Source organism: Clostridium sp. AM43-3BH, from assembly GCF_003479985.1.
GTDB classification, from domain to species: Bacteria; Bacillota; Clostridia; order Lachnospirales; family Lachnospiraceae; genus Otoolea; species Otoolea fessa.
The window spans coordinates 519,043-749,728 of record NZ_QUIH01000001.1; the positions used below are offsets into that span (position 1 = coordinate 519,043).

Annotated in this window: 183 protein-coding genes, 1 tRNA gene, 1 other RNA gene, 2 pseudogenes, 1 riboswitch and 1 other annotated feature (2 of these 189 running past the window's edge); of the genes and pseudogenes, 18 read left to right on the plus strand and 169 right to left on the minus strand. The window is 45.8% G+C overall.

The genetic code is table 11. From position 1 onward, the window contains the following. From DW931_RS02270 to DW931_RS02350, 17 genes are all read right to left on the minus strand, one after another. Positions 1–575, minus strand: the 5' portion of a protein-coding gene (locus DW931_RS02270) for an ATP-dependent Clp protease proteolytic subunit (protein WP_243036888.1). Its footprint begins 289 nt before the window's first position; 575 of the gene's 864 nt are visible here — the first part of the coding sequence; the start codon lies at positions 573–575; its stop codon lies off the left edge, out of view. Between the two features lie 267 nt (positions 576–842). Next, positions 843–2,522 (minus strand): SH3 domain-containing protein, encoded by a 1,680-nt coding sequence (locus tag DW931_RS02275; protein ID WP_118482179.1) that lies wholly within the window; start codon positions 2,520–2,522, stop codon positions 843–845. 15 nt (positions 2,523–2,537) lie between these two features. Further along, positions 2,538–4,223, minus strand: a complete 1,686-nt coding sequence (locus DW931_RS02280) for a C40 family peptidase (RefSeq protein ID WP_118482180.1) — start codon at positions 4,221–4,223, stop codon at positions 2,538–2,540. A gap of 355 nt (positions 4,224–4,578) precedes the next feature. Beyond that, the gene (locus DW931_RS02285; protein ID WP_117795542.1) at positions 4,579–5,376 is read right to left on the minus strand and encodes an ABC transporter ATP-binding protein; all 798 of its coding nucleotides are present in this window, start codon (positions 5,374–5,376) and stop codon (positions 4,579–4,581) included. Continuing rightward, a complete protein-coding gene (locus tag DW931_RS02290; protein WP_022358702.1) occupies positions 5,376–6,293 on the minus strand; it encodes an ABC transporter permease in 918 nt (305 codons plus the stop codon). The genes DW931_RS02285 and DW931_RS02290 overlap by 1 nt, the downstream gene beginning before the upstream one ends. Positions 6,294–6,423: 130 nt before the next feature. Next, the gene (locus DW931_RS02295) at positions 6,424–7,446 is read right to left on the minus strand and encodes an ABC transporter substrate-binding protein (protein WP_106999973.1); all 1,023 of its coding nucleotides are present in this window, start codon (positions 7,444–7,446) and stop codon (positions 6,424–6,426) included. Between the two features lie 182 nt (positions 7,447–7,628). Further along, positions 7,629–9,029, minus strand: a complete 1,401-nt coding sequence (locus DW931_RS02300) for an ATP-binding protein (protein ID WP_118472682.1) — start codon at positions 9,027–9,029, stop codon at positions 7,629–7,631. 7 nt (positions 9,030–9,036) lie between these two features. Next, entirely contained in the window at positions 9,037–9,765 is a 729-nt protein-coding gene (locus tag DW931_RS02305; RefSeq protein WP_118472683.1) for a response regulator transcription factor, read from the minus strand. Then, on the minus strand, positions 9,765–11,438 hold the full coding sequence (locus tag DW931_RS02310; RefSeq protein WP_118468675.1) for a Na/Pi cotransporter family protein: 1,674 nt from the start codon (positions 11,436–11,438) through the stop codon (positions 9,765–9,767). Before DW931_RS02310 ends, DW931_RS02305 begins: the two co-directional genes overlap by 1 nt. Positions 11,439–11,604: 166 nt before the next feature. After that, a complete protein-coding gene (locus DW931_RS02315) occupies positions 11,605–12,705 on the minus strand; it encodes a tRNA-dihydrouridine synthase family protein (protein ID WP_118468815.1) in 1,101 nt (366 codons plus the stop codon). Positions 12,706–12,710: 5 nt separating this feature from the next. Further along, positions 12,711–13,277, minus strand: a complete 567-nt coding sequence (gene cbiT / locus DW931_RS02320; protein ID WP_117795550.1) for a precorrin-6Y C5,15-methyltransferase (decarboxylating) subunit CbiT — start codon at positions 13,275–13,277, stop codon at positions 12,711–12,713. A gap of 39 nt (positions 13,278–13,316) precedes the next feature. Continuing rightward, complete coding sequence (locus DW931_RS02325) at positions 13,317–16,499, minus strand: cobyrinate a,c-diamide synthase (protein ID WP_118482181.1); 3,183 nt, start codon at positions 16,497–16,499, stop codon at positions 13,317–13,319. After that, positions 16,492–17,175 carry a precorrin-3B C(17)-methyltransferase gene (gene cobJ, locus DW931_RS02330; protein WP_117795792.1) on the minus strand — a complete coding sequence of 228 codons (684 nt, stop codon included), beginning with the start codon at positions 17,173–17,175 and terminating at the stop codon, positions 16,492–16,494. The genes DW931_RS02325 and cobJ overlap by 8 nt, the downstream gene beginning before the upstream one ends. 29 nt (positions 17,176–17,204) lie before the next feature. Beyond that, entirely contained in the window at positions 17,205–18,548 is a 1,344-nt protein-coding gene (locus DW931_RS02335) for a cobalamin biosynthesis protein (protein ID WP_117795553.1), read from the minus strand. Positions 18,549–18,567: 19 nt separating this feature from the next. Further along, complete coding sequence (gene cobM / locus DW931_RS02340) at positions 18,568–19,341, minus strand: precorrin-4 C(11)-methyltransferase (RefSeq protein WP_022358712.1); 774 nt, start codon at positions 19,339–19,341, stop codon at positions 18,568–18,570. A gap of 23 nt (positions 19,342–19,364) precedes the next feature. Further along, positions 19,365–20,597, minus strand: a complete 1,233-nt coding sequence (cbiD, locus tag DW931_RS02345) for a cobalt-precorrin-5B (C(1))-methyltransferase CbiD (RefSeq protein WP_106999980.1) — start codon at positions 20,595–20,597, stop codon at positions 19,365–19,367. 323 nt (positions 20,598–20,920) lie between these two features. After that, positions 20,921–21,154 carry a hypothetical protein gene (locus DW931_RS02350; RefSeq protein WP_022358715.1) on the minus strand — a complete coding sequence of 78 codons (234 nt, stop codon included), beginning with the start codon at positions 21,152–21,154 and terminating at the stop codon, positions 20,921–20,923. Between the two features lie 128 nt (positions 21,155–21,282). Here DW931_RS02350 and DW931_RS02355 point away from each other — a divergent pair, with 128 nt between their 5' ends. Then, positions 21,283–22,698: an alanine/glycine:cation symporter family protein gene (locus DW931_RS02355; protein ID WP_118482182.1), complete on the plus strand. Its 1,416-nt coding sequence runs from the start codon at positions 21,283–21,285 to the stop codon at positions 22,696–22,698. 65 nt (positions 22,699–22,763) lie between these two features. Here DW931_RS02355 and DW931_RS02360 read toward each other — a convergent pair whose 3' ends face one another. Next, on the minus strand, positions 22,764–23,942 hold the full coding sequence (locus tag DW931_RS02360; RefSeq protein ID WP_106999982.1) for a phosphoribosylaminoimidazolecarboxamide formyltransferase: 1,179 nt from the start codon (positions 23,940–23,942) through the stop codon (positions 22,764–22,766). Positions 23,943–24,242: 300 nt separating this feature from the next. Then, positions 24,243–24,956 carry an IMP cyclohydrolase gene (locus DW931_RS02365; RefSeq protein WP_117795557.1) on the minus strand — a complete coding sequence of 238 codons (714 nt, stop codon included), beginning with the start codon at positions 24,954–24,956 and terminating at the stop codon, positions 24,243–24,245. 566 nt (positions 24,957–25,522) lie between these two features. Here DW931_RS02365 and upp point away from each other — a divergent pair. Beyond that, positions 25,523–26,152, plus strand: a complete 630-nt coding sequence (upp, locus tag DW931_RS02370; protein WP_022358719.1) for a uracil phosphoribosyltransferase — start codon at positions 25,523–25,525, stop codon at positions 26,150–26,152. Between the two features lie 168 nt (positions 26,153–26,320). On the opposite strand, the gene DW931_RS15820 is transcribed toward upp, so the two are convergent. The 14 genes and pseudogenes from DW931_RS15820 to DW931_RS02440 all read right to left on the minus strand — a co-directional run bounded on the left by DW931_RS15820 (position 26,321) and on the right by DW931_RS02440 (position 37,404). Then, positions 26,321–26,479 (minus strand): hypothetical protein, encoded by a 159-nt coding sequence (locus DW931_RS15820; protein WP_181986207.1) that lies wholly within the window; start codon positions 26,477–26,479, stop codon positions 26,321–26,323. A 121-nt stretch (positions 26,480–26,600) separates the two neighbouring features. Then, a complete protein-coding gene (locus DW931_RS02375; RefSeq protein WP_117795559.1) occupies positions 26,601–27,818 on the minus strand; it encodes an ATP-binding protein in 1,218 nt (405 codons plus the stop codon). 343 nt (positions 27,819–28,161) lie between these two features. After that, positions 28,162–28,908: a hypothetical protein gene (locus DW931_RS16145; RefSeq protein WP_243015304.1), complete on the minus strand. Its 747-nt coding sequence runs from the start codon at positions 28,906–28,908 to the stop codon at positions 28,162–28,164. Positions 28,909–28,910: 2 nt separating this feature from the next. Next, positions 28,911–29,294 carry a VOC family protein gene (locus DW931_RS02390; RefSeq protein ID WP_118482183.1) on the minus strand — a complete coding sequence of 128 codons (384 nt, stop codon included), beginning with the start codon at positions 29,292–29,294 and terminating at the stop codon, positions 28,911–28,913. 134 nt (positions 29,295–29,428) lie between these two features. After that, a complete protein-coding gene (locus tag DW931_RS02395) occupies positions 29,429–29,761 on the minus strand; it encodes a hypothetical protein (protein WP_118482197.1) in 333 nt (110 codons plus the stop codon). A gap of 71 nt (positions 29,762–29,832) precedes the next feature. Beyond that, positions 29,833–30,741, minus strand: a complete 909-nt coding sequence (locus DW931_RS02400; protein WP_118482184.1) for a hypothetical protein — start codon at positions 30,739–30,741, stop codon at positions 29,833–29,835. Continuing rightward, entirely contained in the window at positions 30,734–31,180 is a 447-nt protein-coding gene (locus DW931_RS02405) for a type II toxin-antitoxin system antitoxin SocA domain-containing protein (protein WP_118482185.1), read from the minus strand. The genes DW931_RS02400 and DW931_RS02405 overlap by 8 nt, the downstream gene beginning before the upstream one ends. Positions 31,181–31,369: 189 nt before the next feature. After that, positions 31,370–31,888: a VanZ family protein gene (locus DW931_RS02410; RefSeq protein ID WP_118482186.1), complete on the minus strand. Its 519-nt coding sequence runs from the start codon at positions 31,886–31,888 to the stop codon at positions 31,370–31,372. Between the two features lie 138 nt (positions 31,889–32,026). Continuing rightward, a complete protein-coding gene (locus DW931_RS02415) occupies positions 32,027–32,752 on the minus strand; it encodes a hypothetical protein (RefSeq protein WP_118482187.1) in 726 nt (241 codons plus the stop codon). 343 nt (positions 32,753–33,095) lie between these two features. Further along, positions 33,096–33,323: pseudogene (locus DW931_RS02420) on the minus strand (sugar transferase); the annotation flags it as partial. Between the two features lie 132 nt (positions 33,324–33,455). Beyond that, positions 33,456–33,827, minus strand: a complete 372-nt coding sequence (locus DW931_RS02425; protein WP_118626852.1) for a hypothetical protein — start codon at positions 33,825–33,827, stop codon at positions 33,456–33,458. A 43-nt stretch (positions 33,828–33,870) separates the two neighbouring features. Continuing rightward, the gene (locus DW931_RS02430) at positions 33,871–34,590 is read right to left on the minus strand and encodes an integrase (RefSeq protein ID WP_118626853.1); all 720 of its coding nucleotides are present in this window, start codon (positions 34,588–34,590) and stop codon (positions 33,871–33,873) included. After that, positions 34,583–36,436, minus strand: a complete 1,854-nt coding sequence (locus DW931_RS02435) for a recombinase family protein (RefSeq protein ID WP_182430015.1) — start codon at positions 36,434–36,436, stop codon at positions 34,583–34,585. The genes DW931_RS02430 and DW931_RS02435 overlap by 8 nt, the downstream gene beginning before the upstream one ends. Beyond that, positions 36,433–37,404 carry an AAA family ATPase gene (locus DW931_RS02440; protein ID WP_117636448.1) on the minus strand — a complete coding sequence of 324 codons (972 nt, stop codon included), beginning with the start codon at positions 37,402–37,404 and terminating at the stop codon, positions 36,433–36,435. Before DW931_RS02440 ends, DW931_RS02435 begins: the two co-directional genes overlap by 4 nt. Positions 37,405–37,580: 176 nt before the next feature. Between DW931_RS02440 and DW931_RS02445 the strand changes: the two genes are divergently transcribed. Next, a complete protein-coding gene (locus tag DW931_RS02445; RefSeq protein ID WP_117636447.1) occupies positions 37,581–37,934 on the plus strand; it encodes a helix-turn-helix transcriptional regulator in 354 nt (117 codons plus the stop codon). 96 nt (positions 37,935–38,030) lie between these two features. Then, positions 38,031–39,392, plus strand: a complete 1,362-nt coding sequence (locus DW931_RS02450) for a caspase family protein (RefSeq protein WP_118626855.1) — start codon at positions 38,031–38,033, stop codon at positions 39,390–39,392. Between the two features lie 56 nt (positions 39,393–39,448). Here DW931_RS02450 and DW931_RS02455 read toward each other — a convergent pair whose 3' ends face one another. From DW931_RS02455 to DW931_RS02465, 3 genes are all read right to left on the minus strand, one after another. Then, entirely contained in the window at positions 39,449–39,994 is a 546-nt protein-coding gene (locus DW931_RS02455; RefSeq protein ID WP_118062412.1) for a hypothetical protein, read from the minus strand. Between the two features lie 122 nt (positions 39,995–40,116). Then, on the minus strand, positions 40,117–40,476 hold the full coding sequence (locus DW931_RS02460; protein ID WP_118626856.1) for a hypothetical protein: 360 nt from the start codon (positions 40,474–40,476) through the stop codon (positions 40,117–40,119). A 12-nt stretch (positions 40,477–40,488) separates the two neighbouring features. After that, entirely contained in the window at positions 40,489–41,424 is a 936-nt protein-coding gene (locus DW931_RS02465) for a ParM/StbA family protein (protein WP_118062414.1), read from the minus strand. A gap of 251 nt (positions 41,425–41,675) precedes the next feature. Between DW931_RS02465 and DW931_RS02470 the strand changes: the two genes are divergently transcribed. Beyond that, entirely contained in the window at positions 41,676–42,302 is a 627-nt protein-coding gene (locus tag DW931_RS02470) for a helix-turn-helix transcriptional regulator (RefSeq protein WP_118626857.1), read from the plus strand. A 74-nt stretch (positions 42,303–42,376) separates the two neighbouring features. Here the strand turns inward: DW931_RS02470 and DW931_RS02475 are convergent, their stop codons facing one another. The 7 genes from DW931_RS02475 to DW931_RS02505 form a co-directional block, all read right to left on the minus strand. Continuing rightward, on the minus strand, positions 42,377–43,696 hold the full coding sequence (locus DW931_RS02475; protein WP_118626858.1) for an SEC-C domain-containing protein: 1,320 nt from the start codon (positions 43,694–43,696) through the stop codon (positions 42,377–42,379). Positions 43,697–43,817: 121 nt separating this feature from the next. Continuing rightward, the gene (locus tag DW931_RS02480; RefSeq protein WP_118626859.1) at positions 43,818–44,156 is read right to left on the minus strand and encodes a DUF6050 family protein; all 339 of its coding nucleotides are present in this window, start codon (positions 44,154–44,156) and stop codon (positions 43,818–43,820) included. A 17-nt stretch (positions 44,157–44,173) separates the two neighbouring features. Continuing rightward, on the minus strand, positions 44,174–45,763 hold the full coding sequence (locus DW931_RS02485; RefSeq protein ID WP_182430016.1) for a recombinase family protein: 1,590 nt from the start codon (positions 45,761–45,763) through the stop codon (positions 44,174–44,176). After that, on the minus strand, positions 45,738–47,450 hold the full coding sequence (locus tag DW931_RS02490; RefSeq protein ID WP_118626861.1) for a recombinase family protein: 1,713 nt from the start codon (positions 47,448–47,450) through the stop codon (positions 45,738–45,740). The genes DW931_RS02485 and DW931_RS02490 overlap by 26 nt, the downstream gene beginning before the upstream one ends. Before the next feature lie 3 nt (positions 47,451–47,453). Further along, positions 47,454–48,953, minus strand: a complete 1,500-nt coding sequence (locus tag DW931_RS02495; protein WP_118626862.1) for a recombinase family protein — start codon at positions 48,951–48,953, stop codon at positions 47,454–47,456. Next, positions 48,941–50,596, minus strand: coding sequence for a recombinase family protein (locus tag DW931_RS02500; RefSeq protein ID WP_118420038.1), 1,656 nt, complete (start codon positions 50,594–50,596; stop codon positions 48,941–48,943). Before DW931_RS02500 ends, DW931_RS02495 begins: the two co-directional genes overlap by 13 nt. Before the next feature lie 174 nt (positions 50,597–50,770). Next, entirely contained in the window at positions 50,771–51,031 is a 261-nt protein-coding gene (locus DW931_RS02505; protein WP_226843799.1) for a DUF6870 family protein, read from the minus strand. Between the two features lie 379 nt (positions 51,032–51,410). Between DW931_RS02505 and mobC the strand changes: the two genes are divergently transcribed. After that, entirely contained in the window at positions 51,411–51,803 is a 393-nt protein-coding gene (gene mobC / locus DW931_RS02510) for a plasmid mobilization relaxosome protein MobC (protein WP_118062420.1), read from the plus strand. After that, positions 51,775–53,412: a relaxase/mobilization nuclease domain-containing protein gene (locus tag DW931_RS02515; RefSeq protein ID WP_118626863.1), complete on the plus strand. Its 1,638-nt coding sequence runs from the start codon at positions 51,775–51,777 to the stop codon at positions 53,410–53,412. The genes mobC and DW931_RS02515 overlap by 29 nt, the downstream gene beginning before the upstream one ends. 48 nt (positions 53,413–53,460) lie before the next feature. On the opposite strand, the gene DW931_RS02520 is transcribed toward DW931_RS02515, so the two are convergent. Then, a complete protein-coding gene (locus DW931_RS02520) occupies positions 53,461–53,898 on the minus strand; it encodes a hypothetical protein (protein WP_118626864.1) in 438 nt (145 codons plus the stop codon). 103 nt (positions 53,899–54,001) lie between these two features. Here DW931_RS02520 and DW931_RS02525 point away from each other — a divergent pair, with 103 nt between their 5' ends. Beyond that, positions 54,002–54,202: a helix-turn-helix transcriptional regulator gene (locus DW931_RS02525; protein ID WP_118062423.1), complete on the plus strand. Its 201-nt coding sequence runs from the start codon at positions 54,002–54,004 to the stop codon at positions 54,200–54,202. A gap of 97 nt (positions 54,203–54,299) precedes the next feature. Here the strand turns inward: DW931_RS02525 and DW931_RS02530 are convergent, their stop codons facing one another. The 27 genes and pseudogenes from DW931_RS02530 to DW931_RS02645 form a co-directional block, all read right to left on the minus strand. Continuing rightward, on the minus strand, positions 54,300–55,148 hold the full coding sequence (locus DW931_RS02530) for a YodL domain-containing protein (RefSeq protein ID WP_118626865.1): 849 nt from the start codon (positions 55,146–55,148) through the stop codon (positions 54,300–54,302). Continuing rightward, a complete protein-coding gene (locus DW931_RS02535; RefSeq protein ID WP_118062425.1) occupies positions 55,145–55,378 on the minus strand; it encodes a transposon-transfer assisting family protein in 234 nt (77 codons plus the stop codon). The genes DW931_RS02530 and DW931_RS02535 overlap by 4 nt, the downstream gene beginning before the upstream one ends. Then, on the minus strand, positions 55,375–59,847 hold the full coding sequence (locus DW931_RS02540) for a DUF3849 domain-containing protein (RefSeq protein WP_118626866.1): 4,473 nt from the start codon (positions 59,845–59,847) through the stop codon (positions 55,375–55,377). Before DW931_RS02540 ends, DW931_RS02535 begins: the two co-directional genes overlap by 4 nt. A 58-nt stretch (positions 59,848–59,905) precedes the next feature. Beyond that, the gene (locus tag DW931_RS02545) at positions 59,906–67,192 is read right to left on the minus strand and encodes an SNF2-related protein (protein ID WP_347559417.1); all 7,287 of its coding nucleotides are present in this window, start codon (positions 67,190–67,192) and stop codon (positions 59,906–59,908) included. After that, positions 67,120–67,521: a TnpV protein gene (locus tag DW931_RS02550; protein WP_347559420.1), complete on the minus strand. Its 402-nt coding sequence runs from the start codon at positions 67,519–67,521 to the stop codon at positions 67,120–67,122. Before DW931_RS02550 ends, DW931_RS02545 begins: the two co-directional genes overlap by 73 nt. A 281-nt stretch (positions 67,522–67,802) precedes the next feature. Next, positions 67,803–68,018 (minus strand): hypothetical protein, encoded by a 216-nt coding sequence (locus DW931_RS16045; RefSeq protein WP_147353611.1) that lies wholly within the window; start codon positions 68,016–68,018, stop codon positions 67,803–67,805. 349 nt (positions 68,019–68,367) lie between these two features. Next, a complete protein-coding gene (locus DW931_RS02555) occupies positions 68,368–70,476 on the minus strand; it encodes a type IA DNA topoisomerase (RefSeq protein ID WP_118626867.1) in 2,109 nt (702 codons plus the stop codon). Between the two features lie 65 nt (positions 70,477–70,541). Next, on the minus strand, positions 70,542–71,204 hold the full coding sequence (locus DW931_RS02560; RefSeq protein WP_118626868.1) for a CD1107 family mobile element protein: 663 nt from the start codon (positions 71,202–71,204) through the stop codon (positions 70,542–70,544). After that, positions 71,194–71,526 (minus strand): DUF4315 family protein, encoded by a 333-nt coding sequence (locus tag DW931_RS02565; RefSeq protein WP_243003843.1) that lies wholly within the window; start codon positions 71,524–71,526, stop codon positions 71,194–71,196. Before DW931_RS02565 ends, DW931_RS02560 begins: the two co-directional genes overlap by 11 nt. Positions 71,527–71,548: 22 nt before the next feature. Then, positions 71,549–72,115, minus strand: a pseudogene (locus DW931_RS16445) (C40 family peptidase); the annotation flags it as partial. A 1,868-nt stretch (positions 72,116–73,983) separates the two neighbouring features. After that, entirely contained in the window at positions 73,984–74,445 is a 462-nt protein-coding gene (locus DW931_RS02575) for a hypothetical protein (RefSeq protein ID WP_118626870.1), read from the minus strand. Positions 74,446–74,449: 4 nt separating this feature from the next. Beyond that, positions 74,450–75,220, minus strand: coding sequence for a class B sortase (gene srtB / locus DW931_RS02580; protein ID WP_118626871.1), 771 nt, complete (start codon positions 75,218–75,220; stop codon positions 74,450–74,452). A 17-nt stretch (positions 75,221–75,237) separates the two neighbouring features. Continuing rightward, a complete protein-coding gene (locus DW931_RS02585; RefSeq protein WP_118626872.1) occupies positions 75,238–78,066 on the minus strand; it encodes a VirB4-like conjugal transfer ATPase, CD1110 family in 2,829 nt (942 codons plus the stop codon). Next, positions 78,044–78,415: a PrgI family protein gene (locus tag DW931_RS02590; protein ID WP_118626873.1), complete on the minus strand. Its 372-nt coding sequence runs from the start codon at positions 78,413–78,415 to the stop codon at positions 78,044–78,046. The genes DW931_RS02585 and DW931_RS02590 overlap by 23 nt, the downstream gene beginning before the upstream one ends. 6 nt (positions 78,416–78,421) lie before the next feature. Beyond that, a complete protein-coding gene (locus tag DW931_RS02595) occupies positions 78,422–78,976 on the minus strand; it encodes an MT-A70 family methyltransferase (protein WP_118626874.1) in 555 nt (184 codons plus the stop codon). 18 nt (positions 78,977–78,994) lie between these two features. Beyond that, complete coding sequence (locus tag DW931_RS02600; protein ID WP_118062437.1) at positions 78,995–79,864, minus strand: VirB6/TrbL-like conjugal transfer protein, CD1112 family; 870 nt, start codon at positions 79,862–79,864, stop codon at positions 78,995–78,997. A gap of 27 nt (positions 79,865–79,891) precedes the next feature. After that, on the minus strand, positions 79,892–80,104 hold the full coding sequence (locus tag DW931_RS02605; protein WP_005421639.1) for a Maff2 family mobile element protein: 213 nt from the start codon (positions 80,102–80,104) through the stop codon (positions 79,892–79,894). Between the two features lie 133 nt (positions 80,105–80,237). Continuing rightward, a complete protein-coding gene (locus DW931_RS02610) occupies positions 80,238–82,127 on the minus strand; it encodes a type IV secretory system conjugative DNA transfer family protein (RefSeq protein ID WP_347559421.1) in 1,890 nt (629 codons plus the stop codon). A 56-nt stretch (positions 82,128–82,183) separates the two neighbouring features. Continuing rightward, positions 82,184–82,705, minus strand: coding sequence for a PcfB family protein (locus DW931_RS02615; RefSeq protein WP_118062439.1), 522 nt, complete (start codon positions 82,703–82,705; stop codon positions 82,184–82,186). A 24-nt stretch (positions 82,706–82,729) separates the two neighbouring features. Further along, a complete protein-coding gene (locus tag DW931_RS02620; protein ID WP_118062440.1) occupies positions 82,730–83,638 on the minus strand; it encodes a DUF6017 domain-containing protein in 909 nt (302 codons plus the stop codon). Further along, positions 83,631–83,870 (minus strand): hypothetical protein, encoded by a 240-nt coding sequence (locus DW931_RS02625; RefSeq protein WP_087202978.1) that lies wholly within the window; start codon positions 83,868–83,870, stop codon positions 83,631–83,633. Before DW931_RS02625 ends, DW931_RS02620 begins: the two co-directional genes overlap by 8 nt. Continuing rightward, a complete protein-coding gene (locus tag DW931_RS15825) occupies positions 83,863–84,009 on the minus strand; it encodes a hypothetical protein (RefSeq protein WP_172697015.1) in 147 nt (48 codons plus the stop codon). The genes DW931_RS02625 and DW931_RS15825 overlap by 8 nt, the downstream gene beginning before the upstream one ends. 94 nt (positions 84,010–84,103) lie before the next feature. Beyond that, entirely contained in the window at positions 84,104–89,998 is a 5,895-nt protein-coding gene (locus tag DW931_RS02630) for a SpaA isopeptide-forming pilin-related protein (RefSeq protein WP_347559418.1), read from the minus strand. A 477-nt stretch (positions 89,999–90,475) separates the two neighbouring features. Beyond that, positions 90,476–91,144, minus strand: a complete 669-nt coding sequence (locus DW931_RS02635) for a sigma-70 family RNA polymerase sigma factor (RefSeq protein ID WP_207664430.1) — start codon at positions 91,142–91,144, stop codon at positions 90,476–90,478. A gap of 163 nt (positions 91,145–91,307) precedes the next feature. Beyond that, entirely contained in the window at positions 91,308–91,451 is a 144-nt protein-coding gene (locus DW931_RS15830; protein ID WP_158576601.1) for a hypothetical protein, read from the minus strand. Between the two features lie 84 nt (positions 91,452–91,535). Then, entirely contained in the window at positions 91,536–92,078 is a 543-nt protein-coding gene (locus DW931_RS02640) for a helix-turn-helix transcriptional regulator (RefSeq protein WP_118626878.1), read from the minus strand. 151 nt (positions 92,079–92,229) lie between these two features. Further along, positions 92,230–92,466 carry a hypothetical protein gene (locus DW931_RS02645; RefSeq protein ID WP_147353612.1) on the minus strand — a complete coding sequence of 79 codons (237 nt, stop codon included), beginning with the start codon at positions 92,464–92,466 and terminating at the stop codon, positions 92,230–92,232. Positions 92,467–93,111: 645 nt separating this feature from the next. On the opposite strand from DW931_RS02645, the gene DW931_RS02650 reads away from it, so the two are divergent. Next, positions 93,112–94,143: a helix-turn-helix transcriptional regulator gene (locus DW931_RS02650; RefSeq protein ID WP_118626879.1), complete on the plus strand. Its 1,032-nt coding sequence runs from the start codon at positions 93,112–93,114 to the stop codon at positions 94,141–94,143. A gap of 83 nt (positions 94,144–94,226) precedes the next feature. On the opposite strand, the gene DW931_RS02655 is transcribed toward DW931_RS02650, so the two are convergent. The 34 genes from DW931_RS02655 to DW931_RS02820 form a co-directional block, all read right to left on the minus strand. After that, positions 94,227–94,493 carry a hypothetical protein gene (locus tag DW931_RS02655; RefSeq protein ID WP_147353613.1) on the minus strand — a complete coding sequence of 89 codons (267 nt, stop codon included), beginning with the start codon at positions 94,491–94,493 and terminating at the stop codon, positions 94,227–94,229. Positions 94,494–94,604: 111 nt separating this feature from the next. Then, a complete protein-coding gene (locus DW931_RS02660) occupies positions 94,605–95,138 on the minus strand; it encodes a VanZ family protein (protein WP_118626881.1) in 534 nt (177 codons plus the stop codon). A 1-nt stretch (position 95,139) separates the two neighbouring features. After that, on the minus strand, positions 95,140–95,793 hold the full coding sequence (locus DW931_RS16150; protein WP_243036892.1) for a helix-turn-helix domain-containing protein: 654 nt from the start codon (positions 95,791–95,793) through the stop codon (positions 95,140–95,142). 131 nt (positions 95,794–95,924) lie between these two features. Continuing rightward, positions 95,925–97,793, minus strand: a complete 1,869-nt coding sequence (glmS, locus tag DW931_RS02670; protein WP_118626882.1) for a glutamine--fructose-6-phosphate transaminase (isomerizing) — start codon at positions 97,791–97,793, stop codon at positions 95,925–95,927. A gap of 23 nt (positions 97,794–97,816) precedes the next feature. Beyond that, complete coding sequence (locus tag DW931_RS02675; protein ID WP_118626883.1) at positions 97,817–98,449, minus strand: hypothetical protein; 633 nt, start codon at positions 98,447–98,449, stop codon at positions 97,817–97,819. Positions 98,450–98,452: 3 nt separating this feature from the next. Continuing rightward, complete coding sequence (locus tag DW931_RS02680) at positions 98,453–99,691, minus strand: nucleotide sugar dehydrogenase (protein WP_118626884.1); 1,239 nt, start codon at positions 99,689–99,691, stop codon at positions 98,453–98,455. Between the two features lie 16 nt (positions 99,692–99,707). Then, the gene (locus DW931_RS02685; RefSeq protein WP_118626885.1) at positions 99,708–101,150 is read right to left on the minus strand and encodes an oligosaccharide flippase family protein; all 1,443 of its coding nucleotides are present in this window, start codon (positions 101,148–101,150) and stop codon (positions 99,708–99,710) included. 1 nt (position 101,151) lies between these two features. Further along, positions 101,152–102,096 (minus strand): ATP-grasp fold amidoligase family protein, encoded by a 945-nt coding sequence (locus tag DW931_RS02690; RefSeq protein WP_118626886.1) that lies wholly within the window; start codon positions 102,094–102,096, stop codon positions 101,152–101,154. A 29-nt stretch (positions 102,097–102,125) separates the two neighbouring features. Then, the gene (locus DW931_RS02695) at positions 102,126–103,424 is read right to left on the minus strand and encodes an O-antigen ligase family protein (RefSeq protein WP_118626887.1); all 1,299 of its coding nucleotides are present in this window, start codon (positions 103,422–103,424) and stop codon (positions 102,126–102,128) included. A gap of 105 nt (positions 103,425–103,529) precedes the next feature. Continuing rightward, positions 103,530–104,582, minus strand: coding sequence for a glycosyltransferase family 2 protein (locus tag DW931_RS02700; protein WP_118626888.1), 1,053 nt, complete (start codon positions 104,580–104,582; stop codon positions 103,530–103,532). Continuing rightward, positions 104,582–104,977: a DapH/DapD/GlmU-related protein gene (locus DW931_RS02705; RefSeq protein WP_118626889.1), complete on the minus strand. Its 396-nt coding sequence runs from the start codon at positions 104,975–104,977 to the stop codon at positions 104,582–104,584. Before DW931_RS02705 ends, DW931_RS02700 begins: the two co-directional genes overlap by 1 nt. Positions 104,978–104,981: 4 nt before the next feature. Next, complete coding sequence (locus DW931_RS16355) at positions 104,982–105,110, minus strand: hypothetical protein (RefSeq protein ID WP_278278272.1); 129 nt, start codon at positions 105,108–105,110, stop codon at positions 104,982–104,984. A gap of 12 nt (positions 105,111–105,122) precedes the next feature. Then, complete coding sequence (locus DW931_RS16155) at positions 105,123–105,635, minus strand: serine acetyltransferase (RefSeq protein ID WP_118626890.1); 513 nt, start codon at positions 105,633–105,635, stop codon at positions 105,123–105,125. Positions 105,636–105,667: 32 nt separating this feature from the next. Next, positions 105,668–106,579 carry a glycosyltransferase family 2 protein gene (locus tag DW931_RS02715; RefSeq protein WP_118626891.1) on the minus strand — a complete coding sequence of 304 codons (912 nt, stop codon included), beginning with the start codon at positions 106,577–106,579 and terminating at the stop codon, positions 105,668–105,670. Beyond that, entirely contained in the window at positions 106,576–108,285 is a 1,710-nt protein-coding gene (locus tag DW931_RS16450; RefSeq protein ID WP_118626892.1) for a sugar transferase, read from the minus strand. Before DW931_RS16450 ends, DW931_RS02715 begins: the two co-directional genes overlap by 4 nt. Before the next feature lie 24 nt (positions 108,286–108,309). Continuing rightward, on the minus strand, positions 108,310–109,593 hold the full coding sequence (locus DW931_RS02725; protein ID WP_118626893.1) for a DegT/DnrJ/EryC1/StrS family aminotransferase: 1,284 nt from the start codon (positions 109,591–109,593) through the stop codon (positions 108,310–108,312). 30 nt (positions 109,594–109,623) lie between these two features. Then, complete coding sequence (locus tag DW931_RS02730; RefSeq protein ID WP_118516892.1) at positions 109,624–111,567, minus strand: nucleoside-diphosphate sugar epimerase/dehydratase; 1,944 nt, start codon at positions 111,565–111,567, stop codon at positions 109,624–109,626. Positions 111,568–111,628: 61 nt separating this feature from the next. Then, entirely contained in the window at positions 111,629–112,138 is a 510-nt protein-coding gene (locus DW931_RS02735) for a hypothetical protein (protein ID WP_182430017.1), read from the minus strand. 234 nt (positions 112,139–112,372) lie between these two features. Next, positions 112,373–113,641, minus strand: coding sequence for a sugar transferase (locus tag DW931_RS02740; RefSeq protein WP_118626894.1), 1,269 nt, complete (start codon positions 113,639–113,641; stop codon positions 112,373–112,375). Between the two features lie 113 nt (positions 113,642–113,754). Continuing rightward, positions 113,755–114,390 (minus strand): hypothetical protein, encoded by a 636-nt coding sequence (locus DW931_RS02745; protein ID WP_118482116.1) that lies wholly within the window; start codon positions 114,388–114,390, stop codon positions 113,755–113,757. A 37-nt stretch (positions 114,391–114,427) separates the two neighbouring features. Further along, on the minus strand, positions 114,428–115,441 hold the full coding sequence (locus DW931_RS02750) for an LCP family protein (RefSeq protein ID WP_207664431.1): 1,014 nt from the start codon (positions 115,439–115,441) through the stop codon (positions 114,428–114,430). Between the two features lie 11 nt (positions 115,442–115,452). Further along, positions 115,453–116,172: a CpsD/CapB family tyrosine-protein kinase gene (locus DW931_RS02755; RefSeq protein ID WP_118482118.1), complete on the minus strand. Its 720-nt coding sequence runs from the start codon at positions 116,170–116,172 to the stop codon at positions 115,453–115,455. A gap of 6 nt (positions 116,173–116,178) precedes the next feature. Further along, positions 116,179–116,970: a Wzz/FepE/Etk N-terminal domain-containing protein gene (locus DW931_RS02760; RefSeq protein WP_118482119.1), complete on the minus strand. Its 792-nt coding sequence runs from the start codon at positions 116,968–116,970 to the stop codon at positions 116,179–116,181. 79 nt (positions 116,971–117,049) lie between these two features. After that, entirely contained in the window at positions 117,050–117,868 is an 819-nt protein-coding gene (locus DW931_RS02765; protein WP_347474718.1) for a CpsB/CapC family capsule biosynthesis tyrosine phosphatase, read from the minus strand. Next, a complete protein-coding gene (locus DW931_RS16170; RefSeq protein ID WP_243015277.1) occupies positions 117,828–118,193 on the minus strand; it encodes a hypothetical protein in 366 nt (121 codons plus the stop codon). Before DW931_RS16170 ends, DW931_RS02765 begins: the two co-directional genes overlap by 41 nt. A 406-nt stretch (positions 118,194–118,599) precedes the next feature. Beyond that, entirely contained in the window at positions 118,600–120,558 is a 1,959-nt protein-coding gene (locus tag DW931_RS02775; protein WP_118523389.1) for a fructose-1,6-bisphosphatase, read from the minus strand. Positions 120,559–120,850: 292 nt separating this feature from the next. Continuing rightward, positions 120,851–121,333 carry a GNAT family N-acetyltransferase gene (locus DW931_RS02780; protein ID WP_107000411.1) on the minus strand — a complete coding sequence of 161 codons (483 nt, stop codon included), beginning with the start codon at positions 121,331–121,333 and terminating at the stop codon, positions 120,851–120,853. A gap of 387 nt (positions 121,334–121,720) precedes the next feature. Continuing rightward, positions 121,721–124,372: a valine--tRNA ligase gene (locus DW931_RS02785; protein WP_117795594.1), complete on the minus strand. Its 2,652-nt coding sequence runs from the start codon at positions 124,370–124,372 to the stop codon at positions 121,721–121,723. Positions 124,373–124,482: 110 nt separating this feature from the next. Beyond that, positions 124,483–124,674 carry a DUF6472 family protein gene (locus tag DW931_RS02790; protein ID WP_022358726.1) on the minus strand — a complete coding sequence of 64 codons (192 nt, stop codon included), beginning with the start codon at positions 124,672–124,674 and terminating at the stop codon, positions 124,483–124,485. A 186-nt stretch (positions 124,675–124,860) separates the two neighbouring features. Beyond that, positions 124,861–125,157: a binding site (T-box leader), on the minus strand. A 167-nt stretch (positions 125,158–125,324) separates the two neighbouring features. Continuing rightward, positions 125,325–126,257, minus strand: coding sequence for a type II secretion system protein (locus DW931_RS02795; RefSeq protein WP_207663590.1), 933 nt, complete (start codon positions 126,255–126,257; stop codon positions 125,325–125,327). A gap of 189 nt (positions 126,258–126,446) precedes the next feature. Continuing rightward, positions 126,447–127,328 carry a MetQ/NlpA family ABC transporter substrate-binding protein gene (locus tag DW931_RS02800; RefSeq protein ID WP_118482121.1) on the minus strand — a complete coding sequence of 294 codons (882 nt, stop codon included), beginning with the start codon at positions 127,326–127,328 and terminating at the stop codon, positions 126,447–126,449. Positions 127,329–127,439: 111 nt separating this feature from the next. Beyond that, a complete protein-coding gene (locus DW931_RS02810) occupies positions 127,440–128,105 on the minus strand; it encodes a methionine ABC transporter permease (RefSeq protein WP_022358729.1) in 666 nt (221 codons plus the stop codon). Position 128,106: 1 nt separating this feature from the next. Further along, positions 128,107–129,120 (minus strand): ATP-binding cassette domain-containing protein, encoded by a 1,014-nt coding sequence (locus DW931_RS02815; RefSeq protein WP_118482122.1) that lies wholly within the window; start codon positions 129,118–129,120, stop codon positions 128,107–128,109. Between the two features lie 425 nt (positions 129,121–129,545). Further along, entirely contained in the window at positions 129,546–130,637 is a 1,092-nt protein-coding gene (locus tag DW931_RS02820; RefSeq protein WP_106999988.1) for a glycosyltransferase family 2 protein, read from the minus strand. Positions 130,638–130,943: 306 nt separating this feature from the next. Between DW931_RS02820 and DW931_RS02825 the strand changes: the two genes are divergently transcribed. Then, positions 130,944–132,083, plus strand: a complete 1,140-nt coding sequence (locus DW931_RS02825; protein ID WP_118482123.1) for a DUF362 domain-containing protein — start codon at positions 130,944–130,946, stop codon at positions 132,081–132,083. A 113-nt stretch (positions 132,084–132,196) separates the two neighbouring features. Here DW931_RS02825 and DW931_RS02830 read toward each other — a convergent pair whose 3' ends face one another. The 24 genes from DW931_RS02830 to DW931_RS02940 form a co-directional block, all read right to left on the minus strand. Next, the gene (locus DW931_RS02830; RefSeq protein ID WP_118482124.1) at positions 132,197–133,615 is read right to left on the minus strand and encodes a D-alanyl-D-alanine carboxypeptidase family protein; all 1,419 of its coding nucleotides are present in this window, start codon (positions 133,613–133,615) and stop codon (positions 132,197–132,199) included. A 405-nt stretch (positions 133,616–134,020) separates the two neighbouring features. Then, entirely contained in the window at positions 134,021–135,007 is a 987-nt protein-coding gene (locus tag DW931_RS02835; RefSeq protein WP_118482125.1) for a diaminopimelate dehydrogenase, read from the minus strand. Between the two features lie 181 nt (positions 135,008–135,188). Continuing rightward, positions 135,189–137,054 (minus strand): ABC transporter ATP-binding protein, encoded by a 1,866-nt coding sequence (locus DW931_RS02840; protein WP_118482126.1) that lies wholly within the window; start codon positions 137,052–137,054, stop codon positions 135,189–135,191. Continuing rightward, positions 137,051–138,733 (minus strand): ABC transporter ATP-binding protein, encoded by a 1,683-nt coding sequence (locus DW931_RS02845; RefSeq protein ID WP_118482136.1) that lies wholly within the window; start codon positions 138,731–138,733, stop codon positions 137,051–137,053. The genes DW931_RS02840 and DW931_RS02845 overlap by 4 nt, the downstream gene beginning before the upstream one ends. Before the next feature lie 105 nt (positions 138,734–138,838). Then, complete coding sequence (locus DW931_RS02850; protein WP_118626895.1) at positions 138,839–142,066, minus strand: SNF2 helicase associated domain-containing protein; 3,228 nt, start codon at positions 142,064–142,066, stop codon at positions 138,839–138,841. A 22-nt stretch (positions 142,067–142,088) separates the two neighbouring features. Further along, a complete protein-coding gene (argS, locus tag DW931_RS02855) occupies positions 142,089–143,858 on the minus strand; it encodes an arginine--tRNA ligase (RefSeq protein WP_118468700.1) in 1,770 nt (589 codons plus the stop codon). A gap of 196 nt (positions 143,859–144,054) precedes the next feature. Continuing rightward, on the minus strand, positions 144,055–144,831 hold the full coding sequence (locus tag DW931_RS02860) for a peptidoglycan recognition family protein (protein ID WP_118482127.1): 777 nt from the start codon (positions 144,829–144,831) through the stop codon (positions 144,055–144,057). 305 nt (positions 144,832–145,136) lie between these two features. Continuing rightward, entirely contained in the window at positions 145,137–145,694 is a 558-nt protein-coding gene (gene efp / locus DW931_RS02865; protein WP_022358740.1) for an elongation factor P, read from the minus strand. A 70-nt stretch (positions 145,695–145,764) separates the two neighbouring features. Further along, positions 145,765–145,896 carry a hypothetical protein gene (locus DW931_RS16360; protein ID WP_270228417.1) on the minus strand — a complete coding sequence of 44 codons (132 nt, stop codon included), beginning with the start codon at positions 145,894–145,896 and terminating at the stop codon, positions 145,765–145,767. Between the two features lie 36 nt (positions 145,897–145,932). Beyond that, the gene (locus tag DW931_RS02870) at positions 145,933–146,448 is read right to left on the minus strand and encodes a YqeG family HAD IIIA-type phosphatase (RefSeq protein ID WP_118293196.1); all 516 of its coding nucleotides are present in this window, start codon (positions 146,446–146,448) and stop codon (positions 145,933–145,935) included. Continuing rightward, the gene (nrdR, locus tag DW931_RS02875; protein ID WP_118482128.1) at positions 146,448–146,945 is read right to left on the minus strand and encodes a transcriptional regulator NrdR; all 498 of its coding nucleotides are present in this window, start codon (positions 146,943–146,945) and stop codon (positions 146,448–146,450) included. Before nrdR ends, DW931_RS02870 begins: the two co-directional genes overlap by 1 nt. Positions 146,946–147,067: 122 nt before the next feature. Next, positions 147,068–147,319: a YlmC/YmxH family sporulation protein gene (locus DW931_RS02880; protein ID WP_106999996.1), complete on the minus strand. Its 252-nt coding sequence runs from the start codon at positions 147,317–147,319 to the stop codon at positions 147,068–147,070. 87 nt (positions 147,320–147,406) lie between these two features. Continuing rightward, complete coding sequence (locus tag DW931_RS02885) at positions 147,407–148,330, minus strand: hypothetical protein (protein WP_118468704.1); 924 nt, start codon at positions 148,328–148,330, stop codon at positions 147,407–147,409. Positions 148,331–148,335: 5 nt separating this feature from the next. After that, complete coding sequence (locus DW931_RS02890; RefSeq protein ID WP_118293199.1) at positions 148,336–149,565, minus strand: sirohydrochlorin cobaltochelatase; 1,230 nt, start codon at positions 149,563–149,565, stop codon at positions 148,336–148,338. A gap of 41 nt (positions 149,566–149,606) precedes the next feature. After that, positions 149,607–149,784, minus strand: a riboswitch (cobalamin riboswitch). Positions 149,785–150,081: 297 nt separating this feature from the next. Then, positions 150,082–150,843, minus strand: a complete 762-nt coding sequence (locus DW931_RS02895; RefSeq protein WP_146143890.1) for a hypothetical protein — start codon at positions 150,841–150,843, stop codon at positions 150,082–150,084. A gap of 86 nt (positions 150,844–150,929) precedes the next feature. Beyond that, positions 150,930–151,622 (minus strand): (d)CMP kinase, encoded by a 693-nt coding sequence (cmk, locus tag DW931_RS02900; protein ID WP_106999999.1) that lies wholly within the window; start codon positions 151,620–151,622, stop codon positions 150,930–150,932. 23 nt (positions 151,623–151,645) lie between these two features. Then, positions 151,646–152,911, minus strand: a complete 1,266-nt coding sequence (locus DW931_RS02905; RefSeq protein WP_117795619.1) for an NAD(P)/FAD-dependent oxidoreductase — start codon at positions 152,909–152,911, stop codon at positions 151,646–151,648. A gap of 37 nt (positions 152,912–152,948) precedes the next feature. Beyond that, positions 152,949–153,365, minus strand: coding sequence for a VOC family protein (locus DW931_RS02910; RefSeq protein ID WP_227589675.1), 417 nt, complete (start codon positions 153,363–153,365; stop codon positions 152,949–152,951). Positions 153,366–153,542: 177 nt separating this feature from the next. Further along, entirely contained in the window at positions 153,543–155,051 is a 1,509-nt protein-coding gene (gene pap, locus DW931_RS02915; protein ID WP_118482131.1) for a polyphosphate:AMP phosphotransferase, read from the minus strand. Positions 155,052–155,103: 52 nt separating this feature from the next. Further along, positions 155,104–155,556 carry a DUF3783 domain-containing protein gene (locus DW931_RS02920; protein ID WP_243036896.1) on the minus strand — a complete coding sequence of 151 codons (453 nt, stop codon included), beginning with the start codon at positions 155,554–155,556 and terminating at the stop codon, positions 155,104–155,106. Positions 155,557–155,838: 282 nt separating this feature from the next. Further along, complete coding sequence (locus tag DW931_RS02925; protein WP_117795625.1) at positions 155,839–156,942, minus strand: hypothetical protein; 1,104 nt, start codon at positions 156,940–156,942, stop codon at positions 155,839–155,841. 378 nt (positions 156,943–157,320) lie between these two features. After that, positions 157,321–161,085: a phosphoribosylformylglycinamidine synthase gene (locus DW931_RS02930; RefSeq protein ID WP_117795627.1), complete on the minus strand. Its 3,765-nt coding sequence runs from the start codon at positions 161,083–161,085 to the stop codon at positions 157,321–157,323. A gap of 139 nt (positions 161,086–161,224) precedes the next feature. Beyond that, positions 161,225–161,881 (minus strand): histidine phosphatase family protein, encoded by a 657-nt coding sequence (locus DW931_RS02935; RefSeq protein ID WP_118468719.1) that lies wholly within the window; start codon positions 161,879–161,881, stop codon positions 161,225–161,227. A 6-nt stretch (positions 161,882–161,887) separates the two neighbouring features. Next, positions 161,888–162,442, minus strand: coding sequence for a sigma-70 domain-containing protein (locus tag DW931_RS02940; RefSeq protein WP_118626896.1), 555 nt, complete (start codon positions 162,440–162,442; stop codon positions 161,888–161,890). A gap of 139 nt (positions 162,443–162,581) precedes the next feature. On the opposite strand from DW931_RS02940, the gene DW931_RS02945 reads away from it, so the two are divergent. Beyond that, positions 162,582–163,505: a LysR family transcriptional regulator gene (locus DW931_RS02945; protein ID WP_118468721.1), complete on the plus strand. Its 924-nt coding sequence runs from the start codon at positions 162,582–162,584 to the stop codon at positions 163,503–163,505. Here the strand turns inward: DW931_RS02945 and DW931_RS02950 are convergent. After that, on the minus strand, positions 163,441–165,879 hold the full coding sequence (locus DW931_RS02950) for an ATP-dependent DNA helicase (protein ID WP_118482132.1): 2,439 nt from the start codon (positions 165,877–165,879) through the stop codon (positions 163,441–163,443). The genes DW931_RS02945 and DW931_RS02950 overlap by 65 nt on opposite strands. A gap of 355 nt (positions 165,880–166,234) precedes the next feature. After that, on the minus strand, positions 166,235–166,477 hold the full coding sequence (locus DW931_RS02955) for an HPr family phosphocarrier protein (RefSeq protein ID WP_107000009.1): 243 nt from the start codon (positions 166,475–166,477) through the stop codon (positions 166,235–166,237). 493 nt (positions 166,478–166,970) lie between these two features. Here DW931_RS02955 and DW931_RS02960 point away from each other — a divergent pair. Continuing rightward, positions 166,971–167,041 (plus strand) — tRNA-Trp (locus DW931_RS02960). A gap of 247 nt (positions 167,042–167,288) precedes the next feature. Here the strand turns inward: DW931_RS02960 and radA are convergent. The 14 genes from radA to thrS form a co-directional block, all read right to left on the minus strand. Beyond that, positions 167,289–168,692, minus strand: coding sequence for a DNA repair protein RadA (gene radA / locus DW931_RS02965; protein WP_118468823.1), 1,404 nt, complete (start codon positions 168,690–168,692; stop codon positions 167,289–167,291). Between the two features lie 161 nt (positions 168,693–168,853). Further along, entirely contained in the window at positions 168,854–169,267 is a 414-nt protein-coding gene (locus tag DW931_RS02970; protein WP_022359635.1) for a hypothetical protein, read from the minus strand. Between the two features lie 124 nt (positions 169,268–169,391). After that, complete coding sequence (locus DW931_RS02975) at positions 169,392–171,839, minus strand: ATP-dependent Clp protease ATP-binding subunit (RefSeq protein WP_118468725.1); 2,448 nt, start codon at positions 171,837–171,839, stop codon at positions 169,392–169,394. Positions 171,840–171,867: 28 nt separating this feature from the next. Then, on the minus strand, positions 171,868–172,902 hold the full coding sequence (locus DW931_RS02980) for an ATP--guanido phosphotransferase (protein WP_117795639.1): 1,035 nt from the start codon (positions 172,900–172,902) through the stop codon (positions 171,868–171,870). Continuing rightward, positions 172,886–173,452, minus strand: coding sequence for a UvrB/UvrC motif-containing protein (locus tag DW931_RS02985; protein ID WP_107000012.1), 567 nt, complete (start codon positions 173,450–173,452; stop codon positions 172,886–172,888). The genes DW931_RS02980 and DW931_RS02985 overlap by 17 nt, the downstream gene beginning before the upstream one ends. A gap of 73 nt (positions 173,453–173,525) precedes the next feature. Then, entirely contained in the window at positions 173,526–173,900 is a 375-nt protein-coding gene (locus DW931_RS02990) for a GntR family transcriptional regulator (protein ID WP_022359631.1), read from the minus strand. Positions 173,901–174,259: 359 nt separating this feature from the next. Then, positions 174,260–176,644: a cadherin-like beta sandwich domain-containing protein gene (locus DW931_RS02995; protein WP_118468727.1), complete on the minus strand. Its 2,385-nt coding sequence runs from the start codon at positions 176,642–176,644 to the stop codon at positions 174,260–174,262. A gap of 124 nt (positions 176,645–176,768) precedes the next feature. Then, a complete protein-coding gene (locus tag DW931_RS03000) occupies positions 176,769–179,303 on the minus strand; it encodes an SH3 domain-containing protein (protein WP_118468728.1) in 2,535 nt (844 codons plus the stop codon). Positions 179,304–179,804: 501 nt separating this feature from the next. Then, positions 179,805–181,298 (minus strand): oxaloacetate decarboxylase subunit alpha, encoded by a 1,494-nt coding sequence (locus tag DW931_RS03010; RefSeq protein WP_118468732.1) that lies wholly within the window; start codon positions 181,296–181,298, stop codon positions 179,805–179,807. A 399-nt stretch (positions 181,299–181,697) separates the two neighbouring features. Then, on the minus strand, positions 181,698–182,054 hold the full coding sequence (gene rplT / locus DW931_RS03015; RefSeq protein WP_022358436.1) for a 50S ribosomal protein L20: 357 nt from the start codon (positions 182,052–182,054) through the stop codon (positions 181,698–181,700). Positions 182,055–182,085: 31 nt separating this feature from the next. After that, positions 182,086–182,283 (minus strand): 50S ribosomal protein L35, encoded by a 198-nt coding sequence (gene rpmI, locus DW931_RS03020; RefSeq protein WP_022358435.1) that lies wholly within the window; start codon positions 182,281–182,283, stop codon positions 182,086–182,088. 37 nt (positions 182,284–182,320) lie between these two features. Next, positions 182,321–182,815: a translation initiation factor IF-3 gene (infC, locus tag DW931_RS03025; RefSeq protein WP_107000016.1), complete on the minus strand. Its 495-nt coding sequence runs from the start codon at positions 182,813–182,815 to the stop codon at positions 182,321–182,323. A gap of 491 nt (positions 182,816–183,306) precedes the next feature. Continuing rightward, positions 183,307–183,621 (minus strand): DUF1540 domain-containing protein, encoded by a 315-nt coding sequence (locus DW931_RS03030; RefSeq protein ID WP_107000017.1) that lies wholly within the window; start codon positions 183,619–183,621, stop codon positions 183,307–183,309. Between the two features lie 355 nt (positions 183,622–183,976). Next, positions 183,977–185,914 carry a threonine--tRNA ligase gene (gene thrS / locus DW931_RS03035; RefSeq protein WP_118468734.1) on the minus strand — a complete coding sequence of 646 codons (1,938 nt, stop codon included), beginning with the start codon at positions 185,912–185,914 and terminating at the stop codon, positions 183,977–183,979. A gap of 469 nt (positions 185,915–186,383) precedes the next feature. On the opposite strand from thrS, the gene ssrA reads away from it, so the two are divergent. Then, positions 186,384–186,724, plus strand: a transfer-messenger RNA (tmRNA) gene (gene ssrA, locus DW931_RS03040). 74 nt (positions 186,725–186,798) lie between these two features. Here the strand turns inward: ssrA and DW931_RS03045 are convergent. From DW931_RS03045 to DW931_RS03060, 4 genes are read right to left on the minus strand one after another with little or no spacing between them, the layout of a single operon-like run. Then, positions 186,799–189,429 carry a hypothetical protein gene (locus DW931_RS03045; protein WP_118468736.1) on the minus strand — a complete coding sequence of 877 codons (2,631 nt, stop codon included), beginning with the start codon at positions 189,427–189,429 and terminating at the stop codon, positions 186,799–186,801. After that, a complete protein-coding gene (locus DW931_RS03050) occupies positions 189,413–191,854 on the minus strand; it encodes an MMPL family transporter (RefSeq protein ID WP_107000020.1) in 2,442 nt (813 codons plus the stop codon). Before DW931_RS03050 ends, DW931_RS03045 begins: the two co-directional genes overlap by 17 nt. 35 nt (positions 191,855–191,889) lie before the next feature. After that, positions 191,890–192,858 carry a cell surface protein gene (locus DW931_RS03055; protein WP_243015281.1) on the minus strand — a complete coding sequence of 323 codons (969 nt, stop codon included), beginning with the start codon at positions 192,856–192,858 and terminating at the stop codon, positions 191,890–191,892. A gap of 25 nt (positions 192,859–192,883) precedes the next feature. Next, complete coding sequence (locus tag DW931_RS03060) at positions 192,884–193,516, minus strand: cytidylate kinase-like family protein (protein ID WP_118468738.1); 633 nt, start codon at positions 193,514–193,516, stop codon at positions 192,884–192,886. Between the two features lie 410 nt (positions 193,517–193,926). Between DW931_RS03060 and DW931_RS03065 the strand changes: the two genes are divergently transcribed. Further along, entirely contained in the window at positions 193,927–194,511 is a 585-nt protein-coding gene (locus DW931_RS03065; protein WP_107000022.1) for a TetR/AcrR family transcriptional regulator, read from the plus strand. Between the two features lie 418 nt (positions 194,512–194,929). Beyond that, positions 194,930–196,381: a magnesium transporter gene (gene mgtE / locus DW931_RS03070; RefSeq protein ID WP_233430158.1), complete on the plus strand. Its 1,452-nt coding sequence runs from the start codon at positions 194,930–194,932 to the stop codon at positions 196,379–196,381. Positions 196,382–196,404: 23 nt separating this feature from the next. Here the strand turns inward: mgtE and DW931_RS03075 are convergent, their stop codons facing one another. From DW931_RS03075 to DW931_RS03125, 11 genes are all read right to left on the minus strand, one after another. After that, positions 196,405–197,082, minus strand: coding sequence for a UDP-N-acetylglucosamine pyrophosphorylase (locus DW931_RS03075; protein WP_118468827.1), 678 nt, complete (start codon positions 197,080–197,082; stop codon positions 196,405–196,407). Between the two features lie 48 nt (positions 197,083–197,130). Then, positions 197,131–199,389 (minus strand): DNA topoisomerase, encoded by a 2,259-nt coding sequence (locus tag DW931_RS03080; RefSeq protein WP_107000023.1) that lies wholly within the window; start codon positions 199,387–199,389, stop codon positions 197,131–197,133. A 171-nt stretch (positions 199,390–199,560) separates the two neighbouring features. Beyond that, positions 199,561–200,451 (minus strand): DMT family transporter, encoded by an 891-nt coding sequence (locus tag DW931_RS03085; protein WP_118468740.1) that lies wholly within the window; start codon positions 200,449–200,451, stop codon positions 199,561–199,563. Between the two features lie 46 nt (positions 200,452–200,497). Then, on the minus strand, positions 200,498–201,547 hold the full coding sequence (locus tag DW931_RS03090; protein WP_118468742.1) for an aldose epimerase family protein: 1,050 nt from the start codon (positions 201,545–201,547) through the stop codon (positions 200,498–200,500). 699 nt (positions 201,548–202,246) lie between these two features. After that, a complete protein-coding gene (gene asd, locus DW931_RS03095; protein WP_118468829.1) occupies positions 202,247–203,332 on the minus strand; it encodes an aspartate-semialdehyde dehydrogenase in 1,086 nt (361 codons plus the stop codon). A gap of 254 nt (positions 203,333–203,586) precedes the next feature. Beyond that, positions 203,587–205,077, minus strand: coding sequence for a nitrite/sulfite reductase (locus DW931_RS03100; RefSeq protein ID WP_243036897.1), 1,491 nt, complete (start codon positions 205,075–205,077; stop codon positions 203,587–203,589). A 270-nt stretch (positions 205,078–205,347) separates the two neighbouring features. Beyond that, positions 205,348–206,070 (minus strand): purine-nucleoside phosphorylase, encoded by a 723-nt coding sequence (gene deoD / locus DW931_RS03105; protein WP_118468746.1) that lies wholly within the window; start codon positions 206,068–206,070, stop codon positions 205,348–205,350. Positions 206,071–206,123: 53 nt separating this feature from the next. Beyond that, positions 206,124–208,367, minus strand: coding sequence for a DNA topoisomerase (ATP-hydrolyzing) (locus DW931_RS03110; RefSeq protein ID WP_118468748.1), 2,244 nt, complete (start codon positions 208,365–208,367; stop codon positions 206,124–206,126). A gap of 85 nt (positions 208,368–208,452) precedes the next feature. Further along, entirely contained in the window at positions 208,453–210,372 is a 1,920-nt protein-coding gene (locus DW931_RS03115; protein ID WP_118468750.1) for a DNA gyrase subunit B, read from the minus strand. Between the two features lie 485 nt (positions 210,373–210,857). Further along, positions 210,858–211,673 (minus strand): ZIP family metal transporter, encoded by an 816-nt coding sequence (locus tag DW931_RS03120; RefSeq protein ID WP_243036899.1) that lies wholly within the window; start codon positions 211,671–211,673, stop codon positions 210,858–210,860. A 344-nt stretch (positions 211,674–212,017) separates the two neighbouring features. After that, a complete protein-coding gene (locus DW931_RS03125; protein ID WP_022360338.1) occupies positions 212,018–212,254 on the minus strand; it encodes a hypothetical protein in 237 nt (78 codons plus the stop codon). A gap of 237 nt (positions 212,255–212,491) precedes the next feature. On the opposite strand from DW931_RS03125, the gene DW931_RS03130 reads away from it, so the two are divergent. Continuing rightward, positions 212,492–213,871 carry an MATE family efflux transporter gene (locus DW931_RS03130; protein WP_118468752.1) on the plus strand — a complete coding sequence of 460 codons (1,380 nt, stop codon included), beginning with the start codon at positions 212,492–212,494 and terminating at the stop codon, positions 213,869–213,871. 303 nt (positions 213,872–214,174) lie between these two features. Here DW931_RS03130 and hcp read toward each other — a convergent pair whose 3' ends face one another. The 4 genes from hcp to secG form a co-directional block, all read right to left on the minus strand. Continuing rightward, a complete protein-coding gene (gene hcp / locus DW931_RS03135) occupies positions 214,175–215,767 on the minus strand; it encodes a hydroxylamine reductase (protein ID WP_182426653.1) in 1,593 nt (530 codons plus the stop codon). A 285-nt stretch (positions 215,768–216,052) separates the two neighbouring features. After that, the gene (smpB, locus tag DW931_RS03140; RefSeq protein ID WP_022358767.1) at positions 216,053–216,517 is read right to left on the minus strand and encodes an SsrA-binding protein SmpB; all 465 of its coding nucleotides are present in this window, start codon (positions 216,515–216,517) and stop codon (positions 216,053–216,055) included. Positions 216,518–216,566: 49 nt separating this feature from the next. Next, on the minus strand, positions 216,567–218,672 hold the full coding sequence (rnr, locus tag DW931_RS03145) for a ribonuclease R (RefSeq protein ID WP_118556066.1): 2,106 nt from the start codon (positions 218,670–218,672) through the stop codon (positions 216,567–216,569). 721 nt (positions 218,673–219,393) lie between these two features. Then, complete coding sequence (gene secG, locus DW931_RS03150) at positions 219,394–219,630, minus strand: preprotein translocase subunit SecG (RefSeq protein ID WP_107000428.1); 237 nt, start codon at positions 219,628–219,630, stop codon at positions 219,394–219,396. Positions 219,631–219,880: 250 nt separating this feature from the next. Here secG and DW931_RS03155 point away from each other — a divergent pair, with 250 nt between their 5' ends. Continuing rightward, on the plus strand, positions 219,881–221,596 hold the full coding sequence (locus DW931_RS03155; protein ID WP_243015359.1) for a CvpA family protein: 1,716 nt from the start codon (positions 219,881–219,883) through the stop codon (positions 221,594–221,596). Positions 221,597–221,603: 7 nt separating this feature from the next. Next, positions 221,604–222,614, plus strand: a complete 1,011-nt coding sequence (locus tag DW931_RS03160; protein WP_118482474.1) for a nucleoid-associated protein — start codon at positions 221,604–221,606, stop codon at positions 222,612–222,614. A gap of 71 nt (positions 222,615–222,685) precedes the next feature. Here the strand turns inward: DW931_RS03160 and DW931_RS03165 are convergent, their stop codons facing one another. From DW931_RS03165 to DW931_RS03185, 5 genes are all read right to left on the minus strand, one after another. Further along, positions 222,686–223,414, minus strand: coding sequence for a histidine phosphatase family protein (locus tag DW931_RS03165; protein ID WP_117795673.1), 729 nt, complete (start codon positions 223,412–223,414; stop codon positions 222,686–222,688). A gap of 85 nt (positions 223,415–223,499) precedes the next feature. Continuing rightward, positions 223,500–224,312, minus strand: a complete 813-nt coding sequence (locus DW931_RS03170; protein ID WP_118468756.1) for a hypothetical protein — start codon at positions 224,310–224,312, stop codon at positions 223,500–223,502. Further along, positions 224,309–225,529, minus strand: a complete 1,221-nt coding sequence (locus DW931_RS03175; RefSeq protein ID WP_118468758.1) for a DUF5716 family protein — start codon at positions 225,527–225,529, stop codon at positions 224,309–224,311. Before DW931_RS03175 ends, DW931_RS03170 begins: the two co-directional genes overlap by 4 nt. Positions 225,530–225,556: 27 nt before the next feature. Next, a complete protein-coding gene (locus tag DW931_RS03180) occupies positions 225,557–229,135 on the minus strand; it encodes a DUF5717 family protein (RefSeq protein ID WP_118482475.1) in 3,579 nt (1,192 codons plus the stop codon). Between the two features lie 198 nt (positions 229,136–229,333). Further along, a protein-coding gene (locus DW931_RS03185) for a type II secretion system protein (RefSeq protein ID WP_118626897.1) crosses the window boundary here: on the minus strand, positions 229,334–230,686 show its 3' portion. It continues 3,573 nt past the right edge of the window; the window shows 1,353 of its 4,926 coding nt (coding positions 3,574–4,926); its start codon lies beyond the right edge, outside the window; it ends in the stop codon at positions 229,334–229,336.

The window sequence follows — 230,686 nt, forward strand, 5'->3', positions numbered from 1 at the left end:
TCATACGTCTGCACGGCACCGATCACCATCCCCGTCATCCGTACCGGATGTACCATCATCGTCCCGGTCGGGACAATAAAAGAGTGATCGACCGCCACCGCGAGCGGCACACCGATCGAATGGCTGTCCCCGATGACCAGTGAAACGGTCGGTTTGCTGAGCGAAGCAATCATCTCCGCGAGCGCCAGTCCACAGCTTACATCGCCGCCCACCGTGTTAATCAGGACTAAAACTCCCTCCGTCTCACCGCTCTCCTCGATCTCCGCCAGCTTAGGCAGAATATGCTCATATTTCGTCGTTTTCGTATTGCCGGACAAATTTTCATGTCCCTCTATCTCTCCGATGATCGAGATTAATTCAATGTGATTGCCATTCTTTCCCGTAATATCCGTCTGTCCATTTTCACGCTTCTGAACCGGATCCTCCTGCGCCTGTTCCCGGCTTTCTCCCGCCTTATCTGTCTGCTTGTCCCACGCTTCATTTTCCCATTCCCTGTTTTCACGATTTGCCCGAATCATATTTTCCTCTTTTCTGCGCTCTTTCCATCTTACACGCGGATTCAATGTTTTTCTCAACTGCCTAATTCATTCTTAGTATTCTGTCTTCCTATTATCTTTATTCACTGAAACCGCTTTTTATACAAACAAGGATGTGCCTTGGCACATTCGGGCGTCTCGCGCGGTCACTTGCGACATGTTTCTGCTTCGCGCGAGTGCGCATCCCCGCGATGCGTTTTTTATTTCATAGGACACAATTTCCTATGAAACAGAAAAAGAGAGCTGGGAAAAGCTGCCTTTTCTCCCTGCTCTCTTTCAAATATTTTTTATTGACTTTCCATGGAATTAATCGCCCAGTACATTGACGATCTTCGCCGGGGTACGGTAATTCCAGGTGGAAATCTTGATACCATCCCTTGCATTCGATGCATGGCACACGCGCCCACCGCCGATATAGAGTGCTACATGGTTGATCGTTCCACCGCTGTTTGTGTAGAAGATCAGATCACCCGGACGCATCTGGGAAGAACTGATACTTCTTCCTGCTCCCGCCTGGGAACCCGAATGATGCGGCAGACCGACGCCGAAGTGTGCCATAACCGACATCGTAAATCCAGAACAATCCGTACCATTTGTCAAGCTGGTACCGCCCCATACATACGGATTCCCAAGGAACTGAGTCGCGTAGTTTGCGATCTGCGCACGCTTGGAGGAGCCGCTTGAAGATGCTTTCTGGCTGCCAGAACCACCGTTACTGCTGCTCTTGCTTCCAGAGCCTCCCTTGCTGCTCGCCGCCTTGGTCTCAGGCTCCGGGGTCTCCTCAACCGGTGTAAACTCGATCGCCTCATTTAACGCATACCGGACATCGACAAATTCAGTCGCTACATAGGCACTCGTCTCATCCAGTGCAATCTGCACCCAGCCATCCTGCTGGCTCATAACCGAATACCGCTCGCTGTTGGAAATCTGCGTCCAGATCGGCGCGTCCGTGTTCGGCTCCGTACGGGCATTCAGACGGTCAGTTGATACGATCGCCATCAGCTGTGCAACCTGCAGTGCCTCCTGCTTCGCCGCATCTCCAGTCAGAATAAATTCGGATTTAACATAGCCGGTAACCGGACCGGACTTGATCTTATACCAGCCGCCATCCTCGGTCGTTTCCAGAATCTCACCACCGGACTTGCTCGTCATCTTACCGATGATCTTCGCATCCTCCTTCGGCTCCACGCGGATATTTAAGTAGTTATTGACATTGGAAATACCCAGATTGTCATACATATTGAGAACCATCGTCCGCAGATCCAGCTTACGCGCTTCATTTAACGCATAGCGCACATCCACATAATCCGCTGAAATATAGCCCCCGCTGATCTGAATCCAGCCGTCCTGCTCGCTGACAATGGAATAACGCTCATTTTTCAGCGCCTGTTCCAGCACCTGCGCGTCCTCACTCGGCTCACTCCGGATATTCAGCTTGTCAGTCGTGATGACCGCCATCTTCTTGACCAGCTCAAATGCCTCTGTTTTTGCCGCCTCGCCGGTCTGTACAAATTCTGAACTGATGTAGCCCTCCAGACCGCCGGAAGATATCTGATACCAGCCTTCCTGGGAATCGTCCAGAATCTCGCACGCACTGCCGCCCATCAGTTTGCCAATGACATCGGAGGTTGTACTGGCGCTCTCACGCATATTAAGATAACCAGATACATCCACAATACCCAGATTCTGGTAGGACTCGACTACATTTTTCTTTTCTTCGTCCTCTTTTGCCTGTTCCTCATCCTCCGGCAGCGTCTCTCCGATCACGGTTTCCTGCACCTCTGCCTCGGATGCCGATGCCACCCGGGCGTTTCCAGAACCTCCGAACGTGCCGCCCTGTGCCAGCTTCACGATGATAACCAGAGCCAGCACCACAATGACAGCACAGCCTCCGATCATGAACCAGTGCATCGGATCTTTGCCATTTCGTCTCTGACGTACTTTCTGCAGGCGTTCTTTATAATCTTCTGTCTTTTGCTCTTCCATCTTATCCTCTCCCTATCAGTCTCCCAGCATATTGACAATCCGGTACGGATTCCGGTAATTCCAGGTAGAAATCTTGATGCCGCTTCTCCGGCTCGCCGCATGGACGATCTGACCATTGCCAATGTACATCGCCACATGGTTGACCGTTCCCTTGCGATTCGTATAGAAAATCAGATCGCCCGGACGCATCTTCGAAGAATCAATCTTCGTACCCGTCCGCGCCTGTTCCCGGGACACCCGCGGCAGGGACACGCCCGCCACATGGCTGTATACATACTTTGTAAAACCAGAACAGTCCACACCCGAATGCGGGTCATTACCGCCCCAGATATAACGGTTTCCGACAAACTGAAGCGCATAGTTGACAATCTGGGTCCGCAAGGATTCCTTTTCTTTTAATGGGGTAAATGGGATCGCCTCCGGCAATGCATAACGCACATCTACGAAATCAGTCGCCACATACGCACTCGTCGTATCGAGCGCAATCTCGACCCAGCCATCCTGCTGGCTTATAACATCGTAACGCTCATTGTTAGAGATCTGCGTCCAGATCGGCGCATCCGTGCTCGGCTCCGTGCGGGCATTCAGGCGGTCGGTTGAAACGATCGCCATCAGTTCTGCAACCTCCATCGCCTCCTGCTTCGCCGCATCTCCTGTCAGGATATACTCCGCCTTCACATATCCAGTGACGGGACCCGACTGGATCTTATACCAGCCGCCGTCCTCGCTCGTCTCCAGAATCTCTCCGGCAGACTTGCTCGTCATCTTACCGATGATATTGCCATCCTCACTTGGCTGATCGCGCACATTCAAGTAATTATCCACACTGGAAATACCCAGATTTTTGTATAAATTCAGCACCATCGCACGCATATCCAGCTTCCGCGCTTCATTGAGTGCGTATTTGATCTCCGCATAATCCGTAGAAATATAACCGCTCGAAATCTGAATCCAGCCATTCTCCGGCTCACCCTCGACCACATAGCGCTCATTTTTCAATGCCTGACCGACAACCTCAGACTCCGTGTTCGGCTCTTTTCGGATGTTCAGGGAATCTGCCGTGATGAGCGCCCGCTTTTCAACCAGTTCCAACGCTTTTTTCTTCGCCTCATCCCCGGTCAGAACAAACTCCGAGCTGATATAACCAGAAATACCGCCAGATTCGACCTGATACCAGCCTTCGGTTGAATCATCCACGATCTCACACGCACTGTCGCCCATCAGCTTGCCGATGATGTTGCCGTCCGTGCTCGCCGTCTCACGCATATTCAGATAACCAGACACCTGCACGATACCCAGATTTTTATAGGAAGCTACCACTGCTTCTTTCTCTTTGATCTCCTCCGCTCTGGACTCTTCGGATGCCTCGTCCTTCGAAAGCTCTGATGCTGTCGCCGCCCCATTCTTTGCAGTTCCGGCTCCCGCCTGACGGCTGAGCAGAGACTTGCCTGCAAGCGCTGCAACTGCAAGAGCAATCACCACTCCTGCTGCTATCACTCCGAAGCGCAGACTCTGACTCTTATCTTCGCCCTGGCGCCTGCGCGAATGTCCCGCGGATTCCCGGACCGGCTTTGGTGTCTGATCCTGGGTCTGAGCTGGCTCTGATTCCTGACTCTGAACTGCTTCCGGCTCTTGAATCCGCTCCGCCGCTGGCACCTGTTCTGACTCCTGCGTTTCTTTTTTGTTTTCTTCTTCTAACATATGGATCGCTCCTGATTTTTCTTGAAATTATGACTTAATATATTAAACGTAATTTTTATTTTATCATATTCGTAGGGAATTGCCAAGGAAGGATGTGGAGGAAAAAATGAATTTTCTATAAATGAATTATTACAGAAGTGTTAAGTTGTAGATAAACGGTTAAGTCGTGAAAGGGGGAATTAGTTGGAAATATGGGAGAGGAGAATGCCCTCCGACCGCTCGCGCCGCCGGAGGGCATTCTTTCTCACTTATAGTCGTGGTTTTTAATTTGTTGACCCACTTTTCATTCCGTATATTTTTTGTCTGTTATCGGTTAATGATTTTGATAAAAGCCTTCAAATCTTATAACCCCTGCTTATTTGGCAAGCATCATACGGTCATTCGCAAATTCTTCTCCGCTTACCTTTTCAAATCTCTCCAACAGGTCTTCTACCTGCAGATTCTTCTTCTCTTCCCCTGCTACATCGTAGATGATCCGACCTTCGTGCATCATAATCAGACGGTTGCCGATCTGAATCGCATCTTTCATGTTATGGGTAACCATAAGCGCGGTCAGATTTTGTTCATCTACGATCTTTTCGGTGAGATCGAGGACTTTGCGGGCTGTTTTGGGATCGAGGGCGGCGGTGTGTTCGTCTAAAAGAAGGAGCTTTGGCTTCTGGAGGGTTGCCATCAGAAGGGTGAGCGCCTGGCGCTGTCCGCCGGAGAGTAAGCCCACTTTGCTGGTCATACGGGTCTGAAGCCCCAGGTCGAGCTGTGCCAATGCCTCACGGTAGAAGTCCTTTTCATTCTTTTTGATGCCCCAGCCGAGTCCTCTGGATTTGCCGCGGCGCAGCGCCATGGCAAGATTTTCCTGTATCTCCATATTGGCGGCGGTGCCGCGCATCGGATCCTGGAAGACTCTGCCGATATATTTAGCGCGTTTGTATTCTGGTTCTCTGGATATGTTTACGCCATCGATCTCGATTTTACCGGAATCGATCGGATATACGCCTGCGATCATATTTAACATGGTGGATTTTCCAGCACCGTTTCCGCCGATGATCGTCACGAAATCGCCCGGTGCCAGGTGTAAGTTGATACCGTTTAAGGCTTTTTTCTCATTAACAGTTCCTTTATTAAAAGTTTTCTTTACATTTGTTATCGTCAGCATTACTCCTCGCCCCCTTCTGAATAATCTTTTCTCAGCCTGTATTTAGCGAGTGCTACCGGAATACAGAGTGCCAGTGCTACAATGACAGCAGAGAGCAGCTTCATGTCGTTTGCATCCATACCCATGCGGAGTACAACCGCACGGATCACAAAGTAAATGACCGAACCGACGACCACGGAGGTCAGTTTCCAATAGAAAGAGGTCAATCGTCCCATCAGGACTTCGCCGATGACGATCGCCGCCAGACCGATGACGATAGCACCGGTACCACTTCCAACATCACCATATTTCTGGCTCTGGCAGACAAGTGCGCCGGAGAGACCGACCAGGCCGTTGCTGACCATCAGGGATAAAAGCTTCGTCATACGGGTGTCCACGCCCAGCGCGCGCACCATATCCTCGTTGTTACCGGTTGCACGCATCGCACTTCCGATCTCGGTTCCGAAGAACCAGTAAAGAAACAGAATAGCCGCCACAGCCAGCACAATTCCAACGATCATCGATGCCTGTGCCTGGGTCATCCCGAAGGAAGCAGCCAGACCACTGATAAGTGTCTTAACTTTCAGAAGCGGCAGATTGCTCTTTCCTCCCATGATCCGGAGGTTGATCGACCAGAGGGAAATCTGAGTCAGAATTCCTGCCAGAATCGCTGGTATCTCAAATACAGTATGAAGAATACCCGTTACCGCACCAGCCACGACACCGGCTGCCGCTGCAACTAAAAGTGCCAGCACCGGATTTACTCCTTTGTTGACTACCAGGACTGCACAAACGCAGGCACCCAACGCGAAGCTTCCGTCTACCGTCATATCCGCAATATCCATCAGGCGGAATGTAATATAAACTCCCAATACCATGATTCCCCAAAGAACGCCCTGTGCGACCGCGCCCTGCAGGGATACTAATAAACCGCTCAAACTTTTACCTCCCTGTGTTTTGTATTTTCTTCATCTGATTAACTGTAAAGACTGCCAGATCGGCATATTTATTTTATGCTTCTGATCTGACAGTCCATCTCATTTGAAGTTTAGGTCTTTCTAGTACTCTTTATTTCTCAAGTCCAGATACATCGATTCCCAGCGTCTGCGCTGTCTCTTCATTGACACTCAGCTCGCACTTGGAAGCGTCCAGATAACCGATCGGCATCTTAGAAATATCGGCGCCCTCAGTCAGGATTTTAACGGCCTGCTCACCGGTCATGTAGCCTAACTGGTAGTAATCAATACCGTAAGTAGCAAGACCGCCTGCATCTACCATGCCTTTCTCGCCGCAGATAACCGGAAGTTTATTCTCATTTGTTACCATCGTTACGGTTGCCATACCAGCCGCGATCATGTTGTCGGTTGGTGTGTATACACAGTCTACATTGCCAACCATAGATTCTACAACGGTAGGAATCTCATTGGAATTGGAAACGGTGTAATCTTCATACTCAATACCAGCTGTATCAAGTGCTTCTTTCGCCATGTCAATCTGAAGAACGGAGTTTGCCTCCGCGCTGCAATACAGAAGTCCGACCTTTTTTACATCTGGAATAATCTGCTGCATCAGATCAATCTGCTCTTTAACCGGAGTCAGATCAGAAGTACCCGATACGTTGCCGCCCGGGACCTCGTTGCTCTCTACCAGACCGGAAGCCGCCGGATCGGTAACAGCGCTGACAAGAATCGGAATCGAATCCGTCACACCTGCAACTGCCTGTGCTGCCGGGGTTGCGATTGCAAAAATCAAATCATCTTTATCGTTGACCAGTTTCTCTGCGATCGTCTGGCATGCAGACTGCTCGCCAGCTGCATTCTGCTGGTCGATCTCGTATTTGATGCCTGCATCGTCCAGCGCTGCCACGAAGCCCTCATTGGTCTTATCCAGTGCCACATGCTGGGTCAGCTGTAATACGCCAATCTTATAGGTCTCGCCGTCTGCTGTCTGCTCTGCCTCTTTGCTTTCTTCTCCGTCTGCGGACTCCGCTGCTGTCGTGTCCGTACTTGCTGTCTGTCCTCCGCAGGCTGCTAGGGATGCCGCCATCGCGCCAGCCAGCATCAGGGCTGCTAATTTCTTTGTCTTTCTCATAATATCATCCTCCTGAACCTTTTCAACGTATGTAACAGATTTTCCTCTTATGCATCAAACCATGATTTATTTTTCGCTTTAAAGAGCTGAACTGTTACGCTTTAAAGCAATCATACTACAAACTCCAAAAAGAGTCAACCTAAAATTCCGCTATTTTATAGGGAATTTAGGTTGACTCTTTTTTATTTTGCTTCCGCGATCTGCAGTTTCACCGTAAACGTTGAACCTTTTCCGACTTCCGACTCTACCTTCACGCTTCCATGATAAAAATTCACGATATGCTTGACGATCGAAAGACCAAGCCCGGTGCCGCCCTGTTTGCGGCTGCGCCCTTTATCCACCCGGTAAAACCGCTCAAAAATACGGCTCTGGCTCTCCGCCGGGATGCCGACGCCGGTGTCGCGGACCGTCAGTATCATATCCGCGCCCCAGTGCTTGACCTGCACCCAGATTTCGCCGCCCTCGTTGTTATACTTGACCGCGTTTGTCAACAGATTGTTAAACAGCTCCTGCATCTGGCGCAGATCGGCACGAATCGTGAAATTCTCGCACTCTTTATGGACTGTGATGCCGCGCGACGCCGCCTGCGCGGCAATCGAAGACAGGCTGTCCTCCAGCAGTTCCACCGTGCGGATCGTCACAATATCTGCTTTCGCACCGCGGGATTCCAGACGGGAGATCATCAAAATATCATCCACCAGGTTCGTCATCCGCATTGCCTCTTTTTTTATGCGTCCCAGAAAATCACGTGCCGTGCCCGGATCCTGTGCCATGCCGCTTTCCAAAAGCTCGACGTAACCGCGGATCGAAGTGATCGGTGTTTTCAGCTCATGCGATGCATTGCTGAAAAACTCCTGCCGGATCTGTTTTTCTTTCTCAATGCGCTCCAGATATTTCTTCATATTTCGGGACATCCGCGTCGTCGTGTCCGCGATGACATTTATCTCCTCATACGGGCATTTTTCAAACTGAAAACGCGTGTAGTCGTCATCCATCCGCACCATTTCACTGGAAATTTCCTGCAAAGGACGCGTGATGGACTGGGAAAACCGTTCCGCCTCCATTGCCGATGCAAAAAAAGCTATTCCAAAGCTCAAAAAAGCGGCCGGAATCAACATCAGGATATATTCACCCAAACCGGTTGAACAGGCAGAAAGGCGCAGTATGTATTTGCCGTCCGATGAACGGATCGCCGCGTACGCCATCTGCATTCCTAACGTTCCGGAGCGCCGCACCGAATATCCATATCCCGTCGCCAGCGCATCCTTCACTTCCTTGCGCTCCAGATGATTTTCCATCTGATTCACCTGCGCTACTTCCGTATCAGCCACCACCGTGCCATCCATCCGGATCAGCGTATAACGGCTATTATTGTCGTTCGTAAGGTCGCTCAAATCCATCAGCTGTTCTTCCACATTTCCCGTATAATCCAACATACGGTCAACGGATTCCAATGCAAAATGCATGTCCTCCCTTGACCGTTTGAGCAATACACTGCTGGTAACCACCAGAGCGATAAATGTATTCAGAACCAGCGCCAGGAATAACAGATGAATAAATTTCGTCAAAATCGCTTTTCGCATCGTTTCATCACTTTCCCGCTTCTTTTTCCTTTAAAAACCGATAGCCCACGCCGCGCACTGTCTTGATCTGGGCTCCGGCGTCATGCAGCTTCTGCCGGAGTGTCTTGATGTGCATATCCAGCGTTCTCGTCTCCCCATCATAGTCATAGCCCCAGATATGGTCGAGAAGCTCGTCGCGCGTCACCACCCGGTTGATATGTTCCATGAGATATGTTAAAAGTTCAAATTCTTTGAGCGTCAGCTCCGTCCGGTCGCCGCAGGCAATCACCTCTCGCGTCTCCCGGTTGATGCTGACTTCACCGATCGTCAGGCTGGAAACCTCCTCTTTTGCAGGTTCCACCCGCTTTAAAAGGTTTCTGACGCGCGCCGAAAGCTCCAGAATACCGAAGGGTTTCGTCATGTAGTCGTCAGCACCGTTGTCAAGTCCCTGTACAATATCCATCTCACGATCCTTTGCCGTCAGCATCAGGACCGGGGCTGCGGAAAAGTCCGGCATCTCCCGGATCTTGCGGATCGCCGCCATGCCGTCCATCCCCGGCAGCATCCAGTCGAATACAAACATCGCCGGATACTCCCGCTGCGCCTCCCTGCCTCTCCGAAGCAGGGCCGAAAGGCTGTCAAGCGCTTCCTCTGCCGTCTCAAATCCGCTGGCGCAGTAACCGAAGTTTTCCAGTGCCACGCAGATCAGATTCCGGATATTTTCATCATCCTCAATCACATATATCCGATATTTCATTACTGCATCTCTTCCTTTACGTAGCCAGCTACATTCTTGGCATGATCCGCGATTCTCTCATAATTTGCCAGTGCATCCAGGAAGATAACACCGCCCTCAATCTTGCATTCTCCATTGGAAAGACGGTTCATATGGCTCTCGCGCATCTCCTCCTCCATATTGTCAACCTCTTCCTCCCAGCGGGCAGTCTGGCGTACTTTCTGCATGTCATGCGCCTGACGCGCCTCCACGGACGCCTCGACCGATTTAAGCGTTGCATCTGCAATCGTCCGCAGCTCTTTCAGCGCCAGATCCGAGAAATCAATATTCACATTCTCAATCCGTTTCTTGGCAAGCTCTGCTAAGTTTTCACAGTGGTCACCGACACGTTCAAGATCACCGATTGTATAATACATATTCTTAACGAGAAGATGCTGTTCATCATTCAAGGAGAGGTTGTTGATCTTTAAGAGATATTCGGTCAGCATTTTCTCCATGCGGTCGATCGTCTCTTCATTTTCAAATACCTGTTCACAGAAATTATCATCTGCATCCACCAAGGCTGCTGACGCTATTTTTAGATTGGCAACCGCTACCTTACCCATGTTGACAACCTCGTTGCACGCCGTCTCAATCGCAAAGGACGGAGTTTCGAGGATACGGTCGTCTAAGTGACGGATCATGTCTGTCTCGACACTGTTTGCCGACCACTCTTTCTCTGTCTCCTTCGGCTTCGGAACAATCACATCCGATGCCTTTACCAGGAAACCAGCAAACGGGAACATAATGCAGGTGTTGACAACGTTAAATATCGTATGGAAAATCGAAATTCCCACACTATCCGCACGCGTCATCGCAAGCTCCGGATTCATCATAAACACGATGTATAAAGCGACGCCAAATACAACTGCACCCGTCACATTGAACAGAAGGTGAATGACCGCCGCACGCTTTGCCGTACGGGTCGTACCGATACAAGATAACAGCGCGGTCGCACAGGTACCGATGTTCTGTCCCAATGTAATAAAGACTGCTGACTGCCAGTTTACCATGCCGTTGATCGCCAGCATCTGTAAAATACCGACGGACGCGGAACTACTCTGGATGATTGCGGTAACTGCCAGACCGACTAAAATACCTAAAAGCGGATTCTGTCCCAGTACCCGGAAGGACTCGGAGAAGATCGGCGCATCCCGGTACGGCTCAATCGAACCGGACATGAAAGAAAGACCGATAAACAGGAGTGCAAAACCGATCAGGACTTCGGCACCCTCTTTTTTCTTGTGGCTCTTCGCAAACATCGTGATGAATGCGCCGATACCGAAGAGAACCGGTGCAAAGAACTCTGGCTTTAACACCTCGCCCCACTCACTCATCGACACAATCCAGCTCGTCACAGTCGTACCAATATTGGCACCCATGATGATGCCGGTCGCCTGCAGAAGATTGATAATTCCGGCATTTACGAAACCAACGACCATAACCGTCGTCGCGGAACTACTCTGGATGATCGCGGTAACGCCCGCGCCCACCAGCACGCCCAGCAAGCGGTTCGAAGTCAGGATCTCAAGCACACGTTGTAAACGGTTGCCCGCAAACTTCTGCAGACCATCCGCCATCGACTCCATTCCATACAGGAACATTCCCAGTCCTCCAATGAACTGAAAGAGTGTTCCCAAAGTACTAATAGACATACATATTCTCCCATCATCTTTTGATCTTTACACATAGTATGTCTTCACTATATCAAATAAATGTAAAAATAACCAGCAGGAAATGTAAAATCTGTGTAAAATTTGATATTCGCAACACTGTACTGCCTGAATGAGAGGATGGTTACAGGACAGCCCGGTATCACTCCTATGGTGCCGGGTTGCGAAAGCCGCCTTCCACAAACCGCCCGCTCGCAAACATCGCCTGAACAGCAGCCCGGTAGTCAGACAGCTTCTGTGCCTTCTTAATCTTCTTCAATTCTTTTTCACATCCCGGAAAATGGCACTGGAAATAGTACCAGAGTTCCTTCATTTTAAACAAAGTATTCCGGTCGCCGGACATGATTTCTGCATAACCGGTCAGGAGGCGATCGTGGAATTGCTGGAAGGATTGGAGATGAGTCGAGGATGGCAGATTCCGCACCTCTCCAAAAATCCACGGACTTGCAACCGCCCCTCGCCCAAACATCAACGCGGCTAATTTCGTTTTTTTCTGCATTTCGCCTTTGTCAGACGATTCATCTTGTCCTACAATTTCTTCCATGAGCGCAGACGCATCCGCCGCCGAAAAAAGATTTCCATTATAGCTGACCGGGCAGCGGCTCTGCTCCAGCGCATACTCAAATGACTCCATCCGTATTTTCCCCTTATAATAGTCCTCGCGCACTCTCGGGTGTACAATCAGTTCTTCCAGCGGATAATGATTATAGATAGCAAGCAGGCGTGGAAATTCAGACGCTTCTTTCATGCCGATCCGGGTTTTGATCGACAAACGCACCGGCTTTCCATCCGACGCGTGGATTTTTTCCAATCCGTTGCAGACTTCCTCCAGAAACAAGCTCAAATCTTCCGGCTCGGCTAAAAATCCCGCGCCCTTTTTCTTCGTAACCACCGTTCCCGACGGACAGCCCAGGTTCAGATTAACCGTCCTATATCCATACTCCGCCAGTTCCTCGCAAACCCACAGAAAATCTTCCGCCGAATGCGTCAGAATCTGCGGGATCAGGCATAATCCCTGATTATGCTCTGGAAGAATATCGTTCCTCTCCCTGGATGTCAGCTTATGACTGGAACCTGGTGCAATGAACGGACTGTAATACCGGTCAACGCCCCCATAAATGACTGCATGCGCCTGCCGGAATACGTATCCCGTGATTCCCTCCATTGGTGCAAAATCTAATTTTACACTCCTTGCATCGTTCGCGCTTATACAATTCGCGCCCACTTTTAATGCCTCTGGCTGAATCATTTTCTTCACGCTTCATTTCCTCCCAGTGATATGATATAGATCGGATTCTGCCCTTTCATCAAATGACTGGAACCAATCTTCTCCGCTTTTGCAATCTGCATGGACAGAATCTCCGCCTCTATCCCGCGCTCTTTCAGGTAACTCATAAGCACTGTCAGAGACTCCAGCGCAATCAGGTTGATCACAATCCGGATATCTGGGTTCAAGCGGAACAATTCATCCAGAATCTCGCGCATCTGTCCGGTTGTTCCCCCGATAAATGCCCGATCCGGTCGGTGAACACTTACCTGTGCAAATGTCTCCGGCGCCTTTCCCGGCACGATCGTGACCGCCTCTGTTCTGGCTTTCTCACAATTTGCCCGGATCAGTTCAACCGCCTCTTCCTTATATTCAAACGCACACACATGAATCCCCGGACAGCTTACCGCCGCTTCCACACTGACAGAACCCGTTCCCGCGCCAATGTCCCAGAACTCACAGTCCTCATACAATTCCAGCTTGGACAATGACACGGTCCGCACCTCACTCTTCGTCATCGGGACCTTGCCCCGGATAAACCATTCATCTCGCATTTGCTACTCCCCATTTTCTAGATTCTCATATAAATTCACTCAATTGATATATTTTTTCTGACTCCCTTTGGCACATACATCCAGCCATTTTCGCAAAAAATCTGGACAGGATGCATAATAGAGATGCGGAAATCCGCCAATCTGTCCTCCCTTTTCATGGATGCAGCGCCAGCTTCGGTTTCCGGTCGGTTTGACTGCCTCCCAGTCGGTGCCCGGATCTTCGCTCTCCCAGTAATGGAACTCATGCCCGTGAATTTCCTGACCAGATGAGGTCAGCAGACGCACATAGCCAAACCGGCGCAGGCGGTTCGTCCGGTAAGCGTCAAATGGATAAACGCCAGCCATTTCCCAGTGTTTTCCATCGCTTCCTTCAAGAGTACGGTGTAAATATAAAAATCCACCACATTCCGCCAGAAACGGCATTCCCGCCGCAATCGACCGCCGGATACTCTCACGCATCGCCGCGTTCTTTGCCAGCTCCCGTGCATAATTCTCCGGATAACCACCGCCAAATAAAAGCCCATCCACTCTGTCCGGGATTTTTTTATCCCTCAGTGGACTGAAATAAACCAGATCCGCACCCATCTGTTCCAGAAGGTGGAAATTTTCCTGATAGTAGAAGCAGAATGCCTCGTCACGGGCAACACCGATGCGGACGCGCGAGGTGACTTTTTGCTCTTGACATGCTGGGAATTTCGCTATACTTTCCGCCTCCATTGATTCGTTTTCTGCTTTTTCTTTCTCTTTGTTTTCTATCCTCAATGGAAGCATCCCTGCCACTTCCAGCACCCGCTCCACCGCGATCGACTTTTCCATCTGATCTGCCAATCGCCCGATCCGCTCGCGCAGCCGATCGATCTCGCCCGGCAGAAAAAGTCCCAGATGGCGGCTTTCCATGCGGTATTCCTCGGATTCTGGCAGATAACCAAGCACCGGAAGCCCCGACGCCTCTTCCACGGCTGCCGCCAGCCGCTCATAATACATCGAAGAAACCCGGTTCAAAATCACTCCGGCAATATGGCTGTTTTTCCGGAAATGCAAAAATCCAGATGCCATTGCTGCCGCCGACAACGATGCGCCCTTACAGTCCAGCACCAGAATCGCCGGCGTGTCTGTGATCTCTGCAATCTCCCAGCTGCTGGCGGACGTTTCTGTTCCGCCCAAGCCGTCATAATAGCCCATGACACCCTCTAAAACTGCGATTCCCGCCTGTTCTTCCCGCACTGCATCCGCCAGAACCTCCCGCACGCCTTCCGGTGGCAGAAAAAAGCTATCGAGATTTCGCCCGGGAATGCCGAGCACATAGCGGTGAAACATTGGATCGATATAGTCCGGTCCACATTTGCACGCGACCGGATTCAGACCGCGGCGGCGAAGGATTTCAAGCAGTCCGCAGGTCAAAAGAGTTTTTCCACTGCCGCTTTTTGGGGCGGCAAGCATGATGCGTGGACATGCTCTGACAGAAGCCTCATGTGGCAAAAGTTTATCTGCATCATTTTTATATGATTCTGTTACTCGAACATCGGATGGCATTTTTTCTGACACCATTTTCTGTTCATATATCAACTTCTCTACATTTTTTGTTTCTGTATTGTTACCATCTGTAATCTTTTCCTCTTCGTTCTGCCCACGCTTTATTTCATCCGTGACTTCCAGCAGCATCAAGCTCAAATCCGCAAATTCCAATTTTCTCATTTCTTCCGCGGTTCCGCTCCGGATCTGCTCTTCCGGGTACGATAAGTTTTCACCAACCGTCACCTGTACATTTCCATATCCCGCCTGTGTCAGACGTTCACAAAACTGTCCAGCTCCATTTTTGCCGCCCATGAGGATAAACGCACGCTTAGCCGGTTCTTCTGGATCACACAGACGTTTCATCACCCGATCGACAGACAATTCTCTTCCATGTGCGGAATAAATCGCCGCATCTTCCCAGTGCGTCCCCAGGCGTGCCGCCAGATAACTGACACAGGATGTACCCGGATAGACGGTAAATGGATAACCAGCTTCCCGCAGCCTCTCTGCCATCCTGGATGCCCCGCTGAAAAAGCCGGTATCACCCGAATACAGGATGACCGCCTGCTTCCATTCCGGGTGCTTCGATACAATCTGTATCACATCGTCAGGAAGATATGCTTTATAGCACTTCGTTTCTTTTTCCACCGCAGCCGTTGATTCCTGTCTGTTTTCAGCTTTTTCTTCCTTGCTAATCAGCAAATCATTCTGCAGCGCTCTCTCCGCCGATTCCAGCATACGCCCCGCGCCAATCAAGGCGTCACTCTCTCGAATTGCCCGAAGGACTTCCCCTGTCATCTGGGACGGCTGTCCCATGCCAATTCCCGCCAGAATCAAATGTGTTTTTAACTCTCCAACCTTCCCCTCATCCGCCTTCTTCAGCACCTCCATCGCCTCTTCCAGCGAAATGCCATTCTCCTCCGGTCTGCGGATCACAACCACTCTGGTTCCATTTTCACGCGCCGCTTCCACCTTTTCCTGAAATCCGCCCGCACGCCCGGAATCTTTCGTCAATAGCCACTCCGCTTTTGTCTGTCGGAGAAATAGCGTATTCATTTCGGTGGAAAAAGGTCCCTGCATCGCAATCAGATGGCTGCCAGTTATCCCCAATTTTTCACATTTCTTCAAAACATTCGAAGTTGGAAGCACTCTCGCATACACCCGTTTTTGATAATCTGGTATCTGGCACAGGGCTTCCAGTTCTTTACTGCCGGTTGTGGCAAAAATCACGCCGGAAACAGAAGAAAGAAATGACACTGCCTCCTGAATGGAATCAACCTCGACCCAATCACGTGCTTTGTTTTGTTCGCCCTCTGCGCGCAGGCACCGTTCCAGGCGGACACCGGTCCGTCCGCACGCTTCCTGGATTTCTTCTGAAACAAGTCTGGCATGCGGATGTGTTGCATCGATCACAAGATGAATCCCCTGGTTTCGGATAAATTCTTCCATCTGGTAACGATCCATCCGTCCACGTAAGACTTTTATCACTGAGGATGCCTGAACCGTTTTCAAGTTTTTCTTTGCAAGGCAAGTATTGTGGTTCAAATCTGGATTCCCTGCATTCCCAGATTCCATCAGCTCCTCCTGCAAAAGCTCCTCTCCATACTCCGAAGCCACGCTGACCCACGCCTCAATCTTTTCCCGGCTACAATATTCCGCCAGCAGGCGCCCTTCTGTCGTTCCTCCAAATATCCATATTTTACACATCGCGGTATCCCCTCGGTGTCACCAGACATCCATTTAACATCTGCGTTTCCTTATTTCCAATAAATACGGTCGTAAACATATCCACCGGCGTCTTTTCCAGTTCTGCCAGTGTCAGCAGGTGCACCGCCTCGCCCTCGCGGCCAATATTCTGTACATATCCGCAGGCAGTCTCACCACTTTTATACTCTAAAAGAATCCGGCAGGCACGCTCCAGATAATCGTGGCGTTTCCGGCTGGATGGATTGTAGAGGCAGATAATAAAATCCGCTTCCGCCGCTGCACGCAGCCTTTTTTCGATCACTTCCATCGGCGTCAGAAGGTCACTCAGGCTGATCACCGCAAAATCATGTCCCAACGGTGCACCGAGAATGGCTCCGCCTCCCAGCGCTGCCGTCACTCCTGGAATTACTTCCACGTTCACATCCGGGTACGCCTCTGCCATCTGCAGCACCAGCCCCGCCATGCCATAGACGCCGCTGTCCCCACTGCAGATCATTGCTGTTTTCCGACCATCCTGCGCCGCTTTTAATGCCATCTCACAGCGTTCCTTTTCCTGGCGCATCGGCGTTGTCAGAAATTCCGCCTGTGGATAAAATTCTTTTACCAGGTCCACGTATACCGTATAACCGATGATCACCTGGCTTTCCCGCAAAATGCGGTCTGCCCGGACCGTCATCTGTTCTCTCGCCCCCGGTCCAATTCCGATCACGTATAATTTTTTTTCTTCCACTGCTGCCTCCTTACTTGCTCCGATGCCGGAACCGCTACTGCTGCCGTCACACCGTTAAACGCCATTTTCTGTACTCTCAGATCAATCGCAGGCAGATTTTTCTCATCCATCTCCCGTTCCCGGTAAATCCGGCGCACCCCCATGACGGCTGCACGCTCACAAACATTTCCTACCCCTACTGTCTTCCGCACAAACGGCGATTCTGCAAACTTCGTACCGGCACTTTCCAGCTCTTCCGGGGTAAAACTCCACAGTTCCACATCCCACTCCTTCGCAAGCGCCAGAAATGCCATCTCATTTTTCTTCCGATCTACCGTTGCAATCGCCCGCACCGCACTTTTATCAATCATCGCCCGAGAAAGTGCCACTCTTGCCATCTCCCGGACAGCATTCAGGGACGAATCCCGGCGGCATCCCATTCCAAGAACAACCGTTCGCGGATACAGGCGCAGAAGTTCCGGCGTACCTGATTCATTTTCCGACTCATAACTTTGCTCTTTCTTCTGCTCACTTTTCTGCCCAGGCGATCCTATATCGGATTTTCCGACAGACATATCTATCTCAGCCACCTTCGCCGAATCGCCGGTTTCCACTGCCACTACCGCCGCTGCTTTGACTGCATCCCGCTGTTCCTTCTTCTCCTGCAGCCCAATCACCATATCCCGGCGCACCAGAGACGCTGGGGCATTTTTCGGGCATCCGCCCTGTTTCAGCGTCACATAGATGTTTTCCTTCTGCCATACGCCCGGAGTAATCTCTGCCGGAACGATTCCATCTACTGGATAATCACTGAAAAAGCCAATTTTTTCACCGCGCAGCTCCGCCGCGGAGATTTGTTTCGCCAGTTCCCGATCACTAATCACCAGCTCATTTTCCGCTGCAAATACATCAACTGCAAATGCCTGCCGCAGATCCGTTGCCGTCGTAATTACCGGTTCTGCCCCCAGAATCTGCGCCGCTGCCTCTGCCAGTTCATTGCATCCGCCCACATGTCCAGACAAAATCGGGATCGCATAACGTCCCTGCTCATCGATCACCAGCACCGCCGGATCTTTCAGCTTATCCTGCACCCACGGCGCAATCAAACGGACTGCAATCCCCGCCGCCCCGACAAACAAAATTGCTTCCTTCTCCTGAAATGCTTCCTTGACCACCTGTTTCAGCGGTTTCGAATGTTCGGATCCTGTATAATCTAAAAAGTCAAACGCCTCTTCCATCTGCTGGCTTAATTTCTCCAGCAGGCGCGTCGCCGTCTCTTTTCCCTGTGCAGTAAAGCAAATGCAGATACCGTTCCTGACCCGAAGTTTCAACTGCTCCATTTATAACAATCCCTTTCTATTACTCATATACAAAACCATCCGTCCCCTGACGGAATTCAGTTGTGAATTCTGGCGCATATAAACGTGAACGCTCGTATCCCGCCTGGGCAGTCACATCCCCGACGATAATCAGAGCTGTTTTTTTGATATTTTCCCGCTCTGCCGCCTCTGCAAGCGTGGCAACCGTGCAGACAACCCGCTTTTCATCCGGCCAGGTCGCTTTGTACACGATCGCCGCCGGCGTGTCCGCCTCATATCCGCCCTTTATCAGCTCTTCCGAAAGCTTCTTCAGCATTCCCGTGCTTAAAAATATAACCATAGTCGCATGATGCGCTGCAAACGACGCGATGCTCTCCCTCTCCGGCACCGGCGTCCGCCCCGCCATCCGGGTGATAATCACGCTCTGCGAAACGCCCGGCAAGGTATATTCCAAATTCAATGCAGATGCCGCGCCGCAGAAAGAGCTGACGCCCGGGCATACCTTATAAGAGATATTTAACTTGTCCAGCTCGTCCATCTGTTCCCGGATCGCACCATACACGCAGGGGTCGCCCGTGTGAAGCCGCACCGTCATCTTACCCGTCGATTCCGCTTCTTGGATCTTTTCGACCACTTCTTCCAGCGTCATTTTCGCACTGTCATAGACAACGGCTGATTCTTTTTTATAATCCAAAAGCTCTGGATTGACCAGAGAACCTGCGTAAATAATCTGGTCTGCCTGATTCAAAAGGCGTGCTCCCCGCACTGTGATTAAATCTGGCGCTCCCGAACCTGCTCCGACGAAATATACCATATATGTGATTTCTCCTTTTTTATTTAATATTCGAATCTCAACTTTTCGTAATTTATGATTCTTCTATCTATCATTACTTCCATGCCTCTCTCCATCTCCAGCAGCTCCCGCACATACGCATCCGCCCCAGCTGTCCGCGCCATCAGTCCATAATTGCTTGAAAATAGCATTACCTCCGTCTGAACGCCGCTCTCTTCTTCCAATACCGCTTTGACCTGATTCGCCACCTGCTCCATGACCTGTTTCAGATATCCATGTTCATATAGGAAATCTGCCGCTTCCTCAGTCGTATTCATCGGCAGCAGGGCATCTGCCTCCGGAAATCCAACGGTCCGCGCGCATGCAGACAAAATCTCCATCCGTCTGTCACCATACCGGGAATGTGTATTCATCACACCACCTGCCACTTTGACCAGTTTTCCAACATGCCCTGCCAAAAGCGCCTGGTGAATTCCTTCCTGTGAAAGCATTTTAAAGCTGGTCCCGATAAAATTACTGCACTTGATGAAATTTTCCATCGAAAGCCCGGTTTCTTCTTTTAAAAATCGTTCTCCATAATTGCCTGGCGCCACTGCCAGCAGCGAAACATCCTCCTGGGCGTGCACCCGGATATCCAGCCGGATCGTCTCAACCAATGCCGCCTCACTCATCGGGTTCACAATCCCAGTTGTTCCAAGCACCGAGATACCACCGATGATCCCCAGATGCGGGTTAAACGTTTTCTCCGCCAGCTCCCGCCCGGAAGGGATAGAAATCTCAATCCGCAAAGGTAACTCCGGCATGCCCGCCTCCCGGCGTGCCAGAGCCGCCTCCCGGAAAATAGCCGTCCGCGGTACCGGGTTGATCGCGTAATGCCCCACTGGACACGAAAGACCGTCCCGCGTCACCATGCCGATGCCCTCGCCGCCGGTTACCTCAATTCCCGGATACGCCGGGTCTGTGTAACCGCTTTCAGTTATGCTATCATGACAAGCCAGAACGGCCCGTGCACAAACCAATGTCCCATTCGTCACATCCGGATCGTCACCGGAGTCCTTCTGTACACCGCATACTGCGCTATCTTCCTCCCGCTCTGCCCGGACAATCGGCAGAATCGCCCGGACGCCGGAAGGTGTCACTGTCTCTGCCGCCGCAGGTGCTTCCCCTGTGCAGAGAAACAACACCGCCGCCCGCGTACACGCCGCCGCGCAGGTTCCGGTCGTAAATCCGGTTCGAAGTTCCTTTTTTTCATCTGTCTGTTTCTTTTCCGTCTCCATCTGCCTCCCTGTATGCCATTTTCTGCCTGAAGATTCTTCTGTCCATTATAGGAGATTTACACCCGACTTTCAACTTATTACTATTTATCTTTATTTAAAATTCCAGTAACAATCCCTCATTTTCCCCTTGCACTTTCCTCAACTGTGCGGTACAATACGGAATATAAATAAGTAGATTTAATTACATATTCAAGAAATAGTTATTATAAACGTGCAAGGACAGCTAACATGTAAATATAAAAAACCGGAAAGATCTTCTCTTTCCGGCATTTTAAGTCTCACACACTTTAAAACAATACAGTTTTAAACAACAACGTGAAACATTATTTGGTACGGACAACCAGATGGGCATTGACATACTCCCAGGAGTATGTGCCCGCTTTGCCGCCATCCTCAATGAAAAATGGAGTTACCATCTTGTAGCCTTCATCCATCATCATGGTTGCAGCTTCCAGACATGATTCCTCTTCGTTTTCAAAATCAACATTAATGCATGGATTCTCTTCCATGGAAGGATTGTCCTCATTCGGATCTAAATGTGCAATTGCGTACTGCATATGAATTCTCCTTTTCCTTATGATACTGAGAGTCTGAAAACTCCCTGCCACTCATTATAACTATCTTTCAATCAATCGTCAAGCACCTGCGGGCGCACCTTTACTATATAAAATTTTGGGGTGAAAACATGAATACAATTATCAATTTAATCGAAAAAACCTACTATTTCCTCTGGGGTGACTGGATTCATCTGCCGCTTCCTGGCGGAACAACCATCAACCTGCCGCTTCTGGTTCTTCTGCTCGTCCCGACCGGTATCTTCTGTACTATCCGGACGCGGTTCCTGCAGATCCGAATGCTTCCGGATATGCTGCGCGCGCTGCTGGAAAAGGCCGAAACCGGACACAAAGGTGGCTCTCTCTCCGCACTCCAGGCACTGATCGTGTCAACTGCGACCCGCGTCGGTATGGGAAATCTTGTCGGTATCGTTGCCGCTCTCTCCGCCGGAGGCGCCGGTGCGTTGTTCTGGATGTGGGTAACCGCGCTGCTCGGTTCGGCAACCGCTTTCATCGAGGCGACCTTAGCCCAGCTTCACAAACAGCCGGATCCGCTCTACGGCGGTTACCGCGGCGGTCCTGCTTACTACATTCACGACTGGATCAACAACAAACGCCAGAAACAGGGAACGCCGGTTTCGAAGAAAAATCTTCTCTCCGTACTGTTTGCGCTCTCCGGTCTGATCTGCTGGTGCGGTATCAGCCAGGTCATCAGTAATTCCGTGACCTCTTCTTTTAAGAATGCATTCGGCATCCCGCCGATCTACTCATGCTTGTTTTTAGTTCTCCTTGCGGCAGTCATCGTTCTTCGGAAAAATGCCTCCGTCAGGGTTCTGGATCTGCTGGTTCCGATCATGGCAGGCATTTACATTATCCTGACCCTGTTTTTAATTATCGTGAACTTCCGCCAGCTTCCAGGCGTTTTTGCCCGCGTTTTTGAGGAAGCACTCGGTCTGCGCCAGGCAATCGCAGGCGGCTTCGGCGCCGTATTGATGAACGGTGTCAAACGGGGACTTTTCTCCAATGAAGCAGGAAGCGGTTCCGCCCCGTGTGCGGCAGCGACGGCAGAAACCTCCCATCCTGCCAAAGTCGGACTGATGCAGGCGATGGGCGTTTTCATCGACACGCTTCTCTGCACCTGTACAGCCATGATCATGCTGCTGGTCCCGGCTGATAAAATCTCCGGTCTGGAGGGCATGGATCTGCTGCAGGCGGCAATGAGCTGGCATTTCGGGGAATTAGGCGTCATTTTCATAGCCGTAATCCTGTGGCTGTTCAGTTTCACTACCTTCATCGGCATCCTCTTCTACGCCCGCTCCAATGTGAGCTACCTCTTCGGAGACACCTGGGCCGCCCAGACGGCGTACAAGATTCTCGCCCTGATCATGATGTTTGTCGGCGGACTGACCGCCTACACCTTTGTCTGGGATCTCGGTGATGTCGGTGTCGGTCTGATGACCGTCTTCAACCTGATCGCGCTGATTCCGATGTCGAAAGAAGCGCTTGTAAGCCTGCGGGATTATGAGGCAAAATATAAGAAATCATAGCCACTTTATTTCGAAATAAAAAGGGCGTGTGAAAAAACGAGAGTTTTTTCACACGCCCTTTTTCATTAATGATGGAACAGACGGATTCCCGTAAATGCCATTACAATGCCATATTTATTGCAAACCTCGATTACATTGTCATCACGAACCGATCCGCCCGGCTGTGCGATGTACTGAACGCCGCTCTTGTGCGCGCGCTCAATGTTGTCGCCAAATGGGAAGAATGCATCAGAACCAATGGTTACACCCTTCATGCCGTCCAGCCATGCGCGTTTTTCCTCACGGGTAAATACCGGCGGTTTTACCTTGAAAATTTTCTGCCATGCGCCCTCTTCCAGCACATCCATATATTCTTCTCCGATATAAACATCGATCGCATTGTCGCGGTCTGCACGCTTGATTCCATCCACAAACTGAAGATTTAACACCTGCGGAGATTGGCGCAGATACCAGTTGTCGGCTTTCTGACCTGCCAGACGGGTACAATGTACACGGGACTGCTGACCTGCGCCGATACCGATCGCCTGTCCATCCTTCACGTAGCAGACAGAGTTGGACTGTGTATATTTCAGGGTAATCAAAGATACGATCATGTCGATCTTCGCGTTATCCGGCAGCTCTTTATTCTCAGTCACGATATTCTCCAGCAGCTCACGGTTGATTGCCAGATTATTTCTACCCTGCTCAAAGGTCACGCCAAATACCTGTTTGCGCTCCACCGGAGCTGGTACATAATCCGGATCGATTTCAATGACATTGTACTTGCCATTTTTCTTTGATTCCAGAATCTCCAGAGCCTCCTTGGTATATCCCGGAGCAATCACGCCATCCGATACTTCTCTCTTGATGATGCGCGCCGTATCTGCATCGCAGACATCCGACAGAGAAATAAAATCGCCGAAGGAAGACATGCGGTCTGCACCTCGTGCTCTGGCATATGCACACGCAAGCGGAGATAAGTCTCCCATATCATCGACCCAGTAAATCTTACGCATCGTCTCGTCTAACGGAAGTCCTACCGCTGCACCTGCCGGCGAAACATGTTTAAAAGAAGTTGCCGCCGGAAGCCCAGTTGCCTCTTTCAGTTCTCTTACCAGCTGCCAGCCATTGAACGCATCCAGGAAATTGATATATCCCGGTTTGCCGCAAAGTACCTTGATCGGAAGCTCACTGCCGTCCGCCATAAAAATGCGGGACGGTTTCTGGTTCGGGTTGCATCCATATTTTAACTCAAGTTCGTTCATCTTCATTCCTCCTGTATACCCATTTAAACGCATGATTCAAATGCTGTTTCAAGTCGAACGTCCGTGAGACTTGGCGCGTGATTCTGGTCAGCGAAGCTGACATATTCTTTACAGAATCACTGCGCATCCTCGCGGAGCGTTTATCTCAGTCGGAGAATGGACTCCCACTGAGACAAACTTGCTATTACTTACCACCTGATGAGGTGGGAGTCTTCTCGACTGAGATAAACAATTTTGTTTCTGACCTGTTTTCATTTTCAGACGGTTTTTGACTTTTTTTAACTATTTTCCAGTCTGTTCCTACTTATTTTTATTAATGATCTTCGTCTGTGTCTCTCTGGTCGCAATATCAATATAGCGCACAAACAGAGATACCTTATTATCCGGGTTCAGATTCTCCCAGAGTGTCGCTGCAAACTCATCCAGGCTGTCCGGAATCTCGATCTTTTTCGGCTCACCCTCGAAGCTCGGAAGCGGATTGCCGTCGTGCATATAGGTGTGGATGAAATGTCCCTCGCCTGCAACCGGCTTCTCATACGCATATGTATAACGATGGCAGGAATCCGGATTGCCGTCGTTGGATTTCAGAATCGACAGCGCATAGTTGTAACCGCCATCCTCGATATGCAGGATACCGGAAATACGAGGTGTGTAGTTCGGCGCATCCGGCTCGAACTCGCGGCTTCTGAGGGACTGCTCAAAGGTCATCTGGCGATCCATTCCCTCATAAATCGTATCAGTCTGATCGCCGTTGGTCACGATCGTTTTATTTCCCAGCACACGGACCGGTGCATAGATAATCAGACTCGGATCTTCCAGCTTCGCCGGGTCAAATGCCTGTGTGCGGATGCCCTCACCTTCTTCTACAAACACACGGTTGCGGCTGTTCTCGCTTCTTCCCATGATAAAGTATGCCGTAACCGCCTTCTTTCCGTCCGGCGTCCGTCCAATGATAATTCCGCGTCCCGGATAAGAATTGTTTTTCAGTTCCTCTGCTATCGATACAGTCTTCATAATGGCAAAGCTTCCTCCTTCATTGTTGTGCAATAATTCACTACTTTATATTTTACCACATTCTATTCTCATTTCCAGTTAGATTTATTGATTTGTTTTCAGAAGTATTGCTTATATATAGTACTGGTATTATTTTTTATTCTAATAAACATATAAAAGCACCTGCATTCTTTTACAAATGCTCTGCACTACTTCATGACAAACCGCGTTACTGTTCACGCATACGTGCCCAGTAACGGAATTTGCCGTGGCTTCGCATTTAAATACGGCAAATTCCTGCTGCCACCACGTTTTCTTACGGCACTTTCGGTTCCAAAAGTGCCTACCTGTGAACAGTAACCAAACCGCTCTTTTACCAAAATACATCATAAAACAGACTGTTCAATCTGTACAATTCGGTGTATAATTAAAGAAAATATGCCATCAGGGCGATACATTTCACATATGTATACAGATTTTGGGAAATGACGGCATGAAGATAGCACAAAATTCGCAAGCGGTCTGCGCTATGCACCGTTACGAAAAAACGTTCATCATCAAAATTCAAGAAAAGGCAGGTTATGAATATGAAAAATGTAACAATTCTCGATCACCCGTTGATTCAGCACAAGATCTCGCTCCTCCGCAACAAGAACACCGGAACCAACGAATTCCGTTCCCTGACCGATGAGATTGCGATGCTGATGGGCTATGAAGCGCTTCGCGATCTTCCGCTGGAAGATCAGGAAGTAGAAACTCCGATCGAAACCTGCAGCACTCCGATGCTGGCTGGTAAAAAACTTGCCGTTGTCCCGATCTTACGTGCCGGTCTCGGTATGGTAAATGGTATTCTGGCACTCGTTCCGTCCGCAAAGGTTGGTCACATCGGACTCTACCGCGACGAGACAACCCATGAGCCGCACGAATACTACTGCAAGCTGCCAACCCCGATCGAACTGCGTACCATCGTTGTTACCGACCCGATGCTGGCAACCGGCGGTTCCGCAGTGGAGGCAATCGACTTTATCAAAGCACGCGGCGGAAAGAACATCAAATTCATGGCAATCATCGCTGCTCCGGAAGGATTAAAGAGACTGCATGAGGCACATCCGGATGTCCAGATCTATGTCGGTCATGTCGATCGCTGCCTGAATGAAAACGCTTACATCTGCCCAGGCCTGGGAGATGCAGGGGATCGGATTTTTGGTACGAAATAAATCAGAGTTCTATAGAAAATGAGGAGAGCGGACTCCGGTTTGGTCCGCTCTCTTTCTTTCTTCCGAGAAAGGCATATCATGGCTTGAATCTCAAACTTTATTCCCATTTCGGAATTTATTTTGATTATATATCATTAAAATTCTAATTTATGAACACTGTTGAAGGATTTACAGCCTTTCAACTACCACTTTACAGCGCTTCTTATAAAATGCGATCCCATATGCAAGAATCTCATTCCGCCCATCCTTACGAAGTTCCTCATCGTATCGACGATCCCGTTTTTGATAATCTCTGCCACCGTAAATCACACGGTCAACATAAACCACATTGTTTGGTCTTAAGCGGTAAAAGGTAAGATATTCCGTAACACTCTTTCCATTCGGTTTCTGATTATTACTATCAGTCTGCTTTTTTTGCTAATTTCCACATCACTCATATGCAGATTTCTCATCCCAAAAGCCAGTCAATGACATTCACAACTTTTATACCATCGTAATTTCCGAGTGAAAATCGATCCAATGTCAGGACAATTTTTTCATAATTATCCTGAATGCTCCGCAACGGTCTCATCTCTCTCTCAAAGGTTTCTTCCGCCGTCATATCAGCAGTTACCTGATAATAGGTAAGCACGCCTTCCTTCTGTGTCACAAAGTCAACCTCAGTAGAACCATATTTTCCGATGTTGACTTTGCCGCCCCTTCGTGAAAGTTCAAGATACACAATGTTCTCAATGGTAAATCCAAGATCATATCGCTCTCTCGGAAGAATGTGGTTTCTGATTCCCATATCTACCATGTAAAACTTATTGTTGACCTTTAAGAGCTGCTTTCCCACAATGTCAAATCGCACCACAGGATAAAAAATGAATGACTCTGTCAGGGCTTCAACATAATCGCTGACTGTGTTTTGGGATACTTTTCTGCCCGCTGAGGTCAGATAGTCGGTTATACTTTTCATTGACACCGGGCTACCGATAACGCTTGCCAGATACCTGGCAATTGTCTTTAGTAACGCAATGTCTGTGATTTTTCGTTTTCCGCCCTCTTTTTCTCTTCTTGCCTGACGCTGCTCAATATCTTTTACAATAACGGTATTGTAGATTCCCTCTAAATACTGATCTATTTTTTCATCTGTGCGGTTCATTACTGCCACATACGGAATTCCACCAGTTTTCATAAACTCTGCAAACGCTTCCTCTTTTGCCATACCTATAACCGCCATATACTCACGGAAAGAAAGCGGCAGCATCTTGATCTCTGTGTACCTCCCTGACAAAAGCGTTGCAAGCTCACTTGACAGCATATATGCATTGGAGCCTGTGATATAAACATCCGCATAGTCTCTGATATAAAGGCTGTCAACCACTTTCTCGAATAATGGAACTTCCTGAACCTCATCCAAAAAGATATACGTCATCCTATCAGCACACAAACGTTCTTTGAGGTAGTTGTACAGCTTCATATAATCTTTTAAAGGTTCGTAATCCAGATTTTCAAAATTGATAGAGATAATCTGTTCCGGTGTGACTCCACTCGCTAAAAGTCTCTGCTGATACTGTTCCAGAAGTACAGATTTTCCACAGCGACGGATTCCGGTCACGACTTTGATCTGCTGCTCGTCTTTCCATGCCCAAAGTTGGTCAAGATATTCTTTTCGTTCAACCATATCTGCATTCCTCCTTTTTCTCAGTATAGCATATTATACGCAAAACATCAAATTATTTTCCCGTTTCGGAAACTTTCATTTTATTCAGTGTAATGTTTTCCAAATTCAAAAACATATTGGATACAAGACACAGCCTCTTTTCAGGGCGTGTACCTTTTGGGTGTTGTTATGCGTTGGGATTTTCCTTCAAAGGCGAGCTTTGCCCTCGGTCTTACATAGATTTCCGGCCAGTCCGGCAGTTCCTCCACACTGCATTCATATGTTGAGATATTTTCCAGCCCATCATTTCCTTCAATTTTTCTATAATGCTACCATCCTTCCCAACTGAGATTCACATCCTCAGTTACGGCACATCGATCAGCCCAAACCGATAGAACATCCCATAAATGTAAGTCACTCCCCGGATATCGCCCAGAGATTTCGGGCGGTCTACCACTTCTCCCACCTTTTTAATATTCCGTAGTGCCAGCAGCACCGAACTCCACGCCAGACTTTTGCTCTTCTCCCGTCTATCGATCCACAGCTCTTTTGTGCACTCGCCATTCCTGCCTTTTTTTATTTCGTAAGAGAATGGCAACCCGGAGTAGGTTTTGAATTTCACACCAGCATAAGCCACAACCACACCCCAGAAGTTTTCTTCTGTCGGATCAGACCTCCACCGCTTCATCGCTCTGTATCTCCGCTGCCGCTCTGCTCCAACACTGATTTTTTCTTTTTCTGTACTGGGGAAGTACACGCCTTTCTGATATGGCAGGTACGAAGTGACTGAGGCTTTGGATAGGTCAAGAGCTGCTGCAGTTGATAGCAATGCAGTTTTATAGTCTTGTGTTTCTCGGTACTCTTCAAAAGTGTCCTGCACCTTCTCCGCCACATCTGATTCATACACACCAGCCGTGATGAGGAGCTTCCTTACTTTGATTGGATTTAATCCCAGTTCTTCACCAATAGCCTGCAAGGACATCTCAGAATCATAAAACGCCGCAGCAGCATCCATCTGCTCTTTCAGGTTCTTTTCAGCATCGAACTCCGGCTTCAGCTTCTTCCGGCCGCCACCGGGCTTCCGGGGTTTATATGCTCTTTTCTCTCCCATAATTATTCATGCAACTCCAGCGGTAATCCGTCCGGGTCATGGAAGAAAGTCATCTTCTTATCGGTATAATCATCCACACGGATTGGCTCACATTCAATTCCTACCTCCGCCAGTTCCTTCACCGTCTGTTCCACGTTATCAACACAAAATGCAAGGTGACGCAGACCACAAGCCTCCGGGCGGTTCACACGTTTCGGCGGGTTTTCCTCAGCGAAAATCTCCAGCTCTGTGTGTTCATTGACACGCAGATCCAGCTTCCAGTCCCTGCGCTCCAGGCGGTAGTTTTCCCTGATGACAGAGAAGCCCAACTTGTTCACATAAAAATCCTTAGCTGCTTCGTAATCAGATACGATGATTGCAATGTGGTGTATTTTTGATAAGTTCATTTTTTCTCCACTCCGTTTCTTTTAATTTTGTTTTATTTCCATCACAAACTATATAATGACTCTCAAAATATACTGTGTGAACTCCTAAAGTTCAGTTTGTCCACACGGCATTTCTTTTTTTCTTGGATTCTTATTTATTTCAGCTTTTCAAGGATCTCATCAGCACTCATGCCGCCGGCCAGCGGCTTCTTAACCACAGCCTCGGCTTCTGTCTTCTTTGCCTCTTCTGCGACCTTAGCATCTGCCTTTGCCTTCTTCGATTCCAGCGTTGCCACTTCTTTTTCGGCCTTCTTCAGAGCAGTCTTCTTCTCTTTCAGGTCAGCTTTCAAAGTGTCAATGTTTGCAGTGATGGACGCGATCTCAGCTGTGAGTGCTTCCTTTGCGGACTGCTTTTCTGCAATCTGGGATGTGTAGTCTTTGGTGGTATTGGTTTTTGGACGGTTTTTGCTGCCTTTTGTTCTGGGCATGATGATAACCTCTTTCCTTTTATAGTTGTTTAAGTATATCACTGTGTCGGTACACATATAATCCTCGAATCTCATTTCTCTTGCCGTTCAGGACAATCAACATCAAGCTTATTTGCTGAATCTTCGGTCGATTCCTCTACAAGCTGATATCGATGTTGACCAATATTAATTTGCTGAGGAAACGACATACGCGAAATTCCAATACAAATCACTGTAACAACAGCTATCAATGTTAAAAGTGCGATTCCACCCACTACTTTTTTATTCCATTTTTTCTTCCCATTTTTATCGCAAACAACTTTGTCGTTAATGTCTCGCAGAAAATCTATTAAAATTGATATTAAAAGGACAAAGACTAATCCTATTACTATCGCCACAGCCACAAGTTCTAATGTATCTGCTTTCCCAAGATTGTTAAGCACTGAAGTTGAAAAAGTAAATGCCCCAACAAATGCAAGCATTATTGCAGCAAAAATTCCAAGTATCGTTATATATTCTTTTTGAATTCCTTTAATCTCTTTATGAGATTCTTCAACTTCATCTTTCATAGCTGCAGCAATCCCAGCTTTTGTAATGACGCTTGCGCTTTCTATCTGTATAAGATTTAATTGAAAATGGTCATACAGTTTTACGCATATTTTTCTAGTATCTTCCGATACTTGATTCTCCTCATCTAAAACATATTGAAGTAGTTTATCAACATTTGTAGAAAAAACGCCTCGCGACTTTTCATCAAGACCAACAATAAAACCACTTATCACCGAATACAAAATTCTGTCAACTTTTTCAGTCGATGCTATATAGGCATCAACACTATTGGCTGTTCTCTTAGGTTCATAGGCTTCTGTATCAATCAGCAACGAACGGCAAATGCCATTCAATCTCTTTTTTGATTCTCTCAGTTTCTTCTGTGATGCTGCCGGTTTAATTTGACTGCTACTATCTTCATTTTTCAAAAGTTTACCAATTTCATCAGCCATTAAAATATTCCTTTATCGCTTCGGGTGTAATTTCTCTGTTCATATGTGGGATATACGCATCAATCCACGGGGACTGTTTATGCGTCAAACCAACCAAGTCCGTTGCTGAGTAATCCGCAAATTTATCAATTACGGTCTTAATAAGATTTTTATCATCGCCAGTTATGCAATCGTTACTGTCAGACTTTTCAAAGTCTATAATTGTCGGTATATCACTACTGCCAAATTGTTTGTATTTTCTATATGCTTTTGGAACAACCGGGCCAAAATCCCAGGCTTCAATCTTATCATCAAAGCAACATCTACTAGGTTGTTTTATCAAAAAATATGCTTGGATAAAGTAAAGAATCTTCTGCAATTTCAAATTAGAAATTCCGTATTCTTTTTCGTTACTATAATCAATCACATATTTACACACATCTAAAACTTTATAGCTCATTTACCCAGCCTCCCTTCATTTATTTTATTGGATTTTATAGTATAGCATAAATTTCAGCTAAAATCCATCTTTTTCTCACATCTTCGCCGATCGTATGATCGTTGCCTGCCGCTCACCACGAAGAGGTGTGTGCTTATCAGAGCAACGTAGGGAGCTTCCGCTCCCAGTATATCACAATTTCATCCAGTTTTACAGACGCTTTCTTGCCCTCATCACCACATAGTACATCAATCCGCCAATCATTCCACCTACTGTGTTATAGAAGATATCTGATACCTGGAATGTTCCCAAACGAAGCCATAACTGCAGCATCTCAATGCTTATTGAGAAGATGAACGCTATCTTTCCGCTTTGCCACAGGATCTTCTTCCAGCCGTTTCCTATCTTTTCTTCGAATGTCCACAGCACTACTGCTGAGAACGGCATCGTCATGATTACGTTCTCGATGCACTCGGTGGTAAGCTTCTGTTCGCCGTTCACTGTCTCCCAGATGCCCCAGCCGCCCATGACATCGGATAAAGGATTCATCCACAGCTGACGGTTTAACAGGGTTCGGAACAGAATAAGTGAAGTCACAAAGGCCAGGAAGAATAGTTTCCGAAAGAACACACTCTCCTTGAATTTCTGATACCACGTCACTATAGCACTCTTCCAACCTTTGTTACCGCAATGCTTGCAAGTTTGTAAAAGATATTTTTTATCATCCATAATAATCTCTCATTTTCCTCTGTGTATTCCAGTTACTGCCAACTACTCGATGCCAAACAGCGAAATCTCGTTGTCAAAATTCATAAACTGCTTTGATTCAATTATTATTTTAACATATACTTCATAATCCAACAATATTCATCCAGTTTTCCGCATCAATGCTTTTTCTGTCTTTTCAGAAACACGAATCAAACCAAATCTCCATAAAATCGGATAAATATACGAAACACCCCTAATATCTCCCAATGCTTTTGGTTTTTCAATTATCCCTGTCAATAATCTATTGTTATCAAAAGCTAATTTCACACTGCTCCAGGAAAGAGTTTTACTTTTTTCCCGTCGACCTATCATCAACTCTCTATTGTACTCCCCGTCTTTTCCAATCTTTATTTTATAACGAAACGGTAAACCCGTTACAGTTCTGAACGGATATTCCTGAAACGCAATGATAGCCTGCCACAGATTATCCTCTGACAGATGTTCTTTCAATTTTCTGACCTGTTCTTGTCTATTCCGATATACCTGACAACGTTCTGCATTTACACTCAATTCTTCTGCATTATAAAGTCCTTTACAATATGGCAAATATGAATGAACCGAAGCTCTGGATAGTCCTGTAATCTGCATAATCTCTGGAACTGATTTCCTCTGCTTATACAATTCATTAATTTCTGTACAAATATCCGAAGTAAAAATTCCTGCTGTAATTAGCAACTTGCGTAGCTTCAGTAATGTAATATTCAATTCTCGTGCCAATCCTCTCAGGGAATCTGCTTCTTCATAAGCTGCACTTAATTCTTGCAAAAAAGCATCAAACTGTTTTTCTGCATCATATTCTGGTTTCTTTTTTGGTCTGCCAGACATATTTTACTCCTCATATCTCATGTTAATCTAATCAGTTTATAAATCAACACAACAGGGACAAATAAATAACTTTCATTTCTCCCTGTTGCACTTTCTTATAAAGATATCATTATAATCCTACTGTCTTATAACTTATTAAGTGATTATAATCTTTCGGCAAATTGTTGTTGCCAATTATATTCATTTTTTAGGCAACTTCCTATTTTTCATCTTTTATATTTTCATGTTAATCTAATCATCATATAAAAAACAGTGAGTTGTCAGGGGGTGGGAAAGTTATCCACCATTCCTAGACGATTGCTCGGATACTGTCAATAGTTTTTCGCAAATTCGTTTTTAAAACCTAACCACCCTGATTATGAAATATTATATCCATTCCGATATTCCAATTAGTGATATACTCCCGGTCGAGGCGGACAACTTCTTCGAAGTCCGTGATTTCACTTCGGCCGCTGACCTGCCACATACCGGTAATACCCGGCTTGATCGCCAGTCTGGCTTTATGGTGCAATTCATAGAGATTGGTCTCTGAAATCAGCGGCGGGCGGGTGCCTACAAGCGACATATCTCCTCCTGATGTAAAGGTAGAAACAACTTTTTTTCAAAGAAAATTTTTCATCACAGAACCATGCACTTACCCTCGAAAAATCGCACAAAAAAAGAACCTCCGATTTCTCAGAAGTCCTTATTTTACGCCGTTTCTTTAAAATTCATCTGCTGTCTGCATTGTTGCCTGCTTCATATCAAATTCGACCAGATTATGCTCTATATGGCACATTCCAGTCAATCGGTATGTCTTTTCCTTATCCCAATTACATGTATTCCAGATCATCCGTAACATTGGCACACTACTGATCTTAAATTCCCAATTCTCCGGATTGTATTTAGGCACACGAAAACATTCTGCTTCCTTTCTGGCACATGCCTGTACCACTAAGCCTTTCTTATCAGGATTAAAAAGGAACCGTATGTACCTCGGCTCTCCCAGTGCCACTATTGTTGAATGAAAAATCCTTATCTTTCCCCATTTTTGGCACAAAGAAATCCCTGGTATCATCATATTGTTTTCCTGCATATTGATACCTCCAATCTCAGAGCAGACTTTTCCCTGTCTTCATCTATTTTGGTGTTGTAAATTCAGCATATCCCTTCAGCATATTTATTTCCAAGGCTTTCCTATGTTCCTCTACTGGCAATCCAAAAGAATCTTTCCATTCTTTAGGATAAAAAGGTGTACGAACCTTTTTATTTATTTCTTCAGTAGAAGTATTATCCTCTGATGCATTTGATAATGACGTTCCTTCTATATTATTGCTACTCTTTGCATTTTCCTGATTTTCTACATTTTTTTTCTGACGTTTTCCCTTAGTATTCAGGTATATCTCTGTCTCCATCAGATCAAATACATATATTATCTCACCTTCAAACGAAATCTTATGTCCTAAAATCTTATAACGGCAATCCAGATTCCACCCCATCATTTCATACATCATGGCAGAAAAGATTTTGTTTGTCATTTTCCTGCTTTTTCTTTTATCTGGTTTTGCTACGCACCAGCGAAGTGCATCTTTATCATTTTCTTCGCACTTTCGGACAACCATTCTTTTATTTTCCTGATTTACAAGTATCTGTATATAAACTGCATCCTCCAATCCGGCAATGCAGGCTGTATTAAATGTTACGCTGTCTCTCCGGATCACAACAGCAGGCTCCCTTAAATGTGCAAACAACTCACGTCTGACAACCTGATAACCGTCATAACTGAAATCCTCTGCAAGCTCTATCGCTTTTTGATCAACAATCTCCTGCTCATCTGTGTAATTTGTTGTATCACTCATATGTAGCACACCTCATTCTATCTATCAATTTCTCAGCTTCATCTATCAAATCATCCAATATTTCTCTGGTTATAATTTTCATGCCTTCAACCGTCTTTGCCGGGCGTAGTATTTCCCAATTCCCCTTATATGCTATTCGTTGAAGAAAAACTGTTCTGTTTGTTGTTTCTCCAAAATTATGAATCCATGCTTTTGGATAAAGTACTTTCTTAACAGTCTTCATATTTTCAGATGGGGCTTCTACCGATGAGTCTATATGTTGTTCTTCAACATATTCTTGTACGAATACCTCTGGTTCTTCCAATTCAAATATCAATAGTTGTTCGTCTGAATTGCCATAAAATTGTCCTCGTAATTTATATTTGCAATCACTGTCCCAATTCATAAGCTCAAATAATGGTTCCGAGAACCCTTTGCAGCTTTTTGGCAAAACTGCCCATCGTCCATTTCGTATAGTTCCCCATTTTATAGCATTTACATTACTTCTTTCACAGGGACGAACAGCAATACATTTTTCTACCGAATTAAATAACAACTCCACATATTCTACATTTTCAAATTTTTTCATACACGCAGTATTAAACACAATCTTCCCAGAAGATATGGTGACTGCTGGATCAAACCTTGTTGAAAAAAACTGTGCTCTTACAATCTCATATCCGCTTAAATCGAATGCACTTTTGTTCGTTTGCTCTGCATGGTTCTCGTTCGTACCTTCATCATATGCACTTAATGATGCTTTTTTATAATCATCTGTTGAAAATCCATTCCATGTCCGGTTTACCGGCACAAATCCCTTTAATGCTCCCTGGTCAACTACTTGCAATGTAGGCAGAGGATACCCTTTTCTACTATACTTTCCTGCTTCTAACAGTTTTTGTGCCGCATTATAAATTTCCCTGCTTACTATTGCTTCATGGTGATCTGCTTGCCTGTATTGATTTCTGTCATGGTTATTTTTCTTTGACTTATGATCCAGATAATTGGGTGTAAATGTTTTTCTGGACAAAACATCGCCACAATGCCTTTCATTACGAAGGATATTTACAATTGCACTTCCTGTCCACTTTGTGTTTCCCAGTTTTGTTTTCCGTCCCAAATCCATTAATATCTCAGCTATTTCAGAAGTCGGAAAACCACTTAAAAACAGATAATAACACAGTCTGACCGTATCTGCTTCTGTTTCGTTGATAACAAGATTTCCATCCTCGTCTTTATCATATCCTAAAAGTTTTGGTGTCAAAAAAATCCCCCTTGAAAACCGTTGTTCAATAGAGATATTCATAATTTCACTTTTCGTGTGCGATTCCTCCTGTGCTGCTGCCGACAACACTGCAAGCATCATTTCACTTGTATTATCAAGCGTATAAATGTGCTCTGTCTCAAAAAATACACCCACCTGTGGCTTCATATTTGCCAGTTCACGAACCTTAGCAATACAGTCAACAATATTTCTGGCAAATCTGGATACGCTTTTGGTAACTATCAAATCTATTCTTCCAGCTTGGCAATCTGAAATCATACGGTTAAATTCATCTCTATGCAATAAGGATGTTCCTGAAATACCTTCATCTGCATATATTCCAACAAGGTTCCACCCTGCATGTTCTTTTATCATATCTTCATAATGATTTTTCTGCAGTTCATATGAGGATGTCTGATTAGCGTCATCCGTGGACACACGACAATATGCACACACTCTTTTTGTGCCTACATCCTCAAATAGTTTTTCTTTCTGTTTCGCTGGAATGAACTCCAATTCACTACGATCTACGCCCTTGTATCTTGCACGAATCTTCTCTTTTCGTTCTTCCTGGCTTACAGCATGTTTTTCTTGTTCATTCATATGCTGTCCCCCACTTCCATATGCCAGTACCATATCTTGCCTTTTTTATATGCACTAATCTCCGCAATTTTCTTTGCTTCCTGTACCGTTCGCTTGGCAATACCATATTCTTTCATTTTTTCATAGATATATGTACTTGGCAGATCTTCCACCGCCAACAACGTTTGAAGGTATTCAACCGCAACATCTTTTTTGGCGGTACTTTTCTCCACAGCCAGCAATTCCTCTATATTTATCTGACATTTTCCCATCCAGTGAAAACCTTTTTCTTTATCCAGTTCAAATCCGATTGGTTCTCCTTCTGGTGCAAGACTCGATTTCACCGGAAACATATATCTTTTCCATGGTTCTTCTTTGTCTCTTGATACCATAAGAATACTTCTCACTGTTGCGGCAATATCAATACTTCCTAATCCTCTATAAATCTGCTTTCCACCGCTACTCTTTGTCATGTGTCCCACCAGAACAATCGCACAGTTTGTTTCTTCTGCAACCTTGGATAGTTTTGACAGTGTTTCCCGCATTTTTACGGCATTGGTCATATTTCCATTATGTCCAATAAATGCCTGTATCGGATCAAGCACAACCATTTTTGCACCAATCTGGTTAATTGCAGTCTTTATGCGTTCGTCTTCCAGTGTCAGTTCTCCATTATCGTCTTTTATAAATGCAACTCTATTACAATCTGCCCCTGCCTGTTCAAGCCTTGGTTTTATCGTATCTCCCTTTCCATCTTCTGAGCATTGATAAATCACAATCTCCGGTTTTTTTATCTTTTGACCGTCCGGTAAATATCCGCCTTTTGTCAATATAGCTGCAATATGAATAATTAATGTTGATTTTCCTTCTCCCGGATCACCCTGTAACATTGTAATTTTCCCACAGGGAATATATGGATACCATATCCATTCCACCTCCGAGGTTTTCACGTTGGAATAAAATTCAACACCTGTAATTGTATCTTCCAAATTTGATACCCCCGGTGTTTTATGTGTTCTTCTACTACATGTGAATAATTGCACTAAAGTTCTACTTATATTTAATTATAATATATCTCTTTTAGGAATACAATAAGAAATATCAAATGTGTGTGGAGTTTCATTGCAAACATTAACTAATAGTCAAAGTCTAGGAGGTGACAGGTTTGGAAGTAGAAATTGATTATCTTGCTATTGGAAAGAGAATCCGCACTGCACGTCTGTCAAAAAAAATGACTCAGGAAACACTTTCAAATATGATTGACGTTGCCCCTACCTATGTCAGCAGTATCGAAAACGGACATACCAAGTTAAGTCTGGCTACTCTGTTAGGAATTGCACAGAGTCTTGATACAACCGTGGATCAGCTCTTATACGATAATACCCCTGTGTTGGTTTCCAAGTTCGATGCTGATATAAAAGAACTTACTTCTGATTGCAGCAATCAGGAAAAAGAATTTTTACTGGAAATTATAAAATCAACAAAAACTGCATTACGCAACTACAAGCCCGTCAAATAATTCAAGGATGCAGAAACTCCTTTATTTCTGCATCCTTCTTTTATCCTTTTGCGGTCTTGCTTCCTTGCAATCTTGTATTAAATACGGAGGATTCATATGAAGAAAAACGCTATACTTTTTTCAGCAAGCAATTATACAAAGTCACCTCTGATCCAAATTAACAATCTACCTGGTGTAAAATATGACATTCAAGCAATGCATAAACGACTTACCCAAATTGGATTTGAAGTCAAACAAATAGAAAACATTTCAAAAGATCAAATCATTCCTGCTTTAGAAGATAATGCTTCCCATTCGCCTTGTGATGCTATCCATATCGTATACTTTACCGGACACGGCGGACATAATAACGGTAATAATTATATTTATCCAGTTGATTTTGCATCCGAGTTTGAGAAAAGCAAGGATATTGAAACATCCGCAATGAATATTCAAGATATTATCTCTATATATAAAGGAAAAGGACGCCTTATCCTCATTCTGGATGCCTGTCGTTCAGATTTTGGCTTATCTAAAGGATATTATTCTGAGATAACTGCTGCTGAAGATGTATATATTGCTTACGGAACTCAGTTTCAATATACTTCTATCGGTATTGCCAATCAAATGAGTCCATTTACCCAGGCTATCTGTGATGAGATATTAGAACCAAACATTGATGTAGATGAGTTATTTACACGAGTACGCAGAAATGTGTATTCCAAATATCAAATTCAGATCCCTGCCAGTGTTAATGCCCTTCTCAATAGAATTGTTTTACATAAACAACTAAGTTATACGAATTTCGATGAAGAAGTGTACAAATTTGTAAAAAAATATGCGGACGATTACAACAATAAATATGGATACTTTCATGGTGATGATCTGATTTTTATAGACGCTGCTCAATATTTCAATATCAGTTTCTTAGATGCCGTATGGAAATTTAGGAAAGTAGATAATAAGGTATATACTGATAGAGGTGCAAAAATCCCTCTCCTTCCAGAAGATGAAGCAAAATTTATCACCTTTCACGGATTATTCCGTGACAAAGAATATTTTACATGTGATGAAAATCATACTTGGTATTATAATGGACGCCAAATCCGTATGGGAGAAATCCCACCATTACCAGCAAGTATGCAACCCGAAGCTCCTGAAGTTGGAAAAGAATTATATGTCACCTTTGACATTCAAAAATACGACAATTCTATCATAATAACCACCAACTTGCCTGATAATTATATTCTCCTAGTAAAGAGCAATCTTTCCAAAAATTCAGACCGCAAGACAGTAACAAACGGTTCTGTAATGATTGAAAATGCCCAAAATATTTCATCCATAACCATCGGCTCCGCTTTTATCACCGATTCTTCTGTTAAAGAACAACTAGGAAAAAGAGCCAGAAACCTTCTTGGCAAATATGTAAAATACGATCCTGTTTGTGGGAATCAAATAAGTGCTGTTTTTAACTTTTAACAATTATTCATTACTGCTGATATATAATCATTGCATATCAGCAGTAATATATATACTTACTCACAATACAGCCACCGATCACCATCCCAATATGGCTGTGCTTCACTTCTGGAATTGTACATTTCATCAAACAAATTAAAAGCTACTAATCTTGCTGTATCAAAATCTGAAATCTTTCTTCCATGATAATCCCAACGCCATTTTCCTGCGTATATAACGCCCCACCCCGTATCATATTTGCTACGCATAATTGTAATGTTTTCGCCTTTATACTTTAACGTAAAATTCCCAGTTCTAACTACCTGACGCCATTCTTTTTTCATAAAATTCTTTTTTCGTTGTACTCGATTTTTCAAATCTCTTTCCCTTGCTTCCGGATTTTCGTAGTCATCCGTCATATGGCAAGCACAAATACAACCTACTCTCAATTCTCCTGGGAATTCTGGATGTGTCATAATATGCACATATCGTATTTTCTCGTTACCACACATTTCACATCGTTCGTATTCTATATCTTCTCCAAATTCCGCTTCTTCCCCCAAATCTTCCATTCCTATTTCCGTCCATCCTTTGTGTGGAATGTCTTTCTTATCCCATCGCATTTTACCGCCTCCCGTCAACATTCATACTAAATATGCTAACATATTATTTAAAAATATACAACATATAGGGAAGTTAGTGCCTATTTTTTTCAGCACAACTTCCCTATACCATACTTCAAATTTTAAATTTCCGAATCAAACATTGACAACCCTGCCAACATCATATCTTCATCCATATCCAGATTTTCATTATCTTCTGACTCCGCTTCTGGCTTATTCTGATCACCTGTCTCAGTCATAGATTTCTCAATTCTTGATATAAAATCTTTATCCTGCAACAATTGCTTTTTAATATCTTCTATATTTATGCTTCCGATGGAAGAAACCGTATTCACTGCTGTCTCTCCGTTTTTCATCCAGGCATGAACCAGTTCTGTCACAAGTGCTGTCTTGCACCTTTTCTTGGTCTTTAAATATTCTCCCGCTTCTCTTTGGCGTTCATCATCTTCATTGAAAATCAGCACGACCTTTATCTGTCCCATGAACCGCACCTCCTACCCTCTACGCAGGCGAGCTGCTGTCAATTTTTCATATCCGATAGCATTAGCACGCACATCATCAATAAATTCCACATATTTAAACTCTGAGGAATTTTCAATTTGCTTTCTCAACAGCAAACTTCCACCACCAAGAAAAACAGCCGGATTAGTTCTGAAATCAGTCACATGAGTATGTAGTTTATTGATGATTCTCTGTAACCAGTTTTCTGCCATTCTCTGAATTTCCACAATTACTTCCTCTTCCAGAATGGTTTCCTCCTGCATTAACACCTGTTCCACATCAGAAGAATCTAAGTGAATACCATAGTTCTGCTGTATTGCATTGGAAATTTCCGACCTGAGAACTGCCATACCAGAACGATCACTGACACGGACAGATAAATCCGGTTTTCCATTTCTAATCACCAGAAGATCAACCGTTCCGTCTCCAATATCAATGCAGTTTACTGTGCGGTATTTCTTTAAAAGGCTTGCTTTAAAGCACATAACAGCCGCAAAGTTCTGAGGACTGACAAATACATCCTTCAAATAGAAACTTACAGTTTTCCCATTCATTTTAAATGTAATTCCATGTTTTGCATGATCTAAAAAATATTTCTTGAATGATGTTGCCTGCTGCCCATAATCTGCCGGTGGTAATCCGATTCCCAATACTACATCTTTTCCTGTCAACGTAATTCCCTTATTCCGGGCTTCCATTGTAAGAGCATATAATGTCAGAATAAAATAATCATCATCTACTGTTTTGTCCGCCTTAAATGGCATTTTTGTATCAGACAACGTATAATAGGTTCCCTGGTATTCCAAAATATCCTCATTCATAAATCTTCCCGGTTCCGACACATATCGAACAAGTCCACATGGGAAACATACACTTTCTCCCTTCATATTTCCATTTCCATGGTCAATTCCAAAAATAATCTCTGCCATTGCTTTTCCTCCTGTTTTTTAACTGTACTTTAAGTAACACCAGCACATCTCTCAGTTTCAATTTTACTAATATTTAAGTAGCACTTATCTGTAATCCGCTATCACTTTTGTATGTCTTGTTCTACTTAAATATTACTTTTGTATGTGTTTTAAATATATACCATACATTTGTATGTGTCAATACATTTTTATATATTTTTGTGTATTTTATGATAGGAAATATGATATAATCCAGCTATGGAGGTAGCATAATGACTGTTGGTGAAAAAATTAAATATTTTAGAACTTTACATGGTTTTACCCAGGATCAGCTTATACAAGCTACAGGTCTAAGCATAAGTACATTGCAAAAATATGAATCTGATGAACGCAAACCTAAACCGGAACAGCTCTTAAAAATATCCCAGGCACTCGGTATCAGTATAAATGTTTTCATGGATTTTGATATTCATACCGTTTCTGATCTGCTCTCACTTATTTTCAAAATGAATGAGCAACTGGATTTAAACTTTAATTCTCAAAAAGACAGCAATGGGAATATTCTGCCCGATACCCTGACGCTTTCATTTGGAAATCCGGTAATTAACCAAAAACTTTCTACTTACGTTGCTTTTCTAAATAAAATGGCAGATTCAGAAAAGGAACAATATACCCAGGCACTTCAGGAATTAGAGAACCAGCTTCTTGATGACAGTACAGATATTCAAAAAACAGCTCCGTTTAAGGAAGCATCTGCTCCACCTTCTGATTCTGCTTTTTCCGATCCTTCCTATCAGAAAATACAGAACCTGTTATCCGATTGTACTTCACAGGAAATGGAATGGATTTTAAAGTCTGTGCAACTTATAAAAGAATGTATGCGTAATACTCCTGAGTAGCTATAATTTTCCGCAACCAAATACAAAATGAGAGGAAAACAGTTATCATGCTGCATCCTCTCATTTTCGTACTATCATTTTTTCAAATCTTCTATGATTTTTTCCAAATTAATACCCATTCCATTAAATTGTGGCTGTAAAATCAAATACTCTTTCAACGGTGAAAGTTTACCAAGTATCTTCCTAATCCGACCACTTTTCTTTTCCAGCTCTAATTCCAGCTCCTTCAAGCACAATTTATAATATGGAACTGCAATATTTATTTCCTTCAAATAACCTTTCAGTGTTTCTACGCTTGAAGTGTCGTTCAAGCGTATGGCTGCATTTCCTAATATTATCAGAAAATCTATACAATCCACGCCCAATGTATTAAACTCGACATTTTCCAGATATTCTTTTAAATTCTTAATCTTATTTTGTTCTACCAGGCAATCCAACAAATAAATCTGTGCAAATGCGTTTTCTTCATATCCCAGACTTGTAGTAAAATGTTGCTCTGCCACTTCATAGTTTCCCAACTTCCAATTTACATAGGCTATGTCAGAAAAATATTTTGCCTTGCCAGAACTATTGAAATTATCAACCTTCATTTGCTTGCGGATCTCCAGAGCTTTATCGATCCATTTTCTATCTGGCTCAAAATTATAATACATTTCATACATTTGAGCAGTTATATCCTGTGAATACAGCTCAATTTCCGTATAAGGTACTCCTTTTTCCAATTTCTCAATCACTTCATCTGCAATCTTTTTTGCACCCTCATTATCGGATGCTAACGAAAGCTGTATTGCCTTGTCAAATTGATATTTTAATTTCATCAGAGAATCCTCTGATTTTTCGATCAAAATGTCATCTAATTTCAGCAACTTTGTCAGCTCTCCTGTTGGTAATATTACTGACCGCAGTAATTCCAACATTCTTTGATCTGTGTGTACATCGACTTTTATATTCTTTGCAATAGCTTCAATCTGTTCTGTGAATCTGCCATTTTCATTATTCAAATCATAATACAATAACTGGTAATATTCGCATTCATTTTTCCATTCTTCCGCATCAACCAATTTTTTTATAGTCTCAAATCTTTCTCCCCAATTATCAGTATTTCCTTCCGGAATGCTGCAAAAAATGCGGTCTGCCAGTTCCGATAATGCGTTTATATCTTGATGAAGTATGAATTTCCCAATTGCCGGATTATCCTTTAAAATTCTATTTGTATGCTTTTTGATTTCCACCAGATAATCCGTCAGCATAGCAATTGCTATGTAATATGCTTTTATATAATTTTTACTTTCACGCTCCCTTTTATAATCCTCTATTTTCATTCCACTGAATGGTTTACAGCAAATCCCATATATTCGTCCTGATCCGCAAAGACATTTTTCATCATCTAACATATTTCTTCTCTCCCTGTTTATGTACTGATTGATATTCTACCACATCTTCCTTCATCAAGAAATGGCAAAATAAAACCACAGGCTGTCAACCCGTGGTCATATTCTCTACCATATTATTCCTTTACATTCTTTTTCCCTTATATCCGGTCAGCATTCTGCTGATCGGATAGCCTACTATGTACCATATTGCTCTGACTGCCAGACCTGCTGCAATCACACATCCAAATACGCCACCTACAATTACGCACAGAGCAACCATTCCAAGAATACCGGATAAATCCCAGTGCCATGGAACAATAATAAACATATGCGGTATTCCTACCGGAACTCCATACACCAACATCAAGCGGAACCAGTCAATTTCTCCATTCACCATATAAATATACTGTCCAAGCCAGCCGATCAGCAACAAACCTGTGAATACTAAAATCCCTTTACATATAAAATTCTTAAATGTCATGCTTCTTTTTCCCCCTTCTAGTATTTTTCGATTGCCCGCATGAGAATATCATCAAACTTAAACACAACCTCTATCCTTTTTTTATCGTACACATATACTGTATCAATCGTGGTATCAACCAGCTCCTGTGTAATTTTTTCATGCTGCATTTCTCCATCAAGCAGCTCTATCGCAGACGCTACTTTGTTTTTATAGGCACTTTCCTCTACTGATAAGTGAGTAAGTCTTTCCATTTCCGTCTCATTGCGGTTGATTTTATCTGTAAGCTGCTGCTTCATAAGCAAATATTTATCTTTTGTAATAATTCCTTCTGCATATGTTTCATATTGCCGCATTCGCTCACTTTTCAATTTGTCATTTTCTAATTCCAATTGCTTTAGCTTCTTTTTCCTTACACCGTCTAACGCATTTGCTTTTCCCTCAATCTCTTCCTGAATCATGTCAAGTATATAGAGAACTTGTTGCAGTGCATACCATACATGTCCCTCTATAATCATAACAGAAACCGCTTCATCTGAACATTTTGAAAACTTCCCCGTCAGTTTTTTATGCGGACAGTACATTTTATCATTTGCACCAGACTCCATCAGAACCATCGAACGTCTGCAGTTTCCACATCTCACTTTCCCCTTCAACGCAAATTTTCTTGTTCCTCGGTATCCTGGCTTATTCATAAACATAATCGTTGCTTTTGCCAGTTCATATTCTTCTTCTGATACGATTGCCGGATGAACATTCTTTGTAATAACCATATCTCCATATTTTGATTTTCTGGTTATTTTACTTCCAACTGAAACACTCTGTCGTTTTCCCTGTACTAATGCTCCTGTATATTCATATCTGCAAAGGATTGTACGAATCATTCCACAATCCCATAATACTTCTGTCTCTGGTAATTTCTGATTATATCCATAATGTGTCAGACCATTTTCTTTATTATATTTTCCCGGTGTAGGTATCTTCTGCTCATTCATATAATACATAATCTGCGTAGTATTACAGCCTTCTATTGCTTTGTCAAAAATAGCTCTTACATATTTTCCTGCTACCGGATCAATCATCCATTCTCCCGTCTCAGTATCTCTTAAATATCCAAATGGCGGTTTTCCTCCCGTCCATTGTCCGTTTTTCCATTTCACTCTCAACGCACTTTTTATCTTCTTCGAAATATCTTTGCTGTAAAGATTATTAACCAGGTTATGAATAGCCATATCCATTCCCATCGTTTTCCCAAGATAATCATTACTGTCATAATTATTGTTGACTGAAATAAAACGAATTCCCAGTATTGGAAGTATCTGCTCCAGATAATCTCCAACACCAATATAATCCCTTCCAAATCTGGAAAAGTCTTTTACAATAATCGTATCTATCTTTCCTGCCTTTGCGTCTTCTATCATTCTTTTAAATTCCGGACGTTCAAAATTTGTTCCCGTATAGCCGTCATCGACGTATTCTATATATTCGTCAGCCAGATCATCCCTGTCCTGCAAAAAGTTCACAAGAAGCGTTCTCTGATTTTCAATACTATTACTTTCATCTTTATTATTTTTTCCCAGATCACCATCTGCAAGTGACAATCTAAGATATAATGCGTTCTTCAGCACTCTTAACACCCTCTATCAATTCTATTATCTGCTGGAATTTATCATCACACCTGAAACACACATGAATGTTCCCATTTTTGTATACTTCCACATATTCTACAAGTTCCTGCACCAGCTTTTCATTGAAACTTCGTTCATACAAATATGGCTCCAGGTTGTTTACCATATCCATATATCTGTCAGCTTTCTTTTCCAGCATTCTTTGTTTCTGTTTTGCAGCTTGCAATTCATCCCTTAATTCCTGTAAGTTCTGAATATACCGTTCCTTCATCATGTCAAAATCTTCTTTTTCAACAATCCCACACACATAATTTTCATATAATGTCGCATTCTTTTCTTCTGCCTGCGATACCTTTCGTTCCAGCATCCGCACATTTGCACCAGCTTCATAAAAAGCATTTTTTTCACTGGTATCGCTTTTCATTTTCTGTAACAACTTCTTCCTGTCGCATAAACTCTTTATAAGAATTTGAATCTGATCCATCACAAGCATTTTCAGTAAATTTTCTTCTATTTTCTGGTCACAATGATTTTGGGCATGATTTTGGGCGGAACACGTGTAATAAATTCCAACTTTCTCCATCGTTTTATAATTATGCGTATATCGGACACAATACATCGTCCGACCGCAATCTCCACATCGTACCATTCCGGCAAAGTAATCTTTGTATTTCTCCCGATCTTTCATATATTTCACACGCCAGTCCTTCGTTATTTTTTTCATTGCATTTGCTCTTTCCTGCAATTCTTCATAATCGTCTCTGGCGATCATAGGCTGATGCATATCTCTTTGAATATTCCAGTCTTCCGGACTTGTCTTATACTGTTTGACGCCTTTATACAACGCTTGTTTTAATTTTCCTGTCACAATATCTCCGGCATATGTCGGATTATTCAAAATTTTATCTACACTGTCCGCACGCCATTTTGTCTTTTCCAGGGGAACTGTTAAATTTTCCATCTTCTCTCTCTGCCCTGGTGTTGCAATACCCATAAGATTTAATCTGTCTGCAATTTTAGGCTTACTGACTCCCATCATGTACCACTGAAATATCATTCTTACAAATGGGGCTGTCTCCTCATCCACAATCTGTCTGTGCCTATCTTCTGAGCGAATATACCCAAACGCCACCTTACTCAATGTCACATTTCCATTTCTCCTCTGTGCATCCTTTGCAGCCAATATTTTCTTTGACATATCTTTTGCATACATGGCATTAACCATATTTTTCAGAGGTACACTGATATTCTCCTGATCTTCCTTTCTGGAACTGTCATAATCATCCGTAATTGCAATAAACCTTACATTAAGTCTTGGAAGAATGGTTTCCAGATAATATCCTGTTTCCAGATAATCCCTGCCAAAACGTGATAAGTCTTTTACAACAATGCATTGAATTTTTCCTGTTTTCACATCTTCCATAAGTTTTATGAATCCAGGTCGATCAAAATTCGTTCCACTAAATCCATTGTCACTATATGTACCTGCCAGTCGCAAGTCAGGATGTTCTTCAATATATTTTTCAACCAACATCTGTTGTACTACCAGCGTTTCATCAGTCTCATTTCCACCGTTCTCAACAGACAAACGAACATATGCTGCTGTATCTAACAGATTTTTATTTTTGACTATGTCCTGAGAAATATTTACTTCAGTACTTTTATTTCTTCTGCTTTTTCTCGCCATAAACTATTCCTCCAACCATTCTTCTGGAAAATAATCTCTCCATCTTTGCATTGTCAAATACACATGCACCTCTTTGAAATTTGAAACAATTATTTTATCTACCCATTTCTTCACATGTTCAAATTCCAGATCTTCTGGAAGCTCCACTCTCTGAAACGTCTTTATCCATTCATTTTCATTGCTGAATGCTTTCTTCATCTCGGCAAACCGCTCCATAAGTCCTTCAAAATCCATTTCATACATTTGTAGCTGTGACTGTATTTCTTCTTTTTTATCCAGATACTCTGGCTCTGTAAGCTCGTTATTTTTAAATTTCTCATATATCGGAATACGATCTTTTTCTACCTGCTCCATTTCCTGAAATATCATCCAAGCCTTTTCTGAATATTGCTGTTGTTCTTTTTGTAACAGTTTCTGTATAGCTTCCGTTTCCAAATATCTGGTCATTCTTTCTGCCATATCCATTTCCGATTGAATTGATTCTTTTACTGCTCTTGTAACTACGTCTACTTCTATATAAATTCTTTTGCTCTTTGGCAGCTCATTTATCTTTGAATTCAATACAAATACAGAATCTCCGCTTTGAAAATTTCTTAAATACAGTGGTTTTCCTGATTCTTCATCAAATATTTTATGAACATACGGTCCCAGTTTTCCGCCTTTGCGGTTTTTTGTCGTTGACCGACTTTTTACAATTTCTTTTGCCTTATCAAATACGCCTTTTTCCAATATCGGAGTAATTGGAATTGTACAGAGTTTTCCATTGATTGTTTTCTTCCAATAGCCGTCATACGCTGTACAGTCTAAGATTCTCCGAAGCGATCCTTCACTCCATTTATTTTCATAATGTGGCCAATGCTTATGTCCCACCCTGGCATTATGTACCATAGGTGATTCAACACCTCTCTCATTCATAATATCGGCTATTTTTTTTACTGATACACCATCCAAAAGCATCTGAAACACTTCACGTACAATCGTAGCTGCTTCTTCTTCAACCAGTAACTCTTTCCGGTCTTCTGAAAGTATGTATCCATACTTTTCATCATGTACGTTATAATATCCTTCAATTTGCTCTCGCACAGCAAACTCCCGCATACTCTTTATCTGTACCGCAATTTTTTCTTTTCTGAAATATTCATCAATTTCTTCTCTGCTTTTTTCGATACTGCAAAAATCATCCTGTACTACTGAAAAATGGATTCCTGCCGGGAAGAATGTTTTTGCAAGGACATCTTCAGCACAGGAAATATATTTACCACAGCGATCAATGCTATTTACCACCACCATGTCAAACTTCCTGCTGATACCATCCATCGTCATTTCTTCAAATGCTGTATTCTCGTTATCGTCCCTTTTTCTGTCACTGTATTTTGCAACCAGCTTCCAGCCACGCGATTGTATATATTTTTGAATCTGTTCATTCTGCTGCTGAATAATATCTGTCGGAATGCTTTCACTGGATTTGCATGATGTGGTTCTTGTATAACTTACGCACCGCATTTGAATCTACCTTCCTTTTCTTCTATTTCCCGAATATTTTGAGCTACCTCCGTCATTTCCTGTATTTCATCGGCATACTTAAACTGAATTTCCAGACGGTCTTTTCCATAAACGATAATCTTATCAATTAATGTGACTACTGCTTTACGGTCAAGCTGTGTGATATTCTGGTAGCTTTTAAAATCTTCTATCCAGGGATGTTCCCTTTTCCCTTCCACTACTGCCTTTTCTTTCTTTTTTTCCAGTTCACGTTTTGCTTCTTCCGCATTATGCAGCTTATCCGAAAATCTCTGGTTATACTCATGGTACTCTTCTCTGGTCACAATATTATCCAACATATCCTGATATAAACGAGTTTTTAAATCTTTATATCTTTCCACTTCCTCATGGAGAACAGTCAACTGCTTTTCCAGTGAATCAAATTCTGTTTTTTTATAATTTTCCATTCCACTGTCCCGGATAATGTTTTCCGCATCTACTAATAATGCAATCTGCTTCTGAATCGCTTCCAGCACAACTGCATGTACAATTTTTTCACTGATCAGATGTGAACTGCACCCATCTCCATTTTTATATGTAGAACAATGGTAATAATAATATCTCTTCCCTTTTTTAGATGTGCTTCTTTTTACCATGTTCTGTCCGCAATCTCCACAGCGTAAAAATCCCGAAAACAAATATACAGAATCTTCATCCGGTGCAGTACGGGTATCCAGTTCCAGCAGTGATTGTACATACTGAAATATTTCTTCAGCTATGATAGCTTCATGAGTTTTTTCAACCCGAATCCAGTTTTCTTCCGCTACTGGTCTGCACTCTTTTACTTTGTAATTGATCTTACGATTTTTTCCCTGAACCATCGTCCCGGTATAAAGCTCATTTGTCAAAATACGGTTCACTGTCGTAACTGCCCATTTGGGATTAGCTCCCGAACGAAATCCACTGTTATATTTCATTCCACGGCTTCGCTTATACTCCAGTGGTGGCAATACTCCCATTTCATTCAATTTTGTAGCAATCCTCTGAGAACTGTACCCGCCCATTTTCAGATTAAAAATAAACCGAACAATCTCTGCTGCATATTCATCTATGATAAGATGATTTTTGTTCTCCGGGTCTTTCTGATACCCGTATCCTGCAAAGCTTCCTATAAACTGCCCATTTTTTCTTTTCACATCTAACTGACTTCGGATTTTAATTGAGATGTCCCTGCAATAAGCATCGTTTATCAGATTCTTAAAGGGAACTATGATCTGATCTGCATCATCCGATTCCGCAGCACTGTCATAATGGTCTGTAATGGCAATAAACCTGACTCCAAGAAACGGAAATATCTTTTCCAGGTATCGTCCTGTTTCGATATAGTTTCTTCCAAGTCTGGATAAGTCCTTAACGATGATACAGTTGATTTTCTTTTTCTTCACATCTTCGAGTAACCTTTTAAATGCTGGACGCTCAAAATTTGTTCCACTGTAACCATCATCAATATATTCATCGACCAGGGTAATGTCCGGGTGCTGTTTTACAAAATCGTTAATGAGACTTCTTTGATTGCGGATACTATCACTTTCCAGCTTGTCTCCATCTTCTCTGGAAAGCCTTAAATAGTCTGCCGCTAATATAGACTTTTGATTAAAATACATAAAGCCATCAACCTCCTAATTTACTATGCCGTCCGACAGTGTAAACCAAGAAATTCATGGCTTCTTGAATGCTCTTAAATTTTGACCCAACACCATATTAACATAACTTCTGGCTCACTGCTACACCTTTTTTCATTCTTTTCCAAATTTCTTTCTGACCTGTTTTTTCGTTTTTCATAATGAAATACACCTGCTCAGACTTTCTTCCAGCGTACATTTCCCGGTAAAACTGATTTTCACTGCCACCCCATGAGAAATATAACAATATGGGTTCTTAATCTGATGAATATAGTCTGCAATCCGTTCCTCCTGTGGCAACTCCGTTCTTATCTTTACCTGCTCTATATCAATCAGATTACTGGTATCTATATTTTTGAGGTCTACCTCTGCCATTGCCTGCATTTCCTCCGGTGTTGGTAATTCTTTTGCTGACATCCTTTTACACCTCCTGAAAATTTCCTTCTACCTATAAAGCCCGGCAGAGGTTATTTACCAACCCCCTTTTTCAGATTTTTTTACTTTTTTCATTTTAGGGGTTTGTAAAACAGCTTTCTCACGCTTTATTAGTAGAGGGATTTCTTTCTTAGAGCAAGTTTCGCCTTGGCAGCCAAAAACTCGGATAGCGAGTTTTGCCAGCAGGCAACTTGATGGGGATTTTGCTCCCCATACCCTCAAATACAATTAAAAATTGTCTCGTTGGTTCCCATTTGCATGGTCACAGCGTAATAAAGTTTTATTACTTGCCTTTCACTGTAAACGTGAAATTTACCTGTCTGTAAATCATCGGGAGATAACGAAGGAAGGAATAGAAATTATGACAAGACCAAAGAAAGAAAAAGAAATGTCCCGCAATCAACGTATTACTGTCCGATTCACGGACACTGAATTTGCCATTATTGAAAATGCCGCAAAGCAAGCCAACCTGTCGCTGGCAGCTTATGTACGAACTCAAACCTTAAAGGGAAATGTACATACAAAAATCGAGATTGTTGCTGATGTTCCAGAAATTAAAAGTCTGCTTGCAGAGTTCGGTAAAATAGGCAGTAACCTCAACCAGATAGCAAAATATTTTAACCAGGGCGGAATTCTTTCACAGGAAATGCGTGGAGAAATAAATAAGCGTCTTCGGGATTTATATGAAATGAAATACAAGGTAATGGAAATGGCAGGTGATTTTCGTGGCAATACTGAAACATATCGCAAGTAAAAATGCTGATTACGGAGAAGCTGAGCGTTATCTGATTTTTCAGCATGACGAATATACACAAAAACCTATTCTTGATGATGAAGGGCATATGCTCATTCGTGAAGAATATTATCTTGACGGCTTAAACTGTGATCCGTTCAGTTTTGCTGCTGAGTGCATGGAAACAAATGCCTATTTTCATAAAAATCAGTCTTTTAACGAAATCAAATCTCATCATTATATTATCAGCTTCGATCCCAAGGACAGGGACGAACATGGTCTGACGGGTGAACAGGCTCAAAAGTTAGGACTGGAATATGCAAGAGAAAACTTTCCCGGACATCAGGCTCTTGTCTGCACACATACTGACGGTCATAATGGAAGTGGCAATATCCATGTGCATATCGTAATCAACAGCATTCGGAAACATGATGTCGAACCACAGCCATATATGGAATTTGACCGTGACGCAAAAGCCGGCTATAAGCATCATCTTTCTGACAGATACCGAATCCATCTAAAACAAAAAGTCATGGATATGTGCAACGCCAACGGACTAAACCAGGTTGATCTTCTGACACCTGCCGAAAAGAAAATATCTGAGAAAGAATACTGGGCGAAACGCAGAGGGCAGAAAAAACTCAATCAGCACAATGCTGAGCTTGAAAAAGAAGGGCTTACACCAAGACAGACAACCTTTCAGACCGAAAAGCAATTTCTTCGTAATGCAATTGAAGATATTTCTTCAACAGCAGTCTCACAAGAACAGTTTGCAAAATTGCTGTCAGAAAAATATAACATCACCTTTAAAGTTAGTCGTGGCAGATACAGTTATCTACATCCAAATCGTCAAAAATATATTACCGGCAGAGCACTGGGAACGCTTTATGAAGAAAAGCATCTATTAGATGTATTTCAGGAAAATGCCAGTCAGCAAATCTCAAAACAGCCAGCTTCTGATATTATCAACAATATCAATTCTTCTGCTATGCCTACATCTTCTGATTTTGGATCTTCTCATACATTCCTCTTTATCAAATCTGACTTACGACTGGTAACGGACTTACAACATTGTATCAAAGCACAGCAAAGTCAGGCATATGCTCAAAAAGTAAAATTATCCAATTTGAAGATGATGGCTCAGACCGTAGCCTATGTGCAGGAACATGGCTTCCAATCAAAAGAAGATTTAGATACTGCACTTTCCAATGCCACTGCTCAAAGCACCACTGCCAGAAATTCCCTAAAAAATACAGAAGATACTTTAAAAGGAATCAACGAGCAGATTCATTACACCGGGCAATATCTGGCAAATAAAGATCTCTATTCCGAATATCGGAAAAGCAGGAATAAAGAAAATTTCTATGAACAACACCGGGCAGAACTCACCCTTTATGAATCAGCTCTCCGAATACTGAAAGAAAAAGCACAAGGAAAGAAATTACCCACCTTGAAAATGCTTCATGAAGAAAAGAATCGTCTGACTGCATTACAATCCGATCAACGTGAAGAATTTAATGCCCGTCGTGAATATGAGCGGGAGCTTCGCACCGTATGTTCTAATGTTGACATCATACTCGGCACCCATCAGCCACAAGAGCGACAGCTTGAACAGACCCATGAAAAATGATAAGCAAAAACTGAGGTTTCTTCTTTGTGGAAGTAAACCTCAGTCTTTCTATTCAACTATTTCTCCGTCTACATACATCGTAAATTTTTCTGGATTATGAACAATATCGTAATCTTCATTTTCTTCCTCTGACAGATACGATATTTCACAGAACTTTTTGTTATCATCAAAATCCTTTTCTGTCTTATACACATTAATCTGCAACTCTGTTGGACACACCATATCATAAGAGAACTTAATAGACTGAAAGGAATTATTCTGGCACATTTCTACAATCTGCTTCGCCAGTTTATGTTTATCTTCAATTTCTTCCTGATTTGCTATAACCGTCAAATGCTCCGTTGTATTAAAACGTGAACTATTAATCGCATCCGGGATTTCTGAAAGAGGTTTTGACTGCACTGTATAGAAATAACTACATATCCCCACTACTCCTATTAAACAGGCAATTATCAGTATCTGTCTCCCAATATTTGTCTTTTTCAAATCTGCTCCTCCTTATACGCATGGGTTCCGAAAACAGAACCTTTGTTACTTTCTATCTTAACCCTATAATGAAAGAAAGACAAGAAAAAGGTGGAGATACCCGTTGATTAAATATGATAACCTGTGGCTTACCATGCAGAAGAAAGGTATCACAAAATACACACTTCACAAAGAATACCATTTCAGCAAGTCACTGATACATCGTTTGCAGAACAATGAAGGTGTCAGTATGAATACCATTAACACCCTCTGCAACATTTTGGATTGTGAAATAGAAGATATTGCAACTCACTACAAAGACTAGCCTTAAACGATAGGATCGTTACTGGCCAGTCTTTTTATATATGAAAAAAGACCAGCCACAACCAAGTGACCAGCCTTTCTTCTTTGCTATTTCTTTGCTATTTCTTTGCTCTCTCCATATCTTGCCCCATAATTTCCTGCATGGCTTTCTTTCCACTGCGTCGTGCAATTTCTTTCTCTTTTTGATGGAGCTTTGCCAGAACGGATTCTTTCGGACGCTTCTTTTCTTTTTTTGGTGCAGCATTATTGTTGAGTCCGTCAATCATATTATAATTTGCTTCCTCTGTCATTTCTGCACTTCGTAGATACTCACCGTTTTCCAGATACTTTTGCCAATTCTCCAGCTTTGGTTTTTGCTTGTCCGGTGAATCCTGTGTTGGTGGATGCAGATAATCACGAATTTTCTGTTTTACTTCATCATCAAATCCGTTATAAGTACCATCCACGAGTACCTTTCCATTCTGGTCAAGCACTACATAGGCAACATCTTTTCCATGTTGCTCATGCTCCATGAGGAAAAAATTTTTTCCTTCCATGAGAATATAATCTACTACTTCCCATGTACCGCCTTTTCCACTGATTTCATATCCTGCTGTGTTCTTCGTAAGTCCACCAGAAGAAGAGGGAATCCTCATAAAATCCGGTACTACAACAAAGGAATTCTTATTTACATAGTAAGCTATTGTTTCACCGTTGTCATTCAATACCAGAACATCACTGGTACTAATCGCATGTCCCTTATAATTGTGTGGTTGTCTCTGATCAATATTCTTTTTTACCTGTTCAGGTGTTTCACCTGGTTTCATTGTTCCAATATATACCTGTTCATAATTTCCCACCTGCACAGGAATCTGCTCCTGTGCAAGTTCTTCATATGTTCGATAAAGAAAATTTCTTAATTCCGGTTTTCGTTTTAACTGATAAACTGCAAACTGACTCGTACTCATTCTTCATCCACCTCCAGATCTGCTTTATAAATTTCTACGGTTTTCTGCAATTCTTTATACCCTTCATCGCTGAGATAATATAATTTCTTAATCGTTGTAAAAATCAGAAATTTCATATCTTCATCCAGATAAGAAAAAATTTCATCCATCGCCTCCATCGTCTGGACTCTGTCTCCCGTATCAAAAATTGCCACAGCAATATATTCATCTTCGTCAAATCTTACCATCATAATGTTACTTCTCCTTTCTTGCGAGCCTTGGTTTTTTCTTTTGCGCTATTCTGTTCCTGCTCTTTTATCTTTGCCTGACGCTCCCGCAATGCCTGAAGAACCGATTGCTTCTTTCCTTTTGGCTGTCCGGTCTGCTCTTTCGAAATCATTTTGCTCTCAGCAGTCTTTTCTTCTGTTCGAGACTTTTCCTGTTTCTCTGCAAAATACTTCTCCACATCATCCATTGCTTTCTGAACCAATGGACTGTCCTTGTAATATTGAATCATGTTGATACCTTCACGATCAACAGTCCCCATTCTCATAAGATCATACGGTCCGTCATAGTCACTTCCGTCATGCAGCTCAAACCCGACTCCTTTAATTCCATTCATACGATTTGCCGGAATTGTTTCATATATGCGTAAGGCTTCTTCCAGGGTAAGATTTTCATGGTATTCACCCATGACCGGAAACTCCATGCACTCCGCTACATAAAACGCAATTGTTCCTTTAGGCTGTTCTTCGATAACTGCTTCATGTGCCTGCTTATCCAGATATTCCTCTGCCTGTCTCATATATTCTGCCAGCGTTCCTGTCCTTTCTTCTGAAATCGGATTAATATCTATCGGAAGTCCTGCAATTTTCAGCCCCGCTTCATTAACTGCATTAAACAATGCATCTTCTCGGATGTTTCCCCGATAAGACACTACTACATCTACATCAGAATCTGCATGATAAAGTCCCTCTCTGCTTCTGGAACCATATACTCTTGCCCCGATCAGAGTAACTTCATTTTCCATTCCCATTTCTTCTAATACTGCCCTTGTGTGAACCAGTACGTCATATTCAATTTCTGCCCGGTTCATTCCATTCAACGCTGCTTCACATCTTCCAAGTTCAGAAGTACGACGAACCGTTCCATTTTCCAACAATTCTTTCGCATTCTGAATCAGCTCGTCCCTGAATGTTGAATCATCTATTTTTATACACTGCTCCTTCTGCATTCCTTCTTTTTTCAAGATTGCATAGGTTGCTTCCTGTATGGAATCATCCAAATATTCATGTGTTCCGCCGCCGACTTCCTTCAAATCAGTATCATAAAAAATATAGGAATAACCTTCTTTCGTTGGCTGTACAGTCAGATAAGTCTTAGCATCTGCAAATTGAACAGTAATTCCCTCATATGTTTCTATCGCAGCATTTCTATCATATCCTTCAAAAATAGATTTCGGACAATTCTGCTCCATCTGCACTTGTTCGATATTCTCTTTTTCTGCATGTTCCGTTTTCATTTCCAATGCCTCATAGTCAGTCACTTCCGCATCCTTTATTGAAAAGCCTTCCTCCTGCAAAATCTCATCTACCGCTTCTGAGATAGAAATATCCGGATCATCGTAAATCCCGCCATCCAGTTCCAAATAGTTTTTATCAAAAAATGTATAATCGTACCCTTCTTCTGTTGTCTGAATCGTCAAATATGATTCTCCAATCTTATATGCGATTTCCGTATCGTGCCCATCCAGACTGATTTTCAGATTTTTGAATATATTATATATCTCCGGATTCAGCCATCCTTCTACTTTCTGGCAATCATAGATTAATGTGTCTATACCATTTTTACATTGAATAAAATCCAGGCTTCCTGGCAATGGTGCCGTATTTTCAATTCCAAGAGCTTTCATCTTATGATTCGGCAGTGAATAATATGCTCCCAGTGCAGATTCCAAACCGTTGTAACGTTCAATCTTCAAGCCGCCTTTTGATTCCAAGTCTTCAATCACATAATACTGACCAACATAATGAATATCTGGCATTTTCAGATCAATCCCATCATTTTCTCTGACCTTATGTATCTCAAAAAAGCTAAACTGCTGTTCTTCATCCTTCAGATTCTTCCCTGTCAGAGTTGGTTTCCAGCTTTCTGTATTGACCACCTGCTGTTTTTCCGTTTTTAATACTGTTCCATCTGTCAGGATAACAGTTGCCTGTGGTGGAATTTCTGTCAGATCATAGACTGTCGCTCCATTTTCTTCCAGATATTCCGAGATTGCTTCTCTGGCTCCTTCATCAAATCCATGCCAGATATCCTCTGCTACCAGTGTTCCATTTTCAGAAACTATAATATCTGCTACTTCCTGTCCATACTGTTCACTACGCATCTGGAAGAATCTCTCTCCATGATATTCTTTCATATCCAGTGCATACCATGTTCCAGTGTGTCCCTCTGCTTCATATCCTTTCGTATTTTCAGTAATATGCTGATTTTTCACATCAAGCACCTGTTCCAGCTTGCGGGTACGAATTTCTCTCTTCGCCATATCAATGAAGCCATTCAAAACTGCCGGATGACTGCTCACAACATAGTCTCTGTTCAGATCCATTCCCCGACTGATGTTTTCTGGAACTTCAATATCTTCCGCCCACTGCTTATTAAGATCAGAAAATCTTCCATCATAGGAAAGCTGTTTCAATGTATTTGCCAGAACAAAAGCAACACGTTCTTCTCCATATTTTTCAACCACAGCTACTGCAGTATCAGGGTTCAGGCTCATACCATCAAAGTTATCTGAAATTGCCTGTTCTATTGCATTTTTGCAGTCAATGTTCAGCTTTCTGGAATCCAGGTAAGTATCTACATTTCTCTCTTGCATAGCGTTTTCCAAAGTTCCCATGTAAACTTCCGGATACGCCTTTATCGGACTGGCATTTAACACCTCTGCTCTCTGCGCAATAAAGTCTGGCAATTCTTCAAATCCAAACGAGTCCACATAGTATGCTTTTAGATTTCCGCCACGGTTCATTATAATCACATCACTGACTGACATAGAATGTCCGGTAAAATCATTTGGTCTTTCTATGTTAAATCTTTCATAGAGATTATCCAGTGTAGTCGTAGCTCTCAGTCTCTCACTGTAAACCATCTGATAATCTTTTCCGTGAATGGTAAAACCAAGTTCTTTTGCCGCTTCAAGTCCTAAAAACTGATACCCTCTTTCTTCCTGTCTGCTATTGATCTGATAAATGCCGTAACGATTTCCCTCCCCCTCCAAAAGGATGGTTTCTTTTATTTTCATCTTTTCTTCTGGTGTTATGGCTGTTTCCATACTTCTCTGATAATTTTTCCAGTCAAACTTCGTCACTCCAAATAAGCCATCATGCCGAGAAATATCCTGTTCCAGATTTATAAGTTTCTGTGACTGTCCCTGTTCTTCTCTGGCTCCATTCAAGCCATAGACTGTCACACCCTCACGATACAGTTCTACTGCTCTTTCTTCGGTAAGTGGCAGCATAATATCTGAATAAAATCCAGCTTCATGCAATTCGGATAATCCGATCATAGAATCTGGCAGACTATCAATCTGTGTCTGTGCCTCCTCACTCAATTTAAATACCTTCTCTCGATTTCCATTTATAATTGCATCTGCAAGATTCTCTGCTAATTGCTCTGTTGCTTCTCTGTCATCCAGTTTAAATGCAAAATTGACAATAAGATTTCTCTGGTCGTTACTGAAGATTGTTCGTTCCTGCTCCAGCCGGTTAATTGTCTGTTCAGCAAACTGCATGGCACTGAGTTCTTCCTGCTGTTCCGGTAATTCCACCTGCAATTCTTTCATCTGCGTTTCAATCTGTCCGATCATTTCAGCAGAAGTCTTGCGAATGGTATCCATAGACGCTCTCAGTTCTCTCATATTTCTTCCAGAAGTCCAACTTGCAATATAAGAAAACGAATACTCCGAAGTGTCCAATCCGAAATGATTGCATACCACATAAGCAATACTCTCTGCTTCCACCTCTTTCGTAAGTTTGTCCTTTACTACACCTTCCTCCGCCATCTGGTCACGATCATGTAATACCGCATGTGCAGTCTCATGCACTGCTGTTTTCATCGTTTGTGCTTCACTCATTCCTAACTGAACAGCAATATATTTATCTACAAACTGATAAAAGCCTTTCGCTTCTCCATCAATCTCTATAAAGCGGATTGGCACCGGAGCAACTGTTTTTAATGCTTCCATAAAATCATGGTAAATCAGCACATCTCCATCCAATTCTGAGACTTCAAATTCCGGAATCGGCTCTCCCGTTGTCTGACTGACATCAAATACAGTAGTCACTCTGAATTTTGTAACAACACGCTCTACTACCTCTGTCTCTGGCTGCCCATCTTCTCCGATTACAATTTCGCCTGTTTCCGGATCAGTCTTTTCAATCTCCTGTTTTTCTTTGTACGGTGCCGGTGCAATAATCTGTATTCCTTTTTCTCCTCTTTTTACCTGCCGGTTAAATTTTTTCTGCCATGCCTGGTATCCGGCCACAAGCGTTGCCTCCGGTTTCTGCATGGCAATCAGCAGTGTATTATTAAAGCTGTAATTATGGAATTTTGCCATTGTCTGCAAATATTCTGTATATTTTTCTGATGTAAATATTTCAGAGACACCCTGTTCCAACTGGTCGGTTATCTGTTTTAATTGTTCTTCTCTGTTCGCCATAATATCATCCTCCATAGAAAAATCCCGCCAAAGCTCATTACTCTGACGGGATATACTCTTATAACTCCTGTTCGTGTTTCCTTTTTGGTTTCTGTTGTGTAGCAGTCGTATTTTCCTGCTCTTTTTGTGCTTTCAGTCTTTCCAGAATCGAAACCTTACGGATACCGTCTGCAATTCTGTCCTGACTCTTATCTGACGTGGTTACTTCTGGATTCTCTCCGATTTCTTCATCTGCCAGAATATTTTCTCCCCCTTTCTCATCCATGTTGAGCATGGCATTTAATTCTGCCAGACGTTCCATTTTTTCATTCAATTCTGCCTCTTTTGGAAATGGCTTCTGTACTTCCTCCTGTGCAGTCTTTAACTGCTGTTGCACCGTATCCAGATTTCTTTCCGTTTCTTCCAGTTTTTTCTCAATTGCCGAAAGTGCATTGTGGATTCTCTGGATATTACCAAGTGGGTCCTTTCCAAATTCAATCTTATACGAGCATTTTCCTTTAATCGTCATGGTGTAAGTATTGGACAGAAAATTGTACTCTGAAGAAAGTGCAAAGCCGTGATATTCTCCAATCTGCCCTGCTGATTTTACCGTTTTTAATCCAGATGCTGCCGCAATCAACGCCAGACCTGCTTCCTTTTTATCATTATACATTTTTCCACCAACCGTCATTACGAAGCTATCATTATCCTGAAAATCCACCCCTTTTACCGTTCCTGCATCTACACGCATTCCAGCTATTTTCTCTTTTAATGCGGTAATCTGTACTGGATAACGTTTCGCTATATCCGATTCCAGGCGATAAATCTGACTGGTATGGTTTGCTTTCAGAAGTTTCAGCTTACTCACCTGAACATCCAAATCCATTTTTTCCTTAATATATTCATTTCCGGTAGCAAGTGCTTTGATTTCTGCATAAGATAATGCCGTATCATCCACATCCTCACAGGCACGAACCGGAGATTTACTGGTCATAATCTGTGAAATAAATTTCTGCTTATTCTCCAGAATCTGCCACATGTACGAGTCAAATGTATTTTCTGTTACATATCGGAAAATCTTTACCTTGTCATTCTGATTTCCCTGTCGTAAAATACGTCCTTCCTGCTGCTCCAGATCTGACGGTTTCCAAGGACAGTCCAAATGGTGTAATGCCATAAGTCTGTCCTGGACATTCGTACCTGCACCAAGTTTCGGTGTAGACCCCATCAGGATTCTAACCTGTCCTGCACGCACTTTTGCAAACAGCTCTGCTTTCTTTGCTTCTGTATTGTATTCATGGATAAACGCAATCTGTTCTTTTGGAATGCCACGCTCTACAAGTTTGTTTCTCACATCATCGTAAACATTGAAGGTTCCATCATTCTTCGGTGTGCTGAGGTCGCAAAAAATTAATTGTGTACCCTGTGTTTCTTTTCCATCTTCCCATACCTGAAAAGCATTCTCCACACAGGCATTTACTTTACTCTCTCCTGCATCCGGCAGCATATCATTAAGGAGTCTCTGATCTAATGCACATTTTCTTCCATCGTTGGTTATCTTGAGCATGTTATCCGTCCTTGGATCAACATTACCGCCTCTAACCTGTTCTGCACGCTCCGAAAATGCTTCTACCATTTCTTTCTGTTCTTCACTTGGTTTGAGTACTTCATTGATATACTCCGCTTCCGGTACAGGCAGATTCAGCATATCAGAAGTCTGAATATCTGCCGCTTCCTTAAATATGGAGATCAGCTCTGGAAGATTGAAAAAACGGGCAAATCGTGTTTTTGCACGATAGCCCGTTCCTTCCGGTGACAATTCGATAGCTGTAACTGTTTCTCCAAATGTTGCCGCCCAGGAATCGAAATGTCCCATTCCCATATTCATCAACGTGTCATACTGAAGGTATCTCATAATGGTATACAATTCAGTCATACTGTTTGACACAGGTGTTCCAGTCGCAAATGTAATTCCCTTACCACCTGTAATCTCATCCATATATCGGCACTTCATAAACATATCCGAACTTTTCTGTGCGTCCGTCTGTGAAATGCCTGCTACATTTCTCATTTTTGTATATAAAAAAAGATTTTTGAACGCATGGCTCTCATCTACAAAAAGCCTGTCAATGCCAAGCTGCTCAAATGTAACAACATCATCCTTCCTTGTCTGGTCATTTAATTTATCCAGTTTTGCTTTCAGCGTTTTCTTTGTCTTTTCCATCTGTTTGACCGTATACTGCTGTCCCACTTCCAGTTTTGCAGTTTCAATAGACACTGTAATATCTGCAATCTGATCTTCCACCAATGCAATCTGTCGTTCCCTGGAAAGTGGAATTTTCTCAAACTGACTATGTGCAATAATAACTGCATCATAATCTCCTGTTGCAATTCTGGAACAAAAACGCTTTCTGTGCGCAGGCTCAAAATCTTTTTTTGTTGCTACCAGAACATTCGCACCTGGATAAAGTCGCAGGAAATCGCTTCCCCACTGTTCCAGCAAATGGTTCGGTACAACATACAGACTCTTTTGTGAAAGTCCAAGTCGTTTACTCTCCATTCCAGCTGCAATCATCTGGAATGTCTTGCCCGCACCCACGCAATGTGCAAGCAAGGTGTTGTTTCCATATAAAATATGTGCCACCGCATTTTTCTGGTGCTCCATAAGTTTAATTTCCGGATTCATACCGACAAACTGAATATGACTGCCATCATATTCTCTTGGACGGATACTGTTAAACCGTTCATTATATATCTTACAGAGATTTTCACGGCGATCCATATCCCGGAAAATCCAGTCTTTAAACTCCTCTCTGATCAATTCCTGTTTCTGCTGTGCCAGCGTTGTTTCCTTCCGATTTAATACCCGATGTTCTCCATCTGCATCATGGATTGTATCATAAATCTTAGTGTCACGAAGATTCAATGCGTCTTCCAGTAAGCGATAAGCGTTTGTCCTCTGCGTTCCATAGGTCGATGTAGTAAGCGGATTGTTACTGCTATCTACATTCTTTCCTTTTATGTTCCACTGTCCGGTTACTTCCGCATACTGCACTTTAATTCTATCATAATTGATATGATGCCTTGGTGTATGGAAAGTTTCAGCCATAAATTCTGTGATATAATCTGGGGAAATCCATGTAGCACCAAGTCTGGCTTCAATTTCAGATGCATCCAGGTCTTTCGGCTGCACTCGTTCCAAAGCCTGCACATTAACCATATACTCGGAACGATTTTCTGCAAAGGCTCTTGCAACGCTTAATTTTTCTCTGACATTTCCAGACAAATACTCATCGGACGGCTCCCATTTTTCTGTAATAGGATTCTTAAAGATTACCCCTGCCAGTTCCTCCGTTATTTCTCCTTCCGTTTTTCCGGTAAGCTGCATCATATAAGGAATATCTACTTTTGCTTTTTCTCCGATTGATACTGCCAATGCTTCACTTGCCGTATCCACGGACGTTACCGGTTCTGCTCTCCGAATGGTTCTCTTACTAAATATATCTGCTTTCCGCTTTAATTCTCCCTTTTCATCCAGAAATTCCAGCGATGTCAAAAGACAATAACTGCTGTCCATGCTGAACGCTCTTTTATTTGCATTACTGCTAAGAAGACCATATTTTTCAGTAAATCTGTCATAAACCTGGTTTAGTTCTGCCTGTAATGCAGAGATTTCTTCATCGCTGCCTTCTTCTAACTGCCTTTCAAGGAGTCTACTGGTTGCATCCCTGATAGCTACCATGCCACGGACACGTTCTCCCGTTACTACTGGAAGTTCCAGTTTATTCATTACCGAATTTTCACGATAATAAATATCTTCTCCGACAAGTGCAAAACTAAAATTTTTAATATCTGGGTCTGCCGGTATCGAAACTACCTGTTCTTCCAGTTCCGTATCTGAAATTTCCAGTTCCGTAATTGTCCCCTGAATATGTCCGATTGCTTCTTTTAACTGTTCTGCAAGATTTTCCCCTTCTTTTGCTTTTACAGTTATTTCCTGCTTTCCATACTGTGTACTTTCTGTTGTAAAATCTCCCAACACCATTTCCGGATGATCTGCAAAATAAGCATTGACCGTATATCCTTCCTCTGTTGTCTTTAGCTTTACCCAGTCAGGCTCCGCAAGAGAAATTCTGTCTCTTTTCTGAAAAAATAATATATCAGCAACAACATTCGTGTTCGCATTTTTCTGAAAAGCATTGTTTGGCAGTCGAATAGCTCCCAATAAATCTGCCCGGTTTGCAAAATACTGTCGCACTTCCGGGTTCTGCTTGTCCATTGTTCCACTTGATGTAACAACCGCAACAATACCACCTGGGCGAACCATATCTAAGGACTTGGCAATAAAATAATCATGAATCATAAAATGGTATCTGTCATATTTCCGGTCACTGACCTGATAAGCTCCAAACGGTACATTTCCAACCACACAGTCGAAAAAGCTGTCTGGATAATTTGTTTCTTCAAATCCCTGTACCGCAATCCTGTTTTTCTGATAAAGTTGCTTTGCAATCTGCCCCGAAACAGGATCAAGCTCTACTCCATACATATTTGTATGATTCATACTCTCTGGCAAGAGTCCCATGAAATTTCCCACTCCACAAGATGGTTCCAGAATATTTCCCTGTCTCAATCCCATATTTCCAAGTGCTTCATACATTGCCTTAATTACTGTCGGAGATGTGTAAAAAGCATTCAGTGTCGATGCCCTTGCAGCATTGTATTCATCCGAAGTCAATATTCCTTTTAACTCCAGATATTCTTCTGTCCATGCACCATTTCTTTCCTCAAATGCCTGTGGGACACCTCCCCATCCGACATATCTGGATAAGATTTCCTGCTCCTCTGACGTTGCCAGTCTCTGCTCCTGTTCCAGCTTCTTCAAAAGCCGGATAGCTTCCATATTGGCTTTAAATTTTGCTTTCGGACCACCAGCCCCTAATTCATCGTCTGTAATACGGAAATTGTGAGGTTCTATCTTTTCCTCCTGCTCATTCTGCAAATATGGCAAAAACTCTCCCTCATAGCCAAACAGCTCATTCTCGCCCGGAATATAATTACGTCCCGTTTCCATGCACTGGAAAATATCTGCTTTCGTTGCTCCGCTTGCTTCATAAAAACCTGCGTAAGAGTACAGAATATCATCTTCTCTTTCATATGTAGATAAATGTAATTCTGTATTTCCCCTCGTAAGATTTACAAGTTCTTTTCCTTCCAAACCATGCGGTAAAACACCTACCGGCTCAAAATGATACCCCTGATATTCAAATACATTCTCGTCCCATTGTTCCTGCGGTGTTACTGTTTCCGGTACTTCCAAATTCATTTCCTGTCGTATTGTGGCAATTTCATCCGACTCCATCACATGGTCAGTATATGGTTCTATCATTTCATCCTGCCATCTGCCGTTGTCATTCCAGAGTTTTTCTGCTATATCAGATACTAATTGCATTTGTTCCGGAGAAAAATCCGGATTGAGAATTGGTTCCAGCATACGTTCCTGCTCCGCCAGTTTTCGGACAACCTTCATCTGCTCGTCTGAAAAGTCTTCCACGGATCTGCCGACTGCATCCATACTGTCATAAATCAGTTCTCCCACATGACTTTTTAACACATAATCTTCTTCATAAAAGCCATCTTCCCATAATTCTTTTGCTTCCTCAAAGGACTGATGTATATCCGTTCCCAGATCTGCTTCCTCTTGAGCGTCTTCCACTTCCGGAACACTTTCCTCTGATTCTGGATTTTCCAGAGCTTCTTCTGTCTCATTTACACTCATAAGGTCAAACAATGACATCTGATGTCCTGTCAGTCCCTCTGTCTGTTCTCTTACTTTTTGTGCCGGGAAAATAGTATAAGTTCCTTCCACATACTGATGCACTTCTGTTAAAAGTTGTACTTTCTGATCGTATGTCACTCCTGCTGACTCAAAATCCAACGGCAATGTAGCCAGTGCCTCATCCATTGACTGTAACAGACTTTGTGACTGTTCCGTATCCTTAAGCATATCCGGAATTGTTTTTCTTGCTTCCTCATTGAAAAAATCTTCTTTATATGGACGCTCAATTTCTTCTGGAAGTCTTGCATAAAAACTGATTACTTTAGACGCTATCCGTTCTCTCTCATAATCCGGCATACGAGAATAATCTGCTGAACGTAAGAATTGCTGATTATCAATCAGATAAGCAACCCTCTTTGCCACTTTTGACCATGGCAGTAAGATTTCCGTATCTGGATTTCCAATATTCCCTCTCTCAAGTTTCAGTCCTTTCCCATCATAGTTTGCATGGGAATTATCTGCACCACTCAAAGCATGACTCTGACCGCCCACACCATATTTTTCTTTAATAAAGTCTGTTCTCGCCTTATCATCCTCATTCAGAAGATAAAAAGAATAAGTTGACAGTCTTCCATCTGAATACGGGCCGCCACCAGCCAGAAACGCATCTATTTCATCTTGTGTAATAAATATCGGATGTTCCTGCCATGCAAAATCATCTCTGGCAGTATAAGGCACAACCTCTGCAGCAAATTTTTGAAATTCTCCGGATACTCTGATCGGATTATACGTCCGAAAACGCATAATGCTTTTATCTTCCTCATAAGCAATTGCCAGTCCTTCCAGTCGTTCATTCAAATCTGCAAGCCACTCTGGATCTGCAATTTTTTCTTCCAGATAATCCGTAATCTCCGGATAAATGCTGGTAAGATGTGGTAAATCTTCTTCATCAAAAACAAGCTCTGCCACACCTTCCGCCATGTCACCTTTCATGTATGCTAATGTCTGTGCATGTTCCTTTACAGCGTTACTTCTTGCCACATCCAACACAGACTGTGGTGCATATTCTCCCTGCTTCAGAAGCTGATGAATACGTCCACTTACGTCTTCCCAGGATAAAAAAGCCTTATCTAAAATCTGATCTGTTACGGTGTGTCCGACTGCAATCTGCATTCCGGTTTCATCAAACCAGACCGCATACTCCATTCCGTTAATTACGATTCCTTTTCCACCAGTTCCATATTCCCGCTTAACAAACTCCGTATAATCTTCTGGTGACTGCTCGCTCATAAAATTGTAAATAATACGCAACTGGTTTCCACTTCGATTTCCCCCTGTTCTTAAAATCTCGTCCACAACATCACTTGAAATGGCAATTTCTCCTGCATAAAGTGCTGCAACCCGGCTTTCGATCTCACGCCTCTGCTCATTCACAGATGGAAGTTCAGGCAAAGATAAAGCAGAGGCAATTTCTTCCTCTGCTTTACTTAACTGATCTTCATTTGTGTCTTCTACTAGCTGTACACCAATTCCGTCAAGATGCTCTCTTCCACGATTGCCGTCAGACTGTTCATATGTGCTGTCCACTCCATCGGGTTCACTTCCTTCGATGGTGCCGGATTCTGCTCCAATAACTTCTTCATCTGAATTTCCAATCTCTCCAATGCTGCTTTCTCGATTTCCTCCAGATGTCGGTTCAGTTTCCCTGTCAGCAACAGGCTCTGGTACAGGCTGTTCTTGTGCTCTTTCAGAAATGTTCTCCGTAACATCCCGTACTTCCCGATGTTCACTTCTGTCTCCTCGATTGTCAGATTCGGAAACAGGTAATCCCCTTTGCGATGATATGTCAGTTCCATGCTCATTTCCTCCTTCATATTCCTGCTCATTGTTTTTATATGCTTCTGTGTTTCCTTCATTTTCACGAATTAACGTGTTAAAGTTATTATAATTCCTTTCTTCTGGATTTTCAATACTTTTCTTCATTTCTTCCAAAGAAATGCGATGAACATATCGTCCAATATCCACAAGTACAGACTCACTTGCCCTGCTCGTGGCATTTCCAATAAAAGTCAGTACGGAAAGATGATTATAATCTGTAATATGCCTAAAGTCTGTTTCTTCCAGACGCTCCATTGGGTCAATACCACATCTGACTGCCAATGTATAATAGATACTGTCTGTCAAAAGACTACGGAATTCACTGCGGATCGTATCTTCCTCCAGTTCTTCCAGATAGGTATCTTCTGTCACATATAGCAGTCCATCCAGGTACTCCTCCAGATTTTCTTCTACCATATATTTTGCAGTTGCCATCAATGCATCCGAAAGTGTTTCTGTATCTTTCGCCTCCAAACCGTAAACTTCTTCTAAATGGTTTAATACTGCTGCCTGCTGTCCTTCTTGCATCTGCCACAGATAAGGTGATCTGCCACCTCTTACCATATGTGTATCCTGAATATCAAAAACATAACGGAGTCGTGTTTTCTGTGTTGTCTCATCCAGAAGGGCAATTCCCTTAGCACCTCTGTTTACCCATCGAAACATTTTCTCATTCCATAATTCCAGCGACGCACAGGCGGTTGCCTGCGGACGCTGTGCATGAATCAAAAGCTGATCCATAAATGGATAACGATACAGTCTGGCTGCAGTATCAAGATAATTCATCCAGTCTATTGGTGAACTACTGATACTCTCTGCATGAAATTCTGCAAGTCCACGTATGTCATCTACTCTCGCCATAAAGCGTTCCTCCTTCCATTTTTCTATTTTTTCTTCTTGTCAGGTTTCTTTTTCGGAAATTCCAGACTGAATCTGGCTTTCCCATCCTCTACACCAAGTACAAGATCTGCATCAAATTTAACGTCTTTTTTTCTGGAATAAAGTCCCTTTACATGGGTACGTCCTTTCTTCAAAAGTTCAACTGCCATTTTCTTATCCATTGACTTTTCCATACTTTCCAGAAAGCGGTTAGACTTCCACAGTGCAAATGAACAGCTTCTGTCTGAACAATAGTAATTTGTTTTTCCTTCATAAATATCGGACCCACAGACCGGGCATTTTCCAATTACTTCCTTTGCTGTCTGGAAACGATTTCTTTCATCTTCCGGAATAGCTCTGCACAATGCAAGAATATCTGCAAGCAAAGCCACAATCCCATCCATAAATTCTGTATCAGAAATTCTTCCCTTTTCCATCATAAGAAGCTGGTTCTCCCATTCTGCAGTCAGGCTTGCTGATTTCAGATTTTCCGGCATGACATGAATCAGCTCACACCCCTCTGCCGTTGGAAGAATCTGTTTTCCTTTCCGCTTTGCATATCCGGAAGACACCAGTTTCTCAATAATGCTCGCTCTGGTTGCGGGTGTGCCAAGTCCCTTTTTCTCTGTCTCGGAATCAAATTCCTTATTCCCGGCTGTTTCCATTGCTGCAAGAAGTGTATCTTCCGTAAACATTTTAGGTGGAGAAGTATAATGTGTACTTTTCTCAGCCTTAACCCCTGAAAGAACCATCTTCTCTTTATATCCTTCTGGAATAGCATTCCTACTCTCTGACTCATCTTCTTTTTTAGCTTTTACACAGGACTTTCGAAATGCTTCCTCTGTTTCCTTAAATCCCATCTGCACAGGTCGTTTTCCCTTTGCAGTAAATTCATGTTCGTTACACTGAACAGCAATTTCCGTCTGTTCACAACGATAATCTTCTCCCGTTGCCTGTACAAGCTGCTGTCCAATTAACAACATCAAATTTTTCTTTCCATCTGACAGTCCCTCCATGCCATTTTCCAATGCCTCTTTTGTTGGCAGAATCGCATGATGATCTGATACCTTTGCATTGTTAATCACTCGCTCCGGATTGCCACCAATCTGTCCTGATTTTAAAAATGGAAGGAACTCTATCATCCCATTCATAAGCATTTCTACCGTTTCTTTCATATCCTCGGTAACATACTGACTGTCTGTTCTCGGATACGTTACCATTTTTTCTTCATACAATTCCTGCAACATATCCAGTGTTTTCTTCGCTGTGTATCCGAAAAAACGGTTCGCTTCTCTTTGTAAGCTGGTAAGATCATATAACTTAGGCGGAGAGATTTTCTTCTGCTCTTTTTTTACTTTCGTTACAATCGCATCCGCTCCATTACAAAGTTTCTGCAAATCTTCTGCTTCCTTTTCTGAAAGGATATTCTCCGAAGTAACTGTCATTTTCCCATCTGATAAAGAAACTTTATAATAGGCTTCTTTCTGGAAATTCTCTACTTTTTCCTTTCTTTCTGTTAGCATGGCAAGTGTCGGTGTCTGCACCCGACCTACAACCAGACGTTTAAAATATCTGGTTGTATATGCTCTGGTTGCATTCATGCCAATTAACCAGTCTGCCTGTGCTCTGCATACCGCAGCATTGCAAAGTCCTGTATAATCACTTCCGTCTTTCAGACAACGGAATCCATTTTGAATTGCTTCATCCTCCATTGAACTGATCCAGAGACGCTTCACAGGTTTCTGGCATCTGGCAAGGTCATACACCCGCTTAAAGATTAGCTCACCTTCACGTCCTGCGTCACACCCATTTACCAAATACGCCACATCTTCCCGGTTCATTAATCTGCATAATATTTCGAACTGTTTTTTCTTGTCTTCAGACACCTGCACCTGCCATATATCTGGAATAATCGGCAGATCATCAAATTGCCATTTTGTATATTTTTCATCATATTTTTCCGGTGGAGCATATTCTGCCAGGTGTCCGAGACACCAACTGACAATGCAACTGTTACCTTCCAGATACCCGTCCTCTCTCTGGTACGCCGATAAATTCTTTGCAAGGCTATGTGCAACACTTGGTTTCTCTGCAATCACTAAAAATTTCGCCATAATTTCCTCCTGTTCTTCCTTTGCAAAAGGACAGCCAACCTATGACTGTCCTTTTCCCATTTCTTTTATTTCTGTTCTGCTGCTTTTTCTTCATCTTCATTGATGTATGGTGTATCGTCTGCAAACTCCAGACCTTCTTCTACGATGCCCTCTTCCTTTTTCTTTTTTAATTTGCTGATGACACCCACAACAATACCACCCAAAACCAGTACTGCTCCGCCGCCAAGTGCTGCACACAGCCATCCTTTATTACCAATAGATTCCTGCTTTTTTTCAGTCTCCGGCTGAGTTGTTGTTTCTGGCTCCGGTGTAGTAGTCGTCTCTGGAAGCACAACCGCAGGTTCTTCTTTCTTTTCTGTTTCTTTCGTTTCATCCAAAAATTCTGCAAGATCATTTTCATCCACCAGTGACATCATGTATACATTTTCTGAGCTGCCTGCACGATCAATGACCATGTAAAAGGTATTCCCGTTTTTCGTCTGTACCGTCAGGAACTGCTTTGAGCTGTCATTTCCCTTATCATCTACAAGCTGCCCATTTCCAGGTGTCGAAAATGGGGTTTCTTCTGTGGCAGGCTGTTCTGCCGGCTGTTCTTCCACCACCTGAGTTGTTTCCGGCTGTTCTGCATTTTCATTTGCCTGTGCAAAAGCTGTTGCACTTACCGAACCAATCAGCATAGTTGCCGTCAACATCGCCATTAAAATTTTCTTCAATGCTTTATTCTTCATCTTCTAAAACCTCTCTTTCTGCTTCCGATTCGGAGAACATCTTTTCGTCCTCTGAACTTTTTTCTTTTACTGTTCCTGTTTCCTGATTATCCATGGAAAGATTGCCCTCCTCATCAAACTGCATCGTAACCGTTCCTTTCTGAATCCCATCCAGAAACGTCAACATTTCCCGGCTGCCCATTTTCATAGAACGGATTGCTTTAATAATTTCTGCATCTTCCATTTGCTTTTTTTGAATCTTTAATTTTTTTACATATTCCTGTAATTCCAAAATCTTATCTTCCGTTTTCTGAATATCATCCAGAACTTTTTTCAATCGCATATTCACATTCGATCACTCCCTTCTAGTAAATCCTGCCAAATGCCATAAAATGTTGCTGCCAATAAGAGCTTGCAATACTTGTATACTGAATCGGATTACCACAATGAATCATCATGTTATTACCCACATAAATTCCTACATGGCTTGCCCCAGGCGTGTCATACGTTCCCTGGAAAAAGATCAGATCTCCCGGTTTCGCATCTGATGGAGATACATAGGAACAATAAGAGCGTAATCCGTCTGCGGTAGTTCTTCCTACATTCCAGCCATTACCACAGTTATTGATTACCCAGCACACAAAACCTGAGCAGTCAAAACTGGTAGATGGAGATGCACCACCCCATACATAAGGATAGCCCAGGTATTTTTCTGCCTCTCTGATCATTTTTGCAAACTGTGGATCAGAAAGAGCTTCTGCCGGAATATCATAACCGAATCCTGCACCACCTGTCGGAATACTGTTCAAGTCAAATAAGTAATCACGATTTCCATAATACTTGTTATAAGCGTCATACCTTTCCTGCTCCTTATCCGTCATACGATTTCTCAGGACTGTATCCAGATTATGATTGGTAAGTGTCACATCCAGTCGGTTGACTTCCCTCGTCGTAGTCACTTCTACTTCCTGACTTCCATTACTATCCGCTATGTAGGCTTCCCAGGTCTGGTGTCCATGTGCAGATGCAGAAGCGTGATCGCCATAGTAAACATCAAACTGTACACCATATCTTGCAAATGCTCCTGTATCTTCTACTACATATTCCACCCCATTCATAATGACATGCGTTCCCATCGGTACAAAAGGATTCGATGCGTCTACCGCAATCGTATGATTTGCCTGTGGATACGCTCCACTGGCAGTAGGTCCGCCACTCCACTGACCACAACAGATCGGGCAGTTGCAATACCCACTGGTCACAACCTGTCCCAGTGATTCTCCAACCTTTACCTTCTTCTTTTCTGTCACAGTCTCTCTTGTTGAATCTGTATATAAGCCATACTGTTCTTTAAAAATCTCTTTGATTTCATCTGCCACCTCTGCATATGTAAAACCACCATATTTAACAGTCAGATAAGAAATAAGCTGATATGGATTGTGTCCGATTTCATCAATCTGGAACTGAAATTCATCATAATCAGAATGTGTTTCCTTCATCTGATTAATCTGCTCATTCAGTGCATTTTCCAATGCTACATACGCATTTTCAGCCGCATAAATATCCTCATCTTCACTGGAGTAACTGGTGGAAACTATGGCATTTGTGCTTCCCTGAAATAACGCCGCACAACTTGACAGACTCGTTGCCATTAATGCGAACAGCAAAACCATAATGCCAATAGATAACAGAATATTTCGATTCTGTGCAAGCAGTTCTTTGACTGCCGCCTTCGCTTTTTCTGTAAATCTCTGTGCATTTATAACTGCCGCATCTTTCACTGCTTTTCCCTGTTTTGCTGCCTGATACTGCTTCTGATAACGTTTTTTCTGTAAAAGTTTCTTTAATGCAGACTGGTTTTTCTGTTCTGCTTCTTTTTGGATTGCCTTTTTCGCTTCATTGGACGAATCACTGCCAAATTGCAGACGGGATTTTTCTGTTTCCTCCAGAACACTTTCCCTTAATCGATTATTTCTCTGTCGGCTTTCCTTCAAACGCTGTCGGACATAGATGGATTTTCTCGCAAGTGATTCCCCCATAAGCTCAGCCTGGTCAGCCGCATCCAGAGCAGCATTATCATCCGTATCCTCTCTGAATTTTTTCTGCCCATAAGCGGATACCACATTTTCAACAGCTACAACGCTTCGTTTCGCCATACCACTTCCGGGAATCCTGCCTTTTCCTTCATCCTCAAAAATAAGACGGGATTTTGACTGCTTCTGCTCTTTTAAAATCTGCTCTCTCTTGGTCTTATTCTTAATTTCCTCCCGAAAGTCTTCCATTGATTTTTCATCAATTTCTGATTTTTCATGGTAGCGTTTCTGCTCTTTTGACGCATACGCTGTAACCATTTTTTTCTTCCGGCTTTGCCTGTCCAGTTCTGGTATCTCAGACTCAGGCTCTGCTTCACGTCCTGGATGCCCACGAATACTGTCCTTACGAAGTCTGGAACGTGAAACAGGCGAAGATTTCTCCTCGCCTGCTCTTAAATCACTTATTTCTGATGTTTCCATTTCTTCAGATTCAGAAATGTCTTCCTGTTCCAGAAAATCACGTCTGGATCGCAATCGTTGTTTTCCTTCCGTGATTTCCTCAATTCTATCATCGGAAATGTGAGCTTTTCTTGCCTTTCCAAAATCAAGTTCCTGCTCTCTGTGACCAGCTACCTTTCTTTCATCTGCCTCACGTCCGGTGATTCTTTTTTCCGTCTTACTCCGAAGGTTTTCTTCCCGCAGTCCATCACGGCTCATCTTCTGAACGGTTTTATCCCTTGCTTTGTATTCATGCTCCTGCATGGTTCTCATCTCCTGATCTCATAGTCTTTGTCTAAGAAATTCTCCCATCTGTCTACAATGGAAATTGCTCTGTTTTTCAGTTTCGTAGAGATGTCTGAAACATTGCCCTGTAATTCGTGCTGCTGTGTCTCTCCGATCAGAATCAGTGAATCGACGACTTCCAGTAATCCGGCAATGCTCATCATATCAGCAAACTGCATTTCCAGTAATTTTTTAGTCGAACAGCCATATGCCCAATAATCTTCTCTGTCCCAGTCCAGGATGCTGTCATATTTCTTTTTTCCCTTTGGAAGCTCTGTCTCCTGAACATTCAGCTCATCTTCATAGTCACATTCGCCATAGTCAAGGTCATCGTCCTCATAGTAGTCATTTTCTTCCTCGATGTCGATTACTTCACTTAAATCGTCTTCCCAGTCTTCTTCCATATCTTCATAGCCAAATTCCTTCTCAATTTCTTTGTCCGTCATGTCATTATCCCCCAGTTCTTTCCACTTTTTTTGCAACCACGACCATACGCCCATTTTTCTGTGAGTACTCACATGTGGACAATGTGAGCAGTTTTTCTCCATAGAAGGCTGTAACTTTGGTTTCATAGATTCCTTTTCGCTTAATTTCTCTAATAAAATACTCATAATCTTCCCCTTTCTGTGCCTTTATAAAACTGTAATAATTGAAATCATTTCCTGTATAAACAGGTGTGGTAAATGCTGCCAGTATCTCATATTCTTCATTTCCCCAGATGGTACGGAACTGAATCATCGGATGTTCCTTATAAAAATCCTCATCTTTATATTTTTCAAGATCAGCAAACATCTTTCCACTGTTCATATGATGACCATAGATAATCAGATTGTCTGAATCTCCCGGCACACATTCTTCCACAAGATACAGACAACCATTGGCAGAATATTCTCCGTTAAAATCCCGGTGCAGATAATAATTTTTATCTCCCGGACGATACATAACCGGATAATCTATTCTGGTTCCTTCAATTGTAATCCAGCCGATACAGTCTGGATTTTCTTCATGTAAAGCCAGGATTCCGGCATCTATTTGTGTCAGTGAATCACCAGAAGAATCTTCTCCTGTCTCATCTGATTTTTCCTGCAACACTTCCTGCAATTGATGCTGTAACTGATTATCCTGTCTCTCCTGCAAAAACATACCCATCAGGAAATAAATGCTGATAGTGAGCAGTACCACTGATACGATAAAAAGCAGTCCCGCAAGCCATTTTCTCATTTTGTCCTGCCTCCTCTTTAAACGTCATCTCTGCCCTTAATACCAAGTTTTTCACGTTTCTCCACATCTTCCGGTTTCGATGACATTAATGCATAAAGCATAAGAGAATTATCAAATCTGTCTTTAAACGGAATAATCGTATTTCCGTAAAAAATAAGACCTTCTCCTGCCCCGCTATTGGTCACATAAGACAACTGATGTGGCGAAATATTAAGCTGTTTTGCCAAGATCTGCCTGTCTCCAGAAGCCTGATTCAACATCAGAATAAAATCCGAATTTTCAAAAATGTTCTCGATTTCTCTTGAAGCAAGCAGATCCTTTACGTTCTGTGTGATACCAGTCGGAATACCGCCCCATTTACGGAATCGCTTCCAAATTTCTACACTGTATGCTGCTGTCTGTTCCTCCTTCAAAAGCAAATGGAACTCATCAATATAGTACCTGGTTGATTTATGGACGGAACGGTTAATCGTAACCCTGTTCCACACCTGATCCTGAACAATCAGCATTCCCAGCTTTTTAAGCTGTTTTCCTAAATCTTTAATATCGAAACATACCAGACGGTTATTCAGTTCTACATTAGTACGGTGATTGAACACTTTTAAAGAACCATTAACGTAAATCTCCAATGCAGTTGCCAGTCTCTGTGCTTCTGCTTCTTCCTGTTTCCGAAGCAGATTGTATAAATCTTCCAGAATTGGCATTTTCTCTGGTACTGGGTCTTCAAGATAATCCTGATACACCAATCGTACACAACGGTCAATAATTGTCTTTTCTACTGGTTCCAGTCCATTCTTTCCACCTACAATAAGCTCGCAAAGGGAAAGGATAAAATCTGATTTCAGCGAAAGCGGATCATCGTCATCAGCATAGTTTAGGTTAATATCCATCGGATTAATATAATCATGACTGTTTGGGGAGATACGGATGACCTGCCCCTTAAATGCCCGGACTAATGGAAAATACTCGCCCTCCGGATCACAGATAATAATGTCATCTTTCGTAACGATAAAAACATTCGTAATCTCACGCTTTGCCGCAAATGATTTACCAGCACCCGGTGTACCAACAATCAGTCCATTCGGATTCTTCAGTTTTTTACGGTCAGCCATAATCAAATTGTTGGATAAAGCATTTAAGCCGTAATAGATAGATTCCCCTGCCATAAATAATTCCTGTGTCGTAAATGGAACAAAAATAGCAGTTGAAGTCGTTGTCAATGCACGCTTGATTGGAATCCAGTTTTTCCCCAATGGAAGGCAGCTCATAAGTCCCGGTTCCTGCTGATAATCCAGTCTTTTCAATGCACAGTTATATTTCTGTGCAATGCCTGCTGTCTGAAACACAACATTTTCAAGTTCCTGTTTATCTTTCGCAGTATTTAAAAACACCACCGTTACAAGAAACATTCGCTCATTTCTGGACTGCAAATCTTCCAGAAGACGTTTCGCTTCCCCTCCGTATGTATTCAAGTCGGAAGGAATGATGTCCATATCATATCCGGAACGAACTGCCTTCTTCTGTTCCTCAATTTTCATACGGTTAATGTCTGTAACCTTTGCCTTTACCAGTTTGATTGCTTTCATCTGGTCAATGGACTGGATATGCAGATTGACAAGCAGATTACAGTCCATTTCCAGAAACTCTGCAAGCATTTTGTCCGTCAGCTCCGGTGCCAGAATCTGCAAGTAGGAAACTGCACCCATCGTATCTCCCATCCGAAAATCTTTTCCGTTCTTAAACAGGAAACTGGATGGAGCAATATAGTCCTTCGTATTCAATCCAGTACGCAATACATCATCGTAACTGAACTGAAACGGTACTTTACTGTCCTGGTTAAATGTTTCATACATAATCTGTAAACGCTCCACACCATTCAACGGATATGCCGATACACCCAGTATTTTGAAATTATTCAGAATATCCGTTTCAATACGTTCCAGCTTTGGTTTTGCTTCCCGAATATTATCTGCTTCAATTCCAAATGTAAGGTACTTTGTTCTGACAAGTCCGTTATTTCCCTTTGCAAGCTGGTTTCTGAGCATCTGTGCAAATTCTGTACGCAGATCGTCAAAACTGTCATTCTGTTTCTTAATCCGAATCACGTCCTCATACTCTGTCATATTGCTGTGATGATTGATAAAGGACAACTGGAAATGAATTGTGCTGTCAAAATAATTCAAAAAGTCACACCAGTTTTCAAAGATTGTATTTTTATCTTCGTTCTGAGCCAACTGATAGTTGATGTCGTAAAAACGGATTGTCTTGGAATAATATCCATCCTCAACACGGCAGATTCCATCCTTTCCCATTTCCCTGTATGGAATAGACTGCTGTGCAGTAATCTTCTTCTCTTTTTTCGATGCCGTGTTACCCTTGCTGCCTGCTTTTTTTACGGAACTGCTTTTTACTTTTGATTTTCCCTTTGCAGAAGCTGATGATTGAGGTTTCTGTTTTCTATTTTTCTCCTTTTTCGCACGTTTTTCTTCTGCTTTTTCTTCACGGGCTTTTTGTTTTTCCTCCTGTTTTGCCCTCTTTTTATCTTCCTTTTCCTGTGTCTTATGCAGTTTCTCCTCATATTTTTGTGCTTTTTTCAACGCACGTTTCTCACGTCTGGTAAGTTTACGCCTTGGTCTGCGAACACCTCTGCGTCTTTCCAGAGCCTCATACCCCGTAACCACAGGTTCTCCAGTTAAACGCTGTCTGTGCTTGGCATAATCTTCTGCTTCATCCGGATCAAACACTGGCAGTTCTTCTGAATCTTCTTCATCCAGCCACCAGTTCTCCTGATAAACGGAACCCTCAGTATGCTGAGACTGCCCTTTATCGTCTTTTCTTTTTTCCATGAGCAGTACCTCCTTTCGCTTTTGTCACAATTTTCTTTTTCTCATACAAATTTTCAACCTCATACTTCCGTACTGGCGGACGGATGAATTTTACTGTAATCATATTTTTCAGGACTATTTCCAGTGGAAGTCCGTCCTTTTCATACATGGCAAATAAAAAAGCCGGAAGCATCAACAGACACATTCCGGTTGCCGCATTACTTGAACCAATCAGTCCTCTTGTAAGGAAATAAAACGGAAGCCCAACTGCTCCTGCAATGCCTAGGCAGATAAGCTGACGTTTCGTAAGGTTCAAAATAATCTTATTTTTTACCTTTGTCAGATCTTTGGGTACAGATACAAAAGCCATCCTCCATCATCTCCCATCTTCACGATTTAAAATATCTACTGTACTGTTCACTTCATTCCCCCAGACATCCCATCCAGGTGTACTCTCCCTCGCAAACATTTCCAGCCTTGGTAAATCTCCCATAAGTTCCACAATCAAATCTCTTGTTATATCTGGTTTCTTGCTGTGTTTTTCCCGTGGAGAAAAAATAAGCTGTGAAACTGTTTTTGACTTTCGCCTGGGTTTCCCTTTTGTAGCCATCAAACATATTTCTACATTGGAACGTGTCCAATATCCCATTCCCAATACATATCCGTCTCCGGCTCGTTTTGGTTTTAACCAGACAAATCCAACTGTTTTATATTCAAATCCCCATGCTTTCATTACCTTAAATGCTTCAGGTAACTGCGGGCATGTGACCCATAAAAACAACACAGCATTTTTGTCAGTCCATTTCTTAACCGGCAGGCTGCAAATCTCCTCCACTGACATTGTCTTATAATGATTTTCGGCAACGCCCGTTCCTTTAGCATTTCGATATTGCCATGGCGGATCTGCATAAATAATCTGATATTTTTCCAATACCTTCTCCTCCTTCGTTTAGTGTGCATTAAATATGCTCTTTGAGAAATTAGCTGTCTTCATAAGACTGAAACACAGTATCACTGTATAAGCCATTACACTGAGCAGTGCTGTATGCACGTTATCTGACACCTGTATATTTGCAACCAGAACCGAATAAATACCCACGCATACCATAATGAAAAATCCCTGGAATGCCAGTGCAAAGAGTCCTCTTAAATAGTTGCTGCCAATCTGTCCCCATTCCCGATTGCTCATGGTTGCAAATGGAATTGCTCCGATTGACGAATACAGATAAATTTCTATCATACGACCATATAAAATAACCGTTATAAATATGGATATAACCTTCAGGCACAGACTCGCCAAAAGAGTTTCTAATGCCAATATGATCAGCTCTCCTACCTCCATTGACTCCATCGCAGTTTCCATTGACGTAACTACCGAATCAATGTTGATTGCTGTCTGCTGATTGATCACTCCTGCTGCCCGGTTTACCACATTCTGACCCACATCAAAAATCGCCATGGTAATCGTAAACGCATTGCTTACAAACCAGACCGCCACCCACATTTTGAAAAAATATTTAAAGAACATCCATGTATCAATGTCATGCATGTTGTTCTTTTCTGTGAGCATAGAAATCAACTCATAGCACAGCACAAAGGTTATAATCATTCCGGCAATCGGCACAATCACGGAGTCTGACAGATTCTGAATCAGACTGAAGATACTGCCGCTCCATCCCTGAGGCGTTTGCCCAACCTGACTTGCAATGTCTCCTGTTTTTTCATTTACGTCAGTAAACATGTTTGTCAGGTTTGAGCTAACCATGCCTGTAAGAAGGTTCCGCATCCATTCTTCTATTGCTTCAAAAATCTTATCCATGCGTGTTCTCCCTTCTTACCTTCCCGGCTAAAAAAGGTTCGCCAGTAATGGTACAAGCTGTGTACCGATCAGAACGACACCGCCACCTGCCATAAGCTGCTTAATTCCCTGTGATTTTGCTCCAGGGTTATCGTTTCCATAACCTTCCAGCAGATTGATTACTCCCCAAACTGCTAATCCGGCTCCAATAGCGACTACGAGAGTCTGTAAAATATTAATTGCTGATGTAAAAAACGCCATAATCTATGTTCTCCTTTCGAAATTCCTGCTTTGTTGTATTGTTCCGGTAATTTCTACTCAGAGGTTCCGCCCTAATGGGCGGTCTTTCATGCTTGTGCATAGTATTACCTCCCAAAAGGGCATCAAAAAAGAGCTATGTATTGTTTTCCTCTACATGCCCTGTGCCTTCTTTTTCAATATTTATTTGCTTTTCCAGTTCGCTTCCTTCATACACATAAAGGTCAAACTGTTCTTCCGGCTTCAGCCGTACTTCCATCTGGTGTTTCATGTATTCTTCCACATGAAACTCATTTTTTTTGTCATAATCGGATAACTGCTTATACCGCTTATGTTTTGTGATGTCAAACTTGTCACTGTAAAATGGACGGACACCACGTAACTGTAAAATACATTTATTACCATCCATGACTGCCAGTTCATCCCGGCTCATCAGTTCTTTGCCTGTCTTCTGATAATTCAATCCATAAGACCGGCTCTGACCTCTTGTATCTGAGGTATTATATAAATCAATTGTCTCCTTTCCCAGTGTCTCTGAAATTTCCTTCAATGTGGTACTTTCCTTACCACCAAGGAACAACATTGTGTCACAGTTGCCTGTAATGGTTTCGGCTGCATCCCTGTAAATTGTTTTAAGCTGAGACTGTGATTGCAGGATAATGGACGCTGAGATTTCTCTGCTTCGGATGGTTGCAATGAGCTTATCAAACTTCGGAATCTGGCCGATATTTGCGAACTCGTCACAGAGGATTCGCACATGATAAGGCAGTCTTCCATGATGAACATCGTCTGCCCTGTCACATAACAGATTAAAAAGCTGACTGTACATCATCGCCACTACAAAGTTAAATGTATCATCGGTATCAGAGATAATGATGAACAGTGCAGTCCTCTGATCTCCAATCATATCCAGTTCCATTTCATCATAAGACATCAGCTCCCGAAGTTCAGCAATATCAAATGGAGCAAGTCTGGCACCACAACTGATTAAAATACTCTTTGCTGTCTTTCCTGCCGCCAGTTTGTATTTTTTATACTGCCTTACTGCAAAATGGTTCGGATTGTCTCTTTCCAATTCCTCAAACAGTTCATCGACTGCATTTTTAAATTCTTCATCTTCCTCTCTTGTCTCAGAAGCATTGATAAACTCCAGCAGAGTTGAAAAATTCTGTTCTTCCTCTGGTGCTTCATACCAGATATACCCAATCAAAGCACAATACAGCAGACGTTCCGCTTTCGTCCAGAAATCTTCATTGGACTTTTCGCCCTCGCCCTTCGTATTCACCATGATGGTATTTACCAGTTTCAGAATATCTTTTTCCGAACGAATATAATGGAATGGATTGTAGTGCATACTTTTTGCAAAGTTAATCGTATTCAGCACTTTAATTTTATACGGTGACATGATTACTCTGCCATGTTTATCACGCATAATTTTTCCGTTTTTATCCTTCTTCGGTGTTCCCCTTGCCAGCATTTTACCGCATTCTACAATGATGGTTCCCTTGGGGTCGGTGACCACGAAACTCACATTATCCGGCATTTGCATAAGCTGTGGTTTTACATAGAATCTGGTCTTACCGCTACCTGAGCCTCCGATCACGATTACGTTCTTATTTCTGGCATACTTGGGTTTCTTTGGTCGGCTGTTCATCGTCAACCGCTCTGTCTGTGTCAGTAAGATATTATTCTCGAAGACCGGATCAATAAAGGGTGCTATGTCTTTTTCATTTCCCCAACGTGCAGAACCATATTCTTCACCCTGTCGGAACTTTTTTCCATTTTTGCCCTTAAAATATACGACTCCCCATATGCTGACTGCTGCAACTGTACCTGCCACCAGACTTTTCAGTTGAAAGCATGGACGCCAGTCCTTAAAAGCCAGAGGATAATTCGTAAGCAGAACAACAAGTCTGTCTATCACGGTGCTGCCCCGGCAATACTGATACAGCCAGGTAAATTTACCTGCCACATAGAACACAATCACATATGGCAGATACAACAAAACCTTCTTCGCTTTCTCCATATTGGGCGGACGTACCTGGAATCCTTTGAGTTTCTTCTTTAAATTCTTTATTCCAATCATAACGTCGGCTCCTTCTGTTTCTCTTTTGTTTTTTCCCGCTCTCGCTGCTTGTCCTGGCTTCTGGCAGTAATCGCTTCCTGTAATTTCTTTCTGACAGACGGCTTTTTCGCTTTATTCAGTGTCTTTCCAGTAAACTCCCGAAATGCTGCTGTCATTACATCCACGTCCCTTGCTTTAAAAAAGACAAAGTATCTGGGTGGATCTACGGACTTATCACGCTTCAGGCTAAAATCAATGCCATATTTCTTCGCCACTTTCTCAAAAGCCTTGATATTATTATCCGTAATCTCAATATTGGAAAGCTGTACGTTCTGCTGTGCCAGCTTCTTCATGCTCTGCTTTCCATGGTATTCTTTATCCGGCGGTCCTTTTGTCTGCTGCTGTTTTCTTGATCTTTCCACCTTTTCTTTTTCCATTGCAGCCAGGAATCTCATCATTGCCTGTTTTAATAAGCGAACTGTTACTTTGCCACCGGTAATACACAATGATACCGTTTTCTCATTTACCTCCTCCTGCACCTGAATCACTTCCTTTCCGTAAAATCATATATTTCCTTCATACATATCGTGTTGTACCAGAGATGAATAATAATTGCTGATCGTTAATGGTGCATTATACAATACTGCCAGTAAATATTGCCTCATGTTCAATACCTTACTGGTATTTTCTTTCATACAGTGAAGAACAAATCGCATATGTTCTGAATCCAATTTCAGAAACTGACTTTTTACAACGGAAAGCGGTTTTCTGTCTCCTCCAATCCGTATAAATTCCTGTTCCGAGCACACCACATCTACCATCAGACCGACAATTTCATCCAACATCTGCTGGTTAAACTCATCTACAATATAGGCATAGCCAATATTCTCTTTAATAATCTGCTGATAGGCACTACGCTCTGCCTCTTTTCTTTTCATTTCACTGCTATCCGAATAGAATGAATGATACTCTGTATCGTTATTCTCAGTATTACTATCCTCTATATCATTACCTGGCAATTTGCACCTGTCTGTATCGGTCATTTCTGCCTTTCCTGACAGGTCATTTTGACCGTACTGCAAGTTTCCCTTTAACCTGTCTGGTGATACACATTTTTTTACATAAATTCTATCGGGATTTCCTAATCCCTGCCTGACTCTTGTAATCAACCCGATTCCTTTTCTGTCATCCAGTTCTTTTAACAGGCACCGGACTTTTTTCACTCCACATCCCATAAGTCCTGAAATCTGTTCCTGTGAAAAATAGATATATACTTTGCCCTCTGCATCCAGCCATCGGTTCTTCATAGATAACTGCATACGGTCAAGCAATAATCCATACAGCAATTTTGCCTCACAGGATAAGTTTCCAAATACTGGGCTTACAAAAAGAATCTTAGGAATCCGGTAGAACGTGTACTGCTCAGCTTCCTCCCCATAATGATATGGAAAGGCATATGTACGATTATCCAGACTTCTTCTCTCTCTGTTCTTTTAATATTTTCGCCATGCAATAGCCAATGCAGGGACTTTTCCCATATGGGCAGCCTTTACATGGAACCCAGTAGCGATGAAGCGGATCTGGGTCAGGCGGCTTCTCCGGAAGCTGATAAAAACATCTCATCTGCCTGCATTCTTTCTTCTTCTCATTCCAAAAGTAACAGTATTCACAGGACTTCGGCTTGTCTTCTGCATATCTAATCATCGTCTCCTTCCTGCTCCCTTCTTTTACTCATTCGTTCCAACATCTGATCCTCCTGTGATGCCACTCTCAGACAGCAGTACATTACAAAATTAACCGCTGCAATAACCGCTACTCCTGCAATAATCAATATCTGTTTCAAAATACATTCCCCTTTCATTTTTTCTTAGTATTAGCAAAAAGAGGGCATTTATGAATCAATTCTGTCCATAAATGCCCTCCTGGTCAAAGGTTTCTTATTTCTTTTTTCTCACTACCCACACTGCTGATACTGCACCTGCCATACCTGCTACTGCAAGCAGAATCCAAAGAAGCATGTGTGTATCATCACCTGTTTTCGGTGTATCTGTTACCTGTGTGGTTGGGTTTTCCGGCACTGGTGTTTCTGTTGGTTTTGTTTCATCCTTCATAACTACTTTCTGGATTTCCCCAGTATCTTCAACTGTAAACTTCACGTCCTCAGCTATCAGATAACCATCCGGGGCAGATTCTTCCCGAAGTGTATACTCCCCAATCGGAAGCATTTCAATGTAATGCGGTTTCTCCTCAGAAGTCCAGCTCTCTACCGTTTTACCGTCTTTGTCGAGAATTGTCAGTTTTGCTCCTGGCAGTTCTTTACCGGAAATATCCGTCTTAGAGATTTCTACCTTCGTCACATCATCTTTCATTTCAATTTTCTGCGGTTTTGCAGTATCTTCAATGGTAAAGGTAATGCTTTCTGCTGTTACATAACCGTCTGCCGGTTTTGTTTCTGTCAGAGTATATTTGCGTCCTACTACCAACTCTTTGATGATATGAGCTTCTTTGCCGGAAGTCCAGGAATCTACCACCTTACCATCTTCATCAGTTACCTGAAGTTTTGCCCCTTCCAGTTCTTTTCCATCTGTCAGAGATGTCTTGGTAACTTCAATTACAGTAGGCTCGTCCTCAAAAGTAAAGGAATATGTTACTTTTTCCTTGTCTGCACCTTCATATTCGAACTTAAACTCCTGTACTTCATCTGTTGTTGCAAAACCAGGTGCCGGAGTGGTTTCTTTGATATAATACTCAAAGCCAATCGGCAGGTCTGCCGTAAATGTCAATTTACCCTCTTTATCAGTTGCAAGTTCTTCAATCACAGAATCCGCTTTCAGAATCACCTTTCCATCAGCACCTGTAATATCATTTTTCGCACAAAGAGCAAACACAGCCCCTTCCAGCACTCGATCAGAATCTTTCTCTTTTTTCACAACTTCTACCTCCGCTTTCTGACGGTTGTTCTGCCAGTCAGCAGAGTAAGTTACTTCTGCAGTATCCTGATCTCTGTATGTCAGATCAATTTCTCTTGCCTTATCATCAAGGACAAAACCATCCACCGTAGCTTTCTCTTTTACATAATACTTGCCAAGCGGAAGTCCTGATACTTTGGCAACTCCGGTATCATCCGTCATAATGGTTGCTACCAGTTCATCTTTTTTGTAGTAATCCTCACTTTCTCCATCAGCCGCTTTCACGTCTTCCAGTGCATAAACTTCAAACGTAACGTCTTTCAGATTTCCTGTCACATATTGGAATAAATGACTGATCCAGCCACCCACAGAATCCAGTGGGGTCACTTTATCCAGGAACTCTCCATTTTTATTAATAAGAATTGTTCCTGTTGGCACATCATCTTTCATTTCCACCTTCTGGATTTCTCCGGTATCCTCGATAGTAAAAGTAATTTCTTCTGCTTTCAGATACCCATACGGAGCCAGTTCTTCCCGAAGTGTATAGGTTTCTCCTACGGTCAGACGTTCAATCAGATGTTTCTCACCCTTCACAGATTTCCATGTGTCAACTACATTTCCATCCTTATCCAGCACAGTAAGTGTCGCACCAGATAACTCTACTCCTGTCGTAAGATCAGACTTGGAAACCTCAATTTTGGTCGGCTGATTCTTAAATACACAAGCAACCTGTACAACTTTTACTTCTTGTCCCTGATATTCAGCTTTCACTTCAATCACTTCATCAGAAGATACATAGCCATTCGGGGCTGCCAGTTCTTTGATATAATACTCTCCAAATGGCAGATCCTGTGTAAATACAGCCTTTCCATTCTCATCGGAAATTGCGGTTCCAATCAGTGTATCAGCCTCCACGATCACTGTTCCGTGAGCTTCTATATCTGCTTTTGCATACAGTCCAAATTCTGCTCCTGCAACTGGTGCTTCATTATCCGCATCCTGCTTAACCACTGAAATTTCCACTTTCTGACGTTCATTGTCAAATGTAGCTGTCTGTTCGATCACTGGTGTTTCCTGGTCTTTGTAAGAGAATTTAATTGTCTGTGCTTCGCTATTTAAAACAAAACCTTCCGGTGCAGACGTTTCCACAATCTTATAACTTCCAAGTGGAAGATTCTTCAGGACCGCATTTCCATCTTTATCGGTTGTAACCGTTTTTACCAGTGTACCTGCTGCATATTCCAGAATACGGTTTCCATTATCGTCTTTCTGGAAATCTGCAGTATAAATGTCCTCTGCTGCATAAACTTCAAACTCTGCTCCTTCCAGATTTTCTGTCTGATATGTAAAATCATCTTCAAATCCATCCAGAACTTCGCCTTTCTTCACGATAGTCAGTTCTCCCTTAACCGGATGATTCTCATAAATCACTTCGATGATCACATCCCCTGAAGTTCCTTCCATCTGATATGCAGTGTTGGAATCCACTGTTACCTCATAGTAATTTTCGTTCAGCGTATAGCCAAACGGTGCCTTTACCTCCTCAATACGGTACTTTCCAATTTTCAGATTCTGCGGAAGAATCAAATATCCCTGCTCGTCTGTAAAATAAGACTTATGTTTCACCGTAGTCGGATAAGTGGTAACCTGTTCTACATACTTCTTATTATCCAAATCATAGATCTTGAACTCTGTATTTTTCTGTAAAACTGGCTTTTTCGTCTCATCATCCTGTTTGATAATTTTTAACTTCGCTTCAAATTCATCATCCAGAAGCACACGCCATGTCTGTGGTGTGTTTGGATGATTCTCTGTAATGCGAACTGTAAAATCATCCACCGGAGTATAATTGTGCGGTGTCGTTGTTTCCCGTACAATATAAGTTCCATACGGAAGTGCAATACTGCAAGCATATCCTTTTTCGTCTGTAAAGATTTCTGTTGCACCATTTTCTCCAATTACAACCGGCGTAGCTGAATCAAAATCATAACTTCCGTCCGCTTTCTTTGTCAGAGAAGACTCCAGATAAGCACTGAATCCTGCTCCTGCCAAAAGATCAGCGTCTGTCTTGCCATTATTGGCTGCTTTAATAATCTGGAATGGCTGTTTGATTACCTGTTCCAGTGAAGTACAATCACGTTTGACCTCAGCAACTAGATCACCTTCATAGTTGCAAACCAGGTCATACTCATTTTCATCTGCCAGATAGCCAACAGATGGACTAATCTCCTTCACAAAGTAATCTCCCAGGTACAGATTATCCACAGAAGCCTGTCCATTCTTATCCGTAGTCAGTGTAGCAACCTGTTCCCCTGCTTTGTAGATTACACCAGTCGCACCGTCCGGATGAACAATATCATTACGGGCATACAGTCCATATACTGCTTTTTCCAGTGTTGCGTCTCCCTGTGCAACTGCCTGTTTCGTCTCAGCGTCTCTCTTTTCCAGAGTAATCTTAGCTTTAACTCTCTCATTCACAAACGTATGTGTAAATGAAACTTTCGGCTCATTATCATTGGTGTACGCAAATTTGACCGTATATACATCTTTTGAATTTCTCAGATATTTCTCTGGTGCCTGTTCTTCTTTCACTACATAAGAAAATCCAATCGGCAGATCTGCGGTAAATGCTGCTTTTCCATCTGCTCCAGTTGTCGCTTTTTCAATCAGTGTTCCTTTCTTCACAACCACTGTTCCATCTGCATTTGCAATGTCACTGCCAGCATACAGAGCGAAGATACCTCCAGATAACGGATTTTCTGTATCGTTATCCTTTTTCACAACATTCACATCTGCTTTCTGTCTGTCATTTGTAAATGTCACATCGGAAAATACAACTTCCACATTCTGCCCTGCATAGGAAAGTGTTACTTCTTTTTCTTCCCCTGCATTGTAGAAATTCTCCGGTGCCTGCATTTCCTTTACAACATAAGTTCCAAGATGCAGATTTTTCAGAACATATGCTCCGTTTTCATCTGTGGATAGATTTTCTTTTACCAGATCACCCTTGCTGTAAATCTTCGCACCATAAGCAGACATAATATCCGCTCCGGCATATACATTATATACTGCACCTTTCAGACGTCTGTTTTCATACTGAAATGTAACACCACTGTCACTAACATCTGCACCAGCAAGAACCTGACCTTCTTTATATACTGTCAGTTCTCCAAGCTGTTCCTTGTCCGGTACTGTTGTGGATGTAGTCTTACTTGCTACCAGCTTCACATTGTAAGCTGTCGTATTAAGTACATAGCCTTTCGGTGCTGTGATTTCTTTCAGATATACGGTATCCTGTGTTTTTACAATCGTTGCAGAAGATTTGCCATTGCTGTCCGTTTCTGGCATTGTAGTAATCAGATTTTTGCAATCCGGATCGCTGTAAATACCAAATACAGCACCAGCAAGGTTTACATCTGCTGTGGAATCTTTTTTCACAACTTCAACGGTTGCCAGTTCAATCCAGGATACTTTGAAGTCCACATACTTTTCATCATCCACACCTTCTCCAAATACCAGTGCCAGATCCTGTGTTCCAGATCCTGTGGTAATCTTATAAGCAGAATAATCTTTTGTAATGCTTCCCTTCATGGTAGATGACCAGCTCTCTGCCACATCACTTACCTGTGTCAGTGGTGCAGACAGATAAAACTTTGTGCCACCACAGATTTCAACACTTTCTCCAGCTTTACTTGTTTTTCCTGTTGTCAGGTTATGAAGCTGTACCCCTGCCGGAAGTTTCATGGTAATTGTCTGTAATGTATCGGCATTAAAAGTAATATCCTTTGTTCTCTGACTGTTACCATCTACATAGGCTTTTACGTTTGCATCAGAAAAAGACATTGCCACTGATGGAATATCCGGTTGAGAAACGCAATAATTATAAAGTTTCTTTGCAAGATTCTGTGCAGTGCTGTTTGCACCTGAAAAAGCGTCCCCACTACCATTTGCATAAGATGCTGCGAGGTGTACCAGAATAAATCTGGCTCCGGCACTTAAATTTCCATATCCATTCTCTTCTGTAAAGAATCCATCATCTCCAGATGCCTTTGTACCGTAATAACATACTTTCGCAAGTGCCTTGCCATCTCCAACCTTATTGATCGTGTACGTTCCAGTACCAGGTCCCGGCTTGGATGGCTGTACACAGTATGCTGTGGCAGATACATTACCAAATTTCACAGTATACTGATAAGTAAGGTAACTACCATATCCATAATCTGCGTAACGATACATGGTTCCCCTTGTAACAGAAACCTGCTGTGAACTTCTTGCATTTCCTGCTGAAGCCATAAAGGTTATGGTTTCTCCTGCATCCATTGCATACAGATCAATTCCATTACTTTCTGCCTGTTCTAATGCTTCTGAAACAGTCAGTCCAGTTTCGGAATCAATCTCGTTCTCTATTTCCCGGTGCGAATCTGAATCGTCATCACTCAGCTCCGTATCTCCTGTATCGCCATTGTCATCAACTACAATCTCAGAAGAACTTTCTGACTGCTGCTCTGTTTCCGGCTCTTTCACTGTGATATTTCTGCTGATTCTATAAGCTGGATGTCCGCTAACCGGCTCCACAGCATACACAGCCTTATAGGTATCCGGTGTGTGAGTGTCAAAATCTGCACCATCTTCATTCTTTGCCTCATGGAATAAGATTTTCATTTTGTTTTCATCTACCCCTTCGATACCAGACAGATCTACTTCCACCTCAAATTCCTGTCCATAGGCAAGTTCAATGTCATTTGCTGCCACAATTTCATCTGAATCAAGTGAATTCTGGACATCTTTTAATTCCGGATACTGCTGTTCAAACGGTATTTCTTCCGGTTCTAATTCCGATGCAGAAACAGCTACTGGCTGAACGATTACAGACGCTAACGTGGCAACTGCCATGACTCCTGATAAGAATCTTTTGAACTTCATTTTCATTTTGACTTAATCCTCTCTTTCTTCACTTATCATCGTTTTTCTTTTCAGCAGGTCTGTACCTGCACTATCCAATCATTGAAACCACCTCCCTGACAACTTTATCTGTTACTGATACCAATTCATTGATAACAGCACATGCATATGGCGGCACCTGCACTAAGCGAAGCACCGCCACATGGTATCTGCTGTCATCTCCGTTTATGGAAATAACAATTTAAATAAGGATCAAGCATTTATAAGCCGCAAGAGGTAATTCGTAATCTTTCCTGCAAAGGGTGCCTCCCATCTGTATTCCCTCACGTTTTCACCGGATTCCGCCGCAAGAATGCGTAGCTGAAAAATTCCGGGTATCCTCTCGCTGCTGGTATGAAATTGTCAAGGTACAAGTCCGGGTTTTTCTTTCTGAAGAATTAACCCTTCACCTATAAAGCCCGGCAGAGGGGTTTTACCAACCCCCTCTCGCAAATTTTTTTATTTTTTTCTCAAATTCTTTTTCTTATCGTTTTCGGAATCTGCTGTCAGACTTGCACTAAGTCTTGCAAGTGCCTTCTTTCTTCTGTTGTTGACTGCTGCTGAACTGATACCATGAATCTCTGCATATTCCTGAAAAGTCTGGTGTTCGAAATAAAGAGCATAAACAAGTTCTCTCTGATTTGATGTCAGCATATTCATCATGTTTTCTGTCATCATCTGCTGAATAATCATTTCTTCCATATCCTCGGCTGCCGTTTCACATAACTGCATTTCTTCCATAGCAGAAGATAAAGAAACACAATGTTTCTGATTGCGACTGTCCAGATTGATACTCAGGCGATCCTCTCCATGAAGAAGGAAACGCAGATACCATTCCGCTTCTTCAAAATAGGATTCATCCAGGTCACATCCATAACTACTTCCAGCCACGGATGAATAGCGGTAGCCGGAAATATCTTCGATTGGAAATACCGTTACCCGACTCATTGCCTCATAAACTACATATCCATTCTTATAAACCGTGATCGTAACCAGATCGGTATCGCTCTTTATTACTTTCTGAGCAATAACCGGAGCCTTACCCTCTCGTAAACTTTTAGGAGTCGGCTTCTTTGCGCCTTTCTTCGGGGACTCTATCATTTCTTTTAATTTTCTGAGTGTCAGCATGACAACCACCTTTCTGCCTTTCGGCACCGGGCTGTCAGCAGACAAAAAAAGCAGCAAAAAAAGACTCCGATCTGCCCGGTTTTTTTTATACCGAGCGGCTTGCGAAGCCTCTCCTTGCTGCTTAATGTATCAATCAGCTATACAGGCAAAACCTGTCAGCAGATTAATCAGCGTTCATATTGTCTCTTACTGCTTGTGTCGCAGTATTTTCAGAGCTATCAGCTTTTTCATCCAAAAGGAAGCTAAAATCTCCCATTGAATCGTAGGGCTGATGCCTGATAAATTCTAAGTATTCATCTCTGGTCATTGCTTCTACCTCCTCTCTTGTGATGGTCTAATCTTAACAATTATCAAAATCAGAAAAAGGACATATAAACGTTTTTTTCAAATTTTAAGGGGACATTTTTGTCCCTTTTATACTTGTGGCAAAAAAAAACGCCCATTCACCATGTTGTGAACGAACGTTTAACCTTTTTTTTTTCTGATCTAAGCGTCTACTTAATTTCACCAGACCTCCTAATTGATTAGTCATATCTGCCTTCAATTCTTTATCCTGTATTCTCATTATTTCCCCTGCATATTCAATTATTAAATTATCATTTTCATCATCGCTATTTACCATTTCTACCATTGTTATCTTCTCTGTCTGCTGTGAACTTGGCATTTTTTTAATATTAGCCAAGAATCGCGAATCAATACATATATCAACATCAGGAAATAAATCCTCCATGCTTATTCCTGACAGCTCTGAAAGAAATTTTGCCTGCGTACCTGTAAACTGATACTCATATTTACGACAGATTCTCCGATATTGTTTAGCTGAAATTCCCAAGTAACCTGCAAGTGTTTCCTGTGTCCAACCAGCCATTTTACGCCAGGATTCCACAAGCTTTCCAACATCTTCTTGAGTTCGCTTCCCACAGCCAGATGACATTATAACCACCTCCTTCTTGAACAGATTTTCTATATTGTTGCCTTATAAATAAAGACAATTATAGCCGGACGAAATGATTGACATTTCTATTCCGGCTATTCCATACATAAAATCCGTTCCAGAAAAAAGTAGTGCTTACGTTTTCAGACTTTTATCCTGTATTACCTTCACAAAATAATTTTCCTGCGTTTATCGTCAACACGTAGCTGCCTCCTGCCAAGTACTTTATCAGCAGAGACTTTCCCCCAACTACCGTTATCATTTCGTTGTTTACCGTTATATAATTTTCAAGTGTATCTTTTCTTGAAACAGTTACTCCTACAACGCTGATAACAATCTGGTCACTTGCTATCATACGCACCGTTTCTCTTATCGCATTTTTATCCATAGTAATTTCTCGCATTCTTTTCGTCTCTCCAGCCACTATACTTGCTGGAAATTGTTCTTATTTTACATATTTTTCATACAAATTTAATATATCTATTGCAAAAAAACCTTGACTGGTTTTTCTCCGCATGATATACTAATGCATGTTGTATTTGACAACTTTTTCTATATGTTCCTCAAAAAGAGGAAAAGAGAATCTGGGTTGAAGGTTCAGATCTAAAGTTACTCAATAGAAGGGCATTCATATTTGAGCCGCAACTAATGTTATGTACAACATGATATAGTACCGATAAAAGCCGACACCAATCCTATTATTTCCAAGTGCCAATTGGATATAGACCAGTAGGATGATGTCGATTTTGTCTGTCTAAGCGTTTTTAGATCTACTCTCGTGCCAAGGGAGTAGGTCTTTTACATTATAGCATTGCTACCATTTATTGTCAATATGCACTATAACCAATGTGTTATGGTGTCTTTTTTTGTGCAAATTGCATTATTTTTCATGTTAATGAATTAACATTGCAGTCTCTTTACTTTTGAATGTTTTTTTGTGCAATATTTTGCGCATTTTATTATTTCATTCTTTTTCCGTGTGTGTTATTATGAATTTAATTAGTAACCTTCTCTCAGAAAGGAGTCCTGTTCTATGAATAATCAAGAGATTCTTCGACAAATTGTTGATTATATAAAAACGGTTATGGATGAACGAGCATTGTCATCTCGTGATTTAGCCAAAATATGCGCTGAAAAAGCCGGAAAAATGTCCCCTCGAACCATCGACTATATGTTTAAAGCACCTTCCTCTACTACAATCTCTACACTATTAAAAATATGCGATGGTTTAAACCTTAACCTTACGGCTATCTTGCACTCTATTGAAATAGCAAAAACTGCTTCCGAGAAAAATCTGCAAAAACTAATTTATGATATAAGCAATCCCGCCTACTATGGATATACTGGTAAATACCATGTGTTCTTTCTGTCTACAGCGGCTAATTCTGAAGAATACCAAGATAAACCTCTTACACATGGAATTCTTCAGCTTGGAGACATATATGGCACTAATGAATGTTCTGCTATACTGGACTTAGATTCCGGTGATTTAACTCCTGAAGGCGAACCTTTTTCCAAACATTATGAAGGAACATTAGTTTATTCATCTACCAAAATGATCTTCTGCCAGTTGGCTTGTAACCGCTGCGGAGATATGTGGTCCCTTGTTTTTGATCATGGAGATTTGAATAATAAAGATTTGGCATGTGTTGTTGGCTGTGCAGCAACATCATCTTCTGGTCGATTCCGTTATCCAGCAATTCATCGATTCTGTCTATGTAATGTGGAACAGTATCCTACCATAGATTCTGCTACTCAAGTACTCATTCAGGGTATTCTAAGATTGCAAAACAACAGAATTATTATTAAAAAAGCCCATATAGATGAGTTTCTTAACAGAACTGATATTGATCCCGCCTTTAAAGTTAATCTACAAAATCATTTAAATATTGCAAAAGACTACTACTCAATTGATAAATCAGCATTAACTACTGATTTAGATTTTTCTGTTTATACAGAATCCATCGCTAAATTATGTAATGTATCCGAATTAGAACGGACATACCACATTCGTCATAACGATGATCGAATGTTATCAAGCATTCTGAAAAATCCACATTCTTAGATTATAAAAAAGGAGCCAGAAACATTCACTTCTCTGTGTAAATGTTTCTGACTCCTATTAGTCCTTCGCTCAATACCAATTTATTAAACGGTCACAATATTCTTTTTCACTTCATATACAGTTAAAGTTCCGTCTTTCTTGCGTCTCACTTCCGCATTATTGCCCCGATCTGTAATCGCACTGATTACCTCCATCAAGTACAATGCTCTCTCTGTCTGCCCCACTAAATCTGTACTCTTTTGTTCGCCAATCTTTTTCAAATCTGATCTCATCTCCAGTCCTCCAAGCAATATAATATCACTCAAACGGATAAGGGAAAGAAAACCGCTGATGAGTTTCTGATAAGCCATCCCGAAACAGTACTTAACTGTTGCTTACCATATAGATTCTATCCAAGGGAACAGTGCTGACCTCCTGTTTCCTCCTGACATTTATGATTATACTATCAGAACATATGTTCGTCAATCCCTAATTTTATTTTTCATAAAAAAATTGATTATCATGCTTCCGATCATACACCCAAGTCCATTATGAATCATATCATCCCATTCGAATAATCCACGCATAAACACCAACTGACTGGTTTCTATTACTGCTGATACCAAAACCCCAAATAATAATGCCCGATACCATTTCATTTTATGGTTTGCAATTATCGGTAATAAGGCTCCAGCCGGAAACAGCAATATACAATTCAAAAGATTTTCTTTTAGCAGCGTCCAATCTTTATATTTCCAAATAGCCTTCCATGACCAAAACGGTATCAATTCATACTGACGAACGGTACTTGTTCTGGTAAATATCGTAGAGCCAAATACAATTCCAAGAAATATTACCATCATCACAACAGCCACTGCCTGAATTAGATTAATCTTTTTTCTACATACGCCTCCTGCTACTACAATGACTGTCAAGAGCAACAATACACTAAATGCCAATATCTCATATTTCGACCATTTCTTATTATATGTTGTCCATATCTGGTAAATATCCATTCTATTCCCTTTCTATTTTAATCAGACCAAAACGCAAGAATATCGAGTACAGATAACTTGCTCCAAAAACCTTTAATTTCTTCGGTCCGTTTACATTTCCCTTCATCTCCATCGTTTCTTTCAGAGCAATATTTACACTGCTTCTGGTTATTGATTTCTTTTTCCGGTCAATCAAGATTTCATTTCCATTGACCGTATAATGAAATCTTAATCCCTTTACAGTCGTAAAAGAATAGCCTGAAAACAATTTTAACGTCTCCCACAAATGATTTTCCAGTAATTCATATGATTTACCGATGCAGCAATGCAGTTTTTCAACAGCCTGTTTTCTTTCCCGGTACAATCTACACCTCTCTGCATACAGGCTTAATTCATCCGCATTGTATATCATTTTTGTATACGGCAAATAGGAATGAACCGAAGATCTGCTCAATCCAGTCTCCTGCATAATCTCTGAAATGCTTTTTCCATTTTCCCTTAACGAAATAACCTGCTCACTAAGCTCAGTATGATACACACCCGCCGTAATTAATATTTTGCGTGTCTTCATTAAGGTAATGTTGAACTGTTCTGATATTTGTCGTAATGAATTTGCTGATCCACCACCTGCTCCAGACATATATGCTTCAGCAATACAGTTCGTAAACTGCTCCATTATCTTTTCCGAATCATATTCTGGTTTCTTTTTTGATCTTCCCATTTTCGTGTCAATCCAATCATTTTGTACTAATACTCCGAGCTGATATCTATCTCTATGCCAACCCAGAATACTAATTTCAAATACTTTTATTCCACAGTAACGCTCTTTGCCAGATTTCTTGGCTTGTCTACATCCAGGCCTTTTGCTACACTAACATAGTATCCCATTAACTGTAATGGAATCACTGCAAGGCTTCCTACAAAATGCTCATCAATCTTTGGAACATATACTGCAAAGTTTACCTGATCTTCAATCTCATATTTGCCATATGTTGTCAATCCCATCAGATATGCCCCACGACTCTTGCATTCCAACATGTTACTAATCGTTTTCTCATAAAGATCACTTTGCGTTAATACGCCGATTACCAAAGTTCCTGGTTCTATCAGACTGATTGTACCATGTTTTAATTCTCCTGCCGCATACGCTTCCGAATGAATATATGAAATTTCCTTTAATTTCAAACTTCCTTCCAAAGAAATCGCATAGTCAATTCCTCTACCGACAAAGAATACATCATGTGCATTTGCATATTTTGCAGCAAACCATTGAAGTCTTTCCTTATCCTGTAATATTTTCTGAATCTTTTCCGGAATCGTCAATAGCTCAGAAATGTAACTGCTATACTGTTCTTCTGTAATCACGTTTCTGACTTTTGCAAACTGAACAGCAAGACAATACATTGCTGCGAGCTGAGCACTATAAGCCTTTGTTGTTGCCACGGATATTTCCGGTCCGGCAAGTGTATAGAAGACTCTATCTGCTTCACGTGCAATACTGCTACCAACAACATTTACAACTGCCAAAGTTATAATTCCTTTTTCCTTTGCCAGACGTAAGGCAGCCAATGTATCTGCAGTTTCTCCAGACTGGCTGATCACTATAACCAAAGAGTTTTTATTTAATGACATTCTTCTATATCTAAACTCTGAAGCAAGTTCCACTCTTACCGGAATATTTGCCAGATCTTCTATTACATACTGTGCAGCCATTCCAACATGCCATGCGGAACCACATGCAACAATATAAATCTGATCAAATCCCAGAATTTCATCTTCTGTAAGTTCAACCGAAGATAAATCAATACAATCATCTTTTATCACAGATCCTAAAGTGTCCTTAACTGCTTTCGGCTGTTCATGGATTTCTTTCATCATAAAATGTTCAAATCCCGCTTTTTCAGCAGCTTCGGCATTCCACTTAATTTCTGTCGTCTGCTTTTCTATTTCGTCTCCATCAAGGTTAAAGAAATGTGCTTCTCCCGGTGTTAATTTTGCAAATTCCAGATTGCCAATATAATAAACATTTCTTGTATATTTTAAAATGGCAGGTACATCAGAAGCAACATAGGTTTCTCCATCGGTTACGCCAATGATCATCGGACTATCTTTTCTTGCTACCCAAATTTCTCCTGGATAATCTTTGAACATGAGTTCCAGTGCATACGATCCACGCACACGAACCATCGTTTTCGCAATCGCATCAATCGGTCCCAGGTTATACTTTTTATAATAATAATCCACCAGTTTAATTACCACTTCTGTATCAGTCTGACTATAAAAAGTGTAACCGTGTTTTAACAGTTTTTCTTTCAGTTCTGTATAATTTTCAATGATTCCATTATGCACTCCAACAACTTCTGATTCCACTTCCCCAGAACCTGATCTTGTGCAATTTCCAGATACATGCGGATGAGCATTGATCTGACTCGGCTCTCCATGCGTTGCCCAACGTGTATGTCCAATTCCACATGTTCCTAATAATGCTTTCCCTTCATCTGTTTTTTCAACAAGATTACTTAATCTTCCCTTAGCCTTAACCACCTGTGCCAGATGCTCCCCATCTCGCACAGCAATTCCGGCTGAATCATAGCCTCGATACTCTAACTTAGACAATCCATTTAATAAAATAGGTGCTGCCTGCTGTCTCCCGGTAAAACCTACAATTCCACACATATTATTTCTCCCCGCAAAAATTATTACTTATTTACATTTTCGAAAATGTAATCAATTAATTTTCCATACTGTTCGCTTCTATTTTCCTCTGGTAACATTTCGATAATCTGCAATGCAATTAAATATTTCTCAGTTGTTTCCAATCGTTTGTGGTACTTTCCAAGTTGCTTAGATGTTTCCCTATACATCCAAAAGTAAAGACCCGACACGATTTCTACTATTGCTCCAGATAAACCAGCCGTAAGCGATGCTGAATTATTTCCATCTAACAAAAATATAATAACAGCTAAAACGAACAGAACAAATCCGGCAAAGCATGAGAACATGGCTGCTGAGAAAGATTTTCTAATTTGTTGTTTACAGATAACATAGAACTCCTTCAATTCTTTTAAATTTTCAAACATTAGCGTTCTAATATCCTGATTTTCTTCTTTACTTTTCTCAGCTAAGACATCCAGATTCTTAACAGCCTCTAAAATTTCTTTTGCTTCTCTCTTTGCAGCCAGTTCATCCGTTTTTGCTTTCATTTTGTATAAAGCATATAATGATTTTATTATCCAGATAATTCCTAAACACCATATAATGGGTGATGAAACCGGAGATTTGCAAAACTGTATTATTAGTGCATGAATAAATTGTAATACATCTCCCAACATCTTTTAATCTCTGCCATATAAGTCTCTTGTATAAACTTTATCTTTCACATCATCCAGACAACTGTCGTATCTGTTTGCAATAATTGCCTGACTTTGTTCTTTAAATTTGTCCAGATTGTTCACCACCTTGCTTCCAAAGAAAGTGCTTCCATCTTCCAAAGTTGGTTCATAAATAATCACAGATGCACCTTTAGCTTTGATTCTCTTCATAACTCCCTGTATAGAAGACTGGCGGAAATTGTCTGAATTTGATTTCATAGTAAGACGGTATACACCAATTACGACCTCTTTTTCCATAGAAGCATCATATGTGTTTTCATCTCCATAAGCATAATATCCAGCTTTCTGTAATACACGATCTGCTATGAAATCTTTCCTTGTTCTATTAGACTCAACGATTGCAGACATCATATTCTGCGGAACATCTGCATAATTTGCCAGAAGCTGTTTTGTGTCTTTCGGTAAGCAATATCCACCATATCCAAACGATGGATTGTTATAATGAGAACCAATTCTAGGATCAAGGCACACACCATTAATGATCTGCTGTGTATTAAGTCCTTTCATCTCTGCATAAGTATCCAGTTCATTAAAATAAGAAACTCTGAGTGCCAAATATGTATTCGCAAATAATTTTACTGCCTCTGCTTCTGTGAATCCCATAATCAGAGTATCAATATTCTCTTTAATAGCCCCTTCCTTCAGTAATCCAGCAAATGTATTCGCAGCCTTTACGAGTCTAGCATTTTCAATATCTGTTCCTACAATAATTCTTGATGGATACAGATTGTCGTATAGTGCCTTTGACTCACGTAAAAATTCCGGACTAAAGATAATATTATCACAGTGGAATTTTTTTCTGATACTTGCAGTATAGCCTACCGGAATGGTTGATTTAATCACCATAATTGCATCCGGATTATATTCAATAACCAGCTTTATTACGGCTTCTACTGCTGACGTGTCAAAGAAATTTTTCTTACTATCATAATTTGTTGGAGCTGCAATCACGACAAAATCTGCATCTTTATATGCTGCTTCTGCATCCAATGTAGCTGTCAGATTCAGTTCTTTTTCCTTTAAGTATTTCTCAATATACTCATCCTGGATTGGACTGATTCTTTTATTAATCTTCTCAACTTTCTCTGGAATAATATCTACTGCCATTACCTCATGATTTTGAGATAAAAGTGTGGCAATAGATAATCCCACATATCCTGTTCCTGCTACTGCTATTTTCATATCGAATCTCCTTTTTCTACAAATTTATTTTGTTCATAATTGACTCTTTTATATCTTTTCTAAAGCAAAGAATATACAAACCTGTCAATATACAATATATGAGTCCTCCCACTATCAGTTCTAATCCCAATTCAATTAACGATGCTTTTCCCATCATATCAACATATTTAATACCTAGCATCATTAAAAATCCAATCAAAATAAATGGAATCAACTCTTTTAATATTTCTGTTGCCTTAACAAATTTCCGACAAATAACCATTTGTACTAGTAATCCAAAGATTTCTGCTGATACAGAACCAACCACTGCACCATAAACACCTATAATTGGAATTAAAAGTACACTTAAAATCAAATTAATAACTGCATTAAATATTATGCAAATGTTAAATTGCTTATCCATATGGTTAGGTATCATATATTGTGTTCTTATAATATCGCCTGCTCCTACAATATAAACAAGCGGTGCCATATATGCCATTATTTTTCCACATATTTTGAACGATTCACCATAATATACTATAGAGAATGTATCCGCAATCCCCATCAACCCAAATAAAGAAGCCATACCCAAAAATGAAGTAATAAAATACGAATATTTGATATATTTTTTTTGACCAGCAACATTACCTTCAGCAGCCAACCTACATGCTCTTGGAAACATAACTGTTCCAGTTACTCCTATTATAGTTTTGGGTACATTTACAATTTTGTTTGAATATTCATAAAAAGCAACATTCTCTTTTGTGCTCATTATTCCTAATAATGTTTTATCAAACACTGTATACATAAATGATGCGATTACAGATATTGAGAAAACAAGTAACGGTTTTATATGTTTCCTAACATCTTCTTTTGTAAACTTAATCGGTCTAACAACTTTCACAGCTTGCGGAATCATAATTGCCTGACCAATTAATATACTAGTTGCATTTATAAATGCATATATTCCCAAATCATTCGGCTGTTTCACAAATATAAACACACAAATACATTCAAATATTTTTATTAATGCATTTTTTATTACGACACTTTTAAAATTCTCAAGTCCATAAAACAACCAAGTAATATCAAATATTGCCGATGCCACATATAACAGTTCAATAGTAAATATAGTTTTATTATCTTTTATAAAAAAAACTACGAATGCCAAGTATATCAATAAAGAAATTATAGATACTATAATATGAACTGTGAACAAACTCCAAAATGATTTTCTTAGTTTTATATCGTCATTTGCATTTTCTGAAATAATGCGCTGTCCATGCCTTGCTATTCCAAGCATAGACATAGCAACAAAATATGCCGCTATAGAATTTGCATATGAAAAAACTCCCAGTGCTGTTTCTCTAAGGGCTCGTGATAAATAAGGTGCTAAAACGAGTGGAATTACCAATATCAATATTTGATACGCATATTGGAAAAAAAAATTTTGCGAAATACTCTGTTTACGAATCATTTTATTTTTTCCTCTCTTGATCTATTGGAAGTTTCCAATAATTCCCAAGAACTTTATCATATTTTTCTGGCACTATTGGGTCTAAACCACTTCCATTTGTAAATGTCATTTCGCCAAAATATATTTTACCATCTACATTATACAGATCCACTCTAACATGTGAAAATCCTTTTGATAAAATTGTCGCTATCTCAACCATCTTGTCAAAGTTTTTAGGTTTTGGAATCTCATGACTTGCAATTCCATATGTTGCTTGAGTCCATGGTTGTAATTCCCATTTCATATTAAATACCGTTCTAGTGTGTTTTGAAAAACGTCCTAAATCAACCCAACAAAAATATGGTTTCCCATCAAAACATAAAAATTTATAATCTTGTAATTCCCCCAAATCAGTCTCTAAATATTTTTCAGCAATAATCTTTCGTGGGATTTTTCTATAATGTAACTGTAAACTATTCGTAAAAGCATAGTCAATTTTCATCCAGTCATCAAACATTCTTTTCGTTCTTTTTATATTAAGTTTTTCTTTATCTTTTACAATTAAATTTGTTCCAGTTCCATGATTAGTCTTTAAAACAAATTGATCCGGTAATGAATTAAAATCTATATCATCAAAAGAATCCCATACTCCTATCAGTGGAATCAAGTAGTCATTTCCAATTTTATTTTCAATCCACTCTCTGACACGATATTTATCCGCCAATACTGTTTTCATTGGATTTTTATCATATATTTTTTCCCATTGCATTTTTTCTGTATAAGTTTGTAAATTGTCCCAATTTAAACTATGACCTAAAACTTTTAGATATTCATTTTCTATCAATTCAGCATATTTATCTTCTGGTACATTTTCCATTTTTTTTATTTTTTTTAATATCTTCATACGCTGAGCATGCTGATAAAAATCATATAATCCTGGAAAACGCTTTTTTAATGTATCAAACAAATTATTTTCCTCCTCGTCTATCTTTATATCTAATTTGCAACAATTTCTGTTTTTTCAATAAAATTGTTTCTACAAATCGCCAACAATAACCATAAAACTGCATCGAAAAAATAGGATTCTGCAAGTCCATTAATAAGCAAACATATTAAAATAGTTACAAACAAATATGCCTCTTTGTATATTTTACAAACTCCGTAAATATTTTTTAATGATTTTTTTATACTCCAAATTAATATAAGTAATCCCATAATTCCTAATTCACCGAAAGCTTCCAAAAAAGTATTATGAGAATGTGCATAATCCCATCCAATCAATGACATAATAACTTGACGACTACACTCATGACCTGGTCCGTATCCTATTTTCCAATATCCATTTTTTATTATATATGGAATTAGCGATTCATAAATTAAACTTCTACGTGAACCACCTGATGCTATAATTTCTGCAACACTAAACCTGCTTGTATCAAGACCAGTCAAAATAAGTACAAGATACATACCTCCTAACGCCACAGTACCTGCAATAGCTAATTTAAACATCGTTCCTGTTAATCGCCCGTTTTTTTTGGCATAAATAATTACCACAATTGCACTTGCCAAAGCAAAAGCCAACAAAGCACCTCTTGAGCCACTTAAAAGAGCTAGCATAACAACTATTGCACACAAAACTAAATTTTTTCTCATTTGGGCTTTATTAAGAAAAGCAGTCATTAATAATATACACCCTAACTGTGCACATGACATTCCAAATGTATTTGTATTCACACTATTTGCTATTGTTAATCTTCCATCAATCAAAGATCCTTTTATTAATACGCTCAAAAGATACCCAACAACCATAATACTGGCTGTTTTAGGCAATATTTCACAAATCACAGATATTTTCAATCTTATAAAATTCCCAACTACCACTGATAATAACAGCAAATATAATAACCTAAATAATCCGTTAAAATAATGAAATGGTGATTCTATGTAAGACCAACAAGCTAATACACCTAATATAATTATTAGTATTAAATTATTAGCATTGAACTCCAACTTTCCTTTATATAAGAATAAAACTCTTGCCATAATCAATAGCAGCAATATTGTATATATACTAAATATTTCTTCATATGCTCCAGTAAAATAATAAGATATTGTTGACAACAATAATGATATTACAACAAAATGTTCAATTGAGTTTATAAATGGTAATGCCAAAACAAAATATAGTATAAACATTACTATGTTGAAATCTGAAATAAAAAGCGAAATTAAAAGAATCATTATAACATATATATAAGACCACCAATCCATAAAGTGTTTACTTCCAATTTTCATCACTCAATTTCCTCCTGAATGTTCTATTAATCAATACCACTTACATATAAAATGTTTTTAATAGAACATTCTATACAACCGATACGACAATCTATCATCAAATAATTACTGCAATCTACGAAAAGCATCTAAACCACCATTTTTTTCAATAATTATTTTAATATGCATAATTAATATCGCCAGATTGATATGTCGCTTTTTTAGTAATGTAAATATAATTTTCTGATAACGACCTAACGATAAAGGCATAACAACTTTTAACACTTGTGATCGTTCAATTTGTTTTCTAATCCATTTTAGACGATTTCTACCACTTAATTTCATCTTAGGTGAATAAGACAGCTCAAAAGCTTTAATCATATTGCAAATATATTCATGTTCTACAATTTCCTTAGTCCTTCTATCTTTCTCATTCCAAGTTAATATTGTTTCTTTTCTTGTTTTATACAACCCAATTACCGCATCCACATAATCAACCGGATACTTATCCCATTCTTTTTTCAAATCATTTAAATAATGATTGTATAAAATCGCTTTAATAAAATGAATATTTTTCACATAGCACATATAGCGACTTATAAAACCTTCATCTTGGTGTCGTCTTAAAGAGGGATATCTTATAGAATGTTTTCTAATTACATTCAAGTCAAAAAATTTATTCCACGGTGCACCTTGAATACCATATCTTCTTGTTGAAACCACATAATCTGAATAATCTTGGCGCACATCGTCACCATTTCTTTTCATATCAGGATATTGTTTTTTCAATACTACATTCCCTTTAGCATCAATACTTTGATAGCCAAATACAACTAAGTCATATCTCCCATTTTCCATCGCATCAACTAAAATACCAATCGCATCTTCTTCTAATTTGTCATCAGCATCAGGAAAATAAATATATCGACCAGTTGCTTTTTCAATTCCTGTATTTCGTGCCGGCCCAGACCCTCTATTCTCTGTATGATATACTTGAATTCTACTATCTCTCTTTTGTAATTTGTAGCATACTTCAAGACTATTATCGCTTGATCCATCATCTACTAATACTATTTCAATATTAGAATATTTTTGCTTCAGTAATGAATCAACACAAACTTCTAGGCTGTTTCCCATATTATATACAGGTACAATAATGCTCACTAATTCTTCTGTCATCACTTTTCTTTCCTTTTTATAAATTTCCAATCTTCTTTACATTTAGCAGCACTAAGCGCTTCTTTACGTTTCATAGATTGATTTCCCTTACATTTAAGCTCATCCCAAGTACCAATTTTTCTTGCCGGATTTCCACCTATAATTATATTTTCTTCACCAAAACTATTACATACTACACTACCACTAGCAACTATAATATTATTAGCTAATGTGCAGCCATACATTATCGTAGAATTTTGACCTAAAAAACAATTATCCCCAATTGAAATATATCCAAACAAGTTAACATATTGTGGCGAAATCTTCGATATACTATTGTCATGTGTTACAAATGTAACATTTCCAGATATAGTAACATTTTCGCCTATTCTAACTAAATATGGTTCAGATGTCATTATATTACAGCAAATGTTGCACCCCCCCCCCGATCTCCATACCTACTTTTCTAAAATATTTATTAATTACTTCTTTATCATTTCTCTTTATTTTAAATTTGACTTTTGCTAGTAAATATCCAAATTCTTTCATGATTTTTCCGCCTTATTCTATATATTTAGCAGGAACTCCTACTATTGTTTTTCCTTCTTGATAAAAATCTTTATTTACAACCGCATTTGCTCCTATTTTTATTCCATTTGCTATTCTAATTTTTCCAAAAATTTTTGCTCCAGGTCCAATATAAACATTATTTCCTATTTGCGGTGAACCTGTTCCTATATTAACGCATACGTGCAAACGACAATTCTCTCCTATTTTTGCTTCATGATTAACAACAATAGTGCCAATATGTGAAATACTTAATCCTTTCTCAAAGCAATTAAGTCCAATTGAAAATCCACACATTAATCCCAATATATTCCATATCGATTTACAATATATGCCTGCTATTTTATGAAGCACCCCCCCCGATACATTATTATAATATTCACTTTTTCGTAAATATATCTCATATCGCCATACAATATCTCTTATTTTTGGTTTTTTATATTCATATCCTAAGTGAATTCGATCAGCTTCCATATATTCTCGTAAATCTGCTTTTGATTGAATCATAAATACCTCCCGATAATTTCAATTATTCAAACTTATCTTTTACAAATCTGGACAATCTTCAAAATAGTTTTTTTCAATGCCAATCTACACGCTTTTGGACTTTTTAATATTGCTTTACAATACATTATCCCCTGAATCTTGTCTCCTTTTTTTAAACATACATATCCCAATTCATATTTATGCATTGCATAAATACATTTTCGTTCTTTATCACTAAGTGAATCCATTATTGGTTTTATAGATTTAAAAAACGCTTTTTTGTATTGAACTAATTTATGAGCATCTGGTCTGTTCTGAGTATCTGAAACATCCACACAATGCAAATATTGATTTACTTCTTTTAATTTATATTTTGATGTAAAGTCTACTAAAAGTTGCAAATCTTGATGTCTCAACAAGTTTTCATCGAAATATCTAGTTGTATCAAAATAGTCATGTCTTATAAGCAATGTGCCGGTTGCAACATCTGACATAAGATTTAATATATCTTTATAAATATATCCGTCTCTATATTTCTTTGTTTTTCCTATAACATTTCCATTCTGATCATACAATGTAAACTTACATGACACCGCCCCCCAACTATCATCAAGAGACTTTAGTTCTTTTACCTGTTCTTCCAGTTTATTCAGTTCCCACCAGTCATCATCATCCAAAAAAGCAATATACTGTCCTCTTGCCTGGCGAATACCTACATTTCTTGCAACTGCGCCATTAATATGTTTATCCTGAAGAATCAGATGGAATCTTTCATCATTCGAATATTTCTCTACTCTTTTTTTCAACAATTCCGTATATTCATCAAATGGCTCATTATCATTTACTAGTAACAATTCTAAATTTTTATATGTCTGATTCAATACACTGTCTATTGCTCTGAGTAATTTTTCTGAGCGCTTGTAAGTCGGCATAATAACACTGACAAGACCTTCTACATACTTCATGATACTTTTTTCCTCGCAAATGTTCTAAATACCCAACCTCTTAGCTTGTTAGGCATCAATTTTTGAATAATCAACCTCTTAGTTACATTTTTTATATATGTCGAATGATTAATCATCTTATTCTTCAGCATATAATCCTGAAGTCCTTTTTCACTCTCAAAATACTTTGAACCTCCTCGTCGTTGATACATTTCTTCACCGACCCGAACATTCACAAGCACGCTTCCTGTATTTGCGAATACTGCTCCATTTAACCACATTCTTATCCATAGATAATAATCTTCATTCCAAAACCAATCTTGGTATCCGCCAGCACTTTCCACTGCTTTCTTTTTATACATGACTGAAACATGATTCATAGCACAACGTGTTTTCATATATTCTCTTATAGATTCGTTAGATAATGGAACAGATCTTTTCCCAACAATATTATTTTCTTCTCCGATAAATTCTGTTATATCTCCTCCCACAATATCTATCTCAGGATTTATTTCAAAATATTTTAATTGTTCTTCAAATCGTGTAGAAACAGACACATCATCGCTGTCCATTCGAGCAATTAGTTCATAAGTTGCATTTTCAACTGCGATTTTTAACGCATTTCCCAAGCCACCATTTTGTTCTAATCGTATAACATTAAATACTTCATACTTTTTTTCATATTTATTAATAACATTATTTATCTCGTTACTTACCGGGCCATCCACAACTAATACAATTTCATTTGGTTTAATCGTTTGCTCATCAGTAATACTACTAAGTGCTCTATCAAAAAAATCGGGATTATCACTTTTATATACTGACATAGCCACGGAAAAAGGTACATGATGATTTCTATCTACTTTAACATCTTCTTTAACATCACTTTCCTGATTTAAAATTTTCTTTGCTTTCATTTGTTTATTATTGTAATCTTCTTGACTCACCTTTCCATTATTCAATAAATAGTCACCAAAGTCTTCTGCTGTTGCCATATCTCCATCTGTAATTCCCTCCTGCTTAATAAAAGCAGTTTTTACAGTTTTTAAGATAATACCTAAATCTTCTAACAATGACACATTTTCTATGTACTTCAAATCCCAGTCCAATTTATCTTCCCACTTAATTGCATTTCTTCCATTCACCTGCGCCAATCCACTCAACCCTGGTTTTGCAGTGTGACGCATACGTTGTTCCTTTGTCATAAACGTAAGATCTCTGACCAGTTGTGGACGCGGACCACAAACCGAAAGTGTCCCATTTAAAATATTAAAAGCCTCTGGAAGTTCATCAAGACTTGTACTTCTAAGCCACTTGCCAAATGAGGTTAACCGCACCTCATCTGGCAAAAGCTCTCCATTTTCGTCTCTTTCGTCTGTCATAGTACGAAATTTATACATTTTAAAAATAGTTTCTTTGCCATCTTCTCCAATCAAACCTGGACGATCCTGAGTAAACAATACCGGACTTCCAAGTTTGAATCTGACAAGAATTGCAACACCTATATATAATGGGCTAAAACATATAATCGCTGCTGATGCACAAACAATATCTATTACTCTTTTAACGTATTTCTCATAAAATCCCATTTTACGTGTCGGAATTGCTTCTATGTTTTCAGCTTTATAAATGGTTTTTTTCGCTTTTTTCTTCATAATCCAAGTTGCTACCGCAGTTCCACCAACAATAGATGATGCTATAATTCCAACTATTTTTTTCTTTGACACTATAATCTCTCCCACAATATATTTCTATTCAAAACAAGCTCTAATCACTTCAATAATTCTATCCTGCTGCTCTGCCGTCATTTTATTATCACTTGGCAGGCATAATCCTCTTGTAAAAATGTCCATTCCTACATCTGCCACTCCACCTGCAATATACGCATTTGATCTTGCACGTCCATTACCATTTCTGACAATAAACGGATTTAAACGATAAATCGGCTGCATATGCATTGGTTTCCAAATCGGTCTGCCCTCTGCATTAATAGATGCAATTGCCTCCAGAATTTCAGTTGGACAAGTTTTTCCTGCTTCTTTTACATAGCAAACATCCTGTTCGCCACGAACCTGCTTGCACATTGCCTCTTTATCAATAATCAGACATGACAACCAGTAATTCGGCTCAGAATTTTCAAAGTCAATTGGATTCATAGAAACTGGAAGACCTTTTAATCCTTCTTTATATCTTTCATAAATTGCTTTCTTCTGAGCAATATGTTCATTCAGATATGGGAACTGTCCACGAACTACACCAGCTACTACATTGCTCATACGGTAGTTGTATCCCAGTTCTTCATGCTGATACCATGCTGCATTTTCTCTTGCCTGCGTAGACCATTTACGAACTTTGTTTGCAGCTTCTTCATCATCAGTCAAGAAACATCCACCTGCACTTCCGGTGATAATCTTGTTTCCATTAAAGGAAATCGTATTATACTTTCCAAATGTACCGGTCTGTACTCCCTTGTATGTAGCTCCCATAGATTCCGCAGCATCTTCTACCAGAATTGCATTATGTTTCTTGATAACAGCATTTAATTCATCTACTTTTCCTGGTGTTCCATAAAGGTGAGCAACAACTACTACCTTCGTATCCGGATAAATTTCAAATGCTTTTTCAAGTGCCACTGGGTCCATATTCCATGTGTCATATTCCGTGTCAATGAATACCGGTTCACCACCTTCGTAAACAACAGGATTTACAGTGGCATCAAAAGTCATATCAGAACAAAAAACTTTCTTTCCTTCCAATGCACCATGTCCAACTTTTGGCATACCATATGCTTCAATACCAGCTAATTTCATAGCAAGATGCAATGATGCTGTTCCGGCAGATAATGCAACTGCATATTTACATCCGATATATTCACATGCCATTCTTTCAACTTCGTTGATATTTTTCCCAACTGTTGACATCCAGTTTGTTTCATATGCTTCTTTCACATATTCAATCTCCGGACCATGCATAGTCGGGCTGCTTAACCATACTTTAGACTCAAACTTCTCAAATTTATTACTTTCTTTAAACATGACTCCTACCTCTTTTCATCCATTTTGATATTAAGCAATTTCTTTATTTACATCTTCTGGTCTTTTGAATGTTGGAACAACACTCCTCAGTGCTTCTTTTGCAATTAGATCATCCCCTGTATCGCAGGCATCTTTAAGCACCTGAATCTTCTGGTATATTTCTTTCTGGCTCAGTGCAGTATCTCTTTCGATGAAGATCATGCTGTTGTCTGTTTTATCCAGTTCCTCTGTCTTAACTAACAGCTCCTCATACAGTTTCTCTCCTGGTCTTAATCCCGTTTCAATAATTTCAATTCCCTGTACACCAGACAGACGAATCATATTCTCTGCCAGATCCATAATCTTTACTGGCTGTCCCATGTCAAGAACAAACAGCTCTCCATTATTGGCAATCGCACCACTCTGAAGAACAAGCTGTGATGCTTCCGGAATTGTCATAAAGTATCTGATAATTCGCTTGTCTGTAACTGTAACCGGTCCACCATTAACAATCTGACGTTTGAATAACGGAATAACTGATCCGGCACTGCCAAGTACATTTCCAAAACGTGTTGCACTGTATTTTACTTTTCCGTGTGTACTTGCACTCTGGACAATCATCTCGCACATTCTCTTAGTTGCACCCATAACATTTGTAGGATTAACTGCTTTATCCGTTGATACCATCATAAAGCGTTCTGCGCCATACTCCTCACAAAGCTCTACCAGATTCTGTGTACCAAATACATTGTTGTAAATGGCTTCTACACAGTTATGCTCCATCAATGGGACATGCTTGTGAGCGGCTGCATTGATAATGATCTGTGGATGATATTTTTCAAATACTCTTTCAAGAGCTTTTCTATGAGTGATGGAACAGATTTCAATCTGCAAATCCAGTTTATTTCCATATGCTATCTTCAATTCCTGCTGAACATCATATGCACCATTTTCATAAATGTCTAAGATAATGATCTTCTTCGGATTCATCTTGGCCAACTGTCTGCACAGTTCTGACCCAATAGAACCGCCACCACCTGTAATCAGAACGACTTTATCTTTGTAATATGCATTGGTACGTTCATCCGAAACAACCAGAGGTTTTCTAAATAAAAGTTCTTCTATATCAAATTCTCGAAGATGACGTTTTCCTCCTGCCGCATACATAGTCGGATAATCATATACTTTTAATTTGTATCCTGCATTCTTGTAATACTCATAAAGACTTTTCTTTTTAGCTGCATCCATTGATGGAATTGCAAAAATTATTTCCTGTACTTCAAATTCGCCTAACTTCTTAAAAGTTGCTTCCGTTTCAGACCAAACCGGAATGCCATGTATATCTCGTCCAACTTTTTCCTTATTAATATCAATAAAACATCTTGGTACATACGCTGCTTCTGAATTATTCAAAAGTTCTTCTGCCAGACTCACACCAACTCGTCCAGCACCAATAATTGCAACTTTGATCTTCTGCACTTCTTTTTCATTTCCAGCTTCAATACCTGAAAATATATGTAATAATATAGAAAGAATTTTTCCTCTTGTTGTCTCCTGGTTTCCACATTTGTATGCATAGCGATACATCATGCGAAGCGCCAATGCTCCTAATAAATTCAAGCTAACCAATGAAAGTAATCTTGCAAATGTAATTTTTTGAACTGGAAGTAGGAGTTCCAGACATAGATACGCCACAAAAGCGATAGAATCAGTAAACAGCAAGCGGATATAACACTGAATCCCACCATATCTCCATACTTGCCCGTAAATTTTACCTATTAGACGTGCTGTGAAAATACACAGAACAGAAAGACCTACTTGTTGGAAGATCCCAACAGTTGATAATTTATCCATTCCCCCATATAACACCAGGAGTATAACTGCTACTAATGCATATACAATCAAATCATACCCGACAAGCGTCCAGCGTATGTTTGGCGTGTTATTTTGTTTTGCCTGTTTCATATCCATCTTTGTTTCATTTGTATTATTCATTGTGTACCCCCCCCCACGAAAATCAGGGCGGTTTCATCCTTCCTATAATTATTGATCCTTATCAATCCTTTGTTAATGATGTAAACAGAACACTTCCTTGTTCTGTGCTTGTGTTCATTGCAACCATACTTGTTGATTTCACAATTGTTCCTGATTTTAATGTACAACTATCTCCAATAAAACAATATGGTTCTACCACCACATTGGCACCAATGATCGTTGCCTGCCCAATAGTACTTCCGCAGCCGACAACAGCCCTTGGCTCAACAATACAGCCAGGCATTAAATTAGCTGATGGAGAAATCGTAGAATCCATATGAGCTAAAACTGGAATATTGTAAAGTGTCTCCAACTTTTTATTCCACTCAAGTCTTTCTGTTCCATCGTCACATGCAGCTATTGCACAGTTATATTCCGGATAAAAACTTTCCACGTCCTCCAGTTTTCCAATAGCTCCTTCTCTGTCATTATCTACAAAGGAGATTTCCTCAAAGCAACCCATTGACTCTGCTATCTCTTTTACATAATCTCCATATCTTTTAGAGGCTACAATTAATAATTTTCTTCCCATTTTCAACACACTCCTCATAATTATTCGTTTTTATTAGGTAAGTTCTATAACACGACGACTAGCCTGTGAATGTTCTTATTAAAAAGATCATTCGCAGGCTAGGTCAAACCTCCTTATCATAATTTTTCAGCTTATAGTGTGGGTCAAAATAAGCATCCAAGAAACCATTCTTTTATATTTGTTCCCCCGCTCAATCGACACAACACAAAGAAAAATTATCATAACGAAATTCGACTAAGCCAGCGAAACCCTTGTAAAATCAAGGTTTTTCTTGGTTGTCCCTATTATACCGCTATCTCCTTTCAGCACATTGAAAAACTGAGGAAATTCATCCAGACTTGTCCGGCGGATAAATTCACCGATTCCGGTCTTATGGCTTCCATCCGGCATGATTTGATTTCCGATCACGCGCGGGTCAAAATCAAGCTTGAACATCTTTCCATCGCCCAGCTTATTTTCTTTCATCAGCTCATCACGGCGTGTTTCGGCGTCCATGTACATACTTCTGAATTTGTACATTTTGAACCGTTTTCCGTTTTTTCCGACTCTTTCCTGGGTAAAAAAGATCGGTCCCGGTGATGACAGATAAATCGCAGGTGCAAGAAATAAAAAGAGTACCGCCGTCAATGCACAGCCGATCAGTCCGCCTATGACATCCATCATCCGTTTGAGAAAAAGCTGGAAAGACGACGCATAATTGATGCTCGTTGTCAGCACGGTATACGGTCCTATTTTCTCCACAAACTGTCTCTTTCCCGGCACACTTGTCACTTTTGCCAGGTTCAGATGCACCGTTACGCCGGTTTCTGTCAGCTGGTTCAGCAGCTTATCCGGATATGGCTCCATCTCTGAGGTTATAACAACAACCTCATCAATCCATCCCTGGCAGACATAATGGGGAAGTTCTTCCTCCTCCACTATCACAGGGATTTCTTCGATTTTCTCTCCTACATGCGATTCGTGGCATCCGATCAGGCAGACCCCCGCAATCATGTATTGTGCATAATTGTTTTCCTTGATCGTTTTGACCGTCCGTCCGGCTATGTCCTCATTTGTCACAATCAGCAGAACGCGCTTGTTTCCATCGACTGTTTTTTTTCGCTGCAGATGCCATTTCCAGCATTCACGCACAATATATGCGATTCCGATATAGAAGACAGCCGTCAGCATCAGTGCCAGCCTGGAATACCTCTGCCCTTCCTGCAGAAGGAACAGATATAAAAGAGCACTGCCTTCTATCAAAACGGCCTGCTTGACAGCTACTATAAATTCCACAAAATGGTCTCTTCTTATGACTCCCCGCATTGTCTCCCGGCAAACCAGCAAAATCAGATCCATCAGTCCTAAGAAAATCGCCATATTCCGATACAAAATCGGTGTGTATATATCCCATCCATACCCACTGCATGCATAGGCAAGTATTAATACCGCCTGCAGAGAAATCACATCCAGGATGATGAAATCGATATGCTTCATCCATCCGCCTGAATCTCTTCTGTACATATCTACCGCTCCCCCGTCAATGCCTATTGCAATCGACTTTGTAAATCAGCCTCTCAAGGTACCGGCAGGTACCTCTCTTACCAGGTACCTGCCGGCTTCCGCGGCCTTATCAATTAGTTCTTATGAACCAATGTAAAGACTGCATTGCCCGGAATTGTTACATTAACAGAGTTTGTTGCATGATCAATCCCGTTGACCGGAGCTAATTTCCACTTATGATCGGTTTCACTGTAGTAGTAGATTTCTACATTCTGAACATCGCCCAGAGCTGCTACTGCAATATTTACCGTGACCGGATCACTCACTACACCGCCATTTGCATCGGTTGTCATGAGCTGCTGTGCCGGCATAAGCGGAGAATATCCAACCAGTGCCGGATCACCCGTTACACGATACAGCGGAACACCTGCATTGATCTCAAACACTTTTTCTGCAACAGCCCAGCTATTGCCGTCTTTGATCTGCTGATCGGATGCGAACCCAACCGAACTGCCATTTGCAGTATTTCCCTGCGAAACAGTAATACCGTTGGAACCATTCTGACCACTATTCTTGATACCCGTAGATGTCTTGTTGGTAATGGTTCCCGCATTTACATTGAGACCTGCGCTCTTGGAAGAGGCAGAACCTGAACTGCTTCCTCCGTGACTGACTGTCGCGTTTGTGTTCGGGCTCGCTGCCATTGCCAGTGTGCCCGGCACTGCCATGATTGCTACTGCCATCATGAGTGCTGCGTACTTCTTTTTCATTTGAACCTTCCTTTCCGGCTTTCAAAGCCTTTGCTTTTTAAGCTTTTTCTTTATAAAAAAGATTGATGACAATCTCTTTTAGCTCATCCATATCTGGGTAAAACTCTTCGAATTTTCCCTGATATATTTTTCCCGACAGTTCAATAAAATCACCGTCTTCCATGGCATCCGGACTGTTCAAAAGCGCCAGTCCCATGTCCATGTACTGGTCCTTTGCCATGTTGGTGATCGCCAATTTCTGTATTCCATCCACCAGCCGAGTTATGGTGGTTTTGTCTGCCGCCTGACTTTCCTTTGCCTTCTGAATAAACGCTTTCAGATATCCTTTCTGCCGGTGAAGACGAATACTTGCGGAACCCTCTTCGTCCACATCCCGGAAGCGGACATATTTTTCTGTCAGATCTCCGGTCAGGTTGACTGTTTCTCCCATCTTGAAATCTTCTGGATACTGGTTTGCGACCATCTCATCATCCACAGTAACCGGCACACCACCGACTGCATCATTGAAATAGGGAATCGAATCCATATTGACTGCAAAGTATCCGTCGATCTTAAGACCAAATAAAAGTTTAGAAAGGGCTTCTGCTGTCAGTTCACAGCTTTCTTCCCGCCCGTCTCCAAACGCATACGCCAGCGTCAGCTGCTGTGTCTCGGTCCCCAGAGGTTCCCCAAAATAGTCAAATACCTCTATCTCCGTCATTGTATTTCTTGGAATCAGAACAATCTGAGCCTGATCTCTGGACGCGTCCTCGGCGATCAGAAAGATGGCATCGGCATCGCCGCCTTTTCCCGAAACTACCTGTGATGCCATCTCGCCCTTCGTATCAATACCCATACAAAGAATGGCTCTCATCGCTGTATTCCGGCGATATTTCTTTCCATTCCAGGTCAAAATCCCATTTTTCTGGTCTTCTGCATCCTTGTTTTCCTGCTGCCCGCGTGCTTCCATCTCCTGCACGGCTGCTTCTCTCTCTTCATATCTGTAATACGCATGGATACCGAATCCCACGCAGGCGATTCCCAGCGCCGCTCCGGCAATCCATCGAATCATATTCTGCTTTTTCATTTATCCGACTCGTTTTCGTAATATTTACTATATTTGGAATATTTTCCATAATATCTATGATAGTATCCGCTGCCTGCCATATCGACACGATTCAGTACGGCTCCTAAAATCCGGCAGCCCGTCCGCTCAAGCTGGTTTTTTGCTTTCTGCACCAGGCGATAACTGAGCGCCCCGCTTTCAACTACCAGGATAGCTCCGTCACAGCGCTGGGAAATAATAGCTGCGTCAATGACACTTCCAAGAGGCGGCGTATCAATGATGATCGTGTCATATTCATTTCTTGCCCATTCAACCAGCCGCGCAAATGCGTCTTCTCCCAGCAATTCCGCCGGATTCGGCGCCATCGGGCCAGAGAAAATGATGTCAAGATTTGGCAGATTGGTATGATACAGAATATCCCCCAGCAGTTTCTGTCCTGTCAGGTACTGCGTCAGACCGTAAATCTGCTGCCCGAATCCGAAGCGGGATACCAGCACGGATTTGCGGATATCGGCATCAATAAATAAAACTCGTCCCTCTGTCTGTGCCATTGAAATCGCCAGCTGGGAAGATGTCTCACTTTTTCCCTCATCCGGCATCGTGCTGGTCAGCATGATCACTTTCAATCCACTGCCCGAAAACTGAATGTTGGTACGGAGTGTTTTCATTGCTTCCTCATATTGATAGTCTTTTTTTTCATCCTGTGTAACCTGGATAAATAGATTCTGGTTTGCCATGCTCTCCTACCTTCTTTCGTTTTTCTCTTTTCCGGTAAATGGATTGATGATATCCCAGATGCCGGAGGTACGTTTTACTTTTTTCTCGCCTCTTCCGTGAATCTTGCTCTCCGGAATCACAGCCAGTACCGGCAGTTCCAGATATTTCTCCACATCTTCCTCTGACTGAATCGTATCATTCAAAATAACAGTCAGGCTAATGTATGCACACACCAAAAAGGCTGCTATCAAAGCGCCAATCGCAGCATTTTTGGTATTGCTCGGACTGGTCTTTTTAACAGCCACCTCACCGCTCTCGATGAGTTTCGGCGGTGTCATCTCCATGATTTCTCCTACATAGTCCGATGCCACTTCTGCCGTCGTATCAACGATCTTTTTTGCCATTTCCGCATCCGGATCCTGCGCTGAGATGCTCAGAATACGTGTATCTTTCGGATTCTCCACTTCAATCTTCTTAACCAGGTTTTTATAGTCCATGTCCAGATGAAGTTTATCGACTACCTCTTCCATGACCGAGCGGCCGGTAATGATCGTCTTGTAATCCTGCGTCAGCTGCGTGCCAATCTGCAGGTCGGCCAACGATGTCAGCGTTGTTTCTTTTGTCAGTACATAGATTTTTGCGGTTGAAGTGTACTGCGGTGTGAGCAAAAAGTAACTATATGCCCCTCCAATTGCTCCTCCAATCACAAGCGCTCCGATGATAATCCAGAGTTTCCGGAGCAATGCATACAAAATCTCTCCGACATCAATTACATCCTCGTCATCCCACGCCTGTTTTTGACTCTCTTTCGTTTCCATACCTTACAAATTTCCTTTTCTTTCTTTTTTTCTGACCGGCATTCTGCCAATCTGTTTCAGATGTATTTTAGAGTTCCTCTTATAATCGTTCATCCAGGATTATTTTTTCTGGATTCTCCACTGACAATTGTCTGGCCAATGTATCCCCGCCTTTTTTCCGGATCCAGGCAAGCGCCCTGTCACTGTCCGGTGCACGGTGATGAACCCCATGCATATCGGTTCCCAGAAAACTGATATATCCCGCCAGCAGCACTTTACGGCACCAGCGCCGTTCCAGTCTCTCACGTAAATTCCAGACATTTCTAAGCTTTATCAGACTTCCGTAATTCATCTGAAGATAAGCTCCCTCCTTCTGAAGCTCTGTCAGACGTCCTGTCTTTCTTAGACACTGATAACGCTCAATATGCGCCAGCACTGGGAAATATCCCGCCAGCAGCAGCTCCCGGACTGCATTCTGTATCTGACTCCACTGCGACTGGGGAAGGAATTCTACCAGAACATAATGACTTCCCGCCAGTGTCAGCAGTTCTCCCCTCTGAAGCATATCAGCCATGCCTTCAAAATATTGTATTTCCTGCCCGCTATACAGTCGCAGCTCCGGCATCACCTTCTGAACCGCTTTTGCCATCTGCTCCATAAGTCTCTGTATCTGTTCCGGTTTTGTCCGCCAGTGATAAACGGTATAATGAGGGGTTGCTATCACATTGCGCACACCTTGCTGATATGATTTCCGAAGCATCCGAACACTGGCGCCTATGCTTTTCGAGCCATCATCAAGTCCCGGAAGAACGTGTGTATGTATGTCCGAAATTCTTTGTTCTTTTTTTTTCGGCTCTTCCTGCGATTTTTGCAACATTCTATTCTCTCCCTTCGCTCTCAGCGCCGCTTTGTTCTCCATGATATTTTTTTAGGAATGTATCATAATACTGTTTTTCTGCATTCGCGCCCTTGTTTCTCCCGTCCATGCCAGAATTTCCGTCTTTGACCATATCCAGGTAAGGAGAATCTTCTTTCCATGGTCCCAGAGCCAGAAGCCGTCCATAACGTTCTCCCGTCAGATCCAGCCATCCATGCGTCTGCTTTTTTCTGCGGTAACAGCCACAGCTTTTTGTATGTCCACTTTTTAAATGCGTTCCGTAAACCAGACAGATGTTTCCGCAATCGCATTGGCACACCCAGTATCGGTGAACTCCTGTCTTCTTCTCGCTCTGTCTTATAATCAAAAGATGTCCATATTTCCGCCAACCAGATTTTCCTGCTTTATATATGTCCCTGTATATGACATAATATGTATTATGTCATTGCTGCATTCCTTTTTTTTATAAATTCTTTACTATTGTACTTTAAAATATTACAAACTACAACCGCAACGCAAACTGGAATATTGCGTTTTTTTTGTTTTGAAAATAATATAATCAGAAAATCAACGTTTTCCTTTTTTCTTTTCTCTCATCGGCTGTAAAAGTCCTCATATCACGGCACACTGTATATGACATGATACATATTATGTCATTGCCGTATTCCTTTTCATTTTACACTCTCTGATTTCCGAATATTTGCCTCTACAGCATTCACTGCAATCGGATCACTTACGTGATTTCCATTTGCATCCGTTGTCTGGCGAATGATCTACCGCGTAAATTTCTCCGCGATCGCACCGCTATAGTACGCATTCAGCAGTTTTTCCAGATCTTTGATCTTCTCTTTCAGTTCCCGTCCGATATCGGTATCCCCGACGCACTTGCGCTCCGGCACCCATTTGACCATACGGCTCTCGGAGTGGATATCACTCTCCTTCTCGATCGCCGCCTCGGTGGACTCAAACGGATCGTGCGCTGCCAGAATCAGACCGTAGGAGTTGTAAATCAGCGTATACCCCGCGATACCGGTTTCTTTCTGATATGCCCTTGAGAAACCACCGTCGATAACGAGAAGCTTACCGCCGCATTTGAGCGGGCTCTCGCCGTCTTTGGATTTGACCGGGACGTGACCGTTGATGATGTGCGCGCCCTCCGGCTCCAGGCCAAACTCACGGAGAATGCGGTCAAGCACTTCCTCATTTTCCAGCATATCGTAATACGGATTTTTTACTTCTTTATGTGTCTCTTTTTCTGCCAGAAAATAGCGCTCAAACGTTGCCATCTTGTCCTTGCCGAACAGCGGGGAATTTTCATTCAGCCAGATATACCACATCATGTCCCTGCCTTTTTCCCGCTCTGCCTTATCGACCGCGACAAACCCCTTGCGGACATAATTGTCCAGAATATCGTATAGCGCCTTTCCCTTATATTGCTTGCCGTAGATCTCTACCTCCTTGAAGGTACCGTCCTTATTTAACGGAACGCAGCCATGGTAAAGAAGATTATTGTTGTATACTTTATAGAGACTTCCCTTCGCCAGCAGAAACTTCATATGCTGCTGCAGCTTCTCGCAGTTCATGAATGCACGTTCCAGACGTTCCATAATATCCGCTTCTTCCGGTGTAAATGCATATGGATCTTTCGGATCCACCGTCGGGAAATTCATATCGAGCATCTTGTACTCTCTGCCATCCATTTCCAGAACGCCGCGCTCAAAATCAATATGATGCAGAAGATTTCGTTTCTCCAGACCAAATTCCGGATGGCGCTTGATGATCTGCCCTTCCGCCTTGAACTGGATGATCGAGATCGCCTTGTGCATCTTCTGGTTCATCTCGCGCTCAGACGCACTGTAAGAGTCACTGCCCTTTAACTGGAAGCAGGTGCACGGGTCATCCCCATATGTATTGATCGCAAAGGTTGCCAATGGAAGAAGGTTGATGCCGTAACCATCCTCCAAAATATCCAAGTTTCCATATCTCGCACAGATACGGATTGCGTTTGCAATACAGCCCATCTGTCCCGCTGCCGCGCCCATCCAGAGCACATCGTGATTGCCCCACTGGACATCAATCGAGTGATAGGTCATCATCTTGTCCATGATGATATGCGGTCCCGGACCCCTGTCATAGATATCGCCTACGATATGAAGATGATCGACCGTCAGGCGCTGAATCAGCTCGCTTAGCGCTATAATAAAGGCTTTCGCCCGTCCCACACGGACAATCGTCTGGACGATGGCATCGTAGTAGGATTCCTTGTCCTGCAGATCACCGCGCTCAGTCAGAAGTTCTTCCAGCACATAGGCAAATTCCTTCGGAAGCGCCTTGCGGATCTTCGAACGCGTGTACTTGCTCGCTGCCCGGCGGCAGACCGCAATCAGACGATAGAGTGTGATCTTATACCAGTCATCCGGGTTCTTCTCCGTCTGCAGAATCCGGCTCATCTTCTCCGCCGGATAGTAAATAAGGGTTGCCAGTGACTGCTTGTCCTGACGGCTCAGGGTATTTCCAAATACATCGTCAATCTTTCGCTTGACGGAACCGGAACCATTTTTCAACACATGAGAAAATGCCTCGTATTCCCCATGGATATCGGTCAGGAAATGTTCCGTTCCTTTCGGCAGATTTAAGATCGATTCCAGATTGATGATCTCCGTCGATGCCGCTGCAATCGTCGGGTAAAGCTCTGCCAGTCGATCCAGATAACGCGCCTGCAATGATTTCATGTTTTCTCTAACCCCTCCTGTTTGCGGACGCCCCTTTTGACCCTTTTTCACCCAATCCCGTGCAGCCTGCTTCCGATGCCCGTTATGCATATAAAACACACGCAAAAGATACACGCAGAAAGATGGAAAAGAATTTGTAATGCTTGTTGCAAACAATTACAAAAAATCGAAATGGCGTCTCATTTTTAATTCTGATACTTGTATCTTATCACACTTCTATTAAAAACGCCATTTCGATTCCTATAATAAGTATTATTAGTATTTGCGGGCAATCACGTATTTCTTCTTAAATTTAAAACTTATACCGCATCTGATACCAGATCACGTTTCCATGCACCGATTCCGAGATCCCCTCATTCACAAATCCAAACTTGGCATAATAGGCTATCAATTTTTCCTTGCACGTCAACACAAGTCCCTTCCTCCCCTGTTTTCTGGCATCCTCGATGGCGCACTGGAGCAACTGTCCCGCATAGCCATGTTTCCGGTATGCCGGGATCGTATTGACACCAAAAATCATCTGCCATGCGCCGTTTTCATCGTGCATTTCTGCCCGTTCGTACATCTCATCCGTCAGATCCGGCTTGTCTGTGACGAAGCCGTCCACAAACGCAATCAGCTTTTCGCCTTCAAACATGAGCCAGAAATGATTTCCATAATACTTAATTCTCTCCTCAAACTCCTCTTTCGTTGCGGCTTCCGCTGCCGGAAAGCATTCTGCTTCCACGGCTGCAATCTGAGCCAGATCTGCTATTGTCGCTGTTCTTATCTCCATAATATCTCGTATCATCCAATTATCCTCGTTCGAGGATAAAAAAATAATCTCCTTTCTCTCTTCAAAAGCATTCGCCCATATAATTCAAGTCGAACGTCCGTGAGACTTGGCGCGTGATTCTGGTCAGCGAAGCTGACATATTCTTTACAGAATCACTGCGCATCCTCGCGGAGCGTTTAACTCAGGCGAAGAATGGACTCCCACTGAGACAAATTTGCTATTACTCACCACCTGAAGAGGTGGGAGTCTTCTCGACTGAGATAAAAAACAGAATAATTTCGGTTCTTTCTTTGCAAATAAGCCAATGCATATAGTTTTCCCCATACACATCGGCTTATTTCACGCATCAGGCGGATCTCTCGATCCTGCCTTTTACTTCATATTCAACTATTTCCGCAGCTGTGCCAGGCGCTCCTGTACCTGTGCCATCATCTGGCGGTATTTCTCCAGCTTCTCACGCTCTTCGGCAATCTTTGCCTCCGGTGCGCGGCTGACGAACTTTTCATTACTTAACATGCCCTCGGAACGGGCAAGCTCTTTTTTCAACTTCTCCTCTTCCTTGGTCAGACGCTCGATCTCCTTGTCCAGATCCACCAGCTCTGCAAACGGCATATAGATGGTTGCCTTTGCAGTCACAGCCGATACGGCATCGTCTGCGATTCCGCTCTTGTCCTTCTGAAGGACAACCTCGCTCGCATAGCCAAGAGTTGCGAAGAATACACGGCTGTGCTCGAAGATGGCCAGAACTTCCGGATCCTCGGATACAACGTATACTTTTGCCTTCTTGCTCGGCGGTACGTTCATGGATGTGCGGACGCCGCGGATCGCGCGGACTGCATCCTTGATCGTCTCTACAGCTTTCTCCTCGTCTGCGAAATTCCACTCATCCTTGTACTCCGGCCAGGAAGAAATCATGATGGACGGTTCCTCATCCTGCAGGTTGCAGAAGATTTCCTCGGTGATGAACGGCATATATGGATGCAGCAGTTTCAAGGACTGAATCAGAACCGTTTTCAGGGTCCAGAGTGCAGCTGCCTTGGTGGTGTCTTCCTCGGACCAGAGTCTCGGTTTTACCATCTCGATGTACCAGTCGCAGAACTCCTCCCAGATGAAATCGTAAACCTTCTGGAGAGCGATTCCCAGCTCGTACTTATCCATGTTCTCGGTAACATCTTTTGCCAGCGTGTTGACCTTGGAGAGGATCCAGCGGTCAGCCATCTGCAGGTCAGAAAGCTTCACATCCGTTACCGGCGCTTTTTCGATGTTCATCATAATGAAACGGGATGCATTCCATACCTTGTTTGCAAAGTTACGGCTGGCTTCCACACGCTCCCAATAGAAGCGCATATCGTTGCCCGGTGCGTTACCGGTCATCAGGGTCATACGAAGTGCATCGGCGCCGTACTTGTCGATAACCTCAAGCGGATCGATACCATTTCCAAGGGATTTACTCATCTTGCGTCCCTGGGAGTCGCGTACCAGACCGTGGATCAGGACGGTGTGGAACGGCTCTTTGCCAGTCTGCTCCAGACCGGAGAATACCATACGGATAACCCAGAAGAAAATGATATCGTATCCGGTTACCAGCACATCGGTCGGATAGAAATATTCATATTCCGGTGTGTCCTTCGGCCAGCCGAGCGTAGAGAACGGCCACAGGGCGGAGGAGAACCAGGTATCCAGCGTGTCCTCATCTTGATGCAGGTGGGTGCCGCCGCATTTCGGGCATACCGCCGGTGCGCTCTTGGCAACAGTCATCTCGCCGCAGTCATCACAATAATAAGCCGGAATCCGGTGTCCCCACCAGAGCTGACGGGAAATACACCAGTCACGGATGCCCTCAAGCCAGTGCAGATAGGTCTTTCCGAAGCTCTCCGGAACGAATTTAAGTCTGCCGGATTTAAGTGCCTCTACCGCCGGTTTCGCCATCTCTTCCATCTTGACAAACCACTGTGGTTTTACCATCGGCTCTACGGTTGTGCCGCAGCGGTCGTGAGTACCTACGTTGTGGGAATGCGGAACGACTTTGACTAAAAGTCCCATTTCCTTCAGATCCTCTACCATGGCTTTTCTCGCCTCGTAGCGGTCCATGCCCTGATATTTGCCCGGTACGCTGATGGTTGCATCGTCATTCATGATGCAGATCTCTTCCAGGTTGTGGCGTTTTCCTACCTCAAAGTCGTTCGGGTCATGTGCCGGTGTGATCTTTACGCAGCCGGTACCGAACTCTTTATCTACATACTCATCCGCGATGACTGGAATCTCTCGGTCGGTCAGCGGCAGTTTTAACATCTTGCCTACGATATCCTTGTAGCGCTCATCCTCCGGGTTGACAGCTACCGCAGTATCGCCTAACAGCGTCTCCGGACGGGTGGTTGCGATCTCGACGAAACGTCCCTCTTCGCCGACGATCGGGTAATTGATGTGCCAGAAAAAGCCGTCCTGCTCCTCATGCTCTACCTCGGCATCCGAAATGGAAGTCTGGCAGACCGGGCACCAGTTGATGATACGGGATCCCTTGTAAATATAACCTTTTTCATACAGTCTGGTAAATACTTCCAGAACCGCCTCGGAACAGCCCTCGTCCATCGTGAAACGCTCGCGGTCCCAGTCAGCGGAGGAACCCAGCTTGTGAAGCTGTTTTACGATACGGCTGCCGTACTCTTCTTTCCACTCCCATGCTTTCTCCAGGAAGCCCTCACGACCCAGATCATGCTTGTCAATGCCCTGCTCTTTCAGCTTATTGATAACCTTAACCTCCGTTGCGATCGCCGCATGGTCGGTACCCGGCTGCCACAGTGCCTCATAGCCCTGCATTCTCTTGTAACGGATCAGGATATCCTGCATGGTGTTATCCAGCGCATGTCCCATATGAAGCTGTCCGGTAATATTTGGCGGCGGCATCACAATCGTGAACGGCTTCTTGCCGTTTCTGCGTCCACGCTCTGCATCGGCGTGGAAATATTTGCTGTCCAGCCATTTCTGATACAGGCGATCTTCAATATCCGCCGGATTATATGTCTTTTCCAGTTCTTTCATTGATCGATTCTCCTTTTGTGTTTTAACTCATCAAATGCTGTTTATCCTCGCATTCTATCATGAACCGCATCTTGTTTACCTTCATTTTGTGTAATTTCCGATGCAGTTTCTTACATCTGTTTCCGGACAATCTTGTACTCATCATCCGTCTGGTAGTACGGGCAGACAAAACGCTGGTTGCTTAAAAATGCCGCCATCTCGTCCTCATCCAGATCTGCCTCGCACAGATAATACCCATAATCATCGTCATAGACATAATTGCCGCACGTGTCACAGCTTGTCAGCGGACCCTGTTTTTTCATCTGTTTTGTCCTTTCCGAAGCGCGTTTCCTATGAAAAAGAATGTGCCTTGGCACATTCTCGCGCCGAGCGCGGTCGCTTGCGACATGTTTCTGCTTCGCGCGAGTGCGCATCCTCGCGGAGCGTTTTTTGTTTCATAGGACGTAATTTCCTATGAAATGAAAAAGCCCCTTGCAGACATATCATCTGCAAAGGGCGTCATATACGCGGTACCACCTTAATTCAATCAGGATTTCCGCCTGCCGGTGTTTTCTTTGCACACATCCAGACTTTACCCCAATCCTCTTGATTCTATAACGGGAACTCCCGGGATCTCTTATCCACCACTCTCTTTCACAACATTCCTAAGTCATAGCAGAACGCGGTTTTTCAGAAATCCGGCTCCGAAGCTACCTTCCACATCCGTTTCCCGGAACCGTCTCTCAACCTGCGCGGTTCTCTCTGTCAGGGCTTCTATGTGTACTCCTCTTCTTCACTGCCTTTCATTTTTCAGTTCCTTGTTATCATAGAGGTTTTTCGGGAAAATGTCAAGGTTTTCGGCACAGGTTGATAAATGATATATGCCCGTTACTGGGCACGTATGCGTGAACAGTAACATATGCCCTGGCTCCTCCCACTTTAAAGACGCCCCGCTGTAACAGCTGCACAGTCCCTACTTCGGCAGCGTATCCTTATACTGTGGATACGTCCCATCTGTCACCAGCTTTGCGTATGCATCATATGCCTCCTGCAGATTCTCATACTTTTTATCCTTCGAAAGATATTCCTTATACTGTGTTGGAGTCAGATGACCGGCGATTGCTATATAATTACCAGCTTTATTCACTCGCATAGCGGTAGTTGTTTCTGAAATATAAAACCTTCCATCTGCTGTACTGATAATAACCGGTATCTTCTTTCCTGCACCAACCGAATCTGAGGATATATCTACAGATGTCCAAAATAAATATCGCTTCGACTTATCCTTTGCATCTCCCAGATAGGCCCAGGTTCCCTTTTTTAACAGGCTGTCCTCCTCAATCTTCGCCTGTATCTTGGGAAGCATATTGGATTTTGTACAGTTGGAATCAATTTCAAAATTGTTGTTATCACCCAGCATTTCCAATATGCCACTATTATTCAAGGGCTCATGTACATCGCAATTGATATTAAACGCATATTTCTGTTCCGAACCGCCTGTACCCTTTCCGCTTTTCCAGTTAAAAAGCACTCCCGAATCCGGCCGATAGGAAACTTCACACTCCCCACCCGGAACCGGATAACCAATCCAGTTGGCCGTATCACCCTGATCATTATAATGCATCACTCCACCTATCGTCACCGGGTCATGCGACTGCCATTTTTCTTTTTTCTGCTTCAGCTTTACAACCTTCACTTCATTCTCTGTATCCTCAATCATGACCGCTGCCATAACCTCTGCATATGCAGAACGGACATTGGCAAGATCCGTGGCCTCCCGGCTGGTCTCCAGCTGCCTGGTAAAAATGGGAATAGAAATTGCAGCTAAAATGGAAACTATCGCAACGACTACCAAAAGCTCCGCCAGCGTAAAGCCCTTTTTCCTGTTCTGCATATGAATTTCCATTCTTATCACCCGCCTGTCACCTTTATCTTTTTCTTATTCTATCACATGATTCAAAAAAATTCACGAAAAACATTTTTCATCTGACGCACATTCCCATAAATTGAAAGAAGAGACCTCCGCCTGCGGTTTTCACCGCAAAGCATCCGCCTCTTCCCAATTTCGTTGCTGTAATCAGGTTCCTGCCGTCAATTAAAACAGCGGAACAACCGCTCCATCGTACTTCGCCTCGATAAATTCTTTGATATCATCGCTTGTCAGGACTTCCATCAGAGCTTTTGTCTTGTCGCTCTCCTCGTCACCCTCACGGACTGCTACGACATTTCCGTATGTCTGGGCTGCCAGAGAGTCAGAAGCCTCTACTGCCAGAGCATCGGTTACCTTTAAACCAGCCTCGATTGCGTAGTTGCCGTTGATAACTGCAATATCAGCATCCTGTAAGGAACGCGGAAGCTGTGCTGCCTCAAGTTCTACGATATCCAGGTTCTTCGGGTTCTCTGTAATATCATTGATAGTTGCGGTCAGACCTGCATCCTCTTTCAGTGTCAGAAGACCCTGATCCTGAAGAAGCAGAAGTGCTCTTGCCTCGTTGGTTACATCGTTTGGCACCAGAACCTCTGCGCCGTCAGCCAGCTCATCTAAAGAATCGCTCTTGCCTGCGTAGATGCCGAATGGCTCATAATGGATTGCACCTGCACTTACCAGATGAGTGCCATTCTCCTCATTGAAGGTATCCAGATATGGTTTGTGCTGGAAGTAGTTTGCATCCAGATCGCCGGACTCCAGTGCGTTGTTCGGCTGTACATAATCAGTATACTCTACGATCTCCAGATCGTAGCCCTTGTCTGCCAGAAGGTCTCTTGCAGCTTCCAGGATCTCAGCATGCGGTGCCGGGCTTGCGCCTACTACCAGCTTCTCCAGATCGCCGTCTGCCTCTTTTGCCTCTGCGGTGGTCTCCTCTGCTGCCTCTGCAGCGGTCTCAGCAGTTGTCTCATTCGAGCTGGAAGAGCAGCCTGCTAAGGATGCAGCTGCCAGCAGTGCCAGGAATGTGGTTCCTAAGAATGATTTTTTCATAGTGATTTCCTCCTCTTCGTGTGTTTAAACAGTTCCTTTAAATTTATATTTCAGAAATGTCCTGCATCTGCCACAGACGATAGGCTGCATTTCATTTCTGTAAATATCTTATTAACGGATTCTCTTATCACTTCTTCTCGAACTTCGCGTAAAGATCTCCTGAATCAGCTGTGCGATAATAACCAGAATCACAACGGTAACCAGCATCATATCTGCCTGATAACGGTGGTATCCATATCGGATCGCCACATCGCCCAGACCGCCGGCGCCGACACAGCCTGCCATCGCGGAATATCCGAGGATTGTCGTGATCGAAATCGCCGCGCCGACTAACAGGGACGGCTTGGACTCCGGAAGCAGCACCTTGAAAATAATCTGCCAGGTTGAAGCGCCCATTGATTTTGCTGCTTCAATCACGCCTGCATCAATTTCCTTTAATGACGCCTCTACCATACGGCTGATGTACGGGAACGCCGCGATTACCAGCGGTACAACTGCCGCATTTGCTCCGATCGTCTTTCCCACGATCGCGCGGGTCAGCGGCATTACCATCGCTAACAGGATGATAAACGGCACCGAACGGAGCAGGTTGACAATCACGCCCGCCACTTTGTTGAACAGCGGCACCGGACGGATGCCGTCTTTATCGGTTACAACCAGCGCCACGCCGAGCGGGATGCCGATCAAATAAGAAATCAGAGAAGAAAGACCTACCATATATAAGGTTCTCCAGGTCTCTTTTACCAGCATACTGACTGTCTTCGCATCAAATACCATCTTAGCGCACCTCCTCATAGGTCACACCGACCGTTTTTAAATAATTGCAGATACGCCCTGCATCTACCTCGTCCTCCGGGAGCTGCAGAAGCATCTGTCCCATCGCCTTGCCCCCAATATCGTGGGTATCCGCGAGAAGGATATTGACCGGAACCTTGCAGGCTAATACCATATTGGAAATAATTGGCTCCGAGGATTCCTGTCCATTGAAAATAACGCGGATCTGGCGCGCTCTGGTAAAGCTTGTCTTCTGCCCTGCCGTCTCACCGAGAATCAGCTGCCGCCCAATCTCCGACTTCGGACCGGAGAAAATCTCTGATACCTTGCCAGACTCTGCAATGTGGCTGTGGTCGATGATCGCCACACGGTCACAGATAGACTCAATCACCGCCATCTCATGGGTAATCACGATCACAGTAATGCCGCGTTCGCGATTAATCTTCTTGAGAAGCTCCAAAATCGATTTTGTCGTGTTCGGGTCGAGCGCACTCGTCGCCTCATCGCAAAGCAGCACCTTCGGGTTCGTGGACATCGCGCGTGCAATCGCCACTCGCTGTTTCTGTCCGCCGGAGAGCTGTGCCGGATATGCCTTCATCCGTTCTTCCAGACCGACTAATTTTAAAAGCTCAGCCGCCCGTTTCTTCGCCTCTGCTTTCGGGACACCGGCAATCTCCATCGGAAAGCACACATTCTGGAGTACATTTCTCTGTGCCAGAAGATTGAACTGCTGGAAAATCATCCCCATCGACTGTCTGGCTTTCCGAATCTCCGCCTCCTTCATCATCGACAGGTTCTGTCCCTCAAAAATAACCCGTCCCGCCGTCGGTGTCTCCAGATAATTGATACACCGGACCAACGTACTCTTTCCTGCACCTGACAGACCGATAATTCCAAAAATCTCACCTTGCAGGATTTCCAGGTTAATATCATCTAACGCGGTCACCGTTCCGTTCGTTGTCTGGAATTGCTTTCCCAGTCCTTCCAGGCAGATGATCGCTTTCTTTCTCTGCTCCATTGTCTTTTCCCCTCTCTTTTTCGAATATACAGCATTGATACCCTGTCGCATAAAAGATGCCACTACTGTTTTTCTGTCACAGGAAGCAGTTAGTGCCTTTTTGTGTCATAAGGAATTCCAAGGAATTTCCTATGACACAAAAAAGCCGCGAATCCAGTACGGATCGCGGCTTCCTATGCTATACTTACAGGTCTATCCGACCAGCCCGTTCCGTCTTTCATGCACACAAATATGACAGCACATCATACACATGCCGTTCATCATCATATTCATCTGCATGGCTTTACTCTGACGCATCGGACCTGTCCCCTTTCAGCTTATATTCCCTTATTCCTGATAGGAATTATTTGTTTATGAAGATACACCCATTTTCCGGGTTTGTCAAGTGTTTCCTGAATTTTTAAGAGCTATTTTTTAGAGCTATTTCACTCCTGCTCCGGTTTTTGCACAGCTTCTCTTCTTTTTGATGTCTGGAGTTCCCGTGCTTCTGCACGGCTGCGGCGCAAATTTTCTCCTGGCATCTCCTGTTTCCGGCTGCGCCCTTTCTCACGCTCGCGGATGCGATCCGGCGTGCGGCTCTCAATGATATAGCGCGGGCGGTGCTTCGACTCCAGATAAATCTTTCCGACATACTCTCCGACGATTCCGACCGAGAGAAGAAGCAGTCCGCCGATAAACCAGAGCGATACCATCATGCTCGCCCAGCCGGTGATCGTATTGCCCCGGAAGAAATCAACCACCGCCCAGATAAGGAATCCAATACTGACAAAAAATGCCGCAATTCCCATGAACGTAATCATCCGGATCGGCTTTGTGCTCAGCGAAGTGATGCCCTCGATCGCAAAAGCCAGCATCTTTTTCAGCGGATATTTGCTCTCCCCTGCTGCCCGCTCTTTACGGTCATAATATACCACATCGGACGGATAGCCGATCATCGGGACAATCCCGCGCAGAAACAGATTGACCTCCGAAAATTCCGCCAGCCCTTCCAGTGCCCTCCGGCTCATCAGGCGGTAATCCGCATGATTATACACGGTGTTCGCTCCCAGCGCATTCATAATCTTATAAAATCCCAGCGCAGTTGTACGCTTAAAAAATGTATCCGTCGCCCTGTGGCGGCGCACACCGTACACGATGTCACAGCCAGCCATATACCGCTCGATCATCGCGTCGCATGCGTCCACATCATCCTGCAGATCGGCATCCATCGAGATCGCCGCGTCACACCGCCGTCTCGCCGCCTCAAAAAGCCCGGCTAAAAGCGCGTTCTGATGACCGCGGTTGCGGCTCAGCTTCACACCTGCAAACCGCTCGTCCTTCTCATGGAGTTCCTCGATCAGCTTCCATGTTCTATCCTTCGAACCGTCGTCTACCATCAGCACCCGGCTTCCCGGATGAATCCGGCGGCTGCGGGTTAAATCATCTAATTTTTTACCTAAAAATTCTGCCGTCAATGGCAGAACTTCCTCTTCGTTGTAGCAAGGCACCACGATATAGATAACCGGTGCATTTCTCATACTGTCATCTCCTGCCCGGGTCACTGTCCCTTCTATGCAGACAAGTCCCCTCGTATTTTCAAAAGCAGGTTTCCAGATACAGGTATCTTGCCAGAATCCTCCTGCAGCTGAAATCTGCTTTTTCCGTATTTTCCTATTATATAGGAACTACATTAAAAAGAAAAGTAAATTTTTGACACATCCACCCGATTCCGGTATAATAGAATTGATATTTTTATCACTTTACTATTACTCGCCACCTAAAGAGGTGGGCGTCTTCTCGACTGAGAAAAAATCAAAAAAAGCCATCTATCAGGAGGTATTCATATGTCAAAAACCGAAAAAGCAAAGGTATATTTTACAGATTTCCACACCATTGCATTTGGCGACGGTCTCCCTACCAAATTAAAAAAACTGATCCGTAAAGCCGGGATCGGTTCCATCGATATGGATGGTAAATTTGTCGCTATCAAGATGCACTTTGGTGAACTTGGAAATATCAGTTATCTGCGTCCGAATTATGCCAAAGCCGTTGTTGATGTCATCAAAGAGCTGGGCGGCAAACCATTTTTAACAGACTGCAATACGATGTATCCAGGCAGCCGCAAGAATGCGCTCGAGCACCTGGAATGCGCCTGGGAAAACGGATTTACCCCGTTGACTGTTGGATGTCCAATCATCATCGGTGATGGATTAAAAGGCACCGATGACATCGCTGTTCCGGTGGCCGGAGGCGAATACATCAAAGAAGCTAAGATCGGCCGCGCCGTCATGGACGCCGATGTCTTTATCAGCCTGACCCATTTCAAGGGACATGAGATGACCGGCTTCGGCGGTACGATCAAAAATATCGGCATGGGCTGCGGTTCTCGCGCCGGTAAGACCGATCAGCACAGCAGTGGAAAACCACACGTCAAGGAAAAGCTCTGCCGGGGCTGCCGCCGCTGTCAGAAGGAATGTGCCAACGGCGGTCTCGTTTTCGATGAAGCCTCCAGAAAAATGCACGTGGATGCTGAGCACTGCGTCGGCTGCGGACGGTGTCTCGGCGCCTGCAACTTTGACGCGATCGAATTTGACAACAACGCAGCCAACGAGCTGTTAAACTGCCGTATGGCGGAATACACAAAAGCCGTTGTGGATGGACGTCCAAACTTCCATATTTCCCTGGTCGTTGACGTCTCCCCGAACTGCGACTGCCACGGTGAAAATGACGTACCGATCCTTCCAAATCTTGGTATGTTTGCTTCTTTCGATCCGCTGGCACTCGATCAGGCCTGTGTGGACGCCTGTCTGGCCGCTGCTCCGATGCCGGGCAGCCAGCTTGCAAAACATCTTGCTGATCCGGATTTCCACGATCACCATGACCATTTCACAAATTCCACACCAGAATCTGAGTGGAAAAGCTGCCTGGCACACGCGGAGAAGATCGGTCTGGGAAGCCGGGAGTATGAATTGATCACACTATAATAACATCACCCCCATCTGCCAGCTGTTCCGCCGGTCTTTTTGCGGCCGCAGAGCTGTGAAAAACGGAGCCGCCCCGGTCTTTTCTGCCGGTCGGCTCCGTTTTATGCTCTTCTTTATTTCTGAATCCAGACACCATTCGCATCGACTCTATATCCGTCCGGTGTCGTTCCATTGACAAACAATGCTCCGTCAGCACTCACATAATACCAGTATCCATTCGTCTGAATCCAGCGGCTCTTCGCCATAGCCCCGCTTTCGGTATAATAATGCCAGGAGCCGTTTACCATCTGCCAGTCACGCGCCATCCACGCATCTGCATGGAAATAGTATGTCTCCCCCTTGATCAGGAGACTCTCATTTGCCGCGTAGGTTCCGTTTGCTTTCAGGTATTTCCATTCATTTCCAAACTGCTGCCACGCACCGTCGCCCTGAGCAGCTGCATTGCCAGCTCCAGAGCTACCCGGTCCACCCTGGCTGCCGGAAGAAGAGGTATTTTTGCTGGTCGTATTGCCGGACGGCTTGCTGGAATTTGACGTACTGTTGTTCGCCGCATCCGATACCGAGGTGTTCGTGCCAGCCGGTGTGCCGGATGCGCTTCCCGCCACTGCAAAACCATAGTCCAGCAGCTTCTTCGTATCGTCATAATGGGTCTGCGAACTCTTTAAAATAACTGCAATCAGGCGCACGCCATTTCGCTCTGCACACGTTACCAGCGTGTTGCCTGCCAGGGAGGTATAACCGGTCTTTCCGCCTATGATTCCCTCATAGTACTGGGAATTTGCCGGATTGAGCATCTTATGTCCCATCGTAAGCGTCCGCACCGTCGGCACGCTGGCAGTCGCCGGGAAATCGTAATGCAGGGTCGATGCAACCTGACGCACCGTCGCATTATTGAATGCAGCATTTGCAATCAGCGCCATATCATGTGCGGTTGTAAAATGGTTCGCATTGTTCAGACCGTTCGGGTTTGCAAAATGCGTATGTGTGCATCCTAAAGACGCTGCCTTCTCATTCATCTTATCCGCAAACGCGCTGACACTGCCGGACACATGCTCCGCCAGTCCGTTTGCCACCTCATTTGCCGATTTTAAAAGCAGACCATAGAGACAGTCCTTAACCGTAAAGGTATCGCCCGCCTTGACCTGCAGCGTCACCGCGCCCGATTCCAGATTCGAAACTGCCGTCTGGGAAAAGGTTACCGTATCACTCAGATTACAGTTTTCCGCTACCAGAAGCGCCGTCATCAGCTTCGTGATGCTGGCTGGATAATACTGCGTATCCGCATTCTTGGAAAACAGGAACTGGTTGTGCGTCGCATCATAGAGCACTGCGCCCTGCGCTGCCACCGTCGGCTGAGCTGCATTCTGTGAAGTAACCGTTGCTCCCGAAGGAACTGCGCCGGAGACCGAGCCTCCTGCCGCCTGTCCCGGACCGGTCGCCCCATCTGTCGCAGCAAATGCCGTCCATGACACAGACATCATAAGTGCCATTCCCAGGCAGAGGGAACGCACGGATTTTTTCCATATATTCATCGTATATTGTCCTTCCTGTATGTATTTTCGCTTTTCTCCTACCCGCCAGCTCCCGCAAACGTAAAGTTACGTTCACTCATTGCGCGGACTTTAACGGATTTTGCCAGTGCTGCGCAGGTACAAATCATGCAAATCTGTCTTACATTTTACTTCATTTTAAGCGACAATACAAGTTGAAAGGAAAATTTGAAATTATTACAATTTTATTACAAAAACAGGTAGCCGAAGGACATTCAGCTCCTCCAGCTACCGCTTGATTCTTTTTGTATCTTCTCTTTAAATCGTTGACCAGCTTCGCCGGTTTCCAGTTAACGCCGTCTTTGCATACGCCGTGCGTCACAGAATCCATCTTGTCATGCAGATCTTCTGCATTCCAGACGCTTTCTATTTTTATTTAATAAATTTTTACAGATACTTCTTCCGCAGATCTGCCCCACTCTCTGCCGACAGATACGCCGGTGCCACATCAAAGACGGTCTTGCAGCCCTTCTGGCCTTCCTGGTTCATCTTGTATGCCGCGCGTGCGTATGCCACGATGATGGAGGAAGTAAATTCCGGGTTGGAATCCAGCTTTAAGCTGTACTCGATGATATGGTGGTTCTCTTTGTTCCAGCCGGTCTTACCGCTGCGGAGTACGAAACCACCGTGCGGGAGACGGTTGTGATCGCGTTTCAGTTCTTCTTCGGTGATGAAATGAACCGTTGTGTCATAATCAGAAAAGTAGTTCGGCATGGTCTTGATCTCATTCTCGATCTTTGCCTGATCCGCTCCCTCTTCTGCCACAACAAAGCACTCTCTGGTGTGTTTTTCGCGGGTGGTCAGCTCTGGGCTGCTGCCGCTTCTGACTGCCTCCAGTGCACTTTCAACTGGGATTGTGTACTGTCTGGCATCCTTGACGCCCTCGATCCGGCGGATCGCATCGGAATGTCCCTGGCTGACGCCCTTGCCCCAGAATGTATAATTTTCGCCCTCCGGCAGGCATGCAGCTGCATAGAGACGGTTCAGGGAGAACATACCCGGATCCCAGCCAACGGAGATGATGCCAACCTTTCCGGATTTCTGTGCGGACTCATCGACTGCTGCGAAATGCTCCGGAATCTTTGCATGGGTATCGAAGCTGTCCACTACGTTAAACCACTGTGCATATTTCGGGGTCTGAACCGGCAGATCCGTAGCCGAACCGCCGCAGAGAATCAAAACGTCGATCTCGTCTTTCTTCGCCTCTGCCTCATTTACATGATAAACCGGTACGCCCTCGGTCAGGATCTTGACCGTTTCCGGCGCACGCCGTGTAAATACTGCTTTCAGTTCCATATCCGGATTCTGGCGGATCGCACACTCCACGCCGCGTCCCAGATTTCCATATCCTAAAATTCCAACTCGGATACTCATAGATATTCCTCCTAACGGTACAAAATTTGCCACGGATCCGGCTCTATTTTCCAGCTTACGCGATCCGATTTTACTTAAAAATTTCAAGTGTTCCCATTATACACTAGATCCATCCGTTTTTCAATATAGGTGAGTTCACGCGTACAGGAAACAAATTCTCATTTAATTCTCAACGAAAGCCTTATTCCAGCTCCTTCATTCCGGTATACAGCTCAAAATACCGCCCTTTCTGCGCCAGCAGATCTTCATGGTCGCCGCGCTCAATGATCTGCCCGTGCTCCAGCACCATGATCGCATTGGCGTTGCGGACTGTCGAAAGCCGGTGGGCGATGACAAAGGTCGTCCGGTCCGCCATCAGCCGGTCCATGCCGTGCTCGATGTGCTTCTCCGTCCGCGTATCGACCGAACTCGTCGCCTCATCCAGAATCAGGATCGGTGCTTTAGAAACTGCTGCCCGCGCAATGTTTAATAGCTGGCGCTGTCCCTGGCTTAAGTTTGCACCGTCGCCCTCCAGCATCGTGTCATACCCATCCGGCAGACGCATGATAAAGGAATGCGCCGATGCCGTTTTTGCCGCCTCAACAACTTCTTCATCCGTGGCATCCAGCCGCCCGTATCGAATATTTTCCCGTACCGTGCCGGTAAAAAGATGCGTATCCTGCAGAACCATCGCGATATTTTCCCGCAGCTCCTTCCGGTGCATCCGGCGGACATCGACGCCGTCCACCGTGATCGAGCCGCCCTGTATATCATAAAAACGGTTGATCAGATTCGTGATCGTCGTTTTTCCGGCTCCCGTCGAACCGACAAAGGCGATCTTCTGTCCCGGCTTCGCATAGAGCGAAATATCCTTCAAAATCACCTGCCCAGGCTCATAGCCGAAAGTCACATGGTCAAGCACCACCTCACCGCGGATCGGCGCGATCGAAACCGCATCCGACGCATCTGCCGCCTCTGGTTCCGCATCCAGCACTGTAAACACGCGCTCCGCGCCTGCCAGCGCCGAAAATACGTTTCCAACCTGCATGGAAAGCTCGTTGATCGGTCTGGAAAATTGCCGCGAAAAACCTAAAAATACGGTCAGTCCACCGACATCAAAGTTCCGGAACACACAGAGCAGACCGCCAATGCAGGCTGTCAGTCCATAATTTAACTGGCTTAAATTGTTCATGACCGGTCCCATCACACCGCCGAAAAACTGCGCCCGGATCTGTTTTTCTTTCAGATCCGCATTGAGCCATCCAAATTCTTCCTCTGCGATCTCCTCATGGCAGAATACCTTGACGACCTTCTGCCCCTGCACGGTCTCCTCAATATAGCCGTTCATCGCGCCAAGCGCCGCCTGCTGGGCAGAGAAATATTTCTGGCTCCGTCCGGCAACAAATTTACCGGCACGCAGCATCACCGGCATCATGGCAAGCGTAATCACCGTCAGCCACACGTTCGTGTAAATCATCAGCACCAGCGTTCCCACAATACTGAGTGCGCCGGATAAAAGCTGCACCAGCGTACTGCTGAGCATCATGCCGATCGTATCCACATCGTTTGTAAAACGGCTCATCAGATCGCCGTTGCTGCCGGTATCATAAAACCGAAGCGGAAGCGTCTGCATATGGTTAAACAGCTCTTCCCGCAGCCGCTGCAGCGCGTTTTGCGCCACCTGCAGCATGATGCGCGACTGCATATAGGCAGCGGCAACGCTGACTAAATAAACCGCTCCCATCACGCACAGGGAACGGAACAGCCCCGCCACATCGCCCCGGCTGCCATCTAAAGGCACAATATACCGGTTGATGATCGGGCGCAGCATATAGGCGCCCGCCAGATTTGTCACCGTCCCCAGGATCACACAGAAAAAGGCGACTGTCATCGCCATCCGGTCGCGTTTTAAGTATGAAAGCAGGCGCAGCATCGTCTGACCGCCCGCCTTGGGCTTTCCGCCCTTCATGACCGCCATCCGTTCCGGTCCCCGGCGGCGTTTCGGCGCGTCGGCTATGCGGCTGCCATATCGGCGTTTCAGGCTTTCAATCTGTTTTTCATCCATCATGCCATCCCCTCCCCGTCTGCCCGTTTTCCATATTGCGTCTCATAGATCTCCCGGTACGCCTCACAGGATGCCAGCAGCTTCTCCTGCGTTCCCTCTCCGATAATCCTGCCGTCCTCAAGGACGAGAATCCGATCCGCGTATTCCAGCGAACTCAGCCGCTGTGCGATAATAAATTTCGTCGTATCTTTCAAATCTTCCCGGAATGCCGTCCGGATCGCCGCCTCCGTTGCCGTATCGACCGCACTGGTGCTGTCGTCGAGAATCAGGATCTTCGGCTTCTTTAAGAGTGCCCTTGCGATGCACAGCCGTTGTTTCTGACCGCCAGATACATTGACGCCGCCCTGTCCCATCTCCGTTTTGTAGCCTTCGGCAAACGAATTCACAAAGGAATCTGCCTGCGCATACACTGCTGCCCGCCGCACTTCTTCCTCCGTCGCCGTCTCATCACCCCAGCGCAGGTTTTCCTCGATCGTGCCGGAAAACAGGACGTTTTTCTGTAAAACCATGCCAACGCCGTCCCGGAGATTTTTCAGGGAATACTCCCGCACATCGATACCATCCACCCGCACACTCCCCTCTGTCACATCATAGAGGCGGGGAATCAGCTGTACCAGCGACGTTTTTCCGCTTCCGGTCGCACCGAGGATGCCGATCGTCTCTCCCGGCTCTGCCGTCAGGCTGATGTGGGATAGAACCGGCTCACCGCCTTCGCGGTATGAAAAGGAAACATCCTTAAATTCCACGCGTCCTTTCTCAACCTTCCGGTCCTTCTGTGATGCATTTTCATCGCTCAGATCAATCGGCTCATCCAGCACCTCATCGATTCGCCGGATGGACGCCATCGCGCGGGAACTCTGCAAAAATACCATTGAGAGCATCATAAGTGACATCAGAATCTGTACAATGTAGGTCGTAAATGCCGTCAGATCTCCGACCGCCATCCGTCCGCCGATAATCAGGTTTCCGCCGAACCAGACAATTGCCAGTGTCGTCACATTCATCGCGAACATCATGACCGGCATCGTCGCAATTACGATCTTCAGCGCCCGCAGCCCTGCCTCCTTGAGCTCCCGGTTCGTGTCGGCAAACCGCTTTTCCTCGTAGTCTTCCCGCACAAAGGATTTCACCACCCGCACGTTCGTCAGCACCTCCTGGATGCCGCTATTGAGCGTATCCAGCGCTTTCTGCATGGCCGTAAACCGCGGGTAGGCAGTCCGTAGGATCCAGACGATCGCCGCCGTCAGAAGCGGAATCACCACCAGGATGACAGCTGCCAGTTCCGCATTCATCCAGAACGCCATCACAAGCGCCCCCAGGAACATGCCCGGCGCGCGCAGCATCATCCGAAGTCCCATCATAATCAGGTTCTGTACCTGCTGGATATCGTTCGTCAGACGGGTTACCAGCGATCCCGTGCTGAACGTATCGATATTTTTAAATGAAAACTGCTGCACTCTGGCAAATAAGTCGCGGCGCAGATCGCTGGTAAAGGAAATCGACGCCTTCGCTGCAAAATATGCCCCCAGAATGCCGCCTGCCGCCATCAAAAAGGAGGTAATCGCCATCACAAGTCCCATTTTGAGAATGTATCCGCCGTCTTTCTGCGCCACGCCATGGTTAATAATCATCGACATAAATTTGGGCAGCAGAATCTCACCCAGCACCTCCGTTACCATCATGAGCGGTCCCAGAATAAAGGCGCTCTTATATGGCAGTATATATGATTTGTATCGTTTCCATTGCTTCACGCTTTTTCCTCCTGCCCGTTATTTCTGCAAATTTTTTTATGGATTCTGTTCAAACAGCTCCATCAGTTCATTCTGGCTCAAATCGCCCAGTGAAACCATTCCCTCTGAAACCACCTGCGCCGCCAGCGCAAGTTTCGCATTCTGCAGCTTCAAAAGATTTTCTTCTATCGTATCCTTTAAGATCAATTTGTATACCGTGACCGGCTTTTCCTGCCCGATCCGGTACGCGCGGTCGGTCGCCTGGTTCTGCGCTGCCACATTCCACCACGGATCGTAATGAATCACGATATCCGCTGCCGTCAGGTTGAGTCCCGTTCCCCCGGCTTTCAGGGAAATAAGGAACACCGGAACCTCATCCGAGGCAAACGCCTGCACCATCCGGCTGCGTTCTTCCTTCGGGGTCGCGCCGACCAGAAGATGGGACGAAATGCCCTCCTGTAAAAGGCGTTCCCGAATCCGCTCCAGCATCGAGGCAAACTGGGAAAAGAGCAGGATCTTATGTCCCGCCGCAGACGCCGATGCGATCAGCGAAACACAGGTCTCCAGCTTCGCCGATTCCCCCGTATAATCTTCAAAACAGAGTGCCGGATCGCAGCAGATCTGACGCAGCCGCATGAGCTGGGAAAGCACTTCCAATTTTCCATTACCCGACCACGCGCCACCAGCCAGCGCCTCTTTCAGTTTCAACGCCGACGCCGTATAAAGCTTCTGCTGCCGCCCCGACGCCGCCGAATAAACGATCCTCTCTTCCTTGCCCGGAAGCTCCCGCAGCACATCCTTTTTCAAGCGGCGCAGGACAAACGGTCCCGTCATCCGCCGCAATGCCGCCAATGCTTCCGGATCCTGATTTTTCACGATTGGCAGCTCATACCGCTCACGAAACTTCCGGTAACTGTATAAAAATCCCGGCATCAGGAAATCAAAAATGCTCCAAAGCTCGCTGAGCCGGTTTTCCACCGGCGTTCCCGTCAGGGCGAAACGGGCATTCGCCGAAATCTCCTTTACCGCCTTCGCTCCCTGTGTCTTTGCATTTTTAATGACCTGCGCCTCGTCAATAATTTCATATTCAAACGTGCGTCCCAGATACGCTGCCCGATCCCGTTTCAACAGATCATAGGACGTGATGATCACCTGCGCCCCCTCAGACGCCTCCATCCGCATCTGCTCCTCCAGCTGTTCCTGCCGTTCTTTCGCCGTCCCGGCAATCAGAAGCACGCGGATCTCCGGCGAAAACCGGGCAAATTCCTGTCCCCAGTTGTAGACGAGCGACGCCGGGCAGACGATCAAAGACGGAAGAGGTAATTCTGACCCACTGCCTTCATTTCCAGCCGCTTTCTGCTCGGTTTTTTCCTGATAAAATGCCGTCAGAAGCGCAATCACCTGCAGCGTTTTTCCCAGTCCCATATCATCTGCCAGGATCCCGCCGAAATGATACCGCGCCAGCGTCCGCATCCACGTATATCCGATCTTCTGGTATTCCCTCAGCGTCTTTTCCAGCACCGCCGGAACCGCATAGCTGACACTCTGCGCCGTTTTTAGATCGCGCACCATCATCCCGTAGGCTTCATCCCGCTGAAACAGTTTCATCCTGCCGTCGCCCGAGAGACTGTCCAGATAAAAAGCACGGTAGGCAGGTATCTTCGCCTCCCCCGCCTGAAATTCACTCTTTGTCAGTCCCAGATCCGCAGTCAGGCTGTCAAGCGCCTGCAGGCCGCCGCCCGAGAGCTGCAAAAATTCGCCATTTTTCATGCGGTAATATTTCTTTTTTTGGCGGTATTCACTGAGTACCTGCAAAAGCTCCGCCGGGTCGATTCCCGCCGTCTCAATCTTCAGATCCAGCCAGCCGCCTCCAAGAGAAACCCCCATCGACACTTCCGGCGGGGGCAGGACGCGCAGATGGCGGACAGACTCTGACAGCCATACCTCGCCCACCTCCTGAAACTGCGGCATTCCCTCGCTCAGAACCTGGTACAGTGCGTCTTCATCCCCGCGGATCACCAGCTCGCCGCTCTCATCCTCCCAGTAAGAGAAGTACCGCGTGATCAGGCGGCTGATATAAAATTCCGCCGGTACATCTCGGCAGATCTCCCGCGGAACATGCTCGTCCGCCAGCGGCGAAAACGTAAAATCTCCGTAGGAAAGCGTCGGACGCAGACGCAGCTCGTCCGGCGAATCACTGTCAAACTCAAACCGGGCTTTCAACGCCTCTGGGCGGTATTTCTCCCAATCGATCTCCGGGCTCTGCAAGATCCCAAGTGCCTCCATGCCTTCCAGCACCCGCGCATAAAAGAGCGGAATATCCCGGCTTCCAACCAGCAGCTCCCGCTTCTCTTTCCGGCTTCTGCACTCTCTTCCGCCCTGTTCCATCTGCTCCAGAAAAACGCCCATCGTTTCTGTATACAGTTCACTGCATCCAAACAGATGCAATCCATCTGCCACATACAGACGCTGTTCTCCCCGGAACGAGGTTAGAGCCGATGGAACCGTAACCGCAATTCCATCGCCCCTTGCTTCCACCTCCACCGGGAAACGTGGATCCTTGCGCTCAACCCGGCACACACGTTCAGCACCTTTCTCGTCCTCCGTCTGGACTTCTTTTCCCTCTAAAAGATCAAACAGCCGATCCCTCGCTGCAGATCCCAGCGTTAACGCCCGCATCACCGGAAGCGGCAGCCCCGCATGACCGCGCATCTCCTCATAATGGCGTATGTAGGCGTCCGCCTCCTCCAGCAGAAGATCTAAAAATGGGCGGCTTTCCGGCGCAAAGGCAGACGGGACGTGTTCAAACGCCATGCCTTTTCCGTATTCCACCCGTTTTCCGCTGTGAACCGCCTGTGCAAATTCCAGCAGGTTTTTCACAATATACCGTTTTTCCCGTCCGATCCGTGCCTCCAAAAGCACTTCGCCGCGCCGGATCTGTAAATAGGGGTACAGATAGACCGGTTCCCGCTCTTCCTCGCCCAGAATCCGCGCTACTTCCCGGTTCGTGTACTCCCGGATCATCATCCGTATCTCCGGCGAAGTCGAAACCGGCGGTGTATGCTCGGCCTTCTGCTGGCGGACAAACGCCTCCTGAAGCGCTTTTGCATGCACGCAGGGACCCCGGAATGAATTTCCCTCTGCACAAGAACAAGAGTAGTCATAGATCTGACTACCCTTGATAAAAATTCTTGTCTGATATACCTTTGTCTCATCCTCAATCTGTCCCTGTACCCGTACTTCGCCCTTCCAGAAGGTATCTACGGACATTTTTATTATTTTCATGAGGATTCCTCCATATTACAGATTACATGTGTTCCGGCGATTCCATTCCGAGCAGATCCATACAGGTATCCAGCACCCGCTTGGTCAGCGTGATCAGGCTGATAAAGGCTGCCTGCTTCGCTGCGTCCTCCTCGGAGAGGATCTTATTTTCCAGATAGAATGCATTGAACGCATCCGCCACTGCCGCCATGTATTGGCAGAGCTTATGCGGCGCCGTCTCGTAGAATGCAGATTCTGTCACCTCGCCGAAACGGCAAAGCGCCATCTGAAGTGCTTTCTCTGTCTCGCTCTCAGCCGGACGGATCGGAACCACTTTAGCATCCGCACCGCGCAGTTCCTTGTATTTCTCCAGAATGGACTTGATGCGGACGATCATATACTGGATATGTGGACCTGTATTTCCCTCGAAGGAAATAAAGCGGTCTACATCGAAAATGTAATCTTTGGTCGCCTGATTCGAAAGATCGGCATATTTAAGTGCCGCCAGACCGACAATCTCCGCCGTGCGTGTCATCTCGTCCGCCGGAACCTTCTGCTTCTCCTGAATCTTCTCATATACCTTCTCATCGATATTCTTGATCAGGTGCTCCAGACGCATAACACCGCCCTCACGTGTCTTGAACGGACCACCGTCCTTGCCGTTCATCGTACCGAAGCCCAAGAAGATCATCGGCGTATCTTCTTTGACGATGCCCGCCTTCTTCGCCACACGGAATACCTGGATAAAATGAAGCTCCTGGCGCTTGTCTACGACGTAAATGTAGCGGTCCGGATGGAAATCCTGCTCACGTTCGATGATCGTCGCCAGATCGGAAGTCGCATACAGCGCCGCACCATCGGATTTGCGGACGATACAAGGCGGATATTCCTTCGCATCCCCTTCCTGTGCGATATCGACAACCAGCGCGCCATCGCTCTCATAGGCAAGACCTTTTTTCTGTAAATCCTCGATCAGTCCCGGAATATATGGCTGCGCATCGCTCTCGCCCTTCCAGAGGTCGAACGATACATTTAAATTGCCATAGTTCTTTTTCAGATCCTTCAAGGACACGTTCATGATGTGCTTCCAGATCGCATGGAACGGTGCATAGCCACTCTGCAGTTTGAAGGTTGCCTGCTGTGCCCGCTCACGGAATGCCGCATCTACCTTGGATTTCGCGCTCGCTGCCGGATAGATATCCTCCAGCTCGGAGATCGTAAACGGCGGCTCCGACGGATACTCGCCGGTATAATCCGGGTCAAAATATACCAGATCCGGCTGACGGTCATGCAGCTCCTCGATGATCAGTCCCATCTGCAATCCCCAGTCACCCAGATGCACATCGCTGATGACATGGTGTCCCATATAGCGGCTGATGCGCTTGATGCTCTCTCCGATGACCGCGGAACGTAAGTGTCCGACATGCAGCGGTTTTGCTACATTGGCTCCGCCGTAATCGATGATGATCGTCTCCGGCTTCTTAACTGCGTTGAGTCCCAGCTTTTCATCCTCTGCCACCTGCTGTACATAGGATGCCAGGTAGCACGGATTCAGGCGGATATTGATAAATCCAGGCATCACGGCGTTGATCTCAGAAAACATCTTGCTTCCGGCTGTCTTTTCCACCACCTCATTGGCAATATCGATTGGTTTCTTTTTATACGCTTTGGCAGCTGCCATCGCGCCGTTACACTGATACTCGCAGAGATCCGGGCGGTTTGATACCGTTACGCGGATGTACTTCTCATCGTACCCGCAGCCGGTAAACGCCGGTTTCAGTTCTTCCACGATCAAATCTAAAATCGTTTTCATACTAGATTCCCTTTCATAATTTATATCGCATATTTTCAAGAATGCCTCTGCATTCTTGCTGCGAGATGCGCGTCATGCAAAGCATGACATATTTCTTTTGCGCATCTTAAGCAATCCTGCCGGAGGCTATATCAGATGGGAGCCCCACTCCCACCACTGATACTAATTTGCTCCTCGCCACCTGAAGAGGTGGGAGTCATCTCTCATCTGATATATCCTTCCGCATTGCCTTTTTCACATCCTTGCGGAACTGCTTCCAGGCATCCTCATGATCCACGAAATACTTCGGGCACGCCTTTCCAGTCACATCATAATGACGGATCACGTCTTTCGGACTTAAATCGAGCTGCTTGCACAGCCATGCAGTCAGTTTTACCAGCGAGTCATACGTCTCGTCTGTGAACTTTCCGTCTGCCGCCGGATGGCAGCACTCAATCGAAACGGTGTCCGCATTCCTCTCATTGGAGGCATATGCCTTCTCCCCGACCGGAACGCACTCAATGATCTCGCCGTCCAGACCGATCACGAAATTGCTGCTGACGGAAACAGTGTTACTGCCGCTCTGATCTTTCAACCCCTCAAAATAATCATGGTTCTGCTGTGCCGTCGTCCCAGGATTTGCCACATAGTGAATCACGATCCCGTTGATGACCGGGATATTCGTCCCCGGTCTGGAATATCGGTTGACCGTGAGAAGCTGCTCATCAATCCAGTTTGGCATCTCGATCGTGGACGGATCGATCAGCTTGCGGATCATTTTCCCGCGCAGCGTCCAGCCTGTTCCCGCACCCAGGAGGAAAATAAGCAGACACAAAAACAGCTGCATCATCACACGGCGCTTCTTCTGCTGCCTCGTCCGCTCCCGGCGGATTGCCGTCTGCCTGCCGGATGTACGCCTCTTCCTGCCACCAGATCTGCGCGCCGGCTCATCCTCATCCCCCAGACGCAGACGGTCTTCTCTTCCGTTCTCCATATTTATCACTCCCCATGAGCACCGCTCACTCCGAACCCGCTCTCTGAGATGAACCAACGGACGCGTCATAGACGCCTCCCCAATATGTTAAGCAAAAAAACTGTTGTAAAATCTCGACGTTTCCTCCGGATCTTACAACAGTTTCTCTGCTTGCTACTGTTCATGCGCTACATAACCAGCAAAGGAAAATGCCTGCCACAAACAGTAATCTCTGTTTCCAGTCAGAAACCTGTCAGTGACACGACTGCCTCCCCACAAGGGTACAAACGGTATCGTGAAGACCTTTCTGACGTATATGTTATAACTTAGACTCTGGACAGATATTCACCAGTACGTGTATCGATCTTGATCTTATCGCCCTGGTTTACGAATAACGGTACATATACAGTAGCGCCAGTCTCTACAACTGCCGGTTTGGTAGCGCCTGTAGCGGTATCGCCCTTGAAGCCCGGCTCTGTATCTGTGATCTCAAGCTCTACGAACAGCGGCGGTTCTACGGAGAATACCTTGCCGTTGTAAGAACAGATCTTGCACATCTCGTTCTCTTTTACGAACTTGAGTGCGTCGCCGATTGTCTCCTGGTTTAAAGCTACCTGCTCATATGTGTTTACATCCATGAAGTTGTATAAGTCGCCATCGGAATACAGATACTGCATATCAACTCTGTCGATTCTGGCAGACGGGAACTTCTCGGTCGGACGGAAGGTTTTCTCTACAACGCCGCCATTCATTACGTTCTTAATTTTAGTACGAACGAACGCAGCTCCCTTTCCCGGTTTTACGTGCTGAAATTCCATGATCTGGTATACGTTGCCATCAATCTCCAGTGTGATGCCGTTTCTAAAATCGCCCGCTGATATCATAAATGATGCTCCTCCTTGAAAATACTCGCTTTATCTTTTTTATTTTATACTATAAAATCCTCTTTTTCAACTACTTTTTTGAAAACACAGGGCACATCATGTCAATTCCGCCCCTTATTTTTCTAAAATTGCCGATATTTTTTCTGAAAACAACTGATTTTCCACCGTTTCCGGCACTCCTGTCAGCATCCAGTTCTGCCACTTGGCAAGCTCTTTCAAACCGTTCAAAAACACCCAGCTACAAACTTCCGATATTTTTTTCCTGTCTTCTCACATAGAACCACAGGACAATTTTCTCCAGATACCGCTTTAACACGATCTGGATCTCTTCCTTCGGATTGATCGGCTTTACAAGAATCGAATAGATGCCTGTCCGCCTCGCCCCGTACACATCCGTAAAGAGCTGATCCCCGACAAACATCGTCGAGCGCTCGCCCGTTCCCATCCGGCGCATCGCCTGCCTGTATCCGCTGCGCTTCGGTTTTCTGCCCTTGTAAATATAATCCGAACCTACCTGTCCGGCAAACGGGGCGACCCGCGCCTCCTTATTATTCGAGAGCAGACAGGTGTGGAACCCGATCGCCCGCAAACGTTCAAACAGCTGTACTGCCCGCTCGTCCGCCGGGGCACCGTGCGGCACCAGCGTATTGTCAATATCAAATATGATACCCCGCATTCCCTTCTGGTAAAACTGCTCATACGGGATATCATACGCAGAATCCAGCCATTCATCCGGATAAAACGCATTTCCCATCATCTGGTCTCTTCCCCGTTCTTTCCAGACTCATACGACGGCACTTTCCGCTGCTGTATCTTCTGCAGTTCCTCCATAAATGTATCGACGTCTTTAAACTCCCGGTATACCGATGCAAACCGCACATAGGTAACCACATCCAGATCCTTTAACCGCTCCATCACAAGTTCCCCGATCACCGCGGTCGAGATCTCCCGTTCTTCCCGGTTAAATAAATTGTTTTCCACATCGTCGATCAACGCCAAAATCTGTCCCGGAGAGACTGGGCGCTTGTGGCAGGAATGCAGGATTCCTGCCTCTATCTTCGCCCGGTCGTACATCTCCCGGGTATTATCCTTTTTGACAACCATCAGAGGGATTGTCTCAAGTTTTTCATATGTGGTAAAACGCTTTCCACAAGTCTCGCACTGTCTCCGGCGTCTGATAGAACTGTTGTCATCCGCAGGCCGTGAATCGATTACTTTCGTGTCAGCCGCGTTGCAAAATGGACACTTCAATCGCTCTTCCCCTTTTCTGGTTTTATTGATATGCCCCCGCCAGGTTTTCATAACATATCATACTTATTATAATATCGCAGGAAGTGCGCTTCTGCAAGCAGAAGTTTTCCGCTACTCCTTCTTTATTCTTTCTTTTCTCTCTCTTCTTTCAGCCTCACCAGAATAATGTCATCCCCTATCTGGCAGATGTCGCAGAATGGAATTATGTACTCTTTTTCCCGCCCCAGAAAGCCCCAGACACAGCCCGGTCCCGGCACGATGATCGCAAGCATTTTTCCCGTGCTGATGTCAAAATCGACGTCGCCCACAAAACCAAGGCGCTTGCAATCTTTTACATTTATCACTTCCCGCTGTTTGAGTTCACAGATACGCATAGACATAAACCTCCCGGATCCTTCTGTAATCAAAATATGTACAAAAGGACCGGGAGGTTCTTCCTGGACAGGTATTTTTATCTACTTTTATTTCGTAACTTCTGATAACGTCACGCTGTCAAAATGCAACGTATAATCAATCAGATGCGGCTGGCTCATCGCCACCGTCAAGGCACTGACCGCTACATCCTCATCCAGCGTTACCGGAATCTGGAACTCGGAATTGCCCTCGGTCTGGATCGGATCATACTGCACGTCATCCACCAGCATATACTCATAGTTCGGGCTGCTCCAGACAATATCGGCAATCACCTTTCCATCCTTGACGATAATGGTCGCCGGGCTGTCCACCGATGCTCTGCCGGAACCTCCCTGCAGGGTTACCTCACAGGTATAAGTGCCGTCTGCCACATCTGCAGTCTGCCCTGTCGGTTTCTGGGCATCTGCCGCATCATCGCTATTCTCCGTCTCGGATGATGCCGCTTCCGCGTCCTCTGCCTCTCCGGAAACCGGATTTTCTACCCTTACTTTGTGGTCGTACCAGGTGCCCTTCTTACCAATCAGAGCCAGGTCAAATTCTTCTCCGAGCGCCGGAACCGGCACATCGAAGCCGTTGACCTCCTCGCTCAGACCGTCGCTGTAAGTAACCGTGTCTACGGTTGGCTGCAGCCAACCGGCTTCATCTTCCTTTGCCTCGTCCGCAGTACCCAGATACAGGTTCACGATATTTTTCGAGGTCAGGCTGATATGAAGTGTCGCCTCGCCATCCTTGACCGTCAGGACACCTTTTCCATTTTTCGATTCATTGACCTTGAACATACTGCTGTCCGTCTTAAAATCGACGGTGTAGACGCCGTCTGCAAGGTCAATGCTGCTCTTTTGATCGGCATTCTCGGTTTCTGCGCTCTCTGTCTGCGCCACGGTGTCAGCTGCGTCCTGTTTCTGTCCTCCGCACGCTCCGAGAAAAGCGGCAGCAAGCAGAAGCGCCGCTAAATTTAATTTCTTTTTCATATACATTATTTCACAATAGAATCAATGGCTGTCCGTGTATGAGCAACATAGAAGGATTCTACTGCTTTAATTCTGCCCAGACCGGAAATCTGAGTATCTACCTTGTCAAATGCACCTGATGCCTCAAACTGGCTCTTCCAGGAATCCTCGTCATCGCCTGCCATGTCGTTGTTTGCGTGATCACCTGCAACTACCATCAGCGGACGAAGAACGACATTCTTATAACCTGCTGCCTTCACTGCCTCGATAACAGACTCACAGGAGGTCTCTTCCGGCTCGCCCTCTACGGTACCGATAAATACATTGCTATATCCAAGATTCTGCATCTGGGTCTGCATCTGGCTGTAGGTTACCTTTGCAACGTGTGCGGTACCATGCCCCATCAGAACGAATGCAGTTCCCTGATCGGCTGCGTCAGCTGCATCTTTAAAACCAGCTTCCGAAGCTTCTTCTGCTACAACTGCTTTTGCAACTGCCTCTTTATCTGCATTGATAACGGTTGCATCGTCGCCAACCTCACCCAACAGCGGCTCTGCGACAGCTATCTGCTCGAATTTATCCTGATACTTCTCGAGCGCCTCAACCATCTCGTCATACTCAGCACCGTGCATGAGGTGGGTCGGCTGGACAACCAGCTCTTTAACTCCGTTCTCCACGGCGCGCTCCAGTGCCTGATCCATATTGTCGATGCACTCGCCGTCACGAGCCTCAACGTGGTTGATAATGATCTGTGCGGTAAATGCACGGCGGACTGCCCAATCCGGGAATGCATCCTGGATGGAATCCTCGATACTCTTGATATCTTTCACACGGCTGTCGTTGAAGGAAGTACCAAAGCTGACTACCAGGATCTCCTTGTCGCCAATCTCATCCTGATTGCGCGGATCGTCCAGGCTCGCGTCGCCGGTATCACGACCAAAATAATCTGGATCTGCGTTCTCGCCTTCTACCAGCTCCTTCTGCTCGTCAGTCAGGGCATCCCATGCCTCTTTGGCTGCCTTGCACTGCTCATCCGTGTCATCGGTGCGCTCCTGTACATAGATGTCATCGATCAGCTTTGCCACCTTATCTGCTGCTTCCTGATCGGAATCGGCACTCTCAGCTGCCTCGGTCTCTGCCTCAGAAGCCGCCTCCGTCGAGGTTGCCTGGCTGGATGTACTGCCGCCGCAGGCTCCAAGCAATACGGACATCGTAACTGCCGCTGCACTTACAACTACTTTTTTGTTTTTTCTCATGTTTTCCTCCTTGTGTGACTCGCACAAAAATAGTTTTAACCGATATGTTCACGACAGCCGGCAGGTTTCCTGGCTTTCGGGTCATCATGCACGCCGCGCCTTCTCACTTTCGCAATGGCATCTGCGGCGCCACTCTCCGGTTCACAGTGACGAGATCGCACAGGTTTTGCACCTGTTTCCCTTTTACCCCCTGTCCACGCCTGCCAATCCGAGCAATCTGACTGATCTGGCACAAACAGCGGCACCCACTGCCCATATCAGCTTGTTTCATTATAGATGGGGTATGTTTAAAAGTCAATTTATCCCGGAAATTATATTGAAAAAGAATGTGCCTTGGCACATTCTCGCGCCGAGCGCGGTCGCTTGCGACATGTTTCTGCTTCGCGCGAGTGCGCATCATTGGCACGTTAGTGCCTTTTTGTGTAACAGGGAGTTCCAAGGAATTTCCTGTTACACAAAAAAGCACCTCTCATCCGGATAAAAGGTGCTCTCCTCCTCTTAATGATTTTATATTTTTTATGGCATAAATTTCCGGTAAATCGAAATAATTTTCTCATTCTTCACCGTCACAGCCGTGTTGTATGGCTTAAACTCCCCGATCAGCCGATCACGGATCGCGAATAATTCTTCCGCGGTATACACCTGCGGCGGTGTATCCGGGTCAGAATCATCTGTCAGGACAAAGTTCTCATCCATCTGCAGCGTAACCTCTCCCAGCTTATGGTAACTTCTCCCGACTGCCATCTCCGAGCCATAAAAGGAATCCTCCTCTACCATTCTCAGCTCTTCTCCCCCCTGTGCCGGACCGCCATTGATCTCGATCCGCCCAGACTCCTGTCGGTCAATCGAAGTAATGAGACATTCTTTCCCATCGATAAGCAGCGTATCTCCCGCCTGCAGTTCATCGATATCTGCCTTATGAAAATGCTCATAGTCATAGACCGTCAATGTGATGATAACATTGCTTTCATCCTGATGGATCTGCTGCGGTTTGAACCCAGCTGCAAAGGTACAGTTGTCAAAATGCGTCATATTGAGGGTTTCCCGGACTGGTTCAACCGTGAGCGGTTCCGTCCGCTCAGTTTCCTGCGTTTTATCCCGTTTGGGCTGCTCCTGCGCCTGATCATTTTCAGCCACAGCCTCACGGATCGCCCCCTGGCTCTCCTCATCGACAGCCCCTTCCTGTGTGGCTGTCTCCGATGCCGCGCCCGCACAGGCGGTCATCCATACACTCATCCCAAGTGCTGCGGCGATCCATGTTTGTTTCAATCGTCTCATGTTTGCTGCCGCCCCTTTTCGGCTTCTCCTTTTTCCTGGCGTTTTCGTAACTGTTCAGTACCTTCACAGTCACGCGCAAAAATCCATCAAAAATTGCCTACGGCAATGGGATTTTTCTTCGCCGCCTCAACCAACTTCTCCATCTCCCGCATTACCTCTTCAAAATTCAACGCAGAAGTATCCAGTAAAATGGCGTCCTCAGCCTGCTTGAGAGGCGACAATTCCCGGTGCATATCGCGGTAATCGCGCTCGATGATATCCTGCTCGATCGCCTCCAGGGAACAGCTTTCCCCGCGTTCGGTCAGCTCTTTATAACGGCGTTCAGCTCTCACATGACTGCTCGCGGTCAGATATACTTTCAGGGTCGCATCCGGCAGAACCGCCGTTCCGATATCCCGGCCATCCATCACGACATCCCGGCGTCCGGCTAATTCACGCTGCAGCTCCACCAGTTTTTTGCGAACCGGCGCATAGACAGAGGTATTCGAAGCCATATTTCCAACCGCCTCCGTCCGAAGCTCGCTGCTGACATTCTCCCCATTTAAATAAACCTGCTGGATCCCATTTTCATATTCCAGTGAAATGGAAACCGTCTCACAGGCGCGTCCGATCGCCGCCTCATCATGGCTGTCGATGCCCTGGCGCAGAAAATACAATGCCATCGCCCGGTACATCGCCCCCGTATCTACATAAATATATCCATAATCTTCCGCCAGCTTCTTTGCCACTGTGCTCTTCCCAGCCCCGGCTGGTCCATCAATCGCTATATTAATCGGCATTTCGTTTCCCCTTTTTCATATCGTTATAATTCATGATTTTCCGCTGCGCTCCGTCCTGCCAGCACACCGGTCGACCACGCAATTTGTAAGTTGTAGCCGCCCGTGACTGCATCGAGATCCAGCACTTCCCCGGCAAAATAAAGCCCTGGAAGCTTCTTCGACTCCATCGTGGATGGATTAACTTCTTTTACCGTCACACCGCCCTGGGTAATGATCGCCTCATTGAAGCCTCGCAGCCCGGTCAGCGTCAGTGTAAAATGCTTTGTCACCTCCGCCAGCCGTCTCCGCTCTTCCTTCGTCACGGCGTTGACCTGCTTGTCCGGCTCAATGCCGCTGCGGCGAATTATGACCGGTATCAGTTTTGATGGGTACAGATGGTTCAGCGCATTTTTAAACTGTTTATTCTTCTCCACCTCAAAATCGCGCAGAATCCGCGCATCGAGCTGTTCCATGGAAAGCGCCGGTTTCAGATCGAGCATCAGAGTCAGCGGACCCTTTTTCAGTTTTTTCGCTGCATAACTGCTGGCACTCAAGAGTACCGGACCCGAAACGCCGTAATGGGTAAACAGCATCTCACCAAATTCACGGTAAACCTCTTTCTTTCCATTTAAAATAGCAGCTTCCACGTTCCGCAGGGAGAGTCCCTGCAGCTCCTTCACATCTTCCTTCGTCTCAAACGGAACAAGCGCCGGCGAAAGTTCCGTCACCTTGTGCCCTGCAGCCTCCGCAAACCGGTAACCATCGCCGGTTGAGCCGGTCGTCGGGTAGGACAAACCGCCCGTCGCCACGATCACTGCATCCGCAGCTATGTAGGAGCCCTTTTTCCCACGCTCATTACCGCCCTGCGCCAGAATCACACCTTTTAATACACCATCCTCCAGCCACAGTTCCCGGACTCCCTGATTCAATTCTACTTTCACGCGCAGTTCCCGCAGCCGTCTTGCAAACGCCGATGTCACATCCGATGCCCGGTCAGACACCGGAAAGACACGGTTGCCGCGCTCCACCTTAACATGACAGCCGTTCGCCTCCAGAAAATTCTTCATATCCTGGTTACTAAAACCGTAAAATGCACTGTATAAAAAGCGGCTGTTTGTCACAACACTGTCAAACAGGCCTTCCATATCACAGTCATTCGTCACATTGCAGCGCCCTTTTCCCGTGATATAGATCTTTTTTCCCAGTTTCTCATTCTTTTCATAGATCGTTGCCGCGCAGCCATTTTCCGCCGCCGCAATCGCAGCCGCCATGCCGGCTGCCCCGCCGCCGATCACGATTATTTTTTTCATATTGCTATCCTTTTCGTTTTTATATCGCCTGATGCTATCAATCCTGTACCAGGTGGATCGCAAATCCGCCGACTTCTTCTTTAAAATAGGCGAAAATACAGCGCCCCTGCTCATCAAAGCGCTTCGTCTCTTCCCGAAGCGTCATACCGCGGTTCACAAAGTATCGGATCGCCGCCTCGCAATCATTTACGCCAAAGCCAATATGGCCGTAGGTTCCGTGGCTCTCCACCTTCATATTTTCCGTCAGGTCACCGCTGAACACAGCTTTCTCCGTCTCGCGCGGCATCAGCCCCATCAGGCGCGCCAGTGTCTCAGCAACCTCCCAGGCCTCGTCTTCCGATTTTGTATTGATTCCCACGTGTTTTACGTGCATATGAAATAATTCCATCGGGGTTGGATCCCCCGCATGCTCTGCCATAAATGCTAGTGTGCGCTCTTTTGCTGTCTGCTCCATTTTGTCCGCTTCCTTTCTATCGCTACACTTAACACAAAGTTACACAAATGTTTGTGTTTTTCAAAATTGCCGTCTTTTTCTTTAAATATTGATTTTACTGTATCTTACGAAGAATTGCAACCGCGCTTCTTCATATTTCCACACATGATTACCAAATCGGCCGTCCGCTTCTTTCTATCACTTACGCAGCTTTTTTACCTCACGGATCTTCTCCTCCATCGCCTCCACAACCGTTTCCAGCACCTTGACGCGCGCGTAATATTTGGAATTTCCTTCTACGATCGTCCACGGGGCATAGGTGGTAGAGGTCCGCACCAGCATCTCATTGACTGCCTGCTCGTATGCGTCCCATTTTTCACGGTTGCGCCAGTCTTCGTCCGTGATCTTCCACTGTTTTGCCGGAGCCTCCATGCGCTCCTTAAAGCGGCGTTCCTGCTCATCTTTATCAATATGAATCCAGAATTTCACGATCACCGCGCCAAAATTCGCCATGTGCTCTTCCATCTCGTTGATTTCCTGATATGCCCGTTTCCAGTCCGCCTCACTGCAGAAGCCCTCGATCCGCTCCACCATCACGCGCCCGTACCAGGTGCGGTCGAAGATCGCAATATGCCCCGCTTTCGGCATCTCCCGCCAGAAACGCCACAGATAATGGTGTACCTTCTCCACATCATTCGGTGCCGCCGTCGGATTGACCTTGTAGCCGCGTGGATCCAGGTGGCTTGTCAGGCGCCGGATCGCACCGCCTTTTCCCGCCGCATCCCAGCCTTCAAAGCCGATCACCACCGGAATCCGCAGCCGGTACAGCTCGCCGTGCAGCACCTCCAGCTTTTTCTGCAGCTTATCCAGACGTTCCTTATATTCCTCGCGTGTCAGTGTTTTCGTCAGATCCACGCCGGAAAGCACGCCATTTTTAAACCGCTCATCTGGAAGTTTGACCGGCGGATGCACCGCCCCTTCCTCGCGTTCCATTCGGCGGCGGTTCAGCTCATACTCCAGCCGGTCTGTGACGGTGGATAAAATCTTGACTGCCGCATAATTTTTATCAGTCGCTTCCACGATCGTCCACGGCGCGTACCCGGTATCCGTCCGCTGCAGCATTTCCTCATTCATCTCCAGAAATGTATCGTAATCCTTGTTGCGCTTCCAGTCCGCCTCCGTCACACGCCACGCAGTCTCTTTGCTTTCTTCCAGCCGTTTAAAGCGCTTTTTCTGCTCGTCCCTGGAAATATACAGAAACAATTTGATCAGAATCATGCCGGAATCTGCCAGCTGCTTTTCAAATGAAAGGATATCCCTAAACGCCCCGTTTAGCTCCTGCCGCTTCGTCTCTTTGTCAAACCGGTCAACGGTAACCTTATCGTACCAACTCTTGTCAAAGATCATCATTCGCCCATCTTCCGGTGTCTTCGTCCAATACCGCCAGAGAAATGGACGCATCCGTTCCTCTTCTCCCGTCTCCCGGCTCGCATAAACATCAAAGCCGCGCGGATCCAGCGGCTGGATCAGGCGGTTGATCTGCGTTCCCTTACCGCCTGCCCCGAAGCCGTCAAATACGATGACAACCGGGATCTTTTCCGCCTTACAGGCGCGCTGCAATTCTCCCAGCTTCACATCCATCTCTTCCCGAAGCTTCTTGTAGTTTTCCTTATCCACTGATTTATTCAAATCTACTTTTTCCAGCATCTTTCCACCTCCACATCAAGCAGTAAAATGACCTTTCACCAATCCCATGGCATCACAATGCTTCGTCTTTACCTTTCCCCGTCATCATCTCATGCTCTTTTTTGATCTCTTCATATAATTGTACCGAATCCCACTTCATATTATACGGTGTCAGGACTGCTTTATAATCAATCCGTCCGACTCCCTTTTTTCGGAGTGCATAGATAAATGCATCGATCTGGGCGGAAGAAAAGCCTGCCATGATCGCCATCTCATCCGAGAAATCCATTTTCCTGGAAGAATCATTCTCCGGCACTTCTCGCTGCAGCCTCCCGTCTGCCTGTTTCTGCGCGGTCCCTTCTTTTTGCGTTTCCTCCCCGGCCTCTATTGCCTGTCCGGCTTCCCTGAGGACATCCTCATTCAGTCCTTTCACACCAGCCAGCACGCCCACCGGCAGCCCGTACTCCTCCTTTTTCACTGCCCTTAAACGGAATCCCAGCGGCATAAGCGCCTGCTGCACCTTCATTTTTCTTTTGGAATCAGTAAAATTATACAATAATACAGTTGGTTTCATCGTAATTTATCGATTCTCCTTTCTGTTTCTTATTCCCGCCTCATCAATTCTCCGGCTTCTCAATATGATTCTCTATTATATCCTTTTTCTCCCCTTCTGTGCAAGAAAAACAAAAAACAGCGGCATCAGCCACTTGCTTTCGCTCGTCCGCTGTCTGCCGCTGTCTGATTTTTATTTCATTTATGTATGTTTCCGCATTTCAGATTCTCTTCCGGTCTGCAGTCGGATATCTCCTTAGTGAAGAACACCATTTGCATCCGCTATCATACCGTTCGGAGCTACCATGTTAGTCCAGAGTGCTCCGCTATTCAGGTCAAACAGATACCATGCGCCATCGATGAACTGATAGCCTGTCTTTCTTGCACCGCGAGTGCCGTCGGATACCGGATTCAGATAATACTTGTACGGTCCAATCTGCTGCCAGCCGGTCAGCATCTTGCCTCTCGTACCATCGGATACCGGGTTTAAATAGAACCAGTTATTATCAGTATAGATCCAGTCTGTATCCATGAATCCGTTTGCATTCAGATGATACCACTCATTATCAACATATACCCAGTTGTTCTTAACCGGTACACCATTGATGTAGTAAGACCAGCCGTAAATGCTGTTTACCCACTGACCATTCGCATTTGCCGGAGTGGAACCACCAGAAGAATTATCGGTCGGAGGTGTACCTGTATACACATCTGAAGAATTCATATAATATTCATCGGACTCGTCACTCCACTCACCCTTATCGCTTCCGTCAACCGCGCGCACCTTAAAGGTATAATCGCCGGATTTCGTCATGTATGGGTAGAAATTGTAGCTTGTGCCTGTAGTTGTAACAGTCGTTACGGTAGAACTGTTGCGGTACAGTTTAACTTCATACTTGCTTGCATACGATACGCTGTCCCAGGTTGCGGTACGATTGCTCCAGCTAAGATCTTCGACCGTATCCAAATCGCCGTCAACAGCTGACATCGTAATCTTAACTTTCCACTCGCTCTTATCGCCAGATCGCTTCGTAACTTTGTAAGCCGACTTGGTTGCAGAAAGCTTTGTGCCGGATAACTGATAACCGTCCTTTGCCTCGATCGTCAGGTAGATGACCGGCTTATCACCTCTCTCCCACTCGCTGTCGTCATTGTCAAACTCCTGCTCGGTAATCTCAACATTACCCTTCGTAACTTGTACATCCGGATCCCCGATGCTGTCGCCCGCTTCCGGTTTCGCATTGACACGGAACTTAACTTCCGAGATCTTTTTGTCAGCCGCGTATGCCGGAATACTCATCGCCAGCGCCGCCATGATAGCAAGAACGGAAACCGCCGCTGCCTTCAGGTTATGTCTCATATCCCATCCTCCTTTTTTAATGTACTCTCGCGTACAAAATCTTGTTTCCATTATAACAAACATATCCGCCTGCGTCAAAATAAACTGTCGGTATTTTCAAAATTTTCCCCTTGTTTTTTTGAAGTAGATGTCTGCTTTCTGTTATTGACAGGATAGCACACTTTTATTACCTGAGAATAACTTTTTGTTTAAGGTTTTCTGACATTTTCGTCAATGGTAGAATTTATATCATAATTGATATTTCCTGTGACATAAAAAAGAATGTACCTTTTTGTGTGATGGGGAATTCCAAGGAATTTTCTATCACACAAAAAATAGACCGGGGCAGATTTCTGCGGTCCGGTCTATTTCTACCTTACTTAAAAGCAGGTGTTCATTTTATTTGAAATACTCCACACCTGAAGCAAACAGCTGCATATCCTGATTTCCATAGATATTCATGCCTGTATCGCTCCAGCAGCGCTCGTTGTGACCCATCTTACCAAGAATACGTCCATCCGGGCTTGTGATACCCTCGATGCACTGGTAGGAACCGTTCGGGTTCCACTCCTCGCTGACGGATAAGTTTCCGTTCGGATCGCTGTACTGGATCGCGATCTGACCATTTGCGCGAAGTTTTGCAAGCCACTCCTCGTTGGCTACGAAACGTCCTTCACCATGGGACATCGGGTTGCAGTATACGCCTCCCAGCTCTGCTTTTCTGAGCCACGGGGACAGATTAGATACAACCTTTAAGTATGCCATGCGGGAAATGTGGCGTCCAATGTTGTTGGTTGTCAGAGTCGGGGAATCTGCTTTCTGAGGCTCAATCTTGCCTCCGGTTAAAAGTCCCAGTTTGATTAATGTCTGGAAGCCATTGCAGATACCCAGTACCAGGCCATCCCGGTCATGAAGCAGTTTGTCGATCTCCTCCATCATCGCCTCGTTGCGGAATACCGTAGCGAAGAATTTAGCCGAACCATCCGGCTCATCACCTGCGGAGAATCCACCCGGGAACATAATGATCTGGGATTTCTTGATATCCTCTTTGTACTGCTCGATGGAAGAACGGATATCGGATGCATTCTGGTTGCGGAATACACGCACAATCGTCTCCGCTCCGGCTGCCTCAAACGCTTTCGCGCTGTCCAGCTCGCAGTTGGTACCCGGCATTGCCGGAATAAATACGGTTGGTTTTGCCACTTTATGTTTGCATACATATACCTTATCGGTATTGTAAAGTGTCTCTTCTGCTGCCTTCATCGGTGCGCCGGAAGCGGTCGGGAACACTTTCTCCAGGGTTCCGGTCCATGCTTTCAGAGCCTCTTCCATGGAGATCACGGTACTGCCATACTCGAAGGTTCCCTTGTCGGTTACCTCACCGATCACGGTGTACGGAATGGACAGCTCGCCTACCTTGCCGTCCGGAACCTCGCAGACAATATTGCCCCAGCCAGCGGCGAAGAAGTCTCTCGGATCTACATTGTGCTCAATCTTTACGCCCAGGCGGTTACCAAATGCCATCTTGCTGACAGCCTCTGCCACACCAGCACCCTCAACCGCATATGCGGAAATAATCTTTCCAGACTCCATATCGCGGTAGATTTTCTCGTAACCATCCATGATCTGGCTGTAAACCGGCAGGTCATGTGCATCTTTCTCGATGGTAAAGAGAACAATCTTGCTGCCCGCTTTCTTAAATTCCGGAGATACCACGTGTTTGGTATCGGAAATATCAACTGCAAAGGAAACCAGTGTCGGCGGTACGTCGATTTCGCCGTGCTCTTCATCATAGAAGCTGCCGGACATACTGTCCTTGCCGCCGATGGACGGAAGTCCAAATCCGAGCTGCGCACTGTAAGCACCGAGCAGAGCGGAGAACGGTGTGCCCCATCTCTTCGGATCTTCCGTCATACGTTTGAAGTACTCCTGGAAGGTAAAGCGGATCTTGTGGAAATCACCGCCGTTTGCCACGATCTTAGCAACAGAATCCAGCACTGCGTAAGTAGCGCCGTGGTACGGGCTCCAGCTGGACAGGTACGGATCATAGCCGTAGCTCATCATGGTAACGGTATCGCATTTGCCCTTGCTCATCGGCAGTTTTGCCACCATCGCCTGTGTCTCGGTCATCTGGTGGACACCGCCGTATGGCAGGAATACACTGCTTGCGCCCACGGTGCTGTCGAACATCTCAACCAGACCCTTCTGGGAGCATACATTTAAGGAAGAAAGCATGGACAGCCATTTTTCTTTGACATCCTTTACTTCCTGTTTATCAAATACATTGCCTTCCCTGGTCGGAACCTCAACGGTAACGGTTGTCTCCTGATGAGCACCGTTGGTATCCAGGAATGCACGGCTTAAATCTACGATCGTCTTGCCTCTCCAGTTCAGAACCAGGCGCGGGGACTCAGTAACAACGGCAACCGGAACTGCCTCCAGGTTCTCTTCTGCTGCATAAGCAAGCATCTTATCAACATCTTTCGGGTCTACCACCAGAGCCATACGCTCCTGTGACTCGGAAATCGCAATCTCCGTTCCGTCCAGACCTGCATATTTCTTCGGAACCTTGTCAAGGTCAATCTGAAGTCCGTCAGCTAACTCACCGATCGCTACCGACACGCCGCCGGCGCCAAAGTCGTTACACTTCTTGATCAGACGGCTGACCTCTGGGCGGCGGAACAGTCTCTGTAATTTACGCTCGGTCGGTGCATTGCCCTTCTGAACCTCTGCGCCGCAGACCTCGATGGACTCCTCGGTATGTACCTTGGAAGAACCGGTTGCGCCGCCGATACCATCACGGCCGGTACGTCCACCCATCAGGATGATTACATCGCCCGGATCGGAAGTCTCACGGATGACATTTTTGCGCGGAGCTGCTGCCATAACAGCACCGATCTCCATACGTTTTGCCACATAATTTGGATGATAAATCTCTTTTACATAGCCGGTAGCAAGACCGATCTGGTTACCGTAGGAGCTGTAGCCATGTGCTGCATCCTTTACGATGCGCTTCTGCGGAAGTTTGCCGTGCAGTGTCTCCGACATCGGACGGGTCGGATCAGCCGCACCGGTCACACGCATAGCCTGATATACATAGGTACGTCCGGAAAGCGGGTCACGGATAGCACCGCCTAAGCAGGTGGCAGCGCCGCCAAACGGCTCAATCTCGGTCGGATGGTTGTGGGTCTCATTCTTAAAGTTTACCAGCCACTCTTCTTCCTTGCCGTCGATGGTAACCGGAACTACGATACTGCACGCATTAATCTCCTCAGACTCCTCCAGATCCTCCAGCTTGCCCTCACGGCGAAGCTTCTTCATAGCGAGAACAGCCAGATCCATCAGGCAGACAAACTTGTCATCGCGATCTTTGTAGAGAACCTCGCGATCTGCCAGATACTGTTTGTAGGAAGCTTCCATCGGCTCATTGTAATCGCCCTTTGTAAAGGTAACGTCCTTTAACTCAGTCTGGAAGGTCGTATGACGGCAGTGATCGGACCAATAGGTATCCAGCACGCGGATCTCGGTCACAGACGGATCTCTCTTCTCTTCGTTCTTAAAGTAGTTGTGGATATGCTCGAAATCCTTGAACGTCATCGCAAGGTTCAGGGAATCGTAGAGTTCTTTTAACTCTGCCTCGCCATAACCGCAGAAACCATCGAAAATCTTGACATCCTCCGGCTGCTCAAATACCGTTACCAGCGTTTCCGGCTTTGCGTTGTTATTCTCACGGGAATCCACCGGGTTAATGCACAGGGACTTGATGCCCTCGATCTGCTCCGCGGTCAGTGTTCCGGAAATAACATAAGTTGTCGCGGAACGGATCACCGGATTTTCCTCTTCATTCAGAAGTTTCACACACTGTTCTGCGGAATCGGCTCTCTGATCGAACTGTCCCGGCAGGAACTCAACGGAAAAGATCGTATCGCCTTCCTTGGACGGGAATGCCTCCTCATAGACAAAATCAACCGGCGGCTCAGAGAAGATAGTAATCAGCGCTTTCTGATATGCATCCTCCGATACATCCTCAATATCATAGCGGATCAGTACGCGGACATCGGTGATCGTGTCGATCCCCAGATAGCTTGCGATCTCCTCTTTCAGATCGTGAGCCAATACGGCAAATTCCGGTTTTTTCTCAACGAAAATACGTCTTACGCTCATGTTTTCCTCCTGTTTTTTCGTATTTTAATGTTTCATGTTCTGTAAAATACATTCATTTTTTAGCATAAAAGGCAAATGCCTTCTTCTAGCATCTGCCTTTATCATACACAATTTTTATAGATTAGTAAAATTAATATATTTAATATTTTTTATTAACGCATCTTATTGGTTGCTGTTCCAACGTCCCTGTCTCATTCAGTGCAAGCAGCTTTCCCATCCCCGTCGAACGGTCATACGAAACAACCGACAGACTGGCATTCGCCACAATGATCTCCTGCGGCTCCCGATGGAAACGGAGCAGATAATTCATCAAAAAGACGAGGATCCCACCGTGCGCCACGATCACCGCATCCCCGGCTGTCTCCTCCAAAATCTGTCGGATCGCCCGTTCACTCCGCGCCTCGCAGGATTTTCTTGATTCTCCGCCGGACGGGATACCGACCATCGGCTGTTCCCTCCACAGATGAAATTCGTCCGGGTACTCTGCTTCCACCTGCTGCCAGCTTTTGCCTTCCCAGCATCCAAAATCGCGCTCCCGCAGCCCCGTCAGGCGGCGGAGCGGTAATTTTCCTTCCTTTGCCAGGATCTCCGCCGTCTGGAATGCTCGCGCAAGCGGGCTGGTATAAACCGCATCGATCCGCGTTCCCGCCGGATAGCCACTCCTCTCTTTTAGAACAGCGGCTAGCTGCTCCGCCTGCTGCCGTCCTGTCTCATTCAGCGGAATATCCGTCGTTCCCTGTATCTTTCCCGCCCGGTTCCAGTCAGTCTGACCGTGGCGCACCAAATAAAACAGCATTTTCTATTACTCCTGTTCATCTATCTCTTTCTGAGCCATCTCTGCCGCCTGACCGCTGACCTTCATCGCATCCATCGTCAGCTTCATGATGTCACGGATCTCATCCTCGCTCATCTTCATGCGCTCTGCCAATTCCGCAAGGGTCGCCTCGCGTCCCAGCTCCCGCGCCATGCTCGCAGAAATATCCTTGAGGACATTAACGCGCGCCGCCATCTCCTCCTCAATCTTCGTCTCGCGGTTCTGAATCTGCAGCGCATCCTCGATCGCCGCGCGCACCCGTTTCTCCATCTGTGCGTCAAAATCGCCTCCCTCATACTCGCCTGCAAACAGGAACAGTGCCATATTTGCCTCCTGCACCAGATCGCCCGCCGGAAGTCCCCGATCGTGATACTCCTCCGCGATCTGAACCGCCTTCGTCAGTTTTAACTCCGTCAGACGGGAAACCGCTGTCTTGTCCCCCTCCGTCAGTTTTTTCAGAAGCGCCGTTTCCTCCTCCGGCGTGCCCTGCGGGAGATTTTTCAGTTCCTCTAAGTAAATATCATAAAATGTATTAGATTCCATGTGGTATTCCCTCCTAAAAAATACATACTTCTAAGATGATTCCGTCATTTTATCACAAACAAGACACAGATACAATCATTATTGACTCCGCCCTCCAATCATGTTACACTGAATACAGTTCTATAAGGAGGACTAATAAATGGATATCAACTATGAATTATATAAAGTATTTTACCACGTAGCCTCGACGTTAAGTTTCTCCGAGGCATCTAAGCAGCTTTTCATCTCCCAGTCGGCGGTCAGCCAGTCGATCAAGGTACTGGAGAAGAAACTGAACCAGACTCTTTTCATCCGCAGCACAAAAAAAGTACAGCTTACCCCGGAAGGCGAGATCCTACTCAAGCACGTGGAACCGGCGATGAACCTGATCCGTCAGGGCGAAAACCAGCTGCTCGACTCTAACAGCTTAAACGGCGGTCAGCTCCGCATTGGCGCAAGCGATACGATCTGCCGCTATTATCTGGTGCCATTTTTAAGCGAATTTCACAAGCGCTACCCGAATATCCACATCAAGGTTACCAACCGTACCTCCATCGAATGTGCGCGGCTTCTGGACAACGGTCAGGTCGATTTTATTCTGACGAACTATCCAAACTCCGGGCTCGGTGGAACGCAGAATATCCATGTGCTGCGCGAATTCAACGATATATTCGTCGCCAATGAGACCTATTTTCCGATGAAAGACCACCCGGTTACACTGCACGAGCTGCAGGCGCTCCCAATCCTCATGCTGGATCGCAAGAGTACCACCAGCGAATTTCTGCACAACATGTTCCAGAAGCACCAGCTCGACCTCGTACCGGAGATTGAATTAAGCAGCAACGATCTGCTCATCGATCTGGCACGCATCGGTCTCGGCATCGCATTTGTCCCGGATTTCTGTCTCCCGGCTGGCGAAAAAGAACTTTATGCCCTGACCCTGACTGAAGCCCTGCCGCCGCGCCAGCTCGTCGTCGTCCACAATGAGACAATGCCGATCTCACAGGCATCGCGTGAATTTATTGAACTTCTGGAAAACGGCTCCAAAATGCCTGAAGCTCCTGCTCCAGAGACGAAAGACTGACCCGTTTGACATCGCTCCATTCCCTTGGAAATAATTCCCGATACTCCCGACACCAGAACCGGTCATCCAGTAAAAGGATGACGCCCTGATCGGACGCGGTCCGGATGACCCGCCCTGCCGCCTGGAGTACCTTATTCATGCCCGGATACTGGTAGGCATATGCAAATCCATCTTTTCCCTCTTCTTCAAAATATCCCTGCAAAATTTTCTGCTCCGTGCATACCATCGGGAGCCCGGTTCCGACCACGATCACGCCGATCAGCCGATCGCCTGTCAAATCGATTCCCTCCGAAAACAGACCGCCCATCACGCAGAACGCCACCAGGGAGGTATCACGTTCAGCTGTTCGTTCGGGAGAAAATTTCTGTAAAAATGCTTCCCGTTCCTCCTCGGTCATGTGAGAATCCTGGACCAGGATTTCCATGCTTTTTCCGTTTTTCCCGGAATGATTTTTCATTTTTTCATTATCATCCAATTCAACATTCTGATACGCATATTCCCCTTCACACACCTCACGTACCCGGTTCATATACTGATACGACGGAAAAAACACAATATAATTGCCCTTTTTCACACTTGCCATCGTCTGGATGTACCGCAGCACCCGCCGGTATTCCGTCTCATTGCGCCGCGTATACCGGCTCGTCACATCCGTCGCCGCCAGCAGAAGACGCCGCTCCTGCGGAAACGGGGACGGCACATAGACCGTATAGTCCTCCTCCTGATCCGACAGAAGCATCCGGTAATACCGGAGCGGCAGAAGCGTTGCCGAGAAAAAGACCGCCGCTTTCCCCTGCGACAGGCACTGCGCCAGATTTTCAATCGGATTGACACAATAAAGCCGGATGACAAATTCGCCGGACGGCAGAAGTTCCGTGTAAATCCTGTAATGCTCATCGACCCGCTCATACATATTTAAAAAATGTCGCACCGAAAAATAAAAATCCAGAATCGTGTCCCGTCCGTCTTCCCCGCCCAGCTTTTCCAGATACTTTTCCATTTCTCCAAAAACACCGTTTAACACTGAAACCAGATGTCCGGCATCCTTGAGCAGCTGGTAGCCGCCGCACTCCCGCTTCATCTCCAGAAGCGCCTTATTTAACCTTGTAAGCTGCCGCCCCAGCGCCGGCGCACGATGTCCCAGTACCTTTTTCGTCAAAAGCACTTCTTCCTTTATAATAGAAGCACTGTACATTTCCCGCGCGCGCGATACCAGATTGTGAGCTTCATCCATCAGGAAGAAATAGTCTCCCTCCGCCCCATCCGCAAAATAACGCTTCAAGCGCACATCCGGGTCAAAGACATAATTATAATCGCAGATGATCCCATCCACAAACGAAGAAATATCAAGGCAGAACTCAAACGGGCAGACCTGAAATTTTTCCGCATACTCTAAAATTACCGAACGCGTGATTCCAAATTCCTGATGCAAAATTTCATACACCGCATCGTTGACACGGTCAAAATGCCCTTTCGCACGCGGGCACATTTCCGGATTACACACCGGTTTTTCCAAAATACACAACTTTTCCTTTGCCGTGATCGTGACCGAACGAAAATACAGCCCGCGTTCCCGCAAAATCGCCAGCGCCTCTTCCGCCACCGTCCGCGTGATCGTCTTCGCCGTCAGGTAAAAGAGTTTCTGCCCATGCCCTTCCCCGATCGCTTTAAGCGCCGGAAATACCGTCGAAAGTGTCTTTCCAATCCCGGTCGGGGCCTGGACAAACAGCCTGCGCCCGCGCTCCAGCGTCCGGTAAACCGCCACCGCCAGCTCCCGCTGTCCCGCCCGGTACGGATAGGGAAATTCGAGCGCTTTGATTGATTCATCACGTCGCAGCCCGTTGTGATAGAGGTAACGCGCCCATTTGACATATTCATGGATCAGACCAGCAAACCATTCAGAAAGTTCGTTCATCGTCTGGATCTCCTGAAAGCGGCGGATCTCCTCCGTCTCCAGATTACAGTAGGTGAGCTGCAGTGTCACTTCGTCCAGCGCTTCCTGTAATCCATAGATATAGCCATAACAGCGCGCCTGCGCCATATGCACGCCAACCGCTTCTTCCAGACAGTTTACATCCTGGTAAACACACTTGATCTCATCGATCGTGACATCTTTTCCATCCCGGATGATTCCATCCGCACGCCCCTCGACCACGATCTGGAATCCGTCCTCCTCCACCGAATGGCGCAGCGACACCTCCGCCTGATACCCTGATCCCATCCGCCGCTGTATCTTCCGGTGCATCCGTCCTCCAGCTAACATCGCCTCTTTCTGTGCACCCGCCGTGCGCCGGTTATCAATATCCCCCGAACGCAGAACGAACTCAACCAGATTGCGGACGGAGATCCGTATCTGCCTGCCGGTCAGCTCCATGTGTGGTTCCTCCCTTCCCCGTACATGTACTCTCGGAATCTTTCTGTGCTTGATTTTGTGAAATGATTTTTTGTCAGTTGTGCCCAAATTTCTGAGGCGTACGCGGTGCGTACGTTGATGAAATTCGGGTGCGGCTGGCGGAAAATCAGCCACAAAAGCACGTGCAGAAAGACTCCGAGAGTACATATATATGTCTATCAAAAAGACTGCAGACACCATCTTCTCTCCGGCACCCGCAGTCTTTCTTTATTTTCGTACTATCAACTTTTCTTTCATCATACCGATTCGGGTCATACATATCCTTCCAAAATATCTATGATATCTATGTTCCGCTTGAACCAGCCCTCCAGCCCTTTTATGCCGCTGTCACATTGTCCGCTTCCATCGTGTCAAGGAACGCCTCATACTCTGCATCCTCGCCCGTGTACTCAACGGTCAGAATCTGTGTCAGATCCAAACTCATAACTCCCAGAATCGACTTGGCGTCAATGACAACACGGTTATAAAAAACATCAATATCAAAATCGCATTTCATAGAAGCATTGACAAATTTCTTTGCATCTTCTATCGTTTTCAGCATAATTTTTCTCTGTTTCATAATAAACAACTCCTTTTTCCTGAATGTACCAACAGAATTTTTCCCTCCGTTTTTTAGGCACATTTAAAACCATAACGATTTATTCAGTGTTTATAGCATGATTTTTGTCGAATGTCAATTTGATTTCTTTTATACCGCATATTTTTAATACATGATTTTTACCAAAAAAGCAGAGTGTTTCTTAGTAAAATATTCCGACGTCTAGAACTATCGTCGTATTCATTTCATGATATATTGTCATTATTTATATACATCAAATGGTTTAACGGATTGTTTTTGGGCAGTTGAACTAAATATTCATTGTGATTTTCCACCCAGCATGAGCACACAAATTCTCTTTTACCAAATTATCCTGATCTCTAGTTTCCATATAAAATGATGAATGATACTTAATAAATGGAAAAAAATATATTAAATCAAAAAAAATGAAAAATTATAAAAAAATTGTTGACTTTTCGTTATGGCTATGATATCATAACTGAGTCAGCAGCGAAGGGGAATAGTTCAATGGCAGAGCAACGGTCTCCAAAACCGTTAATGGGGGTTCGAATCCCTCTTCCCCTGCTTCTAAAGGCGTCAGTGATTCAGAGATGAGTCATTGGCGTTTTTGTTTTTTAAACATTCAAGTCGAACGTTCGTGAGACTTGGCGCGTGATTCTGGTCAGAGAAGCTGACATATTCCTATCAGAATCACTGCGCATCCTCGCGGAGCGTTTATCTCAGTCGGAGATAACTCCCACTGAGACAAATTTGCTGTTACTCACATTACGCTAATATTATTTTTCTTAAATTTTCCCGAAATTCAAGCAACCTACAGCAGCCCAATCGCCTCCCGCACATTTGCCACCCCTTCCAGCCGGATATCCGACCTTGGTTTCAATTTACTGACATTGACCATCGGAAGAATGCATCTTGTAAATCCCATCTTGACTGCCTCATGGACTCTCTGCTCTGCCATCGAGACGGCGCGCACCTCTCCGGAGAGTCCGACCTCGCCAAATACGATCGTTTTCTCATCCAGCGGACGGTCTTTATAGCTGGAAATCAGCGCCATCACGATCGCAAGGTCAAGCGCCGGCTCGTTCATCTTCATGCCGCCTGCAATGTTGACATACGCATCGTACCCGGACAGGGCATAACGGCATCGTTTTTCCAACACTGCCATGAGCAGGTTCACACGGTTGTAATCGACGCCCGCTGCCGTCCGCCGCGGCAGTCCGAAATTCGTCTTTGACACCAGCGCCTGCACTTCCAGAAGAATCGGGCGGGTTCCCTCCATCGAGCAGGCAGTCACCGCACCGGATGCCTCCGCCGGGCGCCCTTCCAGCATAAATTCGGATGGATTCGGCACCTCCGCCAGTCCTTCCTCCCGCATCTCAAACACGCCGATCTCATTGGTCGAACCGAAACGGTTCTTCACTCCCCGCAGAATCCGGTAGGACGCATGGCGATCGCCCTCAAAATATAGCACTGTATCGACCATATGTTCCAGCATACGCGGTCCCGCCACAACGCCCTCTTTCGTCACATGACCGACGATAAAGACTGTCACGCCCAGTCCTTTTGCGAGCTGCATCAGGACGCCGGTGCACTCTCTTACCTGGCTGACACTGCCCGGTGCAGAACCTGCCGCCTCGATAAACATGGTCTGGATCGAATCGATCACGACCACATCCGGGCGTACCTCCCGGATCACCTCCGCGATCGTATCCAGGTTCGTCTCGCTCAAGAACGAAAGTGGTCCGCGCACCATCCCGATCCGGCTTGCCCGCAGTTTGATCTGTTTTAATGACTCCTCGCCGGAGACGTATAAAACCTTTTGTTCCTGTCCTGCCAGGTTCCGGCAGACCTGCAGAAGCAGGGTTGATTTTCCGATTCCCGGATCTCCGCCGACCAGCACCAGGGAGCCACGCACCACGCCGCTTCCAAGCACCCGGTCAAGTTCTGCAAATCCGGTTCTCGTCCGATCCGTATCGGAAAGCTCAATTTCATCTAAGCTGACCGGCTTTGCCTGCGCGCCAGCTCGTTTCCCCGGTGCCGCCGTCAGCGAAGCCGCTGCCGCATACCGCCCTGCTGCCGTACCGGATGATGCCGGTGCGGACGGCGCTTCCACCATCGTATTCCACGCCTTGCACGCCGGGCACTGCCCCATCCATTTGGAAGATTCATAACCGCATTCCCTGCAGAAAAATCCCGTTGATTTTGCCTTTGCCATGCTGATTCCTTTCCAAACACTTCTTCTCATATTTCTTATTACACAAAAAGCTGCTACATGGCGGAAACCGGCTTCCGGCGCACACGCCCGCCATTCCTGCCATGCAGCAGCTTTCATCTCACGCATTGTAACTTGTACGTAACGCTTTGTTTTTCTTTTCCTTATCTGGCTTCAATCCGGATTGCGGTTGCCTTGCCCGGGTTCAGCTCCACGCTCAGTACCAGTTTGCCGCTGACGTTGGTCTTCATGCCACCGACCGATACGCCGTCTACATATACCTCATACTCACGCTCATCCTCTAACTGAATGGTAATCTGAGCATCCTTCTCGCCCTCAACCGAAAACTGTACGGAAGTATCTCCCGCCTGGAAATGATTGACTGCCGTGCCCGGTACCGACTCATATACGAACATTCCGTTGCGCTCCAGCTTGGTAATCTCGCCGAATGTTTTTACCTTATAAAGATCGCCCTGAAATTCAAAATCCTGCAGCTTGGACTTTGCTGCTAACATATAATTGCCAAAACTGATGGTTCCGTCATCCTCGATGCGGATTAACTCGCTAACTACTGGCATAATGCTTTATCCTCCTAGTATCCTTTTAATCAATATCGCAACTGCTCCGCACTTACACAGTTACTCAGTAGTATCATTTTAACACACTTCGACCGGGTTTACCAGTCTTTTCGCTTCCAGCCCTTTAGACCGTCTCAAATTTCAGCTGATCGCCATCTTTTTCAATCCGAACCTCTGTTTTTTTCCGGATCGTGCCTTCCAGGATCTTCTCAGAAAGCTGATCCTCGATCTGCGTCTGGATCGTCCGGCGCAACGGTCTTGCACCATATTTGGAATCATATCCCTTGTCTGCCAGAAAATCGATCGCATCATCTGTGATCGTGAGCGTCATTCCAAGCTGATCCTCCGTCCTTTTCTTGATGCCGCGCAGCAGAATGCCCGCGATCGTCTTGATATTCTCCTTCGTCAGAGGATGGAATACTAAAATCTCATCGATTCGGTTTAAAAACTCTGGCTTAAACATCCGGCGCACTTCCTCCATCACGCGTTCTTTCATAAACGCATAATCCGCTTTCTCACCGCTCTCCGACGAGAATCCAAGCCGCTTCGGGGAAATAATATTTTCAGCGCCCGCATTGGAGGTCATAATCAGAATCGTGTTCTTGAAATCCACCTTCCGTCCCTGTGCGTCCGTAATGTGCCCGTCATCGAGGATCTGCAGCAGAATGTTAAATACATCCGGATGCGCTTTTTCAATCTCATCAAAGAGAATAACCGAATATGGATTGCGACGCACCTTCTCGCTGAGCTGTCCGCCCTCCTCGTAGCCAACATATCCTGGCGGCGAACCGATCATCTTGGAAACGCTGTGTTTCTCCATGTACTCCGACATATCAACGCGGATCATCGCATTTTCCGTGCCAAACATCGCCTCCGAGAGTGCCTTGGAAAGCTCTGTTTTTCCGACACCCGTCGGCCCCAGGAACAGAAACGAACCGATTGGCCGCTTCGGATCCTTGAGTCCCACACGACCACGGCGGATCGCACGCGCCACGGCGGATACAGCTTCCTCCTGTCCGACCACGCGCTCATGCAGAATGGACTCCAGTTTCAACAGCCGCTCTGACTCTTCTTCTGCCAGCTTGCGAACCGGGATCTTCGTCCAGTCAGAAACAATGTCCGCAATCTCATTTTCACCGACCACTAACTTGCGTGAATTTTTCTCTTTTTCCCATTTTTCACGAATCTTTTCAATCTTTTCCTGCTTTTTCTGCTGCTTCTTCTTGATCTCACCGGCTTTCTCATAGGCTTCAGCCTTGATCGCCTCTTCCTTCTGGCCTTCGAGTTTTTTGATCTCCGCTTCGAGCTTTTTGATCTCCTCCGGCTCCGTATATACAGTCAGACGCAGCTTCGAGGATGCTTCATCGATCAGATCGATCGCTTTGTCCGGCAGGAAACGGTCATTGATATATCGGGCAGACAGGCGCACCGCTGCCACCAGTGCCTCATCCTGGATCGTCACCTTGTGATGTTCCTCATAGCGGCTGCGAAGCCCCTTCAAAATCTCGATGGATTCCGCCTCCGTCGGCTCATCCACCATAACCGGCTGAAACCGGCGTTCCAAGGCCGCATCTTTTTCGATGTATTTGCGGTATTCTTCCAGCGTCGTCGCACCAATGAGCTGAATCTCGCCTCTCGCCAGCGACGGTTTCAGGATATTGGAGGCATCGATCGCGCCCTCCGCGCCGCCTGCGCCGATGATCGTGTGAATCTCGTCAATAAACAAGAGCACATTTCCACTCTCCCGCACCTCGGCAAGTACCTTCTTAATCCGCTCTTCGAACTCACCGCGGTACTTGGATCCTGCGACCATGCCGGACAAATCGAGGCTGACAACCCGCTTTTTCGCGATCGTCTCCGGTACATTGCCGGAAACAATGAACTGCGCCAGACCTTCCACAACCGCCGTTTTTCCGACGCCTGGTTCCCCGATCAGGCACGGATTATTCTTCGTCCGGCGGCTTAAAATCTGAATAACACGTTTCATTTCCCGTTCCCTGCCGATGACTGGATCGAGCTTTCCGTCCCGCGCCATCTGAGTCAGATCCCGGCTGAAATTGTCCAGATTCGGTGTATTGCCTTTCTCCGGGCGCACCCGTCCTGCTGCCGCATCTTCCGCCGCCTCGGACGGCGCATCATCGCCCATAGCCCCCATCAGATCCACATATAATTTCTGAATATTAACATTCATTGTATTGAGTAAACGGCACGCAGTTGATTTTCCATCCTTGATGATGGCAATCAGGATGTGCTCCGTTCCAATCAGAGGCGCTTTGAAAAAAACCGCCTCATCATAACTCGCCTGCAGCACGGCGCGCGCCCCCGGCGTATATTCAATCTGTCCCTCTACCTGAGTCGCCACTGCCGGGCTTATCAGACGCTCCATCAGTTCCATGACACGCTCTTCTGTCACATCATGTTCTGCCAGAACCGCTGCCGCCACGCCAGTTCCCTCTTTTATCAGTCCTAAAAGCAGATGCTCCGTCCCCACATAGCCGTGTTCCAGCTCCTGCGCTGTCTCGACTGCCAGACGGATCGCTTCTCTGGCTTTCTGAGTAAAACGATCGATCATTTTACTGTTCCTCCTGTTTCTTTTTACTTTACACCAGCTTCGGCAGTTCCTCACGCAGATACCGCGCCCGCTCTGCCTCCAATTCCTCACGTCCCAGCGGCTTGCTCGAACGTTTCTGTAAGTTTGCCGGCTGGATGCCGATCATCAGGCGGTAAATGCTCACAAATTCTGCCGGTTTTAACAGCCCGTCCGCGATGCCCGCCCAGACATGAGATAGAAATGTCATCGCTTCCTTGAGCGTCATCCGGCGCGCATATTTCAGAACGCCGTAGGACTTGTACGCCTCGTCCTCCCGCTCCAGGCGGTGCCTCGACAGAGAAACCTCGCGGAACTGATTTTCCTGCGCCGAGAGCTGCCCCGCCACGTTGGCTACCAGCTCCAGAATCTCTTGTTCGGTGATTCCGAGTGTCTTCTGATTGACTACCTCGTACAGATCGCCATAGTTTTCATTGCCTCTGCCATAAACGCCGCGCACGGTCGTGCCGAAACGTCCCATATCGCCCAGAAGTTCCTGAAATTTCTTATTCATTGTCAGAGACGGCAGATGCACGACCACGGACGCCTTCATTGCTGTTCCGACATTCGTCGGATAGGACGTCAGATACCCATATTTCTCATTAAATGCATACGGAATCTTCTCGTTGATATAATCATCCAGCTCATCCGCTTTTGCATAACATTCTTGCAGATCGAGTCCCGATGCCAGCACCTGTAAACGGATATGATCGTCCGCATTTAATACCATGCTGACCCGCTCATCCTCCGAACAGAGGATCCCACCCGGCGTCGTCTTCTCCGCCAGCGTGCGGTTTAAAAGCCGCCGTTCCCGCAATGCGGTGCGGTCAAGCTTCTCCATCAATTCCAGATCTTCATATTCATAAAACTGACCGTCCCGGTCACCCAGATCGCGGAAATTCTGTTTTAAACGGGCAATCATCGTCCGCGCCTCATCCGGCTCCAGACGGCTCGGAAATTTATATTCCTCCCAGTTCCGAGACAGACGCACCCGGCTGGAAACGATATTGGACGCATCATTCGCCACTTCCTCAAACCATTTCGTCATGTCTCATCTCTCCTTCCAGACTGTGTATCTTATCCCGGCAGGCAGCAGCCGTCTCATAGTCTTCTTCCTGCAACGCCGCTTCCAGCCTGCGTTTCAGCTGCTTAATCTGCTCTTCCGGGCTGAATTCCAGTTCTCCTTTCTTCGTCACCTCTGCAGCCGCCTGACTGCGCGGCTGGATCTTCGGATGTTTGCCGGTATGGCTCGAATTTTCCTGCAATTTCTTAATTTTCTCTCCAAGCAACGGATCAAACACATGATAACAGTCCGCGCATCCGAAACGGCTGTTCTTGATAAATTCTTCATACGTCGTGCCGCAGGTCGGGCATACCACATCCTCTTTCGGTGCCTGGCTGGCAGATGCATCCGTCAGTCCCAAAAGGCTCGAAAGCAGTTTTCCAAGCGGAAATTCTCCCTCAATCAGTGCCGAGTACGGTCCCAGATCCATCTCTTTCGCGCACTGGGCGCAGAGATTATGCTCTGTCTTGACGCCGTTAAACACTTCTGTATATTTAATATTCGCTTCGCGAATCCCACATTTCTCACACAGCATAATTTATCCTCCCAACATACACATCCCGCAACGGTTCCAATACACAAAAACCATCGCCCGCAGCCGGAACCTGCTATTCCGCTGTAAATGCGTCATAAATGGAATCCACCAGATTGTGAACCTCCTCGCGGCTCACATTTTTACAGACACCTCTTGCCAGAATCACACTGAGATCCCGGCGCATCTCCGAGATCGTCCGCATCTTATCCGTGTCAAGTGCAATCACTGCCCCGCGGCGGCGGTCCACACGCAGAAAGCCTTCCTGTTTCAGTACAGAATATGCCTTGTTGACCGTGTGCATGTTAATTCCGATGTTATCCGCTAACTGGCGCACGGATGGCAGCGTATCGCCCTCCCGGATCTGGTCGGTCGCAATCCCGATGATGATCTGGTTTATGAGCTGAATATAAAGCGCTTCCTCACTGTTAAAATCAATCTCTACAATCATACTCCACCATCTTTCATTCTGACGGCAGACCCCGTTTCTAAATACAGTCAGCCGCCTGTTTTATCATTTGTTATATAGATTGTATAACAAACAGGTGTTTTCGTCAACTGTAAAACTGTGTTAATTGTGTGAACTTGTTACTGATCACGGATAGGCACTTTTGGAACTGAAAGTGCCGTAAGAAAACGTGGTAGCAGCAGGAATTTGCCGTATTTAAATGCGAAGCCACGGCAAATTCCGTTACTGGGCACGTATGCGTGAACAGTAACGTGAACTTGTTACAAAAAAAGCGATATAAAAGAAAAGACAGATACCCGCCAGAAATCTCCTGGACAGATATCCATCTTTTCCTCTTTTATTTACTGCGGATCGTCGATATACTCAAATCCATCCTCATCACGCCGATCCCGCTCTAACCGGGCTTTTGCCTCGCGGGCGCGTCTGGATCGCTCTGATTCCGACTCATATCTCGTTGGGCGATCACCGTATTCCTCCCGTTCCAGCGTGTAGTAAAGCTCCGAGCGGGATGCCGGACGCACATGAATCGCCGGGCGCGCATTCCGGCGGTCTCCCGATGCTGCAGACTCTTTCGCCGCACGATGCGCCGATGCAGGCGTGTAATCGCGCTGCAGGCGGCTTTCTTTTGCTGAAACGGCACGTTCCCGTTCTGTGCGTCGGCTTTCTGCCACTGCCTGGCGTTCCCGCTCTGCACGGCTTCCGTCTGCCGAAGTTCTGCGAGGACGCTCAGTACGGCTTTCCTCTGCCGCATCTCTGCGGGTGCGCTGCAGACGTTCTTCTTCTGATGCCTCTCTGCGGACACAAGCCGGACTGCTTTCTTCTGGCATTTCTCTACGGACGCGTTCGGAACGATTTTCGCTTCCTGCTTCCCGGCGGCGTCTTTCCTCCGGCATCCGTTTTGCGCGGTCTGCCGATGCTGCTGCCTCCATACTCCGCTCCCGGCGAACCGGCTGGGACGCGTGCCCCTCATCCCTTGTCCGGCGGACCGGCGGCGTCTCGCGCTCCTCTTCCCGCTCCCGGCGGACCGGTCTTGTCTCCAGCGTCTCTTGGGTTCGGCGCGCACTCCGACGCCCTTCCTCCATCCGCTCTGCGGACGGGCGGCGTCTGTCATCCGCTGCCATGCGCTCCTTCTCACTCCGCGCTGCCGGTCTTGCCGGCGTCATTTCCCCATCTTCTCTCTTGTCGCGCCCAGTGCCTCGTTTCACCCGTGCGTCTGCCGCCGGTCGTGCATTCGGCGATGACGGACGGCGCTTGGACCTCTGTCTGCCTCCGGCTGCCTGCGCTTCCTCTCTCCACTCTTTCCGCTTGAGCAGAAGATTGATCACGATAAAGAACAAGATTACACACGCTACGCCCAGAACCGCAAGCATGACAAAGCGGATATTATAATCCCTGCAAAGTGCGTTGTACTTATCTACAATCTCTTCCACTTGTGCATCATCGTATTTAGTTGCCAGAGACGGGTCTTCAAAATACCGCTGGAAGGTCTTTTCTGCAATATCATACCGGTACAGCGACTTCTCGCCGCTCTCATTCATACCATATACGACACAATACTTCTGCTGTTCATCGCTCTTCCACACCCAGCCCTGCACTTTATACGTGCCGTTTAACTGAATGGTCGTCTCCATAAATCCATCCGGAATCTGAACCGACTCATCCGGTGGAAGCACCAGAATCGACTTTGCTGTCACATCGATCGTCACATACGGCGATAACACACCGGATTCCGGTATATAAATATAAAACGCACCATTTCCATCGGCACCCTGCAAATACAGAAGCGTCAGGTCATTGCCATTTCCACACTGGACCTCTGAACCGCCATAAGTACAGGTAGACTGCGTATATCCTTCCGGAAGCAGGGAGGCATCAAATTCCGTCGCCACCGTATAGGAAACGCCGTCTATTTCCACATCCAGCCCGTTTGTCACAACCGGCGTTGTCCCAACTGCCTCTGTTTCAGCCCCTGTCTCCGCCTCTGACGGCACATCGACCGTATCCAGCTTATTGACTGTGATCGTGTAGCTCTTAGTTGTCTGTCCATCCTCCGCCGTCACCTTGCAGACAACGGTATTAGCACCTACCTTTAAGCTGGAATCACCGCTGACAAGGACTTTCGCCTTGCTGTCCTTCGCACTCGCGCTGACCGCCAGCTTATCGACGCTGGCTCCTACCTGCGCTGTATAGGAAGTCACATTTGGCGAAAATGCAGGAGAAAGTGTTCCTGGAGAAATCTTCAAGGACGAAAGCGCCGCTTCCGCCGAGGAGGTTGCCGGTGCTTTTACTTTGACGCTCGCCGTCCCCGTTTTAGAAACTGTGACTGCCTGTGCATCTGAGTCATAGACTTCATAACTTCCCACAGAGATCGAAGTATTTCCCGCCTGCACTGCCTTGAATTTCAGCGTATAGGAAAATGCCTTCGTCGAATTGGAATCCATCGTTCCAACCAGGCGGACGGAACCTGCACCGCCGCTTGCGTTATTTCCGCTCACAAACTCAATGACCGACGGATCATAGGAAAGTACCACGTCGGATGCCCCTAGATTTCCATCCTGAGAGGAGATCTTCACATTGACGCTGAACTCCTGCCCCACCGTCGCACTCGGATCGGAAAATGAAATTTTTGCGCTGGATGCATAGGCGCTGATCCCGCCAACCGGCGCCGCCACCGTCAGCATACCTGCCGCAAGTATACCTAATATGATATTTTTAAACCTTTTCATTCAACTGCCCTGTCCTATATTCTTTATTGGTAACGGTCCCATATCTGCACCGTTCCCTTTCTTTACAAATTTTCACGTACCCGCTGCCATCTCTCAAGACCAGCCGCAGGTACGTGAAATATCCCTACAGTCCCAAAATCTTCTTCTGCATCAAAAGAACATCCAAAATATCTACTTTTCCATTTCCATTGAGGTCGGCGCGCGCGATTTCTTCCGCTCTTAACTTTCCAAGTCCCAGTATCGACCGCTGTGCCAGCAGGATATCCATGATGTTCAGCTTACCGTCGCCGTTGACATCCCCGCGCACCGACGATGCCGCATGCGTTCCCGATGTGGACTGGGATGGTGCCGTCGCGCTGGTCGGCGACTGACTCCCCTGCGGACTGCCGGCGCTCCCGACAGACTCCCCATTTGGCGCAATCAGGGTTCCGGAACTGCCGCTCCCAAATCCATTCACATTCGATCCCGGTGCGAACTGCCCGGAAGGAGAGCTTCCTGAACTGCTTCCCGAAGAGGTCGGACCGACAATCTGCACATCCGAACCGCCGGAGGAAGAATTTCCTGAACTGCTTCCTGAAGACATGCCCGGTCCCGTCGCCGGACCGCTAGAGCTGCTTCCAGAGGAAACGCCGCTTCCAATCGAGCTTGAGTAGGTCGGACCGCCCGACTGGCGCACTACGTGAAGGACGTAATTTCGCAGATTTCCATTTGCCGCTTTGACCGTCACGGTGATCTCATTGACACCGCTCTGCAAATCGACCGTTCCCGTTCCGGCAATCGTTGCCTTGGAATCAATCGCGCTCGCTGCTACCGTCACACTTGCCACCGATGGATCCACGATCAGATCGTAGGACTCTGTATCTCGGTTAAAGGTCGGTGTCAGTGCAAATCCATCGACACCCAGCGCCGACAGCTTGTTGTTCGGGCTGCCGTCCAGCGTCGGTTTGACGCAGGCGCCCGCCGGCATGTTTTTATACACCGGAATCGAGAACTCAAGTGTTGTATTTGCCAATGCCGTGATCTTCGAAAGCGTCAGTCCTTCGGCAGCTGCCGCCTGCACGTTCGTCATGTACTGGTGTTTATAAAGGTTGCTGCCCTGCACATTAAATTTCTTTAAGTACAGCGTATCCTGTCCTTTTTTTACATAATTCTCGCCGTAATAAACCGAACCGCCACGGATCGATTTCTCGATGCTGTTCCACGGGCGCAGATAGGTTCCCGACTGGGATGCCCACCAGAGTCCGCGTTCTACCGCACTCATCGAGCCGGACTGATATGCCTCTATATTAAAGAAGTTATAATATCCCTGATAGCCGGACACCGTTCCGGAAATACTGCGTCCGGTTCCCTGGCTGCCCTGTTCCTGCAGAATCATCGACGCCAGAATATATGGATTGACTCCCGATTCGGATGCCGCATTCATGATGATATCTACATAGGAAGTACCGATTTCAGACTGCTGCGCCACTCCCGTGGAAGTTCCCGAACTGCTGGAAGTGCCACTTCCCGGTGCACTTGTTCTTCCGCTGCTGGTTGAACCAGAAGTTGTTCCAGTTGTGCTGCTTTCCGGTGCGCTTGTACTGCCACTGGTGGTTCCAGCCGTGCTACTGGTTGTCCCCGATGACTTATTCGATGTGCCGCTGCTGACCGGCGCCGTCTCCCCGTCTGCATTGTTGGAAGAAAATCCATCTCCCGCCATGCCCGGTCCATTGGTCGCTGCCACCCGCTCCGTCTTATGATCGCTGATCGAAGCGATCGGAGACGACAGACCGGCGCTGCTTCCGCTCGAACCTGACGAACTTCCCGGTCCCGTCGCTGAACCGGAAGAAGAGCTTCCTGAACTACTTCCCGTACCGGCCGATACCGACGAGCCGCCCGACACCGTGCCGGAAAGGAAGGTTCCGCTCACCATGTTCTGCAGCCCCGTCTTCGTGTGAAGCGAACTGTCATACGACTGTTTCATGAACTGGTAAATATATTTATCATTTAAGAAATTCCGCGGATCCATATAATAGGCGATAATATCCGAAGACGCCTGTACCCAGGAGCTTCCGTCAAAACCCGGCCAGGTTCCGGTTCCCCAGTCATACGCACCTGTCTCGGTCGATTTCCAGGACGAAATGCTGCTGCTCGCAACCAGGTTCCGCCCGATCACGCTTTCATTTTTCAACGCTGTGTTCCAATCCAGATTCGTCTGGAACGCCGTGAACGTCCAATTCGGATATTGTGCATGCAATTCCCGGAGCCCCTGTTTATAGCTCTCCGGAAATCCCTGCTTTGTCAGATAGATTTCAAAATCCGAATCCGATTTGATCGCCGTCGGAAACTTTATGTATTTGCTCGAAACATACCCCGTCTGCTCACCGCTGCTTCCGCTATATCGTATCTGATACCATACGACGCCATCCGTTCCCGTCTGCTCACCAAGTACTGTAACCGGTGCGCCCTTGGACAGCTTCGCTAGTGCCTGATACGAAGTGCCCGGTCCACTCCGGACATTCAGGTTTGTCGCATTGACCGACGCGGTTCTCTCTTCCGCATAGCTGACGATCCCCAGCAAAGACTCTGCTGCAGTACCTGCCAGCCCTGGGTTGACCGCCATCACAGCGCCCAGCAGAAACGCCGCCGCCCGTTTCCCCAATAACTTCCATTTTTTCATCCGTCTATCTCCTCATTCTGCTGCGGTTTCTGCAATTCATCCCCCGCAGCGGAATTCTTATTCTGTCTGCCGCCGCATTTCCAGACAGCCGCTCGACTGTTTTCCATCTTTTTCACGTTTTTACAATCGTATCTATTATAATGAAAAAAGACCATATGTGTCAACCTTACCGAAAAAACTTCGCAAAATTTGGGGTCTTTGCGTGAAATTGTAAGATTTTCTTAATTTTTAGAAGCAGTATAGGTTGGCTTCGAAATGTTTTCCGGATACATGATTTTTGAATGCATGACCGCATGAAAAAGAATGTGCCTTGGCACATTCTCGCGCCGAGCGCGGTCGCTTGCGACATGTTTCTGCTTCGCGCGAGTGCGCATCCTCGCGGAGCGTTTTTTTGTTTCATAGGACATAATTTCCTATGAAATAAAAAAGGGAGTGCCAACCCGGTACACTCTACCGATTCTGGCACTCCTTTTGGCTCAAAATCCTTAAATTCTTTTTAGCTTAGATCTGGTAAGACTCGCTTTTTCTTCCAGCCCAGGTATTGATTCCGTTTCCATCCATCTCCTCAGTGGACACCGGTGCTTTCTTTACTTCCGGTGCAGCCGCTTTCAGGATTTCGCGTTTCTCAACCGGCGGTTTCTTTGCCGGACGGGACTCGAAGAACTCTTTTGCTACCTGTGGGAACAGTGCATAAGTCAGGACATCCTCATCCTGCTGCTTCCACTGCTTCATCTCCGCCTCAATCTTCTCAAGCTGCGGCTCGATCAGATCTGCCGGACGACAGGTGATCGGTTTTGCATCGCCGATTGCTTTCTTCTGAACTTCTTTGTCGAACGGCTTTACAGTCTGTCCGAACTCGCCCATCAGAAGTTTCTTGGATTCCTTTGTGAACATCTTGTAGCGCTCGCCCATCAGGACATTTAATACAGCCTGCGTACCAACGATCTGGGAAGACGGAGTAACTAACGGCGGCTCACCGAAGTCTTTGCGGACTCTCGGGATCTCTTTCAGAACATCGTAGTATTTATCCTCTGCGCGCGCTTCTTTCAGCTGGGAAACCAGGTTGGAAAGCATACCGCCCGGAACCTGATAACGCAGGGTATTGATGTCAACGCCCAGAACCTTGGTATTCATCAGACCACTCTTTAACGCTTCCTCACGCATCGGGCGGAAGTAATCTGCGATCTCCGCCAGTTTTTCCTGATCCAGTCCGGTATCATACGGAGTACCTTTGAAGGTCTCAACCATAACCTCGGTCGCCGGCTGGCTCGTTCCCATCGAGAATGGGGACATCGCGGTATCGATCATGTCAGCGCCCGCTTCCACTGCCTTTAAGTAAGTCATGGCTGCAACGCCGGAGGTGTAATGCGTATGGATATCAATCGGAAGATCAACTGCCTCTTTCAGTGCTTTTACAAGGATCTCTGCATTATACGGAGTCAGAAGACCTGCCATATCCTTGATACACAGGGAATCAGCGCCCATATCCTCGATTCTCTTTGCAATGTCTTTCCAATAATCCAGTGTATATGCATCACCCAGTGTATAGCTCAGCGCTATCTGTGCGTGTGCTTTTTCTTTGTTGGCTGCCTTTACCGCTGTCTCCAGGTTGCGGATATCATTTAAACAATCAAAAATACGGATAATATCAATACCATTGGCAACTGATTTCTGTACGAAATATTCTACCACATCATCTGCATAGTGGTTATAACCCAGAATATTCTGTCCACGGAACAGCATCTGAAGTTTTGTCTTCTTAAAACCATCTCTCAGCTTTCTAAGGCGCTCCCACGGATCCTCCTTCAGGAAACGAAGGCTGGCATCGAATGTCGCTCCGCCCCAGCATTCTACTGCATGGTATCCAACCTCATCCATCTTTCCGATGATCGGAAGCATCTGCTCCGTTGTCATTCTGGTTGCAATCAGAGACTGGTGCGCGTCACGAAGGACAGTTTCCACGATCTTAACCGGCTTTTTCTTTTCATTTGCCATTCTAAAGATACCTCCCAATACACTTTTATTATGAGTCAACTATCTGCGACCTGGCTGATTAAATAATTCACAGCCATATTTTTATCTATTATACCACAAGTTTTCCGATTTCTGGATAGTTTTTTTAATATAATTTCATAAGTAAATTCTATATCGTGGAAATGTGGGTTGTGATTTTTGCTGATGTCAGGGAGCTTTCCTCTGCGCCGCGTGGGGGCGGCTGGAGAAAAAAAATTTCTTGGTCACGTCTTTCTAGTCCGCAGTGCGGCAGCTCGAAAAAACTTCGTTTTTCCTCGCTGTCGGGCATTCGCCCTATGAAAAAAAGAAGCCACACACAGCTGCTTTTGTGTAAACACAACGCTTCTGTGTGTGGCCTCTTTTTTTCGCACTGCTCTTTGCTTACGCAAGTTTGGACTTAGCCAGCTCTGCCAGTTTTGCGAAACCTTCTGCATCGTTGATAGCCATGTCAGAAAGGATCTTGCGGTTCATCTCAACACCAGCCTGCTTTAAGCCGTACATGAACTTGCTGTAGGACAGACCATTGATACGTGCTGCTGCGTTGATACGAGCGATCCACAGCTGTCTGAACTGTCTCTTTCTCTCTTTACGACCAGCGTAGGAGCTTGTAAGAGCTCTCATTACGGACTGCTTAGCTACACGGTACTGTTTGGAACGTGCGCCTCTGTAACCCTTTGCCAGCTTTAATACTCTATTGTGTTTCTTTTTAGCGTTTAATCCGCCTTTTACTCTTGCCATCGGTTATTTCCTCCTTCTTAATCCTCGAATCTTATAAGTACGGTAAAATCTTCTTCATTACCTTGCTGTTTGTAGCATCAGTAACGATGTCTTTTCTAAGATTTCTTTTTCTCTTTGTAGATTTCTTAGTTAAGATGTGGGATTTGTAAGCTTTATTTCTTACTAACTTTCCGGTTCCGGTTGTTTTAAAACGTTTAGCAGCTGCTCTGCTTGTTTTCATTTTAGGCATGGTGTAGTCCTCCTTAATAATAGTTATGTCCTTATATCTAGCGTTTCGCAGAAAGGAACAGTACAATACTTCTTCCTTCTACTTTTGCCGGTTTATCAACGGCTGCGATATCGGCAAGCTTCTCTGCAAAATCGTCAAGGATATACTTTGTCTTTGACATATGTGCCATCTCACGACCTCTGAAACGAAGTGTAACCTTTACTTTATTGCCTTTTTCCAGGAATTTTCTCGCATTGTTCATCTTGGTATTCAGGTCATTTTCATCGATATTCGGGGAAAGACGAACTTCCTTGATCTCGATTACCTTCTGTTTCTTCTTAGCTTCTTTTTCTTTTCTTGCAAGCTCGTATCTGTATTTACCGTAATCGATAATCTTGCAGACCGGCGGCTTCGCAGTCGGAGCAATCTTTACTAAATCCAGTTCCGCTTCTTTCGCTAACTTGTAAGCATCCTTTGCGGACATGATTCCAAGCTGCTCTCCATTTTCGCCAATCAAACGAACCTCTCTGTCTCTAATCTGTTCGTTAATCATTAACTCGCTAATAGTCGTGCACCCCCATGATATGTGATGATTTTGGTTGATTCAGTGTCAAAAAAAATAAGTGAACAGTACAGACCATCCACTTACTCATAATAGGAAATCCAATATAGGAAATTTCTCAAATTTATGAACCCACAGTCACTTGCTCGTGCTGAGGTGAGGTAGATAACCTGCTTTCCTGTCTTCGTAAAGTTGTTTCCTCACAACTTTTGTTAGTATACTATGGTTTCTTTGGAATGTCAACCGGTTTTTTCGAGATTTTTGAGAAGATTTACAAATGATTTTTAAATATGGTTCACGTGTTGCGCAAATGACGGCAACGTACGCAAATACATTTACGGACATACTAAAAACTACCGCCGGATATCATTACCTCTGCCCAGTTTTGCTTCGTTTCTGACAGAATTTTCCATATCCGGCGGCATTTTTTATTTCGAATACTTATGCAGGCTTTCTTCTATTAAAAAAGAAAACCGCACCAGTCACCGTTTCTGGAAACTCGAACATTCCGTCTGCATAGAAACCGTCGCATTGCCTCCGGTGATTCCGATGTGTTCCGCGCTGCACCGGCGGTCTGTATTATAAACACAGTTCGTTGCCTCGCACTCTACTTCGAGACGGCTCTCCGGTGTTTTAAAAAGGTTGCGGAATGTGCCGCCTTTCTTCTCGTCGAAGCTGCCGCAGCAGGTATCGCATTTATCCTGCGCCGTCTTTCCTTCTACCAGAATGGTATTTTTACAGCAGCAGTTTTCCGCATTGTGCATACATCCGGTTACACTACAATCCAGTTTTGTCATGATTTTTCCTCCTGTTTTCTGACATGCATCACCGAAAGTCTCCTCCGGCATCCAGCCGTCAAACTTTTCAGCGATACACTTTTCAATGTGTCATGGTTTTCGTTGCTGTTCACACATGTATGACCAGTAACGGGATTTTACCGATACTTCGCATTCCAAATCGGCAAAATCGGCAACCAGAACTGTATCGTACGGAATTTTCAGTTCAGAAAATTCCTGCCTGTGAACAGTTACTGGTTTTTAGATTCAGGAGTAGTATCTGCTTCTTTTTTGGATTTATTCGTGTAAACTAAAACAAACGCATCCATGATTTTATCTCACAGATGCGTCTGCCGGATTTTTTAATTTTTCAAAATTATTTAGCTTCGTCTGCTTTCACAGTCTCACGCAGGTTTTTCTCTTCGATCTCCTTCTGGATGGACTCGATGAAGCTCTCTACACTGCTTGCGCCCTCGTCACCCGCAAAACGACTGCGGACGGAAACGGTCTTCTCTTCTTCCTCTTTCTGTCCAACAACCAGCATGTACGGGATCTTCTGGGTCTGTGCCTCGCGGATCTTGTAGCCGATCTTCTCGGAACGTGTATCCATCTCTGCACGGATGCCAGCCTCGGTCAGCTTGTCCAGAACTTCCTTGCTGTAATCTGCGTATTTGTCAGAGATTGGAAGAATCTTTACCTGTACCGGTGCCAGCCAGGTTGGGAATGCACCTGCGAAGTGCTCGATCAGGATACCGATGAAACGCTCGATGGAACCAAATACAACACGGTGAATCATGATCGGACGATGTTTCTCGCCGTCTGCTCCGGTGTACTCTAATTCAAATCGCTGTGGAAGCTGGAAGTCAAGCTGGATGGTACCACACTGCCAGGTTCTTCCGATAGAATCTTCCAGATGGAAGTCGATCTTCGGTCCATAGAATGCGCCATCGCCCTCGTTTACCACATACGGCAGTCCCAGCTCTTCCAGAGCGGAACGCAAGCCTTCGGTTGCCATCTCCCAATCTTCATCACTTCCCATGCTGTCTTCCGGACGGGTGGACAGCTCTACGTGATATTTGAACCCAAACAGGGAATATACCTGGTTGATCAGGTGTACAACGCCCTTGATCTCGTCCTTGATCTGCTCCGGTGTCATGAAGATATGTGCATCATCCTGTGTGAAACAGCGTACACGCATCAGACCATGAAGCTGACCAGATTTCTCATGACGATGAACGATACCAAGCTCACCCATACGCAACGGCAGATCACGGTAGGAACGTGGCTCAGAAGCGTATACTAAAACGCCGCCCGGACAGTTCATTGGTTTAATTGCGTAATCCTCTTCATCGATCACAGTTGTATACATGTTGTTTTTGTAATGATCCCAGTGTCCGGAAGTCTCCCAGAGCTTGCGATTCAGGATGATCGGAGTGGAAATCTCTACATAACCAGCTTTTTTATGGATTTCTCTCCAGTAATCAAGCAGGGTATTTTTCAGTACCATGCCCTTCGGCAGGAAGAACGGGAAACCCGGACCTGCATCGTGCATCATGAACAGGCCAAGTTCTTTGCCCAGTTTACGATGGTCACGTTTCTTTGCCTCTTCCATCATTGTGATGTATGCTTCCAGATCCTCTTTGGTTGCAAATGCGGTCGCATAGATACGGGTCAGCATTTTGTTCTTCTCGCTGCCTCTCCAGTATGCGCCTGCCAGATTCATCAGCTTAAATGCCTTACCAACACCCTTGGTGTTCATCATGTGAGGTCCTGCACATAAGTCAGTAAAATCACCCTGACGGTAGAAGCTAATCTCTGCATCCTCCGGCAGATCCTCGATTAATTCTACCTTGTACGGCTCCTCTTTCTCCTTCATGAACTCGATCGCTTCATTTCTCGGCAGAGTAAAGCGCTCCAGTGGAAGTGCTTCTTTGATGATTTTCTTCATCTCTGCCTCGATCTTTGGCAGATCCTCTGCAGTCAGAGGGGTAGCCGGATCGACATCATAGTAGAAACCGTCTGCGATGGACGGTCCAATCGCAAGTTTTGTCTCCGGGTAAAGGCGTTTTACAGCCTGTGCCATTACATGGCTGGCGGTATGGCGCAGAGCTGCCAGACCTTTCTCATCCTTTGCAGTCAGGATATTTAACTGACAGTCATGGTCGATCACGGTACGAAGATCTTCTTCCTCACCGTCAACCTCACCCAGACATGCCACTCTCGCCAGGCCTTCGCTGATGTCTTTTGCAATGTCGATGATGGACATCGGGCTCGCATATTCTTTGACAGAGCCATCTTTTAATGTGATCTTCATCTTTTTTCTCCTTTTCGTTCTGAAATAATAAAAGCTTCCTGACCAGAAGAACCAAAAAAGTCCCTTAGCCAGATGTTTCTGACTAAGGGACGATAAATCGCGGTTCCACCCTTATTGAATCGATCGTTCGGATCGACTCCACTTCATTCTGATGATAACGGAATCACCGTTCCCGATTAAGGGACATTCAAAGCTGGTATTCAGATTTGTTTTCCTGTCCGGCGCTTCCACCCACAGCCACCTGCCTCTGTTATTTCAGGCTTTTCCTGCGACGCCGTTCTCTGTCCAGTTCCACAATCCTACTGGTCTTCTCAACACTTTCTTTATATAGATAAACCCGTTTCTGGTTCATCATTACAGTCTCGATTATATCAGCTGTTTCTATTTTGTCAAGATATTTTTCTCTTGAGTTTTCACTGCATTGACAGACCGCCTCTTTCATGGTATGATAATAAGGATCTAAATATAAGGGCCAGTACCGGTTTCGACAGGGATCATGAAGCTGGTGAAGCTATCCGCATGCGATGCGTTAAATGGCAAACTTAAAATTAAACGCTAACAACAAATTAGCATACGCTGCCTAATTTGGCAGTTGTCAGCCTTAGAGCACTCACACTTTAAGAATCTGGCATCGAATATGTGAGAAACGATGACAGGCGGGTTCCGGACTGTCAGGCGTATCAGGAACTACTGAAGTTCTGAGGATGTTCGTTTCCGCAGGATAGAGGGAATGTCAAAGAACGGACTATGATAGTAGAAGAACAGGGAATTGGTTTTTGGACACGGGTTCAACTCCCGTCTGGTCCACTAAAAAGAACTGCCGCCCAGCAAATCATTTGCTGATGCGGCAGTTCTTTTTCTTATCTATTTTTATTCTGCATCTTTTACCGATTCTGGAATATCTCAATAATCGCCTTCACGATCGCCACCAGCACATTCCACATCCGTTTTAACGGACCTTCTTCACTGCTGCCGTCTGCCTCCTGATCGGAGATATCGGTTGATTCATCATCATCGCTGATCTCATCGGTCCGCAGGACGATCTGCACGCTGTTCGGGGACGGATTTTTCGAGGAGGTAAAGGAAATCTTCTCCGCCTCCGGATCTATGTTCAGGAAGTTGTTCTCATCCTCAAACTTATCGATCTGCTCATCGAGCGTACTCTTCATGTTTTCCCCCGCTTCCCGAACCGCCGCAAGCTGATCGATCATGGTCAGGTTCTTATCAAGAATCTTCTCCATGCCCTGCAGCGTTGCCTTGGTTCCGGCATCCAGCGAATCACCTGCCGAAATCAGCGTGTCATTCAAAAGACTGAGCATATCATGTGTGGTATAAAGCGCCCTGGTCAGCCGGTTCATCAGTTCTTCAGCATCAGACAGGGAATCCAGCATCGTCGGCACATATTTATCCGTTGTGTCAATCAGGACCCGCATATCATCCAGCAAATTAATCAGTTCATCGGTCGAACTTCTGAGCGCCGATAAAGTCGAACCCGTCTTGCCAGTAATATCTCCCGCCGTCTTGAACGCACCATTCACTTTATTCACAATCGTTTTCGCAGTTTTCTGCGCCTGCTCCACTTTCTGGAAAATGCCCTTCGTCTCTTCCACCAGACTTGCAGCATCCGCAGAATAAGTAGTCGCTGACAGAGACTCCAGCGCCTCCTCTACATCATCTTCTGCATTGCCAATCTCATCTTCCCAGCTCGCATCATTGACACCGCCGCTTCCCGGCTCGCCGGACGGTCCGGCTGTCAGGGCTCCCGCAGAAACCTCGGTTCCAAATGCATTCACCTCTGCATCCTGACCCGAGGAGTTGTCTTCCGAAGCGGAACCCGAATTCTTAGCAGAATCCGTCTCTGCCTTGTCTGCCGTCGAAGCAGGATTCTTCTCTTCCGTCTTTGTCGCTGATTCAGCCGCTTTTTCCGCCTGGTTACCAGCTGCACCAGACGCTATGCCTGCGCCCGCTGCTTCCTGTTCAGCCGAATCTTTACTTTCTGTTCCTGCTGAGCCAGAGGCCGAAGTGCCTGCTGCCATTTCCGCGTCATCCGTGGTATTTGCAGAACCCGTAGTTTTTGCATGATCGGCGGCACCTGCAGAATCCGTGATATCTGCGCTGCCAGCCGCCCCCGCTGTCTGACCATTTCCGTTTCCAGATGCCGCCTCCGACGATACAGATGTCTCTTCCTTCTCCGCACTCTTCATCTTGCGGATCCGTTTCAGCTTCATGCCGTCTAACGTGGCTAAACTCTGATTCAGGCTTCCAATCCCCTGTTCTGTCACCGCCAGGGAGGTATTTCCCTGTCCCAGAAGTTTATCGAGTTCTTCCAAAATTTTCTGGACTTCCGCCGTCTTCTGAGCAAGCTCTTTCTCGATCTCCTCCTGCGACTGCTGGCTGAGCAGTCCCTTGTTCAGCTCATCGGCTGCCGAACGCAGCGATTTACTCAAACCTCCCAGACGATCATACAGGCGATCTAGTTCATCCTGCATATCTTCCATCGTATTGGAAAGCGCCTGTGTGTTGCTGTTAATATCCGTCACCGCATCGCGCGCCGTCTGTAAATACGGAATCATGACCGTCGTCTGATCCGTGACCGCCTGCAGATCGGCAAGCGCCTGTGTCGAGAGCGCCTCGATCTGTTTCCGGTTAGCACTGACGGTTCCACGCGCCTGATCGAGATTTGCCAGACCGCCCTTCACGCCGGAAACATCCGACTTCATGGATTCCATCGTCTTTAACAGCGCATTCATGCTGTCATACATCTTGTTTCCATCCTCGCGCCAGGTATCTTTCGCCTCTTTCAGATCCTTGATGCGGTTCAGCTCATCCAGGGTCCCCGGAACCATCATCATAATGACTCCGATATTCTCATACTTATCCGTGCCGACCCGGACTGTAAAATCGCCGTCCTCGCCCGGAAGCGCCGCAAACATTGCCGCCTGATAGCTTCCAACCGACTGCACCTGCGCGCCCGGCGCATCGACACTATAGCATTTCTCCATATCCACCGGCACAAGCACGGTCAACACCATATTATTTTTGTAATACGCCTTCGCCTCCTCATTCGGGGTCGCCTTTACATTGACCTCAACCAGACCAGACGCCCCCGCCAGTTTGGATGCATCCGCTTCCACTCCATTAAGTTTATAGGAAACGTCAAACGTCCAGGGCAGATCGACGCTGTTTTTCGGCATCGTACATTGATAATAAAAACGCGAATTCTTCTCCGGCAGTTTCCATGTGACGGTTCCATCGCCAATTTCCGGCGCCGTGTCGTCCGTCATGTTGACCACCTTGTCATAGGTACCATAATCGGTATATTCGGTCAGTCCATTCGTGGTACAGCCTTTGACCACATTGATCTGCGTTGCCGTTCCATAATAGTCCAGATTGACATACATCGTTTCATCTACCTGAACTCTTGGTGCAGCCGCCCGGACAGGAACTGCCGCACTCGTTACCAGCGTAACCGCTGCCAGCGTCGCCGCCGCTCCTCTTCTAATGATCTTCTTCATGGCTTCCAGCCTCCCTTTTTTCTGTCATCTTCCGTTTCCGGTCTTTTCTTCGTTCTCTCACTTTTCCGAGTAGCCGGAGCTTTCTTCTGTGTTTCTCCCGCGCCTCCGCATCGGAATCTGTTTTCTCTTGAGAACCGCCCATCTCTGTCATTTCTGTATCTTCCAGCGCTTTCGTTTCAGCTTCGAATTGTTTTCTTTTCGACGTAACTGAATCTACCAGCGGCTTTTTCCCTTTCCACACGGCACCAGCCACGCGTCTTGCCGCCCGTTTCATACGGGCATGGCGGCGTTCGCGCCGTTTTTTGAAAAACAGATGAATCCTCTCAAATTCGTTCTGCATCAGGATATGATCAAACAATACCAGAAATGCCGGCATCAGGGAGCAGACAAAAAGCATACTAATCAGAGCCCCCCGTCCAATCAAATGTCCCAGATCGCCGATCGCCGCGACACTCGATACCTTGTATACAATATATCCGGCACAGGTCAGGATCGAACCGGATGTCAGAATCGCCGGAATACCAAGATTCAGCGCCCCGATCGCCGCTTCCTTCTTATCCATCGTCTTGCGGCATTCCAGATAATTGTTCGTCGTCAGAATCGCATAATCGACGGTCGCGCCCAGCTGGATACAGCTTACGATAATGTAACCAATGAAAATCATCGTGTCTCCGACGATGTACGGTACCGCCATATTGACGAAAATCGCGACCTCAATCGGAATCATGATAAGGAGCGGAATAATCAGTGATTTAAAACTCCACATGACAACCACAAATACGCCGATCAGCGACATCACATTGACACGGCTGTAATCCTTCGTGATCGTCGTCTGGATGTCCTGTGTGGACGGTGTTGTGCCGACCAGATACGAATTTTCCGGATAATATTTCTTCATGATCGCCTGGATCTCATCCGAGCACTGGTACGCCAGCTTGCTCTCGCCCTTACTCTTAACGTAAATAAGGATTCTCGCATAATCTTTTTTATGTAACTGGCTTGTGATGCTGTACGGAAGGAAATCTTCCGGTACGCCCTCCGGGAGCTGCCCGGACAAGGACGTTACACTCTTCATGTACGGCAGGTCTTCCAGCTCATCCGTGAACTGTTTTTCCTTGATAAAAGAAGTATCCGGCACGATTGCCATCATCATATTGCTTCGTCCGAATTTCGCTGTGATCAGCTCATCATCCTCATATACCGTCGTTCCCTCGCTGGCGCCGACCGCGTCATTTCCGTAGAGGAAATCGTTCATGCTCTGCGCCGTGTATGCCGGGATCGCCAGCACCGCAATCAGAATCAGCACGATGCGGCGGCTGTTGTAGATACCGTGGCTGAGCTTATCAAACGACGGCAGGAACGAACGATGGGATGTTTTCTCAATCATCGGCGTCATACGCAGAATCATCGCCGGCATAAAAAACACCACTGTCAGAAGACTCAGGACAATACCTTTTGCCAGCACAAGTCCCATATCAAATCCGATATTAAACTTCATAAAACACAGAACGATAAATCCGACGATCGTCGTCAGGCTGCTGGCGAAAATGGAGTTTAATGCCTCATTGATCGCGTTGCTTAACGCGGTCATCTGATCCAGTCCCTTTGCCTTTTCCCTCGCAAACGCGTGGCTTAAGAAAATCGAATAATCCATCGAGCAGGCGAGCTGCAGGACCGCCGACACACTGTTCGTCAAAAAGGATATCCGCCCGATAAACAGGTTCGTTCCTTTGTTCAGGACGATCGCCACGCCCATGACCGTCAGATACAGCACCGGTTCAAACCAGGAGTTCGTCGTCACGGTCAGAATCAGGAAAATAACCACGACCGCCAGCGTCATAATCAGCTTCATCTCGCTCGAAACATTTTCCTGCAGCGATTTGTTCTGAACCGCCATGCCGACGTAATGTCCCTTGTCTCCGAGAATGTCCTTGATCTCATCGATCGTCTGGGACGTCCTCTTATCCGTGTCGCCGTTTACAAAAACAATATCCATAACCGCCGTATTATCCTTGTAATACTCATCAACACTATTAAAGTTGATAAATGCGTCCGCCGCGTATACGCTGGTCGATGTATCGAGCCACATGACCTGATCGACTCCGTCCAACGCCTCTATTTTATCCTTGTAGGCTTTCGCCTCATAAAGCGAAACATCATCAATCATGATGCGCCCCGTGCCGGGGTAGCCGAATTTCTCTTCCATCAGGTCCAGTCCCTGTTTGGACTGGACGGTCGACGGCAGGTATTCCGTCAGATCATAGTTGATCTCGACAAACGGCGCCATGAGCGCTGATATCAGCACCAGAACCAGAAAGACAATCTCGATCGCCCTGCTCCGCTCAATGATGAATTTCGGCAGGGAGAAGGCTTCTTTTTCCGTCTGTTTTTCTTCTTTGCGTTTATGTAAAAATTTCAGTTTCATGCCTGCTTGCTCCTGTCATACAATGATTGCGATCCTTACCGCATCAAAATAATCATATAATAATGCTTATCGCCGACCTGCTGATGTGCAACACCCATTTCCTTATAATAAATCACCCGGTCCACGCGCTTTTTCTCGTCGCTGTCGTGATTACGCAGAAGCTTTTCTTCTGCCTGCGTCACATCATCACAGTTGATGAGGTAAATCTCCGTATGACGTCTCGCAGTGCTTTCCCCGATGGATTTGAGGTAATTATCAAGTGTGCCTTCATCCGGGATCCGGCTGCTTCCATAGCCCTTACTGCGTGCCATCGCCAGACGGTGTTCGGCGATCTGCTGTAATTTTCCATTTAAAATAAAGCTGGCATCTTTATCGTAATCTTTTTTGTCATCGTCATAGTAATCTTCTTCCTCATCCCCGTCAAACGCGTCCGCCTTCAGCTCATTTAAGCTGTCCGCCATCGCCTGGGTATCTGCATCCAGAAATGCCAGCGTGTACGCGCCGCCGCCCGTGTTTTTCTTCTTTTTGGCGTTCGCCAGGCTGCCGTCCGCGTTGATCGTATACTGCGTCTCATCCTTTGTGAAGGTCGTTCCCTCCATCGCGCCGCTGTCTTTCAGGAAATAGTATTTTCCGTCGATATTCTGCCAGCCGGTCGCCATCGCGCCGTCCCCTTGCAGATAATACCAGGTTCCATTTTCCTGCTCCCAGCCCGTTTTCATCAAACTGTCTGCTCCGAGCAGGTACCATTTTCCGCCCATCTGCTGCCAACCCGTCAGGTAAGAACCGTCCATTCCCACCAGATAATAACCATTCTCCACCGGCTGCCAGACACCCGCATCATCCGCAAGCACTGTCTGGGCGGCAGACGCTGAGAAAAGGAGACTTACTCCTGCAATTCCTGCCAGCCGTACTATCTTATGTCCCAGAACCGCTTTCAGCGCCCTTTTTAACCCCGGCGCCGTCCGTTTTTCTTCCTTCTTCATCCACAAACTTCTGTCCTTCATACGCTGTCCTCACTCTTCTTTATGCTTATTGATCGGATCCATCTGTTTCCAGTTCCACTCCCCGTGCCGTTAAAAGTGCCCGGAGCATCGCCGCCAGTTCCTTTTCCGAGATCCGGCTGCTGTCAATCAGCATATTATAACTTGCTTTATCCGCCCATGTCTTTTTTGCATAAAAATTATAATAATTTTTCCGTATTTTATCCGCTTGTTTGATCAGGTATTCAGCTTCTTTTTCATCTGTCTCGTAACGCCGCATAATCTCCTTCACGCGCGCCTCCATCGGGGCATATATAAATAGAGAAATAAGCCCTTCTGTCTCCTCCAGGATCTTGTCAGCGCAGCGTCCCACGATAATGCATGGACCTTTCTTCGCATACTCCCGGATCAACTGGGACTGCACGACAAACAAGGTATCATTCATCGGCTTTCCATAACCGGTAAACGGATTGCACTTGGCCGGAACCTTAAAAAGAAAACGGTTCGCCTTCATCTCGTCCGCCTCTTCCAGTTCCTCCATCTTAAATCCGCCGCACACCGCTGCTTCCTCTATCAGATGGCGGTCATAACAGGGAATTCCCAGTTCCTTTGCCAGAGACTTCCCCAGATTATGGCCGCCGCTTCCAAACTCTCTTCCGATTGTAATGACAAAATTTTTCATACCAGATTCCACCTTCGTATCTATTTCCTTTTGCTTTCGCATATGCTGCAGGTTCTCATAGCCGTTCCTTTCACGATTGTCAGCCACTCCTGCCGTCTGTGAAACGTTCCATACAAAAGACTTCTTCGCAGTGAACAGTTACATCTAAAATAGAGCATATACAACTCATGTCTGTTTAATTGACATTTGTTCATTTTTGAACTATAATGCATTATACTAAGTTGTTCGAATGAATACAATAATCATTTTTACGTCAGTTGTATTTTAATCAACATTTCATCACATTATGTTTGTTTTTTGTATCTGGTGTGCCCATTTTTACTTATTTTTAACACTCCCTTCATCCACAGCCTCCGATACACAGTCATACGGCGTTTCCCCGTCTGGAAACGTTCAGAAAGGAAGTCACTATGAAAGAAGAAATACTCGACCGGCGTGTACGAAAGACGAGACGCCAGTTAAAAGAATGCTTAACCCGCCTCCTCAAAGAAAAAAAAATTCAGGATATCACGGTGCGCGAACTCGCCGAGATGGCTGACATCAACCGCGGCACCTTTTATCTTCATTATAAAGATGTCTTTGACCTGATGGATCAGATCAAAAATGAACTGATCGAGGAGGTTGAGTCTGTCCTGACGCACCATCCCGTTCCCGAACTGGTAGCGCGCCCTTCCCTCGCACTCTCAGAACTATTTCCTCTTGTACAGGAAAATGCAGAGATTGTTTCTATTTTAATAGGAGAAAACGGTGATCTGAATTTTGTCAACCGCCTGAAACGCATTGTCAGCGATAAATGTTTAAAAGGCTGGCTGGATCTCAAATGTTCCAGCGATCCGGATACGCTCGCGGCATTTTCCGCCTTTATCGTTTCCGGCTGTGTCGGTACCGTTCAGTACTGGATCGAAAGCGGCATGAAGGAATCCACAGAACAGATGGCAATCTTGACAGAGGACTTTATCTTAAAAGGCATCCGGGTGCTGGAAAATCCGGCTTGACTTTCACGAAATTCCGTGCTTTAATAAAACTGCAATTTTTAAAAATTCAGAAAGGAGAACCACATGGACAGTTGTGACAGCAACGGGCGAAGTCGTCGCGATGGGCAAAATCAAACTATGAATTCCAACCATGCGTACCAGACTGTTGGTCTGCCGCAGGGTCTTTTTGAGTGTGAATCGGGCTGTCTGGCAGCACATTTCCGTCTGCTTTAACAGGCTGGTGATTCAGTGCTGAACGTTTCCCGGCACGATTGGTTTTCATATATATTTGTCCATCGCCCTGGCGCGGGTTTGAAACTGCTATCTGCGGCATTTCATCCTGTTCCCGACTGGCGGTGGATTTTTTTATCCCCGCACTGCTCGCCCTGTACGTCCCAAACGGCATTAAATAGAACGACAGAAAGCGAGGGAACCAAATATGAATCAGACTCCAGAAATGGACGAAAAGAAAACAAGCTCCCCGGAAACGGCTCCGATCGCCGCAACCGCAGAGCACAATGCTAATTTTGAAGAAAATATCCGCTCGATCATCCGCAGCGGAAAACCGGCAAGCGTGATCCGGGATGACCTCGACAATTACCATGCAAACGATATTGCCGAGGTTCTGGAAACACTGGACACTGCGACCCGGAAACGCCTCTACAATATTCTCTCTCTGGAAATGACGGCAGAGATTTTCACCTATCTCGATGAACCGGCGCCTTATCTGCATGAACTGGGGCTTGACCGGGCGGCAGCCGTTCTGGCAGAGATGGATGCCGATGAGGCGGTCGATATCCTCGAAAATTTAGATCCGGAGGAAAAAGAAGCCCTGATCGCGCGCATGGATCAGGAATCCAAGGATGATATCCACCTGATCTTTTCCTACGATGAGGAACAGATCGGTAGCCGGATGACAACCAACTACATCGTCATTCCCAATAACTGTACGATCAAGCAGGCGATGCGCCATCTGATCTCCCAAGCGGAGGACAACGACAACATCGACACCATCTACGTCGAAGACGAAAATGGGCGCTATTTCGGTGCGATCGAGCTGAAAGATTTAATCACTGCCCGTGAGTACATGAAGCTGGAGGACATCATCAGTACCTCCTATCCGTATGTGTACGCGGATGAGAAATCTTCGGACTGTATGGAAGAGCTGATCGATTACAGCGAGGATTCTATCCCGGTACTCGATCGGAACCATAAGATCATCGGCGCCATCACTTACGAGGATATCGCCGAGGCGATCGATGACGAGATGGGTGATGACTACGCAAAGCTGGCAGGTCTTACTTCAGAAGAAGATCTGCACGAACCACTGTTACAGAGTTTGAAAAAGCGCCTCCCGTGGCTGGTGCTGCTGCTCTTCCTCGGCATGGGTGTTTCCTCGGTGGTCGGTATTTTCGAGCCGATCGTTGACCGTATCGCCCTTCTTATCTGCTTCCAGTCGATGATCCTCGACATGGCAGGCAATGTCGGCACCCAGTCGCTGGCTGTCACCATCCGTGTCCTGATGGATGAGGATATCTCCGCGATGCAGAAGCTGGGATTTGTATTCAAGGAAATGCGAATCGGATTTTTAAATGGACTGCTGCTGGGCTCGGCTTCGTTCGTCGTAATCGGCATTTTCATCCATATTATGAAACAGAAGAGTCTTTTCTTCTCGTTTGCACTTTCCGGCTGTGTCGGCATCTCTCTTCTGACCGCAATGGTAATCTCCAGCCTGGTCGGCGTACTGGTGCCGATGCTGTTTCACAAGCTGAAGGTTGACCCGGCAGTTGCGTCTGGTCCGCTTATCACGACGGTGAATGATCTGGTAGCGGTTGTGACTTATTATGGACTGGCAGAGATTTTGCTGGTGGATGTGTTTCATTTAGTATAGAAACCGTTTAATACAGAGATTTGTCAGCGATCTTCTTTTTTAGCGACTTCTCCCTGCTTCTTATAAATAGAGTTTGCATCTACCCCGCCGCGCACGCTGGAAAGCGGATAGATATTGGTGCCGCGTCCGATGATGCTGCCTGGATTTAGGATGGAGCCGCAGCCTACTTCTACGTTATCACCGAGCATGGCGCCGATTTTTTTGCGTCCGGTTTCGACCTTGCCGTCTTCGGCGTGGATTTCTACCAGAAGTTTATCGGATTTTACGTTGGAGGTGATGGAACCGGCGCCCATGTGGGATTTGTAGCCTAAGATGGAGTCTCCGACGTAGTTGTAGTGCGGTACCTGTACTTTGTCGAACAGGATGACGTTTTTAAGCTCAGTGGAGTTTCCGACTACTGCACTTTCTCCGATCAGGGCGCTGCCGCGGACGAATGCACAGTGGCGCACCTCGGCGTCTTTGCCGACGATGGCCGGTCCGTGCAGATAGGCGCTGTCAAATACCTTCGCGGTCTTGTGAACCCAGATGCTTTCACCGCGTTTCTCATATTCTGCCGGATCCAGGCTATTTCCCAATTCGATGATAAAATCACTGAGACCTGCCAGCGCCTCCCACGGGTAGGTAAACTGTTTCAGATAATCTGAAGCCAGCGTATGGGTTAAATCATATAATTCTGTGATTTTCATTTCTTCTTTTTTCATGATCATTGCCTTTCCTAAAATTCAATTGATTCTATTATTATAAATAAGCTATTTGGTTCCAGCTTTTGTCGCTCTTGCAGCTTTCATATTTCCCGCGCTCTTCGCACTTCTCGAACTCTTCTTCTCTTTCTCTGCATTCTGGTAGAACACAGCAACCGCATCAAACGCCGGCCGCAGCCCATACGCATTTCCCATATGAACCGCATTGTAAGTGCGTCCGATAACGAAGCGCTCTAATTTCTGCATATATTCATCCGGTGTGATGCTGCCCTCTGCCACATAGGTCAGACCTTTTTCCCAGCTTGCCGTCAGCTCCGGGTTGAGAAGCTGCTTCATGGATGTGTGTACGACCTCATAAATCAGTTCTCCCAGATAGGTCGGCGTGATGACCTGCGTTTTTTCGTTGAGCGCCATGTATTTGATGTTGAACAACTTTTTCAGGATCTCCGCGCGGGTTGCACTCGTTCCGATGCCGCTGCCCTTGATCTGGGCGCGCAGCTCTTCGTCTTCGATAAGCTGACCGGCATTTTCCATCGCCAGAATCATCGAACCGGAGGAATAACGCTTCGGCGGAGATGTCTCGCCCTCTTTGATCTGCAAATCATCCAGTGACACTTTCATCCCCTTTTTGAGCTGTTCCAGCATCTGGATAAACTCTGGGTGGGACGCGTCAATTACCTTTGGCTGGCTGCTGTCTGTTCCATCTGCTTCTCTTGCCGGATTTTCCGCATCATTTCCATCTATACCTGGTTCAAGGCGGTTCGTTCTGCCGACACTTTCCCCGGCGGTGTCCTTTTTCTTTTTCGGAATTTCCGCCACCTTGAGATATCCCGCTTCTTTCAATACCTTGAAACCGGCAAAGAAATGTTCACTTTTTACCTCAATCTCAACCGCATATTTCTGGTAAACCGCCGCCGGATAAAAGATGCTTAAGAAACGGCGCACAATCACCTGGTAAATCTTGCGGTTCAACTCCGGGAGACTTCTCAGCGCGCCGAGTCCCTGTCCGGTCGGTATGATTGCGTAGTGATCGGTAATCTGCTTATCATTGACATAACGCGTTTTTGCTATGTTCTTCCACAGCCCTGCCTGCATCGCCTCCGATGCAAATGCCGCCAGCGGCTCATAATGCGTCAGACCGCCGATATTTTTGCTGATCTCCTTCGCCACCGCCGTTGAAAGCACACGCGCGTCCGTTCGCGGATAGGTAACCAGCTTTCGCTCGTACAGCTCCTGCACCACTTTCAGGGTCTGATCCGGGCTGATTTTAAACATTTTAGAACAATCATTCTGGAGCTCCGCCAGGTTATAGAGAAGAGGTGGATTTTTGGTTTCCTTTTTCTTTTCCACTTTTAAAATGGTTCCCTGCGAAGTATTATATACGCCCATTAAACCCGCGTCCGCTTTTTCTGCGTCGCTGATCTCTGACTGCATGACTCCCGAATTTTCGCTTCCATTCTCGCGTTCCCACAGCCATGCAATCAGCGCCTCCGCGTCCTTTCGCTCCTTAAAACCATTTTCCTTATACAGACACGGCGTTCCATAGTAACGGCTTCCTTCCACCGCCCGCCATTCGCCGTCAATCGAGATGCCTGCCGGTCCAAATGTACCGATCACGCGGTAAAATGGCGTTTTGACAAATTCCCGGATCTCCCTCTCCCGGCGGACTACCATACCGAGGACACAGGTCATGACGCGTCCGACTGAGATCACGGTCCGGTCAGAACTTCGCATATAGTTAGAAACAGATGGTCCATATTTCAACGTCAGTGCGCGGGAAAAGTTAATTCCCATCAGATAATCTTCTTTTGCCCGCAGATATGCCGAATCCGCCAGATGATCGTATTCGGACAGATCCTTCGCTTCGCGGATGCCGCGCAGAATCTCTTCCTCCGTCTGTGAATCGATCCAGACGCGCTTCTGTCTCTTGCCCTGCACGCCAGCCATCTGCGCGACGAGGCGGTAGATATATTCTCCCTCCCGTCCCGAGTCGGTACAGACGTAGATTGTATCTACATCCGCCCGGTTTAAGAGACCGCTCACGATTCCAAACTGTTTCTTCACGCTGTCGATAACCTGATATTTCCATTCTTTCGGGAGAAATGGAAGTGTCTCCAGACTCCAGCGCTTATATTTCATATCATATACTTCTGGATAGCTCATCGTGACCAGATGTCCAACACACCAGGTCACAACCGCATTTTCCGACTCAATATAGCCATCCACCGATCGTCCATTTACCTTGAGTGCATTTGCGAACTCACGCGCCACGCTCGGTTTCTCGGCTATAAATAACGATTTTGCCACGTTGTTCTGCTCCTATCTTACTAATTTCGTAACTGTTCAGTACCTTCACAGTCACGCGCAAAAATCCATTAAAAATTGCCTACGGCAATGGGATTTTTGTCTGCTGGCCCATGTTTTCGTACGGTCAGCGCAGTAAATGCGCAGACCTGCTGAACAGTTACCTAATTTCCTCTAATTACTTTTCCGCTTCGGCGTCCACTCCGCCAGAATCGCCGCCGCAAACATCAGCGCACAGCCAATTAGCATCCGCAACGTCAGCTCCTCATGCAGCAGCCAGACAGAGAACAGGAGCCCAAACACCGATTCAAACGACAGTAGAATCGAGGATGTGCTGGCGCTCAGATATTTCTGCCCCACTGTCTGAAGCAGAAAACAGAGCATACTGGATGCGAGTCCCAGATATAGCATCGAAACTGCTACTCCCGGCAGTGTAAATACTTCCGGATGGAATGCTCCTTCCGTGAGAAGCCCCAGCACCCACGAACACGCCGCCGCTGTTCCCATCTGCATGACCGTCAGGCGGATCGGAGTGCAGTATGCCGTGAAGCGATCCAGAAAAATCATATGAACCGCAAAGCAGATGCCGCACACCAGCGTCAGGAAATCACCAAAATTGACCGACAGCTCGCCTTTCAGCGATAAAAGCGCCAATCCCACAACAGCAAATCCCGCTGCGATCAGGTTATTTGCCTTCGGGCGCACATGATTAACCGCCCATGCCAGAAACGGCACGATCACCACATACAACGTCGTAATAAACGCATTTTTACTCGCGGTCGTGTATTTCAGCCCATACGTCTGAAAATAATAACTGATAAATAGAAACAATCCCGCCAGTGCGCCGCATTTAAACTCCTGCATCGACATTCCCCGGATCTGTTTCCAGAAAAGAGCCGCCATCCCAAGCGCCGCGATCGTAAACCGGTACGCCAAAAGGTATGTAGGTGTAATCGCGTCCATCGAATTTTTCATCACAACGAACGCGCTGCCCCAGATAATTGTTACAAATAAAAGGCTGGCAGATGCCAGCACTTTTACTCCCTTGTTGTTTGTCTCACTCATGTCAATCTCTATCCTATGTCAAAATGATCACAAATCAAATACAAATTTAAACCGTCATAAATTTATAACTGGTCGTTGTATCGTATTTCTCGCCCTTTTTCACGACCGGGGATGCAAATCCCGGCATGTTGACTGCGTTCGGGTAATACTGCGTCTCAAAGCAGTATCCCTGGCGTCTCGCATACTTCACACCGCCCTTACCCGGAACCTGTCCGTCCAGGAAATTGCCCGTGTAGAACTGAACTCCCGGCAGATCGGTGTATACCTCCATCTTGCGCCCGCTCTCCTCGTCGATCGCAGCCGCCGCCAGACTGAATACGCCTGACTCATGGTTGAGAATCCAGTTATGATCGTAGCCGCCGCCCAGTTTTAACTGATCGTAATCCGCTTCAATATCACGTCCGATCGGCTTGAAATCTGAGAAATCCATCGGAGTCCCCATTACCTTGCGGATCTCACCGGTCGGGATCAGCACCTTGTCTACCGCCGTGATCGCATCACTGTCAATGTAAACCATCTGCGAAAGCACCGGACCACTCTCATGGCCTGCCAGATTGAAATACGCGTGGTTTGTCATATTAAAAATGGTATCCTGATCGCAGGTTCCCTCGTAATGAATCTTTACTTCATTTTCATCTGTCAGCGTGTAGGTCACACGGATCGAGGCATTTCCCGGATATCCCTGATCGCCATCCGGGCTTTCCAGTGTAAACGAAACCTGATTAACGCCCGTCTCATATTCTGCCGCCCAGATACGGTTCCGGTAAAAATCCATGCCGCTGTGCAGGTTGTTCGGACCATCATTCGCCGTCAATTCGTATTTTTTATCATTTAACGTAAACGCCGCGCCGCCAATCCGGTTTGCATTTCGTCCAACAGCCTCGCCCAGATGTCCATCGCTTACCAGGCAGTCTGCTACTGTTTCATGTCCCAGCAGGACATCCGCCATCTCTCCGTTCCGATCCGGCACCAGCATCGTGGACCAGATTGCACCCAGATCTAAAAAGGATGCAGAAACTCCATTCTGATTCGTCAATGTATAACGGCTGACCTCTCTGCCATCTTCCATTGTTCCAAAGATTGTCTTCTCAATCATGCCAAATCCCCCTTCATTTTTAGAATCCGAAAAATATTTTTCGCATTTTTTATGCTTACTTATGTCAGAATAAATCTATTTAACTTTTCAAGTCGAACGTCCGTGAGACTTGGCGCGTCATTCTGGTCGGCGAAGCTGACATATTCCTATCAGAATCACTGTGCATCCTCGCGGAGCGTTTATCTCAGTCGGAGACAAGGCTTCCACTGAGACAAATTTGCTATTACTCACCACCTGAAGAGGTAGGAGTCTTCTCGACTGAGATAAATAGCTGATTTATTAAGTATACAATACTTTTCCCCTCATGCACACCCATTTTTTCCAAATCCCATTATAAAAATTTAAAGATTCGTTACTGTTCACACATGTGTGCCCAGTAACAGGCTTTTGCCGATGCTTCACATTCCAAATCGGCAAAAGCTGTAGCCAGAACTGTATCTTACGGAATTTTCAGTTCAGAAAATTCCCACCTGTGAACAATTACCAAGATTCCATTTCAGATAAAAAAGAATGTTCCTTGACGCATCACGCGGAGCATTTTTTGTGTCTTAGGACGAAGTTTCCTATGGCACAAACAAAAACTGCCGTTCCGGACAGAGTCAGCCATCGTTTTTTAAACAGCCTCTCCGCCACTGGGCGGCAGTTCTTACTTTTATCAGTTTTAATTTTCTATTTCACGGATTCTCTGAACAGATTTCTTTATTTCGCCTGGATATATCCCTGTGCGGTCAGAAGCTCTGCACACAGTACCGCACCGCCGGCTGCGCCGCGCAGTGTGTTGTGGGAGAGACCTACAAACTTCCAATCGTAAACTTTGTCTTCTCTCAGACGGCCAACAGATACGCCCATGCCCTTCTCATAGTTGACATCCAGCTGTACCTGCGGACGATTATCTTCTTCCAGATACTGGATGAACTGCTTCGGCGCGCTCGGAAGCTCCAGTTCCTGCGGAAGTCCCTTGAAATTAACCAGCTTCTCGATCAGCTGCTCTTTGGTTGGTTTCTTTCTGAACTTTACAAATACGGCTGCTGTATGTCCGTCCAGAACCGGTACACGGATGCACTGGCAGGTGATCACCGGCTCGGATGCTTTCACGATCTCGCCGTCCTTGATCTCGCCCCAGAGACGAAGCGGCTCCTGCTCGCTCTTCTCCTCCTCACCGCCGATGTATGGGATGATGTTGCCTTCCATCTCCGGCCAGTCTTTGAACGTCTTGCCAGCTCCGGAAATTGCCTGATACGTCGTAGCTACTACCTCATATGGCTCAAATTCCTTCCATGCAGTCAGAACCGGTGCATAGCTCTGGATGGAGCAGTTCGGTTTTACCGCTACGAAGCCTCTCTTGGTTCCCAGACGTTTTTTCTGAAACTCAATTACCTTAAAGTGCTCCGGATTGATCTCCGGTACTACCATCGGAACATCCGGTGTCCAGCGGTGTGCGCTGTTGTTGGAAACAACCGGTGTTTCTGTCTTTGCATACGCATCTTCAATCGCACGGATCTCTTCTTTTGTCATATCTACGGCGCTGAACACGAAATCAACTTCGGATGCTACCTTCTCGATCTCGTTTACGTTCATAACGGCCATCTTCTTCACACACTCCGGCATCGGGGTCTGCATTTTCCAGCGTCCGCCGACTGCCTCCTCATATGTTTTTCCTGCAGAACGCGGGCTTGCTGCCAGCGCAGTAATCTCATACCACGGATGATTTGCCAGAAGCGTGATGAAACGCTGACCTACCATACCAGTTGCTCCCAGAATGCCTACACGTAATTTCTTTTCCATGTTCATCGTTTTTCTCCTCTTCTGACAGCGGCTTTTTCAGCTTCTCATGGCAGGATGGAGTTTGGATAGGAAGCTCCTGCTCTGCAACACGTTTTCACTCTGCCGCTGTAATTCTTGTCTATCCTATAACAAAACAAACAAAAAATCAACATTTTTCCGCAAGAAAAATACATTTGTACGTCACTCACGGACATTTGATAAATTTATAACGTCTGTCACGGATTTAACGATGTTTTAACTCAAAATAGGTTCTTCTAAGCTAAGTATTCCGCTGCAGCCTTCTCAATCCCATCCGGGTACTGCGTCCGGTAGCTCTCAAAATCAAGCCCCCTTGCCGCAATCTCTTTTCCAAGTTTGACTAAGAACGACGGAATCTCGCTCTCAAACATCGTGCCAAGCTCACGTCCCATCGTCTCTTTTCCCTGTACCTCATTTCCGCCCAGATAAAATACAAATGCCGGCTGTGCCTTGCCATCTGCCATCCGCACGCCGCCGCGGAATCCCATCGGTCCGGTCTGGTGGGTACCGCAGGAAGACGGACATCCGGAAATATGAATCTGCGGAAGTGCGCCGTCCGGGATCTGTGCCTCCCCGACCGCCTTTACACACGCCTGTAACAGAGCCTGCGAATCGCGTGCACCAACCTGACAGATCGACGCACCGATACAGCTTACCGATGTCTCAAACTTTGTCTGAGCCGTCTCCTTCGTCGCCTCCAGAATCTTCTCTGCTTCTGCTCCGGTCAAATTGATGATATACGCAGTTTCATCCGGTGCCAGGCGAAGCTCTGTGCCGTCAATCGTCTGCATCAGTTCTCCCAGGGCTGCCAGCGTCTCCGGGCGCGGCTGTCCGCCAATCGGATGCCAGATAACCGTATAAAGTCCCGGCTGTTTCTGCTCCAGCACACGTTCTCCCGACGCGCTGCTTCCATCGCCTGTTTTGCTCTGCTTTTCTTTTATTCCTGCCGCTGCCATCACTTCCTCGCGGGAAAGATCCAGCTGCTCCCCGGATGCCAGTACCTCCTGAAGCTTCTCCTGATACGCCTTCCGGTAATTTTCCGCTCCGCCGAGCGCTTCCTGCATATACCGGGTACGCGCTTTTCCGCGGTTTTCGTAATTGCCATATGCCCGGAATGTCAGCCACATCGCCTTAATGTAATAAAGAATCTTCTCCGGCGCAACGCCCTCAGCAACTTTAACGCCAAACTGCGGATTGTTTCCCAGGCCGCCTGCACTGTACACATCAAATGTTCCGTCCGGACAAGCCGCAAATCCCAGATCGCGGTAGGTCGCGTGCGTCACATTCGCCGGTGAATTAGAGAAACAGACCTTGAGCTTGCGCGGCATCTTTTCCGCATTGATAAAGGTCATCAGATATTCGCCCGCCGCCTTCGCCCACGGCATAACGTCGAAATATTCGCCCTCTTCCACGCCGGAAAGCGGAGAACACATCACATTTCGCGGAAAATCCCCGCCGCCGCCCATCGTCACGATCCCGGCATCGAGTGCCTGCTCCATCAATTCACAGACTGATTTCTCATCCAGATTGTGAAACTGCACGCTCTCACAAGTCGTAAAATGTACCATATTTACCTGATATGCACGGATTGCCTTTGCGATAAATGCAAGCTTCTCCTTCGACACACATCCTGCCGTCATACGCAGACGCAGCATGCTCGCCGCGCCGCCTTTCTGTGCATAACTGCCGTAACGTCCTGAAAAGCCCTTATATGAGCCCTTATCCATCTTTCCTGCATAAAAATCCCTCGTTTTTTCACAAAACTCCGGAAGATCTGTTTTCCACTCCTTTGAAGCAATTCCTATCATTTTTCTCTCCTGTTTTCTCTTCAAATGTTACTGGACACGCATACGTGTCCAGTAACGGAATTTGCCGTGGCTTCGCATTTAAATACGGTAAATTCCTGCTGCCACCACGTTTTCTTACGGCACTTTCGGTTCCAAAAGTGCCTAACCATAAACAGTAACCTTCAAATTCTACTTTTACCAGCTTAGCTCTTACACCAGATCCAGCGCCACTTCCATCATATTGGTAAACGTCTTCTCGCGTTCTTCAGCCGTCGTCGCCTCTCCGGTCACTGCCGAATCCGATACGGTCAGGATACAGATCGCATTTGCGCCCGCATAGGCAGCGTTGCTGTAAAGTGCCGCCGACTCCATCTCCACTGCCAGCACGCCCATCTGCGCCCAGGTAGTTCCGGTCGGCTCAAGCGGTGGGTTGTAGAACATATCGGAACACAAAATATTACCGACATGATATTTTAAATTTCTCTTTTTCGCAGACTCAACCGCCTTTTCCAGCAGCTCATAGCTACACACGCAGGAATAATCCCCCGGCAGGCGGAACTGTTTTACATAGTTGGATGTCGTACAGGAGCCCATCGCAAAAATAAGCTCGCGCACCTTTACCTCCGGACGCAGCGCACCGGCAGTTCCGATCCGGATCAGATTCCTGCATCCATAAAAATGAATCAGCTCATACGAATAAATTCCCATCGACGGACAGCCCATGCCGGTTCCCATGACAGACACGCGTTTGCCCTGATAATAGCCGGTATAACCGTACATATTTCTCGTTGTATTGAACTGTTTTGCATCCGTCAGAAAATGTTCTGCGATATACTTTGCCCGCAGCGGATCGCCCGGAAGCAGAATCGTCTCCGCAATCTCGCCCTGCTTTGCCCCGATATGAGGGGTCGGTGTGTTCTGAAGTTCAGCCATATGAAATACCTCCTTTTTTCGTAAATGTACTCTCGGAATCTTTCTGTTTGATTCTAGCTTCTCGCCCGGCTTCCCTTGCCATCGCGGTGCCCTATTTTCAAACGGCTCAAATGAACCGGTTTTTCTTTATACATAACGATCGGATCGTCCTCAGTGCCGTCCAGCAGATGGATTGTCTCCAGCGACTCGGTACGCCCCAGCTTGATGCCGCGCACACCTTTCGCATTCTTCTTCATCTCCGATATCTCCTCGATCGGGAATCGCAGGAAGATACCGCTGGTCGTCTGGATGACCGCCTCTTTCATGCCGTCCGCCGGCTGTACCGAGAGAAGCATATCATTCTCCTGCAGCTTGGTCGCCGCCACTGTTCGGTTATTTGTCTCAAATTCCCCGCCGGGCACGATCTTAATCATCGCATCCTTCGTTGCAAATAATAGCTTCTGTCCCTTTAACTGCGCCGCATTCACCACACAGACCGGACGTTCTTTGGTGGCATCAAATTTACTCAGGTTATCGATCGGCACCCCCTTATCGCGCAGCTTTCCAAAGGGAATCTCAGTCACCTTCACCTGATGGAATGCACCCAGATCTGTAAACAATCCTATCTTATCCGTCGTATGGCACGGCAGTACATACACATTCTCCGTGTCCACTGTCTCCCGGTTCCGCTCGTAGATCGACGGTTCCAGAATCTTGCAATAACCAAACTTGTCCAGCACGAACACGCCCGGTCTGGCGCTCTCCGCCGCCTCGTCATACACTGCCTCGCGTCCATCCTCGATTTTCGTCCGGCGTTCCACTGCAAACTCTTCCTTGATTGACTGCAGATCTTCTTTAATCACCTCGTCCATCGCCTCACGGCTGCCGAGAATCTTCTGGTATTCTTTGATCTTGCGAAGTGTCTCTTTGTACTCCTTCTGCAATGCCAAGATCTCCAGGCCGATCAGTTTATAGAGACGCATTTCCAGAATCGCAGATGCCTGTTTCTCCGTAAAATGAAGCTTCTTGGCATCTTCCTCAAATCCCGGTGTGCGGAACTGGATTTTGGAAATATCGCCCTCCATCAGGCAGGCTTTCGCATCTTTCAGATTCTTCGAACCACGCAGGATCGCGATAATCAGATCGATGCAGTCGCAGGCTGTGATCAGACCTTCCTTGATCTCCTTCTTCTCCTGCTCCTTTTCCAGAAGCACCTGATACTTGCGGGTATTATTTTCATACTGGAAATCCAGATAATTCTTTAAGATTCCCTTTAAATTCAGCGTCTCCGGACGTCCATTCGCGATCGCCAGCATATTGACACCGAACGTATCCTCCAGTTTTGTCTTTTTATACAAAATATTCTGGATTTTCTCAATATCCGCGTCTTTCTTGAGTTCCAGAACAATCCGGATTCCTTCTTTATTCGATTGGTTGGAAATATCCACCACATCGGCAAGTTTCTTGGACTCAACCAGATCTGCGATATCCGACAGACATTTATTGATGCCAGCGCCGATCATCGTGTACGGAATCTCCGTGATCACCAGCTTGTCCCGGTCAGAACGGCGTTTTCCAAGCTCCACCTCCATCCGGGCACGCAGTTTGATGCGCCCCGTTCCTGTCTCATAGATCGCCGGAAGTTCACTCTTATTCGCAATGATGCCGCCGGTCGGGAAATCCGGTCCCTTTAAGACGCTCAGAAGCGCTTCCGTCTCCATCTCCGGCTGATCGATATACGCCATCACCGTATCGATGACCTCGCCCAGATTGTGCGGCGGAATGCTGGTGCTCATGCCGACCGCAATTCCTTCGGCACCGTTGATCAGCAGATTCGGCACGCGGACCGGCAGAACCTCCGGCTCTTTCTCCGTCTCATCGTAGTTCGGCACAAACCGGACGGTCTTGTCCAGATCCTTTAAATACACTTCCTCCGCAAACTTCTGGAGACGCGCCTCCGTGTAACGCATCGCCGCCGCCCCGTCGCCCTCGATGGAACCAAAGTTTCCATGTCCGTCTACCAGCGGCATTCCCTTCTTAAAGCTCTGGGAAAGCACGACCAGCGTCTCATAGATCGAACTGTCGCCGTGCGGGTGGTATTTACCCATCGTATCACCGACGATACGCGCCGATTTCCGGTGCGGCTTGTCGTGCCCCAGATGCAGCTCCCCCATATCGTAAAGGACGCGGCGCTGTACCGGTTTCAAACCATCCCTCGCATCCGGGATGGCGCGGGCCGTGATGACACTCATCGAGTAGTTCATATAGCTGCGCTGCATTTCCTCTGAATATTCTGTCGTAATGATCGTTTCAGCCATTCTATTTTCTATCTCCTAAATTCCTGTCATATACTTTCATAATCGTAACTGTTCAGTGCCTTCACAGTTACTCATAATCTTTCTATTAAGCATCTATCTCCGCCTCATCCGCGTGATCGTAGATAAACTGCCGTCTCGGCGGCACGTCGCTTCCCATCAGCATCTCCGTGATCTCCGACGCCATCCGGGCATCCTCGATCTCCACACGCTTGAGCACACGGTTCTCCGGGTTTAACGTCGTCTCCCAGAGCTGTTCCGCATCCATCTCGCCCAGACCTTTGTAGCGCTGCAGGGTAAATTCCCCTGTGTGGGTTCTGCGGTAGCGCTCCAATGCTTTCTCATCGTATAGATACTCTTCTTTTCCCTTTTTCGGAATCACCTTAAATAACGGCGGCATCGCAATATATACGTGCCCGTTCTGAATCAATTCCGGCATAAAACGGTATAAGAAAGTCAGAAGCAGCGTATCAATATGGCTTCCGTCCACATCGGCATCCGTCATCAGGACGATCTTGTGGTAACGCAGCTTCGCAATATCGAAATCATTGCCATATCCTTCCGAAAAGCCGCAGCCGAACGCATTGATCATCGTCTTGATCTCGGCATTCGCCAACACCTTGTCCATCGAAGCTTTCTCCACATTTAAAATCTTGCCCCGGATCGGCAGGATCGCCTGATAGCGGCGGTTTCGTCCCATCTTGGCTGAACCGCCCGCGGAATCTCCCTCGACAATGAAAATCTCACACTTCTCCGCCTCGCGGCTCTCACAGTTTGCCAGCTTTCCGTTGCTGTCAAAGGAAAAACGGGATTTCGTCAGCATATTGGTCTTGGCGCGTTCCTCTGCCTTCCGGATCTTTGCAGATTTCTCCGCACAGGCGATGATCGCCTTCAACACCTCTAAATTCCGATCAAAATAAAGCTGCAGCTCGTCCCCTGTCACGCTGAACACCGCTTTTGTCGCATCGGCACTCGCCAGCTTTGTCTTAGTCTGCCCCTCAAAGATCGGATCCGGATGCTTGACCGCCACAACCGCTGTCATGCCGTTTCTCGTATCCGGTCCTGTAAATTTTGTATCTTTTTCCTTCAGGATTCCCAGCTCTTTCGCATAGCTGTTGATCATCTGGGTAAAACGCGTCTTAAAGCCCGCCAGATGCGTGCCGCCCTCCTGTGTGAAAATATTGTTGCAGAAGCCGAGTACATTTTCCTCAAATGCATCGACAAACTGGAACGCCACTTCAACCTCGATCTGGTCGCTGACGCCCTTAAAATAAATCGGATCATGAATCGGCGTCTTCGTGCTGTTCAGCTCGCGCACATACGCCACGATGCCGTCCGGCTCCGAATAAGTCACCTTTTCAGCCTCGCCTGCCCGCTTATTCTCATAAAGAATCGTCAGCTTCGGGTTCAGATATGCCGTCTCATGCAGGCGGCTCTTGAGCCAGTCCGCCTTGAACCGCGTTTTCTCAAAAATCTCCGGATCCGGCAGGAAATTGATCTCCGTTCCGGTCTCTCTTGTCTTTCCAACCACCGGCAGAAGACCATCGATCAGTTCAACCGTCGGGATGCCGCGCTCATACGCATCGTGATGGATCTGTCCATTTTTATATACATTGACCTCCAGATGCGCTGAGAGGGCATTGACAACCGATGAACCGACACCGTGCAGACCGCCGCTCGTCTTGTACGCATTGTTGTCAAACTTGCCGCCCGCGTGCAAGGTCGAGAGCACAATCCGCTCCGCTGCCATACCCTTTTTATGCATCTCCACCGGAATACCGCGTCCATTGTCCCGGACGGTGCAGGAGCCGTCCGCCTCCAGTGTCACGCGGATCTGGGAACAGGCACCCGCCAGGTGCTCATCGACCGAGTTGTCCACGATCTCATAGATCAGGTGATTCAGTCCCTTCGTTCCCACACTTCCTATATACATACCAGGACGCTTACGGACAGCCTCCAGCCCCTCCAGGACCGTTATGCTGTCCGCATCATACTGTGTTTTACCCATAGATTCATTCCTCCTGTGCCCGACCTGGGAATAATATTGGCTGCCATTTACACGTGTGATGCAAACGGCAGCTTTTATTTCACAGGTCAAGCTGATTTCTTCCACTTATAATACGTATTTATTTTATGACTTTGAAATCATGCAAATAGAACATTCTAACTCTCTGGCATCACACCCGCCAGCCATTGTTTTATAGACTTTTCATTAGCGAAAAAGTAGTAAACCGTTCTCATTTACTATAAAATATTAGTAACTGTTCAGTACCTTCACAGTCACACGCAAAAAACCATTAAAGATTGCCTGCGGCAATGGGATTTTTGCCTGCTGGTCCATGTTTTCGTACGGTCAGCGCAGTAAATGCGCGGACCTACTGAACAGCTACAAATATTATTACATAAATTCAAAAATTTTGCAACGCATTTTTCAGAACAAATGTTCGCTTTTTTCAGACAACCGGATTCCATGCCAGCACTGCCTGCTTTCTTTTATCCCAGCGCCACATCCAGAATCATCATCAACACAAATCCAACCGCAAATCCGATCGTTCCCATATCGGAATGACTGCCCTGCGCCGACTCTGGAATCAGTTCCTCCACAACCACGTAAATCATCGCCCCTGCTGCAAGCGCCAGGAGAATCGGCAGAACCGGTTCCAGATAGCGGTACGCGGCGATCGTCGCAAGCGCCCCGATCGGCTCGACGATACCGGAGAGTGTTCCCATCGCAAATGCCTTTTTCCGACTCATCCCTGACTCACTCCGAAGCGGCAGGGAAATGATCGCTCCCTCCGGGAAGTTCTGAATCGCGATTCCAAGCGAAAGCGCCAGCGCCGCTGCAAGCGTGATACCGCTCTTTTCTGCTAAGAATCCGGCAAATACCACTCCGACCGCCATGCCCTCCGGGATATTGTGAAGTGTGACCGCCAGAACCAGCATCGTCGTCTTCTTGAGCCCGCACACATGCCCCTCCGGCTCATCACTTCCCAGATGCAGATGCGGGATCACACGATCCAGCAAAAGCAGCATCAGAATACCCACCATAAAACCAATGGATGCCGGCAGAAATGCCAGATGCCCCATCGCTTCGCACATATTCATCGACGGAATTAAAAGTGACCAGACCGACGCCGCCACCATCACCCCCGATGCGAATCCCAGAAGCGTTTTCTGGATGATCGGCTTTAACTCATTTTTCAAAAAAAAGACGCAGGCTGCTCCCGCCGTCGTACCGACAAACGGAATCAAAACCCCAAGAAGCGTATTTTGATCCATATTCATTCCTTTCTTTTTCTTTTTAAACATCTGAACGGTTCTTTTCCCGGAACCTCGTTTTTTTTCTTCTATTTCTCTTTGATGTACCGGGTCGTTCAAAGAAGTCATCTCAAGTTCCTCTGATTGAATATTCCTATTGTAGCATATGCGCCTTTCTTTTGCACGGTTCCTTTTTATCATTAAGCGGTTTCATCCGCCAATCCCGGCTCAAATCCGATTCAAACAACCCTCTGTTTATACATCGGCATTCTTTCATATGTTTCTCGTTTGCAAACGTCTTTCCGCAAACAAAAAAAGAGAACCAAAAATCAGGATGTCCCTAATTTCCAGTTCTCTTTTCATTCTTTGAATACAATGATTTATCACTTTTTAATTTATTTCTGCTCAGAATTCTGTTTAATAAACTCATGAACATCGTTTACGCTTAAATTGCTCTCTTCGATCGCATCCAGTAATTCGCTTAATTCAGCTTTACGAATCTCAGCCGCTAATTCCTTTTTCTCTGCTTTCAGAGCTTTAACGGTTTCTTCTAATTTAGCCAGCTTCTCTTCTACCGCTGCCAGCTTCTCTTTGTTTACTTCTAATGCAGAACGTTTCGGTCCTCTCGGCATAATACATACCCCTTTCGTTTTCTTTGAGAATAGCACAAATCTCTTATTTGTGCAATATCGATTCGTTTAAAAACCAAGTTTTTCATCAATCCGAGTAATCTCCATTTCAATAAAACGCATTTTTTGATAATATACTTCCTTTTTGAATCTCTTTTGAATGACTTTCTCTCTGGACAAATTTCTTTTTCCTTATTATAATATCAGATTGTATCCAAACGCAAGAAAAAAGGAGTTTGTATGAGTGCTTCCAATACACAGAACGATTTTTCCAAAGGAAGTATCGTTAAAAATATCATGAATCTCGCGATCCCGATGACGTTGGCGCAGCTTATCAATGTCCTGTACAACATCGTTGACCGCATCTACATCGGACGCATACCCGATCATGCCACCCTGTCTTTGACCGGCATCGGGCTTTCGCTGCCGATCATCACGCTCGTCATCGCATTTGCCAACCTGTTTGGCATGGGCGGCGCGCCGCTCTGCTCAATTGAGCGCGGACGCGGGGATATCAAAGAAGCCGAGGCGATCATGGGAAATTCCTTCTCCATGATGGTTATTTCCGGTATGCTTCTGACCGTACTCTGCCTGATATTCCGCAAACCAATGCTGTATCTGTTCGGAGCCAGCGACGCTACTTATCCATATGCGGACGCCTACATTACAATCTATCTGCTCGGCAGCCTGTTCGTGATGGTCGGACTCGGCATGAACTCGTTCATCAATTCACAGGGATTCGGGCGCATCGGCATGATGACCGTCCTTTTGGGCGCTGCCGCCAATATCCTGCTCGACCCGATTTTTATCTTTATGCTTCACATGGGAATCCGCGGCGCGGCGCTCGCCACCATCCTGTCGCAGCTTCTCTCTGCCATCTGGATTCTGCGGTTTTTAACCAGTGACAAAACAATTCTGAAACTGAGACGTTCTTCGATGCGCCTTTCCGCACGGAGGGTCCGGAAAATCGTCGGACTCGGTCTGTCCGGTTTCACGATGGCGATCACCAACTGCACCGTCCAGATCATGTGCAACGCAACCTTACAGGTATACGGCGGCGATCTCTACGTCGGTGTTATGACCGTTATCAACTCCATCCGTGAAATTGCAACTCTTCCGGTAACCGGCGTTACCCACAGCGCTCAGCCGGTGCTCGGTTTCAATTATGGGGCAAAAGAATACGGCCGCGTTAAAAAGGCAATCGTCTTTACCTCTTTTATTGCAATTTTATATACGACCGGTATCTGGCTGATCGTCGATGGTTTCCCAGCATTCTTTATCCGCATTTTTAATCAGGATGCAGAACTCATTGCGGCAGGTATTCCGGCGATCCGCTTATACTTTTTCGGATTCTTTATGATGTCGCTCCAATTCTCCGGACAGTCGATTTTCGTCGGTCTGGGAGAATCAAAAAAAGCGATCTTTTTCTCTATTTTCCGAAAAGTAATCATCGTCGTTCCGCTGACAATCCTGCTACCAGGTATGTTCGGAATGGGCACCAACGGCGTATTCGCCGCCGAACCAATTTCCAACTTTATCGGCGGAATTGCCTGCTTTGGAACGATGCTTTTTACCATCTGGCGGAAATTGACGAAACTGCAGAAACAGGAAGCAGTTTAAAATATATCGCACAAGCCTGTAAATAAAAAGCAGCTGTAAAACAGATATTTCTTTGAATTTCTTTATCTGTTTTATAGCTGCCTTTTTATTTATACTTTTTTGCGGCGGTTCTGCGTCCTTATTATATTATCACGACTTCTTTTTATCTATTTCCTTTTTCATCGAATATCCGCTTAATTATTCCGTTGTCTCATACGCATACAGAATCGTCCGAGCATTGTCAAATTCATAGCTGCACGTTACAAAAGAATAGAGACGTACAATTGTCCCCCTCGATCGGGGCTTTTGCACTCGCGCCCAATATCATCTGTGCAGATCCTCCTCCGGTGTGCTGATCGGTGCAATGTTATAATTTTCCACCAGATACTGCAGCACATTCGGAGAGATAAATGCCGGAAGGGACGGTCCGAGGAGAATATTTTTGATCCCCAGATGAAGCAGTGTCAGCAGGATACACACTGCTTTCTGCTCATACCAGGAGAGCACCATGGAAAGCGGCAGATCGTTGACACCGCAGTCAAATGCTTCTGCCAGTGCCACCGCAACCTTGATGGCGCTGTAAGCGTCGTTGCACTGTCCCATATCCATTATTCTCGGAAGACCGCCAATCGTACCCAGATCCAGATCATTGAACCGGTATTTGCCGCAGGCAAGGGTCAGAACAATGCTGTCTGCCGGTGTCTGCTTTACAAATTCGGTATAATAATTGCGTCCCGGCTTGGCACCGTCACATCCGCCGACCAGAAAGAAATGTTTGATGGCTCCCGATTTAACGGCATCGATGACCGTATCCGCCACTGAAAGAACCGCATGGTGGGAAAATCCAGTCATGACTGTTTTGCCGCCGTTTATGCCTGTAAAATGCATATCCTCAGGATAACCACCCAGTGAAAGTGCCTTTTCAATAACCGGCGTAAAATCTCTCTCTTTGCCGATGTGTACCATTTCCGGATAAGATACGACTTCCGTCGTAAACACCCGGTCGGCATAGCTCTTTTTCGGAGGCATCAGGCAGTTCGTCGTAAAGAGAGCCGGAGCCGGAATATCTGCAAATTCCTTCTGCTGGTTCTGCCATGCCGTGCCGAAATTGCCCTTCAGGTGAGGATACTTTTTCAGTTCCGGATAAGCGTGCGCCGGAAGCATTTCACCGTGAGTGTAGATGTTGATGCCCTTATCTTTCGTCTGCTCAAGGAGCTGTTTTAAATCGTATAAATCATGGCCGCTGATAACGATAAACGGGCCTTTCTCCACGGTCAGAGACACCTGCGTCGGAACAGGATTTCCATAAGTTTCGGTGTTGGCTCGATCCAGAAGCGCCATGCACTTGAGGTTGATTTCACCCACTTCCAGGACAATCGGAAGCAGCTCGTCCATGCCCCAGTCATCCATGCCAATCGCAAAGAGCGCCTTAAAAAAGAAGCGATTGATCGTGTCATCGGTATATCCCAGAACGGCCGCGTGGTAAGCATACGCCGCAACGCCGCGGATTCCGAACAAAATCAGCGATTTCAGAGAACGGACATCCTCGTCTGCCTCCCAGAGATTATTCATATCATAATTGTTATTTTTGCCGCAGGAGACCGTGCACACGAAACAATCAGGCACCAGGCGTTCTCTCTCTTTTTCAACCCGCCGGATCAATTCAGTGATGGTGTCATTGTTAAAATTCACATTTGTTACCGTGGTAAACAATCCTTCCAATACAAGCCTGCTGGTATCCCCGGTAATCAGGTATTCATTGCCTTCCGTCGCTCTTGCAAGGCCAATCAGCGCACCCGTCAGCTTATCCTGCAGCCTGGCGGTGTCCGCTCTCTTGCCGCACACACCGGCATTGCCGGTACAGGCCGTACAGCCTGCCGTCTGCTCACACTGGTAACAAAACATTTTCCGCTCCATACTTTATAACTCCTTTTCGTTGTTCTGCAATCAACTGCCATTATTTCTAACCTGCGGCACCCTCACGTTCAAGAACACATTCGCGCACTTCCAGGCTGCCGGCTTTTTGTCTTTCTCAGCTTTACAAGCGTATTATAAAAAAATACCGGCAGAAATTCAGTTGTTTTTACAACGAAACAGAATTTTAAGTTCAAAAGAATATTTAGCCGTAAAAATACCGACCTCCAATCGTTAGATTTTTAGGTCTAACATTTGGAAGTCGGTACATAGATGGAATCTTTTCTTTTATTTCTGTCTCGCCTTAAACGCCCGGTCAATCTCCCGCTTCGCATCCTTTTTCGCCAGATCATCTCTCTTATCATACAGCTTCTTACCACGTGCCAGACCAATCTCCACTTTTACGAGACTTCCTTTAAAATAAACCTGCAGCGGTACCAGCGTGTATCCTTTTTCTTTGATCTTCGACATCAGGCGGCGGATCTCCAATTTGTGAAGAAGGAGTTTCCGCACACGCAGCGGATCTTTATTAAAGATATTTCCCTTCTCATATGGACTGATATGCATGCCGAATACATACACCTGACCGTCGCTCTCGATCTTGATAAATGCTTCCTTGATGCTGCATTTACCCATGCGGATCGATTTAACCTCGGTGCCGAATAACTCGATCCCGGCTTCGAATTTATCATCAATAAAATAATCATGGTAGGCTTTCTTATTGTTCGCCACCATCTTGATTCCTGCTCCCATTTTAATTCCTCTTTCCCTCTCTACTTTTTACATCTTATTTTACAATCCCCTACTTCCAGTACACCGCCGGCATAAAATCAATCGTCCTCGCATACCGGTCGCAGGCCGTCACGCGGACGCGGATGGTCTGACCGAGCTTGTACGTCTTTCTAGTCATCTCTCCGACCAGCTCATAATGTGCTTCGTCAAATACGAAATAGTCGCCGCGCAGTTCGTTGACATGAACTAATCCTTCAACCGTGTTCGGCAGCTCAACATAGAAGCCCCAGTTGGTGACACCGGAAATGACTCCCTCGAATTCTTCTCCGATGTAATGTTCCATGTACTGGACTTTCTTCATCTTATCGGTTTCGCGCTCGGCTTCGTCAGCGCGGCGCTCCAGGGCCGAGGTCTGGACTGCCACTTCCGGCAGGATTTTCTCAAAATGGGCGGTTTTTCGCGCATCCATATTGCCGTGGAGGCATTCTTTGATGATCCGGTGGATCTGCAGATCCGGATAACGGCGGATCGGGGAGGTGAAATGAGTATAATATTTCGCCGCCAATCCGAAATGACCGGAGTTCAAGGTCGAATATTTCGCCTGTTTCATGGAGCGCAGCGTCAAACGGCTGAGCAATGCCTCCTCCGGCGTGCCCTCTATCTTTTCAAGCAGCTTTTGCAGCTCTTTCGGGTGGATTTCGCCGCCCGGCATCCGCAATGTATATCCGAAATTGTTGATGAACGTGCCGAGTTTCGCCATCTTCTCCTCATCCGGTTTCTCATGGATTCGGTAGAGGAACGGAATTTCCTGCCAATAATAGTCCTCGGCTACCGTCTCATTTGCCATCAGCATGAAATCCTCGATAAGCTTCGTCGCCGCGTTGCGCTCATACGGCTTGATCTCGATCGGGCGTCCTTTGGCGTCGAGTAAAATCTTGCTCTCTGGAAAGTCGAAGTCGATCGCACCGCGCTCCTGGCGTCTCTTTCGGAGAAGCTGCGAAAGTTCTTTCATTTGCAGGAATAAATCCACAAATTCCTTATATTTCTCCTTTGTCTCTGCATCATCATCCGTGATGATCGCATTGACCGCCGTATACGTCATCCGGCGATCGACGCGGATCAATGTCTCTGCAATCTCATGTCCGATCACGACGCCTTTGTCATTGATTTCCATGATACAGCTCAGCGCCAGGCGATCCTCGCCCTGATTCAGGGAACAGATACCGTTTGAAAGTTTATGCGGCAGCATCGGAATGACGCGATCGGTCAGATACACGCTCGTTCCGCGCTTTAATGCCTCGCGGTCAAGCGGGCTGCCCTCGCGGACATAATGGGTCACATCCGCAATGTGTACACCGAGCCGGTAGCCCTGCTCCGTCTTTTCCAGCGTGATCGCATCATCGAGATCCTTCGCTTCCTCACCATCGATCGTGACTGTCGGCAGCTCACGCAGATCCTTGCGTCCCGCCTTGTCCTCCTCGCGGACGGCATCCGGGATCTCTTCAAGCTGTGCCATGACCTCCGGCGAAAATTCTTCCGGCAGACCGTATGCTTTCACGATGGATAAAATATCGACTCCCGGATCGTTCATATGTCCGAGAATGCTGGTGATCACGCCCTCCGGCTTCTTATCCGGGCTGTTTCCGTAATCCTTGATCTTCACGATGACCTTATGACCGGTCACTGCGCCCGCGTCACACCCCTGCGGGATGAAAATGTCGCGTGAAATCCGTGGATTGTCCGGGATCACAAAGCCGAAACCGCCGTTTTTCTCATACAGACCGACCAGCTCCTGATTAGCGTGCTCCAGGATCCGCACGATACTTCCCTCAGCTCTGCGTCCGCCGTCGCTCTCCTGCTCAATCACAACCAGCACCTTATCGCCGTGCATCGCGCCCTTTGTTTTTTCACGCGGAACGAACACATCCTGCTCACGTCCCTCGATTGTCACGAAACCGAAGCCCTTCGGGTGTCCCGAATAAATACCTGCCTCTGAAAATGTCTCCGGGCGTCCCAGCTTGCCCTTGCGGGACATGCTGATTTTTCCCTCTTCCAGCAGATGATCGATAACCCGCTGCAGCTCCCGGCGCTGTTCCTTCGGAATATTTAAAAGAAGTGCCAGCTCCTTCAGCTTCATCGGCACGTATGCCGGTTCATTCATGACATCCTGAATCATCTTGCAGCGGCGGGTAAACTCCTCCTCGGAAACGCCAGCATCCTCACGCTCCTTCTTGCCGCGCTTTTCGCGCTTCTTATCCATCTCACGCTCAAGCTTTCGATCACGGTCTTTCTTTCCCGCTTTATCCTTTTTCTGGCGCACCGATTCCTCTTTCGGACCTTTCGCACGCTCCGGTTTTTTCTTCTTTTTTCCGTACCTCTCTTCCCACTCGCCGATCAGCCCATCCCCGTCAATCTGGCGCTGTACGCTGCTCTCCCGGTCTTCTCCGGACATTTTCTCTTCCCGCGCTTCTTCTTTCCGCATCGCAAACCGCTGTTCTGCATTTTTCCGGATCGTCTCCAGCATCTCATCCGAAAGCTTCATCTCCGTCTGCTGACGTTTTTCAAACGCCTCTCTTTCTCTCCTGCGATTTTCCGGCATTTTCTGTCCTTCCTCTTTCTGTGAAGCTGCCGCACTCTGCATCTGCGCCTGGCGCTTCTGCTGTTTTGCGTATTTCTGAGCCTCGCTTCTCTTTATTTTTTCCATGATTTTATCAAATATGTTCAAATCTATCTCACTTCTCTTTCTTAATTCACATTCTCGCGCCATTTCCTATGAAAAAAAGCTGCCACGTCCAGCGCTCTCTGCCTCTCACCCCTGCATCTGCTCGGAAACCACCGGCAAATATCAGATTCAGGAAACAGAGCCCGCTGCCACGCGACAGCCTCTTAAAGGTTCCTTACAGGAATTTCAAATTCAAAACTAATGCAAGGATCAGCCACAGAATTGCAGCATATTTGGTCAGCTTCTCCAGCTTTCCTTCCATAGAACGGCTTTTATTTCTGCCCCAGTAGCTGTCAGCCATACCGCCGATGGAACCGGACAGACCTGCCGATTTGCCCTCCTGCAGTAGGATTACCGCCGACAGGAATACACAGATAATAATAAATATGATCGTAAGGATCGTCTTGATCATCTTCGCACCTCCTGAATAAACATAGTAATCATAGCATATTTTCGGCGGAAGGACAACTGTTTTTTTCCCGACTTCAACCCGGGAATTTGCCGTATTTAAATGCGAAGCCACGGCAAATTCCGTTACCGGGCTTGATTTTATCTCCCGTCGTGCGATACAATAGAGTTCTATCACATTTACAATCAGCGAAATCCTTTTTTTCATGGGAACAGCTATTTTTTATCATAAAACGAGTCAGGAGGGTTCTATTTTGAAAAAATTCACTTCGGCGTTTGGGCGTCTGTTTCTCTCTGCCGTCCTTATTTTTCTGGTATTCTACACCATGATGCCAGCCATCAACCTGCACGATCACGATTTCATCGTATTTCTGATTATCTGCATTCTGATTGTACTGGCAGTCAACTTTATGGAAAGCATTCTCATATTCCTAAAAACAGTGCAGCAAAACCGCGGCGTTGAGATCGTGCGCGACCCTGTGACCGGGCGGATGGTTCTGCGGCGCAAGTACGCCGACGCCTCCGGCAGTCCGTTTGCCGGTTTTAAGGCGATGGGACGCCCGTGCAAATATGGCACAATCGCGATCGCTGTCCTGATCTTCTTTTCCCTGATCGCCTCCGCGGCGGGCATCCAGCTTTTTAATGCGTCCCGCTACCGCGATCTAATCACCGTTACCGAGGGCGATTTTGCCTCAGATGTCGCAGAACTTGGCATGTCGCAGATCCCGGTCGTTGATAAGGATACCGCCTCCCGGCTCGGAAGCAAAAAGCTCGGTGAGATGACCGACCTGGTCTCCCAGTTTGAGATTCAGGAAAATTACACACAGATCAACTACAAGGGGACACCGTACCGCGTGACGCCTTTGCGCTATGCCGACCCGATCAAGTGGCTGTACAACCAGAAGAAGGGACTTCCGGCATACATTGCTGTCAATATGGTCGATCAGAATACCGATCTCGTCTGGCTGTCCTCCGGCATGAAGTATTCCACCAGTGAATATTTCTTCCGCAATATCAACCGCTACATCCGTTTCTGCTACCCAACACGGATGTTTGAGACGGTCTCCTTCGAGATCGACGACGATGGAAACCCATACTGGGTGGCGCCGACCATCGCCTACCGGATCGGCTGGTGGAGCGGCAAGGACATCGACGGCGCGATCCTCGTCAATGCTGAGACCGGCGAATCTAAGTGGTACGCCAAGGCGGATGTCCCGCAGTGGATCGACCAGCTCTATGATTCGAACCTCATCATGGAACAGCTCGACGACAACGGCAGATTCCAGAATGGTTATTTAAACTCTATCTTCGGTCAGCGCGGCGTGCGTCGGACGACCTACGGCTACAACTATCTCGCCATCGACGACGATGTGTGGCTGTACACCGGCATGAGCTCTGTAACCTCAGATGAGTCGAACATTGGCTTCGTCCTCGTCAACCTGCGGACGAAAGAAACGAAATTTTACACCGTTCCGGGCGCCACCGAGCTCGCCGCAATGGATTCCGCGCGCGGACAGGTGCAGCACTTAAATTACAGTGCGACCTTCCCGCTTCTCTTAAATATTTCCGGACGACCGGCATATTTCATTTCCCTGAAAGATGCTGCAGGGCTTGTGAAAATGTATGCGTTCGTCGATGTCGCGCAGTACCAGATCGTCGGCACCGGACAGACGATCGATGAGGCGAAGCGCAATTACCGTGAGACGCTGGGACAGGAGGAAATCGAAGATCCGACTGCCAAGGAACCAGCGGCAAGCGAAACTGTCTCCGGCACGGTCGAGGCGATCGAGAATGTCGTCGTTTCCGGTAACACCTACTACTATTTCACGCTGACCGATGACCGCACCGACAGCGTCTACACCGCTGCGATCACCGTTTCCGAGCGGCTTCCGTTCGTGCAGGCGGGCGACTCCGTTTCCTTTGAGTGCGTCGAGAATGGTTCTACAAAAGAAGTTATAACCTGGAGGTAAGATAACATTGAAAAGTGAAGATATGATTTTAAAGGCAGCCATCGTACACATCCTCGATTCTTCGGTGGGAATCCCGGTTCTCTCCGACCAGAGCATGGAGGTCGGACCCGATTTCTCCGACTTCCTGAAAGCGCATATCGAGAAAATAACGGAAAGTGACGATGTCAAGCACTGTACATTTGCAGAAGGATCCGAGGTCAAAGAGCTGCTGCAAAACTGCACCCCGGATAATTTCGTCGAGACGAGCAAACAGCTCGCCGAGCGCCTCTACGACATCATGAATGCGAATATTGACATTCCAGCCGCCGATGTGGCGATGACCGTGTTCGGCTGCAAGGGCAAGGATTATCTGGCATTCTTAAAGATGAACTACAAGACCTCCTACACACATCAGACCAGGGAAACGGACGGCGGCAACAGCAACGAGATCATTTTACAGCGCGCACTGCTTCCGGGACAGGGACAGCGCCTCTCCGAGGCGTTTGTCCTCGATCTCTCCGACGGCTCCCTGATTCTGGCTGAGAAAAAATATGAGGTCAACGGCGAAAAATGCTTCTATTTCTCCGAGCTCTTCCTCGAATGCCGCGCCCCGCTCTCCCAGAAATCCAAGCTCGACATCGTCACCCGCGCCGTCGATCAGGTTGCCAAAAAATATTACGGCGACGAGGATGCACAGAAAAAGATGGAAATCAAAGACATTATCTGTAATGAATTAGAGGAACAGGGCGAAATCAAGGTATCCGAACTGCGCGAAAAAGTATTTCCCGGAAGCCCGGAGATGCTCGAGGAGCTGGATGAAAAACTCGACCGCTACAACCTCTCCTACGAGACGGTCGCGCCGAAAAATGAGCAGACGATCAAGAAATTCCAGAAACAGAAGCTGTACACTGACACCGGCATCGAGATCTCGATCCCGATGGAAGAATACAGAAATCCCGACCATGTGGAGTTTATCACCAACATGGACGGGACAATCTCGGTGTTGATTAAAAATATAGGGGTGTTGAGCAGTAAATAGCGTCTCACACAAAATTTATTTGTCCGCTGAGTGAAATGATAGCGATACATAATGTTCAAGTCGAACGTCCATCAGTCATGCCGCTGGTCAAACCGTGTATACACCTCACAGAACCGCGCCGCAAACGACGGCTCGCGTCCACCCGCATACAGATGAGAAACATCCCCAAAACGGCTCATGCGGAAGGATGCAACGCCGGAGCGGCGCTCTTCTGTATAGAGCACCGTCACCGACGACGGTGCCGCACAGGTTCCGTGCCAGAGCTGCATCGGAGAGATATTTAAAAGATGGGAAAGCAGGACGCACTCGACGCCAAAATGACAGAATAACACAATCGTGTCCTCATTCGGTGCCACGGCCTGGTAAAACAATCCATTTCTCACATATCCGTGCCGTCTGAGCAGCCGGTCAAGCTCTCCAGTCACCCAGTCGTACTCTTCTTTTACATGGGCGTTCTGAAAGACTTCTGTTTCATGCCAGTGATCCTTATCAAAATACTTCGGCTCCGCCATCCACGCATCCGGCAGCCAGTCCCAGACACAGTGCCCGGAATCCTTTCCCGGATGTACCGCCTGCGGGGCAAATTCACGCAGCCAGCTGCAGGTTTCTGCCGTGCGGCAGGCTTTTTTTAAGGTCAGGGACGCCGTGTCCTTCGCACGCCCCAGCGGCGATACATAATAAGCCGCCACCGGAATCGGCGCCAGACGGTCTGCCAGAAGCTTTGCTTCCTCCCAGCCAGCCGGTGTCAGGGAATCAATCGAGTAATCAGGATCCGCATGGCGGACAATCAGAAGGCGCATAGGAATACTCCTTTCGTAAAGAAATGTTACAAAACCAAAAAGCGCGGTGCTCATGACCAAAGGATGTATCTGGGCGCGGGCAAAATTAGAGCATCTTCCGATACTCCTGCTTCCACCCATTCAGAAGCTCTCCCGCACTCTCCATCCGCCGGACCGGATTGCGGTCAAACATCGTCTCGACCATGCGGACATTCCCGCACTTCTCCGCGGTCCGGTTCGCCTCGTCGAGTTCCCGTTTCCAGATCTCCTTCTGTTCCGGCGTCATCGCAGCCGCGTGGCGCTCCTTAAGTTCCAGCTTCGGGTCAATCAAAGCAAGCTGGTACAGGTGCTTCAGCATCTCTGGGCTCTTGTCGAAATTGTACGCCATTTCATAAGCGGTAAACGCTTTCTCAAACCAGAAAATCCCGGCATATGCCGCCCCGATATTGTTCCAGATCTTCGCGGTAAATTCGTCCGTCAGTGATTTGACCCGCCAGTCCTCCAGAATCCGGTTGTAGTAATAGATCGCCGTCCCAAACTGCCGCAGGCGGAAATAGTAATCCGCCGTCTCCTTCCGGAACTCCGCCGCATTCATTTTGCGAAATGCCGCCAATTTCTGGCGGTACGCTGCAATCTCCTTCGCCGTATAATAACAGCACTCCTGCAAAATCACAATCGGCAGCTCGTCCTGATTCTCGCCGCTCCTCTGCCATGCCTCCAGTTTGCCAGCCAGAAACGAAAGCCCCAGCTCCGAACGGATAAACTCAATCAGGCGGTCGTCCACAAAACCATCCAGCACCAGAAGCGGATTCTGATAAATGATATAACACAGCTCCTGCGACGATGCGATATGGACGCCCAGCCGTTCTATGTAAAAAGGATGTCGAACCGGCTCCTGCCGGCAAAGTATCAGACTCATAATGAAACCTCTTGTTTAATCATCCGGTTTGTCGCCGGAAATAATTCTCCAAATCCCAAATCACGTATCATGACGATCATCCTGTCTTCCCCGGTAAATCCAAATGCCATCTCGATCCGGGTCGTCCGGTCCGGGCGTTTCGGGAATCCCTCAAGCGGAATCTTCACCGTCTTCTTTTTGCGCGGTTCCAGCGGCTGGAGTGAAAATTCCACCTCCGGCGTGCCCGACACAATAAATTCCGCCGTCATTTTCGTCTCATACCAGCTGTCCCCGGCGGATGCCAGCACCAGCTGTCCCTCTTTTTCACGCTCCTGAATCTTTAAGGAAACCGTTGTTTTCAGCCGCCCCTCACAGATACAGGTAAAATGGTACGCACTATGTGCCTCACAGAGATCTTCCGAGCGGATCAGCGCCCCTCGGGTAAATACATCCATCTCCGCAAATACACGGCGCCGTTTGCAGATCTGCTGCATAAAATCTGACGCCCAGTCCGTCTGTGCAAATCCCCTTCCTGTCAGGATGATCGCTGAAAACAGGCGCTTCTGCAGCAGCCGTTCCGCACAGGAGGAAAGAATCCGGTCTGCCATCTGGATGCCCGCGTCGCTGTCCAGCACATTTAAGTGAAACGACTCCTCCAGTTCCTCCTGATCCGCGACCACCTGCATCTGGCGCAGCCCGCGCTGCACTCTCAATTCATAATAATGAAGACCATTCTCCGAAAGTTCAAACATTCCCACCTGGTTGCTCCAGACTTCCCGTTTCTGGCTCATCACGTAATATACAAAGCTCTCCGCGTGACTGATCACATGCACCCGGCTCCGGTCGATTTCCAGAAAATCGGCACAATACATCAGGCAGTCCAGCAGCTTTACCTCAAGCTTTGGCACCGTGATCACCAGGTTTTCTATCTCTTCTTTTCCGGACGCCTGTCTGGGAATCGCAAGCACCTGTTTCAGGAACATTTTCAGCAGATATAAGCCCTCGTAGCGGACACCGTCGATCGTGGCGGTGCCGTCCTTCATCGCCAGGGAAAGCAGCTTATCTTCCACTACCATGCCCTCTAACGCGCCCCCGGCACTCTCCTCTGCCACCCGCCAGACATCCGAATCCGGTTCTTTTCCGATCCGGGTCGGAAAAGACCAGAGCGTATCCTGACCCTGACAGGATATATGTGTGCATGAATCGCACAGATCCATGCCAATTATAAGTCCATTCATCTATCGTTTGTCCGTCTGTCCCTTTCCTCAGACGATCGGGAAAAGTGCGCTTACCGCCGCATCTCTCTTCTGGTACTCCCGCATCTTTTCCCGAAGCGCCGTCTCGTTATTTACTTTTAAAGAAAGACTCATCTCATTGAGCGCCGCAAACCGGCTTTCCCGGCTGCGCCCCGGAATCTCCCGGCAGGAAATCTCTCCCTTTTCTTTCGTCTTCCGGACGCCGTCCTCTTCCTCTTCGATCTGATATTCCAGCGTCTCGCCCTCAAAAATCACCTTTTCACGGATGTAAATATCCCGGTAAACGAGACGCATTTCCTCATAGTGGAACTCTTCCTCCTGCGGCAGAATCCGCAGCCGCAGATACGGGCGCACCGCCCGGTTTCCGTGATACTCGATGATTTCTTTATCTAAAATATTGCCCGGGATATGGATAAACCGCGCCAGATCCTTAAAATAGGCAAAAATCATGCCCGCATCTAAAAGCACATCCACCACCGACTGGCACAGGCGCCGCTGTTCCTCCGAAAGCTCCGGCAGCGTCGCATAATACTTTGTCAGCGCCAGCAGATAAATATCCGGGATCCGCTCCCGATCAGAGCTTCCCTGCACAGCACCCTCCAAAAATGCGAACACCTTGTCGTCCGTCGGACGGTTTTCCAGAAAATATTCCACGCTCTTGACCGTGAAATACGCGCGCACGATATTTTCCCCTGTTTTCTTGCGTGACGCATAAAGCTCGAACACCCGGTCTAACTTTGCTGTATTGCCGGTAAAGAGCATCTGCGCCACCAGCCGTTCCTCCAGATCATACGTCTCCACCCGGAGCCGCAGTCCCTGCATCAGGACGCGGTACATCTGGTCCACCGTACCGTTGAAATGTTCGCAGAGATAATCGAGAATCACACTGTCCGGCTTCTCATGTTCAAAGACATACCAGGTCAGATAAAGCAGGTGGTCATCCCGGTCAAAGAGATTTTGAAGCAGTATTCTCCCGCAAAGCCGCAGCAGCAGATTGACCGGCAGACCTTCCTGACCATACCGACACACCATCTCATACGCCTCGCTGAAATGCCCGCACCGGATCAGCGTCCCGCAGACGCCGTTTCTCTCATCCCGCGTCAGCTGGTCCTTGTCAAGACTCAGAAGGTATGAAACACTTCCATCCTTTTTCGCATCCTCAATCCCATCCGCCATCCTCTTATAATACCGCACGATCGCTGACAGCACCTTTGCCCTAAACAGCGGGTGCAGCTCCATCTTCTGATCCGCGTGCTCCAAAAGGATCGCATCGTCCCCGGTCAGCACCTCCTTGCGACAGGCTTTTGCACACGCATTCATAAAGAGGAACGGATGCATCGGATTCATTTCAAAACAGGTCTGTAAAAGTTCCTCCATATCCGTAAATACCGGCTGGATGGCGCAATTTACCCGCGCATACCGCGTCTCATTTTCATCCTGGAATAGAACCAGATCGCGCTCCGAAAACAGCGGCACATACGCCGTGCCCTCGTTCAGCACATACGCGTCCTCCGTCATCTGCTCCTCATGGCACACCACCACGTATTTCATCGCCGGTTCCCGGCATTCTACCCGGCAGGATTTCAAAATCCCCGGCAGGACACGCGCCATCTGCGTATCGATCAGTTCCGGATAGATCAATTTCCGGTACAGGACCGCCAGGGCACCGTCTATCCGTTCCTTGAAAAGCTGATCCACCGCAAACTCTTCCATCGCCCGCTCGTACATCCGATAAATATCCGAATCCGGCGTTCCATATGTAAGAAGGTTCGCATAAAGCTTCGCCAGTGACCCCGCATCCAAATTTGCCGAATACGAAAAGTATAAAAATACCTCACGCGACATCAGGCGGTCATAATTCTCCGGCATCGCATATAAATAATATTCATACAAGCGCGTCAGACTCAAATCTGCCTCCAGCGCCCGGCTATACCATTCAAAACAGGCTGTCTCCCGGCAGTCTCCCCGGATCAGCATTGCACAGAGCGCCTCCAGAATCTCCGTCTCCGGATACAGCCCGTAAAGTTCCGTCAAAAGGCGTCTGTAAAACTCCCGGTACGAACGGGACGCACGCATCACCCGGACCGCCGCCAGTGCCAGCTCGCGGCTGATGATTTTCCGGCGTGCCCCATAGTACAGGGCATGAAGCTCAAAATTGCCCGCATTGTCTAAAAGGATCGGATCACTCTCCAGAAGTTTCAGTCCCGCCGCATAGAGGAATGGGCTGTGACAGCCGTCCTTAAACTCCTGCTCCATGCTGATCAGCACCGTAACCGGATTTTTCTGCAGTTCCTCATCCAGACGCAGAAGCATCAGATAATAAAACAGGCTGCTGCCCGTCTCCTCCGACGCATACTGCTGCAGCAGGCGGATCAAAGTATCCTTCTGCTCGGCATTGCCGGTCAGCGTCACGTACAGATAGCGGTACAGGCAGTTAAGCTTCCGGTCGCCCGATATTTTAAGCGCCGCTGAATCCTGCAGTTCCTTTAAAATCGTCTGCGCTTTCTCGCGCCGATCAGTCAAAAGGTATAATTCCGCCTGCAAAAGCCGCAGTCCCGCGTCATAGTGCGTCATTTTCATCAGATCTAGCTCCCGCTGCATCTGGTGAACCGCCTCCGTGCCGCCGATCCCATTTTCATACGCCAGACGGGCAGTCAGATAATTTCCAAGCTCTTTCTGGAATGACATATGTGCCCGGTCGCATCCGCCCGCATCGGCAGCCGATGCCTCGATCGGGATCCGCACTGTTTCTCTGGCAGTGTGAATCAGGACGGCACCGAAATTCTTTCCGGCATGCAGCCGTTCCGCCAGAATCCGTACCGGAAGACGGAGCAGACCATCTTCAAAATCCGCCTGCGTCGCACTCTTCTTCGGCAGATGGAGGAACTCGCCGTCTGCCGTCACCTCCAGGTACACACTGCCCCAGTTATCCATCCGGATCTCGATCGTGTCCTCGGCATTCTCAGCCAGCTCGGCATATACGCGCGCCCTGCCCGGAATCGTCAGACCGACCGGCTTTTTCACGCCCAGTCCAACCAGAAATTCTTCCATAAAATTTGCCCGACTGCCGTGCCCCTTCAGGCCGTCATAGAGTGCCCGCACATGCAGATCCTGCATAAACGGCACTTCCACAAAATCCGGGTACTCCAAAAGCCGGAGCGCCGTCTCCATATCATTTTCCGCGACGCGCAGAAAATCTTCCGCCGTTTTCAGATCACCTAAAGTCTTCCCGGCGTCTGCCACCTCGACGTGAAACTCATACGGAATCTCCTCTTCCCCGCAGTTTGTCACCAGATAAAAAGAACCCGTGATCGTGTCGCCTGCCGTCAGGAACGAAGTGTCCACTTCATATACGATCCGGCACCTGAGTCCGCCAAACGAATTGTTATCCCCCGGAATCCGCACCCGCAGGTTCGAGGAATACACAAATCCCTTCACACTTAATCCATTTTCGCTCCCGATCCATAAATTTCTCTGCATCAGGGTATTCATCCGCAGCGTCTCATCTATCTTTTCAGGCGACCAGGTCATCTTCGGCTGTTCCGAATCGATGATTCCCTTCGCCAGCCGGTTAATTTTCTCTTTCATTCCTATCACCTGCCGTTTCATTATCCTGTCCCGGTAACTGCTTCGTCTTCCCACAGTTCCGTCGGTTCGAAATCTCGCACCTTATATCATACCATATTTTGTCTGCATTTACATCAGGGAATTGGAGAATTTCGCTGATTGCCCATCCGGCATTTTTATAGAAACAAGCGCTATCGTTTTCTAATTTTTCTTAATTTCCTAATCCCAGTCGCCCACATACAGGCGTGTGCCAGTCTGCCAAGCTGTTGGTTCATAGATCGTCCAAATTGGATATGGATATGCTTTTCCTTGCAGAGAATCATCTATTGCGATCGTCTGATCAACGCCATTGGTGCCTGTTTTGGACGACAGGTCAGCGGCACCTGTCCTGGTAATACTGAAATAGCTGTCCTTTACAGAGTTGCTGTCTACATAAGGTACGCCGATGATTGCTTCGCTTAACTTCGGCAGATACCAGCATTCTTCCGGAACCGAAAGACTGCCAGCTTCCAGCTGTGCGCCCTGCCACCAGGTATTGTTCAACTGACCAATATAGTGTCCAAGGAACATTGAGGTTCCAGCCGCTTTCACACTTCCTGTTGTGTAGCAGTTCGAAAGAACCAGTTTTGCAGAATCATATTTTCCAAATAAACCGCCTGCGATGGCATTATATGTATTCGTTCCACACGCATCCGCTGCACTGAAACTCTGTATTACCGAAATCGGACCATCCATCCACCCCACGAGGCCTCCGGCACACCAGCCGCCTGACACATTCTTTCTATCTGACAGCACTTCCGCACCACTTTCCGTATAACCGTAAGAGCGGTTCCGTCCGCCGACATAACTGTTTTCAATGCTGAATTCTTTCCCGGCAGTTCTGCCATTCTGGTTGTTTTTCAGGTATCCATACAAACCTCCGGCGGTTCCAGTTGTATCCACATACCCAGAGAAGAAGCTGTTTTCCAACTTCATCTGACCAGAGCTCTCGGCAAAGCCGACCAGACCTCCGCTAGCATCGGTTCCCTGTATCCGTGCATTTTTTCCTGAAACATATACGTGATTCATCACTAAATCACTTACTTTTGCTTCCCCGATCAAGCCTCCGGTTTTTCCTCCACTTATTTGCAGCGTCGATGCATCCACAACTACATGGTCGAGTGTCAGACTGCCACTATTCGTGCTTCCAACCACCGCGCCTGTTGCCAGCGTTCCAGAAATCCGGGATTTTTCTCCATATATATGGATATTTTTAATCGTTAGATAGCTGTCCGCCGAAGTGCCTGCCTGTGCCACCAGCCCTGCTGTATTCTGCCCCTGACAGGAAATGTCCAGATCCTTCAGATTCAAGTTTGATATCGTCAGATGATCCGTCTTCTGAAATAAAGCCGCACCATTCCAGGCAACAGGAGTTATCTTTAAGCCTGCAATCGTATAACATTCACCCAGTTTTGCTTTTTCTTTCTCATCCACCTCCGCATCATAAGAGATAATATCCGGGTTGTTAATCGGCCAGAAACTTCCACCTTCATACTTGGAATTTCCCGGACTGTAGATCATCATCTCTCCGTA

Excerpts from the sequence above, each read along its gene's own strand:
- DW931_RS02275 (WP_118482179.1), bottom strand. The coding sequence starts at position 2,522 with ATGGAAGAGCAAAAGACAGAAGATTATAAAGAACGCCTGCAGAAAGTA.
- DW931_RS02280 (WP_118482180.1), bottom strand. The coding sequence starts at position 4,223 with ATGTTAGAAGAAGAAAACAAAAAAGAAACGCAGGAGTCAGAACAGGTG.
- DW931_RS02285 (WP_117795542.1), bottom strand. The coding sequence starts at position 5,376 with ATGCTGACGATAACAAATGTAAAGAAAACTTTTAATAAAGGAACTGTT.
- DW931_RS02295 (WP_106999973.1), bottom strand. The coding sequence starts at position 7,446 with ATGAGAAAGACAAAGAAATTAGCAGCCCTGATGCTGGCTGGCGCGATG.
- DW931_RS02300 (WP_118472682.1), bottom strand. The coding sequence starts at position 9,029 with ATGCGAAAAGCGATTTTGACGAAATTTATTCATCTGTTATTCCTGGCG.
- DW931_RS02305 (WP_118472683.1), bottom strand. The coding sequence starts at position 9,765 with ATGAAATATCGGATATATGTGATTGAGGATGATGAAAATATCCGGAAT.
- DW931_RS02310 (WP_118468675.1), bottom strand. The coding sequence starts at position 11,438 with ATGTCTATTAGTACTTTGGGAACACTCTTTCAGTTCATTGGAGGACTG.
- DW931_RS02315 (WP_118468815.1), bottom strand. The coding sequence starts at position 12,705 with ATGATTCAGCCAGAGGCATTAAAAGTGGGCGCGAATTGTATAAGCGCG.
- cbiT (WP_117795550.1), bottom strand. The coding sequence starts at position 13,277 with ATGCGAGATGAATGGTTTATCCGGGGCAAGGTCCCGATGACGAAGAGT.
- DW931_RS02325 (WP_118482181.1), bottom strand. The coding sequence starts at position 16,499 with ATGTGTAAAATATGGATATTTGGAGGAACGACAGAAGGGCGCCTGCTG.
- cobJ (WP_117795792.1), bottom strand. The coding sequence starts at position 17,175 with ATGACGGTCCGGGCAGACCGCATTTTGCGGGAAAGCCAGGTGATCATC.
- DW931_RS02335 (WP_117795553.1), bottom strand. The coding sequence starts at position 18,548 with ATGGAGCAGTTGAAACTTCGGGTCAGGAACGGTATCTGCATTTGCTTT.
- cobM (WP_022358712.1), bottom strand. The coding sequence starts at position 19,341 with ATGGTATATTTCGTCGGAGCAGGTTCGGGAGCGCCAGATTTAATCACA.
- cbiD (WP_106999980.1), bottom strand. The coding sequence starts at position 20,597 with ATGGAGACGGAAAAGAAACAGACAGATGAAAAAAAGGAACTTCGAACC.
- DW931_RS02350 (WP_022358715.1), bottom strand. The coding sequence starts at position 21,154 with ATGCAGTACGCAATTGCACATTTAGATCCGAATGAGGACAATCCTTCC.
- DW931_RS02355 (WP_118482182.1), top strand. The coding sequence starts at position 21,283 with ATGAATACAATTATCAATTTAATCGAAAAAACCTACTATTTCCTCTGG.
- DW931_RS02360 (WP_106999982.1), bottom strand. The coding sequence starts at position 23,942 with ATGAACGAACTTGAGTTAAAATATGGATGCAACCCGAACCAGAAACCG.
- DW931_RS02365 (WP_117795557.1), bottom strand. The coding sequence starts at position 24,956 with ATGAAGACTGTATCGATAGCAGAGGAACTGAAAAACAATTCTTATCCG.
- upp (WP_022358719.1), top strand. The coding sequence starts at position 25,523 with ATGAAAAATGTAACAATTCTCGATCACCCGTTGATTCAGCACAAGATC.
- DW931_RS02375 (WP_117795559.1), bottom strand. The coding sequence starts at position 27,818 with ATGGTTGAACGAAAAGAATATCTTGACCAACTTTGGGCATGGAAAGAC.
- DW931_RS16145 (WP_243015304.1), bottom strand. The coding sequence starts at position 28,908 with ATGGGAGAGAAAAGAGCATATAAACCCCGGAAGCCCGGTGGCGGCCGG.
- DW931_RS02390 (WP_118482183.1), bottom strand. The coding sequence starts at position 29,294 with ATGAACTTATCAAAAATACACCACATTGCAATCATCGTATCTGATTAC.
- DW931_RS02395 (WP_118482197.1), bottom strand. The coding sequence starts at position 29,761 with ATGCCCAGAACAAAAGGCAGCAAAAACCGTCCAAAAACCAATACCACC.
- DW931_RS02400 (WP_118482184.1), bottom strand. The coding sequence starts at position 30,741 with ATGGCTGATGAAATTGGTAAACTTTTGAAAAATGAAGATAGTAGCAGT.
- DW931_RS02405 (WP_118482185.1), bottom strand. The coding sequence starts at position 31,180 with ATGAGCTATAAAGTTTTAGATGTGTGTAAATATGTGATTGATTATAGT.
- DW931_RS02410 (WP_118482186.1), bottom strand. The coding sequence starts at position 31,888 with ATGGATGATAAAAAATATCTTTTACAAACTTGCAAGCATTGCGGTAAC.
- DW931_RS02415 (WP_118482187.1), bottom strand. The coding sequence starts at position 32,752 with ATGTCTGGCAGACCAAAAAAGAAACCAGAATATGATGCAGAAAAACAG.
- DW931_RS02425 (WP_118626852.1), bottom strand. The coding sequence starts at position 33,827 with ATGCAGGAAAACAATATGATGATACCAGGGATTTCTTTGTGCCAAAAA.
- DW931_RS02430 (WP_118626853.1), bottom strand. The coding sequence starts at position 34,590 with ATGAGTGATACAACAAATTACACAGATGAGCAGGAGATTGTTGATCAA.
- DW931_RS02435 (WP_182430015.1), bottom strand. The coding sequence starts at position 36,436 with ATGAATGAACAAGAAAAACATGCTGTAAGCCAGGAAGAACGAAAAGAG.
- DW931_RS02450 (WP_118626855.1), top strand. The coding sequence starts at position 38,031 with ATGAAGAAAAACGCTATACTTTTTTCAGCAAGCAATTATACAAAGTCA.
- DW931_RS02455 (WP_118062412.1), bottom strand. The coding sequence starts at position 39,994 with ATGCGATGGGATAAGAAAGACATTCCACACAAAGGATGGACGGAAATA.
- DW931_RS02460 (WP_118626856.1), bottom strand. The coding sequence starts at position 40,476 with ATGGGACAGATAAAGGTCGTGCTGATTTTCAATGAAGATGATGAACGC.
- DW931_RS02465 (WP_118062414.1), bottom strand. The coding sequence starts at position 41,424 with ATGGCAGAGATTATTTTTGGAATTGACCATGGAAATGGAAATATGAAG.
- DW931_RS02470 (WP_118626857.1), top strand. The coding sequence starts at position 41,676 with ATGACTGTTGGTGAAAAAATTAAATATTTTAGAACTTTACATGGTTTT.
- DW931_RS02475 (WP_118626858.1), bottom strand. The coding sequence starts at position 43,696 with ATGTTAGATGATGAAAAATGTCTTTGCGGATCAGGACGAATATATGGG.
- DW931_RS02480 (WP_118626859.1), bottom strand. The coding sequence starts at position 44,156 with ATGACATTTAAGAATTTTATATGTAAAGGGATTTTAGTATTCACAGGT.
- DW931_RS02490 (WP_118626861.1), bottom strand. The coding sequence starts at position 47,450 with ATGGCGAGAAAAAGCAGAAGAAATAAAAGTACTGAAGTAAATATTTCT.
- DW931_RS02495 (WP_118626862.1), bottom strand. The coding sequence starts at position 48,953 with ATGCGGTGCGTAAGTTATACAAGAACCACATCATGCAAATCCAGTGAA.
- DW931_RS02500 (WP_118420038.1), bottom strand. The coding sequence starts at position 50,596 with ATGTATTTTAATCAAAAGTCTATATTAGCGGCAGACTATTTAAGGCTT.
- DW931_RS02505 (WP_226843799.1), bottom strand. The coding sequence starts at position 51,031 with ATGTCAGCAAAAGAATTACCAACACCGGAGGAAATGCAGGCAATGGCA.
- mobC (WP_118062420.1), top strand. The coding sequence starts at position 51,411 with ATGACAAGACCAAAGAAAGAAAAAGAAATGTCCCGCAATCAACGTATT.
- DW931_RS02530 (WP_118626865.1), bottom strand. The coding sequence starts at position 55,148 with ATGAGTACGAGTCAGTTTGCAGTTTATCAGTTAAAACGAAAACCGGAA.
- DW931_RS02535 (WP_118062425.1), bottom strand. The coding sequence starts at position 55,378 with ATGATGGTAAGATTTGACGAAGATGAATATATTGCTGTGGCAATTTTT.
- DW931_RS02540 (WP_118626866.1), bottom strand. The coding sequence starts at position 59,847 with ATGGCGAACAGAGAAGAACAATTAAAACAGATAACCGACCAGTTGGAA.
- DW931_RS02550 (WP_347559420.1), bottom strand. The coding sequence starts at position 67,521 with ATGAAGGAAACACAGAAGCATATAAAAACAATGAGCAGGAATATGAAG.
- DW931_RS02555 (WP_118626867.1), bottom strand. The coding sequence starts at position 70,476 with ATGGCGAAATTTTTAGTGATTGCAGAGAAACCAAGTGTTGCACATAGC.
- DW931_RS02560 (WP_118626868.1), bottom strand. The coding sequence starts at position 71,204 with ATGAAGAATAAAGCATTGAAGAAAATTTTAATGGCGATGTTGACGGCA.
- DW931_RS02565 (WP_243003843.1), bottom strand. The coding sequence starts at position 71,526 with ATGCGATTGAAAAAAGTTCTGGATGATATTCAGAAAACGGAAGATAAG.
- DW931_RS02575 (WP_118626870.1), bottom strand. The coding sequence starts at position 74,445 with ATGACGGACAAAGAAATTGAGAAGGAATTTGGCTATGAAGATATGGAA.
- srtB (WP_118626871.1), bottom strand. The coding sequence starts at position 75,220 with ATGAGAAAATGGCTTGCGGGACTGCTTTTTATCGTATCAGTGGTACTG.
- DW931_RS02585 (WP_118626872.1), bottom strand. The coding sequence starts at position 78,066 with ATGGAAAAAAGAAAAGACGATAAAGGGCAGTCTCAGCATACTGAGGGT.
- DW931_RS02590 (WP_118626873.1), bottom strand. The coding sequence starts at position 78,415 with ATGGCTTTTGTATCTGTACCCAAAGATCTGACAAAGGTAAAAAATAAG.
- DW931_RS02600 (WP_118062437.1), bottom strand. The coding sequence starts at position 79,864 with ATGGATAAGATTTTTGAAGCAATAGAAGAATGGATGCGGAACCTTCTT.
- DW931_RS02605 (WP_005421639.1), bottom strand. The coding sequence starts at position 80,104 with ATGGCGTTTTTTACATCAGCAATTAATATTTTACAGACTCTCGTAGTC.
- DW931_RS02610 (WP_347559421.1), bottom strand. The coding sequence starts at position 82,127 with ATGGAGAAAGCGAAGAAGGTTTTGTTGTATCTGCCATATGTGATTGTG.
- DW931_RS02625 (WP_087202978.1), bottom strand. The coding sequence starts at position 83,870 with ATGATTAGATATGCAGAAGACAAGCCGAAGTCCTGTGAATACTGTTAC.
- DW931_RS02630 (WP_347559418.1), bottom strand. The coding sequence starts at position 89,998 with ATGAAGTTCAAAAGATTCTTATCAGGAGTCATGGCAGTTGCCACGTTA.
- DW931_RS02635 (WP_207664430.1), bottom strand. The coding sequence starts at position 91,144 with ATGCTGACACTCAGAAAATTAAAAGAAATGATAGAGTCCCCGAAGAAA.
- DW931_RS15830 (WP_158576601.1), bottom strand. The coding sequence starts at position 91,451 with ATGACCAGAGATGAATACTTAGAATTTATCAGGCATCAGCCCTACGAT.
- DW931_RS02640 (WP_118626878.1), bottom strand. The coding sequence starts at position 92,078 with ATGTCATCTGGCTGTGGGAAGCGAACTCAAGAAGATGTTGGAAAGCTT.
- DW931_RS02645 (WP_147353612.1), bottom strand. The coding sequence starts at position 92,466 with ATGGATAAAAATGCGATAAGAGAAACGGTGCGTATGATAGCAAGTGAC.
- DW931_RS02650 (WP_118626879.1), top strand. The coding sequence starts at position 93,112 with ATGAATAATCAAGAGATTCTTCGACAAATTGTTGATTATATAAAAACG.
- DW931_RS02655 (WP_147353613.1), bottom strand. The coding sequence starts at position 94,493 with ATGGCTTATCAGAAACTCATCAGCGGTTTTCTTTCCCTTATCCGTTTG.
- DW931_RS02660 (WP_118626881.1), bottom strand. The coding sequence starts at position 95,138 with ATGGATATTTACCAGATATGGACAACATATAATAAGAAATGGTCGAAA.
- DW931_RS16150 (WP_243036892.1), bottom strand. The coding sequence starts at position 95,793 with ATGGAGCAGTTTACGAACTGTATTGCTGAAGCATATATGTCTGGAGCA.
- glmS (WP_118626882.1), bottom strand. The coding sequence starts at position 97,793 with ATGTGTGGAATTGTAGGTTTTACCGGGAGACAGCAGGCAGCACCTATT.
- DW931_RS02675 (WP_118626883.1), bottom strand. The coding sequence starts at position 98,449 with ATGTTGGGAGATGTATTACAATTTATTCATGCACTAATAATACAGTTT.
- DW931_RS02680 (WP_118626884.1), bottom strand. The coding sequence starts at position 99,691 with ATGAAAATAGCAGTAGCAGGAACAGGATATGTGGGATTATCTATTGCC.
- DW931_RS02685 (WP_118626885.1), bottom strand. The coding sequence starts at position 101,150 with ATGATTCGTAAACAGAGTATTTCGCAAAATTTTTTTTTCCAATATGCG.
- DW931_RS02695 (WP_118626887.1), bottom strand. The coding sequence starts at position 103,424 with ATGAAAATTGGAAGTAAACACTTTATGGATTGGTGGTCTTATATATAT.
- DW931_RS02700 (WP_118626888.1), bottom strand. The coding sequence starts at position 104,582 with ATGACAGAAGAATTAGTGAGCATTATTGTACCTGTATATAATATGGGA.
- DW931_RS02705 (WP_118626889.1), bottom strand. The coding sequence starts at position 104,977 with ATGACATCTGAACCATATTTAGTTAGAATAGGCGAAAATGTTACTATA.
- DW931_RS16355 (WP_278278272.1), bottom strand. The coding sequence starts at position 105,110 with ATGAAAGAATTTGGATATTTACTAGCAAAAGTCAAATTTAAAATAAAG.
- DW931_RS16155 (WP_118626890.1), bottom strand. The coding sequence starts at position 105,635 with ATGATTCAATCAAAAGCAGATTTACGAGAATATATGGAAGCTGATCGA.
- DW931_RS02715 (WP_118626891.1), bottom strand. The coding sequence starts at position 106,579 with ATGAAGTATGTAGAAGGTCTTGTCAGTGTTATTATGCCGACTTACAAG.
- DW931_RS02725 (WP_118626893.1), bottom strand. The coding sequence starts at position 109,593 with ATGTTTAAAGAAAGTAATAAATTTGAGAAGTTTGAGTCTAAAGTATGG.
- DW931_RS02730 (WP_118516892.1), bottom strand. The coding sequence starts at position 111,567 with ATGAATAATACAAATGAAACAAAGATGGATATGAAACAGGCAAAACAA.
- DW931_RS02735 (WP_182430017.1), bottom strand. The coding sequence starts at position 112,138 with ATGGGAAGAAAATTATTAATTGTAGCCTCTAAAAGATATGGAGATTAT.
- DW931_RS02740 (WP_118626894.1), bottom strand. The coding sequence starts at position 113,641 with ATGTACAGAAGAGATTCAGGCGGATGGATGAAGCATATCGATTTCATC.
- DW931_RS02745 (WP_118482116.1), bottom strand. The coding sequence starts at position 114,390 with ATGAAAAAGAAGTACGCAGCACTCATGATGGCAGTAGCAATCATGGCA.
- DW931_RS02750 (WP_207664431.1), bottom strand. The coding sequence starts at position 115,441 with ATGATTCGATGGATTGCCGGAGCGGCGCTGGGAATCGCCTGCGTGGGA.
- DW931_RS02755 (WP_118482118.1), bottom strand. The coding sequence starts at position 116,172 with ATGGCAAACCAGAATCTATTTATCCAGGTTACACAGGATGAAAAAAAA.
- DW931_RS02760 (WP_118482119.1), bottom strand. The coding sequence starts at position 116,970 with ATGGAAACGAAAGAGAGTCAAAAACAGGCGTGGGATGACGAGGATGTA.
- DW931_RS02765 (WP_347474718.1), bottom strand. The coding sequence starts at position 117,868 with ATGGAGAACAAAGCGGCGCTGAGAGCGAAGGGAGAGAATAGAATGTTG.
- DW931_RS02775 (WP_118523389.1), bottom strand. The coding sequence starts at position 120,558 with ATGAAATCATTGCAGGCGCGTTATCTGGATCGACTGGCAGAGCTTTAC.
- DW931_RS02780 (WP_107000411.1), bottom strand. The coding sequence starts at position 121,333 with ATGGAGATAAGAACAGCGACAATAGCAGATCTGGCTCAGATTGCAGCC.
- DW931_RS02785 (WP_117795594.1), bottom strand. The coding sequence starts at position 124,372 with ATGAAAGAACTGGAAAAGACATATAATCCGGCGGATATTGAAGATCGC.
- DW931_RS02790 (WP_022358726.1), bottom strand. The coding sequence starts at position 124,674 with ATGAAAAAACAGGGTCCGCTGACAAGCTGTGACACGTGCGGCAATTAT.
- DW931_RS02795 (WP_207663590.1), bottom strand. The coding sequence starts at position 126,257 with ATGGAAATTCATATGCAGAACAGGAAAAAGGGCTTTACGCTGGCGGAG.
- DW931_RS02800 (WP_118482121.1), bottom strand. The coding sequence starts at position 127,328 with ATGAAAAAATCATTCTTAGGAACCACATTCCTGGCACTGCTGGCAGCT.
- DW931_RS02810 (WP_022358729.1), bottom strand. The coding sequence starts at position 128,105 with ATGGTATTTGATGCGAAGACAGTCAGTATGCTGGTAAAAGAGACCTGG.
- DW931_RS02815 (WP_118482122.1), bottom strand. The coding sequence starts at position 129,120 with ATGGAGCAGAGAAAGAAAGCGATCATCTGCCTGGAAGGACTGGGAAAG.
- DW931_RS02820 (WP_106999988.1), bottom strand. The coding sequence starts at position 130,637 with ATGAGAAATGCACCGGTTATCTATATCGTGGTGCCTTGCTACAACGAA.
- DW931_RS02825 (WP_118482123.1), top strand. The coding sequence starts at position 130,944 with ATGTCAAAAACCGAAAAAGCAAAGGTATATTTTACAGATTTCCACACC.
- DW931_RS02830 (WP_118482124.1), bottom strand. The coding sequence starts at position 133,615 with ATGAATATATGGAAAAAATCCGTGCGTTCCCTCTGCCTGGGAATGGCA.
- DW931_RS02835 (WP_118482125.1), bottom strand. The coding sequence starts at position 135,007 with ATGAGTATCCGAGTTGGAATTTTAGGATATGGAAATCTGGGACGCGGC.
- DW931_RS02840 (WP_118482126.1), bottom strand. The coding sequence starts at position 137,054 with ATGATGGATGAAAAACAGATTGAAAGCCTGAAACGCCGATATGGCAGC.
- DW931_RS02845 (WP_118482136.1), bottom strand. The coding sequence starts at position 138,733 with ATGATGGTAACGGAGGTGCTGGGTGAGATTCTGCTGCCCAAATTTATG.
- DW931_RS02850 (WP_118626895.1), bottom strand. The coding sequence starts at position 142,066 with ATGAAAATAATAAAAATGTCCGTAGATACCTTCTGGAAGGGCGAAGTA.
- argS (WP_118468700.1), bottom strand. The coding sequence starts at position 143,858 with ATGAAAACGATTTTAGATTTGATCGTGGAAGAACTGAAACCGGCGTTT.
- DW931_RS02860 (WP_118482127.1), bottom strand. The coding sequence starts at position 144,831 with ATGGAGAACGGAAGAGAAGACCGTCTGCGTCTGGGGGATGAGGATGAG.
- efp (WP_022358740.1), bottom strand. The coding sequence starts at position 145,694 with ATGATATCAGCGGGCGATTTTAGAAACGGCATCACACTGGAGATTGAT.
- DW931_RS02870 (WP_118293196.1), bottom strand. The coding sequence starts at position 146,448 with ATGGGAAATGCGTTTTATCCGGATGAATGGCTGGATTCTGCGTATGAT.
- DW931_RS02880 (WP_106999996.1), bottom strand. The coding sequence starts at position 147,319 with ATGCGTATCTGTGAACTCAAACAGCGGGAAGTGATAAATGTAAAAGAT.
- DW931_RS02885 (WP_118468704.1), bottom strand. The coding sequence starts at position 148,330 with ATGAAAAAGAAATTAAATTTAGCGGCGCTTCTGCTTGCTGCCGCTTTT.
- DW931_RS02890 (WP_118293199.1), bottom strand. The coding sequence starts at position 149,565 with ATGAGAAAAAACAAAAAAGTAGTTGTAAGTGCAGCGGCAGTTACGATG.
- DW931_RS02895 (WP_146143890.1), bottom strand. The coding sequence starts at position 150,843 with ATGAGACGATTGAAACAAACATGGATCGCCGCAGCACTTGGGATGAGT.
- cmk (WP_106999999.1), bottom strand. The coding sequence starts at position 151,622 with ATGCCGATTAATATAGCGATTGATGGACCAGCCGGGGCTGGGAAGAGC.
- DW931_RS02905 (WP_117795619.1), bottom strand. The coding sequence starts at position 152,911 with ATGAAAAAAATAATCGTGATCGGCGGCGGGGCAGCCGGCATGGCGGCT.
- DW931_RS02910 (WP_227589675.1), bottom strand. The coding sequence starts at position 153,365 with ATGGAGCAGACAGCAAAAGAGCGCACACTAGCATTTATGGCAGAGCAT.
- pap (WP_118482131.1), bottom strand. The coding sequence starts at position 155,051 with ATGCTGGAAAAAGTAGATTTGAATAAATCAGTGGATAAGGAAAACTAC.
- DW931_RS02920 (WP_243036896.1), bottom strand. The coding sequence starts at position 155,556 with ATGAAGGTGCAGCAGGCGCTTATGCCGCTGGGATTCCGTTTAAGGGCA.
- DW931_RS02925 (WP_117795625.1), bottom strand. The coding sequence starts at position 156,942 with ATGAGACATAACCTGAAGGCAGCGGCGGTTTCCGTTCTTGCTATCATG.
- DW931_RS02930 (WP_117795627.1), bottom strand. The coding sequence starts at position 161,085 with ATGAGCGTAAGACGTATTTTCGTTGAGAAAAAACCGGAATTTGCCGTA.
- DW931_RS02935 (WP_118468719.1), bottom strand. The coding sequence starts at position 161,881 with ATGCTGTTTTATTTGGTGCGCCACGGTCAGACTGACTGGAACCGGGCG.
- DW931_RS02940 (WP_118626896.1), bottom strand. The coding sequence starts at position 162,442 with ATGGAATCTAATACATTTTATGATATTTACTTAGAGGAACTGAAAAAT.
- DW931_RS02945 (WP_118468721.1), top strand. The coding sequence starts at position 162,582 with ATGGATATCAACTATGAATTATATAAAGTATTTTACCACGTAGCCTCG.
- DW931_RS02950 (WP_118482132.1), bottom strand. The coding sequence starts at position 165,879 with ATGGAGCTGACCGGCAGGCAGATACGGATCTCCGTCCGCAATCTGGTT.
- DW931_RS02955 (WP_107000009.1), bottom strand. The coding sequence starts at position 166,477 with ATGAAACAGAGAAAAATTATGCTGAAAACGATAGAAGATGCAAAGAAA.
- radA (WP_118468823.1), bottom strand. The coding sequence starts at position 168,692 with ATGGCAAAGGCAAAATCAACGGGATTTTTCTGCAGGGAATGCGGTTAT.
- DW931_RS02970 (WP_022359635.1), bottom strand. The coding sequence starts at position 169,267 with ATGCCAGTAGTTAGCGAGTTAATCCGCATCGAGGATGACGGAACCATC.
- DW931_RS02975 (WP_118468725.1), bottom strand. The coding sequence starts at position 171,839 with ATGATCGATCGTTTTACTCAGAAAGCCAGAGAAGCGATCCGTCTGGCA.
- DW931_RS02980 (WP_117795639.1), bottom strand. The coding sequence starts at position 172,902 with ATGACGAAATGGTTTGAGGAAGTGGCGAATGATGCGTCCAATATCGTT.
- DW931_RS02985 (WP_107000012.1), bottom strand. The coding sequence starts at position 173,452 with ATGCTGTGTGAGAAATGTGGGATTCGCGAAGCGAATATTAAATATACA.
- DW931_RS02990 (WP_022359631.1), bottom strand. The coding sequence starts at position 173,900 with ATGATTGTAGAGATTGATTTTAACAGTGAGGAAGCGCTTTATATTCAG.
- DW931_RS02995 (WP_118468727.1), bottom strand. The coding sequence starts at position 176,644 with ATGAAAAGGTTTAAAAATATCATATTAGGTATACTTGCGGCAGGTATG.
- DW931_RS03000 (WP_118468728.1), bottom strand. The coding sequence starts at position 179,303 with ATGAAAAAATGGAAGTTATTGGGGAAACGGGCGGCGGCGTTTCTGCTG.
- DW931_RS03010 (WP_118468732.1), bottom strand. The coding sequence starts at position 181,298 with ATGGCAAATGAAAAGAAAAAGCCGGTTAAGATCGTGGAAACTGTCCTT.
- rplT (WP_022358436.1), bottom strand. The coding sequence starts at position 182,054 with ATGGCAAGAGTAAAAGGCGGATTAAACGCTAAAAAGAAACACAATAGA.
- rpmI (WP_022358435.1), bottom strand. The coding sequence starts at position 182,283 with ATGCCTAAAATGAAAACAAGCAGAGCAGCTGCTAAACGTTTTAAAACA.
- infC (WP_107000016.1), bottom strand. The coding sequence starts at position 182,815 with ATGATTAACGAACAGATTAGAGACAGAGAGGTTCGTTTGATTGGCGAA.
- DW931_RS03030 (WP_107000017.1), bottom strand. The coding sequence starts at position 183,621 with ATGACAAAACTGGATTGTAGTGTAACCGGATGTATGCACAATGCGGAA.
- thrS (WP_118468734.1), bottom strand. The coding sequence starts at position 185,914 with ATGAAGATCACATTAAAAGATGGCTCTGTCAAAGAATATGCGAGCCCG.
- DW931_RS03045 (WP_118468736.1), bottom strand. The coding sequence starts at position 189,429 with ATGAAGAAGATCATTAGAAGAGGAGCGGCGGCGACGCTGGCAGCGGTT.
- DW931_RS03050 (WP_107000020.1), bottom strand. The coding sequence starts at position 191,854 with ATGAAACTGAAATTTTTACATAAACGCAAAGAAGAAAAACAGACGGAA.
- DW931_RS03055 (WP_243015281.1), bottom strand. The coding sequence starts at position 192,858 with ATGAAGGACAGAAGTTTGTGGATGAAGAAGGAAGAAAAACGGACGGCG.
- DW931_RS03060 (WP_118468738.1), bottom strand. The coding sequence starts at position 193,516 with ATGAAAAATTTTGTCATTACAATCGGAAGAGAGTTTGGAAGCGGCGGC.
- DW931_RS03065 (WP_107000022.1), top strand. The coding sequence starts at position 193,927 with ATGAAAGAAGAAATACTCGACCGGCGTGTACGAAAGACGAGACGCCAG.
- mgtE (WP_233430158.1), top strand. The coding sequence starts at position 194,930 with ATGAATCAGACTCCAGAAATGGACGAAAAGAAAACAAGCTCCCCGGAA.
- DW931_RS03075 (WP_118468827.1), bottom strand. The coding sequence starts at position 197,082 with ATGAAAAAAGAAGAAATGAAAATCACAGAATTATATGATTTAACCCAT.
- DW931_RS03085 (WP_118468740.1), bottom strand. The coding sequence starts at position 200,451 with ATGAGTGAGACAAACAACAAGGGAGTAAAAGTGCTGGCATCTGCCAGC.
- DW931_RS03090 (WP_118468742.1), bottom strand. The coding sequence starts at position 201,547 with ATGATTGAGAAGACAATCTTTGGAACAATGGAAGATGGCAGAGAGGTC.
- asd (WP_118468829.1), bottom strand. The coding sequence starts at position 203,332 with ATGGAAAAGAAATTACGTGTAGGCATTCTGGGAGCAACTGGTATGGTA.
- DW931_RS03100 (WP_243036897.1), bottom strand. The coding sequence starts at position 205,077 with ATGGATAAGGGCTCATATAAGGGCTTTTCAGGACGTTACGGCAGTTAT.
- deoD (WP_118468746.1), bottom strand. The coding sequence starts at position 206,070 with ATGGCTGAACTTCAGAACACACCGACCCCTCATATCGGGGCAAAGCAG.
- DW931_RS03110 (WP_118468748.1), bottom strand. The coding sequence starts at position 208,367 with ATGGCTGAAACGATCATTACGACAGAATATTCAGAGGAAATGCAGCGC.
- DW931_RS03115 (WP_118468750.1), bottom strand. The coding sequence starts at position 210,372 with ATGGGTAAAACACAGTATGATGCGGACAGCATAACGGTCCTGGAGGGG.
- DW931_RS03120 (WP_243036899.1), bottom strand. The coding sequence starts at position 211,673 with ATGTTTAAAAAGAAAAAGAAAGGAATGAATATGGATCAAAATACGCTT.
- DW931_RS03125 (WP_022360338.1), bottom strand. The coding sequence starts at position 212,254 with ATGCCGAGAGGACCGAAACGTTCTGCATTAGAAGTAAACAAAGAGAAG.
- DW931_RS03130 (WP_118468752.1), top strand. The coding sequence starts at position 212,492 with ATGAGTGCTTCCAATACACAGAACGATTTTTCCAAAGGAAGTATCGTT.
- hcp (WP_182426653.1), bottom strand. The coding sequence starts at position 215,767 with ATGGAGCGGAAAATGTTTTGTTACCAGTGTGAGCAGACGGCAGGCTGT.
- smpB (WP_022358767.1), bottom strand. The coding sequence starts at position 216,517 with ATGGGAGCAGGAATCAAGATGGTGGCGAACAATAAGAAAGCCTACCAT.
- rnr (WP_118556066.1), bottom strand. The coding sequence starts at position 218,672 with ATGATTCAGGATGTCATGAATGAACCGGCATACGTGCCGATGAAGCTG.
- secG (WP_107000428.1), bottom strand. The coding sequence starts at position 219,630 with ATGATCAAGACGATCCTTACGATCATATTTATTATTATCTGTGTATTC.
- DW931_RS03165 (WP_117795673.1), bottom strand. The coding sequence starts at position 223,414 with ATGCGCCTTCTGATTGTCCGCCATGCGGATCCTGATTACTCGATTGAT.
- DW931_RS03170 (WP_118468756.1), bottom strand. The coding sequence starts at position 224,312 with ATGAGTCTGATACTTTGCCGGCAGGAGCCGGTTCGACATCCTTTTTAC.
- DW931_RS03175 (WP_118468758.1), bottom strand. The coding sequence starts at position 225,529 with ATGAATGGACTTATAATTGGCATGGATCTGTGCGATTCATGCACACAT.
- DW931_RS03180 (WP_118482475.1), bottom strand. The coding sequence starts at position 229,135 with ATGAAAGAGAAAATTAACCGGCTGGCGAAGGGAATCATCGATTCGGAA.